Annotated in this window: 203 protein-coding genes, 4 tRNA genes, 1 other RNA gene, 6 pseudogenes and 1 riboswitch (1 of these 215 cut by a window edge); of the genes and pseudogenes, 102 read left to right on the forward strand and 112 right to left on the reverse strand. The window is 72.1% G+C overall.

The window, feature by feature from the left end; genetic code table 11:
* Positions 1-375: 375 nt before the first annotated feature.
* From CG719_RS03050 to hemW, 3 genes are all read left to right on the forward strand, one after another.
* On the forward strand, positions 376-1,572 hold the full coding sequence (locus tag CG719_RS03050; protein WP_100567176.1) for an RNA-guided endonuclease InsQ/TnpB family protein: 1,197 nt from the start codon (positions 376-378) through the stop codon (positions 1,570-1,572).
* Between the two features lie 129 nt (positions 1,573-1,701).
* Positions 1,702-3,624: a SpoIIE family protein phosphatase gene (locus tag CG719_RS03055; protein ID WP_100566895.1), complete on the forward strand. Its 1,923-nt coding sequence runs from the start codon at positions 1,702-1,704 to the stop codon at positions 3,622-3,624.
* Between the two features lie 48 nt (positions 3,625-3,672).
* Entirely contained in the window at positions 3,673-4,905 is a 1,233-nt protein-coding gene (hemW, locus tag CG719_RS03060) for a radical SAM family heme chaperone HemW (RefSeq protein WP_100566896.1), read from the forward strand.
* 45 nt (positions 4,906-4,950) lie between these two features.
* On the opposite strand, the gene CG719_RS03065 is transcribed toward hemW, so the two are convergent.
* The gene (locus CG719_RS03065) at positions 4,951-5,757 is read right to left on the reverse strand and encodes a DUF3097 domain-containing protein (protein ID WP_100566897.1); all 807 of its coding nucleotides are present in this window, start codon (positions 5,755-5,757) and stop codon (positions 4,951-4,953) included.
* A gap of 32 nt (positions 5,758-5,789) precedes the next feature.
* The gene (locus tag CG719_RS03070) at positions 5,790-6,545 is read right to left on the reverse strand and encodes an MBL fold metallo-hydrolase (protein ID WP_100566898.1); all 756 of its coding nucleotides are present in this window, start codon (positions 6,543-6,545) and stop codon (positions 5,790-5,792) included.
* A gap of 201 nt (positions 6,546-6,746) precedes the next feature.
* Between CG719_RS03070 and hrcA the strand changes: the two genes are divergently transcribed.
* The 13 genes from hrcA to CG719_RS03135 all read left to right on the forward strand — a co-directional run bounded on the left by hrcA (position 6,747) and on the right by CG719_RS03135 (position 23,522).
* The gene (gene hrcA, locus CG719_RS03075; RefSeq protein WP_100566899.1) at positions 6,747-7,763 is read left to right on the forward strand and encodes a heat-inducible transcriptional repressor HrcA; all 1,017 of its coding nucleotides are present in this window, start codon (positions 6,747-6,749) and stop codon (positions 7,761-7,763) included.
* Positions 7,764-8,903 (forward strand): molecular chaperone DnaJ, encoded by a 1,140-nt coding sequence (dnaJ, locus tag CG719_RS03080; RefSeq protein WP_100566900.1) that lies wholly within the window; start codon positions 7,764-7,766, stop codon positions 8,901-8,903.
* Between the two features lie 202 nt (positions 8,904-9,105).
* On the forward strand, positions 9,106-10,194 hold the full coding sequence (locus CG719_RS03085; protein ID WP_100566901.1) for a nitronate monooxygenase: 1,089 nt from the start codon (positions 9,106-9,108) through the stop codon (positions 10,192-10,194).
* The gene (locus CG719_RS03090) at positions 10,191-10,931 is read left to right on the forward strand and encodes a 16S rRNA (uracil(1498)-N(3))-methyltransferase (protein ID WP_100566902.1); all 741 of its coding nucleotides are present in this window, start codon (positions 10,191-10,193) and stop codon (positions 10,929-10,931) included. Before CG719_RS03085 ends, CG719_RS03090 begins: the two co-directional genes overlap by 4 nt.
* Before the next feature lie 125 nt (positions 10,932-11,056).
* Positions 11,057-11,632: a hypothetical protein gene (locus CG719_RS03095; protein WP_376492940.1), complete on the forward strand. Its 576-nt coding sequence runs from the start codon at positions 11,057-11,059 to the stop codon at positions 11,630-11,632.
* A gap of 188 nt (positions 11,633-11,820) precedes the next feature.
* Positions 11,821-15,003 carry a S41 family peptidase gene (locus tag CG719_RS03100; protein WP_199836511.1) on the forward strand — a complete coding sequence of 1,061 codons (3,183 nt, stop codon included), beginning with the start codon at positions 11,821-11,823 and terminating at the stop codon, positions 15,001-15,003.
* Positions 15,004-15,188: 185 nt separating this feature from the next.
* On the forward strand, positions 15,189-15,542 hold the full coding sequence (locus CG719_RS03105; protein ID WP_100566904.1) for a histidine triad nucleotide-binding protein: 354 nt from the start codon (positions 15,189-15,191) through the stop codon (positions 15,540-15,542).
* A gap of 6 nt (positions 15,543-15,548) precedes the next feature.
* Positions 15,549-16,454, forward strand: coding sequence for a ribonuclease Z (locus CG719_RS03110; RefSeq protein ID WP_100566905.1), 906 nt, complete (start codon positions 15,549-15,551; stop codon positions 16,452-16,454).
* Between the two features lie 21 nt (positions 16,455-16,475).
* Positions 16,476-17,504, forward strand: coding sequence for an adenosine deaminase (locus tag CG719_RS03115; protein WP_100566906.1), 1,029 nt, complete (start codon positions 16,476-16,478; stop codon positions 17,502-17,504).
* 98 nt (positions 17,505-17,602) lie between these two features.
* The gene (locus CG719_RS03120) at positions 17,603-18,568 is read left to right on the forward strand and encodes a 5-dehydro-4-deoxyglucarate dehydratase (protein WP_100566907.1); all 966 of its coding nucleotides are present in this window, start codon (positions 17,603-17,605) and stop codon (positions 18,566-18,568) included.
* Positions 18,565-19,854: a glucarate dehydratase family protein gene (locus CG719_RS03125; protein WP_100566908.1), complete on the forward strand. Its 1,290-nt coding sequence runs from the start codon at positions 18,565-18,567 to the stop codon at positions 19,852-19,854. Before CG719_RS03120 ends, CG719_RS03125 begins: the two co-directional genes overlap by 4 nt.
* A gap of 171 nt (positions 19,855-20,025) precedes the next feature.
* Complete coding sequence (locus CG719_RS03130) at positions 20,026-21,147, forward strand: carbohydrate kinase family protein (RefSeq protein ID WP_234375409.1); 1,122 nt, start codon at positions 20,026-20,028, stop codon at positions 21,145-21,147.
* 146 nt (positions 21,148-21,293) lie between these two features.
* The gene (locus CG719_RS03135) at positions 21,294-23,522 is read left to right on the forward strand and encodes a glycoside hydrolase family 31 protein (RefSeq protein ID WP_234375390.1); all 2,229 of its coding nucleotides are present in this window, start codon (positions 21,294-21,296) and stop codon (positions 23,520-23,522) included.
* On the opposite strand, the gene era is transcribed toward CG719_RS03135, so the two are convergent.
* From era to CG719_RS03155, 4 genes are all read right to left on the reverse strand, one after another.
* Positions 23,404-24,357 carry a GTPase Era gene (gene era / locus CG719_RS03140; protein ID WP_199836491.1) on the reverse strand — a complete coding sequence of 318 codons (954 nt, stop codon included), beginning with the start codon at positions 24,355-24,357 and terminating at the stop codon, positions 23,404-23,406. The two genes, CG719_RS03135 and era, sit on opposite strands and share 119 nt — an antisense overlap.
* Before the next feature lie 89 nt (positions 24,358-24,446).
* The gene (locus tag CG719_RS03145) at positions 24,447-25,808 is read right to left on the reverse strand and encodes an MFS transporter (RefSeq protein WP_100566910.1); all 1,362 of its coding nucleotides are present in this window, start codon (positions 25,806-25,808) and stop codon (positions 24,447-24,449) included.
* 266 nt (positions 25,809-26,074) lie between these two features.
* Complete coding sequence (locus CG719_RS03150; protein WP_100566911.1) at positions 26,075-27,280, reverse strand: cytochrome P450; 1,206 nt, start codon at positions 27,278-27,280, stop codon at positions 26,075-26,077.
* 28 nt (positions 27,281-27,308) lie between these two features.
* Positions 27,309-28,301: a PDR/VanB family oxidoreductase gene (locus CG719_RS03155; RefSeq protein ID WP_100566912.1), complete on the reverse strand. Its 993-nt coding sequence runs from the start codon at positions 28,299-28,301 to the stop codon at positions 27,309-27,311.
* Positions 28,302-28,529: 228 nt separating this feature from the next.
* Between CG719_RS03155 and CG719_RS03160 the strand changes: the two genes are divergently transcribed.
* Positions 28,530-29,330 carry an IclR family transcriptional regulator gene (locus tag CG719_RS03160; RefSeq protein ID WP_100566913.1) on the forward strand — a complete coding sequence of 267 codons (801 nt, stop codon included), beginning with the start codon at positions 28,530-28,532 and terminating at the stop codon, positions 29,328-29,330.
* Between the two features lie 614 nt (positions 29,331-29,944).
* On the opposite strand, the gene CG719_RS03165 is transcribed toward CG719_RS03160, so the two are convergent.
* The 4 genes from CG719_RS03165 to CG719_RS03180 form a co-directional block, all read right to left on the reverse strand.
* Positions 29,945-30,241 carry a DUF202 domain-containing protein gene (locus CG719_RS03165; protein WP_100566914.1) on the reverse strand — a complete coding sequence of 99 codons (297 nt, stop codon included), beginning with the start codon at positions 30,239-30,241 and terminating at the stop codon, positions 29,945-29,947.
* Positions 30,238-30,636: a YidH family protein gene (locus CG719_RS03170; protein WP_100566915.1), complete on the reverse strand. Its 399-nt coding sequence runs from the start codon at positions 30,634-30,636 to the stop codon at positions 30,238-30,240. The genes CG719_RS03165 and CG719_RS03170 overlap by 4 nt, the downstream gene beginning before the upstream one ends.
* Positions 30,637-30,706: 70 nt before the next feature.
* Positions 30,707-31,660, reverse strand: a complete 954-nt coding sequence (locus CG719_RS03175) for an MBL fold metallo-hydrolase (RefSeq protein WP_199836492.1) — start codon at positions 31,658-31,660, stop codon at positions 30,707-30,709.
* Positions 31,657-33,084, reverse strand: coding sequence for an aldehyde dehydrogenase family protein (locus CG719_RS03180; RefSeq protein ID WP_100566916.1), 1,428 nt, complete (start codon positions 33,082-33,084; stop codon positions 31,657-31,659). Before CG719_RS03180 ends, CG719_RS03175 begins: the two co-directional genes overlap by 4 nt.
* Positions 33,085-33,332: 248 nt before the next feature.
* Here CG719_RS03180 and CG719_RS03185 point away from each other — a divergent pair, with 248 nt between their 5' ends.
* Entirely contained in the window at positions 33,333-34,145 is an 813-nt protein-coding gene (locus CG719_RS03185) for an SDR family oxidoreductase (protein WP_100566917.1), read from the forward strand.
* Between the two features lie 76 nt (positions 34,146-34,221).
* Here CG719_RS03185 and CG719_RS03190 read toward each other — a convergent pair whose 3' ends face one another.
* The 9 genes and pseudogenes from CG719_RS03190 to CG719_RS03225 form a co-directional block, all read right to left on the reverse strand.
* Entirely contained in the window at positions 34,222-34,584 is a 363-nt protein-coding gene (locus tag CG719_RS03190; RefSeq protein WP_100566918.1) for a cytidine deaminase, read from the reverse strand.
* 67 nt (positions 34,585-34,651) lie between these two features.
* Positions 34,652-35,011 (reverse strand): MmcQ/YjbR family DNA-binding protein, encoded by a 360-nt coding sequence (locus CG719_RS03195; protein WP_100566919.1) that lies wholly within the window; start codon positions 35,009-35,011, stop codon positions 34,652-34,654.
* Entirely contained in the window at positions 35,008-36,318 is a 1,311-nt protein-coding gene (locus tag CG719_RS03200) for a hemolysin family protein (protein WP_100566920.1), read from the reverse strand. The genes CG719_RS03195 and CG719_RS03200 overlap by 4 nt, the downstream gene beginning before the upstream one ends.
* Positions 36,319-36,325: 7 nt before the next feature.
* On the reverse strand, positions 36,326-36,823 hold the full coding sequence (gene ybeY / locus CG719_RS03205; protein WP_100566921.1) for an rRNA maturation RNase YbeY: 498 nt from the start codon (positions 36,821-36,823) through the stop codon (positions 36,326-36,328).
* A 12-nt stretch (positions 36,824-36,835) separates the two neighbouring features.
* Positions 36,836-37,366: a PhoH family protein gene (locus CG719_RS37290; protein WP_324838186.1), complete on the reverse strand. Its 531-nt coding sequence runs from the start codon at positions 37,364-37,366 to the stop codon at positions 36,836-36,838.
* Between the two features lie 102 nt (positions 37,367-37,468).
* A pseudogene (locus tag CG719_RS03210) lies at positions 37,469-39,010 on the reverse strand (PhoH family protein); the annotation flags it as partial.
* Positions 39,011-39,182: 172 nt separating this feature from the next.
* Entirely contained in the window at positions 39,183-40,535 is a 1,353-nt protein-coding gene (locus CG719_RS03215; RefSeq protein WP_100566923.1) for a GH1 family beta-glucosidase, read from the reverse strand.
* 58 nt (positions 40,536-40,593) lie between these two features.
* Entirely contained in the window at positions 40,594-40,860 is a 267-nt protein-coding gene (locus CG719_RS03220) for a protealysin inhibitor emfourin (protein ID WP_100566924.1), read from the reverse strand.
* Between the two features lie 20 nt (positions 40,861-40,880).
* Positions 40,881-41,954, reverse strand: coding sequence for a M4 family metallopeptidase (locus CG719_RS03225; RefSeq protein ID WP_100567180.1), 1,074 nt, complete (start codon positions 41,952-41,954; stop codon positions 40,881-40,883).
* Between the two features lie 364 nt (positions 41,955-42,318).
* Between CG719_RS03225 and leuA the strand changes: the two genes are divergently transcribed.
* The 3 genes from leuA to CG719_RS03245 all read left to right on the forward strand — a co-directional run bounded on the left by leuA (position 42,319) and on the right by CG719_RS03245 (position 45,473).
* Positions 42,319-44,040, forward strand: a complete 1,722-nt coding sequence (leuA, locus tag CG719_RS03235) for a 2-isopropylmalate synthase (protein WP_100566925.1) — start codon at positions 42,319-42,321, stop codon at positions 44,038-44,040.
* 204 nt (positions 44,041-44,244) lie between these two features.
* Entirely contained in the window at positions 44,245-44,943 is a 699-nt protein-coding gene (locus CG719_RS03240; RefSeq protein WP_100566926.1) for a TerB family tellurite resistance protein, read from the forward strand.
* Positions 44,944-45,008: 65 nt separating this feature from the next.
* On the forward strand, positions 45,009-45,473 hold the full coding sequence (locus tag CG719_RS03245) for a protein-tyrosine phosphatase family protein (RefSeq protein ID WP_100566927.1): 465 nt from the start codon (positions 45,009-45,011) through the stop codon (positions 45,471-45,473).
* Positions 45,474-45,497: 24 nt separating this feature from the next.
* Here the strand turns inward: CG719_RS03245 and bla are convergent, their stop codons facing one another.
* Positions 45,498-46,451 carry a class A beta-lactamase gene (gene bla / locus CG719_RS03250; protein ID WP_442802703.1) on the reverse strand — a complete coding sequence of 318 codons (954 nt, stop codon included), beginning with the start codon at positions 46,449-46,451 and terminating at the stop codon, positions 45,498-45,500.
* A 230-nt stretch (positions 46,452-46,681) separates the two neighbouring features.
* On the opposite strand from bla, the gene recO reads away from it, so the two are divergent.
* Together recO and CG719_RS03265 are read left to right on the forward strand one after the other, a co-directional pair.
* Entirely contained in the window at positions 46,682-47,428 is a 747-nt protein-coding gene (recO, locus tag CG719_RS03260; protein ID WP_100566928.1) for a DNA repair protein RecO, read from the forward strand.
* A 59-nt stretch (positions 47,429-47,487) separates the two neighbouring features.
* A complete protein-coding gene (locus CG719_RS03265) occupies positions 47,488-48,321 on the forward strand; it encodes an isoprenyl transferase (protein WP_100566929.1) in 834 nt (277 codons plus the stop codon).
* 109 nt (positions 48,322-48,430) lie between these two features.
* Here CG719_RS03265 and CG719_RS03270 read toward each other — a convergent pair whose 3' ends face one another.
* From CG719_RS03270 to CG719_RS03285, 4 genes are read right to left on the reverse strand one after another with little or no spacing between them, the layout of a single operon-like run.
* Positions 48,431-48,841, reverse strand: a complete 411-nt coding sequence (locus CG719_RS03270; RefSeq protein ID WP_100566930.1) for a Fur family transcriptional regulator — start codon at positions 48,839-48,841, stop codon at positions 48,431-48,433.
* 58 nt (positions 48,842-48,899) lie between these two features.
* Complete coding sequence (locus tag CG719_RS03275; protein ID WP_100566931.1) at positions 48,900-49,802, reverse strand: metal ABC transporter permease; 903 nt, start codon at positions 49,800-49,802, stop codon at positions 48,900-48,902.
* Complete coding sequence (locus CG719_RS03280) at positions 49,802-50,587, reverse strand: metal ABC transporter ATP-binding protein (RefSeq protein ID WP_100566932.1); 786 nt, start codon at positions 50,585-50,587, stop codon at positions 49,802-49,804. The genes CG719_RS03275 and CG719_RS03280 overlap by 1 nt, the downstream gene beginning before the upstream one ends.
* Positions 50,588-50,604: 17 nt before the next feature.
* Positions 50,605-51,561 (reverse strand): metal ABC transporter substrate-binding protein, encoded by a 957-nt coding sequence (locus CG719_RS03285; RefSeq protein ID WP_100566933.1) that lies wholly within the window; start codon positions 51,559-51,561, stop codon positions 50,605-50,607.
* A 173-nt stretch (positions 51,562-51,734) separates the two neighbouring features.
* Between CG719_RS03285 and CG719_RS03290 the strand changes: the two genes are divergently transcribed.
* Positions 51,735-53,117, forward strand: a complete 1,383-nt coding sequence (locus tag CG719_RS03290; RefSeq protein WP_100566934.1) for a glycine--tRNA ligase — start codon at positions 51,735-51,737, stop codon at positions 53,115-53,117.
* Between the two features lie 81 nt (positions 53,118-53,198).
* On the opposite strand, the gene CG719_RS03295 is transcribed toward CG719_RS03290, so the two are convergent.
* Positions 53,199-54,260: a chitinase gene (locus CG719_RS03295; protein ID WP_100566935.1), complete on the reverse strand. Its 1,062-nt coding sequence runs from the start codon at positions 54,258-54,260 to the stop codon at positions 53,199-53,201.
* Between the two features lie 224 nt (positions 54,261-54,484).
* On the opposite strand from CG719_RS03295, the gene CG719_RS03300 reads away from it, so the two are divergent.
* Both CG719_RS03300 and CG719_RS03305 read left to right on the forward strand, forming a co-directional pair.
* Complete coding sequence (locus CG719_RS03300; protein WP_100566936.1) at positions 54,485-55,489, forward strand: aldo/keto reductase; 1,005 nt, start codon at positions 54,485-54,487, stop codon at positions 55,487-55,489.
* 26 nt (positions 55,490-55,515) lie between these two features.
* Complete coding sequence (locus CG719_RS03305) at positions 55,516-56,145, forward strand: TetR family transcriptional regulator (protein WP_100566937.1); 630 nt, start codon at positions 55,516-55,518, stop codon at positions 56,143-56,145.
* Here CG719_RS03305 and CG719_RS03310 read toward each other — a convergent pair.
* Positions 56,126-56,551, reverse strand: coding sequence for a hypothetical protein (locus tag CG719_RS03310; RefSeq protein WP_159024804.1), 426 nt, complete (start codon positions 56,549-56,551; stop codon positions 56,126-56,128). The two genes, CG719_RS03305 and CG719_RS03310, sit on opposite strands and share 20 nt — an antisense overlap.
* Before the next feature lie 422 nt (positions 56,552-56,973).
* Complete coding sequence (locus CG719_RS03315; RefSeq protein WP_100567182.1) at positions 56,974-58,419, reverse strand: MFS transporter; 1,446 nt, start codon at positions 58,417-58,419, stop codon at positions 56,974-56,976.
* Between the two features lie 93 nt (positions 58,420-58,512).
* Here CG719_RS03315 and dusB point away from each other — a divergent pair, with 93 nt between their 5' ends.
* Positions 58,513-59,655 (forward strand): tRNA dihydrouridine synthase DusB, encoded by a 1,143-nt coding sequence (dusB, locus tag CG719_RS03320; RefSeq protein ID WP_100566939.1) that lies wholly within the window; start codon positions 58,513-58,515, stop codon positions 59,653-59,655.
* 64 nt (positions 59,656-59,719) lie between these two features.
* Here the strand turns inward: dusB and CG719_RS03325 are convergent, their stop codons facing one another.
* Complete coding sequence (locus CG719_RS03325) at positions 59,720-61,915, reverse strand: CDP-alcohol phosphatidyltransferase (protein ID WP_324838182.1); 2,196 nt, start codon at positions 61,913-61,915, stop codon at positions 59,720-59,722.
* Between the two features lie 660 nt (positions 61,916-62,575).
* On the opposite strand from CG719_RS03325, the gene ppdK reads away from it, so the two are divergent.
* The 4 genes from ppdK (at position 62,576) to CG719_RS03345 (ending at position 67,054) form a co-directional block, all read left to right on the forward strand.
* Positions 62,576-65,323: a pyruvate, phosphate dikinase gene (gene ppdK / locus CG719_RS03330; RefSeq protein WP_100566940.1), complete on the forward strand. Its 2,748-nt coding sequence runs from the start codon at positions 62,576-62,578 to the stop codon at positions 65,321-65,323.
* A gap of 206 nt (positions 65,324-65,529) precedes the next feature.
* On the forward strand, positions 65,530-66,312 hold the full coding sequence (locus tag CG719_RS03335; RefSeq protein WP_100566941.1) for a sulfite exporter TauE/SafE family protein: 783 nt from the start codon (positions 65,530-65,532) through the stop codon (positions 66,310-66,312).
* A gap of 50 nt (positions 66,313-66,362) precedes the next feature.
* Positions 66,363-66,623, forward strand: a complete 261-nt coding sequence (locus CG719_RS03340) for a CopG family transcriptional regulator (protein WP_100567184.1) — start codon at positions 66,363-66,365, stop codon at positions 66,621-66,623.
* Positions 66,620-67,054 carry a PIN domain-containing protein gene (locus tag CG719_RS03345; protein WP_100566942.1) on the forward strand — a complete coding sequence of 145 codons (435 nt, stop codon included), beginning with the start codon at positions 66,620-66,622 and terminating at the stop codon, positions 67,052-67,054. Before CG719_RS03340 ends, CG719_RS03345 begins: the two co-directional genes overlap by 4 nt.
* A gap of 90 nt (positions 67,055-67,144) precedes the next feature.
* On the opposite strand, the gene CG719_RS03350 is transcribed toward CG719_RS03345, so the two are convergent.
* Both CG719_RS03350 and CG719_RS03355 read right to left on the reverse strand, forming a co-directional pair.
* On the reverse strand, positions 67,145-67,762 hold the full coding sequence (locus CG719_RS03350; RefSeq protein WP_100566943.1) for a class F sortase: 618 nt from the start codon (positions 67,760-67,762) through the stop codon (positions 67,145-67,147).
* A 172-nt stretch (positions 67,763-67,934) separates the two neighbouring features.
* On the reverse strand, positions 67,935-68,480 hold the full coding sequence (locus CG719_RS03355; RefSeq protein WP_100566944.1) for a hypothetical protein: 546 nt from the start codon (positions 68,478-68,480) through the stop codon (positions 67,935-67,937).
* Between the two features lie 381 nt (positions 68,481-68,861).
* On the opposite strand from CG719_RS03355, the gene CG719_RS03360 reads away from it, so the two are divergent.
* Entirely contained in the window at positions 68,862-69,131 is a 270-nt protein-coding gene (locus tag CG719_RS03360) for a prevent-host-death protein (RefSeq protein WP_100567185.1), read from the forward strand.
* A gap of 13 nt (positions 69,132-69,144) precedes the next feature.
* Positions 69,145-69,433, forward strand: a pseudogene (locus tag CG719_RS03365) (PIN domain-containing protein); the annotation flags it as partial.
* 231 nt (positions 69,434-69,664) lie between these two features.
* Here CG719_RS03365 and CG719_RS03370 read toward each other — a convergent pair.
* Together CG719_RS03370 and CG719_RS03375 are read right to left on the reverse strand one after the other, a co-directional pair.
* Positions 69,665-69,865: a DUF397 domain-containing protein gene (locus tag CG719_RS03370; RefSeq protein ID WP_100566945.1), complete on the reverse strand. Its 201-nt coding sequence runs from the start codon at positions 69,863-69,865 to the stop codon at positions 69,665-69,667.
* A gap of 3 nt (positions 69,866-69,868) precedes the next feature.
* Complete coding sequence (locus tag CG719_RS03375) at positions 69,869-70,756, reverse strand: helix-turn-helix domain-containing protein (RefSeq protein ID WP_234375391.1); 888 nt, start codon at positions 70,754-70,756, stop codon at positions 69,869-69,871.
* 177 nt (positions 70,757-70,933) lie between these two features.
* On the opposite strand from CG719_RS03375, the gene CG719_RS03380 reads away from it, so the two are divergent.
* The 4 genes from CG719_RS03380 to CG719_RS03395 all read left to right on the forward strand — a co-directional run bounded on the left by CG719_RS03380 (position 70,934) and on the right by CG719_RS03395 (position 73,907).
* Positions 70,934-71,386: an ATP-binding protein gene (locus CG719_RS03380; protein WP_324838183.1), complete on the forward strand. Its 453-nt coding sequence runs from the start codon at positions 70,934-70,936 to the stop codon at positions 71,384-71,386.
* Positions 71,383-71,580 (forward strand): hypothetical protein, encoded by a 198-nt coding sequence (locus CG719_RS36125; protein WP_100566946.1) that lies wholly within the window; start codon positions 71,383-71,385, stop codon positions 71,578-71,580. The genes CG719_RS03380 and CG719_RS36125 overlap by 4 nt, the downstream gene beginning before the upstream one ends.
* Before the next feature lie 91 nt (positions 71,581-71,671).
* On the forward strand, positions 71,672-72,616 hold the full coding sequence (sigJ, locus tag CG719_RS03390; protein WP_100566947.1) for an RNA polymerase sigma factor SigJ: 945 nt from the start codon (positions 71,672-71,674) through the stop codon (positions 72,614-72,616).
* 91 nt (positions 72,617-72,707) lie between these two features.
* Entirely contained in the window at positions 72,708-73,907 is a 1,200-nt protein-coding gene (locus tag CG719_RS03395; RefSeq protein WP_100566948.1) for an NAD(P)/FAD-dependent oxidoreductase, read from the forward strand.
* A gap of 64 nt (positions 73,908-73,971) precedes the next feature.
* Here CG719_RS03395 and CG719_RS03400 read toward each other — a convergent pair whose 3' ends face one another.
* Positions 73,972-75,615: a M4 family metallopeptidase gene (locus CG719_RS03400; RefSeq protein WP_100566949.1), complete on the reverse strand. Its 1,644-nt coding sequence runs from the start codon at positions 75,613-75,615 to the stop codon at positions 73,972-73,974.
* A gap of 127 nt (positions 75,616-75,742) precedes the next feature.
* Here CG719_RS03400 and CG719_RS03405 point away from each other — a divergent pair, with 127 nt between their 5' ends.
* Positions 75,743-76,195: a gamma-glutamylcyclotransferase family protein gene (locus CG719_RS03405; protein WP_100566950.1), complete on the forward strand. Its 453-nt coding sequence runs from the start codon at positions 75,743-75,745 to the stop codon at positions 76,193-76,195.
* Between the two features lie 110 nt (positions 76,196-76,305).
* On the opposite strand, the gene CG719_RS03410 is transcribed toward CG719_RS03405, so the two are convergent.
* Positions 76,306-77,043 (reverse strand): SanA/YdcF family protein, encoded by a 738-nt coding sequence (locus tag CG719_RS03410; RefSeq protein WP_100566951.1) that lies wholly within the window; start codon positions 77,041-77,043, stop codon positions 76,306-76,308.
* 626 nt (positions 77,044-77,669) lie between these two features.
* Between CG719_RS03410 and CG719_RS03415 the strand changes: the two genes are divergently transcribed.
* From CG719_RS03415 to CG719_RS03430, 4 genes are all read left to right on the forward strand, one after another.
* Positions 77,670-79,016: a deoxyguanosinetriphosphate triphosphohydrolase gene (locus CG719_RS03415; protein ID WP_100566952.1), complete on the forward strand. Its 1,347-nt coding sequence runs from the start codon at positions 77,670-77,672 to the stop codon at positions 79,014-79,016.
* A 225-nt stretch (positions 79,017-79,241) separates the two neighbouring features.
* The gene (locus tag CG719_RS03420) at positions 79,242-80,507 is read left to right on the forward strand and encodes an NAD(P)/FAD-dependent oxidoreductase (protein ID WP_100566953.1); all 1,266 of its coding nucleotides are present in this window, start codon (positions 79,242-79,244) and stop codon (positions 80,505-80,507) included.
* Between the two features lie 39 nt (positions 80,508-80,546).
* Positions 80,547-82,457 carry a DNA primase gene (dnaG, locus tag CG719_RS03425; protein WP_100566954.1) on the forward strand — a complete coding sequence of 637 codons (1,911 nt, stop codon included), beginning with the start codon at positions 80,547-80,549 and terminating at the stop codon, positions 82,455-82,457.
* Between the two features lie 279 nt (positions 82,458-82,736).
* Positions 82,737-83,777: an RNA polymerase sigma factor gene (locus CG719_RS03430; protein ID WP_234375392.1), complete on the forward strand. Its 1,041-nt coding sequence runs from the start codon at positions 82,737-82,739 to the stop codon at positions 83,775-83,777.
* Between the two features lie 237 nt (positions 83,778-84,014).
* On the opposite strand, the gene CG719_RS03435 is transcribed toward CG719_RS03430, so the two are convergent.
* From CG719_RS03435 to CG719_RS03450, 4 genes are all read right to left on the reverse strand, one after another.
* On the reverse strand, positions 84,015-85,943 hold the full coding sequence (locus CG719_RS03435) for an ABC transporter ATP-binding protein (RefSeq protein ID WP_100566955.1): 1,929 nt from the start codon (positions 85,941-85,943) through the stop codon (positions 84,015-84,017).
* Positions 85,943-87,676: an ABC transporter ATP-binding protein gene (locus tag CG719_RS03440; RefSeq protein WP_100566956.1), complete on the reverse strand. Its 1,734-nt coding sequence runs from the start codon at positions 87,674-87,676 to the stop codon at positions 85,943-85,945. The genes CG719_RS03435 and CG719_RS03440 overlap by 1 nt, the downstream gene beginning before the upstream one ends.
* Before the next feature lie 276 nt (positions 87,677-87,952).
* Positions 87,953-89,407 (reverse strand): FGGY family carbohydrate kinase, encoded by a 1,455-nt coding sequence (locus CG719_RS03445; RefSeq protein WP_100566957.1) that lies wholly within the window; start codon positions 89,405-89,407, stop codon positions 87,953-87,955.
* Between the two features lie 91 nt (positions 89,408-89,498).
* On the reverse strand, positions 89,499-89,801 hold the full coding sequence (locus CG719_RS03450; RefSeq protein WP_100566958.1) for a hypothetical protein: 303 nt from the start codon (positions 89,799-89,801) through the stop codon (positions 89,499-89,501).
* Between the two features lie 145 nt (positions 89,802-89,946).
* Between CG719_RS03450 and CG719_RS03455 the strand changes: the two genes are divergently transcribed.
* From CG719_RS03455 to CG719_RS03465, 3 genes are all read left to right on the forward strand, one after another.
* A tRNA-Asn gene (locus CG719_RS03455) sits at positions 89,947-90,019 on the forward strand.
* A 5-nt stretch (positions 90,020-90,024) separates the two neighbouring features.
* Positions 90,025-90,097, forward strand: a tRNA-Asn gene (locus tag CG719_RS03460).
* 189 nt (positions 90,098-90,286) lie between these two features.
* Positions 90,287-90,363, forward strand: a tRNA-Ile gene (locus CG719_RS03465).
* A 160-nt stretch (positions 90,364-90,523) separates the two neighbouring features.
* Here the strand turns inward: CG719_RS03465 and CG719_RS35720 are convergent.
* Positions 90,524-90,685 (reverse strand): hypothetical protein, encoded by a 162-nt coding sequence (locus CG719_RS35720; RefSeq protein WP_199836493.1) that lies wholly within the window; start codon positions 90,683-90,685, stop codon positions 90,524-90,526.
* Complete coding sequence (locus CG719_RS03470) at positions 90,682-91,554, reverse strand: ANTAR domain-containing response regulator (RefSeq protein WP_100566959.1); 873 nt, start codon at positions 91,552-91,554, stop codon at positions 90,682-90,684. Before CG719_RS03470 ends, CG719_RS35720 begins: the two co-directional genes overlap by 4 nt.
* Positions 91,555-91,969: 415 nt before the next feature.
* Here CG719_RS03470 and CG719_RS03475 point away from each other — a divergent pair, with 415 nt between their 5' ends.
* Positions 91,970-92,902 carry an anti-sigma factor RsbA family regulatory protein gene (locus CG719_RS03475; RefSeq protein WP_100566960.1) on the forward strand — a complete coding sequence of 311 codons (933 nt, stop codon included), beginning with the start codon at positions 91,970-91,972 and terminating at the stop codon, positions 92,900-92,902.
* 95 nt (positions 92,903-92,997) lie between these two features.
* Here CG719_RS03475 and CG719_RS03480 read toward each other — a convergent pair whose 3' ends face one another.
* Both CG719_RS03480 and CG719_RS03485 read right to left on the reverse strand, forming a co-directional pair.
* Positions 92,998-94,038, reverse strand: a complete 1,041-nt coding sequence (locus CG719_RS03480; RefSeq protein ID WP_100566961.1) for a rod shape-determining protein — start codon at positions 94,036-94,038, stop codon at positions 92,998-93,000.
* Between the two features lie 235 nt (positions 94,039-94,273).
* On the reverse strand, positions 94,274-95,752 hold the full coding sequence (locus CG719_RS03485) for an acyl-CoA synthetase (protein ID WP_100566962.1): 1,479 nt from the start codon (positions 95,750-95,752) through the stop codon (positions 94,274-94,276).
* Positions 95,753-95,923: 171 nt separating this feature from the next.
* Between CG719_RS03485 and CG719_RS03490 the strand changes: the two genes are divergently transcribed.
* Positions 95,924-96,796, forward strand: coding sequence for an ATP-grasp domain-containing protein (locus tag CG719_RS03490; RefSeq protein ID WP_100567188.1), 873 nt, complete (start codon positions 95,924-95,926; stop codon positions 96,794-96,796).
* 4 nt (positions 96,797-96,800) lie between these two features.
* Here the strand turns inward: CG719_RS03490 and CG719_RS03495 are convergent, their stop codons facing one another.
* Positions 96,801-97,391, reverse strand: a complete 591-nt coding sequence (locus CG719_RS03495; RefSeq protein ID WP_100567189.1) for a hypothetical protein — start codon at positions 97,389-97,391, stop codon at positions 96,801-96,803.
* Between the two features lie 165 nt (positions 97,392-97,556).
* Here CG719_RS03495 and CG719_RS03500 point away from each other — a divergent pair, with 165 nt between their 5' ends.
* Both CG719_RS03500 and CG719_RS03505 read left to right on the forward strand, forming a co-directional pair.
* On the forward strand, positions 97,557-98,330 hold the full coding sequence (locus CG719_RS03500) for an IclR family transcriptional regulator (RefSeq protein ID WP_100566963.1): 774 nt from the start codon (positions 97,557-97,559) through the stop codon (positions 98,328-98,330).
* A complete protein-coding gene (locus tag CG719_RS03505) occupies positions 98,327-99,172 on the forward strand; it encodes an SMP-30/gluconolactonase/LRE family protein (RefSeq protein WP_100566964.1) in 846 nt (281 codons plus the stop codon). The genes CG719_RS03500 and CG719_RS03505 overlap by 4 nt, the downstream gene beginning before the upstream one ends.
* Before the next feature lie 24 nt (positions 99,173-99,196).
* On the opposite strand, the gene CG719_RS03510 is transcribed toward CG719_RS03505, so the two are convergent.
* The 12 genes from CG719_RS03510 to CG719_RS03565 all read right to left on the reverse strand — a co-directional run bounded on the left by CG719_RS03510 (position 99,197) and on the right by CG719_RS03565 (position 117,143).
* Positions 99,197-100,594 carry a pyridine nucleotide-disulfide oxidoreductase gene (locus tag CG719_RS03510; protein ID WP_100566965.1) on the reverse strand — a complete coding sequence of 466 codons (1,398 nt, stop codon included), beginning with the start codon at positions 100,592-100,594 and terminating at the stop codon, positions 99,197-99,199.
* A gap of 26 nt (positions 100,595-100,620) precedes the next feature.
* Positions 100,621-101,796, reverse strand: coding sequence for an MAB_1171c family putative transporter (locus CG719_RS03515; protein ID WP_100566966.1), 1,176 nt, complete (start codon positions 101,794-101,796; stop codon positions 100,621-100,623).
* 151 nt (positions 101,797-101,947) lie between these two features.
* Positions 101,948-103,114, reverse strand: a complete 1,167-nt coding sequence (locus tag CG719_RS03520) for an MAB_1171c family putative transporter (protein WP_100566967.1) — start codon at positions 103,112-103,114, stop codon at positions 101,948-101,950.
* A complete protein-coding gene (locus CG719_RS03525; RefSeq protein ID WP_199836514.1) occupies positions 103,111-103,635 on the reverse strand; it encodes a toxin in 525 nt (174 codons plus the stop codon). The genes CG719_RS03520 and CG719_RS03525 overlap by 4 nt, the downstream gene beginning before the upstream one ends.
* 231 nt (positions 103,636-103,866) lie before the next feature.
* On the reverse strand, positions 103,867-106,833 hold the full coding sequence (locus CG719_RS03530; RefSeq protein ID WP_100566969.1) for a beta-galactosidase: 2,967 nt from the start codon (positions 106,831-106,833) through the stop codon (positions 103,867-103,869).
* Between the two features lie 1,205 nt (positions 106,834-108,038).
* Positions 108,039-109,667, reverse strand: a complete 1,629-nt coding sequence (locus CG719_RS03535) for a pyridoxal phosphate-dependent aminotransferase (RefSeq protein WP_100566970.1) — start codon at positions 109,665-109,667, stop codon at positions 108,039-108,041.
* 181 nt (positions 109,668-109,848) lie between these two features.
* A complete protein-coding gene (gene mmsB, locus CG719_RS03540) occupies positions 109,849-111,093 on the reverse strand; it encodes a multiple monosaccharide ABC transporter permease (RefSeq protein ID WP_100566971.1) in 1,245 nt (414 codons plus the stop codon).
* Positions 111,090-112,649 carry a multiple monosaccharide ABC transporter ATP-binding protein gene (gene mmsA, locus CG719_RS03545; protein WP_100566972.1) on the reverse strand — a complete coding sequence of 520 codons (1,560 nt, stop codon included), beginning with the start codon at positions 112,647-112,649 and terminating at the stop codon, positions 111,090-111,092. Before mmsA ends, mmsB begins: the two co-directional genes overlap by 4 nt.
* A gap of 53 nt (positions 112,650-112,702) precedes the next feature.
* Entirely contained in the window at positions 112,703-113,812 is a 1,110-nt protein-coding gene (gene chvE, locus CG719_RS03550; protein WP_100566973.1) for a multiple monosaccharide ABC transporter substrate-binding protein, read from the reverse strand.
* A gap of 60 nt (positions 113,813-113,872) precedes the next feature.
* Positions 113,873-114,841 carry a hypothetical protein gene (locus CG719_RS03555; protein WP_100566974.1) on the reverse strand — a complete coding sequence of 323 codons (969 nt, stop codon included), beginning with the start codon at positions 114,839-114,841 and terminating at the stop codon, positions 113,873-113,875.
* Positions 114,842-114,978: 137 nt separating this feature from the next.
* The gene (locus tag CG719_RS03560) at positions 114,979-115,983 is read right to left on the reverse strand and encodes a zinc-dependent alcohol dehydrogenase (RefSeq protein ID WP_100566975.1); all 1,005 of its coding nucleotides are present in this window, start codon (positions 115,981-115,983) and stop codon (positions 114,979-114,981) included.
* On the reverse strand, positions 115,980-117,143 hold the full coding sequence (locus CG719_RS03565) for a mandelate racemase/muconate lactonizing enzyme family protein (protein WP_100567190.1): 1,164 nt from the start codon (positions 117,141-117,143) through the stop codon (positions 115,980-115,982). Before CG719_RS03565 ends, CG719_RS03560 begins: the two co-directional genes overlap by 4 nt.
* 241 nt (positions 117,144-117,384) lie before the next feature.
* Between CG719_RS03565 and CG719_RS03570 the strand changes: the two genes are divergently transcribed.
* Positions 117,385-118,275 carry an SCO2400 family protein gene (locus CG719_RS03570; RefSeq protein ID WP_442802704.1) on the forward strand — a complete coding sequence of 297 codons (891 nt, stop codon included), beginning with the start codon at positions 117,385-117,387 and terminating at the stop codon, positions 118,273-118,275.
* Between the two features lie 940 nt (positions 118,276-119,215).
* Here the strand turns inward: CG719_RS03570 and CG719_RS03575 are convergent.
* Complete coding sequence (locus CG719_RS03575; protein ID WP_100566977.1) at positions 119,216-119,665, reverse strand: MarR family winged helix-turn-helix transcriptional regulator; 450 nt, start codon at positions 119,663-119,665, stop codon at positions 119,216-119,218.
* Positions 119,666-119,752: 87 nt separating this feature from the next.
* Here CG719_RS03575 and CG719_RS03580 point away from each other — a divergent pair, with 87 nt between their 5' ends.
* The 3 genes from CG719_RS03580 to CG719_RS03590 all read left to right on the forward strand — a co-directional run bounded on the left by CG719_RS03580 (position 119,753) and on the right by CG719_RS03590 (position 122,174).
* Positions 119,753-120,751: an NADP-dependent oxidoreductase gene (locus tag CG719_RS03580; protein WP_100566978.1), complete on the forward strand. Its 999-nt coding sequence runs from the start codon at positions 119,753-119,755 to the stop codon at positions 120,749-120,751.
* Between the two features lie 120 nt (positions 120,752-120,871).
* Positions 120,872-121,291 carry an organic hydroperoxide resistance protein gene (locus CG719_RS03585; RefSeq protein ID WP_100566979.1) on the forward strand — a complete coding sequence of 140 codons (420 nt, stop codon included), beginning with the start codon at positions 120,872-120,874 and terminating at the stop codon, positions 121,289-121,291.
* A 73-nt stretch (positions 121,292-121,364) separates the two neighbouring features.
* A complete protein-coding gene (locus CG719_RS03590) occupies positions 121,365-122,174 on the forward strand; it encodes an EI24 domain-containing protein (RefSeq protein ID WP_100566980.1) in 810 nt (269 codons plus the stop codon).
* 181 nt (positions 122,175-122,355) lie between these two features.
* On the opposite strand, the gene CG719_RS03595 is transcribed toward CG719_RS03590, so the two are convergent.
* Positions 122,356-123,327 carry an aldose epimerase family protein gene (locus CG719_RS03595; RefSeq protein WP_100566981.1) on the reverse strand — a complete coding sequence of 324 codons (972 nt, stop codon included), beginning with the start codon at positions 123,325-123,327 and terminating at the stop codon, positions 122,356-122,358.
* 79 nt (positions 123,328-123,406) lie between these two features.
* Positions 123,407-124,285: an SGNH/GDSL hydrolase family protein gene (locus CG719_RS03600; RefSeq protein WP_100566982.1), complete on the reverse strand. Its 879-nt coding sequence runs from the start codon at positions 124,283-124,285 to the stop codon at positions 123,407-123,409.
* A 253-nt stretch (positions 124,286-124,538) separates the two neighbouring features.
* On the opposite strand from CG719_RS03600, the gene CG719_RS03605 reads away from it, so the two are divergent.
* On the forward strand, positions 124,539-125,033 hold the full coding sequence (locus CG719_RS03605; RefSeq protein ID WP_100566983.1) for a DUF3145 domain-containing protein: 495 nt from the start codon (positions 124,539-124,541) through the stop codon (positions 125,031-125,033).
* A 69-nt stretch (positions 125,034-125,102) separates the two neighbouring features.
* On the opposite strand, the gene fabF is transcribed toward CG719_RS03605, so the two are convergent.
* The 5 genes from fabF to fasR all read right to left on the reverse strand — a co-directional run bounded on the left by fabF (position 125,103) and on the right by fasR (position 130,075).
* Positions 125,103-126,374, reverse strand: a complete 1,272-nt coding sequence (fabF, locus tag CG719_RS03610; RefSeq protein ID WP_100566984.1) for a beta-ketoacyl-ACP synthase II — start codon at positions 126,372-126,374, stop codon at positions 125,103-125,105.
* Between the two features lie 86 nt (positions 126,375-126,460).
* The gene (locus tag CG719_RS03615; protein ID WP_003989952.1) at positions 126,461-126,709 is read right to left on the reverse strand and encodes an acyl carrier protein; all 249 of its coding nucleotides are present in this window, start codon (positions 126,707-126,709) and stop codon (positions 126,461-126,463) included.
* A 100-nt stretch (positions 126,710-126,809) separates the two neighbouring features.
* Positions 126,810-127,841, reverse strand: a complete 1,032-nt coding sequence (locus CG719_RS03620) for a ketoacyl-ACP synthase III (protein WP_100566985.1) — start codon at positions 127,839-127,841, stop codon at positions 126,810-126,812.
* A 21-nt stretch (positions 127,842-127,862) separates the two neighbouring features.
* Entirely contained in the window at positions 127,863-128,780 is a 918-nt protein-coding gene (locus CG719_RS03625; protein ID WP_100566986.1) for an ACP S-malonyltransferase, read from the reverse strand.
* An 89-nt stretch (positions 128,781-128,869) separates the two neighbouring features.
* Entirely contained in the window at positions 128,870-130,075 is a 1,206-nt protein-coding gene (fasR, locus tag CG719_RS03630; RefSeq protein ID WP_100566987.1) for a fatty acid biosynthesis transcriptional regulator FasR, read from the reverse strand.
* A gap of 95 nt (positions 130,076-130,170) precedes the next feature.
* On the opposite strand from fasR, the gene CG719_RS03635 reads away from it, so the two are divergent.
* Positions 130,171-130,833: a pirin family protein gene (locus tag CG719_RS03635; RefSeq protein WP_100566988.1), complete on the forward strand. Its 663-nt coding sequence runs from the start codon at positions 130,171-130,173 to the stop codon at positions 130,831-130,833.
* Positions 130,834-130,858: 25 nt separating this feature from the next.
* On the opposite strand, the gene CG719_RS03640 is transcribed toward CG719_RS03635, so the two are convergent.
* Genes CG719_RS03640 through CG719_RS03650 form a run of 3 tightly spaced genes read right to left on the reverse strand, consistent with a single transcriptional unit; the run spans position 130,859 to position 132,747 of the window.
* Positions 130,859-131,416 carry a GNAT family N-acetyltransferase gene (locus tag CG719_RS03640; RefSeq protein WP_100566989.1) on the reverse strand — a complete coding sequence of 186 codons (558 nt, stop codon included), beginning with the start codon at positions 131,414-131,416 and terminating at the stop codon, positions 130,859-130,861.
* Between the two features lie 16 nt (positions 131,417-131,432).
* Positions 131,433-132,257 carry a serine hydrolase domain-containing protein gene (locus tag CG719_RS03645; RefSeq protein WP_100566990.1) on the reverse strand — a complete coding sequence of 275 codons (825 nt, stop codon included), beginning with the start codon at positions 132,255-132,257 and terminating at the stop codon, positions 131,433-131,435.
* Positions 132,258-132,276: 19 nt separating this feature from the next.
* Positions 132,277-132,747 (reverse strand): GNAT family N-acetyltransferase, encoded by a 471-nt coding sequence (locus CG719_RS03650; RefSeq protein WP_100566991.1) that lies wholly within the window; start codon positions 132,745-132,747, stop codon positions 132,277-132,279.
* Between the two features lie 106 nt (positions 132,748-132,853).
* Between CG719_RS03650 and CG719_RS03655 the strand changes: the two genes are divergently transcribed.
* Both CG719_RS03655 and CG719_RS03660 read left to right on the forward strand, forming a co-directional pair.
* Entirely contained in the window at positions 132,854-133,327 is a 474-nt protein-coding gene (locus CG719_RS03655) for a MerR family transcriptional regulator (RefSeq protein WP_199836494.1), read from the forward strand.
* A 72-nt stretch (positions 133,328-133,399) separates the two neighbouring features.
* Positions 133,400-134,422: an aldo/keto reductase gene (locus CG719_RS03660; protein ID WP_100566993.1), complete on the forward strand. Its 1,023-nt coding sequence runs from the start codon at positions 133,400-133,402 to the stop codon at positions 134,420-134,422.
* A gap of 27 nt (positions 134,423-134,449) precedes the next feature.
* On the opposite strand, the gene CG719_RS03665 is transcribed toward CG719_RS03660, so the two are convergent.
* The 3 genes from CG719_RS03665 to CG719_RS03675 form a co-directional block, all read right to left on the reverse strand.
* Positions 134,450-135,304, reverse strand: coding sequence for a DUF4429 domain-containing protein (locus CG719_RS03665; protein ID WP_100566994.1), 855 nt, complete (start codon positions 135,302-135,304; stop codon positions 134,450-134,452).
* A 66-nt stretch (positions 135,305-135,370) separates the two neighbouring features.
* Positions 135,371-136,588 (reverse strand): alpha/beta hydrolase, encoded by a 1,218-nt coding sequence (locus tag CG719_RS03670; RefSeq protein ID WP_100566995.1) that lies wholly within the window; start codon positions 136,586-136,588, stop codon positions 135,371-135,373.
* A gap of 149 nt (positions 136,589-136,737) precedes the next feature.
* Positions 136,738-137,430, reverse strand: coding sequence for a TetR family transcriptional regulator (locus tag CG719_RS03675; protein WP_100566996.1), 693 nt, complete (start codon positions 137,428-137,430; stop codon positions 136,738-136,740).
* Positions 137,431-137,641: 211 nt separating this feature from the next.
* Here CG719_RS03675 and CG719_RS03680 point away from each other — a divergent pair, with 211 nt between their 5' ends.
* Positions 137,642-139,192 carry an MFS transporter gene (locus CG719_RS03680; protein ID WP_376493073.1) on the forward strand — a complete coding sequence of 517 codons (1,551 nt, stop codon included), beginning with the start codon at positions 137,642-137,644 and terminating at the stop codon, positions 139,190-139,192.
* Positions 139,193-139,428: 236 nt separating this feature from the next.
* The gene (locus CG719_RS03685) at positions 139,429-139,776 is read left to right on the forward strand and encodes a small hydrophobic protein (protein WP_100566998.1); all 348 of its coding nucleotides are present in this window, start codon (positions 139,429-139,431) and stop codon (positions 139,774-139,776) included.
* A gap of 82 nt (positions 139,777-139,858) precedes the next feature.
* On the opposite strand, the gene aceE is transcribed toward CG719_RS03685, so the two are convergent.
* Positions 139,859-142,606 (reverse strand): pyruvate dehydrogenase (acetyl-transferring), homodimeric type, encoded by a 2,748-nt coding sequence (gene aceE / locus CG719_RS03690; protein WP_100566999.1) that lies wholly within the window; start codon positions 142,604-142,606, stop codon positions 139,859-139,861.
* Positions 142,607-143,019: 413 nt separating this feature from the next.
* Here aceE and CG719_RS03700 point away from each other — a divergent pair, with 413 nt between their 5' ends.
* The 6 genes from CG719_RS03700 to CG719_RS03725 all read left to right on the forward strand — a co-directional run bounded on the left by CG719_RS03700 (position 143,020) and on the right by CG719_RS03725 (position 147,503).
* The gene (locus tag CG719_RS03700; protein WP_199836495.1) at positions 143,020-143,457 is read left to right on the forward strand and encodes a DUF3052 domain-containing protein; all 438 of its coding nucleotides are present in this window, start codon (positions 143,020-143,022) and stop codon (positions 143,455-143,457) included.
* Between the two features lie 119 nt (positions 143,458-143,576).
* Positions 143,577-144,035 (forward strand): peroxiredoxin, encoded by a 459-nt coding sequence (locus tag CG719_RS03705; protein WP_100567000.1) that lies wholly within the window; start codon positions 143,577-143,579, stop codon positions 144,033-144,035.
* A gap of 136 nt (positions 144,036-144,171) precedes the next feature.
* The gene (locus CG719_RS03710) at positions 144,172-144,747 is read left to right on the forward strand and encodes a TerD family protein (protein WP_100567001.1); all 576 of its coding nucleotides are present in this window, start codon (positions 144,172-144,174) and stop codon (positions 144,745-144,747) included.
* Positions 144,748-144,861: 114 nt separating this feature from the next.
* Positions 144,862-145,440: a TerD family protein gene (locus tag CG719_RS03715; protein WP_100567002.1), complete on the forward strand. Its 579-nt coding sequence runs from the start codon at positions 144,862-144,864 to the stop codon at positions 145,438-145,440.
* 51 nt (positions 145,441-145,491) lie between these two features.
* Positions 145,492-146,643, forward strand: coding sequence for a DUF475 domain-containing protein (locus CG719_RS03720; RefSeq protein ID WP_100567003.1), 1,152 nt, complete (start codon positions 145,492-145,494; stop codon positions 146,641-146,643).
* A gap of 122 nt (positions 146,644-146,765) precedes the next feature.
* Positions 146,766-147,503, forward strand: a complete 738-nt coding sequence (locus CG719_RS03725; RefSeq protein ID WP_100567004.1) for a TerD family protein — start codon at positions 146,766-146,768, stop codon at positions 147,501-147,503.
* Between the two features lie 21 nt (positions 147,504-147,524).
* Here the strand turns inward: CG719_RS03725 and CG719_RS03730 are convergent, their stop codons facing one another.
* Positions 147,525-148,319 carry a TerD family protein gene (locus CG719_RS03730; RefSeq protein ID WP_100567005.1) on the reverse strand — a complete coding sequence of 265 codons (795 nt, stop codon included), beginning with the start codon at positions 148,317-148,319 and terminating at the stop codon, positions 147,525-147,527.
* Positions 148,320-148,490: 171 nt separating this feature from the next.
* Between CG719_RS03730 and CG719_RS03735 the strand changes: the two genes are divergently transcribed.
* Genes CG719_RS03735 through CG719_RS03745 form a run of 3 tightly spaced genes read left to right on the forward strand, consistent with a single transcriptional unit; the run spans position 148,491 to position 153,107 of the window.
* Positions 148,491-149,669, forward strand: a complete 1,179-nt coding sequence (locus CG719_RS03735; protein WP_100567006.1) for an HpcH/HpaI aldolase/citrate lyase family protein — start codon at positions 148,491-148,493, stop codon at positions 149,667-149,669.
* Positions 149,670-149,706: 37 nt separating this feature from the next.
* Complete coding sequence (locus tag CG719_RS03740) at positions 149,707-152,295, forward strand: phosphoribosyltransferase (RefSeq protein WP_100567007.1); 2,589 nt, start codon at positions 149,707-149,709, stop codon at positions 152,293-152,295.
* Positions 152,295-153,107, forward strand: a complete 813-nt coding sequence (locus tag CG719_RS03745; RefSeq protein WP_100567008.1) for an HAD family hydrolase — start codon at positions 152,295-152,297, stop codon at positions 153,105-153,107. The genes CG719_RS03740 and CG719_RS03745 overlap by 1 nt, the downstream gene beginning before the upstream one ends.
* Positions 153,108-153,175: 68 nt before the next feature.
* Here CG719_RS03745 and CG719_RS03750 read toward each other — a convergent pair whose 3' ends face one another.
* Positions 153,176-153,397 (reverse strand): FmdB family zinc ribbon protein, encoded by a 222-nt coding sequence (locus CG719_RS03750; RefSeq protein WP_100567009.1) that lies wholly within the window; start codon positions 153,395-153,397, stop codon positions 153,176-153,178.
* Between the two features lie 220 nt (positions 153,398-153,617).
* Here CG719_RS03750 and CG719_RS03755 point away from each other — a divergent pair, with 220 nt between their 5' ends.
* The 3 genes from CG719_RS03755 to CG719_RS03765 all read left to right on the forward strand — a co-directional run bounded on the left by CG719_RS03755 (position 153,618) and on the right by CG719_RS03765 (position 158,805).
* Positions 153,618-156,029, forward strand: coding sequence for a transglycosylase domain-containing protein (locus CG719_RS03755; RefSeq protein WP_442802705.1), 2,412 nt, complete (start codon positions 153,618-153,620; stop codon positions 156,027-156,029).
* Between the two features lie 58 nt (positions 156,030-156,087).
* Complete coding sequence (locus tag CG719_RS03760; RefSeq protein WP_100567010.1) at positions 156,088-157,392, forward strand: hypothetical protein; 1,305 nt, start codon at positions 156,088-156,090, stop codon at positions 157,390-157,392.
* A 174-nt stretch (positions 157,393-157,566) separates the two neighbouring features.
* Positions 157,567-158,805, forward strand: a complete 1,239-nt coding sequence (locus CG719_RS03765) for an amidase domain-containing protein (RefSeq protein WP_234375393.1) — start codon at positions 157,567-157,569, stop codon at positions 158,803-158,805.
* A 31-nt stretch (positions 158,806-158,836) separates the two neighbouring features.
* Here CG719_RS03765 and CG719_RS03770 read toward each other — a convergent pair whose 3' ends face one another.
* The 4 genes from CG719_RS03770 to CG719_RS03785 all read right to left on the reverse strand — a co-directional run bounded on the left by CG719_RS03770 (position 158,837) and on the right by CG719_RS03785 (position 161,794).
* Positions 158,837-160,246: a hypothetical protein gene (locus CG719_RS03770; protein WP_100567012.1), complete on the reverse strand. Its 1,410-nt coding sequence runs from the start codon at positions 160,244-160,246 to the stop codon at positions 158,837-158,839.
* A 74-nt stretch (positions 160,247-160,320) separates the two neighbouring features.
* Positions 160,321-161,091, reverse strand: coding sequence for a DUF4097 family beta strand repeat-containing protein (locus CG719_RS03775; RefSeq protein ID WP_100567013.1), 771 nt, complete (start codon positions 161,089-161,091; stop codon positions 160,321-160,323).
* Positions 161,092-161,308: 217 nt separating this feature from the next.
* A tRNA-Val gene (locus tag CG719_RS03780) sits at positions 161,309-161,380 on the reverse strand.
* Positions 161,381-161,431: 51 nt separating this feature from the next.
* On the reverse strand, positions 161,432-161,794 hold the full coding sequence (locus tag CG719_RS03785; protein ID WP_100567014.1) for a hypothetical protein: 363 nt from the start codon (positions 161,792-161,794) through the stop codon (positions 161,432-161,434).
* Positions 161,795-161,921: 127 nt separating this feature from the next.
* On the opposite strand from CG719_RS03785, the gene CG719_RS03790 reads away from it, so the two are divergent.
* Positions 161,922-162,152, forward strand: coding sequence for a DUF2277 domain-containing protein (locus CG719_RS03790; protein ID WP_100567015.1), 231 nt, complete (start codon positions 161,922-161,924; stop codon positions 162,150-162,152).
* 221 nt (positions 162,153-162,373) lie between these two features.
* On the opposite strand, the gene CG719_RS03795 is transcribed toward CG719_RS03790, so the two are convergent.
* Both CG719_RS03795 and CG719_RS03800 read right to left on the reverse strand, forming a co-directional pair.
* A complete protein-coding gene (locus tag CG719_RS03795) occupies positions 162,374-162,952 on the reverse strand; it encodes a DedA family protein (RefSeq protein ID WP_376493075.1) in 579 nt (192 codons plus the stop codon).
* Positions 162,953-163,219: 267 nt separating this feature from the next.
* Complete coding sequence (locus tag CG719_RS03800) at positions 163,220-163,873, reverse strand: HNH endonuclease family protein (RefSeq protein WP_100567017.1); 654 nt, start codon at positions 163,871-163,873, stop codon at positions 163,220-163,222.
* A 434-nt stretch (positions 163,874-164,307) separates the two neighbouring features.
* Here CG719_RS03800 and CG719_RS03805 point away from each other — a divergent pair, with 434 nt between their 5' ends.
* Together CG719_RS03805 and CG719_RS03810 are read left to right on the forward strand one after the other, a co-directional pair.
* Positions 164,308-164,886, forward strand: coding sequence for a TMEM165/GDT1 family protein (locus CG719_RS03805; RefSeq protein WP_100567018.1), 579 nt, complete (start codon positions 164,308-164,310; stop codon positions 164,884-164,886).
* A 242-nt stretch (positions 164,887-165,128) separates the two neighbouring features.
* On the forward strand, positions 165,129-165,788 hold the full coding sequence (locus CG719_RS03810; protein WP_100567019.1) for an HAD-IA family hydrolase: 660 nt from the start codon (positions 165,129-165,131) through the stop codon (positions 165,786-165,788).
* Between the two features lie 196 nt (positions 165,789-165,984).
* On the opposite strand, the gene CG719_RS03815 is transcribed toward CG719_RS03810, so the two are convergent.
* On the reverse strand, positions 165,985-167,085 hold the full coding sequence (locus CG719_RS03815) for a peptidoglycan-binding protein (protein ID WP_267895316.1): 1,101 nt from the start codon (positions 167,083-167,085) through the stop codon (positions 165,985-165,987).
* 1,014 nt (positions 167,086-168,099) lie between these two features.
* Here CG719_RS03815 and CG719_RS03825 point away from each other — a divergent pair.
* Positions 168,100-170,046: an MDR family MFS transporter gene (locus tag CG719_RS03825; RefSeq protein ID WP_234375413.1), complete on the forward strand. Its 1,947-nt coding sequence runs from the start codon at positions 168,100-168,102 to the stop codon at positions 170,044-170,046.
* A gap of 3 nt (positions 170,047-170,049) precedes the next feature.
* On the opposite strand, the gene CG719_RS03830 is transcribed toward CG719_RS03825, so the two are convergent.
* Together CG719_RS03830 and CG719_RS03835 are read right to left on the reverse strand one after the other, a co-directional pair.
* A complete protein-coding gene (locus CG719_RS03830; protein ID WP_100567020.1) occupies positions 170,050-170,550 on the reverse strand; it encodes a GNAT family N-acetyltransferase in 501 nt (166 codons plus the stop codon).
* Between the two features lie 125 nt (positions 170,551-170,675).
* On the reverse strand, positions 170,676-171,080 hold the full coding sequence (locus tag CG719_RS03835; protein ID WP_100567021.1) for a J-domain-containing protein: 405 nt from the start codon (positions 171,078-171,080) through the stop codon (positions 170,676-170,678).
* A gap of 100 nt (positions 171,081-171,180) precedes the next feature.
* Between CG719_RS03835 and CG719_RS03840 the strand changes: the two genes are divergently transcribed.
* Complete coding sequence (locus tag CG719_RS03840; protein ID WP_100567022.1) at positions 171,181-171,573, forward strand: hypothetical protein; 393 nt, start codon at positions 171,181-171,183, stop codon at positions 171,571-171,573.
* A gap of 51 nt (positions 171,574-171,624) precedes the next feature.
* Here CG719_RS03840 and CG719_RS03845 read toward each other — a convergent pair whose 3' ends face one another.
* Both CG719_RS03845 and CG719_RS03850 read right to left on the reverse strand, forming a co-directional pair.
* Positions 171,625-172,296: an O-methyltransferase gene (locus tag CG719_RS03845; protein ID WP_100567023.1), complete on the reverse strand. Its 672-nt coding sequence runs from the start codon at positions 172,294-172,296 to the stop codon at positions 171,625-171,627.
* A gap of 101 nt (positions 172,297-172,397) precedes the next feature.
* Positions 172,398-173,759, reverse strand: a complete 1,362-nt coding sequence (locus CG719_RS03850; RefSeq protein WP_100567024.1) for an MFS transporter — start codon at positions 173,757-173,759, stop codon at positions 172,398-172,400.
* Positions 173,760-174,175: 416 nt separating this feature from the next.
* Here CG719_RS03850 and CG719_RS03855 point away from each other — a divergent pair, with 416 nt between their 5' ends.
* Both CG719_RS03855 and CG719_RS03860 read left to right on the forward strand, forming a co-directional pair.
* Positions 174,176-176,209: a bifunctional glycosyltransferase 87/phosphatase PAP2 family protein gene (locus CG719_RS03855; protein ID WP_100567025.1), complete on the forward strand. Its 2,034-nt coding sequence runs from the start codon at positions 174,176-174,178 to the stop codon at positions 176,207-176,209.
* Between the two features lie 91 nt (positions 176,210-176,300).
* Positions 176,301-178,214 carry a glycoside hydrolase family 5 protein gene (locus CG719_RS03860; RefSeq protein ID WP_100567026.1) on the forward strand — a complete coding sequence of 638 codons (1,914 nt, stop codon included), beginning with the start codon at positions 176,301-176,303 and terminating at the stop codon, positions 178,212-178,214.
* Between the two features lie 10 nt (positions 178,215-178,224).
* Here the strand turns inward: CG719_RS03860 and CG719_RS03865 are convergent, their stop codons facing one another.
* Both CG719_RS03865 and CG719_RS03870 read right to left on the reverse strand, forming a co-directional pair.
* A complete protein-coding gene (locus CG719_RS03865; protein WP_100567027.1) occupies positions 178,225-178,869 on the reverse strand; it encodes a response regulator in 645 nt (214 codons plus the stop codon).
* Positions 178,857-180,131 (reverse strand): sensor histidine kinase, encoded by a 1,275-nt coding sequence (locus tag CG719_RS03870; protein WP_100567028.1) that lies wholly within the window; start codon positions 180,129-180,131, stop codon positions 178,857-178,859. Before CG719_RS03870 ends, CG719_RS03865 begins: the two co-directional genes overlap by 13 nt.
* A 184-nt stretch (positions 180,132-180,315) precedes the next feature.
* Here CG719_RS03870 and CG719_RS03875 point away from each other — a divergent pair, with 184 nt between their 5' ends.
* Positions 180,316-180,735 (forward strand): hypothetical protein, encoded by a 420-nt coding sequence (locus CG719_RS03875; protein ID WP_267895320.1) that lies wholly within the window; start codon positions 180,316-180,318, stop codon positions 180,733-180,735.
* 6 nt (positions 180,736-180,741) lie between these two features.
* Here CG719_RS03875 and CG719_RS03880 read toward each other — a convergent pair whose 3' ends face one another.
* Positions 180,742-181,080 (reverse strand): ATP-binding protein, encoded by a 339-nt coding sequence (locus tag CG719_RS03880; protein ID WP_442802706.1) that lies wholly within the window; start codon positions 181,078-181,080, stop codon positions 180,742-180,744.
* Between CG719_RS03880 and CG719_RS36130 the strand changes: the two are divergent.
* A pseudogene (locus CG719_RS36130) lies at positions 181,003-181,188 on the forward strand (XRE family transcriptional regulator); the annotation flags it as partial. The gene CG719_RS03880 and the pseudogene CG719_RS36130 overlap by 78 nt on opposite strands.
* Complete coding sequence (locus CG719_RS03890) at positions 181,148-181,426, forward strand: DUF397 domain-containing protein (protein WP_100567029.1); 279 nt, start codon at positions 181,148-181,150, stop codon at positions 181,424-181,426. The pseudogene CG719_RS36130 and the gene CG719_RS03890, both read left to right, overlap by 41 nt.
* Positions 181,427-181,429: 3 nt before the next feature.
* On the opposite strand, the gene CG719_RS03895 is transcribed toward CG719_RS03890, so the two are convergent.
* Positions 181,430-181,963, reverse strand: coding sequence for a PH domain-containing protein (locus CG719_RS03895; protein WP_234375394.1), 534 nt, complete (start codon positions 181,961-181,963; stop codon positions 181,430-181,432).
* Between the two features lie 131 nt (positions 181,964-182,094).
* Between CG719_RS03895 and CG719_RS03900 the strand changes: the two genes are divergently transcribed.
* Together CG719_RS03900 and CG719_RS03905 are read left to right on the forward strand one after the other, a co-directional pair.
* The gene (locus CG719_RS03900) at positions 182,095-182,655 is read left to right on the forward strand and encodes a DUF6932 family protein (protein WP_100567031.1); all 561 of its coding nucleotides are present in this window, start codon (positions 182,095-182,097) and stop codon (positions 182,653-182,655) included.
* The gene (locus CG719_RS03905) at positions 182,652-183,641 is read left to right on the forward strand and encodes a hypothetical protein (protein WP_100567032.1); all 990 of its coding nucleotides are present in this window, start codon (positions 182,652-182,654) and stop codon (positions 183,639-183,641) included. Before CG719_RS03900 ends, CG719_RS03905 begins: the two co-directional genes overlap by 4 nt.
* Before the next feature lie 53 nt (positions 183,642-183,694).
* Here the strand turns inward: CG719_RS03905 and CG719_RS03910 are convergent, their stop codons facing one another.
* A complete protein-coding gene (locus tag CG719_RS03910) occupies positions 183,695-184,411 on the reverse strand; it encodes a TetR/AcrR family transcriptional regulator (protein WP_100567033.1) in 717 nt (238 codons plus the stop codon).
* A 102-nt stretch (positions 184,412-184,513) separates the two neighbouring features.
* Here CG719_RS03910 and CG719_RS03915 point away from each other — a divergent pair, with 102 nt between their 5' ends.
* Complete coding sequence (locus tag CG719_RS03915) at positions 184,514-185,704, forward strand: FAD-dependent monooxygenase (protein WP_100567034.1); 1,191 nt, start codon at positions 184,514-184,516, stop codon at positions 185,702-185,704.
* Between the two features lie 28 nt (positions 185,705-185,732).
* On the opposite strand, the gene CG719_RS03920 is transcribed toward CG719_RS03915, so the two are convergent.
* From CG719_RS03920 to CG719_RS03955, 8 genes are all read right to left on the reverse strand, one after another.
* Complete coding sequence (locus CG719_RS03920) at positions 185,733-186,416, reverse strand: YoaK family protein (protein ID WP_100567035.1); 684 nt, start codon at positions 186,414-186,416, stop codon at positions 185,733-185,735.
* Positions 186,417-186,531: 115 nt separating this feature from the next.
* A complete protein-coding gene (locus CG719_RS03925; RefSeq protein WP_100567036.1) occupies positions 186,532-186,951 on the reverse strand; it encodes a transglycosylase SLT domain-containing protein in 420 nt (139 codons plus the stop codon).
* Positions 186,952-187,270: 319 nt separating this feature from the next.
* Positions 187,271-188,158, reverse strand: coding sequence for an ECF transporter S component (locus CG719_RS03930; protein ID WP_234375395.1), 888 nt, complete (start codon positions 188,156-188,158; stop codon positions 187,271-187,273).
* Positions 188,155-189,852 (reverse strand): ABC transporter ATP-binding protein, encoded by a 1,698-nt coding sequence (locus CG719_RS03935; protein WP_100567037.1) that lies wholly within the window; start codon positions 189,850-189,852, stop codon positions 188,155-188,157. The genes CG719_RS03930 and CG719_RS03935 overlap by 4 nt, the downstream gene beginning before the upstream one ends.
* Positions 189,849-190,985: a CbiQ family ECF transporter T component gene (locus tag CG719_RS03940; RefSeq protein ID WP_234375396.1), complete on the reverse strand. Its 1,137-nt coding sequence runs from the start codon at positions 190,983-190,985 to the stop codon at positions 189,849-189,851. The genes CG719_RS03935 and CG719_RS03940 overlap by 4 nt, the downstream gene beginning before the upstream one ends.
* Positions 190,978-191,619 (reverse strand): SCO2322 family protein, encoded by a 642-nt coding sequence (locus CG719_RS03945; protein WP_100567038.1) that lies wholly within the window; start codon positions 191,617-191,619, stop codon positions 190,978-190,980. The genes CG719_RS03940 and CG719_RS03945 overlap by 8 nt, the downstream gene beginning before the upstream one ends.
* Positions 191,616-192,839: a prenyltransferase/squalene oxidase repeat-containing protein gene (locus CG719_RS03950; RefSeq protein ID WP_100567039.1), complete on the reverse strand. Its 1,224-nt coding sequence runs from the start codon at positions 192,837-192,839 to the stop codon at positions 191,616-191,618. Before CG719_RS03950 ends, CG719_RS03945 begins: the two co-directional genes overlap by 4 nt.
* A 130-nt stretch (positions 192,840-192,969) precedes the next feature.
* Positions 192,970-193,042, reverse strand: a riboswitch (cobalamin riboswitch).
* Positions 193,043-193,377: 335 nt separating this feature from the next.
* Complete coding sequence (locus tag CG719_RS03955; RefSeq protein WP_100567040.1) at positions 193,378-194,001, reverse strand: TetR family transcriptional regulator; 624 nt, start codon at positions 193,999-194,001, stop codon at positions 193,378-193,380.
* Between the two features lie 208 nt (positions 194,002-194,209).
* On the opposite strand from CG719_RS03955, the gene CG719_RS03960 reads away from it, so the two are divergent.
* From CG719_RS03960 to CG719_RS03970, 3 genes are read left to right on the forward strand one after another with little or no spacing between them, the layout of a single operon-like run.
* A complete protein-coding gene (locus CG719_RS03960; RefSeq protein WP_100567041.1) occupies positions 194,210-195,628 on the forward strand; it encodes a glycosyltransferase family 4 protein in 1,419 nt (472 codons plus the stop codon).
* Positions 195,622-196,374 (forward strand): class I SAM-dependent methyltransferase, encoded by a 753-nt coding sequence (locus tag CG719_RS03965; protein WP_100567042.1) that lies wholly within the window; start codon positions 195,622-195,624, stop codon positions 196,372-196,374. The genes CG719_RS03960 and CG719_RS03965 overlap by 7 nt, the downstream gene beginning before the upstream one ends.
* On the forward strand, positions 196,371-197,444 hold the full coding sequence (locus tag CG719_RS03970) for a prenyltransferase/squalene oxidase repeat-containing protein (protein ID WP_100567043.1): 1,074 nt from the start codon (positions 196,371-196,373) through the stop codon (positions 197,442-197,444). Before CG719_RS03965 ends, CG719_RS03970 begins: the two co-directional genes overlap by 4 nt.
* Positions 197,445-197,486: 42 nt before the next feature.
* On the opposite strand, the gene CG719_RS03975 is transcribed toward CG719_RS03970, so the two are convergent.
* Positions 197,487-197,780, reverse strand: a complete 294-nt coding sequence (locus tag CG719_RS03975) for a hypothetical protein (protein WP_100567044.1) — start codon at positions 197,778-197,780, stop codon at positions 197,487-197,489.
* 149 nt (positions 197,781-197,929) lie between these two features.
* Between CG719_RS03975 and CG719_RS03980 the strand changes: the two genes are divergently transcribed.
* Positions 197,930-198,493 carry a hypothetical protein gene (locus CG719_RS03980; RefSeq protein WP_100567198.1) on the forward strand — a complete coding sequence of 188 codons (564 nt, stop codon included), beginning with the start codon at positions 197,930-197,932 and terminating at the stop codon, positions 198,491-198,493.
* Positions 198,494-198,608: 115 nt separating this feature from the next.
* Here the strand turns inward: CG719_RS03980 and CG719_RS03985 are convergent, their stop codons facing one another.
* The 4 genes from CG719_RS03985 to CG719_RS04000 form a co-directional block, all read right to left on the reverse strand.
* Entirely contained in the window at positions 198,609-199,364 is a 756-nt protein-coding gene (locus CG719_RS03985) for a DUF5336 domain-containing protein (protein ID WP_199836496.1), read from the reverse strand.
* A gap of 155 nt (positions 199,365-199,519) precedes the next feature.
* Positions 199,520-200,506 (reverse strand): N-acetylmuramoyl-L-alanine amidase, encoded by a 987-nt coding sequence (locus CG719_RS03990; protein ID WP_100567045.1) that lies wholly within the window; start codon positions 200,504-200,506, stop codon positions 199,520-199,522.
* A gap of 10 nt (positions 200,507-200,516) precedes the next feature.
* A complete protein-coding gene (locus CG719_RS03995; RefSeq protein WP_100567046.1) occupies positions 200,517-201,179 on the reverse strand; it encodes a class I SAM-dependent methyltransferase in 663 nt (220 codons plus the stop codon).
* Between the two features lie 181 nt (positions 201,180-201,360).
* Positions 201,361-203,100, reverse strand: a complete 1,740-nt coding sequence (locus CG719_RS04000; RefSeq protein WP_100567047.1) for an MFS transporter — start codon at positions 203,098-203,100, stop codon at positions 201,361-201,363.
* Between the two features lie 409 nt (positions 203,101-203,509).
* Here CG719_RS04000 and CG719_RS04005 point away from each other — a divergent pair, with 409 nt between their 5' ends.
* On the forward strand, positions 203,510-204,304 hold the full coding sequence (locus tag CG719_RS04005) for a class I SAM-dependent methyltransferase (protein WP_100567048.1): 795 nt from the start codon (positions 203,510-203,512) through the stop codon (positions 204,302-204,304).
* Between the two features lie 198 nt (positions 204,305-204,502).
* On the opposite strand, the gene CG719_RS04010 is transcribed toward CG719_RS04005, so the two are convergent.
* From CG719_RS04010 to CG719_RS04025, 4 genes are read right to left on the reverse strand one after another with little or no spacing between them, the layout of a single operon-like run.
* Positions 204,503-205,144 carry a response regulator transcription factor gene (locus CG719_RS04010; RefSeq protein ID WP_199836497.1) on the reverse strand — a complete coding sequence of 214 codons (642 nt, stop codon included), beginning with the start codon at positions 205,142-205,144 and terminating at the stop codon, positions 204,503-204,505.
* A 49-nt stretch (positions 205,145-205,193) separates the two neighbouring features.
* Positions 205,194-206,417, reverse strand: a complete 1,224-nt coding sequence (locus tag CG719_RS04015) for a sensor histidine kinase (protein WP_100567049.1) — start codon at positions 206,415-206,417, stop codon at positions 205,194-205,196.
* Between the two features lie 15 nt (positions 206,418-206,432).
* Positions 206,433-207,152, reverse strand: a complete 720-nt coding sequence (locus CG719_RS04020) for an ABC transporter permease (RefSeq protein WP_100567201.1) — start codon at positions 207,150-207,152, stop codon at positions 206,433-206,435.
* Positions 207,153-207,160: 8 nt separating this feature from the next.
* Positions 207,161-208,099, reverse strand: coding sequence for an ABC transporter ATP-binding protein (locus CG719_RS04025; RefSeq protein WP_234375397.1), 939 nt, complete (start codon positions 208,097-208,099; stop codon positions 207,161-207,163).
* 157 nt (positions 208,100-208,256) lie between these two features.
* On the opposite strand from CG719_RS04025, the gene CG719_RS04030 reads away from it, so the two are divergent.
* Complete coding sequence (locus tag CG719_RS04030) at positions 208,257-209,156, forward strand: MaoC/PaaZ C-terminal domain-containing protein (protein ID WP_100567051.1); 900 nt, start codon at positions 208,257-208,259, stop codon at positions 209,154-209,156.
* Between the two features lie 29 nt (positions 209,157-209,185).
* Here the strand turns inward: CG719_RS04030 and CG719_RS35725 are convergent, their stop codons facing one another.
* Together CG719_RS35725 and CG719_RS36135 are read right to left on the reverse strand one after the other, a co-directional pair.
* Entirely contained in the window at positions 209,186-209,341 is a 156-nt protein-coding gene (locus CG719_RS35725; RefSeq protein WP_199836498.1) for a hypothetical protein, read from the reverse strand.
* 908 nt (positions 209,342-210,249) lie between these two features.
* Positions 210,250-211,276, reverse strand: a pseudogene (locus CG719_RS36135) (hypothetical protein); the annotation flags it as partial.
* A 197-nt stretch (positions 211,277-211,473) separates the two neighbouring features.
* Between CG719_RS36135 and CG719_RS04040 the strand changes: the two are divergent.
* The 3 genes from CG719_RS04040 to CG719_RS04050 are packed head-to-tail and all read left to right on the forward strand — an operon-like array spanning position 211,474 to position 214,509.
* The gene (locus CG719_RS04040; RefSeq protein WP_100567052.1) at positions 211,474-212,343 is read left to right on the forward strand and encodes a Nif3-like dinuclear metal center hexameric protein; all 870 of its coding nucleotides are present in this window, start codon (positions 211,474-211,476) and stop codon (positions 212,341-212,343) included.
* Positions 212,340-213,083 (forward strand): zinc ribbon domain-containing protein, encoded by a 744-nt coding sequence (locus CG719_RS04045; protein WP_100567053.1) that lies wholly within the window; start codon positions 212,340-212,342, stop codon positions 213,081-213,083. The genes CG719_RS04040 and CG719_RS04045 overlap by 4 nt, the downstream gene beginning before the upstream one ends.
* Positions 213,084-213,126: 43 nt before the next feature.
* Positions 213,127-214,509, forward strand: coding sequence for a bifunctional RNase H/acid phosphatase (locus CG719_RS04050; RefSeq protein WP_100567054.1), 1,383 nt, complete (start codon positions 213,127-213,129; stop codon positions 214,507-214,509).
* Between the two features lie 97 nt (positions 214,510-214,606).
* On the opposite strand, the gene yaaA is transcribed toward CG719_RS04050, so the two are convergent.
* On the reverse strand, positions 214,607-215,407 hold the full coding sequence (gene yaaA / locus CG719_RS04055; RefSeq protein ID WP_100567055.1) for a peroxide stress protein YaaA: 801 nt from the start codon (positions 215,405-215,407) through the stop codon (positions 214,607-214,609).
* Positions 215,408-215,483: 76 nt separating this feature from the next.
* On the opposite strand from yaaA, the gene CG719_RS35270 reads away from it, so the two are divergent.
* The 9 genes and pseudogenes from CG719_RS35270 to CG719_RS04090 all read left to right on the forward strand — a co-directional run bounded on the left by CG719_RS35270 (position 215,484) and on the right by CG719_RS04090 (position 222,187).
* Positions 215,484-215,621 (forward strand): hypothetical protein, encoded by a 138-nt coding sequence (locus CG719_RS35270; protein ID WP_159024806.1) that lies wholly within the window; start codon positions 215,484-215,486, stop codon positions 215,619-215,621.
* Positions 215,576-215,710, forward strand: a pseudogene (locus CG719_RS35275) (hypothetical protein); the annotation flags it as partial. The gene CG719_RS35270 and the pseudogene CG719_RS35275, both read left to right, overlap by 46 nt.
* Before the next feature lie 106 nt (positions 215,711-215,816).
* Positions 215,817-216,394, forward strand: a pseudogene (locus tag CG719_RS04060) (Uma2 family endonuclease).
* Between the two features lie 60 nt (positions 216,395-216,454).
* Positions 216,455-216,858, forward strand: an RNA gene (gene rnpB / locus CG719_RS04065) — RNase P RNA component class A.
* 597 nt (positions 216,859-217,455) lie between these two features.
* On the forward strand, positions 217,456-219,243 hold the full coding sequence (locus tag CG719_RS04070) for a sensor histidine kinase (protein ID WP_100567056.1): 1,788 nt from the start codon (positions 217,456-217,458) through the stop codon (positions 219,241-219,243).
* Positions 219,244-219,560: 317 nt separating this feature from the next.
* A complete protein-coding gene (locus CG719_RS04075; protein WP_100567057.1) occupies positions 219,561-219,980 on the forward strand; it encodes a roadblock/LC7 domain-containing protein in 420 nt (139 codons plus the stop codon).
* Positions 219,977-220,333 (forward strand): DUF742 domain-containing protein, encoded by a 357-nt coding sequence (locus CG719_RS04080; protein WP_100567058.1) that lies wholly within the window; start codon positions 219,977-219,979, stop codon positions 220,331-220,333. Before CG719_RS04075 ends, CG719_RS04080 begins: the two co-directional genes overlap by 4 nt.
* Positions 220,314-220,931, forward strand: a complete 618-nt coding sequence (locus CG719_RS04085; RefSeq protein WP_100567059.1) for a GTP-binding protein — start codon at positions 220,314-220,316, stop codon at positions 220,929-220,931. Before CG719_RS04080 ends, CG719_RS04085 begins: the two co-directional genes overlap by 20 nt.
* Positions 220,928-222,187 (forward strand): cytochrome P450, encoded by a 1,260-nt coding sequence (locus tag CG719_RS04090; protein ID WP_100567060.1) that lies wholly within the window; start codon positions 220,928-220,930, stop codon positions 222,185-222,187. Before CG719_RS04085 ends, CG719_RS04090 begins: the two co-directional genes overlap by 4 nt.
* A 65-nt stretch (positions 222,188-222,252) precedes the next feature.
* Here CG719_RS04090 and CG719_RS04095 read toward each other — a convergent pair whose 3' ends face one another.
* The 4 genes from CG719_RS04095 to CG719_RS04110 all read right to left on the reverse strand — a co-directional run.
* Entirely contained in the window at positions 222,253-223,479 is a 1,227-nt protein-coding gene (locus CG719_RS04095) for a cytochrome P450 (protein ID WP_100567061.1), read from the reverse strand.
* Positions 223,480-223,636: 157 nt separating this feature from the next.
* Positions 223,637-224,440, reverse strand: a complete 804-nt coding sequence (locus CG719_RS04100) for an urease accessory protein UreD (RefSeq protein WP_100567062.1) — start codon at positions 224,438-224,440, stop codon at positions 223,637-223,639.
* Between the two features lie 7 nt (positions 224,441-224,447).
* Positions 224,448-225,140, reverse strand: coding sequence for an urease accessory protein UreG (ureG, locus tag CG719_RS04105; protein ID WP_376493024.1), 693 nt, complete (start codon positions 225,138-225,140; stop codon positions 224,448-224,450).
* Positions 225,130-225,812: the 3' portion of an urease accessory protein UreF gene (locus CG719_RS04110; RefSeq protein WP_100567063.1), read on the reverse strand. It continues 46 nt past the right edge of the window; the window shows 683 of its 729 coding nt (coding positions 47-729); the start codon falls outside the window, past its right edge — the gene reads right to left on this strand; its stop codon occupies positions 225,130-225,132. The genes ureG and CG719_RS04110 overlap by 11 nt, the downstream gene beginning before the upstream one ends.

The raw sequence follows: 225,812 nt of genomic DNA on the forward strand, positions 1-225,812 counted from the left end.
TCCAGAGAGCGGGGCTCGAGGCCTGCTCGGCGCCTCTATGTCACAGGCTTCTGTCTCAGGTTTCGACGGTGCTCGAAACCAGCCCACTTCTTGTTCGGTCTTGCACGCGTGCGTACCACGATCCACTCCCGGCGGCTCACTTGGTCTCTTGAGAGGAGGCCCCGGCTTCACGCCCGGGAAGAATCGCATCCTGTGACAGTGGCGCGGAGCGCTCTGGCCGTGCTCGGCGGAGCCTGGCGAACGCGAACGCGTGTACCGGCATTCGCTGATCGGGGTGACAGTGACTGAAGGGGCGTGCGGGCGTGCGAGGGCCGCACGTACGCTCAGTTGGCCGGAGTCGGCTGATCGGAACACGTGGGGGCGGTGAGTGTGGCGGTGGCGCGGAAGGTCGACGGGGGCGGACATGCTCGGTACACCTACCGGTTGCGGGTGTCGGCCACGGCCCGTACCAGGCTGGAGGCGGAGTGGGGCCGGTGCCGGTGGGTGTGGAACGAGTGCGTAGCCCGCTCCGGGAAGGCCCACTGGGACGGGGAGGAGTGCGGTCCGGCCCGGCTGGACCGGATGCTCACTCAGGCTCGTGCAGTGACGCCGTGGCTGGCCGCGGGTGCCTCGGTGCCGCAGCAGCAGACCGTCCGTGACTTCGCCGCATCCCGCACGAAAGCCCTGAAGGACATCAAGGACCGGCTGCCCGTGAGGCGGCGGGCCGGGATGCCCCGGCACAAGAGAAAACACGGTGCCGGCCCGACGCTGAACTACACCCGGCGCGGCTTCCGGCTCAAGGACGGGCGTCTGCATCTGGCGGGCGGAATCGTCCTGACCGTGGTGTGGTCCCGCCCCCTGCCGGCCGATCCGTCCTCGGTGCGGGTGTATCGCGACCATCTCGGCCACTGGTACGCCTCGTTCGTCGTCCCCGCCCCGATCCAGCCGCTGCCCGCCACCGGTGCGGTGATCGGCATCGACTGGGGCGTCAAGGAGACCGTCACCACCACCTCCGACGCCCACGACCTCCCCCACCCCCAGCATGGCCGGAAGGCCAAGGAGAGGCTGTCCCGCTACGACCGGATGATGGCCCGCCGCAGACCCGAGAAGGGACAGGCCGCCTCGAAGGGCTACCGGGAGGCGCAGAAGTGGCGGGCGAAGACCTATGCGAAGATCGCCCGGCAGCGGCAGGACACCGGGCGCAAGTGGGCGAAGAAGGTCGTGCGCGACCACGACGCCATCGCGGTGGAGGACTTCAAGCCGAAGTTCCTCGCCCGGACGTCGATGGCTCGCAAGGCGGCCGATGCCGCGATCGGCGCCACCAAGCAGGCCCTGATCGAGATGGGCCGCAAGCACGGCCGGGATGTGCACCTGGTGCACCCCGCGCACACCACCATGGACTGCGGATCGTGCGGAGCGAGAACCAAGCACGCATTGCCGCTGTCCGAACGCACCTACACCTGCACCGCGTGTGGAGCCGTCACCTCCCGGGACAAGAACTCCGCCCGCGTGATGCTCGTCCGGGCAGGTCTGGACCCGGCTGGTGTCGAGGGCGCAAGACCTCCCGGACCGCTGGTCCGGGAGGCAGCCTGAGCCAGGAATCCCCCGCCTTCAGGCGGGTGAGCAGTCAATTCGGTAACTCCTTGCTTATGAACGCCGCCGGTCTGTCACCCTGTCTTCATCGACCGACCTGATTCGTCCGCACCGCCCGGGGAGCCGCAGATGGGGGCCATTCCCACGCAGCGGGAGACCGTCTCCCGTGCCTCCGATGTGCCCGCGCACGGCACGACGGCGTGCCCTCAGGCGCGCGCGACGCTGCCCCAGGGCTCCCTGGCACCGGGCGCCGCCCGCGCGCTGCTGCGTGCGGCGCTGGCCGAGTGGACGGACCTCGGATTCGAGATCGGCGAGCGGCTGGCCGACGACACCCTGATCGTGGCCAGCGAACTGGTCACCAATGCCGTCGTGCACGCGGGCACCGACGTCGAGCTGACCTGCCGGCTGGAGCCGGAGACCGGCGCCTGCGTGGTCGAGGTGTGCGACCACCACCCTTCGCGCGCTCCCCGCGACCACGGTTCCGGGGCACCGCACGAGACCCCGGAGTACGGCCGCGGCCTGCGGCTGGTCGCGACGCTCTGCGAGGCCTGGGGCGTCACCTACCGGACCGGCGCCAAGACGGTGTGGGCGCGGCTGCCCGCCGAGCCCGGACCGGCGGAGGAGGACGAGGAGGCGTACGGGGCGGAACGTGGCCTCGGCATCGCCGAGGTCCTCGCGCCCGAGCCGCAGCGGTCCGGACGGGACCGCGACTGGCTGGGGCGCGGCGCCCTGTCCTTCCTCGCCGAGGCCTCCGACCTGCTCGCCGGACAGCTCGACGAGGACATGGTCGCCTCGCTCACCGGGCAGTTGCTCGTGCCTCGGCTGGCCGACTGGTGCGCGGTGTGGCTGGAGGACGAGTCCACCGGCCGGTGGGGGTCCTCCCGCTGGAGCGAGGGCGGCGCGGGCTGGAGCGACGTCACCGGCGCGGCCGGGCCGCGGCTCGCCCGGGTCTGGCACGGCAGCGAGAGCCACGTCGAGGAACTGCGCCGGGCCCTGGAGAAGGACCCGCCGCGCCCCACCGACGGCCTGCGGTCCGGGCCCGCCCCCTACCCCTGGCCCGGGGAGGCCCTCGGCCCGCACGCGGCCCACGGCGCGGCGCTGGCGTACCGCCTGATCGCGGGCGGCCGTCCGCTGGGCACGCTGGTCATCGGGCGGACCGGGCTGCTCCGCTTCCCCGACGAGGTCACCGGCCTTGTCGAGGACCTCAGCCGCCGGGTCGCCCTCGCCATCGGCGCGGCCCGTCAGTACGCGCGCCAGGCCACCATCAGCGCGGTGCTCCAGCGCGGCCTGCTGCCCGGCGCGGTCGCCGAGATCCCAGGACTGCGCAGCGCGCTGGTGTACGAGCCGTGCGACAAGGGCGGCCCGAGCGGCGACTTCTACGACCTCTTCCCGGCCGGTGACGGCCGCTGGTGCTTCGCCGTCGGGGACGTGCAGGGCAAGGGCCCCGAGGCCGCCGTCGTCATCGGGCTCGCCCGCCCCTGGCTGCGGCTGCTGGCCCGCGAGGGCTACGGCGTCGCCGACGTCCTGGACCGCCTGAACCAGCTCCTCCTCGACGACGCCACCGAGGCCGCCGACGCCGCCGCGCGCGTCCTCGTGGCGGCCGGCGGGCGCACCCCGCTCCCCGGCGACACCCAGACCCGCTTCCTGTCCCTGCTGTACGGCGAGCTGGTCCCCTTCGACGGCGGGGTGCACTGCACCCTCGCCTCCGCCGGGCACCCGCTGCCGCTGGTCCTCGGACGCGAGGGCGGCGTCCGCACGGTGGCCCGGCCGCAGGCGCTGCTCGGCGTGATCGAGGACGAGACGTACGACTGCGAGACCTTCGAGCTGGGGCCGGGCGACACGCTGCTGTGCGTCACCGACGGCGTCACCGAGCGACGCTCCGGCTCCCGCCAGTTCGACGACGGCGACGGCCTCGCCACGGCCCTCGCCGACTGCACCGGCCTCGACGCCGAACCGATCGCCGAGCGGATCCGCCACCTCGTCCACGACTTCGGCACCGGCCCCCCGGAGGACGACCTGGCCCTCCTGGTGCTCCAGGCCGAACGCGACTGACGAAACACCCGGCCGGGACCAGCCCGCGTGTGCTGGACAATGGAAGACATGCCTTCCGCACTTCCCGATGGTGAGTCCGTTCCCGATGACGGTGCGCTGCCCACGCAGGCCCTTGCCGGGGAGGCCGAGCGGGCCCTCGGGTTCTATCTGCACGTTCCCTACTGCGCGACCCGCTGCGGGTACTGCGACTTCAACACCTACACCGCCACCGAGCTGCGCGGCACCGGCGGGGTGCTCGCCTCGCGGGACAACTACGCCGGGACGCTGACCGACGAGGTGCGCCTCGCCCGCAAGGTGCTCGGCGACGACCCGCGCGAGGTCCGCACGGTCTTCGTCGGCGGCGGCACGCCCACGCTGCTGCCCGCCGAGGACCTGGTGCGGATGCTGGCGGCGATCCGCGACGAGTTCGGTCTCGCGGCCGACGCGGAGATCACGACGGAGGCCAACCCGGAGTCGGTCGACCCGGCCTACCTGGCCGCGCTCCGCGAGGGCGGCTTCAACCGGATCTCCTTCGGCATGCAGAGCGCCCGGCAGCACGTCCTGAAGATCCTCGACCGCACCCACACGCCCGGCCGCCCCGAGGCCTGTGTGGCCGAGGCCCGCGCCGCCGGCTTCGAGCACGTCAACCTCGACCTGATCTACGGCACCCCCGGCGAGTCCGACGACGACTGGCGCGCCTCGCTGGACGCGGCCCTCGGCGCCGGCCCCGACCACGTCTCGGCATACGCCCTGATCGTGGAGGAGGGCACGCAGCTCGCCCGCCGGATCCGGCGCGGGGAGATCCCGATGACGGACGACGACGTGCACGCCGACCGCTATCTGATCGCCGAGGAGACGCTGTCCGCGGCGGGCTTCGAGTGGTACGAGGTGTCCAACTGGGCCACCTCGGAAGCCGGCCGCTGCCTGCACAACGAGCTGTACTGGCGCGGCGCCGACTGGTGGGGCGCCGGACCCGGCGCGCACAGCCATGTCGGGGGCGTGCGCTGGTGGAACGTGAAGCATCCGGGCGCGTATGCGGCGGCCCTCGCGGCCGGCCGCTCACCGGGAGCCGGGCGAGAACTCCTCACGGAGGAGGACCGCCGGGTGGAGCGGATCCTGCTGGAGCTGCGGCTGCGCGAGGGCGTCCCGCTGGACCTGCTGCGCCCGGACGGCCTGGCCGCGTCCCGGCGGGCGCTGTCCGACGGGCTGCTCCAGGAGGGGCCGTACGAGGCGGGGCGGGCCGTGCTCACCCTGCGGGGCCGGCTGCTGGCGGACGCGGTGGTGCGGGACCTGGTGGACTGAGCCACCCGGAGCAGGCGGTCCCCTGGGGGCGCGGTCCCGGCTCGGCTACCCGGGCTGGACTGTGACGAAATCGATCAGTTGCTCGACCCGGCCCAGCAGCTCCGGTTGCAGGTCCTTGTAGGACCGCACGTGGGACAGGATCCGCTGCCAGGCCGCGCCCGTGTTCTCCGGCCAGCCCAGGGCGCGGCACACGCCCGTCTTCCAGTCCTGGCCGCGGGGGACGCGGGGCCAGGCCTCGATCCCGAGCGAGGAGGGCTTCACGGCCTCCCAGACGTCGATGTACGGGTGGCCGGCCACCAGCGCGTGCTCGCCGGTCACCGACTCGGCGATGCGCCACTCCTTGCTGCCGGGCACCAGATGGTCCACGAGGACGCCGAGACGGGCGTCCGGGCCGGGCGCGAACGCCTCGACGATCGACGGCAGGTCGTCGACGCCCTCCAGGTACTCCACGACCACACCCTCGACGCGCAGGTCGTCGCCCCACACCTTCTCGACCAGTTCGGCGTCGTGCCGGCCCTCGACGTAGATACGCCCGGCGCGGGCCACACGCGCGCGTGCCCCGGGCACGGCGACCGAACCGGATGCCGTACGGGTGGGCCGTAGCGGACCGGACGACGGCTTCACCAGGGTGACCGCCCGCCCCTCCAGCAGGAACCCGCCGGGCGTCAGCGGGAACACCCTGTGTTTGCCGAAGCGGTCCTCCAGCGTCACCGCGCCCGCCTCGCAGCGGATCACCGCCCCGCAGAAGCCGGTCCCGGGCTCCTCCACCACCAGACCCGGCTCGGCGGGAACCTCCGGCACGGTCCGCGGCTTCTTCCACGGGGGGTCGAGGTCGGGCGAATACTGGCGCATTCGAGTGACGATAGGGACGGGGCCGTGTCCCCTCAGCGCGACACGCCGAAGCGCGTGGCCAGGGCGTCCCGCTGGGCGCGGACGAAGGCGGCGTCCACCACCGCTCCGTGACCGGGGACGTACAGCGCGTCCTCGCCGCCGAGCGCCAGCAGCCGGTCGAGCGCGGCGGGCCACCGGGACGGCACGGCGTCCGGGCCCGCCTGGGGTTCGCCGGACTCCTCGACCAGGTCCCCGCAGAACACCACGGCCGGGTCGCCCGGCACCACCACCGCGAGATCGTGCGTGGAGTGCGCCGGGCCCATGTTCACCAGCAGCACCTCCCGCCCGCCTCCGAGCCGGAGGGTGAGCAGGTCGCGGACCTCGCGGCCGGGCCGTACCAGGGTGTCCGCCGCCTCCTCGGCCGCCTTGGCGTCCAGGCCCTGGCGCACCGCGTCCCCGCGCAGCTCCGCGCGCTCACCGCTGTCACCGAACACCGCGTCCGCGCCCTCGGCGGCGAAGATCTCCGCGCCGTCGAACACCGCCGCCCCGAAGATGTGGTCGAAGTGGGGGTGGGTGAGCGCGAGATGTGTCACATCACCACCGGCGCGCGCCCGCGCCCAGGCACGCAACCGCGCGCCCTCCGCGTGGCTCGAACCCGCGTCGACCATCAGCGCGGCGCCCTCCCCGACGACCAGCCCGGTCGTGCAGTCCCATCCGGGCAGGCGGCACCGCCCCACCCCGTCCGCCAGCCGTTCCCATTCCAGTTCTTCCCGGGCTTCGTCCCGAGGGGTTTCCCGCGCATCCGTCATGGGGCGACGCTAGCGGTGATGCCCGCCGGGTACGACATCCCGGCCGATCCCGGGTGATCCCGGTCCCGACCTCGCAGGCAGTCGTGGCCCGGCCTTGCCGGGGGCGTACCCGGCGGCCGTACACTGGGCCGGGTAGAGCTGGCACTCCTATGCGCAGAGTGCCAGGCGGGTGGCCGAGGAACGACCCTGGAGGTGTGCGCGATGCTCAGCGAGCGGCGGCTTCAGGTGCTGCGCGCCATCGTCCAGGACTACGTCGGCACCGAGGAGCCGGTCGGCTCCAAGGCACTCACCGAGCGGCACAGCCTGGGCGTCTCACCGGCCACGGTCCGCAACGACATGGCGGCCCTGGAGGACGAGGGCTTCATCGCCCAGCCGCACACCAGTGCCGGCCGCATCCCCACCGACAAGGGCTACCGCCTGTTCGTCGACAAGCTCGCCGAGGTCAAGCCGATGACCGCGCCCGAACGGCGCGCCATCCACCACTTCCTCGACGGCGCCGTCGACCTCGACGACGTGGTGGCCCGCACGGTGCGGCTGCTCGCCCAGCTGACCCGGCAGGTCGCCGTGGTGCAGTATCCGTCGCTGACCCGTTCGACCGTGCGGCACGTGGAGCTGCTGTCTCTCGCGCCCGCGCGCGTGATGCTCGTGCTGATCACGGACACCGGCCGGGTCGAGCAGCGGATGATCGACTGTCCGGTGCCCTTCGGGGAGACCTCCCTGGCCGATCTGAGGGCGCGGCTGAACAGCCGGGTCGCGGGCCGCCGCTTCACGGACGTCCCCCAGCTCGTGGAGGACCTGCCCGACGCCTTCGACGTCGAGGACCGGGGTACGGTCTCGACCGTGCTGTCCACTCTGCTGGAGACGCTCGTCGAGGAGAACGAGGAGCGGCTGGTCATCGGCGGCACCGCCAACCTCACCCGCTTCCCGCACGACTTCCCGCTCACCATCCGTCCCGTTCTGGAGGCGCTGGAGGAGCAGGTCGTACTGCTGAGGCTGCTCGGTGAGACGCAGAATGCGGGCATGACCGTGCGCATCGGTCACGAGAACGCCCACGAAGGACTCAACTCCACGTCCATCGTGTCGGTCGGCTACGGTTCGGGCGGCGAGGCAGTGGCCAAGCTCGGCGTGGTCGGACCGACCCGCATGGATTACCCGGGAACGATGGGAGCGGTACGCGCAGTGGCACGGTACGTCGGACAGATCCTGGCGGAGTCGTAGGTGGCCACGGACTACTACGCCGTTCTCGGCGTGCGCCGTGACGCGTCGCAGGAAGAGATCAAGAAGGCCTTCCGGCGGCTCGCACGCGAGCTGCACCCGGACGTCAACCCGGATCCGAAGACCCAGGAGCGGTTCAAGGAGATCAACGCCGCCTACGAGGTGCTCTCCGACCCGCAGAAGAAGCAGGTCTACGATCTCGGCGGCGATCCCCTCTCGCAGTCCGGCGGGGCCGGCGCGAGCGGCTTCGGGGCCGGCGGTTCCTTCGGGAACTTCTCCGACATCATGGACGCCTTCTTCGGCACGGCGTCGCAGCGCGGACCGCGCTCGCGCACGCGCCGGGGCCAGGACGCGATGATCCGGCTCGAGGTCGAGCTGGACGAGGCGGCCTTCGGCACCACGAAGGACATCCAGGTCGACACGGCCGTCGTCTGCAACACGTGCAGCGGCGAGGGAGCGGCCCCGGGCACCACGGCGCAGACGTGTGACATGTGCCGCGGCCGGGGTGAGGTCTCGCAGGTCACCCGGTCCTTCCTGGGCCAGGTCATGACCTCGCGTCCGTGCCCCCAGTGCCAGGGCTTCGGCACGGTGGTGCCCACCCCGTGCCCGGAGTGCGCCGGCGACGGCCGCATCCGCGCCCGCCGCACCCTGACCGTGAAGATCCCGGCCGGTGTCGACAACGGCACGCGCATCCAGCTCGCGGGCGAGGGCGAGGTCGGCCCCGGCGGCGGTCCGGCCGGCGACCTGTACGTCGAGATCCACGAGCTGCCGCACTCGACGTTCCAGCGGCGCGGCGACGACCTGCACTGCACGGTCACCATCCCGATGACCGCGGCGGCCCTCGGCACCAAGGTGCCGCTGGAGACCCTGGACGGCCTGGAGGAGGTCGACATCCGCCCGGGCACCCAGTCCGGCCAGTCGATCCCGCTGCACGGCCGGGGCGTCACGCATCTGCGCGGCGGCGGCCGGGGCGACCTCATCGTCCACGTCGAGGTCCAGACCCCGACCAAGCTCGACCCCGAGCAGGAGCGCCTGCTGCGCGAACTGTCCAAGCTGCGCGGCGAGGAACGCGCCCAGGGGCAGTTCCAGCCTGGGCAGCAAGGCTTGTTCTCGCGGTTGAAGGATGCCTTCAACGGTCGCTGAGGCGGGGCTGGGGCCGGCCGGGGGGCCGGGGGTTGTCCCCCGGGCAGGCGCGGTCAGCCTGGGCAGCAGGGCTTGTTCTCGCGGTTGAAGGATGCCTTCAACGGTCGCTGACGCGGGACTGGGGTTGTAAGGGGATTCCTCCGGCATATGCCGGAGGTCGCCCGGATTCGGACTCGTCCGGAGGACGTGACAACATGCCGTCATGTCCTCCGCACTGACCGATCTCTTCCCGCACCCGATCGTGCAGGCGCCGATGGCGGGCGGTCCCGCGGTGCCGCCGCTCGCCGCGGCGGTGTCCGACGCCGGCGGGCTGGGATTCCTCGCGGCCGGATACAAGACCGCCGACGGCATGTACCAGGAGATCAAGCAGCTTCGCGGACTGACCGGCCGCGCCTTCGGCGTCAACGTGTTCATGCCGCAGCCGGAGAGCGCCGAGACCGGCGCCGTCGACCTCTACGCCCACCAGCTCGCCGGCGAGCCCGGCTGGTACGAGACCGAACTCGGCGACCCGGAGTCCGGACGCGACGACGGCTACGACGCCAAGCTCGCCGTGCTCCTCGAGGACCCGGTGCCGGTGGTCTCCTTCCACTTCGGCGTGCCCGCCGGCGAGGTCGTGGACTCCCTGCACCGGGTCGGCACCTTCGTCCTCGCCACCGCCACCACCACCGAGGAGGCGCTCGCCGTGGACCGGTCGGGCGCGGACGCGGTGATCGCCCAGGGCGTGGAGGCCGGCGGCCACCAGGGCACCCACCGCGACCTGCAGGAACAGGACGGCGCCGGGATCGGCGTGCTCTCGCTCGTCGCGCAGATCCGTGAGACGGTCGCCCTGCCGATCATCGCCACGGGCGGCATCATGCGCGGCAGCCAGATCGCCGCCGTGCTCGCGGCGGGCGCCAGCGCCGCCCAGCTCGGCACGGCCTTCCTCGCCACCCCCGAGTCCGGCGCGCACAAGCTGCACAAGGAAGCTCTCACCGACCCGGTGTTCCCGCGTACGGAGCTGACCCGGGCGTTCTCCGGGCGGCCGGCCCGCGGACTGGTCAACCGCTTCATGCGGGAGCACGGCCCCTACGCGCCCGCCGCCTACCCGGAGGTCCACCACCTCACCGCGCCGCTGCGGAAGGCGGCCGCCAAGGCGAAGGACGCGCAGGGCATGGCGCTGTGGGCGGGCCAGGGCCACCGGATGGCCCGCGTACTGCCCGCCGGGCAGCTCGTGGAGGTACTGCTCGCCGAACTCGACGCGGCGCGCGCGGCGTTGGCGGCAGGCCCGGCGGCAGGAGGTGACGCGCGATGACCGCGCCGGTGTTCGTCGTCGACGAACTGAAGCTGATCGGCACGGAGTTCGTGCTGGACGGCCCCGAGGGGCGGCACGCGGTCTCGGTCAAGCGGCTGCGGCCGGGCGAGGACGTGGTGCTCACCGACGGCCGCGGGCGCTGGACCGAGGGCGTGGTCAAGGCAGCCGAGGGCAAGGACCGGCTGGTGATCGCGGACTTGGCGGCCCTCGTCGAGGAACCGCCGGAGTCCCCCCGCATCACCGTCGTCCAGGCGCTGCCCAAGGGCGACCGCGGTGAACTCGCCGTGGAGACCATGACCGAGGTCGGCGTGGACGCGATCGTGCCGTGGTCCGCCTCCCGCTGCATCACGCAGTGGAAGGGCGACCGGGGTCTGAAGGCGCTCGGCAAATGGCGCGCCACCGCCCGCGAGGCCGGCAAGCAGTCCCGCCGGGTGCGCTTCCCCGAGGTCGCGGACGCGGCGACGACCAAACAGGTTGCCGCACTTCTGGCCGGAGCCGACTTCGCCGCCGTGCTCCACGAGAGCGGCGAGGAACGCCTGGCCACCGCCGAACTCCCCGCCCGGGGCGAGATCGTGCTGGTCATCGGCCCCGAAGGCGGGGTGTCCCCCGAGGAGTTGGCGCAGTTCCGGGACGCGGGCGCGAAGCCGTACGTGCTCGGGCCCACCGTGCTGCGCACCTCGACCGCCGGTACCGCGGCGACCGCCCTGCTGCTGGGCCGTACCGGCCGCTGGTCCTGATCAGCCGCCTGTCCTGACCGGCCGGGCACGCCCCGAGGCCGGCCGGACGAGCGCGGGCGTGCGGGGCGCGCGCGTGGCCGTATGCGCTCTACCGTCCCGGGCGCGGCGGTGGCAGGCTGCCGTACATGGGGGCATTGAGACGGATTCGGCACCTGCCGCACGGGCGGCGGGTGAGGGCCGTGACGGTGCTCGCGGTGGTCGCCGCGGGCGGCGCCGTCGCATGCGATCCCGGCGGGCTCAACGCGGGTTCGGCGGCGTACACGACCGACAGGACGGCGACGGCGGAACTGAACCGGCGGCACGCTTCCGTGAGTTGGCTCAACTGCACGGGCAGGGACGGCGACGGAGGCCGGACACGCGCGGCGGGAAGTCCGGCGCCTTCGGCGTCCGAGATCACCGTGGTCTCCGTGGACTGCAAGGGCGAGACGAAGGACGGCCGGAGGATCACCGTCACCGGGGAGGTCACCCGGGCCGTCGACGGAGCCTGCGTGCGCGGGGACCTGACCGCCACGGTGGGCGGCAAGGAGTGGTTCCACGTGCGCGGCCTCGGCGACTGCGACGCCACGACCGGGCCGACTTACCGGCCGCCCGTCACCTACCGGCCCACCCAGGGGCAGCCGCAGCCGGGGGTCACGGTGACGGTCACGCGGACGATCTGGTGCCAGGGCGATCCCACCTGCTGGCCCGTGCGCGGCAAGTGAGACCGCACCGCCGCCGGTTCGCGCGCGGGGAGGCCGTTCGCCCCCTGTCCGTGGCCGCCGCCCCTGCGTAGGGTGATCACGTGACTCAGCCCACATCGTCGTCCGCGTCCGTGTCGTCCGCGTCGTCTGTGTTCTCCGCCTCGTCCGCCTCGTCCTCGTATCTTCGGTTCCCCCATCTGCGGGGCGAGTTGGTCGCCTTCACCGCCGAGGACGACGTGTGGCTCGCGCCGCTGGACGGCGGCAGGGCATGGCGGGTCAGCGCGGACAACGTGCCGGTGAACCACCCCCGTATCTCGCCCGACGGCGCCTTCGTCGCCTGGACCTCCACCCGCGACGGCGCACCCGAGGCGCACATCGCCCCGGTCGACGGCGGCCCCGCCAGACGCCTGACGTACTGGGGGAGTACGAGGACGCAGGTGCGCGGCTGGACCCCGGACGGCGAGGTCCTCGCGCTCAGCACCCAGGGCCAGGCCAGCCTCCGCCGCACCTGGGCACGCGCCGTCCCGCTCGACGGCGGACCGGCCACCACCCTGCCGTACGGGCCCGTGGGCGACGTCGCCCACGGCCCGCACACCGTGCTGCTGTCCGCGCCGATGGGCCGCGAGGCGGCCTGGTGGAAGAGGTACCGGGGCGGCGCGGCGGGCAAGCTGTGGATCGACCGTGAGGACACGGGGGAGTTCGTCCGGCTGCACGAGGCACTGGACGGCAACCTCGAATACCCGCTGTGGGTGGGGATGGGGGTACCCCCTGGTCGAGCGGATTCGAGAGCTTGGGGGAGGATCGCGTTCCTCTCCGACCACGAGGGCACCGGAGCGCTGTACTCCTCCCTCGCCGACGGCTCCGACCTGCGCAGGCACACCCCCCTGGAGGGGTTCTACGCGCGGCACGCGGCCACCGACGGCACCCGGGTCGTCTACTCCAGCGCCGGTGAACTGTGGCTCCTCGACGACCTGGACGGCGCCGAGCCGCGCCGGATCGACGTCCGGCTCGGCGGGCCGCGCGTCGACCTCCAGCCCTATCCGCTGAGCGCCTCCCACTGGTTCGGCTCGGCGTCCCCCGACCACACCGCGCGCGGCAGCGCGGTCGCCGTGCGCGGCGCCGTCCACTGGGTCACCCACCGCTCCGGTCCCACCCGCGCGCTCGCCGCCGAGCCCGGCGTACGCACCCGGCTGCCGCGCACCTTCCGCGCCGAGGGCGAGGAGTGGGTGGTGTGGGTGACGGACGCGGAGGGCGACGACGCCCTGGAGTTCGCGCCCGCCACCGGACTCGCGCCCGGCGCGACCCCGCGCCGGCTGGGCGCCGGGCACCTGGGCCGGGTCCTGGAACTCGTCACCGCTCCCGACGGCAGCCGCGTCGCCGTCGCCTCCCACGACGGCCGGCTGCTGCTCGTCGAACGCGAGAGCGGCGAGGTGCGCGAGGTCGACCGCAGCGAGCACGGGGACGTGTGCGACCTCGCCTTCTCCCCCGACTCCGCCTGGCTGGCCTGGTCGCACCCCGGCCCGCGCCCCCTCAGCCAGCTCCGCCTCGCCAACACCACCGACCTGTCGGTCACCGACGCGACCCCGCTGCGCTTCCGGGACCACGCGCCCGCGTTCACCCTCGACGGCAATCACCTCGCGTTCCTCTCCCACCGCTCCTTCGACCCGGTCTACGACGAGCACGTCTTCGACCTGGCGTTCGTCGAGAGCTCCCGCCCGCACCTGATCACGCTCGCCGCAGCGACCCCCTCGCCGTTCGGCCCGCAGCGGCACGGCCGGCCCTTCGAGACGCCCGACAAGGAGGAGACCCCGGACAGCGAGGGCGTCCCGGCGACCCGGATCGACCTGGAGGGCCTGGCCGACCGCATCGTGCCCTTCCCGGTCGAGGCCGCCCGCTACTCGAACCTGCGCGCCGCCAAGGACGGTGTGCTCTGGCTCAGGCACCCGGTGCGCGGAGTCCTCGGTGCCTCCCGCGCCACGCCGGACGACCCCGACCCGAAGACCGAGCTGGAGCGCTACGACCTCCTCCAGCAGCGCATCGAGCACCTCGCCGCCGACGCCGACCACTTCGCGGTCAGCGGCGACGGCAAGCGGGTCCTGCTGTGGACGGACGGCAAGCTGAAGGTCGTGCCCAGCGACCGGCGCGCCTCCGGCGACGAGGACAGCGACTCCAACATCACCGTCGACCTCGGCCGCGTCCGGCAGACCGTCGACCCGGCCGCCGAGTGGCGGCAGATGTACGAGGAGACCGGCCGCGTCATGCGGGACCACTTCTGGCGGCCGGACATGGGCGGCGTCGACTGGGACGGCGTCCTCGACCGCTACCGGCCCGTCCTGGACCGGATCGCCACCCACGACGACCTGGTCGACCTGCTGTGGGAGGTGCACGGCGAGCTGGGCACCTCGCACGCCTACGTCATACCGGCCGGCGGCTACGGGCACGGCACCCGGCAGGGACTGCTCGGCGCGGACATCTCCCGGCATGAGGACGGCAGTTGGCGCATCGACCGGATCCTGCCCTCGGAGACCTCCGACCCGCATGCGCGCAGCCCGCTCTCCGCGCCCGGCGTCGCGGTGCGCGCCGGGGACAGGATCGTCGCGGTCGGCGGCCGGCCGGTCGACCCGGTGGCCGGACCCGGCCCGCTGCTGGTCGGCACGGCGGACAAGCCGGTCGAACTGACCGTCCTGCCGGCCGGCGGGGGCGATCCGCGGCACGCGGTCGTGGTCCCCGTCGCCGACGAGGAGCCCCTGCGCTACCACGCGTGGGTGGCCGACCGCCGGGCCCATGTCCACGAGCGGTCCGGCGGCCGCCTCGGCTATCTGCACGTACCGGACATGCAGGCCCTCGGCTGGGCGCAGATCCACCGCGATCTGCGCGTGGAGGTGGCCCGCGAGGGACTCGTCGTCGACGTCCGCGAGAACCGCGGCGGCCACACCTCACAGCTGGTGGTGGAGAAGCTGGCCCGGCGGATCGTCGGCTGGGACCTGCCGCGCGGCATGCGGCCGGAGAGCTACCCGCAGGACGCGCCCCGCGGTCCGGTCGTCGCCGTCGCCAACGAGTTCTCCGGCTCCGACGGCGACATCGTCAACGCGGCGATCAAGGCGCTCGGCATCGGACCGGTCGTCGGCACCCGCACCTGGGGCGGCGTGATCGGCATCGACAGCCGTTACCGCCTGGTGGACGGCACGCTGATCACCCAGCCCAAGTACGCCTTCTGGCTGGAGGGTCAGGGGTGGGGCGTGGAGAATTACGGCGTGGACCCGGACATCGAGGTGGCCCAGCGCCCGCAGGACCACGCGGCGGCCCTCGACGCCCCCCTGGACGAGGCGATCCGCCTCGCCCTGGAGGCCCTGGAGACAACACCGGCGAAGACTCCGCCCGGTCTGCCATAAGCCGCGGGCATACGTGCCTCCCCCAAGCTCTTCGAGCAGGGGGGACCCCAGGGCGGCACGGGTGGGCGCGGGCGGCACTCCGCAAGCGCCGGGCTGCGCGCCCGCCCCCGCCGGGAAACACCGGGCAACCTGGAAATCAGCGCTCGGTAACATGCCCGTACTGGATCAAACCGAGGAGGCACCGCATGGCAGGGGAACCCCAGGACGACTGCCTGTTCTGCAAGATCGTCGCGGGACACGTCCCGGCCACGATCGTCCGCGAGACGGAGACGACCATCGCCTTCCGCGACATCAACCCCCAGGCGCCCACCCACGTCCTGGTGATCCCCAAGGCGCACTACAAGGACGCCGCGGCCCTCGCCGCCGGGGCCCCCGCCCTCGCCGCGGACGTCCTGCGCGAGACGCAGACGATCGCCGACGAGGACAAGCTGGACAGCTACCGCGTCGTGTTCAACACCGGCTCCGGCGCGGGCCAGACCGTCTGGCACGCCCACGCCCACGTCCTCGGAGGCCGCGGCCTTCAGTGGCCCCCCGGGTAGGCCGTCGTGTCCGTACGTGAACTGGTCGTCCTCGGCACCGCGAGCCAGGTGCCCACCCGGCACCGCAACCACAACGGCTACCTGCTGCGCTGGGACGGCGAGGGCATCCTGTTCGACCCCGGCGAGGGCACCCAGCGCCAGATGCTGCGCGCCGGGGTCGCGGCGCACGACCTGAACCGGATCTGCGTCACCCACTTCCACGGCGACCACAGCCTCGGCCTGGCCGGGGTGATCCAGCGGATCAACCTCGACCGGGTGCCGCACGAGATCACCGCGCACTACCCGCGTTCGGGCAAGCGCTTCTTCGACCGCCTGCGCTACGCCACCGCCTACCGCGAGACGGTCGCGCTCACCGAGGTCCCGGTCGACGCCGACGGCGTCCTCGCGACCACCCCTGCGTACACCTTCGAGGCCCGGCTGCTCTCCCACCCGGTGGAGTCCTTCGGCTACCGGCTGGTCGAGCCGGACGGGCGGCGCATGCTGCCCGAGCGGCTCGCCGCGCACGGGATCAAGGGCCCGGACGTGGGCCGCATCCAGCGCGACGGCTCCCTGGGCGGGGTCCCGCTGGAGGCCGTCAGCGAGGTGCGGCCGGGACAGCGCTTCGCGTTCGTCATGGACACCCGGCTGTGCGAGGGCGTGCACGCGCTCGCCGAGGGCTGCGACCTGCTGGTCATCGAGTCGACCTTCCTCGACGAGGACGAGCCGCTGGCCGTCGAGCACGGCCACCTGACGGCCGGACAGGCGGCGCGGGTGGCGCGGGACGCCGGTGTGCGGCATCTGGTCCTCACCCACTTCAGCCAGCGGTACACCGGGCCCGAGGAGTTCGAGCGGCAGGCACGGGCGGCCGGGTTCGACGGCGAGCTGACCGTGGCGTACGACCTGCTCAGAGTGCCGGTCCCGAAACGGCGCTGACCAGGGACGTACGATGTTCCGATGCCTCTGCCGAAAGCCGAACTGCACCTGCACATCGAAGGCACCCTGGAGCCGGAGCTCGCGTTCGAGCTGGCCGCGCGCAACGGCGTCGAACTGCCGTACGCGGACACCGAAGCGCTCCGCGAGGCCTACCGGTTCGAGGACCTCCAGTCCTTCCTGAACCTGTACTACGAGCTCATGGCCGTCCTGCGCACCGAGCGGGACTTCGATGACCTGGCCGACGCCTATCTCGCCCGGGCCGCCGCGCAGGGCGTCCGGCACGCGGAGATCTTCTTCGACCCGCAGGCCCACCTCTCCCGCGGTGTCGGCATGGACACGGTCGTCGACGGGCTGTGGCGGGCGCTGGGCCGGTGGGGGTCCCCCCGCTCGAGCGAAGCCGAGAGTGGGGGAGAGGAGCGGCACGGTGTCTCCACCCAGCTGATCATGTGCTTCCTGCGCGACGAGTCCGCCGAGTCGGCCATGGAGACCCTGGACGCCGCCAAGCCGTACCTCGACCGGATCACCGGGATCGGCCTCGACTCGGCCGAGGCGGGTCACCCGCCGGCGAAGTTCCGCGAGGTGTACGAGGCCGCCGCCGCCCTCGGGCTGCGCCGCGTGGCGCACGCCGGCGAGGAGGGCCCGCCGGAGTACATCGCGCAGGCCCTCGACGTGCTCGGCGTCGAGCGCGTCGACCACGGGCTGCGCTGCATGGAGGACCCGGAGCTGGTCGCCCGCCTGGTGCGCGACCGGATCCCGCTGACCGTGTGCCCCCTGTCGAACGTCCGTCTCCGCGCGGTCGACACGCTGGCCGACCACCCGCTGCCCGCCATGCTGGACGCCGGCCTGCTGTGCACGCTCAACTCCGACGACCCGGCCTACTTCGGCGGCTACGTCGGCGACAACTTCCACGCCGTGCGCGACACCCTGGCCCTGGGCAAGGACCGGCTGCGCGAACTGGCCCGCAACTCCTTCCTCGCCTCCTTCCTGGACCACGACGAGGAGCGGCGCCGCCGGTACCTCGCCGAGGTCGAGGCGTACGAGTTCCCGTAGGGCCTCTCGCCAACGACCGTTCCCCGCACGCCCGTTGACGGAGCGTGTTCGCGTTTCTAAACTCCGTTCCCATACGTGGATGGCGTCTATGTGGGGAGATGGCCAGGGTGAGTCCGGAGACGAACACCGCGGGTCCGTCCGATGTGGTGCGCAGACTGCGGGACGGGATGGCGCACGGCGTGCTGTCCTTCCCGCTGACGGCGTTCCACGACGACGGCTCGCTCGACCCCGACGGCTGCCGCGCCTACCTGGCCGCCCAGCTCGCCACCGCACCCGGCGCCCTCTTCCCGGCCTGCGGCACCGGCGAGTTCTTCTCCCTGGACGAGGACGAGTACCGCCGGGTCGTCTCGATCGCCGTCGAGGAGGCGGCCGGCCGGGTGCCCGTGGTGGCGGGCACCGGCTACGGCTGGGCGCAGGCCGCGCGGTTCGCGCGCATCGCCGAGGAGGCCGGCGCCGACGCGCTCCTCGTCCTGCCGCACTACCTCGTCGCCGCCCCGCAGGACGGACTGGCCGCCCAGCTCGGACAGCTCGCCGCCCGCACCCGGCTGCCGCTCATCGCCTACCAGCGCGGACAGGTGGCGTACGGCCTGGAGACCTTCCGGCGCATCGCGCGGATCCCCTCGGTCATCGGCCTCAAGGACGGCCGCTGCGACCTCGACGCCCTCCAGCGGCTCACCCTCGCCGCCCCCGAGGGCTTCCTGTTCTTCAACGGCGCCCCCACCGCCGAGATGCAGGCCCGCGCCTACGCCACCGTCGGCGTGGCCGCCTACTCCTCCGCCGTGCACGCCTTCGCCCCCGAGATCGCGAACGCCTTCTTCGCCGCGCTGCGATCCGGCGACGCCGGCTCCGCGGACAAACTGCTGCGCGACTTCTACGTCCCCTTCGTCGAACTGCGCGACCGGGTGCCCGGATACTCCGTGTCCCTGGTGAAGGCGGCCGCCCGGCTGCGCGGCCGCCCCGTCGGACCCGTGAGGGCCCCGCTCACCGAACCCTCGCCCGCCGACCTGGCCGACCTGCGGGAACTGCTCTCCGCGGGACTCGACATCGTGGGAGCCGCCCTGTGACCGGCGACCTGACCGTCAGCGAGGTACGGCTGACCCCGATCCTGATCGCCGACCCGCCGCTGCTGAACACCCAGGGCGTCCACCAGCCGTACACACCCCGCCTGATCGTGGAAGTGGTGACGGCGGACGGCATCACCGGATACGGCGAGACCTACGGCGACACCAAGTACCTGGAACTGGCCCGCCCGCTCGCCGACCGGCTGACGGGACGCCGGATCACCGACCTGAACGGCCTGTTCGGCCTCGATGTCGCCGTGGACGCCTCCCGGGTGGAGAACGCCGTCGACGTGGGCGGGCTGCGCGGCGTCCAGACCGCCGACAAACTGCGCCTGTCCGTCCTGTCCGGCTTCGAGGTCGCCTGCCTGGACGCCCTCGGCAAGGCGCTCGGCCTGCCCGTGCACGAGCTGCTCGGCGGCAAGGTGCGCGACTCCGTCGAGTACAGCGCCTACCTCTTCTACAAGTGGGCCGGGCATCCGGAGGGCGTCGCCTGCGAGAAGGACGACTGGGGCGCCGCGCTCGACCCGGCGGGGGTGGTCGAGCAGGCGCGCGCGTTCACCGAACGCCACGGCTTCACCTCCTTCAAGCTCAAGGGCGGCGTGTTCCCGCCCGAGGAGGAGATCGCCGCCGTACGGGCCCTGGCGGAGGCCTTCCCGGGACACCCGCTGCGGCTGGACCCCAACGGGGCCTGGTCGGTGGAGACCTCCGTGGAGGTGGCCCGGCAGCTCGGGGACGTCCTGGAGTACCTGGAGGACCCCGCCCTCGGCACGCCCGCCATGGCCGAGGTGGCCGCCCGGACCGGCGTGCCGCTGGCCACCAACATGTGCGTGACGACCTTCGCCGAGATCAAGGAGGCTTTCACCTCGAACGCGGTGCAGGTGCTGCTCTCCGACCACCACTACTGGGGCGGCCTGCGCAACACCCAGCAGCTCGCGGCCCTGTGCGCCGCCTTCGGCGTCGGCGTGTCGATGCACTCCAACACCCACCTGGGGATCAGCCTCGCCGCCATGACCCACGTGGCGTCCACCGTGCCCGGCCTCCACCACGCCTGCGACACCCACTACCCCTGGCAGTCGGAGGACGTCCTGACCGAGCGGCTCACCTTCGACGGCGGACGGGTCGCCGTCCCCGACGGCCCCGGCCTCGGAGTCGAACTCGACCGGGACAGGCTGGCCTTCCTGCACCGCCGCTGGGCCGAGGACGACGGCCGGCTGCGCGACCGCGACGACGCGGCGGCGATGCGCGTCGCCGAACCGGGCTGGACCGCCCCGGCGACCCCCCGCTGGTAGGCACGTCGGCGCTCCCCGGCGCGAGCGCCGACGTGTCGTCGGCGCTCTGGTGCACACTGGCCGGACCAGCACCACGCCAGGGAGCGCACCGTGACCGCGTCCAACACGTCCGCCGGAATCTCCGCCGGAGCGGGACCGGAGTACCCGGAGGACCGGGGCGGCCGGGAGTACATCGTCGGGGCGCCGCACACCCACGTCGATCACCCGGTCGACCCGCTGGCCGGACTGCGCTCGGAGGACGATCCGCCCTGGGACGTGTACCTCACGGGCACCGTCTTCCTCGACATCGTCTTCACCGGGCTCGAATCCGCCCCGGTGCGCGGGACCGAGTCCTGGGCGCGCGGGATGGGTTCGAGCCCCGGCGGGGTCGCCAACATGGCGACCGCGCTGGCCCGCCTGGGACTGCGCACGTCCCTGGCGGCGGCCTTCGGCGACGACCACTACGGCGACTACTGCTGGGACGCGCTGGAACAGGGCGAGGGCATCGACCTGTCCCCGTCCGGCACCGTGCCCGGCTGGCACTCGCCGGTCACCGTCTCCATGGCGTACGAGGGCGAGCGCACCATGGTCTCGCACGGCCACGAGCCGCCCCCGGAGGCCGTGTTCCTCCAGGAGGGCGCCCCGGCGTGCCGGCCCCGAGCGCGGGCCGCGGTCTCCTCCCTGACGCCGGGCCGGCGTTCCCCGTGGATCGCCCAGGCCGCGGCCGAGGGCACGCGCATCTTCGGCGACGTCGGCTGGGACGACACCGGCGCCTGGGACCTGGCCTCCCTGTCCGACCTGGAGCACTGCGAGGCGTTCCTGCCCAACGCCGAGGAGGCCATGCGCTACACGGGCACCGGCTGTCCGCGCGCCGCCGCGCACGCGCTCACCGCGTACGTACCGCTCGCGGTGGTCACCCTCGGTTCCGAGGGCGCCTACGCGGTCGACCGGCGCACGGGGGAGAGCGCCGAGGTGCCCGCCATCGCGGTGGAGGCCCTGGACCCGACCGGCGCGGGCGACGTCTTCGTGGCCGGCTTCGTCACCGGCACCCTGGCCGGCTGGCCGCTGGCCGACCGGCTCGCCTTCGCCGGTCTCACCGCCGCCCTGTCCGTGCAGGAGTTCGGCGGCTCCCTGTCGGCCCCCGGCTGGTCCGAGATCGCCGCCTGGTGGCGCCGGGTGCAGTCGGTCGAGGGCCAGGACCCGGCGGCACTGCGGCGGTACGCGTTCCTGGAGGCCCTGATTCCCGAGGCGAGCGTCGAGCCGTGGCCGCGGCGCCGGGCCGTGCCGACGATCGGGTTCCGCAGGCCGGCGTGACCGGCGCGGTCGCGTGCCGAGCCGCCCGCGACCTGGCCGGGAAGGTCGTTGACAGGCGACGTCCGCCGTCCGATCATCGGCGCGACCGAGCACGGTGAGGCAAGCAGCTCCGGCCTCCTGACTCCCACCGTCGAAGGACACGCGTCGTGCGCAGACCATCACGCAGCCCCGGAGTGCTCCTCGCCGTCCTCGGCCTTGTCCTCGCGCTGCCCGTTGCGTTGACCGCGCCGGAACCGGCCCGGGCGCGGACGCTGACCGGGACCGCCGCCGACCCGCACGCGCCCCGGCTCACCCACTCCCCGGACCAGCTCACCCTGACCGTACCGGCCGACCGCACCACCCCCGGTTACGCATTACGGGTGACGAGGAATCAACTCGCCCTGAAGACCACCCGTTCGGGCGGCACGGTTCTGGCCACCGCGGGCGGCGGCACCGGAGCACTGCGCTTCCGGACCGCCGGCACATGGCGGCACGCCACCCGCGTCACCGACTGGACCTGGAAGAACGGCACGCTCAGCCTCATCGCCGCCACGACGGCGCCCGGCGCCACCGTACGGGCCCGCGTCACCCCGTCCGCCGACCGCTACCGGCTCGACTGGCAGGTCGTCGGCGCCGCCCCCGAACGCCTCGGCCTCGCCTACGACTTGTCCTCCGCCGGCCACTGGTACGGCCACGGCGAGACCCGGACCCCGCACGGCGGCCCCGCCACCGACCAGCCCTGGCCGCTCGACAGCGGGCAGGTCGCCGACCCGGCCTTCGGGCCCGCCTCCTACTACATGGTCGACCCGTTCTGGTACACGTCCTCCGCGGCCGGACTGCACGTGGACACCGGGCACGTCATGAACGTGGCCATCAACCAGGACGAGGACGGCCTCGGCCGCTTCGACATCGAGTCCGCGGACCCCTACCGGGCCACGGTCTTCGTCGAGTCCACGCCGCTGGAGGTCTACCGCGACTACGTCGGCGTCGTCGGCAAGCCGGACAAGAGCGACGCCACCCCGCGGCAGTACGCCGAGCCGGTGTGGAACTCCTGGGCGCAGTTCTACACCCACGTCGACCAGGCGAGGCTCCTCGGCTACGCGCAGGACCTGCATGACCACGGGATCACCGGGCACACGCTCCAGCTCGACGACAAGTGGGAGTCCGACTACGGGAACATGACCTTCGACCCGAAGGCCTACCCGGACCCCGGGGCGATGTCCCGCCGGATCCACGGCCTCGGCTTCGACTTCGGCCTCTGGGTGACGCTGTGGATCAACCTGGACTCCGACCAGTACCGGTACGCGGCCGACCACGGCTATCTCCTGGGCACCGCCGCCGATCCCGCCGAGCCGTGCCGGGTCACCTGGTGGAACGGCACCGCCGGGATCGTCGACCTCGCCAACCCGGAGGCCAGGGCCTGGTACGAGGGCCGGCTCCGCGGCCTGATGAGCACCTACGGCGTCGACGGGCTGAAGTTCGACACGCGCTTCTTCGACGAGCGGTGCGTTCCCCACGCCGGTCACCAGCCCACCGACTACCAGCGCCTCGGCGCTCAGCTCGCCGACGAGTTCGACCTCCAGGGCGTCGGCATCCGCGTCCACTGGGACACCACCGCGCACCGGGCCGGGTTCGTCACCCGTCAGCTCGACAAGGGCACCGGGTGGAACTCCCTGCGGGCCGCCGTGACGCAGAACCTCGCCATCTCCACCATCGGCTACCCCTTCGTGACCACCGACATGATCGGCGGCTCCAGCGGTCAGCCCGCCCCCACCGGTCAGGTCCTGGTCCGCTGGGCCCAGGCCGCGTCGCTGATGCCGCTCATGTACTCCTCCACGTCACCCGTCGACACCGTCGATGTGACGACCGGCCGGAAGGTGGTGTACGACGCGCGGACCGCAAGCCTCTACCGCGAGGCCATCGCCCGCCACGGCCGCCTCGCCCCCTACATCCGCGACCAGGTCAGGAACACACTGCGCACCGGCGACCCGATCATGCGCCCGCTCTTCTTCGACTTCCCGCACGACGAGCGGGCGTACACGATCACCGACGAGTGGATGCTGGGCCCCGCGATCCTGGCGGCCCCCCAACTGACCGACGCCCCCAGCCGCCCGGTCCACCTGCCCCCGGGCACCTGGTACGACGTGACCCACGCCCGAACCCTGCAGGGCCCCCGCACCCTCCCGGCCTACACGACCCCCCTGAACACGACCCCGGTCTTCATCGACCTGAACGCGAAGGATGCGAAGAAGGCCCTGGGTGCCCTGACCGGGACTCTCAGAAGCCGAGGCGGCGCAGCTGCTTGGGGTCCCGCTGCCAGTCCTTCGCGACCTTCACGTGAAGGTCGAGGAACACCGGTGTCCCCAGCAACGCCTCGATGTGCTTGCGGGACTTGATCCCGACTTCCTTCAGCCGCTTCCCCTTGGGGCCGATGATGATGCCCTTCTGGCTCGGCCGCTCGATGAACACGTTGGCGTGGATGTCGAGCAGGGGCTTGTCCGCGGGCCGGTCCTCACGGGGCAGCATCTCCTCCACCACCACCGCGATGGAGTGCGGAAGTTCGTCCCGCACACCCTCCAGCGCCGCCTCCCGGATCAGCTCGGCCACCATGACCTGCTCGGGCTCGTCCGTGAGGTCGCCCTCGGGGTAGAGCGCGGGCCCCTCGGGCAGCAGCGGGACGAGCAGGTCGGCCAGCAGGTCCACCTGCTTGTTCGCCGTCGCCGACACGGGCACGATCTCCGCCCAGGTGATCCCCAGCTCCTTGCCCAGCTGGTCGATCGCGATCAGCTGCTCGGCGAGCGCCTTGGAGTCCACCAGGTCCGTCTTCGTGACGATCGCGACCTTGGGCGTCTTCTTGATGCCGGCCAGTTCCTTGGCGATGAACCGGTCACCGGGGCCGATCTTCTGGTCGGCCGGCAGGCAGAAGCCGATCACGTCGACCTCGGCCCAGGTGGTCCGTACGACGTCGTTCAGCCGCTCTCCCAGCAGGGTGCGCGGCTTGTGGAGGCCCGGTGTGTCCACCAGGATCAGCTGTGCCTCCGGGCGGTGGACGATGCCCCGCACGGTGTGCCGCGTCGTCTGCGGCCGGTTCGAGGTGATCGCCACCTTCTGCCCGACCAGAGCGTTCGTGAGGGTGGACTTGCCCGCGTTGGGGCGGCCCACGAAGCAGGCGAAGCCGGCCCGGTGGGAAGCCGCGACGGACTGCTCGGATGACTGGTTGCGAACGCTCATGGCGCCCATTGTCCCTGATCGACAAGCCCTGTCTGTACCACGGTGGTACGGGCCGCCCCGGCCGGAGCCCCGGCCGGGGCGGCCCGCACTCAGTCGGCGAGGCCCAGCCGGGCACGATCCCGCTGCTGGTTGATGAAGACCATCGACAGGGCGCCCACGGCCAGCAGCAGCACGGCGGTGAGCACGAAGGCGTGGGTGAAGCCCAGCGCGCTCGTCGCCGCCGAGCCGACCAGGAATCCGGTGATGGCGGGAGCGAACAGGCCGCCGGTGCTGAGCAGGGCGTTGGTCACCTGCAGGACGGCGCCGCGCTGGCCGACCGTGGTCATCTCGGCCGCGACCAGGTAGGTCACCGCGAACAGGGCCGGAGCGGTGCCGAATCCGAAGGTGAAGGCGACGATGCGCACGGTGTCGTCGGCGACGAGGGCGCCGAGGAGCAGGGTGAGACCACTGAAGACGGTGGCGGAGGAGAGGACGACCCCGCGCGAGACCCGGGTCGGGACACCGCGGCCGTCGAGGACCTGGGTGATCCAGCTGAGCCCGACCGTGGCGACGGTGCCCCAGAGCGCGGGGAACACGATCATCGATCCGGCCTGCTGGGTGCCGTACCCCATGACCTTCTCGTAGTACGTGGGCAGCCACGACGTGGCCAGGGCGAAGGTCCAGTAGCCGAGGAAGGAGCAGAGCACGGCGAGGAGCCACGACGGGGTGAGGAAGGAGCGCCGGTACTTCACGGGCTGCGCGACGAGAGCGGTGCGACCGGGTTCGACGGGCGCCGTCCCCTCCATCTCGTGCTCGGCCCGCTCCGAGGTGTAGGGCCCCTCCTTCCCCAGCACCAGCCACAGCGCCGCCCACACCACGCCGATGAACGCGAGGAAGACGAAGGTCGCCTGCCAGCCGAAGTCGGCCGCGATCCAGGAGAGCACGGGCGCGAAGCAGACGATGCCGAGCGTCACGCCGGAGGCGGCGAGAGCCGCGGGCGTGGCCCCCTTCTTCTTCGGGAACCACTGGTAGACGGAGTGCATCATCATCGGGGCCAGCGGGCCCTCGCCGGCGCCCAGCAGGACCCGGCTGAACCACAGTGCGGGCAGCGACGCGAAGACGAAGACCGGCACCTGGGCGAAGGCCCAGATGAGGCACAGGGCCAGCAGGATCCACTTCGACTTCACACGGTTGGCGATCGGCGCGGCGACCAGCTGGGCGACACCGAACAGGAAGAACACCGCGCTGCCGAGCAGACCGAACTGCTCGGGGGTGATGTGCAGATCCCGCATCACCGGTACGGCGACGATGCCGAGGATGGCCTTGTCCGCCCAGCTGATCATCATCAGGACCAGCAGCAGGACGGCCGTCAGCCAGCCGTAGGACGTGCGCTTCCTGGGGGTCCAGTGGCGGGGATCCGCGGGGTCCGGAACCGATGGGGCCGATGGCGGCGTGGCGAGGTGTTGCGTCATGGAAGCCTCCGGAGCGGAGACGGTCGCGAACGGACCGCTGGGAGCGAAGAGGGAGGGGCGGAGCCGTCGGCGGGCTGCCGACGGCTCCTGGAAGCCGTGACCCGTACCCGTCGTCGGGCGCGGGGCCGGTACGGGAGCGCGAGGCCTGAGCCTTGTCGCGGCCGGACGGGACGGAGAAGGCCGCGCGGCCGGGAGAGGGCCGGACGGGGCGAGAAGGCCGGCCGGGGCAGAGGGCCGGACGGGTGGAGAAGGGGGCGGCGCGGTGGTCAGGACCGCGGTGTGACCCGGACGGGCAGGGAGGCGAATCCGCGCAGGACGTTGTGGGTCAGCGGGACCGGCTCGCCGGTGAGTTCGATCGTGTCGACGCGGGCGGCGAGGGCTTTGAGTACGAGTTCGATCTCGAGCCGGGCGATGGGCTGCCCGACACACTGGTGGAGCCCCATGCCGAACGCGACGTGGCCGGACGCCTGCCGGTCCAGGTCGTACGTGTCGGCGTTCGCGCCCCACTTGCGCGGGTCGCGGTTGGCGGCGCCGATGAAGAGCAGCACCTTGGCGCCCGCCGGGATGTGGACGCCGCCCAGCACGCCGGGCGCCGTGGTCGTCCGGTGGAACTTCTGGAACGGGGACTCCAGGCGCAGCGCCTCGTCCACGGCGAACTTGGCGAGGGACGGGTCCTCACGCAGTGCCGCCCACGCCCGGGGCGAACGAGCCAGGCAGGCGAGGGTGTTGCCGATCCCGAAGACGGTGGTGTCGACCCCCGCGGACAGCAGGGCACGCACCAGGAGCGCGGCCTGTTCGGCGGTGATCAGACCGTCCTGCACGCGGTCCCAGATGCGCGCGCCGAAGCCGGTGTCGTCGAGGTTCTCCCGGGCGCAGTTGCGCAGGATCGCGGCGCTGTGCTCGTCGGCGTGGGCGAAGGCCAGGTCGAAGATCTCGTTCTGCGGGCCGAACGCGTTGAAGACCATGTTGCCGTAGGGCAGCAGATTCTCCCGGCCCTCCTGGGGGATGCCGACCGCGTCGGGGAAGACCCGCAGCGGGTACTTTTCCGCCAGGTCCTTGACCACGTCGAACTCGCGGCGGGCGACGAGCTCGTCGGCGATCTCCTCGGCAGGTCCGGTGAAACGTTCCCGCAGCGGCCGTACCGTCGCCGGGTTGATGACTCCGGTCAGCGCGCGCCGCATGACCGTGTGGATCGGCGGGTCGGACTCCAGGATGCTCGGCGGGCGCCATCCCGCGTCCTCGCGGATGTCGCGCGGGCCGAGACCGCCGGAGGAGCAGTACGTCTCGAAGTCGGTGAGGACCTCGTAGACCTCCTCGAAGCCGGCGACCGCGTACGCGCCGCACTTCTCCAGCCAGGTCACGGGGCCGGCCTCGCGCAGCCGGGTCAGCATCGGATAGGGGGCCGCGATGTTCGCCGGGGAGAAGGGGTCGTCCGGGAGCGTGACGACGCCCTCGGCAGGTGCGATGGTCATGAAGGGAACCTCTTTCGGTGCCGGTCTGTCACAGATCGAGGACGAGTCGGCCGCAGCCCGCCGCCGCACGGGAGACGCAGATCATCATGGTCGCGCCCCCGTCCTGGTCGTCCTGGGTGAGCACCGCGTCCCGGTGCTCCGGCTCGCCCGAGACGACGGTGGTCTCGCAGGTGCCGCACAGGCCCTGCCGGCACGAGGACAGCACGCGGACACCGACGTCCTCGACCGCCTCCAGGATCGTGCGGTCGGTGGGCACCGAGACGGTCTTCCCGCTGCGTGCGAGTTCGACCTCGAACGGTTCGGCCACGGACCCGGGGCCCAGCGCGGTCGCCGCGAACCGCTCGGTGTGCAGCGAGCCGGGCGGCCATCCCATGCACAGGTCCTCGACCGCGCGGAGCATCCCGCCCGGCCCGCAGGCGTACACCAGCATGTGGGCGCGGGGCAGGGCCAGCACGCCTGCCAGGTCCATGCGGCCGCGCTCGTCCTCGGCGACGATGTCGACCCGGTCGCCGTACGTGCCGACCAGACGCTCGGCGAAGGCCATGCTGCCGCGCGACCGTCCGCCGTAGACCAGGTGCCAGTCCTTGCCCGCCTCCGCCGCCCGCTCGATCATCGGGATGATCGGGGTGATGCCGATGCCACCGGCCAGGAAGAGGTACTTCCGGGAGTCCCTCACCGGGAAGTTGTTGCGCGGCTCGGAGATCTCCAGCGTGTCGCCGGGGCGTACGTTCCCGTGGATCCAGCGGGAGCCGCCCCGCGAGCCGGGGACGTCGAGGACGGCGACACGCAGGTGCGACAGGTTGTCGGGGGAGGAGCACAGGGAGTACTGCCGCACGTACTGGCCGCCGAGGTGGACGTCGATGTGGGCGCCGGGCTCCCACGGCTGGAAGGGCGACCCGTCCGGCGTCACGAGGACCAGGGAGACGACACCGTCGGCGATCCGGTCCACGCGTTCCGCGATCACCTCGCGGGTGCTGGGCCCGACGCCGCGGCGGTCCGCGCGCGCACTGAGTCCGCCCATCTGAAGCCTGCTTTCTCACGTGGTCCTCGGGGGCCGGGCGAACCGTGTCGCACCGGTGCGGGAATGTTAGGTAGCGCGGAGCGCCTTTCCCCGGGGCTTTCCACTCAGTAGAAACGAGTATGGGCGCCCTGGTCGACGTGTCCCTGCTCACCGCTACCCCGACCTGCGGCTTCCCGGAATTTCCCGAGGGCTTTCCTTCGCCGACCACGGGTCGTACTGTGCGGTTTCATGAGCTCTCAGGACAAGCGGCCCACCGAGCGGGAGGCGTCGCCGGCGGGATCCGCGGGGGCGGCGCCGAAATCCGTCGCCGCCCGTGCGCTGAGGATCCTGGACACCTTCGACTCGGACCACTACGAGCTGTCCCTGAGCGACATCTCCCGCCGCAGCGGGCTGCCGGTGGCCACCTGCCACCGGCTCGTCCGTGAGCTCGTCGAGTGGGGCGGCCTGCTGCGGACCGGTGGCCGGTACCGCATCGGCCACAAGCTGTGGTCCCTGGGGCTGCTGTCCGAGAGCCACCACGGCCTCGCCGAACTGGCCGCGCCCTACATGCACGACGTGCTGTTCCTGACCAAGCACGTGGTCAACCTCTTCGTCCTCGACGGCGCCCACGCCCTGTTGCTCGAACGGATCTCCGGGAGCCAGCCAGGTCCGGCCCTGCACCGGGTGGGCGACCGCCTCGCCCTGCACGCCAGTGCCGGAGGGAAGGCGTTCCTCGCCTACGGCCCGCCGGAACTCGCGCGGGCCGCCCTGGCCAACCCGCAGCGGCTCACCCCGCACACCGTGATCGACCCGACCCGGCTGCGCCGTGAACTCGAACAGGTCCGCCGCAAGGGGTACGCCATGACCCTGGAGGAGGCGGTCGAGGGGGCGCACGGCATCGCGGTGCCGGTCACCGCCGTCGGCGGCGGTGTCATCGCGGCTCTCGGCGTGGTCACCGTCGGAACGCGCCCCCGACCGGCCGGGATCGTCCCGGTCCTGCAGATCGCCGCCCGAAGCATCGCCCGGGAGGCTGGCCGCCTGGCCGCGTAGCGCCGGCGCGGCCGAGCAAGGCGGGGGCCGCGCCCTGCCCGGGCGCAGGCAGGCCCGCGTTCGCGGTGGGGCGTCGGCGGTGCGGCGGTTCGCCCAGGTCGGGCGCCGGCGTTCGCGTGGGATGGGCGCTTCACGGGGACGGGGGTGCGCGGCCGGGCGTCGGCGGTGGGGGCATACGCCTGGGACGCGGGCGTTGGCGGTACGGGAGTTCGCGCGGGGCAGGCATACGCCCGGGACGCGGGGCCTCGGTGGTGCGGGAGTTCTTGCGGTGCGGGCATACGCGCGGGACGCGGGCGTTGGCGGTGCGGGGGTTGGTGGTGCGGGCAACCGCCTAGGACGCGGGCGTTGGCGGTACGGGAGTTCGCGTGAGCGGGCATACGCGCGGGTCGAGCGTCGGCGGTGCGCAGTGTTCGCGGAAGGGCGCTCGCGCGGCGCCGGTGTTCGCGGGACGGGCGCTTGCGGTGCGGGTGTCCGCCGGACGGGCGTCATGGCGCAAGGGCGCGTGCGCCGCGGGTGCCGCGCGAGGTCGGCGATTCGCCGTAAGGACCCCGGTAGGAGCTCGCGGGCCCGCACATCGCGCGCGGCAGGCGTCGTAGGGCGGCGGAGCCTGCGGCTCACGCCCCGCCGGTCAGCAGCAAGGGCAGGCTGATCAGGGCCGTGGCGGCCGTCGTCGCCGCGGTCAGGGCCATCGCCGCGGGCGGCGGAGGCGCGGTCTCCCGGCGCATGCCGCCGACGAGGAAGGTCACGGCCGTGGCCGTGGCCGCGCAGACCGCGCACGCCCAGCCCAGCGGAGAGGAGCCGCTCGCCGCCGTGTGCACGAGCAGCAGCGCACCCACCGTCTGGGACATGGTCGTCCGCCGCCAGGCGAGGCGGGTGCGCTCGGGTTGCAGTCCCGGGTCCCGCCGCCTCACGCGGGCCCGCCGGCCCAGACCAGCACCGTGGTGAACGACGCGATGGCCGTGATCACGGTCGCCAGCACGGGCAGCAGCCAGGAGCCGGGCAGCGGCGCGTCACGCCGGATCGCTCGCTGGACGCGCCGCCAGTGCGGATAGGCCCCGCCCGTGATCACGACGGCCAGCAGCGCGCACACGACCGCGAGGAGTTCCCTCGCGTGCGGGATCGTGAAGGCCGGTACGAGCTGCCGCACCGCCACCGCCGCCGCGAGCAGGCTGACACCGGTGCGGATCCAGGCCAGGAACGTGCGCTCGTTGGCGAGCGTGAACCGGTAGTCGGGTTCCTTCTCCCCGCCGTCCCCGCCGTCCCCGCCGTCTCCGTATTCGCGTCCCCGGCCACTGTCCGAGCCCATGCCGTTCTCCCGCTTCCTTCCCGCGCCGTTCCACACCTGTCGGCACCCGCCGACACCCACGTATGCCCGTTCAAATCCCCGCGCGGACCGCGGGATCCGTGGCGACGGAGAACCGCGCGCCGCTCGTGGCGACGTCGATCGGGCCGTCGTACGTCGACGCGGCCTCGGCACGCCAGTACTCGGCGTCCGCCAACCCCGCGAAGTGGGACAGCACCAGGCGCCGCGCTCCGGCGGCCTTGGCGATCCGGCCCGCCCCGGCCGGCGGGGTGTGCGAGTTCTCCTGGTGGGCCAGGAAGGCCGCGGAGAAGCCACGGCTGCGGTAGAAGCCGAGGTTGACGGCCTCGTGGACGAGGATGTCTGTGCCCTCGGCCAGCCGGGCGAGGTTCGCCGACTCGGCCGTGTCTCCGGAGAACGTGATCGACCCGTACGCGGAGTCGATCCGGTAGGCGAGGGCCGGGTGCACCGGCGGGTGGTCCACCAGGACGGCGGTCATCGTGATCCGCTCGTCGGCGTACACCTCGAACGGCTCCCCGGCGGCAGCCGAGCCCCTGGCCGGGGCGGCCACCTCCGAGGCGCGCACCAGGTCCGCCAGCGGCGGCCGGTCCTCGTCGCCCGCCCGGATGGCGATGTCGTAGGAGAACGCGTCCAGAACGGAGGCCACGAGGCGGTCCGTACCGGCGAGGTGCCGGGTGCCGTCGTCCGGGTCGGGGCCGGGACCGATGATGTCGACCGGGGTGGAGAAGCCGTTCACCGGCCGCCCCCAGTTCCACAGCAGGAACCCGGGGAGCTCGATCACGTGGTCGGAGTGCAGGTGCGTGATGAATCCCGCCCGGAACCGCTGCCCCCGCAGACCGGCCTCGCCCGCGGCGCGGGTGCAGCCGATGCCGAAGTCGACCAGGTAGAAGACGTCGTCGACGACGACCGCGCTGGCGATGCCGTGCTCGGGGCCTCGGATGGCGGGCCCGGCGGCGACGCCGAGCGTGATGAGGTCCATGCCGCGCTGTGCGGACGTGGTGTCGGTCACCGACGCTGTCCTTCCGGTACGGGGGCCGCCTCGTGCGGTGCCGGGGTGTGGTGGGGACGGGCGTTGACGGTCCGGGGTTCGAGATACTCCTCCAGTCCCCAGCGGCCGCGCTCACGCCCGAGGCCGGAGGCCTTCCAGCCGCCGAACGGGGCGTCCGGCTCCACCTGGGTGTGCTGGTTGATCCAGACCGTGCCGGCCTCGATGTCAGCCGCCACCGCGTGGGCGCGGTCCAGGTCCGGCGACCACACCGAGGCGCCGAGCCCGAAGTCCTGTGCGTTCAGGCTGTCGACCGTCGTCCGGAGGTCGTCGTAGGCCACGACCGGGAGGGCGTTGCCGAACTGCTCGGCGTCGACGAGGTCCATGCCGACCTCGGCGTCCGTGACGATCGTCGGTTCGAGGAAGTGACCGGGCAGGTCGCAGCCACGTCCGCCGCCCGCTGCGACCCGCGCCCCGGCGGCGACGGCGCCGTCGACCAGGCCGCGGACGATGCCGTGCTGGGCGGCCGAGTGCATCGGGCCCATGGTGGACCCGGCCGCCACCCCGTGGCCGAGCCGATGCCGGGCGACGGCCTCGGCCATGGCCTCGACCAGTTCGTCCCGCAGGCCGCGCGGCACGAAGACCCGCTTGACGGCCATGCACACCTGCCCGGCGTTGCGGAAGGCCGAACCGACGATGCCGGACGCGGTCGTCTCGATGTCCGCGTCCGGCAGGACGATCGCGGGGTCGTTCCCGCCGAGTTCCAGGGTGACGCGCTTGACCGTGGCGGCCGCCTGCGCGGCCACCGCGGTGCCGACCTCCGTCGATCCGGTGAAGGAGATCTTCCGGACGCCGGGCAGGGCGCTCAGCGACACGTTGACCGCGCGGCCGGGGCTGGTGCGGTACTGCAGCACACCGGCGGGCAGGACCCGGTTCATGAGGTCGACCAGCGCCATGGTGGACAGCGGTGTCGTGGCGGAGGGCTTGGCGATGACGGTGCACCCGGCGGTCAGCGCGGGGGCGAGTTTCACGCACAGCAGGGAGATGGGGAAGTTCCACGGCGTGATGGTGCCGACCACGCCCACGGGCCGGTAGTGCACCTCGACCGTGCGGTCGGCCCGGTCGGGCAGCCTCTCCACCTCGTCCCAGGCGAGCGTGGCGTAGTGGTCCAGCAGCCCGGCGCCGACCCGGAACTCGCCGACGGCCTCGGCCAGGACCTTGCCCTGTTCCAGGGACAGCAGCCGTCCGAGTTCGTCCTCGTGGGCGCGGACGAGGTCCGCACAGGCGTGCAGCGCGGCCCGCCGGGCCGCGCGGTCCGCGGCCCACGCGGGTGCGGCGGCCCGCGCGGCGGCGATCGCCTGCCGTACCTCGTCCTCGCCGTGCACCGGGGCCCGGCCGACCGGCTCCAGCGTGGCCGGGTCGTGTACGGCGTACGTCTCTTGGGCCATCGGCGTGCTCCTGGTCGGGGGAGGGGGACGGGATGTCACCATCCCCGCAGGTCACACCTTGGGCAAGCAGGTCATCCACTCAGTGGAAAGCGGACCGTGCCACGGCCGCCGGCTCCCCCTGGGCGCCGCGGAGTTTTCCACAGGGTGGAAAGTGGGCTTGTCACGGACGCCGCTTCACCCGGAGGCTCGGCCCGCGGACCCCTGGTCATTCGTCATCCGTACATTCCGCCGACGAACAAGTGAGAGCCATGACGAACAACACGCAGTTGCCCGTGGTCGTGACCGGGGTCGCCTCCGGTATCGGAGCGGCGGCCGCCGACCTGCTCGCCGGCAGGGGCCTGCCCGTCGTCGGAATCGACCGGTCGGTGCCCGAGTCCTTCGCGGGGACCTTCGTCCGGGCCGACCTGTCCACGCCCGCCGGCGCGCACATGGCCGCGCGGAGCGTACTGGCCGCCGCGCCGGACGGGCTCGCGGGGCTCGCCAACATCGCCGGGGTGCCGGGAACGGCGCCCTGGCGGACGGTGCTCGGCGTCAACGTCTTCGGCCTGCGGGAACTGACCGCCGCTCTCGCACCGGCGATCCGGGAAGGAGGCTGCGTCGTCAACCTCTCCTCGGCCGTGGCCACCGCCTGGGAGCGGAACCTGCCTGTGGTACGGGCCTTCGCCCTCGCCGCCGACACCGAGGCGGCGCTCGACGCCGTGGCCCGTGACGAGAGCGTCACCGGTCACTCGTACCGGTTCTCCAAGGAGTGCGTGCGGTACCTCACCGAACACCTCGCGGCCGAGTACCTGCCCCGCAGGGTCCGGGTGACCTCCGTCAGCCCGGGACCCGTGGCCACGCCGATCCTCGACGACTTCAAGCGGGACCACGGCGTCGCCAAGGTCGAGGGAGCCGGCGCCCTGCTCGGACGGTTCGGGGAACCGGCGGACATCGCCGGTGTCGTGGCCTTCCTCCTGAGCGACTCCGCGGCCTGGATCAACGGCACCGACATCCGCGTGGACGGCGGTCTGACGGCCTACCGCACCGTCCAGGAGGCCTCCGGGGCCGCCTCCACCGACTGACCCGTGCCGCAGGACCACACGGGGACCGCCACCGGACCCCGCCCGGCGGGCCTCAGCCGTCCTGGCCCGGCGGGCCTCAGCCGTCCTCGCCCGCCGGCCGGGTGAGCCGTACGGTGCCGTCGGGTCCAGCCAGCAGAACCGGCGTCTTCGCACCGCCCAGGTCGCGTACGGCGGCCAGGTCCTCCGGGGCGATCTCCTCCGCCTCGCCGACCACCGCCGCCGCCTCCAGGGACGTCGCCCCGGACGCGACGGCCATCGCCACCGCCGTCCGCAGGGCGCTCAGCCGCAGTGAGGCGAGGCTCACCGACCCGGCGACATACGTACGCCCCGTCTCGTCCCGTACGGCCGCGCCCTCCGGCACACCGTTGCGGGCCCGTGCCGAACGGGCCAGAGTGACGATCTTGAGGTCCTCGGGGTCAAGCGCGTTGGTCTCGGTCATGCCCCGAGCATAGGAGCAGCCCCGGCAGCCGCGAAGATCACCCCGGCAGCCACGGCGTCCCCGGCGCTCACGCGCGGTCGAGCCGCAGCCGCTCCGCGCGCGGCAGCCCCGCCACCACCAGGTCGTAGGAGTCCTCGACGAGTTCGCGGACCAGCCGGTCCGGGAGCCCGGCGTCGACCGTGACCGTGTTCCAGTGGCGCTTGTGCATGTGCCAGCCGGGGACGATCAGGCCCTCGTGCTCCGCGCGCAGCCGGACCGCGTCCTCCGGGTCGCACTTGAGGTTGACCTTCAGCGGCCGGGAGTCCAGGGCCGACAGCGCGAACAGCTTGCCCCGGACCTTGAAGACCGAGGTCTGCGGGTCGAAGGGGAAGTCCTCCACCACCGCGTCGAACGACAGGCAGAGGGCGCGCAGCTCCTCGGGGCTCACTCCGGCTTCCCCTCCCCGTCCCCGGTGGGCGCCGCCGGGTCCACCGGCTCCGCGAGCACCGTCACGATCTTGTTCCGCCGTCCGGCCGCCGCCTCCGCGGTCAGCCGCAGCTCGCGGCCGTCGGGCAGCTCCACGACCGACGACGCGCCCGCGATGGGCACCCGGCCCAGGGCCTTGGCGAGCAGCCCGCCGACCGTCTCCACGTCCTCGTCGTCGTACTCGTCCAGGCCGTACAGCTCGCCCAGGTCCGTGATGTCCAGGCGCGCGGTGACGCGGTAGCGGTCGTCGCCGAGCGGTTCCACCGGCGGCAGCTCGCGGTCGTACTCGTCCGCGATCTCGCCGACGATCTCCTCGAGGATGTCCTCGATGGTGACGATGCCGGCCGTGCCGCCGTACTCGTCGATGACGACGGCGACGTGGTTGCGTTCCTTCTGCATCTCGCGCAGCAGGTCGTCGGCGTTCTTCGTGTCCGGCACGAAGACGGCCGGACGCATCGCCGTCGACACCAGCTCGCTCTCGGCGTACCGGTTGATGTGCGTCCTGCGGACCAGGTCCTTCAGATAGACGATCCCGACGATGTCGTCCTCGCTCTCGCCGGTGACCGGAATCCGCGAGAAGCCGGAGCGCAGCGCCAGCGTGAGGGCCTGGCGGATGGTCTTGTACCGCTCGATCACCACCAGGTCGGTGCGCGGCACCATGACCTCGCGCACGAGGGTGTCGCCCAGCTCGAAGACCGAGTGCACCATGCGTCGCTCGTCGTCCTCGATCAGCGACTCCTGCTCGGCCAGGTCGACCATGGCGCGCAGCTCCGCCTCGGAGGCGAACGGGCCGCGCCGGAACCCCTTGCCGGGGGTCAGCGCGTTGCCGATGAGGATCAGCAGCGACGGGATCGGGCCGAGCACCCGCGCGAGCGGCACCAGCAGGTACGCCGCCACGGTCGCCGTGTTCAGCGGGTGCTGGCGGCCGATGGTGCGCGGGGAGACCCCGACGGCCACGTACGAGACGAGCACCATGACCGCGATGGCGACGACCAGCGCCTGCGCCGTGCCGGAGAACGCCTCCAGGCACGCGTAGGTGACCAGCGCGGCGGCCGCCATCTCGCAGGTCACGCGCACCAGCAGCGCCAGGTTGAGATAGCGGGTCGGGTCGGCGGCGATCTGGGCCAGCTTGGCGCTGCCGCGGCGGCCCGCCTTCACGGCCTCCTCGGCACGGAAGCTGGACACCCGTGCCAGGCCCGCCTCCGCGCAGGCGGCGAGCCAGGCGACGACGACGAGCGCGATCGCGCCGACGACGATCTGAGGGCTCATGGGCGGGTTACGAGACGGTGGGCGCCGGGGACGGGCCGTGCAGGCCCTGCTCGGCGCGCCAGCCGTCCACGATCGCTGCCTGAAGACCGAACATCTCGGCCTTCTCGTCCGGCTCCTCGTGGTCGTAGCCGAGCAGGTGCAGCACGCCGTGGACGGTGAGCAGATGGAGCTCCTCGTTCATGGAGTGCTGGGTCGGGGCCTCGGCGCCCTGCTTCGCGGCGACCTCGGGACAGAGCACGATGTCGCCGAGGAGGCCCTGCGGGGGCTCGTCGTCGTCCTTCGCCGGCGGCCGCAGCTCGTCCATCGGGAAGGACATGACGTCCGTGGGGCCCGGCAGGTCCATCCACTGGACGTGCAGCTGCTCCATGGCGTCGGCGTCCACGACGATCACCGAGAGCTCGGAGAGCGGGTGGATGCGCATGCGGGTGAGTGCGTAGCGGGCGATGTCGAGGATCGCCCGCTCGTCGACCTCGGTTCCCGACTCGTTGTTGACGTCGATCGACATGGTGGTGCTGGTCTACTTCCCCTTGTGCCCGTGTCCGTGCGCGTGCCCGGCCCTGCCGTGGCCGCCGGACTTGTTGGGTGCGCCGTTCTCGGTGACGTGCTTGCTGTCGTACTTCTCGTACGCGTCGACGATACGGCCCACGAGCTTGTGCCGTACGACGTCGTGCGACGACAGCCGGGAGAAGTGGACGTCCTCGACTCCCTCCAGGATCTCCTGCACCTGCCGCAGCCCGGACTTCTGGTTGTTGGGCAGGTCCACCTGCGTGACGTCTCCCGTGATGACGATCTTCGAGTCGAAGCCGAGCCGGGTGAGGAACATCTTCATCTGCTCGGGGCTGGTGTTCTGGGCCTCGTCCAGGATGATGAAGGCGTCGTTGAGGGTGTTGTGCGTCAGCAGATGGTCCTGCGTGACGTACAGGGAGTCCTCGGCCGCCACCTGGATGCAGACGCACTCCTCCCGGCCCGCCGGCTCGATGCTGTCGACGAACCGCATCGGACGTCCGCCGCCACCGGCCGCCTGGTACCGGTCCCGCTTACGGGCCATGCGGAAGGGCTCGATGCCCTCGGGGAGACGGATGTCGATGACGTGGGCGTCGCGGCGGTGGGCGACGTCCCGCCCCTCCGCGCGGCCCGGACCGCGCCCCTCGGCGGCCCTGCGACGGCTGTGTGCGACGCCGCCCAGTGACTGCACCAGAGCGATCACATCGTCCCGGAGCGGGATGGATGTCGTCGTGTACTGGACGCGGCAGGTGCGGTTCTTCTGGACGACGGGGCCGCCGTCGGAGTCGAGCAGCCCCTGCAGGACCGCCAGCCGTACCTCGGCCGAGTTGAAGAGGTAGTCGTCGGGGACGAACTTGCTGTACGAGCGCGTCCGCAGCAGGTCCAGCCGGCGCAGAACGCCGGTGACCGGGTTCTCCAGGGTGACCACGTCGCCAGCGGCCTTGTCCCGGTTGAGGACGTAGTCGGGCCCGCCGCGATGCCGTACCGAGACTCCGGGAAGGGCCGATTGCAGGGCCGACGCCAGTTCCGGGTCCGTGGTGGCGAACGACGGGGTGGTGGAGCCGGTCAGACATCCGTCGCCCAGCAGGAGTCCCAGCGCGTAGGGGTCCATCGGTACTTCGCGCTCGGGGAAGCACACCGGTGCCGTGAGCATCGGCAGCTCGTATCGACGCGCGTGCGCGGCACGCAGGTTGCCGATCATCTCCTGGGTCTCCAGGACCCGCCACGGCTTGTCGCGGCGCTTGTCGTCGCGCGTCCTGACCGTCCACAGGTGCTCGCCGCAGCACAGCGTCCAGGAGCCGTCCTGGGCCGTGACGCGGTAGATGTCCTTCTCGCCCTGTGGATAGACGCCCAGGACAGGGGTCGGCTCGCCGTTGGAGCCGATGACGAGGTCACCGACCTGAAGATCGCCGATCGGGCGCCAGCCGTCCGGCGTCAGCACGTTCGTGAAGCGCGGTTGCGCGCGGCCGCGCATGTAGGCGAGCGGTGCGACCTCGATCGTGCCCGCCGCCATCAGACGCGGGATGGAGTCCGGGTCGAGCATGTCGTGCAGCGCGTCGTACAGCGGGCGCAGGTACGGGTCGATCTTCTCGTAGAGCGTGCCGGGCAGGAAGCCGAGGCGCTCGCCGGCCTCGACCGCGGGGCGGGTCAGAATGATGCGGTTGACCTGCTTGGACTGCAGGGCCTGCACCGCCTTGGCCATGGCCAGGTAGGTCTTGCCGGTACCGGCGGGGCCGATGCCGAAGACCACCGTGTGCTTGTCGATCGCGTCGACGTACCGCTTCTGGTTGAGCGTCTTGGGACGGATCGTGCGGCCGCGGGAGGACAGGATGTTCTGCGTCAAAACCTCGGCCGGGGTCTCCTGGCCGTCGCTCTCGCCGTTCTCGCTGGCCTTGAGCATGGCGATGGAGCGTTCCACTGCGTCCTCCGTCATCGGCTGCCCGGTGCGGAGCACCAGCATCATCTCGTCGAACACGCGCTGGACCAGGGCGACGTCCGCGGGATCGCCGACCGCGCTGATCTCATTGCCCCGGACATGGATGTCGGCCCCCGGGAAGGCCTTCTCGATCACGCGCAGGAGAGAGTCGCCTGACCCCAGGACGGTCACCATGGGGTGCTGGGCGGGGACGGTGAACTGTGCTCTGGCCTGCCCCTGCGCGGGGGTCTTGGCTGCGGGTGTCTGAGTCATGGGCCGGCGCTGAAGGCCTGCGGTTCCTCCTCGTCACGGCCGCACAAGTCAGGGCGGCCTCGCGCTTCCCAGGGTACGACGGGGGAGTGCCGACGCCGTAGGGCTTTTCGGCGACCTGCGCGACCCCGGTGACCCTGAGGGGACCGGCGACGCCGGCGGACCCGGAGCGGCATCAGTCCGGGACGGGCGACGCGGCGGCCGCCGTCCCCGTCTCCCGCTGGGCCCGCAGCAGGTCCCGGAACCAGCGGTAGGACGCCTTCGGGGTGCGCTCAAGGGTCTTGTAGTCGACGTGCACCAGGCCGAACCGGCGGGCGTAGCCCTCCGCCCACTCCCAGTTGTCCAGCAGCGACCACACGAAGTAGCCGCGCACGTCCACGCCCGCCTCCACGGCCCGGTGCAGGGCACGGAGGTGTCCGTCCAGGTAGGCGATGCGGTCCTGGTCGTCCAGGCCCTCGTAGGAGCACCCGTTCTCGGTGATGACGACGGGCGGGAGCCGGTCGCCGTACTGGTCGCTCAGGCCGGTCAGCAGCTCGGTCAGCCCCTCCGGGACCACGGGCCAGCCGAAGTCCGTGACCGGGTGGCCCTCGATCTCCCTTACCGAGAAGGGCAGTTCGGCGGGCAGGGTGAGACCGCCGAACTCGATCTCCTCGCCGCGAGGGGCGCCCACCCGGGTCGGGGCGTAGTAGTTGACGCCGTACCAGTCCAGGGGCTCGGCGATGATCTCCAGATCCGAGGCCAGTTCCGCCGGGGTGCCCGGCATCAGCTCGCCCAGTCCCTCGGGGTAGCGGCCGAGCAGCAGCGGTTCGGCGAACAGGCGGTGCAGCAGCAGGTCGTAGAGGCCGGCCGCCTCGACGTCCGCCTGTTCCCCGGAGGCCGGCCGGACGGGACTGTGCGAGTTGGCGATGCCGATGTCCGCTGCCCCGGCAGCGCGCAGCGCCCGGACGGCCAGGCCGTGGGCGAGCAGTTGGTGGTGGGCAGCCGGGAGCGCGTCGAACAGCAGCCGCTTCCCCGGCGCGTGCACACCCAGGGCATGGCCGAGCAGGGTGTGCTCGGCGGGCTCGTTGAGCGTGATCCACTTCGGCACGCGGTCGCCCAGGCGCTCGGCGACCACCGACACATGGCCGGCGAACCGCGCGGCCGTGTCCCGCTCCAGCCAGTCGAGGCGGGCCGGCAGGTCCCAGTGGAAGAGGGTGGGGACCGGGCGGACGCCGGCCGCGCACAGGTCGTCGACCAGGCGGTCGTAGAAGTCGAGGCCGCCGGGGGAGTCCACCCGGGGCCAGGAGACGGAGAAGCGGTACGCGTCGACGCCGAGGCCGGCCAGCAGTGCCACGTCCTCGCGGTGGCGGTGGTAGTGGTCGCAGGCCACCGCCGCCGTCGAGCCGTCCTTGATCCGTCCCCGCCCGGCCGAGAACGTGTCCCACACGGACGGCTCGCGCCGGTCGGCCGCCCCCTCGATCTGGTGGGCCGAGGTGGACACGCCCCACAGGAAGCCGGCCGGGAACCGGGGCATCGGTTTCGTCGCCATGGGCGGATCATCCTTACCGTCGGTAACGGAAGTCAACGCCCGGGAAGGGAAAAGGACCTCACGCGCCCTCCTTGAGCACGCGGGAGATGAGCTCGCGCTGCTCCCCGGTCAGCCGGGGGTCGGCCGCGTACACCGTCCGGCCGTCCACGGTGATCTCGTAGCTGAAGCCGTCGGGCACCCCGGCAGGCGGCGCGGCCTTGCCGCCCGCCAGCGCCCGCTCGGCCAGGTCCCGCCACTGCGGGGCGTCGGGCCGCCCCGAGACGTCCACCTCGGCGCGGCGCTCGATGCCCGCGAACCCTCCTGTGCGCCTCACTCGAATCAGCATGGTCCGTGTCTAGTACGGAACTACAGCGTCCGCACCCCCACCTGCTCCCAGGCCTTGCGCACGGCCTCGAGTTCGCCGCCGTCGGAGCCGTACCGTTCCCGCGCGGCCCGCACGGTGAGCGTGGCGAAGTCCGCGAACTGCGCGTCCTCGTGCAGCTCGCCGCCGGTCAGCACGTCGTACCAGAGCTGCCCTGCCTTCTCCCAGGCGTGGCCGCCGAGCGCCGTGGCGACCAGGTAGAAGGCGTGGTTGGGGATGCCGGAGTTGATGTGGACGCCGCCGTTGTCGCTGCCGGTGTGGACGTAGTGGTCCATGGTGGCCGGCTGCGGGTCCTTGCCGAGCACGTCGTCGTCGTACGCCGTGCCCGGTGCCTTCATGGAGCGCAGCGCGGTGCCGCTGACGCCCGGGGCCAGCAGCCCCGCGCCGATCAGCCAGTCGGCCTCGGTGGCGGTCTGGCCGAGCGTGTACTGCTTGATCAGCGAGCCGAAGACGTCGGAGAGCGACTCGTTGAGCGCGCCGGACTGCCCGAAGTAGGCCAGGTTGGCGGTGTGCTGGGTGACGCCGTGGGTCAGCTCGTGGCCGATGACGTCCACCGGGATGGTGAAGTCCAGGAAGATCTCGCCGTCACCGTCGCCGAACACCATCTGCTCGCCGTTCCAGAAGGCGTTGTTGTAGTGCTTGTCGTAGTGCACGGTCGCGTCCAGCGGCAGTCCGCTGCCGTCGATCGAGTCGCGCCGGTAGGCCGTGAGGTACAGCTCGAAGGTGGCGCCGAGGCCGGCGTAGGCGCGGTTGACCGTGGCGTCCCCGCCGGGGCCCTGGCCCTCGCCGCGCACCTTTCTGCCGGGCAGTCCGGTGCCGTGCCGGGCGTCGTAGACGGTGCGGTGCGGATGCCCGTCCTGTCTGCCGGCGGGCGCGGTGACGGCGGGTGCGCCGATGACGGTGGTCAGCCGCCGCCGGGTGCGCTCGAAGGCGTCGCGTTCCAGGGTCCGGCGGGCGGGTCCGGAGAGCGCGGGGTCCTCGTTGCGGGCCAGGCGGTCGAGGACGTGCGGCGGCACGATGGTGCAGAAGACGGGCTCGAAGCCCCCGGTGGTCGTCATGTCCGGAACCATTGCACTGCGTGGCGGCAATGTCACTACCCGCAACCGTGATTGGTGAAATATCGGGGCAAGGGGTCCGCCTGTCCGTCACGGAGTGATAGGTGGAGGAAGGTCGGCCGCGCGTGACATCGCGCACTTTTTGCCCTGTTTGTCCCTTCGGTTTCGCATACTGGGACAGGCCCGCGCATCCGGTGCGGCTCGGCTAGGCTGCGGACCATCATGCGTTTCGGGCTGCTTCTCCTTAGCTGCCGCGGCGAGGGCCTGTAGTCGAGGCCGACCCCCTCCCCGCGGAGTTCGGCGTTGCGCCGTCGGCCGTTCTCCGGCACCCGCGGACCCGCGGATCTCACGAGGAGCCCACGCCACCATGGTCAACCGTCAGCAGCCCAGTTCCATGCCGATCCACAAGTACGGCCGCTACGAGCAGGTCGACATCCCCGACCGCACCTGGCCCGGCCGCCGGATCACCGCCGCCCCCCGCTGGCTCTCCACCGACCTGCGCGACGGCAACCAGGCCCTGATCGACCCGATGTCGCCCGAGCGCAAGCGCCGGATGTTCGACCAGCTGGTCGCGCTGGGCTACAAGGAGATCGAGGTCGGCTTCCCGGCCTCCGGCCAGACCGACTTCGACTTCGTGCGCTCGATCATCGAGGAGGAGGGCGCGATCCCCGAGGACGTCACGATCTCCGTACTGACCCAGGCCCGCGAGGACCTGATCGAGCGGACCGTGGAGTCCCTGAAGGGCGCCCGGCGCGCCACCGTCCACCTCTACAACGCCACCGCCCCGGTCTTCCGCCGGGTCGTCTTCCGCGGCTCCAGGGACGACATCAAGCAGATCGCCGTCGACGGCACCCGCCTGGTGATGGAGTACGCCGAGAAACTGCTGGGCCCGGAGACGGAGTTCGGCTACCAGTACAGCCCCGAGATCTTCACCGACACCGAGCTGGACTTCGCCCTGGAGGTCTGCGAGGCGGTCATGGACGTGTACCAGCCGGGCCCGGGCCGCGAGATCATCCTCAACCTGCCCGCCACGGTGGAGCGTTCGACGCCCTCGACGCACGCGGACCGCTTCGAGTGGATGCACCGCAACCTGTCCCGCCGCGAGTACGTCTGCCTGTCCGTCCACCCGCACAACGACCGCGGCACGGCCGTCGCCGCCGCCGAGCTGGCGCTGATGGCCGGCGCCGACCGCGTCGAGGGCTGCCTGTTCGGCCAGGGCGAGCGCACCGGCAACGTCGACCTGGTCACCCTGGGCATGAACCTGTTCTCGCAGGGCGTCGACCCGCAGATCGACTTCTCCGACATCGACGAGATCCGCCGTACGTGGGAGTACTGCAACCAGATGGAGGTCCACCCGCGCCACCCGTACGTGGGCGACCTGGTCTACACGTCCTTCTCCGGCTCCCACCAGGACGCCATCAAGAAGGGCTTCGACGCCATGGAGACCGACGCGAAGGCCAAGGGCGTCACGGTCGACGACATCGAGTGGGCGGTGCCGTACCTGCCCATCGACCCCAAGGACGTCGGCCGCTCCTACGAGGCTGTCATCCGCGTCAACTCGCAGTCCGGCAAGGGCGGTGTCGCCTACGTCCTGAAGAACGACCACAAGCTGGACCTGCCGCGCCGGATGCAGATCGAGTTCTCGAAGATCATCCAGGCCAAGACGGACGCCGAGGGCGGCGAGGTCACGCCGAAGGACATCTGGGCGGCCTTCCAGGACGAGTACCTGCCGAACCCGGACAACGCCTGGGGCCGCATCCAGGTCAGGACCGGCCAGTCGACTACGGACACCGACGGGGTCGACACCCTCACCGTCGAGGCCACCGTCGACGGCGAGGACACCGTCCTCACCGGCTCCGGCAACGGTCCGATCTCTGCCTTCTTCGACGCCCTGCAGTCCATCGGCGTCGACGTGCGCCTGCTCGACTACCAGGAGCACACGATGAGCGAGGGCGCCTCCGCCCAGGCCGCCTCGTACATCGAATGCGCGATTGACGACAAGGTCCTCTGGGGGATCGGCATCGACGCGAACACGACACGTGCGTCGCTGAAGGCCGTCGTCTCGGCCGTCAACCGCGCGGCGCGCTGACCGCGCTGACCGCTCTGACCGGTGCTTTCGAGGCCCCGGCCGCCTGCTGAGGCGGCCGGGGCCCCGTCGTGTGCCCGGTCAGTATCGGCCAGTCGGCGACCCAGGTCACGGAAAGGTCTCGTCCAGGGTGCTGACGACACCTCGACAATGTGGCTAACATCACGCCAGCGCGGCGATGTTGCCGTGCCGTTACGGAGGTGGGACGTGCTGCCAGTACGGGGACGAAACGGCCGTGTCACCACGCTTGCCAGACTGCTGGGCACCCGCACCGCGTGGACGCCGGTCGGCGACGGCGAGTTCTTCTGCCCCGGCTGCGGCGGGGACCGCAACTACCAACGGCTGACCGGGCGTCGGCGCTTCACCGTCCTCGGTGTCCCGCTGCTGCCGCGCGGCACCGCGGGGCCCGTGGTCGAATGCGCCGCCTGCGGCGGGCACTTCGGCACGGACGTCCTGGACCATCCGACGACCAACCGCTTCTCCGCGATGCTCCGCGACGCCGTGCACACCGTCGCCCTGGCGGTGCTGTCCGCGGGCGGGACGGGCTCACGTACGGCCCTGGAAACCGCCGCGGCCACGGTCCGCGCGGCCGGCCTGGCCGACTGCACCGAGGAGCAGCTGGCCGCCCTGGTGGAGGCGCTGGCCGCGGACACCGGGCGCGCCTACGAGGACCGGCCGTGCGGCGCGGGCCTGGCCATAGAGCTGCACGAGGCGCTGGACCCGCTCGCCCCGCACCTGGCCCCCGCGGGCCGGGAGTCGATCCTCCTCCAGGCCGCTCGCATCGCCCTGGCCGACGGCCCCTACACCCCCGCCGAGCACGACACCCTCGGCACCGTCGGCGCGGCCCTGACGATCTGCACCAGCGACGTGACCCGCCTCCTGACGGAGGCCCGCACCCCGTCGTGAGACAGCCTCCGCCTGGTACGGTCGCCGCGCCGCCCGGGACGGGCCGGAAGGGGGGACGAGGCGCCGTGAACGAGGAACACGCCACCGGGCGCGAGCAGCCCTGGGACGAGGGGACCCCGGGCGTCCTGCGGCTGCCGTCCGGACGGCTGGTGCGGGGCAGGGGCCTGCGCCGCCCCCTCGACCCGTCGGCGCGGACCCCGACGTACGGCGTCTACCTCCTCGGCGCACCGCCGCCCCCGACCCCCTGGGCGTCCCACTGGCTGCGCTGGCCCGACTTCCGCCTCCCGGCGGACCGGGAGGCGGCACACGCGGCGCTCACCGGCGCCTGGGCGCGCGCCGCCACCGAACGCGTCGAACTCGCCTGCGCCGGCGGCCGAGGCCGCACCGGCACGGCCCTGGCCTGCCTGGCCGTACTGGACGGCGTCCCGGCCCACGAGGCCGTCGCCTACGTCAGAACCCACTACGACCGGCACGCGGTGGAGACACCGTGGCAGCGGCGGTACGTACGGAGATTCCCGCCGTCGCGGTGAGGCGGGGCGCCCCGGCCTCCGTGTCTATCCCAGCGCCTCCGCGACCACGGCGGCCGCCCGGGCCACGAGAGCGTCGTCGTACGGGGCGTCCTGGGCCGGTTTGGTCGACAGCACGGCCAGGACCACGGGCGAGGAGGACTCGGTCCACGCGACGCCCACGTCGTTGGCGGTGCCGTGGGCACCGGTGCCCGTCTTGTCCGCGACCGTCCAGGTCGGTGGCAGGCCCGCGCGGAAGCGGTGGGTGCTGGTGGTGTTGTTCAGCAGCCAGTGCCTCAGCGTCCGGCGGTCACGACGGTTCAGCGCGTCCCCGAGAACGAGACGGGCGTAGGTGCGGCCGATCGCACGCGGGCTCGTGGTGTCCGTGAGCCGCCAGGGCTCGGCGGTGTTCAGGTCCGGCTCCCAGCGGTCCAGGCGGGTCACCGGGTCGCCGAGCGTGCGCGCGAAACGGGTGATGGCCGTGGGGCCGCCGAGTTCCCGCAGGAGCAGGTTGCCCGCGGTGTTGTCGCTGAAGCGGATGGCGACGTCGGCGAGTTCGGCGACGGTCATGCCCGTGGCCAGGTGCGCGCGGGTCTGGTCGGAGCCTTCCGGCACCAGGTCGGCCTCGGTGTAGTGGACGCGGCGCGAGAGGACCTCGCCGTGGCGGTCAAGGTCCCGCAGGACCGCGGCCGCCGCCAGGGTCTTGAAGACCGAGCACATCGGGAAGCGTTCTTCGGCCCGGTACCGGACGGTCCTGCCGGTACCGGGGTTGTGGGCGAACACGCCCAGCCGGGCGCCGTGCTCCTGCTCCAGGGCGCGCAGACGCGCGGTGGTGCCGTCGTCCGGCAGGGCGTGCGCGGGCGCGGCCGTGGTGAGGGCCGCCGTCGCCGTGACGAGGGCGCAGCCGGCGGTGGTCAGTAAGGTACGTCGGGTCGGGTTGAACTCTCCCGGGGTTCGAATGGTGCTCTCCTCCGGTCGGCGCGGACAGAACGATCTCCACACTGACCGACGCCGCGGGGCGAATCGCGGTTGCGCCGCGCCGGGAGCCGGACCGGGTCGCGGGCGCGGCCACGCCCACGTTCGCCGTGAGCGAGAATGGACCCCATGAGTCTGTTCCGCGACGACGGCACAGTGCCGCGCGCCCAGAAGCCGGGTGAGGCGGACCGGATCATGCTGCGGCTTCCCGGGGGACGACCCACGGGCCTCCGGCCGGACGGCCGTGGAGGTGCGCGGTGAGTCTGTTCCGCGACGACGGTGTCGTGCTGCGCACCCAGAAGCTGGGTGAGGCGGACCGCATCATCACGCTGCTCACCCGCGGGCACGGGCGTGTTCGTGCCGTGGCGCGGGGGGTGCGGCGGACGAAGTCGAAGTTCGGGGCCAGGCTGGAGCCGTTCTCGCACGTGGACGTGCAGTTCTTCGCCCGGGGCAGCGAGCTGGTGGGCCGGGGGCTGCCGCTGTGCACGCAGAGCGAGACCATCGCCCCCTACGGCGGCGGGATCGTGGCCGACTACGCCCGCTACACCGCCGGGACGGCCATGCTGGAGACCGCCGAACGGTTCACCGACCACGAGGGCGAGCCGTCCGTCCAGCAGTACCTGCTGCTGGTGGGTGCCCTGCGCACCCTCGCCCGGGGCGAGCACGCCCCGCACCTCGTGCTGGACGCCTTCCTGCTGCGCTCGCTGGCCGTCAACGGCTACGCGCCCAGCTTCGGCGACTGCGCCCGGTGCGGGATGCCCGGTCCGAACCGGTTCTTCTCGGTGGCCTCCGGCGGCTCGGTCTGCGCCGACTGCCGGGTGCCCGGCAGCGTCGTACCCTCGCCGCAGACGCTCGCGCTGCTCGGCGCGCTGCTCACGGGGGACTGGGAGACCGCGGACGCGTGCGAGCCGCGGTACGTCAGGGAGGGCAGCGGGCTGGTCTCCGCCTACCTGCACTGGCATCTGGAGCGCGGGCTGCGCTCACTTCGGTACGTGGAAAAGTAGCCCGAGACAAGTCCAAGGCAAGTCCAAGACAAGTCCAAGACAAGGGAGACGAGAAGCACATGGCCGTACGCGGGATCCTGGGGCGCCGGCGCCCGGAGTACAGGGCGCCCGAGCCGCATCCGTCCGGCGCCCGCGCGCCGAAGCTCCCCGGCGAGCTGGTCCCCGAGCATGTCGCGATCGTCATGGACGGGAACGGACGCTGGGCCAAGGAGCGCGGGCTGCCCCGCACCGAGGGGCACAAGGTCGGCGCCGAGCGGGTGCTGGACGTGTTGCAGGGCGCGATCGAGATCGGCGTCGGCAACATCTCCCTCTACGCCTTCTCCACCGAGAACTGGAAGCGCTCGCCCGACGAGGTGCGCTTCCTGATGAACTTCAACCGCGACTTCATCCGCAAGACCCGCGACCAGCTCGATGAACTCGGCATCCGGGTGCGCTGGGTGGGCCGCATGCCCAAGCTGTGGAAGTCGGTCGCCCAGGAGCTCCAGATCGCCCAGGAGCAGACCAAGGACAACGACCGGCTCACGCTGTACTTCTGCATGAACTACGGCGGCCGGGCCGAACTCGCGGACGCGGCCAAGGCGCTCGCGGAGGACGTCAAGGCGGGCCGGCTCGACCCGGCCAAGGTCTCCGAGAAGACCATCCAGAAATACCTGTACTACCCGGACATGCCGGACGTCGACCTGTTCCTGCGCCCGAGCGGCGAGCAGCGCACGTCCAACTACCTGCTCTGGCAGAGCGCGTACGCGGAGATGGTCTTCCAGGACGTTCTGTGGCCCGACTTCGACCGCCGTGACCTGTGGCGGGCCTGCATCGAGTTCGCCTCCCGCGACCGCCGCTTCGGCGGCGCCATCCCGAACGAGGCCCTCCTCGCGATGCAGGGCGAGGGCGAGTAGAACCAGCCCGTCCGGCGATTGAGGACGAGGCCGTAAGGCCGAAAGCGGGGGTCTGGGGGCGGCAGCCCTCAGGGCCGGTCACCCCAGACCACCCGCACAAGACACAGGCTCACCCCGCGGAGCACTCCGCGCAGGTGCCGAAGATCTCCACCGTGTGGGCGACGTTGACGTAGCCGTGCTCCGCGGCGATCGCCTCCGCCCACTTCTCCACCATCGGCCCCTCCACCTCGACCGCCTTGCCGCAGACGCGGCAGACGAGATGGTGGTGGTGCTCGCCGGTGGAGCAGCGGCGGTAGACCGACTCTCCGTCGGAGGTGCGCAGGACGTCGACCTCGCCCGCGTCGGCGAGGGACTGAAGGGTGCGGTAGACCGTGGTCAGGCCCACCGAGTCGCCCCTGTGCTTGAGCATGTCGTGGAGCTCCTGCGCGCTGCGGAACTCGTCGACCTCGTCGAGGGCCGCCGCGACAGCGGCACGCTGCCGGGTGGCGCGGCCCTTCACGGGCGGTCCAGCGGTGGTCACCGGTCGGCCTCCTCACGTCTCGCCTGCGGGCCATTGTGCCAGCCCGGGCCGGGCGCGGTCAGGCGCCGGCCCCGTCGCCGGCGGCCCGGGTGGCCGGAATCGCGCACTCCGCCGGGTCCCCGGCGGGCAGTGACGCGGCGAGGGCCCGCGCGCGTCGCCGGGCCAGCGGCGTGGCCAGCGCGGTGAGCGCGATGAACATCGCGATGGTGAGCAGGACGATCGTCGCGCCGGGCGGCACGTCCTGGTAGTACGACGTGACCGTGCCGCCGATCGTCACGCTCACCCCGATGGCGACGGCGATCGCGAAGGTCGTGGCGAAGCTGCGGCTGAGCTGCTGGGCGGCGGCCACCGGGACCACCATCAGCGCGCTGACCAGCAGCAGCCCGACCACGCGCATCGCGACCGTCACCGTCACCGCCGCCGTGACCGCCGTCAGCAGGTTCAGGGCACGCACCGGCAGCCCGGTCACCCGGGCGAACTCCTCGTCCTGGCTGACCGCGAACAGCTGGCGGCGCAGGCCCAGGGTGACCAGCACGACGAAGGCGGCCAGCAGGCAGATCGCGGTGACGTCGGACTGCGAGACCGTGGAGAGCGAGCCGAACAGGTACGACGTCAGGTTCGCGTTGGAGCCGCCGGGGGCGAGGTTGATGAACATGACGCCGCCCGCCATGCCGCCGTAGAAGAGCATCGCGAGGGCGATGTCGCCGCGGGTGCGGCCGTACCAGCGGATCAGTTCCATGAGGACCGCGCCCAGGACGGAGACGGCCGTGGCCATCCACACCGGGGAGGTGGACAGCAGGAAGCCCAGGCCGACGCCGGTCATGGCCACGTGCCCGATGCCGTCGCCCATCAGGGCCTGGCGGCGCTGGACGAGGTAGATGCCGACGGCGGGCGCGGTGATGCCGACCAGGACGGCGGCGAGCAGGGCCCGCTGCATGAAGGCGTAGTTCAACAGGTCCATCAGCTCAGCAGTCCCGTGCGGATCGGATCGGCGCCCGAGGCGTCGTGGGGGTGGACGTGGTCGTGGCCGGGCAGGGCGTGCTGGCCGACGGCCTTCGGGGGCGGTCCGTCGTGCACGACGCAGCCGTCGCGCAGCACCACCGCCCGGTCGATCAGGGGCTCAAGGGGGCCCAGCTCGTGCAGTACGAGCAGCACCGTCACCCCGGCCGCCACCTGCTCCCCGAGCGTGCTCGCCAGCACCTCCTGGCTGGCCAGGTCGACGCCCGCCATCGGCTCGTCCATGATCAGCAGCTCGGGTGCGGCGGCGAGGGCGCGGGCGATCAGCACGCGCTGGTGCTGACCGCCGGAGAGGGCGTTCACCGAGTCCTTCGCGCGGTCCGCCATGCCGACCAGCTCCAGGGCCCGCCGTACGGCCGCGTGGTCGGCCTTGCGGAAGATCCCGAAGCGGGTGCGGGAGAGCCGGCCCGAGGAGACGATCTCGGTGACCGTCGCCGGGACGCCGCCCGCGGCGGTCGTGCGCTGCGGCACGTAGCCGACCCGCGCCCAGTCGCGGAAGCGGTGCCGCGGGGTGCCGAACAGCTCGATCTCACCGGCGCTCACCGGCACCTGGCCGATGACGCTGCGCACGGCCGTCGACTTGCCGGAGCCGTTGGCGCCGAGCAGCGCGACGACCTCGCCACGGCGCACGGTGAGGTCGATGCCCCGCAGGACGGGGCGCGAGCCCAGGTCGGCGCGGACTCCGCGCAGGGATATGACGGGTTCGGCGGTGTCGCTGCCGACGTCCATGACGCCCTCCGTAATGCTCACTTGGCGCCCAGTGCCTCTCGCAGCGCCTTGAGGTTGGCTTCCATGACCTGGAAGTAGTCGGTGCCGCGGGACCTGTCGGTGATGCCCTCCAGCGGGTCGAGGACGTCCGTCCTCAGATGCGCGTCCTTGGCGAGCGTCTTCGCGGTCTTGTCGCTGACCAGCGTCTCGTAGAAGACGGTCGTGACCCCGTCGGCCTTCGCCGTCTCCTGGAGGTCCTTCACCCGGGCCGCACTGGGCTCGGACTCCGGGTCGAGTCCGTTGATGGCCTCCTGGGTCAGGCCGTAGCGCTCGGCGAGGTAGCCGAAGGCGGCGTGGGTGGTGATGAAGACCTTGTTCCGGGTGTCCTTCAGGCCGGTCTCGTACTGGGTGTTGAGCTCGCCGAGCTCCTTCACCAGGGCCGCGGTGTTCTTGCGGTAGTCGGCCGCGTGGTCCGGGTCGCCCTTCTCGAAGGCCTTGCCGACGCCCTCGGCGATCTGCGCGTAGCGCACCGGGTCGAGCCAGACGTGCGGGTCCTTGCCGCCGTGCTCCTCGTCGTGGTGGGCGTCGTGCTCGTCGGCGTGGCCGTCGACGTCGGTGCCGTGCTCCTCCAGCGTGGTCAGGGACGCGGCGTCGACCTTCGTCCTGATCCCGGACTGCGCGACGGCCTTGTCGACGTTGGGCTGGAGGCCCTTGAGGTAGAGCACCGCGTCGGACTTCTCGAGCTGCACGGTCTGCTGGGCGCTGATCTCCAGGTCGTGCGGTTCCTGGCCCGGCCGGGTGAGACTGGTGACGTGGACGTGGCTCCCGCCGATCCGCTCGGCGAGGAAGGCCATCGGGTAGAAGGACGCGACGACGCCGTACTTGCCGCCGGTGCCGCTCGCGCCGGCGGAGGAACACGCGGAGAGTGCTCCGAGGCCGAGCGCGGTGATCGTCAGGACCGTGGAGCCGGATATGAGGCGTCGTCGTACGTTCATGACAGTCATTTTCAACTAAAATGGAAACGGTTGTCAACAAGCACTGTGGCGGGCCCGAAAAGGGCCGTTACCCGGCACCGATTTGGTCGAGGGGGAGCCACCGCCGGTACCCTGAAGCATTCGCTCGTGAAGCGTCTCGCTTCGTCGCCCGTCGTCGTAATGAAGAGAGCACCGTGGCCGCCGACAAGATCGACACCATCGTCAGCCTGAGCAAGCGCCGTGGCTTCGTATTCCCCTGCAGTGAGATCTACGGCGGCCAGCGTGCCGCCTGGGACTACGGGCCCCTGGGTGTCGAGCTCAAGGAGAACCTCAAGCGCCAGTGGTGGCGCTACATGGTGACGTCCCGCGAGGACGTGGTCGGCATCGACTCGTCCGTGATCCTGGCGCCCGAGGTCTGGGTCGCCTCCGGTCACGTCGCCACCTTCACGGACCCGCTGACGGAGTGCACCTCCTGCCACAAGCGGTTCCGCGCCGACCACCTGGAAGAGGCCTACGAGGAGAAGAAGGGCCGCGCCCCGGAGAACGGCCTCGCGGACGTCAACTGCCCCAACTGCGGTAACAAGGGCCAGTTCACCGAGCCCAAGCAGTTCTCGGGCCTGCTCTCCACCCACCTCGGCCCCACCCAGGACTCCGGCTCCGTCGCCTACCTGCGCCCCGAGACCGCGCAGGGCATCTTCACCAACTTCGCCCAGGTGCAGACCACCTCGCGCCGCAAGCCGCCGTTCGGCATCGCCCAGATGGGCAAGTCGTTCCGCAACGAGATCACGCCGGGCAACTTCATCTTCCGCACCCGCGAGTTCGAGCAGATGGAGATGGAGTTCTTCGTCAAGCCGGGTGAGGACGAGAAGTGGCAGGAGTACTGGATGGAGCAGCGCTGGAACTGGTACACGGGACTCGGCCTGCGTGAGGAGAACATGCGCTGGTACGACCACCCGCAGGAGAAGCTCTCCCACTACTCCAAGCGCACCGCGGACATCGAGTACCGTTTCCAGTTCGGCGGCAGCGAGTGGGGCGAGCTGGAAGGTGTCGCCAACCGCACCGACTACGACCTCTCCTCCCACGCCAAGGCCTCCGGCCAGGACCTGTCGTACTTCGACCAGGAGGCCGGCGAGCGCTGGACGCCGTACGTCATCGAGCCGGCGGCCGGTGTCGGCCGGGCGATGCTCGCCTTCCTGCTCGACGCCTACGTCGAGGACGAGGCGCCCAACGCCAAGGGCAAGATGGAGAAGCGCACGGTGCTGCGCCTGGACCACCGCCTGGCCCCGGTGAAGGTCGCGGTGCTGCCCCTGTCGCGCAACCCGGAGCTGTCGCCCAAGGCCAAGGGCCTGGCCCAGGCCCTGCGCCAGAACTGGAACATCGAGTTCGACGACGCCGGCGCCATCGGCCGCCGCTACCGCCGCCAGGACGAGATCGGCACGCCGTACTGCGTCACGGTCGACTTCGACACCCTCGAGGACAACGCGGTCACCGTCCGCGAGCGCGACACCATGAAGCAGGAGCGCGTCTCCCTCGACCAGATCGAGGGCTACCTGGCCGGCCGCCTCGTCGGCTGCTGACCCGGTAACCCCCGGCAGTACCTCAGAGCGCCGGACGGCCGCCGAGTCCTCACTCGGCGGCCGTCCGGCGTTCGCCGTTCCTCAACGGCCTTGCAGGGCCTTCACGTTGTCACCGAAGGTCCAGTTCTTCGACCCGTCCCAGTTGATCGACCAGGTCATCAGGCCCTTCAGGCTCGTGCCGTAGTGGCGCCAGGCCTCGGAGACCAGCGCGGGCGCCATGTGGCCGCCGCCGGCGCCGGGCTGGGCGGGCAGGCCCGGGACCTGCTTGTCGTAGGGGACCTTGATCGTCGTGCCCTGGATCACCAGGCCCTTGGCGAGGCAGTCGGTCTGGGCGGTGAAGCCGGCCACGGTGCCCGCCTGGTAGGAGTCGCCGGAGCAGCCGTACATGCTGCCGTTGTAGTACTGCATGTTCAGCCACCACAGGCGGCCGTTGTCGGCGTACTTCTTGATGATCGGCAGGTACGCGCCCCAGATCGAGCCGTAGGCGACGCTGCCGCCGGTGACGTAGGCGGTCTCCGGGGCCATGGTCAGGCCGAAGTTCGACGGCATCTGCGCGAGCACTCCGTCGATGATCCGGACCAGGTTGGCCTGGGACGGGGAGAGCTGGTTGATGTTTCCGCTGCCCGTCAGGCCCGTCTCGATGTCGATGTCGATGCCGTCGAAGTTGTACTTCTTCAGGATGGGCACGATCGTCGCGACGAACCGGTCCGCCACGGTGGACGAGTTGAGGTCGATACCGGCCGTCGCGCCGCCGATGGACAGCAGGATCGTCTGCCCGGACGCCTTGGCCGCGCACATCTCCGCCGGCGTCGCCACCTTCACGCCCGCGTCCATGCCGTCCTGCCACAGGGCCGTTCCGTCGGAGCGGATGACCGGGAAGGCCGCGTTGATCACGTTGTAGCCGTGCGCGGCGATGCGCGAGTCGGTGATCGGCGTCCAGCCGAAGGGCGGGTGGACGCCGTTGGCGGAGCCGTCCCAGTTCTCCCAGTAGCCCTGGAGCACCTTGCCGGCGGGCCTGGACTTCACGGCGCACGTGTCGGCGGTGGGGGCGGCCGAGGCGGTGGGGGCCAGGGCGACGGAGAGCTGGGTGAGGCAGGCGGCCGCGAGGGCGGCGGCGAGCAGACGCAGTCTGCGGCGGATCATGCGGAGCCTCCCGGTGGGGGTGCGGTGAGGTGTCGTAGGCATGACAGTGCTCGTGGTCCAGACCTTTCGTCAATAGGTCTGGACCAAATCGCACGGTCGGTGGCTGTGCGCCGACCTGGGGGTTTGGAGTGACAACTGACAGATATTGAAATCTGTCAGTTGTCATGCCAGGCTGGTCGTGGGTACCCGTTCAATCCGCCCTCCGAGCCTCCCAAGGAGCCCTCATGGACACCCGCCACCTCGGAACCACCGGCCCCCAGGTCTCCGCCCTCGGCCTCGGCTGCATGGGCATGTCCGCGCTGTACGGCGAGGCGGACCGGACCGAGTCGATCGCCACCGTGCACGCCGCCCTCGAAGCGGGCGTGACCCTGCTCGACACCGGCGACTTCTACGCCATGGGCCACAATGAGATGCTGGTCGGCGAGGCCCTGCGCACCGCTCCCGCGGCCCGCCGCGAACAGGCCCTGCTCAGCGTGAAGTTCGGCGCCCTGCGCGACCCGGACGGCAACTGGTCCGGCTACGACGGCCGGCCGGCCGCCGTGAAGAACTTCGCCGCCTACTCCCTCCAGCGTCTCGGCGTCGACCACATCGGCGTCTACCGGATCGCCCGGGTCGACCCGGACGTGCCGATCGAGGAGACGGTCGGCGCCATCGCAGAACTCGTCGAGAAGGGACACGTCCGGCACATCGGCCTCAGCGAGGTCGGCGCCGAGACGATCCGCCGGGCCGCCGCCACCGCGCCGATCTCGGACCTCCAGATCGAGTACTCGCTCGTCTCCCGCGGCATCGAGGACCGGATCCTGCCCACCACCCGCGAACTCGGCATCGCCGTCACGGCCTACGGGGTGCTCTCGCGCGGTCTGATCTCCGGGCACTTCGGCCGCGACCGCAAGCTCGCCGCGAACGACTTCCGGGCCCACTCGCCGCGCTTCCAGGGCGAGAACCTCCAGCACAACCTGGACCTCGTCGAGGCCCTGCGCAAGATCGCCGAGGGCAAGGGCGTCACGGTCGCGCAGACCGCCATCGCCTGGGTGCTGTCCCGCGGTGAGGACATCGTTCCGCTGATCGGCGCCCGCACCCGGGAGCGGCTGGCGGAGGCACTGGGCGCGACGGCCGTCACGCTGGACGAGGCCGACCTGGCGGCCATCGAGGAGGCCGTCCCGGCGGACGCCGTCGTGGGCGCGCGCTACCCCGAGGCGCAGATGGCCCACCTGGACAGCGAACGCTGACCCGGGCGCCGGGTACGGTCTAGGGCATGCCACCCAGCACCGAGACCCTGACCGCCGAGCGCATCCTCGAGGCCACCGAGGAGGTGCTGCGCCGCCACGGGCCGGCCAAGGCCACCGTGGTGGACGTGGCCCGCGCGCTCGGTGTCAGCCACGGCAGCGTCTACCGGCACTTCCGTACGAAGGCCGCGCTGCGCGAGGCGGTGACCAAGCGGTGGCTGGACCGCACGTCCGAGGCCCTCGCTGGCATCGCCGCCGATCAGCGGGACCCGGAGGACCGGCTGCGCGACTGGCTGCGGGAACTGTTCGAGGCCAAGCGCCGCAAGGCGGGCGACGACCCCGAGCTGTTCGCCACGTACTCGGTGCTCACCGACGAGAACGGCGCGGCGGTCGGCGAGCACATCGACGACCTGACCGCCCAGCTCACCCGGATCGTCCGGGACGGCGTCACGGCCGGTGTCTTCACGGCCGCCGACCCGGCCGTCGGGGCCCGGGCCCTGTTTCATGCCACCGGCCGCTTCCACGACCCGGGTCATGCCCAGGAGTGGAAGCGGCCGGCGATCGAGGAGGAGTTCGAGGCGGTGCTCGAACTGGTGCTGGGCGGGCTACGAGCCCGTCAGCACCCTGTCACCTCCCGGGTCAGGTCACGTCAACGGTGACCGTCGCGGAGCGCGTGTTGCCGTGCACCACCCGCAGTTCCTGCTTGCCCTTGACCGCGAGCTTCGTGGACACCGTGTAGGTGTCGCCCTTCTTGACCACGGTGGTCGCGCGCAGCGTGGTCCACCTGCCGTTGCTCAGGTGCTGGACGGTCAGCCTGGTGCCGGCCGCCAGGTGCGCGGTGCGGCCGGTGAGCGTGATGCTCTCCCCGGCCCTGACCGAGCGGTGGCTGGCCCTGACCGTGATCGACTCGGCCGCCCTGGTGGGCATGGCGGTGTGCGTCCGGGTGGGCATCGGGCTCGGACGGGGCGCTGCGAAGGCTCCGGCGGAGCCGGCCGACACCAGCGCGGCGGACAGAGCGCCCACGGCGACTCCACGGACACAGCGGCTGCGCAGTGTGAGATGCATGGTGGTCTCCCGTTGATGGTTCCCCCCTGCGTCGCGCATGATCCGAAGGGCTCATCGCGCTCATCCAGATTTGCCGCGGATCGCCCGCGCGGCGACTCGGGAGGAGTAACGCGGGCTGTGAGCGAGCGGCACTTTGATGAGAAGCCGCAGCTCAGCGGCCATGATCTCGCTTACCTCTTTCTTACCAAGTGCCCCGGCGGCATCCCGTCCGAAACCGGTGCTCACCGGACGGAATCACTCGTACGCGATCGGTGAGCAGCCCCGGATTCCTCTGCGTGGCTGCCCGACTCCGTTCCGCGAGGCCTCGGCCGGCCGCCAGGAGGGCTTCGTGTGCGGCCCGGGACACCGGTCGCCGGACTCCTTCCGCGCTGCCCGGGCCCGGTCGCCGGACTTCCCTCTGTGGGTCGGGGATCCCCGGGCGCTCAGGCGCCGATGCCCGCCGCCTGCCGTACCTCGTGCTCCTGGAGCCGCTCGGCCGTGCGCTCGGCGGTCCCCCTGGCCCACCGGCCGCTGGTGACCGCGCCCAGTGCCAGCACCGCGGCACCGCACACCACCAGCACCCACCATCCGTACCTGGCCGCCGGAACGAACGCGTCCCGGTAGGACGAGGAGCCGACCCCGGCTGCCAGCAGCGCGCCGACCACCGCGACCCCGAGGGTCTGCCCGAGCTGGCGGCTGGTGGAGGCGACCGCGGCGGCCACCCCGGCCTGGGCGCGCGGCATCCCGGAGACGGCCGTGTTGGTGATCGGCGCGTTGACGAAGCCGAAGCCGACGCCGAACAGGACGTACCCGATGACGAGGGTGAGGTCGGAGGTCTCCGCCTCGAACGCGGCGAACAGCACCGCGCTCACCGTCATGGCCGTTCCGGCGATCAGCAGGGGCAGCCGCGGCCCCCGGGTGCCGAGCAGCCGCCCGGACAGTGGCGCGCACAGGAAGGTCGGTGCCGCCATCGGCAGCATCCACAGGCCGGCGTGCAGGGCGTCGAGGCCCCGCACGTTCTGGAGGTAGAGCGTGGACAGGAACAGGAAGCCGCCGAGTGCCGCGAACGCGCTGATCGCGATGACGGTGGCCCCGCTGAACGGCGCCGAACGGAAGAAGCGCAGGTCGACGAGGGGTTCGGCGCGGCGCGGCTCGTACCACAGGAGGCCGAGCAGGGCCGCGAGCGCGACGACGGCGAAGGGCAGGATCGCGGCGAGTCCGGAGACCGGGGCCTCGATGATCGCGTACGTCAGTGCGCCGAACAGGGCGATGACCAGGATCTGGCCGACCGGATCGGGCCTTCGGGCCTTCGGTGCGCGGGACTCGGGGACGAAACGCGCGGTGAGCAGCAGGGCGGCCAGGGCCACCGGCAGGTTGATCCAGAAGATCGAGCGCCAGCCCACCGACTCCACCAGCAGACCGCCGACGAGCGGGCCGGCGGCCATGGATATGCCGACCACCGCGCCCCAGGCCCCGATCGCGCGGGCGCGCTCGCGCGGGTCGGTGAAGGTGTTGGTGATGATCGACATGGCGACCGGGTTGAGCATCGAGCCGCCGACCGCCTGCAGCATGCGGAACACGATCAGCAGTTCCAGGTCGGGCGCGAGGGAGCACAGCAGCGAGCCGATGCCGAAGACGACCAGCCCCGCCATGAAGACGCGTCTGCGGCCGATCCGGTCGGCCGTGGAACCGGCGAGCATCAGCAGTGAGGCGAGCACCAGCGTGTACGCGTCGATGGTCCACTGGAGGCCGGACGTGCTCGCGTGCAGCTCGCGCTGCATCGAGGGCAGGGCGACGTTCAGAACGGTGTTGTCCAGGCTCACGATCAGCAGGCTCATGCAGCAGATCGCGAGAACCAGGAGCCGTCGTCGATGGGTGAGCTCGGGCATGTGCTCCATGGTACGACTTCGATAGTGCGGTTAACTAATGACCGCTACATGATCTGTGCCGACGCGTGGCGGCCGATACGCGACAATGGGGGAATGCCCACGCCCGAGTCCCCCCTCCAGATCGGCCCGCACACCGTCCAGCCGCCCGTGGTGCTGGCCCCCATGGCCGGTATCACCAACGCGCCCTTCCGCACCCTGTGCCGGGAGTTCAGCCAGGGCAAGGGCCTGTACGTCAGCGAGATGATCACGACCCGGGCGCTGGTCGAGCGCAACGACAAGACCATGCAGCTCATCAGGTTCGACGCGAGCGAGCGCCCGCGCTCGATCCAGCTGTACGGCGTGGACCCGGCCACCGTCGGCAAGGCCGTCCGCATGATCGCGGAGGAGGACCTCGCCGACCACATCGACCTCAACTTCGGCTGCCCGGTGCCCAAGGTGACCCGCAAGGGCGGCGGCTCGGCCCTCCCCTACAAGCGCAACCTGCTCCGGGCGATCCTGCGCGAGGCGGTCAGCGGGGCCGGCGACCTGCCGGTCACGATGAAGATGCGCAAGGGCATCGACGACGACCACATCACCTACCTGGACGCCGGAAGGATCGCGGTCGAGGAGGGCGTGACGGCGATCGCGCTGCACGGCCGCACGGCCGCCCAGCACTACGGCGGCACGGCGGACTGGGACGCCATCGCGCGCCTGAAGGAGCACGTGCCCGAGATCCCGGTGCTCGGAAACGGCGACATCTGGTCGGCCGAGGACGCGCTGCGGATGGTGCGGGAGACCGGCTGCGACGGTGTGGTCGTGGGCCGCGGCTGCCTGGGCCGGCCGTGGCTGTTCGCCGACCTGGTGGCGGCGTTCGAGGGGCGGGTCCAGGACCTGGCCCGGCCGTCCCTGCGCGAGGTCGCCGACGTCATGGTCCGGCACGCCACGCTGCTCGGCGAGTGGATCGGCGACGAGTCGCGCGGTGTGATCGACTTCCGCAAGCACGTCGCCTGGTACCTGAAGGGCTTCGCGGTCGGCTCCGAGATGCGCAAGCGGCTGGCGGTCACCTCCTCGCTGGAGGCACTGCGCGCCGGCCTCGACGAGCTGGACCTCGACCAGCCCTGGCCGGCCGGCGCCGACGGGCCCCGCGGCCGTACCTCCGGCAACAACCGGGTGGTACTGCCGGACGGCTGGCTGAAGGACCCCTACGACTGCGCGGGCGTCGGCGAGGACGCCGAACTGGACACCTCGGGCGGCTGAGGCGTTCCGGCTCCCGCGCCGACGGCGGGCCGGGAACGGACCCCGCCCGCCGTCGGCCCGACGGTCAGCCCTTCGACGGGTGCGGTGTGGAGCCGTACGCCGTCAGGAAGCGGTCGCGGAAGTCGCTCATCTTCCACACCGGGGCGTCGTGGTCGGGGCGCAGGCCCTCCGTCCAGCCCCAGTCGGCGATCTTGTCCAGGACCTTCGGGTCCTTCGCGATGATCGAGCAGGGCACGTCACGGCTGGCGTGGTCGCCGCTGACCCGGGCGTTGGGCTGGTGGTCGCCGAGGACCACGAGCACGGTGTCGTCCTTGCCGTAGCGCTCCATCCACTGGGTGAGCGCGGTCAGCGAGTACTCGACCGACTTCCCGTATTCCTCGCTGGAGCGGGTGGAGCTGGTGAGGACGTCGGCCGGCCTGTTGCCGGCCGCCTCGATGCCCTTGTAGACCGAGCCGTCGCCGAGCTGGTCCCAGTCGACCATCTCCGGCACCGGCGCCCAGGGCTGGTGGCTGGAGGTCAGGATGACGAACGAGGTCAGCGGCTTGTCGCGCTTCTTGCCGTGCTCCAGACGCTGGAAGGCCTCCAGCGCGTACTGGTCGGGCATGGTCGACCAGCTGAACTTGGGCCCCTCGTAGCCCATCTGGAAGGCGTTGTAGACCTTGTCCAGGCCGTACCACTTCGATTCCGGCCAGCCCTTCTGCACGCCCGGCATGACGCCGACCGTGTCCCAGGCCCCGGTCTTCTTGAACGCCTCGGTCAGGGTCAGGTGGTCGCCGGAGGTCACCGTGCGGTAGCGGTTCTGGTTGTCGACCCACAGGCCCGACATGAACGTGGAGTGGCCGAGCCAGCTGCCACCGCCGTACGTCGCCGACGTCAGCCAGCCGGTCCTGGCATGGAAGCCCGCGTCGGCGAGGGCCCGCGTGCTGGTTTCGAGGGTCTTGTTGACGCCCGGCGCCGGGATCGGGTCCTCGATCGCGCTGCGGCCGTAGCTCTCGATGAACGTGAAGATCATGTCCTTGCCGCGCAGGTCCGGTACGAGCTCGCCGGCCGGGGTCCCGCCGAACTGGTCGGCCTCCGCCGTCCTCGCGAAGTCCCGCTCGTCCCGGATCGTGGTGCGCAGCGCCTGGTCGTGGTACTTGACCATGGCGACCGTGTGCTGGGAGGCCACCGGGACGCCGGAGATCTGGATGTCCAGGGCCATGCACGTCATCCACACCACGCTGGCGAACAGCAGTCCGCGCGTCGAGCGGGCCTTGTCGCGGGCCAGGAGGTCACCGAGGCGCACGACCGCGAGGGCCATCACGGCGAGCACCGCCAGGACGAGGAGGACGACCCCGGCGGCGGCGAGCAGCGCCGCGGTCCCGCCGAGGGTGTCCGCGAGGTACGACTGCGCGTCGTCCAGCAGCTCCCAGTCGAGGACCACGTTGAAGCTGCGGCCCAGGTACTGGTTGAACTCGATGTCCGTCAGGTTCAGCACGGTCAGCACGCCGAGCGCCAGCCCGCCGAGCACCGCCACGGCCACCCGCGGCCGACGCGGCAGCACGAGCAGCACGGCCCCCAGGAGCAGCGCCTCCACCGGCAGCCGCGTGAACGCCGCGACCTGGAACTGCGCCTCCTTGTTCGGCAGCAGAAGCGCGGCGGCGACGAGCAGGAGCGCGAGCAGGGTGACCCCGTGGGACACCCGGCGCGCGGCCACGGGATGCGCCCCCCGCCAACTGCGCCAGCCCTTGCGAAGCTGCCAGGGCCGTATCGCCGTGGCCTTGGCGGGCTCGTCGGCCTGGTCGCGCTCGGCGGGGGGCTCGGTGGGCTGGGCGCCCTGGGCGGTGGGCTCGTCGGGTTCGGCGGCGGCCTTGGCGGGCTCGTCGGCCTGGTCGTGCTCGGCGGGGGGCTCGGTGGGCTGGTCGCTCTTGGCGGCGCGCTCGCCGGTGTCGTCGGTCTTGGCGTCGGGTTCGGCGGCGGGTTTGGCGGCGGTCTCGGCAGGCTCGGCGGCGGCCTCGTTGGTCTTGGAGGCGGGCTCGGCGCCCTCGTCGCGTTCGGCGGCCTGGTCGCCCTTGGCGGCGCGCTCGTCGGTCTCGGCGGCGGCCTCGCTGGAGGCTTCGGCGTCGGCGGTGGCGGCCCCGTCGGCAGCGGGTTTCCCCTCCTCGGTCTCGGACGCCGCCGGGGGCTCGTCGTCCCCGGGAGTCCCCCTGCCGGCGGGCGCGCCTGAGCCCGGCTCGGCGCCCGCGTCCGGCTCGCCAGCGCCCTCGGACTCCGCGCCCACGCCGGGCTCCGCCGGGTGCGAAGCGGCGGCCTCGCTCCCGCCCCCCTGCGACGCCGGTTCTCCGGCCGGGTCCGATGGTGTGCCCGAGTCCGATGGTGCACCCGATGACTGGCGTGTATCCGTGTGCTGAGGCACCCGAAGGTCCTTCCGTGCGCGGCGTCGCTGAGGAGGCGGGCCACGCGGGGGCCCGCCGCACACCCGTACGGCCAGGCCCTCATCCGTGTTCACAGGCGCCGGCAAACACCCGGCAAACGGCTCCCCGGCCACGGGGCCGGAGGTCGTCCGCATGGTGATATTCGAGCGCTTGTGGCAGCGTGATTCTCGCCACCCTTGATAAGGGTTGTGCTCAGATGAGCGGATCTTGAGCGGCTGCACTTCTCCAATGGGTGGCACTCAGTGCCATCCATTGATCGTTCATCGATCGAAAACAGACGTGACGAGAGCCGCTCATGTGAGCGGCTGGACGGGTCTGCGCGCGTTGATTCGTTCAAGAAGTGAAAACATCTGCACCCGACGGCTTGCCAAGCCTTGACTTTCGATCCGCTGGCGGACGACTGGTTACGGGCGCATGACCCACAAGTGGACGTACCCATCGGCCTTTGATCTGGGTATGTTCCTGGCCGTCAGGGCAGCCACCGCGTCCTCGAGGAGTCGAGACCCGTGTCGGAAAACAAAGATCTCCAGGTAGCCGATCGCGGCACCAGTGTTGACGGCGTGAAGTTTGTCTACGACTTCACCGAGGGCAACAAGGACCTCAAGGACCTGCTCGGCGGCAAGGGCGCGAACCTGGCCGAGATGACGAACCTGGGCCTTCCGGTCCCTCCGGGCTTCACGATCACCACCGAGGCCTGCAAGGTCTACCTCGACAGCGGCGAGGAGCCCGCGGCACTCCGTGACGAGGTGAGCGCGCACCTCGACGCGCTCGAGCAGAAGATGGGCAAGAAGCTCGGCCAGCTCGACGACCCCCTGCTGGTCTCCGTCCGCTCCGGCGCGAAGTTCTCCATGCCCGGCATGATGGACACCGTCCTGAACATCGGCCTCTCCGACAAGTCCGTGCAGGGCCTGGCCAAGCAGGCCGGCGACGAGCGGTTCGCCTGGGACTCCTACCGCCGCCTCATCCAGATGTTCGGCAAGACCGTGCTCGGCGTGGAGGGCGACCTCTTCGAGGACGCCCTCGACAAGGCCAAGGAGACCAAGAAGGTCACCGTCGACACCGAGCTCGAGGCCGCCGACCTGAAGAAGCTGGTCACCACCTTCAAGAAGATCGTCAAGAAGGAGGCCGGCCGCGACTTCCCGCAGGACCCGCGCGAGCAGATGGACCTCGCCATCAAGGCGGTCTTCGACTCCTGGAACGGCGAGCGCGCCAAGCTCTACCGCCGTCAGGAGCGCATCCCGCACGACCTCGGCACGGCCGTCAACATCTGCTCCATGGTGTTCGGCAACCTCGGCCCCGACTCGGGCACCGGCGTCGCCTTCACCCGTGACCCCGCCTCCGGGCAGCAGGGCGTCTACGGCGACTACCTGCAGAACGCGCAGGGCGAGGACGTGGTCGCGGGCATCCGCAACACCGTCCCGCTGGCGGAGCTGGAACGGATCGACAAGAAGTCGTACGACCGGCTGATGCAGATCATGGAGACGCTGGAGAACCACTACAAGGATCTCTGCGACATCGAGTTCACCATCGAGCGCGGCCGGCTCTGGATGCTGCAGACCCGCGTCGGCAAGCGCACCGCCGGTGCCGCGTTCCGCATCGCCACCCAGCTCGTCGACCAGGGCCTGATCGACGAGGCCGAGGCCCTGAAGCGGGTCAACGGGGCCCAGCTCGCGCAGCTGATGTTCCCGCGGTTCGACGAGGAGGCCAAGGTCGAGCAGGTCGCCCGCGGCATCGCCGCCTCCCCGGGCGCGGCGGTCGGCAAGGCGGTCTTCGACTCGTACACCGCCGTCAAGTGGTCCCGCTCGGGCGAGAAGGTCATCCTGGTCCGCCGGGAGACCAACCCCGACGACCTGGACGGCATGATCGCGGCCGAGGGCATCCTGACCTCCCGCGGCGGCAAGACCTCCCACGCGGCCGTCGTCGCCCGGGGCATGGGCAAGACGTGCGTCTGCGGCGCGGAGGACCTGGAGGTCGACACCAAGCGCCGCCGGATGACGGTCCCCGGCGGGCACGTCGTCGAGGAGGGCGACGTGATCTCCATCGACGGCTCCACGGGCAAGGTGTACCTGGGCGAGGTCCCGGTCGTCCCGCCCCCGGTCGTCGAGTACTTCGAGGGCCGGATGCACCCGGGCGCCGACGACGCGGACGAACTCGTCGAGGCGGTCCACCGGATGATGGCCTTCGCCGACCGCAAGCGCCGCCTGCGGGTGCGCGCCAACGCCGACAACGCCGAGGACGCGCTGCGTGCCCGCCGCTTCGGCGCCCAGGGCATCGGTCTGTGCCGCACCGAGCACATGTTCCTCGGCGACCGCCGCGAGCTGGTGGAGCGGCTGATCCTGGCGGACACCCAGGCCGAGCGCGAGGAGTCCCTCAAGCAGCTCCTGCCGCTCCAGAAGCAGGACTTCGTGGAGCTGTTCGAGGCCATGGACGGCCTGCCGGTCACGGTCCGCCTGCTCGACCCGCCGCTGCACGAGTTCCTGCCCGACATCACCGAGCTGTCGGTGCGCGTGGCTCTCGCCGAGTCCCGGCAGGAGCCGCACGAGAACGAGCTGCGCCTGCTCCAGGCCGTGCACCGCCTGCACGAGCAGAACCCGATGCTCGGACTGCGCGGCGTACGCCTCGGACTGGTCATCCCCGGCCTGTTCACCATGCAGGTCCGCGCCATCGCCGAGGCCGCCGCCGAGCGCAGGGCCGCCAAGGGCGACCCGCGCGCCGAGATCATGATCCCGCTGGTGGGCACCGTCCAGGAGCTGGAGATCGTCCGCGAGGAGGCCGACCAGGTCATCGCCGAGGTCGAGGAGGCGACCGGCACACGGCTCAAGCTCGCGATCGGCACGATGATCGAGCTGCCGCGGGCCGCGCTGACCGCCGGCCAGATCGCCGAGGCCGCCCAGTTCTTCTCCTTCGGCACGAACGACCTGACCCAGACGGTGTGGGGCTTCAGCCGCGACGACGTCGAGGCGTCGTTCTTCACCGCCTACCTGGAGAAGGGCATCTTCGGGGTGTCGCCGTTCGAGACGATCGACCGGGACGGCGTCGGCTCCCTGGTGAAGTCCGCCGTCCAGGCCGGCCGGGCCACCCGCCCGGACCTCAAGCTCGGCGTCTGCGGCGAGCACGGCGGCGACCCCGAGTCCGTGCACTTCTTCCACGAGGTGGGCCTGGACTACGTCTCCTGCTCCCCCTTCCGCATCCCGGTGGCACGCCTGGAGGCCGGCCGGGCCTCGGTCGAGGCGGAGGGCAGCGACCACCGGTAACAGACCCCGGAGTCCTCGTCGTGGTCCCCGACCCTCACTACCGATTACGACGAGGACTCCGGTCCATAAAGAGGAGGGGCGGCGTCCCGTGCGGGGACGCCGCCCCTTTCCCACGTCACAGCACACGGCAGCGCGCACGGCCCGTGGACCTCAAAAGTCCCTCAGATACGTGGACTGCCCACGCATCCCTGCCTAGGGTCGCGATCATGCCCGACATATCGCTGACCGTGGTCGTCCTCCTGTGCCTCGCCGCCTTCGCGGCCGGGTGGATCGACGCCGTGGTCGGCGGGGGTGGTCTCCTGCTGCTGCCGGCGCTGCTGCTGGGACTGCCCGGCGGCACCCCGGCCGCCGCCGCGCTCGGCACCAACAAGGCGGTCGCCATCGTCGGCACGACCGGCGCGGCCGTCACCTACGTCCGCCGGGCACCCGTGGACGTCCGCACCGCCGTCCGCATCGGGCTGGCCGCGCTCGCCGGGTCCTCCGCCGGGGCGTTCTTCGCGGCCGGGATGAGCACCGAGGTGCTCAAGCCAGTGATCATGGTGGTGCTGCTCGGCGTGGGAACCTTCGTGATCCTGCGCCCCTCGTTCGGCACCGCCCCGTCGTCCGGTCCGGCCACTCGCCGCCGGATCCTCGCGGCGATCGGCCTCGCGGGCCTCGGTATCGGCTTCTACGACGGACTCATCGGCCCCGGCACCGGCACGTTCCTCGTCCTGGCCCTGACCGCCGTGCTCCACCTGGATCTGGTGACCGCCTCCGCCACCGCGAAGATCGTCAACTGCTGCACCAACGCGGGAGCCCTGGCCACCTTCGCCTGGCAGGGCGCCATCCTGTGGCAACTGGCGGCGGTGCTGGCCGTGTTCAACCTGGCGGGTGGCGCGCTGGGCGCCCACACCGCGTTGAAGAAGGGCAGCGGCTTCGTCCGGATCGTGCTGCTGACGGTGGTGTTCGCCCTGGTGGCGAACATGGCCTACCAGCAATGGGTGGCGTAGGCGGCGCCGCAGCGGCGGGCGCTGGAGTCGATGTGTACTACGCTCGGTACATGACTCTCAAGCGGACCAATGTGTATGCCGACGCCGAGGATCTGGCGATCATCAAGGAAGCCGCGGAGCGGAAAGGGATCTCCGAGGCGGAGATAATCCGTCGGGCGATCCATCTCGCCGCGCTGTCGGAGCGCACCTGGGACGAGCCGTTCGTGACGCGCAAGTTCCGAAGTGGCGGCGCGCCGATCGACAAGCAGGCGGTTCGGGACGCTGTCGCCGAGGGAGTTGTGCGCAGGCGGGAAAGGGACGCTGAAGCGTGATCGTCGTCGCTGACACCTGCGCTGTTCTCGCCGCCTACGACGAGGACAACCCGGACTCGGACGGCTGTGCGCACGCACTGGGCGCGGCGGGCCTCGTTGTGGTGTCACCACTCGTCGTGGCCGAACTCGACCACATGGGGACCCGCCTCTTCGGCAGAGCCGCCGCGCGCAGCATCCTCGCCGATCTGCGCAGCCGAGCCAGGATCCTGCGTGCCGTGGTCCCCGAGGTCGGGCCGGAAGTCCTCGACCGGGCGGAGGTAATCCGGGACCGCTACTGCGATCTCGACCTCGATCTCGCCGACGCGGTGAACGTCGTCCTCGCCGATGTCTACTCCACCGAGATGATCCTGACCACGGATCGGAGGGACTTCCGCGCAGTGCGGCCGCTCGGCAAGTTCAAGGCGTTCAAGCTGCTGCCCGACGATGCCTGAGCGGTCTTCGGCGGTCAGGGGCCGAGGCGTGGCCCAGTACGCGGCCACCCGTACCGGGTCGTGTCCGGAAACCGTCCTGAGGGCGACGGTTCAGTGGCTGCCGGTCAGGTGGGCGAAGACGACCACGTTGCCCTTGTACCCCGTGGTCCTCGAATAGCCGCCGCCGCAGGTGATGACGCGCAGTTCCGGGCGCTTGGCGACGCCGTAGACCTTCTCGTCGGGGAAGTCCCTGGCCTCGTAGACCTCGATGGCGTCCACGGTGAAGACGGCGATCCCGCCGTCGCGGCGGTCCACCTCGATGGTGCTGCCCTTCTTCAGGGCGCCGAGGTTGTAGAAGACGGCGGGTCCCTGGGCGTTGTCGACATGGCCGGCGACGATCGCGGTGCCCCGCTCGCCGGGGGTGGTGCCCGCCTCGTACCAGCCGGCCAGGTTCTTGTCGCCGGCGGGCGGGACGTCGAGGCTGCCGGACTTCGTCAGACCGAGGCCGGTCAGCGGGGCGTCGATCCGGATGGACGGGATGCGGATTCGCATGGGCGGGGACGGCGGCAGCGCGGGGGCGGCGCGCGCTTCCTCACCGGGGTCGAACACGCCCTGAGCCGCACCGGGCTGGGGCGGGGCGTGCGTCTCGGCGCCGCTGTACAGCAGCCACACGCCGGAGCAGAAGGCGACCACGGTGACGGTCGCTATCGCGGTGTTGCCTATGCGCATGGGGACGACCCTTCTCGGAACCCCGCGGGCTTCCTTCCGGCCCCCTTCAGGCCCCTTCCGGGGCCCCTCCCGGACTCGGTGCCCCGCACCCCCCTCCGGGGCGCGAGGGGCGTCGCACCCGGAGGGGGGAGGGGACGTGCGGTACTGGCGGACGGACAGCGGAGGGTGTCCGTCAGATCCCGTCGCCTCTCGCCCGGCGATGCAGGAGCCAGGTACCGCCCGCGGCGGCGACGGCGAGAGCCGCCACACCGGCCGCGGTCCGCACGGGGTCGCGGCCCAGCCCGCCGCCGACCCCCGTCTTCACACTTCCCCGGGGCTCCACCTGCCCCTGCGCGGCCATCAGCGTGACGATCAGGTCGCCCTTGACCTCCCGGTCGCCGTCGGCGCACTGCGCGACGATCTCGTACGTCCCCGGCTGTGCACTGTCCGGCACGCGGAACCGCCCGACCGCCTCGCCCTCGTGCGAGCCGGGCGCCAGAGTGAAGGGCCCCGCGCCGACCGCGCTGGCGTCGCCCGCCGCGGCCGCCTTCTTGCCGCACCCCTTGGTGTTCACGGTGACCTGACCGCCCGGCTCGACCGAGTACGGGGACACCTCCAGACTGCCGCTGGCCGCGCCGTACACGGGCGCGGCCAGACCGCCCACGGCGGCCACGGCGGCCACGGCGAGCACAGCCCCGGCCACGGCCCTGGCCGGCGGACGGGCGGCGGTACGTCGCATCGGTGCTCCTCCGGGCTCGCTCCACGGCGGCACGACCCGAGACCTGTATGTGCCGGCATCGGTCGTGCCCTTGCCCTTCCGAGATAAAGCGCACGCGGGCGCCGCCGCTCCCTGAGGGCACGTCAGAAATACGGTGAACGGGTGCCGGTCACCCGCCCCGGACCGCCCCCAGGAGCGGGCGTTTGGCCAGGTCAAGCCCAACCTGCTGACGACACGTCGGAGACCACCCGGAAGGGGGCGCGGCGCGGGGGTGAACGGGTTGCCCGTCACTGCGAAGCCCGGGGAGACTGCGTGTGACCGGGTGCGCGGGGTTCGGGGAAGGTCCCGTGTGCGTGTGCCATGACGTGGCACCCGCTGGCGCGCGGCGCCTACCGTGGACCCATGACGACCCAGCCCGAGATCACTGAGTGCGACCTGCGCACGAGATCCGAAGAGATCATGGATGCCGTCCAGGGTGGTCAGTCCTTCACCGTCACCCGGGACGGGCACCGCATCGGAGAGCTGATCCCGCTGCGGCGCCGCCGACGGTTCGTTCCGCGCGACGAGTTCGCCGCCATGTCCCGGAGCGCCCCCGACATCTCCGTGGACGCCTTCCGTGTCGACCAGGACGCCACCGTCGAGCAGGAGCCGCACGACCCCTATGGCTGGTGAGGGCCGCACCGCCGAGCACGCCGCGCGCGCCCGGCAGGACGGATGTCCTCCAGCGCGCCGAGAACGAGTTCGATCCCATTCCCTTCGACGTGGAGGCGGCCCGCGTCTACGGCCGGGTCTGCGCGGCCGTCGTCAGTTCGGGTCGCAGGCCCCGGCGCCGCATCGCGGACCTGATGATCGCCTCGATCGCCATCGCCGAGAACCTGCCCCTCTTCACCACCCACCCGGATGACTTCAAGGGCCTGGACGATCTGCTCACCATCGTCCCTGTCACCCGTCCCCTGGTGCTCCACGACCGGTAGGCGCCAGACTTCGACGGTGCGTGATCATCTGGATGTACCGACGGGTCTGTGGCTGCGCCGCTGGTCGAACGGGGACGTGCGGGCGGTGGCGAGCCGGTTCGGCCTTCGCGTTCGCCCCACAGACGCGGACCCCGGCCGTGGGGCCGCAGCACGCGAAGCGCCTCGCGGTGAAGCGTCGCGACATCCGCAGGGCTCAAGCCGCCGACGAGGACGAGCTCGCGGACGGGGTCGTCAGCCGCCTGGCTGGTCACAGGTGCCTTCTCGCACGGTCCGCTCGAAGGCCGTCCAGGCGGCCGGGGTGACGTGGAGCGAGGGGCCGGTGCGGTGCTTGGAGTCCCGTATGGCGATGGTGGTGGGGATGTTGGTGGCCACCTCGACGCACTCGGCTTCGGGATCGCTGTAGCTGGACTTGCGGTATCTGAAGGCGGGCATGCTTCAAAGTTCCTTCCGCAGCTTGTGGAGGAACGAGACGGATTCCCGCTCGTCGAGGGACTGTTCGGCAACCATGGTGAACAGTTCATCGTAGGCGGCGGCGCCCTCGCCACCCTCTACCCATCGCTGAGCGAAAGGGGCCTCTACATACACGATGTCCATGGCTCCAGGTTCTGCGAACGAAATGATGTTGAACGAGCCGTTCAAGCCGAAGTGGGTGCCCGCGCCGAAGGGGAAGACTCGAATGCTGACGTTCGGGAGGCCGGCCGCTGCTGTCAGGTGGTCGAGCTGGCCGCGAGCTGTTTCTGCGCCGCCGGGCATGTTCCTCAGTACCGCTTCGTAGATCACGGTGTGGAGGAGCAGCGGGGCGTCGCAGGAGAGGCGCTGTTGTCGTGTGATGCGAGCTGTGACGAAGTCCTCGTCGGACTGCTCCCTCATGGCCGGGGTGGTGATGGGGCTCTTCCTCAAGGCGAGTACGTACTGCGGAGTCTGAAGCAGACCCGGAATGAACGCGGGTTGCCAGACCTTGATTGCTGTCGAAGCGTTCTCCAGTGCGACGTATTCCTGCAAGACGCCGTGGATCGGGTAGTCGTCCCACCAGCCCTTGGCCTTGCGGCGCTCGCGGTCAACCCGCGCCAACTCCAGGAGCCCGCCTACGATGCCGGGATCGCGGACTCCGTACAGCTCGCACAGGGCGCGGATGTCGGGGTCACGTACGGGAACCCAGCCGCCCTCCAGCTTTGCGACCTTTGCTGTGGAAGCGGAGAGCACCTTCGCGGCCGCCGGTTGAGTGAGTCCGGCCATGTTGCGGAGTCTGATGAGTTCAGCTCCCAGTCTGCGTCCAAGGACGCTGGACGTGCTGTTCCCCTGCCGTGCCTGACTGACCGTCACTTGGTTTCTCCTTCGGGGCCGCGCGGAGCAAGTTTGCTCGGCGCGGGCGACTGTCGCAACACGATCGGTGGATATCTTCCGGGTAGAGATTGAATGAATCTCCCTCGACTCGTTACGTTCTGTCGCGAACTGCTCGCAGAGTGGCGCCCTTTTGGGCGCCTCCACCCCTGCCCGGAGGTGAGCGACTTGGTCGCCCCCTGCAACCCGCTCCAGTACGACCGGCTCGACTGCACGCCGCTGCCGAGGAGCGTCACCGTCGCCCGGCGACGGGTCCACCGGCTCGTAACGGAGTGGGGTCATCCCGGACTCGCGGACGACGTCGCCCTTCTGGTCTCCGAGCTCGGTGGCAACGCCGTCCTGCACGGATGCCTGCGGGACAGGCTCTTCCGCGTCGAACTCACCCTCACCGAAAGGGCCGTACGCGTCTCCGTCTCCGACCCGAAGGGCGAGGCGCTCCCGGCCCCGCGTGACGCCTCACCGGACGACATGTTCGGGCGCGGGCTGCTCATCGTCCGGGAGGTCGCCGACCGGTGGGGCGTGGAGCGGCTCACCGTCGGAAAGTCCGTGTGGTGCGAACTGGACGTCGCTCGCCGTGCCGTTCGCCCCAGCGGGCCGAGTTCTGCGCCGTGAACCACCAGGCGGCTGATCGGTCCGGTCGCGGCCTGGACGTTCGAGGGAGCGGTCCGTGCGCGGTCGCCGACGCGGTCTGCCGCGAGCAGCAGGAGCGTGCGGCGCGCATCAGCCGTCACTTCGAGCGTGCGCGTGAGTGGGGTGCCGTCGAGGACGCCGAGTGCCTGCACCGGGCGGAGAAGAACAGCCAGTGATCTGCTTGCTCGACACGTCCGGCCTGGTCCGGCTGCTCCGCGATCCAGAACTGCAGGGCCTCGCACCCCGTGAGGGCTAGGATCCGGGGCCATGGCCCTGACTGCGAGTGACGTGGACCGGTTCGAGGCATCCAGGCCGCGTCTGGAGGCCCTCGCCTATCGCCTCCTCGGCTCCGCGAGCGAGGCGGAGGACGCCGTGCAGGACACGTTCCTTCGCTGGCAGGCCGCCGACGTCGGCCGCATCGAGGTTCCCGCGGCGTGGCTGACGAAGGTTCTCACCAACCTGTGCCTCAACCAGCTCACCTCGGCCCGGGCGCGGCGCGAGACCTACGTGGGCCAGTGGCTCCCGGAGCCGCTGCTGGCCGGGGACCCCATGCTCGGCCCGGCCGAAACCGCCGAGCAGCGCGAATCGGTCTCGTACGCGGTCCTGACCCTCCTGGAGCGCCTCACCCCGAGCGAGCGGGCGGTGTACGTGCTGAGGGAGGCCTTCGGATACCCGCACCGGGAGATCGCCCAGATCCTCGACATCACCGAGGCCGCCGGCCAGCAGATCCTCCACCGCGCCAAGAAGCACATCGCGGACGGCAGGGCCCGCGCCGAGATCGACGAGGCCGCCGCCCGGAGGATCGTCGACGAGTTCCTCGCGGCCGCCACCAGCGGCCGGACCGAGCCGCTCGTGCGGCTGCTCACCCAGGACGCCGTCTCGATCGGCGACGGTGGCGGCAAGGTCCCGGCCCGCGCCAAGGCGTTCGAGGGCGCCCTGGCGGTCGCGAAGTTCATGCGGGGCCTGTTCAAGCCCGGCGAGGCCAAGCGCGCCCTGGTCGGCGGTTCACCCGAGGTGTACGCCACGACCGCCAACGGCGGTCCCGCCGTCGTGGCGGTCGTCGACGGCCGGATCGTCGGCGTGATGTGCCTGGAGGTCACCGCCGAGGGCATCGCCGCGTTCCGCAACCAGGTCAACCCCGACAAGCTCGCACGCGCGACCCGGCGGTGGGCGGCCACCGACCACGGCGAACCGCTGCTCAACGCCTTCTGAACCGTTGTGAGGTGCTTCACATCGTGTTGCTGTCAGGAAACGGCGGGCCGCCCGGTTCAAGTGGCGACCCCGATCGGACAGGAGCAACGACATGCAGCACCGCATCATCGTTCTCGGAGCCGGATACACCGGAGCCATCGCGGCCGGCCGTCTCGCCAGGCGGCTGCACCGCGACGACGTCTCCATCACCCTCGTCAACGCCGAGCCCGACTTCGTCGAGCGCGTGCGGATGCACCAGCTCGCGGTCGGCCGGAGCCTCCGGCCCCGGCCCTTCAGCGAGATGTTCGCGGGCACCGGCGTCGAGTTGAAGCTCGCAAGAGTCACCGGCGTCGACGTCGACCGCAGGACCGTCGCCGTCGTCGAAGCGAACGGTGCTGCCGGGGAACTGGAGTACGACACCCTCGTGTACGCCCTCGGCAGCGGCTGGAACGACCAGGGCGTCCCCGGCGCCGCCGAGCACGCCCACGAGATCGCCAGTCGCCCCGGAGCGCTCCGGCTGCGCGAGCGCCTGGCCCGCCTGGACGCCGGACAGTCCGTGGTCGTGGTCGGCGGCGGCCTCACCGGCGTGGAGGCCGTGACCGAGATCGCCGGGGCCCGCCCGGACCTCGACGTCGTCCTCGCCGCCCGCGGCGGCCTCGGCGACTGGCTCTCGCCCGCAGGCCGCCGGCACCTGCGAAAGGTCTTCGGCAAGCTCCGCATCACCGTGCACGAGGACACCGCTGTGACCGGCGTCGAGGCCGACCGCGTCGCCACGGCGGACGGCAGGTCCCTCCCGGCGGCGATCACCGTGTGGACCGCCGGCTTCGCCATTCACCCGGTCGCGAAGGCCACCACCCTGGAGGTCACCGGTACGGGCCGGATCGTGGTCGACGGGACGATGCGCTCGGTCTCGCATCCGGACGTGTACGCCGTCGGCGACGCGGCCATGGCGATGGGCCCCGGCGACAAGCCGCTGCGGATGTCGTGCGCCTCGGGCATCCCCACCGCGTGGCAGGCGGCCGACGCCATCGCGGCCCGCCTGACCGGCGGGAAGCTCCCGAACGTGCCGCTCCGGTACTTCAACCAGTGCGTCTCGCTGGGCCGCGGGGAAGGCCTGATCCAGTACGTCACCGCCGACGACCGTGCCGTCCGGGCGGTCCTGACGGGACGGCTCGCCGCCGTCTACAAGGAATTGGTCTGCAAAGGCGCGGCCTGGGCCGTCGCCAACCCGATGACGGGGCTGCCGTCCCGGCGCCGCCGCGCCGTGCAGGAGCCGGCCCGGGCGGGCTCGGCGGTCAGGGCGTCGGCCTGACCCGCACGGCGGAGCGGGCGCCCTCGTGTCGAGGACGCCCGCTCTGCCCAGGTGCCGGTCCGCCTCAGCTCACGTTTACCGCGGACCAGGCGGCCGCCACCGCGTTGTACTCCGCGCTGCCGGCGCCGTAGAGGTCCTTGGCGGCGTTCAGGGTCGCCGTCCTCGCGCCCGCGTACTTCGTGGAGGACGTCATGTAGACCGTCAGGGCCCGGTACCAGATCTGGCCGAGCTTGTCGCGGCCGATGCCCGTCACCGAGGAGTTGTTGCAGGTGGGGGAGTCGTAGGCGACGCCGTTCACGGTCCTGGCACCGCTGCCCTCGGCGAGCAGGTAGGCGAAGTGGTTGGCGACGCCCGAGGAGTAGTGGACGTCGAGGTTGCCCACCGAACTGCTCCAGCAGTCGGCCGAACTGCCGTCCTTGGAGGGCTTGTCCATGTAGCGCAGGGCCGACTTGCCGAAGCCGGAGCGGACGATCTTCTCGCCGATCAGGTAGTCACCGGGGTCGGCGGGATTGTTCGCGTACCACTCCACCAGCGTGCCCAGGATGTCGGAGGTGGCCTCGTTCAGGCCGCCGGACTCGCCCGAGTACGTCAGTGCCGCCGTCTTCGACGTCACGCCGTGGCTCATCTCGTGCCCGGCCACGTCGAGGGCGACCAGCGGGCCGAAAGTGGTGCCGTCACCGTCGCCGTACGTCATGCAGAAGCAACTGTCGTCCCAGAAGGCGTTGTTGTAGTTGCTTCCGTAGTGGACGCGGTTGTACGAGCCCTTGCCGTCGCCCGCGATGCCGTTGCGGCCGTGGACGTATCTGTAGTAGTCCCAGGTCTCGTTGGTGCCGTACTGCGCGTCGACCGCCGCCGACGCGCGGTCCGCGGTCGTGCCCGTGCCCCAGTGGTTGTCGGCGTCCGTGAACAACGTGGCGGGGGCGCGCTGGAAGCAGATGCCGAAGATGCACAGGTCGGTCTTGTTCTCCGCGTCGCCCGTGTACGTGTTGCCCCGTGTCGGGTCCTTGAGCTGGTACGTCGAGCCCGAGAGCGTGGTCTCCAGCGGCACCGTTCCGCTGTAGAGCGACTGCCCGTCGCCCGCCGCCGTCTCGATGCTGTCCCAGGCGTCGATCTGCGCGCCCGTGCGGGCGTCGGTGAGCACCGTACGGGCCACCGGGTTGCCGAGCGAGTCCAGCCCGACCGCGTTGGTGCGCCAGGCCAGGCGCGGGGCGCCGTGCAGGGCGTCGACGATCAACTCGGGCTTGGCCTTGACCTGTTGCAGCTTCGTGCCCAGGTTCTCCGCGCGCAGCGCGTTCACCGCGAGGTCGGCCGCCTTCGGGGCGGTGAGCTCGGGCGTGGTGCTCGGCAGGGACACCGTGCCCTTCGAGGCCCGGTCGGCGCCGCGGTAGGTGCCGTCCGGAGTGAGATGGACGATGAAGTCACCGCCCAGCACGGGCAGTTGGCGATACGAGCGGTCGTAGCGGACGTGCTGTGCGCCGTTCTTGTCGACGACCACGTCCCGTACGGTGGTCGCCTCGGCGGAAGTGAGGCCCAGGGCCGTGGAGTGGTGGGCGAGCGCCGACTCGGCGTTGTGGATGGCGGTGGCCCGGGTGGGTCTGCCCTCCGCGTGCGCGGCGGGGGAGAGGGCGGCGGCCAGCAGGGTGGCGGTGGTGGCGGCCACACCGGCCGTGGCAAGGCGGGAACCTCGGATGTGCCGTGTCCGACTCATCGGTCTCCTTGAGCGCGGGCGCCCTGGGGGCGCGCGGGGGTGCGCTGGCGTCCCTGAGATTTAAGTGCTCATGACATGTCATGTCCATAGCGCCTCCGGGTGGGCGTGAGGGGAGAGAATCGTTTCCGTGACGACTTCGACCACTCCGACGCCGCCGCCCGCACCGCTCCCGTTCTTCGTCTACGGCACCCTGCGCCCGGGCGAGGGCAACCACGGCCTGCTCCTGCGCGGCCGCACCCGCTCCGAGGAACCCGCCCGGCTGTCCGGCGCGGTGCTCTACGACGGACCCGGCTACCCGTACGCCGTGGAGGAGCCGGGCGGGCTGGTGCGGGGCGACCTGGTCGCCGCCCGGCCGGAGGAGTACGGCGAGGTGCTCACCGCGCTGGACCGGCTGGAGGAGTACGTCGCCGGCGACCCGCACAGCCTCTACGAGCGCATCGAGCGCGAAGTGGTCCGCGAGAGCGACGGAGCGGTCGTGCGCGCCTGGGTCTACGTCGCCGGGCCGTCCGTCACCCGACGGCTGCGCGCCGAGGGCACGCGCATCCAGGGCGGCGACTGGCGCACACGGAACCCGGTCTGACGGGCGGTGACGCGAGCGGGGGCGGCACGTCTGGCGGCAGGCCTGTTCGGGACGGGCTGACACCTGCCCGGCCCGGCTGGGAGCCCGCCGCGGGCGAGCGTCAGGAGATCTCAGCGGGCCTCAGGCGACGGGCGCAGCTGGGCGTCGGCCAGGGCCCGGGTCACGCCGTGCTCCGTGCGGCCCAGGAACTTCGGGTCCGGCTGGAACACCGCCTCCAGGGCCGCCTTGCCGGCCGCGAACACCTCGCGGGTGCCGCCGTAGTACCAGGTGGCGTCGTGCTTGGCATCGACGCCGACACCGTAGGAGTCGATGCCCGCCGCGTCGCACAGCGCGACCGCACGGCGGACGTGGAAACCCTGGGTGACCAGGACCGCCCGGTCCACGCCGAAGATCTTCTTCGCGCGGACGCAGGAGCTCCAGGTGTCGAAGCCGGCGTAGTCGCTCACGATCCGCGTGCCGGGCACGCCCCGCTCGGTCAGGTAGGCGCGCATCGCGTCCGGCTCGTCGTAGTCCTCGCGGCTGTTGTCGCCGGTCACCAGGAGCACCTTGACCCGGCCCTCGTGGTACAGCTTCGCCGCCGCGTCCAGCCGGTGCGCCAGGTACGGCGACGGCTTCCCCTGCCACAGGCCCGCGCCGAAGACGACGGCGACGTCGGTGCGCGGCGCGTCCGCCGTGGTGCGCAGCCGGTCGCCGGCCGTGACGTAGGTCCAGGTCGCCGGGAGCAGTGCCAGTACGCACCCGGCCATCACCACCTGCGTCAGCAGCCGCCGCCCGGCACGGGTGCGCGGCAGGCGCGGACGGATCCACGGCACTCGGCGCGGCGAGCGTGGCTCATGCGTCAGGCGCATCGTTCGATTCCCTCCCCAGGCGCCCCCACGGCCCCCCGAACAGCAAGGACGCACCCCACACCGTCCCGGTTCACTCCCGGCAGCCCATTCTCGCGCCGGCGGACGCGGAACCGGGACCGGGGGTGGGTGCATGTCCGTCCCAGCCCGGCGGCGGGACCGGAGTCCGGTCGGAGCCCGGATGGCGCCGGCTCCCGTCACGGACCGGCCGCCCGGCCCGCAGGCGCGCGGGCGTCTCACCACACGGGCCGCTTGCCACGGCCCGGCGGACAGTCAGGAGTCCAAGGAGACACCCCCGCCCGTCACGGCCCGGCGGGCGGGACCGGGGTCCGGGGCGAGGGCCGCGCTCATCGTGGCCTGGCGGGTGGGACCGGGTGCGGGGCGGGCCCCCGGTAGGTCACGGCCCGGCGGGGGCGTCGGGGCCTGGAGTGGGGCGCATGCCCGTCCCGGCCCGGCGGGCGGCACCGGGGTGCGGGGCGGGGGCTTGGTCCGGCCCGGTCCGGTGGGGAGCCACGGAGTCCGGGAGGGACCCGCGTCCGCCATCCCCCGACGCCAGACGCGCGTGCCGTGGCGAGGGGGACGTGGACGGCGACATCCCCAATGTCCGTGGGTGCGCTTACTGTCGAAGCATGGAAGGGATCGCATCCGAGGCAGCGCGGCCGCGCGGGCACGCCCACCGGTCGTCCGGGAACCATGTGCCGCCGGCCGGTTATGAGGCGTCGGCCGTCGAGCGGTGGGACGCCGAGCCGGACAAGCGGCCGGGGCGCACCGCCTTCCAGCGCGACCGCGCGCGTGTGCTGCACTCCGCCGCCCTCAGACGGCTGGCCGGCAAGACCCAGGTGGTCACGCCGGGCACATACAGCCAGGCCTGGGACGCCAGCCCCCGCACCCGGCTCACCCACTCGCTCGAATGCGCCCAGGTCGGCCGGGAACTGGGCGCCGCCCTCGGTTGCGACCCCGACCTGGTGGAGGCGGCCTGCCTCTCCCACGACCTGGGCCACCCGCCCTTCGGGCACAACGGCGAACAGGCGCTGAACGAGTTCGCGCGGGACTGCGGCGGCTTCGAGGGCAACGCCCAGTCCCTGCGCCTGCTCACCCGCATCGAACCCAAGCGGTTCGTCGTGGACGACGAGACGGGCGAACTCGTCAGCGTCGGCCTCAACCTCACCCGCGCCGCCCTCGACGCCGCCACCAAGTACCCCTGGCCACGCGACGCGCACCCCACCGACCCGGCCTCGCCCAAGTTCGGCGTCTACGAGGACGACCGGCCGGTCTTCGGCTGGGTGCGCAAGGACGCACCCGGCACCCGCACCTGCTTCGAGGCCCAGGTCATGGACTGGGCGGACGACGTGGCGTACTCGGTGCACGACGTGGAGGACGGACTGCACGCCGGCCACATCGACCCCGGCTGCCTGTACGCCGAACCCGAACGGCAGGCGGTCTTCGCGGTCGCCGTCGGCCGCTACGTGCCGGCGGACACCGACCCCGGGGAACTCGCCGAGGCCCTCGACCGGCTCCTGGACCAGGAGTGGTGGCCGCACGGCTACGACGGCTCGGCCGTCGCCCAGGCCCGCCTGAAGGACGCCACCAGCCAGCTCATCGGCCGCTTCTGCCTGGCCGCCGAGGGCGCCACCCGGGAGAGGTACGGAAGCGGGCGCCTCACGCGCTACGGCGCCGAGCTGGTCGTCCCCCGGACCACCCGAATGGAGTGCGCGGTCCTCAAGGCCGTCGCCGACCGTTACGTCATGCAGCGTGCCGAGCAGGAGCGGCTGCGCGCCGACCAGCGGATCGTGGTCGCCGAGCTGGCCGAGGCGCTGACGGCCCGCGCCCCGTACGGCCTGGACCCCCAGTTCCGCGCCCTGTTCGACCAGGCCGCCGACGACCGTGCCCGTAAGCGCGTGCTCGTCGACCAGATCGCATCCCTCACCGACGCCTCGGCCCGTTCGCTTCACGCGCGTCTGAGAGGACACGTATGACGGGAAGAGCGCACGCATGGCATTGACAGCGCGTTTACGGACAGCCGTGGTACCGCTGGGACCGGAGTGAACGCAGTGACCCCGACCGGGTCCCGAGGTGACCCTCCGTGGCCTGATCGGGCCACTCCCTCTTCCCGCACCACGCTCCGTGCGGGACGCTCCCATGTGGCGGCACCCACAGTGTTCTCTGGGGGACACCCCCAGACCCCCGGCAGGAGGCATCAAGTGGTCGACGCGGATCAGACATTCGTCATCGTCGGAGGAGGGCTGGCCGGCGCGAAGGCGGCCGAGACCCTGCGCGCGGAGGGCTTCAACGGCCGCGTGATCCTCGTGTGCGACGAGCGCGACCACCCCTACGAGCGGCCGCCGCTGTCCAAGGGCTACCTGCTCGGCAAGGAGGAGCGCGACAGCGTCTTCGTGCACGAGCCCGCCTGGTACGCGCAGAACGACATCGAGCTGCACCTCGGCCAGACGGTCGTCGCGATCGACCGCGCCGCGAAAACCGTCCACTACGGGGACGACGGCACCCACGTGCGCTACGACAAGCTGCTGCTGGCCACCGGCGCCGAGCCGCGCCGCCTGGACATCCCCGGCACCGACCTCGCCGGCGTCCACCACCTGCGCCGCCTTGCCCACGCCGAGCGCCTGAAGCACGTCCTGACCCACCTCGGCCGGGACAACGGCCACCTCGTGATCGCGGGAGGCGGCTGGATCGGTCTGGAGGTCGCGGCGGCGGCCCGCGAGTACGGCGCGGAGGTCACCGTCGTCCAGACGGCCGCCACCCCGCTGCACAGCGCGCTCGGCCCCGAGCTCGGCGCGCTCTTCGCCGAGCTGCACCGCGAGCGCGGCGTCCGCTTCCGCTTCGGCGCCCGGCTCACCGAGATCGTCGGGCAGGACGGCATGGTGCTCGCCGTGCGGACCGACGACGGCGAGGAGCACCCCTGCCACGACGTGCTCGCCGCGATCGGCGCCGCGCCGCGTGTCGCCCTGGCGGAGTCGGCGGGCCTGGAGCTGGCCGACCGCGCCCACGGCGGCGGCATCAAGGTGGACGAGCGGCTGCGCACGTCCGACCCGGACATCTACGCGGCCGGCGACGTGGCCGCCTTCCCGCACGGGCTGTTCGACACCCGGCTGCGGGTGGAGCACTGGGCCAACGCGCTGAACGGCGGCCCGGCCGCGGCCCGCGCGATGCTCGGCCAGGAGGTCCTCTACGACCGCGTGCCCTACTTCTTCACCGACCAGTACGACCTGGGCATGGAGTACAGCGGCTGGGCGCCCCCCGGCTCCTACGACGAGGTGGTGATCCGCGGGGACGCCGGAAAGCGCGAGTTCATCGCGTTCTGGGTGAAGGAGGGCCGCGTCCTGGCCGGGATGAACGTCAACGTGTGGGACGTCACGGACCCGATCCAGCACCTGATCCGTACCAGGGCGCAGGTGGACACGGAGGCGCTCGCGGACCCGCACGTGCCGCTGGAGAGCCTGACCCCGTAGCCGGGCGGGAGCCTCGCCGGACCACCGTAGACTTCTGGCGTGGCAGGACGGATCAACGACGAGGACGTGAAGGCGGTACGGGACGCGGTCCCGATCGACGCCGTGGTGTCCGAGTACCTCCAGCTGCGGAACGCGGGCGGGGGCAACCTCAAGGGCCTGTGCCCGTTCCACGACGAGAAGTCGCCGTCCTTCCAGGTCAGCCCGAGCAAGGGACTCTTCCACTGCTTCGGCTGCCAGGAGGGTGGCGACACCATCGCGTTCGTGATGAAGATCGACCACCTCTCCTTCTCGGAGACGGTCGAGCGGCTGGCCGCCCAGGCCGGCATCACCCTGCGCTACGAGGAGGGCGGGTACAACCCCGCCCACCAGCGCGGCGAGCGCATCCGCCTGGTGGAGGCGCACAAGCTGGCCGCCGACTGGTACGCCGAACAGCTCGCGAACTCCGCCGAGGCCGAGACCGGCCGGGTCTTCCTCGCCGAACGCGGCTTCGACCAGGGCGCCGCCCTCCACTTCGGCGTCGGCTACAGCCCCCAGGGCTGGGACCACCTCACCCGCTTTCTGCGCGGCAAGGGCTTCACCGACAAGGAGCTGATCCTCTCCGGTCTCGCCCAGGAGGGCCGCCGCGGTCCCATCGACCGCTTCCGGGGCCGGCTGATGTGGCCGATCCGCGACATCGGCGGCGACGTGGTCGGCTTCGGCGCGCGCAAGCTGTACGAGGCGGACAACGGACCGAAGTACCTCAACACCCCCGACACCGCGATCTACAGGAAGTCCCAGGTGCTCTACGGGATCGACCTGGCGAAGAAGGAGATCGCGAAGACCTCCCGTGCGGTGGTGGTCGAGGGCTACACCGACGTCATGGCCTGCCACCTGGCCGGCGTGCCGATCGCCATCGCCACCTGCGGCACGGCGTTCGGAGGCGACCACATCAAGATCCTGCGCCGGCTGCTGATGGACAACGGATCGGCGCGTGTGATCTTCACCTTCGACGGTGACGCGGCCGGGCAGAAGGCGGCCCTGCGGGCCTTCGAGGACGACCAGAAGTTCGCCGCCGAGACCTACATCGCCGTCGCCCCGGACGGCATGGACCCCTGCGACCTGCGCCTGGCCAAGGGCGACGAGGCGGTCGCCGACCTGGTCGAACCGCGCACCCCGCTGTTCGAGTTCGCGCTGCGCCAGATCGTGGCCCGCTACGACCTCGACACTCCGGCCGGCCGTGCCTCCGCCCTGGACGAGGCCGCGCCGGTCGTCGCCCGGATCAAGAACAGCGGCGCCCAGCACGAGGTCGCGGTGCAGCTCGCCGGACTGCTCGGCATCCTCGACACCCAGTTCGTGGTCAAGCGGGTGGCCCAGCTGGCCCGCTGGGCCCGCGAACGCGGTGGCCGCGGCCCCTCACCCGACCAGCGGCAGCGGGGCCCGCAGCAGGAGTACGCGCCGGCGCGTCCCGCGCCCCGGGGCCCGGCGCTCAACCTGCGCAACCCGGTCTTCGCCACCGAACGCGAACTGCTCAAACTCGCCCTGCAGCGCCCGGAGCTGGTCTCCCCGGCCTTCGACGCCTACGGCGTGGACGAGTTCACCGCCTCGCCGTACGCCGCCGTACGTCAGGCGGTCCTGGACGCGGGCGGCGCCGAGTACGGCGTCGGCGACCCGCACGAGTACCTGGCACGGGTCCGTGAGGCCGCCCCGGACGACACGGTCCGCGCGATGGTCACCGAGCTGGCGGTGGAGGCGATCCTGCTCCACCGGGACGTCGACGAGGCCTACGCGGGTGCCCAGCTGGTGACGGTCCGCCGCCGCGCGGTCGAACGCCGCATCCGCGACCTGCAGAGCACGGTCGCCCGCCTGGGCACCGGCGGCGACCCCGCTCAACTGGCCTCGGCGCAGAACGAGTTGTGGATCCTCCAGCAGTACGACCAGGCACTGCGCGAACGCGGTGTGGCAGCGCTGTGAGCGTGCGCCGGGCCGTCGGGCGGTCTGAGTAACCGGCCGGTCACGCACCGGACTCAAAAAGTCTTCGCACGCCCCTCGTGGCGGTGATGTGTCGTACCCCACACTGGGTCCGGTTGCCTGAGTCCTCGGAGCGCGGCCGCTCCGCCCCTCACGGGTGACGCATCCCCGCGGCTGTGCTTCTCGCGTACGGGACGGACGGTGGCGGGGCCGCCGCCGACTCCGCCCCCTCTCGTACCGCTGCCGCACGCCTCAGCAGCGATCATCCTGGAGGTCGCCCCCGTGCAGACCCAGACCCTCACCCAGACCGACATCCCCGCCGGACCGGGCAGCGCCGGGCCGGTCCCGGAGGCGGACGCGGAGGCCCCGCCCGAGCTTCCCGATCCGGTTCCCGCCCGTACCGAGAGCAGCGGCCCCTCCTCCGACCTGTTCCGCCAGTACCTCCGGGAGATCGGCCGGATCCCGCTGCTCACCGCCGCGGAGGAGGTCGAGCTGGCCCGGCGCGTGGAGGCCGGCCTGTTCGCGGAGGAGAAGCTGACCACCACTCCGGACCTGGACAGCCGGCTCGCCCTGGACCTGGACCGGATCGTCGTGCTGGGCCGGATGGCCAAGCGCCGGCTCATCGAGGCCAATCTGCGGCTCGTGGTGTCCGTGGCGAAGCGGTACGTCGGCCGGGGGCTCACCATGCTCGACCTCGTGCAGGAGGGCAACCTCGGGCTCATCCGGGCCGTGGAGAAGTTCGACTACGCCCGCGGCTTCAAGTTCTCCACCTACGCCACCTGGTGGATCCGCCAGGCCATGTCCCGCGCCCTGGCCGACCAGGCCCGCACCATCCGCGTACCCGTGCACGTCGTCGAACTCATCAACCGGGTCGTACGGGTGCAGCGGAGGATGCTCCAGGAGCGGGGCTACGAGCCGGCCACCGAGGAGGTCGCCGCCCTCCTCGACCTGCCGCCCGAGCGGGTGAGCGAGGTCCTGCGGCTCGCCCAGGAGCCGGTCTCCCTGCACGCCCCGGTCGGCGAGGAGGACGAGGTCGCCCTCGGTGACCTGATCGAGGACGGCGACGCCGCCTCGCCGGTGGAGTCGGCGGCGTTCCTGCTGCTGCGCGAGCACCTGGAGGCCGTGCTGTCCACGCTGGGGGAACGCGAGCGCAAGGTCGTGCAGTTGAGGTACGGGCTCGTCGACGGGCGCCCGCGCACGCTGGAGGAGATAGGGCGCATCTTCGGCGTGACGCGCGAGCGGATCCGCCAGATCGAGTCCAAGACCCTCAACAAGCTGCGCGACCACGCCTTCGCCGACCAACTCCGCGGCTACCTGGACTGACCTGGGGCCCGTCCGGCGGATCCTGTCGCAGACGCGGGGGCTGGCACGCCCGTCTGCGGCGTTGTCGTCGGTTGCCGACGCTCCGCGTCGACGCCCTCCTCCGCCTTGCAGTCGGACGCACCAGTCCCCGCTCACCCGAGTCGATCAGAGACCGTGGGTTTTCTGCGACCTGATCCGCCGGACAGGCCCCAGCGCCGCTCACCCCGGTGAGCGGCCCCCGTCACACAGCACCGGCGGTCAGTCCACCTCGGCGACCGCCTGCGCGAACTGCGCCTTGTACAGGCGGGCGTACGCCCCGTCGGCACCCAGCAGCTCGTCGTGGGCGCCCTGTTCGACGATGGAGCCGTTCTCCATGACGAGGATCGTGTCCGCGTCCCGGATCGTGGAGAGCCGGTGGGCGATGACGAACGACGTCCTGCCGTGCTGGAGTTTGGCCATCGCCTTCTGGATCAGCACCTCGGTACGGGTGTCGACCGAGCTGGTCGCCTCGTCCAGGACGAGGATCACCGGGTCGGACAGGAACGCCCGCGCGATGGTGATGAGCTGCTTCTCACCGGCGCTCACCCCGGAGCCCTCGTCGTCGATCACGGTGTCGTAGCCGTCGGGCAGCGTACGCACGAACCGGTCGGCGTGCGCGGCCCGCGCCGCCTCCTCGATCTCCCCGCGGGTGACCTCGCGGGAGGCGCCGTAGGCGATGTTCTCCGCGATGGTGCCCCCGAACAGCCAGGTGTCCTGGAGCACCATGCCGATCCCGGACCGCAGTTCGTCCCGCGACATCTTCCCGATGTCGATCCCGTCGAGCGTGATGCGCCCGCCGGTGACGTCGTAGAACCGCATGAGCAGGTTGACCAGTGTGGTCTTGCCCGCGCCGGTCGGGCCGACGATCGCGACCGTGTGGCCGGGCTCCACCGTCAGGGACAGGTCCTCGATGAGCGGCTTCTCGGGGTCGTAGCGGAACGACACGTGCTCCAGCGCGACCTTTCCGCGCAGCTCCTCCGGCCGCACGCCCGGCACCGGGTCCGCGGTCTGCTCCTCGGCGTCCAGCAGTTCGAAGACGCGCTCGGCCGAGGCGACGCCGGACTGCACCAGGTTGGCCATCGAGGCCACCTGGGTCAGCGGCATCGAGAACTGCCGCGAGTACTGGATGAAGGCCTGCACGTCACCGATGGACAGCGTGCCCGAGGCGACCCGGAGACCGCCGACGACGGCCACCAGCACGTAGTTGATGTTCGACACGAACATCATCAGCGGCTGCATGACGCCGCTGTTGAACTGCGCCTTGAACCCGGCCTCGTACAGCGCGTCGTTCTGCTCGGCGAACTGCTTCGCCGACTCCTCCTGCCGCCCGAACACCTTCACCAGGGTGTGCCCGGTGTACATCTCCTCGATGTGCGCGTTGAGCTGGCCCGTCGAGCGCCACTGCTGCACGAAGTGCGGCTGCGACCGCTTGCCCACGCGCGTGGCGACGACGAACGACAGCGGCACGGTCACCAGCGCGACCAGCGCCAGGATCCAGGAGACGTAGAACATCATGACGAGCACGCCGATGATGGTCAGCAGCGAGTTGATGAGCTGGCCCATCGACTGGTTGAGCGTCTGCCCGATGTTGTCGATGTCGTTGGTGGCGCGGGAGAGCACCTCGCCGCGCTGGCGCTTGTCGAAGTACGACAGCGGCAGCCGCGACAGCTTCGTCTGCACGTCCTCGCGCATCCGGAACACGGTCCGGTTCACCGCCCGGTTCACCAGCCGCGTCGCCACGCCCATCAGCAGGCCGGCCACCAGGAACGTGCTCAGCGCGAGCAGCAGCACATTGCCGACGGCACCGAAGTCGATGCCCTTGCCGGGGGTGAAGTCGGTGCTCCTCAGCATGTCGGCGATCGCGCCCTGGCCGCGCTCCCGCATGGAGGCGAGGACCTCGCCCTTGGTCGCCCCGGCCGGCATCTGCCGGCCGACGATCCCCGCGAAGACCAGGTCGGTGGCCTTGCCGAGGATCTTCGGCCCGATCACGCTGAGCATGACGCTCACCACCACGCACAGCACCAGGGCGGCGACGGTGACCCGTTCGGGCTTGAACTGGGCGATGAGCCGTTTGCCCGACTCCTTGAAGTTCAGCGAGCGGTTGTCGGGCCCGGACCCGCCCATCATGCGCCCCATCGGCCCGGCCATCAGGCTGCCTCCGCTTCCGTGAGCTGGGAGAGCACGATCTCCCGGTAGGTCTCGTTGTCGGCCATCAGCTCGTGGTGGCGGCCGGTGCCGACGACCCGTCCCTCGTCCAGGACGACGATCCGGTCGGCGTCGCGGATGGTGGCCACGCGCTGGGCGACGATGACGACGGTCGCCTCGGCGGTCTCGCGCCCCAGCGCCGCCCGCAGGGCCGCGTCGGTGGCGTAGTCGAGGGCCGAGAAGGAGTCGTCGAAGAGGTAGATCTCCGGGCGCTGCACCAGGGTGCGGGCGATGGCCAGGCGCTGGCGCTGGCCGCCGGAGACGTTCGTGCCGCCCTGCGAGATCGGCGCGTCCAGGCCTCCCTCGAGACCGGTGACGAAGTCCCTGGCCTGTGCCACCTTCAGCGCCTGCCAGAGCTCCTCGTCGGTGGCGTCCGGGTTGCCGTAGCGCAGGTTGGTCGCGACGGTGCCGGCGAACAGGTACGGCTTCTGCGGGACCAGGCCGACCGTTCTGGCGAGCAGCTCCGGACCCACGGTGCGCACGTCCACGCCGTCGACGAGGACCTCTCCGTCGGTCGCGTCGAACAGCCGGGGCACCAGACCGAGCAGGGTGGACTTGCCGCTGCCGGTCGAGCCGATGACGGCGGTCACCTCGCCGGGGCGGGCGACCAGGTCGATGGCCCTCAGGACGGGCTCCTCGGCCCCCGGATAGCGGAAGCCCGCGCCGCGGATCTCCAGATGGCCGTGGCGGCGCAGCTCGGTCACGGGCGCGACGGGCGGCACGACGCTGGACTCGGTGTCCAGGACCTCCTGGATGCGCTCGGCGCACACCTCCGCGCGCGGCACCATCATGAACATGAAGGTCGCCATCATCACGGACATCACGATCTGCATCAGATAGGCGAGGAACGCGGTCAGGTCGCCGATCTGCATCCCGCCGCTGTCGATGCGGTGGGCGCCGAACCACACCACGGCGATGGACGACACGTTCACCACCGTCATCACCATCGGGAACATCAGCGCGAGCAGCCGGCCGGTGGCCAGCGACATCTCCGTCAGGTCGGTGTTGGCCCTGCGGAAGCGGTCCTTCTCGTACTCGTCGCGGACGAAGGCGCGGATCACGCGGTTGCCGGTGATCTGCTCGCGCAGCACCCGGTTCACCACGTCCAGGCGCTTCTGCATGGACCGGAACAGCGGACGCAGCCGGCGCACGATCAGCGTCACGCAGATGCCGAGCACGGGGACGACGGCGACCAGCACCGCGGACAGCGGCACGTCCAGGCCGAGGGCCAGGACGACGCCGCCCACGCACATGATGGGCGCCGACACCATCAGGGTGAACGTCATCAGGACCAGCATCTGGACCTGCTGCACGTCGTTCGTCGTCCGCGTGATGAGGGAGGGCGCCCCGAAGTTGCCGACCTCCCGGGCCGAGAAGGACTGCACGCGGTCGAAGACGGCCGCCCGTACGTCCCGGCCGAGCGCCGAGGCGGTGCGGGCGCCGAAGTAGACGGCACCGATGTTGCACACGACCTGTGCAAGGGAGATGCCGATCATCACGGCGCCGAACGTCAGGATGTAACCGGTGTCACCCTTCACCACACCGTTGTCGATGATGTGGGCGTTCAGCGTGGGCAGGTAGAGCGTGGCGCAGGTCTGCAGGAACTGCAGCAGCACCAGCAGGGTTATGGGTTTCTTGTAGGGCCTCAGATAGGTCCGCAGGAGTCGTATGAGCACGCTGGGTCTCTCGCAGTCGGCGGTGGGGGCGGTCGATGTCCCCTGGCACCTATCGTCGAACACTCCACCCGCGTTACCTCAACCGATTAATCCGCCCGCGGGTCAAGGGCCGAGCCCTGGTCGGCCCTTGACCTCGCGTCCGCGATCCATCGCACGAGTGAACCGTTATGTCCTGAACGCCCCCGTGTGGGTGGTCGTTGCGGCCCTCGGAATGAACCCTTATGTCCGATAAGCCCGAAAGGGCCTGTGGAGTGAAAGGGATCGGGGGACGGGGTGTCACCCCGCGAAGGCCCCCGGGTGAACCTGCTCACGTACCGACACGTACTGCTGGCGCACCGCCTGGCCCACCGCCAGATCCTCGCCGGGCTCCAGGACCTGGGCCACCGCGCCCTGCCAGGCCGGCGGGGTGCGCGGATCGAGGGTGCCCTGAGAGGCGCCGAGCGCCCAGGCGGCCTGCCGGGCGGCGCCGATCGCGGCGTAGTCGGCCGGCTGCGGTACGACGACCTGCGCGCCGAACACCGCCGGTGCGACGGCCTGTACGGCGGGCAGCTCGGCGGCGGGGCCGAGCAGGAAGACCCGGCGCACCTCCACACCCCGGCCGCGCAGCACGTCGAGCGCGTCCGCGAGCCCGCACAGCATCCCCTCGAACGCGGCCCGCGCCACATGCTCCGGCTTCATCGACTCCCGCCGGAGCCCGGCGAGCATCCCGGCGGTGTGCGGCAGATTGGGTGTCCGCTCGCCCTCCAGATAGGGCAGCATCACGAGTCCGTGCGAGCCCGGCGTCGACTTCATCGCCAGGTCCGACAGACCCTCCAGGTCGGGCATGCCCAGCAGTTCGGCGGTGCCGCGCAGCGCCCGCACCGCGTTCAGCGTGGTCACGACCGGCAGGTGCATGCCGGTGGCGTCGGCGAGCGAGGTGATCATCCCCGTCGGGTCGACGAGCGCCTCACGGTGAACGGCCATCACCGAACCGGAGGCGCCGAGGGAGACGACCGCGTCGCCCAGACCCAGCCCCAGGCCGAAGGCGGCGGCCATGGTCTCCCCGGTCCCGGCCGAGATCAGCAGCCCCTCCGGGGTGGTGCCGGCCGCCTCGGCGGGACCGATCACCTCGGGCAGCGCGGCCTGCCGGCCGAGTGCCAGCTCGACCAGGTCGGGCCGGTAGGTGCCGGTGGCGGCGGACCAGTAGCCGGTGCCGGAGGCGCCGCCGCGGTCGGTGGTGCGGCGCATCGGCCGTCCCAGCAACTGCCACACCAGCCAGTCGTGCGCCTGGAGCAGGAGCGCGGTGCGCTGGGCGGCCTCGGGCTCGCTCTTGGCGAACCAGCGCAGCTTGGTCACCGGCAGCGGGGCCTGCGGCACGCAGCCGACCGACTGCGCCCAGACCTCGCGGCCGCCCAGCGCGTCGATCAGGTCGGCCGCCGCGACCTGCGCCCGCCGGTCGCCGCCGACCATCGCGGGCCGCACGGTGGCACCCTGGGCGTCGATCGGAACCAGCGCGTTCTGCTGCGCGGAGACGCCGATCGCCTGCACACCCTCCAGGAGCCCGCCGCCCGCGGCCTCCCCGAGGGACAGCAGCCAGGCCTGCGGATCGACGTCGGCGGAACGCCCGCCGCCCTCCGGCGTCTCCACCGGATGCGGCGCATATCCCTGCCTGAGTACGGACCCCGTGTCCGCGTCACAAACGACGATACGAGTGAAATCGGGCGAACTGTCCAACCCGGCGACTATCCCCATGGCCAAAATTCTGCCGTACCGCCGCCCTTGCTCGGGCCGCGGCCGCCCCGGCGCCGCAAGGGACACGCCCGGTGCCGCCGGGGCGGGCCGGTCACGTGTTGCTGGTGCCCCAGTCGTCCTCGCCGCTGCCGTTGGAGTGGGCGCGCAGGGAGCGCACCCGCTGGGCGACCGACTCGGGAATGCGGTCGCCGACCTTCTCGCTGACCGTGTGGTAGGCCCGGTCCGCGAACTGCCGGCCCTGCTGCGCCGCGGTCTCGGCGGTGTTGCGCACGGCGGGGTTCTGGGCGATCCGGCCCGCGGACTTCTTCAGCTGCTCGTAGCGTTCACGTCCGGCCCTCGTGCCCAGCACGTAACCCACGGCGATCCCTGCGATGAACGTGAGCCGGTAACGCATGGCGGCCACCCTTCCCTTGCCTAGAGGTCACAGCCGGGGGAACCGATTGGCGGAGCACCCCCCTGCTTGCGCTAATGTATGTGTCGCAGCGAGCGCGCGCCCCCTGGCGAATACCCGGGTAGGTGCGTTCGATGCAACGAGGCATTCCTCCGTAGCTCAATTGGCAGAGCAGCCGGCTGTTAACCGGCAGGTTACTGGTTCGAGTCCAGTCGGGGGAGCTCGGTCCTCCGTAGCTCAATTGGCAGAGCAGCCGGCTGTTAACCGGCAGGTTACTGGTTCGAGTCCAGTCGGGGGAGCATGTTGAACGAGGACCCTCCGGGGTCCTTTTTCATGTCCGGTTTCATGCCCTTGGGGAACCGCCGCGGCCGCGGTGAAGTCCTTGAGGTCGTGAACGGCCGCGGAAGACGACCATCCGAAGCAGGAGATCGTATGAGCGGCTATGCTGCGGCAGACGGCGCGCACACATGTACGCGACGCGCCGCAACGGGGCGGTAGCTCAGCCGGTTAGAGCAGCGGACTCATAATCCGTCGGCCGTGGGTTCGAGTCCCACCCGCCCCACCAGGCGCTACCCGCGCAGAATCGATGTGACCAGCGGTTACGCCGGTCATTCCCAGCCAGTCTGTGGCCCCCGGAAGTGGATCCGGGGGCCATCGGCGCGTGTTGGCCCGTTTTGCACTCGGCCGGAGCAACGGCTCGCGCGGACGGGCTACTGACGCGCCGCTCAGGAACGGTCGTCGGCGGGGTCGGCGGTCTCCGGCAGATCGTCGCGGTCGCCCTCGGCCTGGGAAGGGGTCGGGTACGGCGTATCCGGCGGTCCTGCGGCGCGCTGCGTGCCCTCGTCGTCGCGTTCGCCCTCGGCCTGGGAAGGGGTGTGCTCTCTCATGGTGGTGGCTCCTGCGGAGGGGTGACTCCTGTGGACGGGGCAGGTGACTCGTCCGCCTTTCGGGTACCCCGGTGGCCGGTCCGACACCGTGCCCGCGGGGTGTCCGGACCGTCTTCGTGCGGCGGAGTGTCCGGGCCGTCTTCGCGCCGCGGGGTGTCCGGGCCGGGGCCGGTGTGCCGGGCGAGCGCCGTGCGCAGGGCCGTGCGGATCTCCTGGGGCGGTGCGGGGCCGTCGTAGCGGGCACCGGCGATGATCGCGGCGGCCACCGTGTGCAGCTTGGTGTTGGACCGCTGGGAGGCCTCCCGGAGGATGTCCCAGGCCTGCTCCGCGGTGCACGCGTGGGTGGCCATCAGGACGCCGCGGGCCTGGTCGATCACCGGGCGGGACGACATGGCCCGGCGGAGCTGGTCGACCTCCGTCTGAAGCCGGCGCAGCCGCTCCGTCCGTTCCAGGGCCACCGCGGAGGTGCCCTGCGCCGCGGGCGCCTCCGGATCCACGCCGGCCGACGGCCGCGGCGCGTCCGCGGTGTCCAGGCCGGTCAGCTCCAGGACGCGGCGCGGCTGTCCCGTGCAGCCGGACGCGGTCACCCGGAGCGGCGGGCGCCGGCCGCGGTCGCCGAGGGTGTGCAGGAGTTCCAGCCCGGCGGTGTCCATGAACGTCACCCCGGACACGTCCAGGTCGACCCGGCCGATGTCCGGCGGCAGCTCGGCCGGCGCCTGGGCCAGGGCCTCCGCGCAGCCGTGGACCAGTTCACCGCGCGCGGTGAGCGACGCCCGGTCGGCCACCGGGTCCGTGCGGACGTCGACGGTGAGCGTGCCGGCCGGGGTGCTCCGCCGTCGTACATGGGCTCGTGGTGCCGCTGCGGCCATCTCCCGCCTCGTCCGTTCTCGTCCGTCCTCGGCAGTCCTCACGCGTCCTCGCGACGTCGCGTCTCCCCGTCCCCGCCGGTCCGCGCCCGGACGCGCGCCGCGGCGCCGCGGCGCCACGGAACCCCGGCGGTGCTGTCCTGCGCCTGCCCGCTCACCGCGGGACCACACACGGCCGGGAACGGGCCTTCCCGGGTGCACGGAGGGACGGGCCCGGGCGCCGGGAGGACGGGAGCGGCCCGCGCCGCCGGAGCCGGACCGCGTCACGAGCCGCGCCCACGGATCGACGGGCCTTGCCGGGAGAGCAGTGGGTACGCGTAAGGCGTAGGTGCCGGACGGACGGAGGACAACGGGCCTCGCGTCCGGCGGCAACGGAGATGTCCTGGCCCGCGCTGCCGGGGACGGAGGTGTCGACGTCATGACCGCGACCGCGGAACCCTTCGGCCACCCCGCCCTGTTCTACAGGGACGAGCGGGAGTACCTCAGGGGCACCGTGCCCTTCGTACGTGAGGGACTCGAGGCCGGTGAGCCGGTCGCGGTGGCCGTCCCCGGTGACAACCTCCGGCTGATCGAGGCCGGCCTCGGCGCCGACGCCGGGTCCGTACGGCTGCTCGACATGCGCGAGGTCGGGCGCAACCCCGGCCGGATCATCCCGGCGGTGCTGCGTGCCTTCGCCGACGCCCAGCCGCCCGGGCGCCGGGTGCGGATCGTCGGCGAGCCGGTCTGGGCCGGCCGTACGCCCGTCGAGTACCCGGCCTGCGCCCAGCACGAGGCGCTGATCAACCCGGCCTTCGAGGGGCGGGAGGTCACCATCCTGTGCCCGTACGACGCCGCCCGGCTCGACGGGCGGGCCCTCGCCGACGCGTACGCCACCCACCCCGAAGTCATTCCCTCCGGTGCCGCCGCGCAGCGGGAGAGCGCCGCCTACGCCCCCGAGCAGATCGTCGCCCGGTACAACGAGCCCCTGCCGCCGGTGCCGGACGCGTTGTCGTTCTTCTTCACGGCGGGCACGCTGTCGCAGGTCCGGCACGTCGCCGTCGCCGAGGGCGCACGGCTGGGGCCCGCCGCCACCCGGCTCGAGGACCTGGCCCTGGCCGTGGCCGAGCTGACCACCAACAGCGTGGTGCACGCGGGCGGTTCGGGCGAGCTGCGGGTGTGGGCGCAGGACGGGTGCGTGCTGTGCGAGGTGCGGGACAAGGGCCGCCTCGACGATCCGCTGGCCGGCCGCCGCCCCGCCCCCCGCGAGCAGCGCGGCGGCCGCGGACTGCTGCTGGTCAACCTCGTCGCCGACCTGGTCCGTGTGCACACGGGCGAGGAGGGCACCACCGTCCGCTGCTGGTTCGCCAACTGACCACGCGGTGTCTCAGCGCGCCCGCGAATGAGGCGGGTTGACGGCCGCGTGGGCTGACGGCGTCCGGGTGCCGGCGCGTCGGGCGGACAACGCGGTTACGCGCCCAGTGGGTTGAGGACCATCGGCTCGATCTCGCCCTCCAGCATCGCGCCCAGGCCCTGGATCGCGCACATGTCGGGGCGTTCGGCGATGTGGACCGGCATGCCGGTCGCCTCGCGCAGCATCAGGTCCAGGCCCGGCAGCAGCGCGGAACCGCCGACCATCATGATCCCGCGGTCGGCGAGGTCGGCCACCAGATCCGGCGGGCACACGCGCAGCACCCTGTAGATGCCGTCGAGGACGGCGGTCAGCGGCGTCCGGATTGCCTCCCGTACGGCGGCGGTGTCGATCCGCACGGACCGGGCCAGCCCGGTGGCCACGTCCCGTCCGTGGATCTCGGTGGACGCCGGGCCCGACGGGGTGATCCCGTTGCCGGACAGGGCGATCTGGAGCGGCCGCAGGGACTGGCTGGGCAGCGTCAACGCGTGAGTCAGGCGCAGGTGTTGCACGATCGCCTGGTCAACGGCCTCCCCGCCGACGGGAATGCGCTCGGCGGTGACGATCGAGCCGAGCGAGAGGACGGCCACCTGGGTGGCCGCGGCCCCGCACACCATGATCATGGTGGCCTCGGCCCGCTCCACGGGCAGCCCGCAGCCGACGGCGGCGGCGATGAGCGTGTCGACGAGTTCCACCCGGCGCGCGCCGAGCCCGACGAGCGTCTCGATCGTGGCCCGCTGGGCGAGCGGATCGGCGTCGTGCGGGGTGCAGGCGGCGGCCCGCAGCCGGGCCGCCTTGCGGCGCAGGGTACGGCGCATCCCGTCGCCGAGCAGGTGCCGCAGCATGCGCTGCGCCATCTCGATGTCGACGACCGTACCGCCGGAGACCGGGCGGACGACCCTGATGTACGCGGGGGTGCGGCCCGTCATCCTCTCCGCGAACTCCCCGACCGCGATCAGGGCCCCGTTACGGGTGTTCACGGCCGCGACGGAGGGCTGGTCGACGACGAGCCCCGGGCCCTTGACGTAGACACGGGTCCGGGCCGCTCCCAAATCGACGGCGAAGTGGCAGCGGCGCAACTGCTCCAGAGTGGCGGGCATGGCGGAGCCTCCTGAGAGCGCGGACCGTGGCGGCCACCGGAAGGAGGCCTCCCTGGCATCGTGCTCGGGCGGCACGGCGGGCGCCTGTTCAAGGGGGCCGGGCGGGTCGCCGCTGGACGGGTGCATTCCGGCGCGCCGCGCGTAAGGAGCGGCGCACCAGGACAGATGACCGGCCCCCGCCGCGGGTTGGGCCCGCGAGGGGTCGGCGGGGGACTGGGCCTTCGCGGGCCGCCGTTCAGCCCCGGGGCAGCGCCCGCTTCATGATCTTCCCCATGTCGTTGCGGGGCAGGGCGTCGAGGAACCGGACGATGCGGGGCCGCTTGTGCGGGGCGAGGCGCCGGGCCACGTGATCGGCCAACTCCTCGGAACCCGGCGGGAGGTGCGGATCGGCCGGGACGATCCAGGCGACGATCCGCTCACCGAGATCGTCGTCGGGCTCCCCGGTGACGGCGGCCTCGCGTACCTCCGGGTGCTCCAGGAGCGCGTTCTCGATCTCGCCCGCGCCGATCTTGTAACCGCCGCTCTTGATCAGGTCGGTGGCCTTGCGGCCGACGATGCGGACCTGCCCGTCGGGGTCGCGCACCGCCATGTCGCCGGTGCGGAAGAAGCCGTCGGCGGTGAACGCGGCGGCCGTCGCGTCGGGCCGGTTGAGGTACTCGGTGAACAGGTTCGGCCCGCGCACCTGGATCTCGCCGACCGTCTCCCCGTCGTACGCCGCGATCTCCGTACCGTCCTCCTCCACGAGCCGCAACTCGACGCCGGGCAGCGGCACCCCGACCGTCCCGGCGCGGGACTCGCCGTCGGCCCGCACGCTGGGCCGGGGGTCCGGGGGTGTCCACCGGGGCGAGCACAGCATCAGCGTCTCGGTCATCCCGTACCGCTCGATCACCCGCCGTCCGGTCGCGGCCGTGATCCGCTCGTGGTCGTGCACGGGCAGGGCGGCCGACCCGGAGACCAGCAGCCGGGCCCCGCCGAGGGCCTTCGCCAGCTCCGGGTCGCCGGGCAGCGCCTCGGCGATCCGGTGGTGCATCGTCGGCACGCCGAACAGCATGGTCGCCCCGCCGTTCAGCTCGCGTGCCACGCCGTCCGTCGTGAACCGCCCCAGGTGCCGTACCTCCCCGCCGCGCCGCAGCGGCCCGAGGACGCCCAGCACCAGTCCGTGCACATGGAACAGCGGCAGCCCGTGCACCAGCACGTCGTCACCCGTCCACTGCCACGCGTCGGCCAGCGCGTCCAGGGTGGCGGCGAGCGCCCGGCGGGGCAGGACGGCGCCCTTGGGCGGACCGGTCGTACCGGAGGTGTAGACGACGAGGGCCGGGTCGCCCTCGCCGGCCCCGTCCTCGGGAACGCGCCCCACGTCCCGCACATCCACATCGAGCCGCTCCAACCCCGCGAGCGCGGCGGGCAGTTCGTCCCCCGGCGCGGCGATCACCACGGGCGGCGCGCTGTCGGTGAGGATGTGCCCGAGCTCCTTCTCGCCCGACCTCGGGTTGAGCGGTACGGCGGCGACCCCGGCCAGCAGCGTGCCCACGACCCCGACGGCCGTCTCCAGCCCCGGAGTCGCCCACACCGCGACCCGCGACCTGCCACGCACCCGGGCGGCCACGGCCCCGGCCGCCGCCGCGAGTTCCGCGTACGTCAGCGACCGGTCACCGAACCGCAGCGCGGGCCGCTCACCGGGATCCTTCGTCAGGGCGGGGAAGAGGGAGGACACGTGGGGGACTCCTTGCGACTCTCGTACGGGCCGGCCGGGGGCCGGCGACTGAGGTTCCTGCACCAGGGGCGACCGTACGCGCCGGCGCGGGCGGTTGTTAGCCTGCGTGGCCCGTCACTGTTCGCAGCCCTGTACGGGGATCCACGAGGATCCACCAGGATGGAGGCAGCCGTGCCCCGCATCGCGCTCGTCACCTGCCGGCCCGCGCCCGGTATCAGCGCCGACCGGGACCTTCCGGTGCTGGTGGAGGCGCTGGAGCAGGCCGGGGCCGAGGCCCGGGCCGTGGCGTGGGACGACCCGGGGGCCGACTGGGGCGGGTTCGATCTCGCCGTGATCCGGTCGACCTGGGACTACAGCTGGCGGGTGGCGGAGTTCACGGAATGGGCCGAGCGGTGCGCGAAGGCCACACGGCTGGCCAATCCCGTCGAGGTCGTGCGGTGGAACGTCGACAAGCGGTACCTCGGGCAGCTCGGGGCGGCCGGGGTGCCCGTCGTGCCGACCCGGTACGTGGCTCCCGGAGACCCGGTCGACCTGCCCGTCGACCACGAATTCGTGATCAAGCCGGCGTCCGGGGCCGGCGCGCGGTTCGCCGCCCGGTACACGCCCGACGAGCGTGACACCGCCGTACGGCAGCTCGCGCGGATGCACGCCGAGGGGCTCACGGCCATGGTGCAGCCGTACATGCGGCGCATCGACGCGGGCGGGGAGCGTGCGCTCCAGTTCCTCGGCGGACGCCTGCTGCACGCGGGCCGCAAGGGTGCCGTCCTCGCCCCCGGCATCGCCTACGACGAGCGCAAGGTGGCCCACCCGGGCATCGCGCCCTGGATCCCGACCCCTGCCGAACTCGCCGTCGCCGAAAGCGCGTTGGCAGCCGTGCCCGGCGCTCCCGAGCTTCTCTTCGCCCGGGTCGACCTGGTGGACGGGGAGGACGGCGAACCCCGGCTCATGGAGCTGGAGCTGGTAGAGCCGAACCTGTTCCTCCGGCTGCACCCAAAGTCGGTGGCGGCGGTGACGGAGGCGATCCTGGCCGCCGCGGCGGGCTGAGCCGCTATTCGCTCACGCGCGTGCGCTGCAGCAGGCCCCAGGTGAACTCGGCCTCGACCTCCCGGGGGACGCCCTCCCCGTCCGGGGCCCGGAACGCCAGGCCCCAGCGGGTCGGGGCGGTGCCCTCCAGGGGCCGGGCCGGGGCGAAGGCGCGGGCGGCCTCGTCGACCGTGCAGGACCAGGGGGTCAGATCGGCCACGGTCCGCAGGCCGGGCCCCTCGGCGCCCGGGGCGCGCACCAGCCACTCGTTCCAGACCCGGCCGTCCGGGGCGACCAGTACCTCCAGGCGCAGGTCGGGCCAGAGCGGGACGGGCCACGTACGCGCCTCGCAGTCCAGATCGCCGATGCGGCGGGCGGTCGTCGACTCGGGCTCGCCGAGGACCGAGCGGTAGCGGGACGCGGCCGAGCGGGCCCGTGGCGAGCGGGCCATCGCCTGCCAGTGCTTGTTGGCCTCGCGCATCTGTTCGCGGGAGACGCCCAGCGTACGGCGGGCGTCCTCCACCAGCTCCGGGTTGTGGTCGGCCATGCGGCGCAGCAGCACGAGCTGGAAGTCCAGCGGGGTGAAGGCGGGGCGCTGTCCGGAGGGCGTGGTCATGCGGTCCATCGTCGCCCACCCGGCCTCGCCCGGCCCTTCCGCCCATTGCCTGCGCATTCCGCTCTGACTAGCCTGTGTTCGTCATGCCGACCGCCTGTTGAAATTTCGAACAGGCATGGATCGCACAGGCGCATATCAGGCGCATATCAAGGGAGGGGGCCGGTCGTGGGACGCCTCGTACCTGCCGTGACCCGGGCTCTGGACATACTCGAGCTCTTCCTCGACGGGGACGGGACGCTCTCCGCCCCCGACATCGTGCGCGGGCTGGGACTGCCACGCACCACGGTGCACGAGCTGGTCACCACGCTCGCAGCCCGCCAGTACATCGTCCCCGTGACCGGGCAGCCCGGACGCTACCGGCTGGGCGTACGCCCGTATCAGCTCGGCAGCCGCTACGCGGAGCAGCTGGATCTCGCCGCCGAGGGCCAGTCGGTCGCCCGCTCGGTCGCGGAGACCTGCGACGAGACCGTGCACGTGGCGATCCTGGAGGACACCGACGTCATCTACATCGCCAAGGTGGACTCCACGCACGCGGTGCGCATGGTCTCCGCGGCCGGCCGCCGCCTCCCGGCGCACTGCACCTCGGTCGGCAAGATGCTGCTCGCCTCCCTGCCCGAGGCGGAGCTCGGCGCGCGCATCCCGGACGACGCCGAACTGGTCGCGATGACGCCGCACAGCATCACCGACCCGGCCACGCTGCGCGAGACCCTGGGCGAGGTCCGGCGGCGGGGCGTGGCGGTGGAGAGCCGCGAGTCCAACCCGGACGTCAGTTGTGTGGCCGCGCCGGTGCGCGACCGTACCGGGCAGGTGGTCGCGGCCCTGTCCATCTCGGTGCCCATGATCCGCTGGAGCGAGGAGCGGCGGGCGGAGCTGGAGCGGCTCGTCGCGCAGGGCGCTGCCGGGCTGTCCGAGCGGCTCGGCCACCGGGGCGCGGCATGACGGGGTACGAGGTCGCCGTCCACGCGCGGGCGGAGCTGGGCGAGGGCCCGACCTGGGACCCGGCGGCCGGGCGGCTGCTCTGGGTCGACATCCTCTCCTCCCGTGTGCACGCCTACGACCCCTCCTCGGGCCGGTGCACGGTCCGTACGACCGAGCAGCACGTGGGCGCGGCGAAACCCCGCGCGGGCGGCGGGCTCGTGCTCAACCTCCGGGACGGTGTGGGTCTGCTGGACCCCGACGACGCCTTCCGCTGGCTGCACCACGACCCGGCTCCCGGCCGGCGCGCCAACGACGCCGCCGTGGCACCCGACGGCTCCCTGTGGGCCGGCACCATGCGCTACGACGAGGCGCCGGGAGGCGGCACCCTGTCCCGCCTCACCGGCGACGGCACGGCCGAGGTGGTGCTGCCCGCCGTGGCGGTGAGCAACGGCACCGCCTGGAGCCCCGACGGCCGCCTGATGTACTACGTCGACTCGCCGACCCGCCGTGTCGACGTCTTCGACTTCGACGGCCGACGGATCACGGGCAGGCGGCCGTTGGCCCAGGTGGAGCAGGGCGCCGGCTTCCCGGACGGCCTCGCGGTCGACGCCGACGGCTGTGTCTGGGTGGCCCTGTGGGACGGCGGCGCGATCCGCCGCTACACCCCCGACGGCACTCTGGACCGCGTGCTCGCCCTCCCCATCTCCCGCCCCACCGCCTGCGCCTTCGCCGGCCCCGGCCTGACCGACCTCTACGTCACCACGGCCCGTACGGGCCTGGCCGCCCCCCACCCCCTGGCGGGCTCACTCCTCGTCGTCCCCGACGCGGGGCGGGGCCTGCCCCAGCCCGCCTTCGCGGGCTGACTCCTGCGTGCCCCGGGGGCCGGGTCAGGCGTTCGTCCGGTCCAGCTCCTGAAGGATCTTGCGTTCGGCCGGGGTCAGCGGCGGGCCCGACAACGGCGGGAGCAGAGGGCCGTTCAGGACGTCGAGGAGGGTGTCGGGGCGGAGGAGGCGCTCCGGGCCGCTGCGGAGGCTGGTGACCTCCCAGAGGGCGGCCGCCGCGCGGTAGGAGCCGGTGGCCGCCCGCGTCAGACGGCGGCTGTAGGCGGTGACCAGGCGGTCGGCGGCTTTGGGCCGGGCGCCGCGGCTGTCCGGGTACCAGACGTCCTGGCCGACCGCGGCCGCCCAGGCCGCGTCGACCGGCCGGGCGGCGCCGCGCTGCACCCGGCGCGCGAGACCGGGCGCGTCCGGGCCGGAGCGGCGCAGTTCGTCGCGCAGCAACCGGGCGCCGAGCGCGGCCACCGACATGCCCTGCCCGTAGGCCGGGTTGTAGGTGGCCACCGCGTCGCCCAGCGCCACGAAGCCCTCCGGCCACCGCGGCAGCTTCTCCAGGTAGCGGCGCGCGTTGCTGGTGCTGCGGCTGATGTACACGTCGGTGAGGGGCTCGGCGCCGGAGACGAGCCGGCCGACGACGGGGGACGGCAGATCGAGGGCGTAGCGCAGGAACCCGTCGGGGTCCGCCGGCGGTTCGCCGCCCCGCGAGCCGGCGAGGCTGACCATCCAGCGGTCGCCCTCGATCGGCAGGACCATGCCGCTGCGGCCGGGGCGGCCCGCGTACGGGTCGGCCTGCACCATCGTCAGCGGGAACTGCTCGGCCCCGGCGGGCGTGCGGTACACGCGGGTGGCGTTGACCAGCCCGGCGTCCACGCCGCGTTCGCGCACCCCGGAGATCCCGAGCTCCCCGAGCCAGGTCACCACCCGGGTCCCGCGCCCGCTCGCGTCGACCACGAAGTCCGCGGGCAGCACCTCCTCCGCCGCGGGGGTGGCGACGCGCACACCGCGTACGCGCCGCGCGTCGCCCACCAGGCCGACCGCCTGCGCCTTGCGGATCACCGTCCCGGTGTGGGCGAGGACGGTGGAGCGGACCGTGAAGTCCAGCAGGGCGCGGGTGCAGCTCAGCATTCGCGGGCCGTCGTGCCGCCAGCGCCGCAGCCAGCCCTCGGGGGTCAGGGCCACCATGCCGTGGCCCAGCGGTATCTCCCGGGCGCCCGCGGCCAGCAGACGCCGCCGGATGCTCCCGCCCGGCATCAGCTCCTCCATGGCGGCCAGGCCGCCGGCCATGAGCAGATGGGCGTGGCGCCCCTGCGGCAGGCCTCTGCGGTGCTCCGGGCCCTCGGGCAGGTCGTCGCGGTCCACCACGACCACGTCGTCCACGATGTCGGACAGCACCGCCGCGGCCAGCATGCCGGCCAGTCCGGCACCGATGACGACAGCTCTACGGGGCATGGGGCTCCTCGGAGTCGGCCATGGCCTCAGCCATGGGTGGTCCTCACCGTTCCCGCGCGCAAGGCGGTTTCGGAGGGTGTACGGACCAGCGCCTGCGCCAGTTCCACCAGACCGCTGGTTCCGGACACCTCCGTGGCGTGGAGGCGGTAGCCGCTCGGCGCCGGAAGCGGCTCCTCGCGGGCGGCGGCGCGGCGCGCGGCGTCGGCGAGCATCGCCGCCTCCGCCGCGATCCGCGCCTGGTGCGCGTCGCGGCCCGCGCGCCGGGCGGCGGCCAGCGCCCGCTCGCGGACCGCGTCGTCGAAGTACGGGGCGAGGCCCAGCAGCGCGTCGTGGATGGACACCTCGCGCCACTGCAGGCGGGCCAGCGGCAACTGCCACCACGAACTCGGCGGCTTGGGCGCGGTGGACACGAACCGCACCCTCGACCACAGCGGGCCCAGCCGCCGGTGGTCGCGCAGGCCGCGCGCCTGCGCGAGGGCCGCCGGGAGCAGCCTGGGCAGCACGAAGCCCGCCGAGCACAGGAGTGCGGCGAGGGAGGCCATCGGCGGGGCGACCTTCGTGGACAGCACGTCCAGGTCGTGTCCTGTCCAACGGGCCGCGACCGCCGTGTACTTGGTCAGCTGGAAGCCCGCAACGTCCAGCGCCGAGCCGGCCAGGATCAGCCGCAGTCCCGCCCGCAGCAGCCCGGTGACCTCGCGGCTCCACTTGACGCACAGCGCGCACGCCGCCAGGGTCGCGGCGCTGTGCCCGAGCAGGTAGAGCAGGATCATCTCGCGCAGATACGGAGTGTTGGCGTAGTAGGTGTCCAGGTCGGTGAGCCGCTCGGTGCGGGCGTCGCCGAGCGCGAACAGCACGACGATGGCGACGATCAGCGGGGCGTAGACGGCGATGCTGCGCAGCACCGTCCGCCGCACCCGCTCGCGCGGGCCGCCCCGCCAGTTGATCAGCAGGATGAGCAGCGAGCAGCTGTACGCGGAGAGCATTCCGTAGGTCAGCGGGGCACCGAAGTTGGGGATGCCGGTGAGCTCGTTGACGGTGGCCAGTGTCAGCGGCGCCGAACAGACGAACACCAGCGAGCCGAGCACGATCGCCGCGCAGGTGGACATGGTCAGCGGATTCCGTACCGCGGTCCGCGGCCGGCGCAACAACACGGTGGCGGAGAGCCCGAAGATCCCGGCCGCCAGATAGACGACAAGACTCACACCGGCCACCTCCGCCCACGGCGCGTGGCGGCGGCCGTACGGGTGGCTGTGCGTGGTGCGGCGGAAGGGTGGGGCGTCGAGCGCCCTGCCGTGGACATGGGCGCGGTTGTGGGGGGTTCCTGTGGCGGCGGTTGTGCCGCCGGCGCGGCTGTCATGGGGTGCTCGTGGGGGTTGGGCCGGTGGGGATGCGGGGGGTTGTCGCGGGGGGAGGGGCGGACAGGGCGTCCGCGACGCGGACCAGGGCGGCCGGGCCCGGCACCCGGACGGTCAGGCGGTCCGCCTCGCCGGGCAGCGGCGCTCCGGGTTCGCGTACGGCGGCGGCGATGACCGCCGCCCACGCGGCGGCCTCGGCGCGCTCGGCGTCCCCGGTCGCTCCCAGCACCGCCTCCTGGGTCCGTTCGTACAGGGACCGGTCGAAGGACGCGTCCAGATAGCTCAGCGCGTTGTGGATGCTGGTCTGGCGCCATATCAGCCGCGTGGTGGGCGTGGCCCAGCGCGGCCGCGGCAGCCGCAGGCAGCGGCGGGTGAGCAGGTCGTCCAGCTCGCGCTCCAGCGGTTCCAGCCGCGCGAACGCCAGCCGGGACCGCCGCCACTCGGTGAGGCGGGGCCCCGCCAGCGGCACCAGGATGCCCGCCGACGTCAGCAGCGCGCCCAGCCCGGCGGCGGCCGGAGAGACGTTCGTGCTGAGCCCCGACCAGTCCCGCCCGCACCAGCGGGCGACCACGGCGACAAGCTTGGTGACGCTGTACCCGCCGCCGCACAGCGACCCCACCCCCAGGACCACAAGACCCGCCCGCAGCCAGCCGGTCACCTCGCGGGCCCAGCGCAGCGCGGACACCGCGGTGACGCTGACGGCGCAGAGGTGCCCCACCAGGTACAGCACGATCATCTCGGCGAGGAACGGCGTCGTCGCGTAGTAGGTGTCCAGGTCGGTACGCCGCTCCACCGGCGCCTCACCGAGCGCGAACATGGCGGCGATGCCGACGAGCACCAGCGTGTAGGCCACGATCCAGCACCGGGCCACCCGGTGCACGCGCTCGCCGCCCCGCCAGTGGACGACGAGGACCTGGGAGGCCGCGCTGTAGGCGGTGATCGACGCGTACGTCAGCGGTGCGGCGAGGTTGGGCACACCGCTGAGCCGGTTGATCGCGCCGACCGTCGGCGGGGCCCCGAGCAGGAAGCAGAAGCCGGCCAGACCCAGCACCGCGCAGATCGCGCGCAGATACGGATCGCTGCGGTGACGGGCCAGATCGGGCGCCTTCACCGCCAGGCCCAGCCACAGCACACCGCAGCTCACGTAGTTGATCAGGCCACTCATCCGCCCTGAATCCCCCGGTAGTTGAGGGCCGCCCCGATGCGTCCGGCGAGGTCCTGGCCGTGCTCGGGGCCCTCCGCGCCGACCGGGTCCGCCGGCGCCTCCAGCCAGGTCCGCAGCCGACGGCCCATCAACATGCCGAACCGGTCGGCCTCCTGCTCGTCGGCGAGGCTGAAGTCGGTGCGCGCCGCGACCGGCCGAGGCGGTCCCGCGGCCGGGGCGGCGTCCGCGTCGCTCTGGCGTCGGCTCATGTGCCACACCTCGTGGCAGAAGATCACGATCTGGTGCCACACGGCGGCCCGCTGGTCGACGACGACCACGTCCTGCGTCTCGCCCTCCAGCCACAGCCCGCTGGCGGTGTGCGGCGGGAACACCTCCCGCCGGACGACGACCCGGCGGCCCCGCCAGGCGCTGACGGAGTCGACGAGCGCGGCCAGCAGCACCTCCGGGTCGGCGGGCACGGGCACCTGGATCGGGTCGATGAGCGCGTCGGCGAGCCGGCGCATCTCCCTCTTCCTACGCACCATGTTCCCCCGCGCATCTCCCAGGCCTGCCCACATCATCGGGCGAGGCGGGCCGGGCCGCCCGCGGAGTCCATCGCCACACCCCTTCCGGCCCCCGTCACGGGGGCCGTCCGAGCCTACGCGGCCGGAGTTGCCCGCGTCATGCGATCCGACGACCGTCGTGCGACCGGAAACGACCGCCGCCGTCCGCGCGACGCGCACCCGCCGGGGACGGGGTGGGAACCCGTCCGGTCACCGCCCCGGCGAGGGCAGCGGCGTCACCGGCACCCCGCCGGCCGCCGCGCCCAGCAGCGTCAGCCGCACCTGCCCCGGACCCGACAGTGTGGTGAACTCCGACAGCACCGCCAGAGCAAGGGTGTTGGTGCCCCGCGTGCGCAGGATCCCGTTCGGCAGGATGAACGTGTGCTGCGGACCCACATCGTTGATGTACTGGCCCATGTTCCAGCCGTTGAGGAAGATCTGCGCGCGGTAGGAGCGGTACCGGTCGTCGTCCAGGGTGAGCCCGATCGAGGCGTCCACGCCCTGCTCCACGGCCAGCCGGAACGTGGTCCGGTACCAGGTCACCCCCTGCCGCCGCGCCGCGCGCGGGAACGCGACCGGCTCCCAGTCGCGGTCCGCGAAGCCCGGCAGATGCCAGCCCTCCCGCTCCCCGTACAGCCCGCCGTTGTTCAGCGGCCCGCGCACCGGGTCCGGCGCGGTCTCGCCCTGGATCCGCCACCGCACCTTCGGCGCGCCCCCCTTGAAGGCGACCGCCGTCAGACCTCGCGCCGCCTTGTGCGTGTCGCGCGCGGAGCCGTCCTGGTCGTGCTGCATCCGCCGCACCAGGACCGACAGCACGTGCCGGCCGGGCCCGCGCTGCGCCTCGCGCACCGGAAAGACCGCCGTGTCCGACCAACTGCCCTGCCGGATCGTGCTGTTGTCGGGCACCGGCAGCCGGTGGGTGCCCAGCGGCTCACCGTCCAGCCAGGCCATCAGCAGCCCCTGCGTGCCGGCGGCGTAGGAGAGGGAGACCGATTCGATGCCGGTGGCGTCCGTGAACGTGCCGCGGTACCAGACGTCCCCGTAGTGGAAGCCGTAGTCGTCGGCGAACAGCACCGGCTGCCCCTTCGGCACGGGAGTCGTGCTGTACGAGGACGTCCGGTCGGCGGCCTTCCACGCCGAGTCGTCGAAGCCCGGCCCGGACTCGGGGTTCTCGGCGCGCATCCGCCAGCCGCCGAGCGCGGGCAGCGCCACCTCGGGCACGCCCGGCAGCGGGGCGGCCGCCCGCACGCTCTCCGAGCCGGTGGCCGACACCGGCACCGCGCGGCCGTTCCACGTCACGCCGTCGATGCCGCGCGGCCCCCACATCTCCAGACCGGTCTCCCCGACGGTGTCACCGGTGAGGTGCACCGTGGAACCGCGCACGGTGGCGGTGCGCAGCAGCGCGGGGCCGTGGACCAGCAGGGAACCCGACGGGGTGTCGTACGGCCACAGGCGCGTCGAGGTCGCCTCGTCGGCGAACAGCAGCAGCAGCGGGCGGCCGTTCCCGTCGCCCTCCACCCGGACGCCGATCAGCCCGCCGGCGCCGAGCGGGACGGTCAGCCGCAGCAGACCCCGGTCGTAGGCGTACGCGGCCTGCTGGCTCATCCGGGTCACCAGCGGCTCCTCGGCGGCCTCCAGGACCACGCGCGCCATTTCGCCCTGCGGCCCGCAGAACACGGCGACGTCCTGCCGTCCCGCGTTGAGGAACAGCATCGGCTGCGCGGTGGAGTACCGCACCTTCCGCTGCCCCAGCGTCAGCCCGGTGACCATCAGCCGGGCGTCCCGGGCCGGCACGGTCACCGGCAGGTCGGCGCCGGCCGCGCGCAGCGTCGAGGAGACCTCCTGGCCGCCGTCGTTGCGCAGGACGTAGACGTGGGCGCCGGTGTCCGGGTTCTTCAGGTGGTACGTCGTCAGCCCGCGCACCTTCACGTCGGCCGCGCGGTCCAGCCGGGCGAAGTCGGGAACGCGCTGGAGCATGTGCCCGATCTGGTGCATCGGCACCAGCTTCTCGGTGGGCAGGCGGCCCTCGTCCAGGGCCGCCCCGTAGTCGTACGACGTGTAGACGACCGGCGCGGGCAGCCAGCCCCAGGAGGTGCCGCCGAAGGCCATGTACACGTTGTGGACGGTGATGCCGTTGGCGAGGTGGGTCAGGTAGAAGCGCCGCTCGTACGCCGCGTCCCGGGTGCGCCGCGACTCCGCGTACCCCTTGCCCTTGGACCAGGCACCGCCCCACGGATCGAACCAGCCGCCGCCGGACTCGGGCATGAACCCGGGCGTACGGGGACTGGCGCTCGCCCCGCCGGTCTTCCCGCCGCTCCCGAAGTACCCCCAGTCGGGCGGGGTCTGGGACGGCGAGGGGTACCCGTCGAACCCGTACAGCCATCCCCGCTTCTCACCGCCGGTGTCGAACGAGCCGGGGGTCCAGTGGCCGTTCCTGCCCTTGTCGTTGTGGAAGAGGGGCACGTCGATGCCGTCGGCGCGCACCTTCTTGTACAGGTGGGACATGTAGGCGCGCCCGGTCGGCTCGTCCACGTGGGCGTCGTACTCGTTCTCGATCTGGTAGAGCAGGACGGTGCCCCTGCCCCGGGTGAACAGGTGCCGGGCGGCGATGGCGTCGACGTGGCCCAGCCACTCGTCGACGTGCTTCAGGTACGTCGGGTCGGCGGTCCGCGCGGTGCCCTCGGTGGCGGTCAGCCAGCCGGGGAAGCCGCCGCCGTCGACCTCGGCGTTGATGTAGGGGCCGGGGCGCAGGATGACGTAGAGGCCGGTCTCGGCGGCCATGCGCAGGAACAGGTCCAGGTCCCGCACCCCGGTGAAGTCGTACCGTCCCGGGGCGGGGGAGTGGTAGTTCCAGGCCACGTAGACGCTGACGGCGTTGAAGCCGTACGCGCGCATCTTCTGGAGCACGTCCCGCCACAGGGCCGGGCTCGGCAGCCGGAAGGGGTGCATCTCGCCCGACCACAGCACCAGCCGCCGGCCGTCGACCAGCAGCGAGTAGGAGTCGAAACCGACGCTGTGCCGCCGTCCGTCGGCGCTCGGCGGGGGCGGTGGCGGGCCCGTGGGCACGGAGCGCGCGGCGAAGGCCGACGGCGCTCCCGGGCCGCCGCTGCCGCCCAGAGCCAGTCCGAGCGCGGCGGTGCTCGCGAGGGCGCTGAATGAACGTCTGCTGAGCGCCAAGGGTGTGCCTCCGGGGGCGATCTTACGGGCGCGGATCCCGTCATTCTCCACGGAACCCACCCGCCCCACGCACGCGCACACGACTTGGCGCGGCCGCGGGGGCACCCCGGAACCGACCGGCCAAGTCGAGCCGGAGCCGCCGCCCCCGGTTCAGCCGCGTCGCGCTCGGCCAGTTCTTGGGCCGGACCAGCCGAGCGACCGGGACCGCAGGGAGAGGGGACACCCGGCGGGCTACGGACCCGGAGCGGGGCCGGTCCGGGGCTGCGGGGCGCCGTCCCCGGCCCGGCCGGTGGCCGGGGCCGCCGCGAGGCGGGGCGGTGAGGCGGCCGCGTGCGGGGACTCCCGGCGGGTCCGGGTGCGGTGGCTGGGCCGGGGCCGCGGAGGCGCCGCCCCGGCTGCGCCGCTTGGCGGCATGGCTCATGTCTGCTGCGGTGGGCCGGCCGGTGGCCAGGGCTGGAGTGAGGCCGGACTGTCGGGAGGCGGGGCGGTGAGGCGGTCGCGTGCGGGGACTTCCGGTGGGCCCGGGTGCGGTGGGTGGGCCGGGGGCCGCGGAGGCGCCGCCCCTCCCCGGCTCTGCCGCTTGGCGGCCTGGTTCGTGCCTCCCGCGTTGGGCCGGTTCTGGGGGGTGGGTCGGCCGGTGGCCGGGGTCAGGGTCGCGGAGGCGACCGCGAGCCGGGATGCCCGGCGGGTGCGGGTGCGGGTGCGGGTCCGGGTGCGGTGGCCGGGTCGGTCGTCATCCGGCCTGGTTCGTGCCTCCCGCGTTGGGCCGGTTCTGGGGGGTGGGTCGGCCGGTGGCTGGGGTCAGGGTCGCGGAGGCGACCGCGAGCCGGGATGCCCGGCGGGTGCGGGTCCGGGTGCGGTGGCCGGGTCGGGGGACGTCGTTCCCGGCCCGGTCGTCATCCGGCCTGGTTCGTGCCTCCCGCGTTGGGCCGGTTCTGGGGGGTGGGTCGGCCGGTGGCCGGGGGCGGGGGCCGCCGAGGCCACCGCGCGCTGGGATGTCCGGCGGGTGCGGTGGCCGGGGGATGCCGTTCCCGGCCCCGGCTGTCATCCGGCCTGGTTCTTGCCCGCTGCGGTGGGCCAGTTCTGGGGAGTGGGCACCCCGGTGGCCGGGGTCAGGGGCCGCGGAGGCCCACCGCGGGCCGGGGTGTCCGGCAGGTCAGGGTGCGGTGGCCGGGGCCGGGGGATGCCGTTCCCGGCCCCGGCTGTCATCCGGCCTGGTTCATGCCTGCCGCGTTGGGCCAGTTCTGGGGGCTGGGCCAGCCGGCTGCCGGGGCCGGGGTGAGGCCGGGGCCCTCGGGGGGCGGGGCGGTCATGCCGCGCACCTGGGCGGCGGTGAGGCCACCGCGGGCCGGGACGCCCGGCGGGGTGGGCCCAGGGACGGGGGGCGGGGCCTGCTGCGCCGGCGGTGCCAGGGGCTGCATCGGGGCCGGTGCGGGGACCGGCGGCAGGGGCGCGGCGGGGACGGGCGGCTGCGGGGCCGGGGCCGCCGACGCCGTGGCGGGGAGCGGCATCGCCATGCCGGGGGCCGGGGCGGCCATTCCCGGGGCGACGGCCATTCCCGGGGCGGCCAGCGCCGGGGCGGGGCCCGCCATGGCGGCGGTCACGGCGGCCGGTATTCGCATGCCGCCTCCGTTGGTCTCGCTGACCAGCCGGTCCACCGCCGCCATACCCGAGCTGTAGTTGGTCCCTGTCCCCAACTCGGGTACGGCGGCTCCCTTCCTGCTGCCGTAGAGCACCTGTTCCAAGGCGGACACGAGACGACGCACGTCCACCTCGGGGCGCACCACGAGCCGCAGGAAGCGGCTGGAGGAGCCGATCTTGTTGCCGCACTCGCGGACCAGGATCCGGTGCTCGGTGAGCAGCCGGTCCCGTACCACGGTGCCCTCGGCGCCCACGGGAAGGCGCACGAAGAGGAAGTTGCCCTGGGACGGGTAGACCGTCAGACCGGGCAGCGCCGAGAGATGGGCGGCCATCTCCATCCGGTCGCGGCGCACCTGCTGAAGGCTCTGCCGGTACTCCGTGCCGTGCTCCTTGAGCATGAACACCACGTGCTCGGCGAAGGAGTTGAGGTTCCACTTCGGCAGCATCGAGCGGATCTTGCCCGCCAGCGCCGGGTTGGCGACCAGGTATCCGAAGCGGATCCCGTGCAGGCCGAAGTTCTTGCCCAGGCTGCGCAGCACGACCACGTTCGGGCGCAGCATGGCCTCCTGCACCACGCTCGGCTCGGCCTCGGCGTCGGCGAACTCCAGGAACGACTCGTCGATCACCACCAGGTCCAGGTCGGCCAGGGAGTCCATGAACTGCACCATGGCGTGCTTGGGCACGAAGCCGCCGTCGGGGTTGTTGGGGTTGCAGACGACGGCGACCCTGGTCCCCCGCGCCCGGATGAACTCGGTGTACTGCGCCAGGTCCAGGGCGAAGCCGCTGGACTCCTGGAGCGGGAACATGTCGACCCGCTTGCCGGTCTCCATGGGCTGATCGGTCCAGCGGCCGAAGGTGGGGACGGGGACGGCCAGGGACTCGCGCACCAGCAGGTGGTCGATCCAGGTGATCAGTTCGGTCGAGCCGTTGCCCATCGCCACGCACTGCGGCGGCAGTTGGAGCAGGTTGCACAGCTCGGCCGTGATCGTGTCGGCGCTGGACGGGTAGTACGTGACGATCTCGCGCAGCCGTGTCGCCATGTCCTGGAACATGTCGGGCGTGGGGAAGTAGGGGTTGCACGGAATGCAGAAGTCCACCGGCCCGGCCCCGTCGCCGCCCTCCCGCGTCAGCGCCGCCATCGACGGACTGTGCGCCGAGGTGCTGCGGAACAGCGAGGTGACGTTGTCGGCCATGGAACCTCCATATGGGGCGGGCCCGGTGGGGGCGGCCGGGTCCGTCGTTCTGGGGTGGCCCGCGCGGGGGAGCGCGGGCCGTTCATGGATACGGAGACGGAGGCGGCGTTGTTCAACTCATGTGTGAGAAGTGTGGTTTCCGGGTAGCCGTGGGCCCCGCTCGGGTACGGCGCGAGCCGGCCTACGAACCGGACCTGCGCTTGTTCCACACGTCGAACCCGACCGCGGCCAGCAGCGCCAGCCCCTTGATGACCTGCTGCCAGTCGGTGCCGACGCTGAGCAGGTTCATGCCGTTGTTCAGCACGCCGAGGACGAGCCCGCCGATGATCGCGCCGAGCACGGTTCCGACGCCGCCGCTCATGGACGCGCCACCGATGAACGACGAGGCGATGGCCTCCAGTTCGTAGTTCACGCCGGCCTTCGGAGAGGCCGCGTTCAGGCGGGCGGCCACCACCAGTCCCGCCAGGGCCGCGAGCACGCCCATGTTCAGGAACACCTGGAAGGTGACCCTCCTGTCCTTGACGCCGGACAGCTTCGCGGCGGGCAGGTTGCCACCGATGGCGTAGATGTGGCGGCCGAAGACGGCGTTGCGCATCACATAGCCGTAGCCGACCACCAGCACGCCTAGGACGATCAGCACGATCGGCGCGCCCTTGTAGCTGGCGAGCAGCAGCGTGACGACCAGGACGGCGGCGACGAGGGCGACGAGCTTGAGCGCGAACAGCCGCGCGGGCAGCACGTCGAGGGAGAACTCCTGCTGCCGGCGCCGGTCGCGCACCTCCTGCCACACCACGGAGGCGATCAGGACGAGGCCGAGGAGCAGGGTGAGGTTGTGGTAGTTGGTGCTCGGCCCGACCTCGGGCAGGAACCCGTTGCCCATCTTCTGCAGCCCGCCCGGGAACGGGCCGAGGGTCTGGCCCTTGAGCAGGATCTCCGTCAGCCCGCGGAAGAGCAGCATCCCGGCGAGGGTGACGATGAACGACGGTATGCCCAGATACGCGATCATGAACCCTTGCAGCGAGCCCGCGGCCGCCCCCACCAGCAGGCACAGGCCCACCGCGACGGGCCACGGCACCTGGTGGCTGACCGTCAGGGCCGCCGCCACCGCGCCGACGAACGCGGTCAGCGAGCCGACCGACAGGTCGATGTGTCCCGCGATGATCACCATCATCATGCCGATGGCCAGGATCAGGATGTAGCTGTTCTGGAGCACCAGGTTGGAGACGTTGCGCGGCAGCAGCAGGTCCCCTCCGGTCCAGATCTCGAACAGGACGACGATCAGCCCGAGCGCGATCAGCATGCCGTACTGCCGCATGTTGCGGCGCAGGCCGTTCAGCACCAGCCCCAGCAGACCGCGGCCGGTGGCCGCCGCGCCGCGGTCCGGTGGTGCGGGGGCCGGGGGTTGCGCGGTCACGTCCGTGCTCATCGCGTCACCTCTTCGTCCTTCGTGTTCTTCGTCATGTGGCGCATCAGCACTTCCTGGGTGGCCTCCGCCCGCGGCACCTCACCGGTCAGCCGCCCCGCGGCCATCGTGTAGATGCGGTCGCACATGCCGAGCAGTTCCGGCAGTTCGGAGGAGATGAAGACGACCGCCTTGCCCTGGGCGGCCAACTGGTTGATGACCGTGTAGATCTCGTACTTGGCGCCCACGTCGATGCCGCGCGTGGGCTCGTCCAGGATCAGCACCTCCGGACCGGCGAAGATCCACTTGCTGAGGACGACCTTCTGCTGGTTGCCGCCGGACAGTCTGCCCACCGGCTCGAAGACGGTCGGCGCCTTGATGTTCATGGACGTGCGGAACGCCTCGGCGACCCGCTGCTCCTCGTGCTCGTCCACCACACCCCGCCGGGCCACCTTGCGCAGCGCGGTCAGCGAGATGTTCCGGTGGACGGTGTCCATGAGGTTCAGGCCGTAGTGCTTGCGGTCCTCGGTGACGTAGGCGATGCCGTGCCCGACCGCCTCCGCGACGGTCCTGGTGCGGATCTCCCGGCCGTCCTTGAGGACCGTGCCGGCCGCGTACCGGCCGTAGGCGCGGCCGAAGACGCTCATCGCCAGTTCGGTACGGCCGGCGCCCATCAGGCCCGCGATGCCGACGATCTCGCCGCGCCGCACCCGGACCGACACGTCGTCGACGACCCGGCGCTGCCGGTCGATCGGATGGAACACGGTCCAGCCCCGGATCTCCAGGGCCGGGGCCGCGCCCTCCTGGGGCTGGTGCGGGGTGCGTTCGGGGAAGCGGTGGTCGAGGTCGCGGCCGACCATGCCCGCGATGATCCGCTCCTCGGTGGTGCCGGCCGCCTTCACATCCAGGGTCTCGATGGTGTGGCCGTCGCGCAGGATCGTCACCGAGTCGGCGACCTGGCGAATCTCGTTGAGCTTGTGGGAGATGATGATCGAGGTGATGCCCTGCTCCTTCAACTCAAGGATCAGTCGCAGGAGTTTGCCGCTGTCCTCGTCGTTCAGGGCCGCCGTCGGCTCGTCCAGGATGAGCAGCTTCACGGACTTCGACAGCGCCTTGGCGATCTCCACCAGCTGCTGCTTGCCGACGCCGATGTCGGCGACCCGGGTCTCGGGGTGCTCGTCGAGACCGACGCGGCGCAGCAGCGCGGTGGCGTGCCGGAGGGTGTCGTTCCAGTTGATGAACCCGCGCGTGGCGTGTTCGTTGCCGAGGAAGATGTTCTCCGCGATGGACAGGTACGGCACCAGCGTCAGCTCCTGGTGGATGATGACGATGCCGCGCCGTTCGCTGGCCCGGATGTCCTTGAAACGGCACACCTCCTGCTCGAAGAGGATCTCGCCCTCGTAACTCCCGTGCGGATGGACGCCGGAGAGCACCTTCATCAGGGTGGACTTGCCGGCGCCGTTCTCCCCGCAGATGGCGTGCACCTCGCCCTGGCGAACCGTCAGCGTGACGTCCGACAGCGCTTTGACACCGGGAAAGGTCTTGCCGATCGAGCGCATTTCCAGGACGGGTCCCGCCATGGTCGTGCCTTCCAGTCGGTTGGGGTCGGTGGATGCGGCGGTCGCTTCCCCGGCTACTTGTTCAGCTCGGCGTCGCTGTAGTAGCCGCCCTTGACCAGGACCTCCTCGTAGTTGCTCTTGTCGACGCTCACCGGTTGCAGCAGGTAGGCGGGCACCACCTTCGAGCCGTTGTCATACGTCTTGTCGTCATTGACCTGCGGCTTCTTGCCCTTCAGTGAGTCGTCGACCATCGCCGAGGCGATCTCGGCGAGCTTGCGGGTGTCCTTGTAGACGGTCTGCGTCTGCTCGCCCGCGATGATCGACTTGACCGAGGCCAGCTCGGCGTCCTGACCGGTGACGACGGGCAGCGGCTTGCTCCCCGAGCCGTAGCCGTCCGACTTCAGCGCCGACAGGATGCCGATCGAGATGCCGTCGTAGGGCGAGAGCACCGCGTCGACCCGGCCGCTCTTGTAGGAGGAGGTGAGGATGTCGTCCATGCGCCGCTGCGCGGTCGCGCCGTCCCAGCGCAGGGTGGTGACCTTGGTGAGCTGCGTCTGGCCGGACCTCACCTTCAGCTTGCCGCTGTCCAGGTAAGGCTTCAGGACGCTCATCGCGCCGTTGAAGAAGTACTTGGTGTTGTTGTCGTCGTTGGAGCCGGCGAACAGCTCGATGTTGAACGGGCCCTTGCCGTCCTTGAGGCCGAGCTTGTCGACGATGTAGCCGGCCTGGAGCCGGCCGACCTTCTCGTTGTCGAAGGAGGCGTAGTAGTCGACGTGCTCCGTGCCGAGGATCAGCCGGTCGTAGGCGATGACCGGGATGCCGGCGTCGGCCGCCTCCTGCAGGACGTTGTTCAGCGACTTGTTGTCGATGGCGGCGACGATCAGGCCCTTGACGCCCTGGGTGATCAGGTTCTCGATCTGCGAGACCTGGGTGTCGGGGTTGTCCTCGCCGAAGACCAGCTTGGTCCGGTAGCCCTTGGCCTGGAGATCCTTGACGACGTTGTCGCCGTCGGAGATCCACCGCTCGGAGGACTTCGTCGGCATCGCGATGCCGATGGTGGCGCCCTTGGTGCTGCCCGGCTTCTCCTTGCTGCCGCCCTCGCTGTTCTGCCCGCAGGCGGACAGGGTCAGGGCGAGGGACGCGGCTGCGGCCGTGGCGGCGAGGGCGGCTCTGCGGTTGCGCATGGTGATCAGTCCTTGTCCGTCTGGTCGGTGTGGGGCGTGGGGAGGTGCTCGCGGCGTTCGTCAGGCGCCGGTGGGGAAGCGGTGGAGCGGGCCCGGGAGCCGGGAGCCGAGTGGCGCCATGTCACCGGCGGCGCCGTGGCGGGCGAGCAGGTCCAGGGCGAGCCGGCCGCGCCGCACCCGTTCCCGGGCCGTGGCCAGGGTGAGCTCCCGCAGGTGGTGTCCGTACGGGTAGATGCCGGGCGCCTTGGACAGGCCGAACTTCAGGTAGAGCGGTGCGCCGCGCCGGATCAGCTCGGCGACCTCGTACATCCGGACATAGCCGCCGAGGTCGTCGGGCGCCTCGATGTACATGTCCATGGGGGCGCCCGACACCCGCCGGATCTCGGTGAGGTGATCGAGCGTCAGATCGCTGGGCACGTTCACGGAGTCGGCGCCCAGACGCTCGAAGACGGCGTACGACGCCGGGTTCACGGGGCCGATCAGCGCGGACACCTTCAGGGTGGTGTCGGCCGGGATCAGGCCCGTCGTACGCGCCCGGTGCAGCGTCCACAGCACCCCCTCGTCGGCGACCAGCAGACAGCGCACGCCCAGCTCCGTGGCCCGGACGGCGTCCTCGACGCACCCGGCGACCGCGTCGTGGCCGCGGGCCCGCAGCCCCGCCCCGCGCGAGTCGGAGCGCACCGAGCCCCCGGTGTCCCAGGTGCCGCGCGGGCCGGTGAACAGGCACAGTTCGACGCCGTGCGCGGTACTCGCGTCGACCATCTCGCCGATCTCGGCGTCGGTCAGCATCCACACGCCGCTGCCCTGGCTGATCCGGTGGATCGGCACATCGAGCCGTGCGGCCTCGTCGAGGACCACCGCCAGCGCCTCCGGGCCCTCGCACGAGGGGATCTCCGTGCGCCAGCGGCCGCCGCCGGGGAAGGCGTGCGGCGAGGTGTCGGCGGGGTCGAGGGCGGGGGCGCCGAGGCCCAGTGCGGTGAGCGTCTGCTCAGCGGGTCTGCGGGCGGCCGTGGCGGAAGCGTCGGTCACAGGCTGTCCTTCGTGTTCGGTGTCTCGGACAAGGTTCGTGGCTCCGGGTATGGCGGGCCGTGCACGGGGCCGGCGGTGACCCGGGCCCGGTGTGCCGCTCGCGGCGTCCTCGGATCGCGCCGTGAGCGGCACTCGGGTCACGGGCGGAGCAGCACCTTGCCCACCTTCGGATCGCCCGCCCCCACCAGGTCGATGGCGTGCGAGAACTCGGCGAGCGGGAGCTCGTGGGTGACGAGCGGGAGCGGATCGAGCAGCCCGGCCGCGAACATCCGCACTGTGTGCGCCCAGGCGTGCGGCGGCGCCCCGAAGACGGTGTGCACCTCCAGCTGCCGTACGACGAGGTCGGTCGGGTCCAGTCCCTCGGCGCCCGGTGCCGGGATGCCCGTCAGGACCAGCCGCCCACCGCGTCTGAGCAGCCCGGCGGCGGTACGCGCCGCGTCCGCCGACCCGGCCGTCTCGATCACCACGTCGAAGCCGCCGGGCAGCCGCCGGTCCTTGGTGGAGAAGCCGGTGGCGCCGAACCGCCGGGCCAGGGCCTCGCGGTCGTCGCGCGTGCCGACGACCAGCAGCTCGGCCGGGGAGAGCGCCTTGAGGAACTGCACGGCGAACATCCCGAGCGTGCCGGTGCCGACCACGGCGACCCGCTCGCCCGGCCGGGCGTCCGCCTTCAGCGCGGCCGCCGCGACACAGGCGGCCGGCTCCAGCAGCGCGGCGGCGGTGAGGTCGGCGTCCTCGGGCAGCACGTGCAGCAGCCGGGCCGGCAGCGTCAGCGTGGTGGCCATCGCGCCGGGCCGGGTGAAGCCGGTCTCCTCGTACCCCGCCGTGCACAGGGTCGTCTCGCCCGCGTGACAGTGGTCGCACACCTGGCAGTTGCGGAAACCCTCGCCGACCACCTTGCGGCCCACGAGAGGGCCGGGCACCCCGGCGCCCACCCGCCGGACCGTCCCGGACCACTCGTGGCCCGGCGTCAGCGGGTAACGCACGTACCCGTCGGGCCGGTTGCCCTGGTACACCTCGCGGTCGCTGCCGCAGATCCCCACGGCGTGCACGGCGACCAGCGCCTCGCCCGGTCCCGGGTCGCGCGGCGTGTGCCCGGCGATCCGGTGCGTGCCCGGGGCCTCGACGACGACCTCGGTGCTCACTTCGTCCCCTTCGGCCTGCGCTGCTCCCAGCCCTCGGCCCACAGGTCGAACCGGGCCTGCTGCTGGGGGAATTCGGCCGCGGCGTCGACATCCAGCTCGACGCCGAGACCGGGCGCGTCGGAGAGGTGGAAGCAGCCGTCCTCCGGGTCCACCCGGGGCGCGCCCCTGACCACCTTCTTGATCTCCGCGTCGGCGAAGTCGTTGAAGTGCTCCAGGACCTTGAAATTCGGTGTGGTGAAGCCCACTTGGAGCGAGGCGGCGGTGAGTACGGACCCGCCGACGTTGTGCGGGGCGACGAGCATGTAGTGCGTCTCGGCGGTCGCGGCCAGCTTCCGGGTCTCCCAGATGCCGCCGATGTGGCCGACGTCCGGCTGGATGATGTCGGCGGACTGGTCGTCGAAGAGCTCGCGGAACTCGATCCGGTCGTGGATGCGCTCGCCGGTGGCGACCGGGATGTCGACCTTGGCAGCGACCTTCCGCAGCGCCTTCAGGTTCTCCGGCGGCACCGGCTCCTCCAGCCAGGCCGGGGCGAAGGGCGCCATCTCCCTGGCCAGCCGGACGGCGGTGGCGGGGGAGAAGCGGCCGTGCATCTCCAGCATCAGCTCGGTGCCGGGGCCGATGGCGTCCCGTACGGCCTCGATGAGCGAGACGGCGTACAGGGTCCCCTCGTGGTCGAGTTCGAAGTGCCCGGTGCCGAAGGGGTCGATCTTGAGCGCCCGGTAACCGCGCTCCACGACCCCCTGCGCGGCCTTGTGGTACGCCTCCGGGGTGCGCTCGGTGGTGTACCAGCCGTTGGCGTACGCCTTCACCCGGTCGGTGACCTTGCCGCCGAGCAGCTGCCACACGGGGACGCCGAGCGCCTTGCCCTTGATGTCCCAGCAGGCCATCTCCACGACCGCGATGCCGGACATCACGATCTCACCCGCGCGGCCGAAGTCGCCGTACTTCATACGGCGGACGAGGTCCTCGGCGGCGAACGGGTCCGAGCCGAGGATGTGGTTGGCCTCGGCCTCCCTCAAGTAGCCGATCAGAGCGTCGGTGTGGCCCAGCATCCGGGTCTCGCCGACCCCGGTGATGCCCTCGTCGGTGTGCACCTGGACGTAGGTCAGGTTGCGCCATGGCGTCCCGACCACATGGGTGCTGATTCCGGTGATGCGCACGGTGCCCGCCCCTCGGCTGCTCGACATCGTTGTCGTCGTTGTCGTGGTTGTCGTCGGTGTTCGAGATTTCGTCAGACGTTCGAAATGCTGGCGCGACAGTAGGGATGGGGTGGTGAGGGTGTCAATGGGTCCGACAGATAACGGTTTTGGCGGGCCTGTCGGTCACTTTTTCGATCCCGCACAGAACCTTCACAGGGGTGGCTAGGAACCGCGCCCATCCGGAACTTAGTCTTCCCGCGTCATGAACTACTGCCACCCGTGCCGACGGCACCTGAACGGCGCCCTCGCCTGCCCGGGGTGCGGCACCCCAGTGGAGTCACCTCCCGCGAACGCGGAGGACCCCGGGGTGAGTGCGGAACCCACTGCCACCCAAGTCCCGCAGGAGAGCGGGGAGTTCCACCCCGACGAGGAGCGCGATCGGGCCGACGGGGGTGACGGTGACGACGGTGACGACGGCCATGCCGAGCCCGAGGGGCGGTCCGGTCGGCGCCGCTCGCGCGGCCGGGGCGGAGCGGCCGAGGGCGCCGAGGACGTCGAGGCTGACGAGGACGACACCGAGGACGCGGAGAGTGCGGGGGGCGGGAGCGCGAGCCGGCGGGACCGCAAGGCGGCGGTCCACCGCAGGCGCCGCCGCCGCATCCTGCTGACAGTCGTCGGCTTCGTCCTGGCGGGCGGCGGTCTGAGCCTGGCCGAACTCGGCGTCGACGCGCCGGGCCTGCCGGGCTTGTCCAGCCAGGAGCCGGCCGCGGTCGGCGACGACGTGTCCGAGGACGACGCGTCCCCCTCGGACGCCGGCGGGACGGCCGGGCCGGCTGGCGACGCGCCGGGGACCGCCACGGACACGGCCACGCCGGACGCCTCGAAGTCGGCCTCTCCCTCCGCCTCCGCGAAGGACGACAAACCGGAACCGGACGCGAGCGACACGAGCAGCCCCAGGCAGTCGGCCGAGGCGCCGGCGCAGAGCGACACGGGCCGGAGCGCGGACCGGCCGGGCGCACCGGACTCCGCGACCCCGGAGGCGCCCCAGCCCGCGGACCCCCCGGCAAGTGATCCCGCCCCGCCGCCCCCTCAGCCGGACCCCACACCCACCCCGACCCACACCTGCGACCGCTTCCTGTGGTGGTGCACGTAGGGCGCGATGCGCGGGCCTGAGGGCGCACGGCGGCTCGACGCTGAACAGGGCGGCGACCACGGGTGATTGGCGCACCCGTAGCCGCCGCACTACCGGCGCCGGGCCGCGCGCCCCCATGGCGGCGGCCGCGCTCAGCCGAGCCGCGCCGTTCAACCGGCCCTCAGTGGAACTCGTCGCCCCGAGCCCTTCGGCCCGAGCCCTTCGGCCCGCCGGCCAGGGCGGAGCCCTTCGGCCCGAGCCCTTCGGCCGAACCGCTCAGCCCGGGTCCCGGGGACCTGAGCCCCTCGACGCGATCCCCTCGATGCGAGCCCCTCAGCCGGACCGCTCAGTCCGAGCCCCTCGACCCGAGCCGTTCAGTCGAGCTGCTCAACCCGAGCCCCTCGGCGCGAGCTTTTCGGCCGAGCTGCTCAACCCGAGCCCCTCGGCGCGAGCTTTTCGGCCGAACCGCTCAGCCCGGGTCCCGGGGGCCTGAGCCCCTCGACGCGAGCCCCTCAGCCGGACCGCTCAGCCGAGTTCGTCGGCCGAGCCCGTCAGCCGAACCGCTCAGCCCGAGCCCCTCGGCGTGAGCTTTTCGGCCGAACCGGTCAGCCCGGGTCCCGGGGGCCTGAGCCCCTCGACGCGAGCCCCTCAGCCGGACCGCTCAGCCGAGTTCGTCGGCCGAGCCCGTCAGCCGAACCGCTCAGCCCGAGCCCCTCGGCGTGAGCTTCTCGGCCGAACCGGTCAGCCCGGGTCCCGGGGGCCTGAGCCCCTCGAGGCGAGCCCCTCAGCCGGACCGCTCAGCCGAGTTCGTCGGCCGAGCCCGTCAGCCGAACCGCTCAGCCCGGGTCCCGGGGGCCTGAGCCCCTCGACGCGAGCCCCCTCAGTCGGACCGCTCAGCCCGAGCCGCGGGGTCCGAGCCCCTCGGCCCGAGCCCCTCAGTCGAGTTCGTCGCCCGGGCTCGTCAGCCCGGCTCCCCCTCGTTCGTCATCCGCCGCAGCAGGTCACGCAGTGCCAGCCGTTCTTCCTCGGAGAGGCTCGCCAGTGGCTCCCGGGCGAAGCGCAGCCCTTCCCGCAGTTCGCGGGCCACGCGCCGCCCCTCCTCCGTCGCCGCCGCCAGCTTCACGCGCCGGTCGCCCGGATCCGGCCGCCGCTCCACCAGTCCCCGTGTCTCCAGCCGGTCCACGATCCCGGTGACGTTCGACGGCTCGCACTTCAGCTTCTGCGCCAGCCTCCGCATCGGCAGCGGCTCCAGCGACAGCAGACTCAGCAGCCGCGCCTGCGCCCCGGTCAGCGCGTGCTCACCGGCCGCCTCCTCGTAGTCCTCGTAGAAGCGGGCCACGACGTCCCCGATCAGCTCGACGACCTCCAGGGTCAGCGCGTCGGGGCGGCGGGTGTTCGGTGCGGCGGCCATGCGACCAGGGTACCGGCGTACTTGACTTGATGAAATATTCAGGTGCATGGTTGTTTCAGTAACTGAAGTAACTGAAAGGCGCCTGTCGTGATCAACCGAGAATGGCACCTGCTCAGCCGCCCGGTCGGCTGGCCGAAACCGGAAGACTTCGCCCTGGTCGAGGCCGAGGTCCCGCAGCCGGGCGAGGGCCAGGTCCTCGTGCGCAACGAGTACCTCTCCGTCGACCCCTATATGCGGGGAAGAATGAACGCGGCCAAGTCGTACGCCGAGCCGTACGAACTCGGCAGGCCCATGCAGGGCGGCGCCGTCGGCGAGGTCGTCGCCTCCGAGGCCGAGGGGATCGCGGTCGGCGACCACGTCCTGCACTTCGGCGGCTGGCGCGAGTACGCCGCCGTCAACGCCCGCGGCGCCGTCAAGGTCGACCCCGCAGCCGCACCCCTGCCGGCGTACCTCGGCGTGCTGGGCATGACGGGGCTGACCGCCTACGCCGGTCTGCTGCGCATCGCCTCCTTCAAGGAGGGCGACGCCGTCTTCGTCTCCGGCGCGGCCGGCGCGGTCGGCGGCCAGGCCGGGCAGATCGCCAGGCTCAAGGGCGCGTCGCGGGTGATCGGCTCCGCGGGCTCCGACGAGAAGGTCCGGCTGCTGACCGAGGAGTACGGCTTCGACGCCGCCTTCAACTACAGGAACGGCCCGGTGGCCGAGCAGTTGAAGGCCGCCGCCCCGGACGGTGTCGACGTCTACTTCGACAACGTCGGCGGCGAGCATCTGGAGGCCGCCATCGGCTCCCTCAACCTGGGCGGACGCATCGCCGTCTGCGGCATGATCTCGGGGTACAACAACACCGAGCCCGCCCCTGGCCCGAGGAACCTCGCCCGGCTGATCCAGACCCGCGGCCGTATCCAGGGCTTCCTCGTCGGCGACCACTACGACCTCCAGCCCGAGTTCGTGCGGGAGGTCGGCGCCTGGGTGCGCTCGGGCGAGCTGAAGTACCGCGAGACCGTCGTCGAGGGCGTCGAGCACACCCTGGAGGCCTTCCTCGGCGTGCTGCGCGGAGACAACACCGGGAAGATGATCGTCAAGCTGTGACCGCGCTCTGGCAGCCGTTCCCCGAAGTTCCGACATGCGGTAACTTCATTCCGGAACCTGAAACCGCCAGGTGCGACCGTGGGCGCGAGTCGCGGCGGACGTAGGAAGGAACGCAACCCCATGGCCATCCAGCACTCCGACGTTCTGTACACCGCCGTCGCCACCGCCGAGAACGGCCGCGACGGCCGTGTCGCCACCGACGACGGCAAGCTCGACGTCGTCGTCAACCCGCCCAAGGAGATGGGCGGCAGCGGCGCCGGCACCAACCCCGAGCAGCTGTTCGCCGCCGGCTACAGCGCCTGCTTCCAGGGCGCCCTCGGCGTCGTCGCCCGCCAGGAGGGCGCCGACATCTCCGGCTCCACCGTCACCGCGAAGGTCGGCATCGGCAAGAACGAGGACGGGTTCGGGATCATCGTGGAGATCTCCGCGGACATCCCGAACGTCGACGCCGCCACGGCGAAGAGCCTGTTGGAGAAGGCCCACCAGGTCTGCCCCTACTCGAAGGCGACCCGAGGCGACATCACCGTGACACTGGGCTGAGCCGTACGGCTCGGTCGCCCGCGCCCGCGCACCCGGAGGGTGAGCGGGCGCGGGCCCCGCCTACAGTCTTCCCATGCGTGACCTCGGGGCCGGTTTCGCCCATCTCCTCAAAGGCCAGCGCTGGATGGCCCGGCACGGGCAGTCGTACCGCTTCGGACTGCTCCCCGGTCTGATCACCCTCGTGCTGTACGCGGCGGCTCTCACCGCGCTCGCGCTGTGGGGCGACGACGCGGTCACGTGGGCCACCCCCTTCGCCGACGACTGGCCGGGCCCGTGGTCCGGTCTCTTCCGCGGCCTGCTCACCGCCGTGCTGTTCGCCCTGGGACTGCTCCTCGCCGTGGTCACCTTCACGGCGGTCACCCTCCTGATCGGCCAGCCCTTCTACGAGAGCCTGTCCGAGCAGGTGGACCGGGACGTGTCGCCCGACGGCACGGCACCCGGGTCCGGCCTGCCGTTCTGGCGCGAGCTGTGGCTCTCGGCCCGTGACAGCCTGCGGATCGTCGTACGGGCCGCGCTGTGGGGCGTGCTGCTCTTCGCGCTGGGCTTCCTGCCGTTCGTCGGGCAGACGGTCGTGCCGGTGCTCGGCGTCTTCGTCACCGGCTTCTTCCTGACCGAGGAGCTCACCGCCGTCGCCCTACAGCGCCGGGGTGTCGGACTCGGCGGCCGGCTGGCCCTGCTGCGCTCCCGCAAGCTGCTGGTCTGGGGCTTCGGCGCCCCGCTCGGCCTGGCCTTCCTGGTGCCGTTCGTGGCGGTGTTCCTCATGCCGGGCGCGGTCGCGGGCGCCACCCTGCTCGCCCGTGAGCTGCTGGACGAGGAGACCGGCGACGCGGTCGTTCCGGCACCGCGGACGCCCCCTCCGTCGGAGTCTCCGGCACCCGCCTGACCCGGGGGCAGTGGCACAGCGGCGAAGCCGCCGGTGATTGTGAAGGGTTCGTACGAGATCGCGGGCCCGTGCCCGATGACCTGCCCCCTTCTCCTCCCGGCGGCTAACGTCTGGTCCGGGCCGAGTCCGCCCACCGGCAGCCCCGGCCCGGGACCTGACCCCCGGGCCGGGGCCGGCGCGTTCAGCGCGCCGAGAAGCCGTACACCGTCCGGGAGCGGAAGACCTCGCCCGGCCGCAGCTCGGTGCTCGGGAAGCCGGGGCGGTTGGGGGAGTCCGGGAAGTGCTGGGTCTCCAGGGCGATCCCGTCGCCGGGGGCGAAGGGGGCGGAAAGGTGGTCGCCGGTGTAGAGCTGGAGGCCCGGCTCGGTCGTCGCCACCGTCAGGACCCGGCCGGACGCCGGATCGTGCAGCTCGGCGACCTCCACCGGCTCGCTGGTGACGCCCTTGTCGAGGACCAGGTTGTGGTCGTATCCGGAGCCCGCCTTGCGCGGCTGCCGGAAGTCGAAGCGGGTGCCCGCCACCTCGTCGAGGGCGCCGGTCGGGATCAGCTCCGCGTCCACCGGGGTGTACCGGGAGGCGGCGAGCCGCAGTTCATGGCCGCCCGTGTCGCCGCGGCCGCCGAGGTTCCAGTACGAGTGGCTGGTGAGGTTGACGACGGTCGGCGCGTCCGAGACCGCCTCGTAGGCGATGTGCAGGGCGCCCGCCATGTCCAGGGTGTACGTCACCGAGACCTCCAGGCGGCCCGGGAAGCCCTCCTCGCCGTGCGGGCTGACCCGGCTGAGCCGCACCCCGTGCTCGACCGGCTCCACCTCCCACATCCGCTTGTCGAAGCCGCCGTCCCCGCCGTGCAGCGAGTTGCCGCCCTCGTTCTGCTCCAGCGCGTACGTCCGCCCGTCCAGCGGGAAGCGGCCCCCGGCGATCCGGTTGGCGTACCGCCCGATCAGCGCGCCGAGGAACGGCTCGGGGTGGGCCAGGTAGCCGTCGAGGCCGGGAAAGCCCAGCACCACGTCCGCCGTGTGCCCGTCCCGGTCCGGCACCTCGACCGACTGCACGATCCCGCCGTACGACAGCACCCGTACCCGCACCCCGGCCCGCTCCAGCGTCCAGCGGTGCACCTCGGTGCCGTCGGCCAGCGTGCCGAAGAGTTCACTCATGGGGAAACCCTAAGTCCTGTCGTCCGGGGGCCTTCAGGGGCGCTTCAAGGGCCGTCCGGGGGGCTGTTCAGGGGCAGCGTCAGGGTGTCTTCGCGGTGACGGTCCGATAGGCGATCTCGGCGATCCGCGCCTGGCCGTCGCGGCTCGGGTGGAACCAGTCCCAGTGGCTGAGCTGGTCGGTGCCGAAGCGGTAGTCGAAGACGGCGTTGTTGTCGAAGCGGCAGCGGCTGTCCTTCGCGCAGACCTCCTTCAGCACCCCGTTGTACGCCCGCACCCGGGCCTGCACCGTGTCGCGCCGCTTGGTGGCCGCCGCGTCCAGCGCGTCGGCGTCGCCCAGCATGGACGGGCAGATGCCGAGCTTCCAGATCTGCTTGCCCAGCGCGTTCGTACGGCCCTCGGACCACAGCCGCTTCAGGTCCGGCACGCTGGAGACGTACACCTGTGTCTTGGGCAGGGCCTGACGCAGTGTGTCCATCGCGACCTCGAACTCGGTCCGGAAGACCGCCACCGGCGTCATCGAGTCCAGGGAGTCGCGGCAGGCGTCGTTGGCTCCGGCCATCACCGTCACCAGCTGCGGCTTCTTCTTCACGGCCTGCGCCATCTGGCTGTGCAGATCGGACATCCGGGACCCGGTCACCGCGAAGTTCCAGCTGCTCCGGGCCGCCCCGGTCGCCCCGAGCAGCCGCACCGCCAGGCTGTTGACCGACGCGTCGCTGCCCGTCGCCCAGGACGCCTCCGGGCAGTCCGTCAGCACCAGGCAGGTGTCGAAGCCGCGGGTGATGGAGTCGCCGACCGCGGCGATCGAGGCCGGGCTCGTGTTCCAGACGGGCGGTGCCGCGGACGGGCGGGAGGCCCCGGCCCCCGCGCCGAGACCGGCGGCGTTGCAGCCCGCGGTGGCCAGTACGGCCGCCGCCACGACGGCGCGGGCGGCCCGGGTACGGTGACGTCTTTTCCGCATGCCGTGATCCCCTCGGTCGTCGTGAAGTGCTCCCCCCCATGAGAACGCGCGAGGGTTCCCGCCCCCACTCGAGTGGGCTGCGCGCACCCGTACAAGCGTCCCCCTGGGTGAATGGAGGGCGTTTCCTGGCACCGGGACCGACGGTACGTCACACTCCTTGCCCCGTCGCACGGTAGCCTCGCCATCAACGTGGCCTCACACGCCACCGCTGTCCGCCCGCCCGCACCATGTCCCGCTCTGCCCGGAGGTCCCGGTGACGACACGTGGAGTTCTGTACGTGCACTCCGCGCCGCGCGCGCTGTGCCCGCACGTCGAGTGGGCCGTCGCCGGGGTGCTCGGTACGCGCGTCAGCCTGGACTGGATCCGGCAGCCCGCCGCTCCCGGCACCTGGCGCTCGGAGTTCTCCTGGCAGGGCCAGCCCGGCACCGCATCCAAGCTCGCCTCCGCGCTGCGCGGCTGGCAGCTGCTCCGCTTCGAGGTCACCGCCGAGCCCTGCCCCACCGCCGAGGGCGAGCGCTACAGCTGCACCCCCGGCCTCGGCATCTTCCACGCCGTCACCGGCATCCACGGCGACATCCTCATCCCCGAGGACCGGCTGCGCGCCGCCCTGCTGCGCTCCCAGCGCGGCGAGACCGACCTGGAGGCCGAACTCGCCAAGCTCCTGGGCAAGCCCTGGGACGACGAGCTGGAGCCGTTCCGCTACGCGGGTGAAGGCGCCCCCGTGCGCTGGCTGCACCAGGTGGTCTGACGACCGCTCGCACAACAGAAGGGCCCCCACCGGTCGGTGGGGGCCCTTCTGACATCCGCTGCCGGGGTCTCAGACCGACCGGAACGCCAGCACGACGTTGTGCCCGCCGAAGCCGAACGAGTCGTTCAGCGCGGCGATACGGCCCTCGGCGGGCAGCTTGCGCGCCTCCCCGCGGACCACGTCCGCGTTCGCCTCGGCCTCGGGGTCGAGGTTCTCGACGTTGATGGTCGGCGGAGCCACCCGGTGGTACAGCGCCAGCACCGTCGCCACCGACTCCACGCCGCCCGCGCCACCGAGCAGGTGACCGGTCATCGACTTGGTCGCGGAGACCGCCATGTGGTCGGCGTCGTCGCCGAAGACCTTGCGCAGCGCCTTCAGCTCCGCGACGTCACCCGCAGGCGTCGAGGTGGCGTGCGCGTTGACGTGCACGATCTCCGCCGGGTCCAGGTCGGTGTTCTCGAGCAGGTGCTGCAGGGCGTGCGAGATGCCCCGGCCCTCCGGCTCCGGCTGGACGATGTCGTGGGAGTCGGCGGAGATGCCCTGGCCGACCGCCTCCGCGTAGACGCGGGCACCGCGCTTGGCGGCGTGCTCGGCGGACTCCAGGACGAGCACACCCGCGCCCTCACCGAGGACGAAGCCGTCCCGGTCGACGTCGTAGGGGCGCGAGGCGCCCTCGGGGTCCTCGTTGTTCTTCGACATCGCCATCATGTTGCCGAACGCGGCGATGGGCAGCGGGTGGATCGCCGCCTCCGTACCGCCGGCGACGACGACGTCGGCCCGGCCGGTGCGGATCATCTCGATGGCGTAGCCGATGGCCTCGGCGCCGGACGCACACGCGGAGACCGGCGTGTGCACACCCGCGCGGGCGCCCACGAGCAGGCCCACGTTGGCCGACGGGCCGTTCGGCATCAGCATCGGGACGGTGTGCGGGGAGACGCGGCGGACGCCCTTCTCCTTCAGCACGTCGTACTGGTCCAGCAGGGTGGTGACACCGCCGATGCCGGAGGCGACGACCGTGCCGAGCCGGTCCGGGTCGACGGAACCGTCCTCACCGGCCTTGCCGGTGAAACCGGCGTCCTTCCAGGCCTCCTGGGCCGCGATCAGCGCGAACTGCGCGGAGCGGTCCAGCCGGCGCGCCTGCGGCCGCGGGATGACCTCGGTCGGCTCCACGGCCACCGGGGCCGCGATACGGACGGCCTGGTCGGCCGCCCACTCCTGGGTCAGGGGCTTCACACCGGACTTGCCGGCGACCAGGCCCTCCCAGGTGGAAGCTACGTCGCCACCCAGCGGTGTGGTTGCGCCGATACCGGTGACGACCACGGTGCGATTGGTCGAGCTCACGGGAATTCTTTCTCCAACGGAACGAGGATTCGTACGGCGCCACCGCCGGGTGGCGGGGCAGTCAGCCCAAGGCTGTGATCGGTCGATCAGCCCTGGTGCTTGAGGATGTAGTCGGTCGCGTCGCCGACCGTCTTGAGGTTCTTGACGTCCTCGTCGGGGATCTTGACGTCGAAACGCTCTTCGGCGGCGACGACGACCTCGACCATGGACAGCGAGTCGACGTCCAGGTCGTCGGTGAAGGACTTGTCCAGCTGGACGTCCTCGACCGGGATCCCGGCGATCTCGTTCACGATCTCCGCGAGACCGGCGACGATCTCTTCCTGAGTGGCGGCCATGTCGGCGCTCCTTCGTAGATTTCCAGAGGGTGTGGCGCCCACCGCGTCAGCGGCAGGGGTGTGCGGTCCCGCACCGGAAGCATGATCCGGCACGGAGTGCCTAGGGGAGGGTAACGACCGTCGCGGCGTACACGAGACCCGCCCCGAAGCCGATGACGAGCGCGGTGTCGCCGCTCTTCGCCTCGCCGGTCGCCAGGAGCCGCTCCATCGCGAGCGGGATCGAGGCGGCCGAGGTGTTGCCGGTGGTGCGGATGTCACGGGCGACCGTGACGTGCTCCGGCAGCTTGAGCGTCTTCACCATCGAGTCGATGATCCGCACGTTGGCCTGGTGCGGGATGAAGACGTCCAGTTCGTCCGGGGTGATCCCGGCCGCGTCCAGCGCCTGCTGGGCGACCTTCGCCATCTCGAACACGGCCCAGCGGAAGACCGCCTGGCCCTCCTGCGTGATCGCGGGGAACTTGACGTTGCCCTCGCTGTCGACAGGGAGTTCGGAGACGTCGCCGATCCGGAAGCGGTCCCACGGGACGGTCTGCTTGATGGTCTCGGCCTTGTCGCCCTCCGAGCCCCACACGGTCGGGCCGATCGCGGGCTCCTGCGAGGGGCCGACCACGACCGCGCCTGCGCCGTCACCGAACAGGAAGGCCGTGGCCCGGTCCTCCAGGTCGGTCAGGTCGGAGAGCCGCTCCACGCCGATGACCAGCACGTACTCCGCCGAGCCCTCGACGACCAGGCCCTTGGCCAGGGTGAGGCCGTAGCCGAAGCCGGCGCAGCCCGCCGAGATGTCGAAGGCGGCCGCCTTGTCCGTGCCCAGCTTGTCCGCGATCTCGGTGGCGATGGCCGGGGTCTGGCTGAAGTGCGAGACCGTCGAGACGACCACGGCGCCGATCTGCGAGGCGTCGATCCCGGCGTCCGCGATCGCCTTGCCGGAGGCCTCGATCGACATCACCGCGACCGTCTCCTCGGGCGACGCCCAGTGCCGGGTCTCGATGCCCGAGCGCGAGCGGATCCACTCGTCGGACGAGTCGATCGTCTCGAGGATCACCTCGTTGGGCACCACGCGTGTGGGCCGGTAGCCGCCCACACCGAGGATGCGCGCGTACGGGGCACCCTTGCTGGGCTTGATCTTCGACATGCTCGTCGGCTCCTTAAGGCGTCAGGCGCTCGCGTGCTCGGCGATGAGCTCGCGGGCCGCGTCGAGGTCGTCGGGGGTCTTCAGCGCCAGCGTCTTCACGCCGGGCAGCGCGCGCTTGGCCAGGCCGGTCAGGGTGCCGCCGGGGCACACCTCGACGAGGGCGGTGGCGCCCAGCTCCTTGAAGGTCTCCATGCACAGGTCCCAGCGGACCGGGTTGGCGACCTGGCCGACCAGCCGCTCGACGACCTCGGCGCCGCTGTGCACGGCCCGGCCGTCCTTGTTGGAGACGTAGGTGACCTTCGGGTCGGCGGGCGAGAGCGCCTTGGCGGCCTCCGCCAGCTTCTCGACCGCGGACGCCATGTGGTGCGTGTGGAAGGCGCCGGCCACCTTCAGCGGGACGACCTTGCGCACGCCCTCCGGCATGTCCTCGCTCAGGGCGGCGAGCTGCTCCATGGTGCCGGCGGCCACGATCTGGCCGGCCCCGTTGACGTTCGCCGGGGTCAGGCCCAGCTTGCCCAGGTGCGCCGTGGACACGTCCGGGTCGCCGCCGAGCAGCGCCGACATGCCCGTCTCGGTGATCGCGGCGGCCTCGGCCATGGCCAGGCCGCGGCGGCGGACCAGGGTCAGCGCCGCGGTGTCGTCCAGGACGCCCGCGAACGCGGCGGCGGTGATCTCGCCGACGCTGTGGCCCGCGACCACGTCCGCGCCGGTGTCACCCAGTGCCGCTGCCGACAGCAGCCCGGCGGCGACCAGCAGAGGCTGGGCCACCGCGGTGTCGCGGATCGCGTCCGCGTCGGCCTGCGTGCCGTAGTGGACGAGGTCCAGGCCGATGGCGTCGGACCAGGCGGCCACACGGTCGGCGGCGCCGGGCAGTTCGAGCCAGGGAGTCAGGAAGCCGGGCGTCTGGGCGCCTTGGCCGGGAGCGACGAGTACGAGCACTCTCACACTCTCTCTTGGGGACGGCCGCGACCGCCCGTGGGGACAGGGACGAAGAACAGGAAGGGGTTTTGTGGGCCCCCGACAAAAGCCTAGGCCTGGGGATCTCCGTCGGCCAGACGCCCAAGGATCAGTGCGATCCGCAGGGTGAACGCGGATCGTACATCGGAGGGTGACCAACCGGTGACGTCAGTCACACGTCGGAGCCGGTAGCGCACGGTGTTCGGGTGAACGAAGAGCATCCTGGCCGCGCCTTCCAGACTGCTCGCCTGCTCCAGATAGACGCTGAGCGTTTCGAGAAGAGCGGAGCCGGCTTCCTCCAGCGGTCTGTAGATCTCCTCTACCAACTGCTCCCGCGCGCCAGGGTCACCGGCGATGGCGCGCTCCGGCAGGAGATCGTCCGCCAGTACCGGCCGCGGCGCGTCCTGCCAGGCCGAGCAGGCCTTCAGTCCGGCCGCGGCGGCCTGCGCGGACCGGGTCGCGGCGAGCAGATCGGGCACGACGGGCCCGGCGACGACGGGGCCCGGGGCATACGGCCCGATCAACGACTTGGCCACCGCCAGCGGATTGTCGCTGCCGCCCGCGATCACGACCAGCCGGTTCCCGAGGACCCCGGTGAGCACCTGGAGCTTGGCGTGCCGGGCGGCCCGCCGGATGGCCTCCACGGTCAGCTCGGAGTCCCCGTCGGGCGCGGTCCCGAGCACCACGCACACGTGCTCGGGAGAGTTCCAGCCCAGGGCGGCGGCCCGCGACACGGCCCCCTCGTCGGCCTCCCCGCTCAGCACCGCGTTGACGACCAGGGACTCCAGCCGGGCGTCCCAGGCACCGCGTGCCTCGGCGGCCTGCGCGTAGACCTGGGCGGTGGCGAAGGCGATCTCACGGGCGTAGACGAGCAGCGCCTCCCGGAGCGCGGACTCGTCGCCCGGCGCCGCCACCTCGTCGATGGCCGACTCCATGACCTCGATCGTGGTGCGCACCATCTCCACGGTCTGCCGCAGCGTGATCGCCCGCGTCAGCTCGCGCGGCGCGGTCCCGAACACATCGGTGGAGATCGCCTGGGGCGCGTCCGGGTGCCGGAACCACTCGGTGAAGGCGGCGATGCCCGCCTGGGCGACCAGCCCGATCCAGGAACGGTTCTCCGGGGGCATCGCCCGGTACCACGGCAGCGTCTCGTCCATCCGCGCGATCGCCTGCGCGGCCAGCGACCCGGAGGACTTCTCCAGTCTTTTCAGGGTCGCGGCATGGGGATGGACGGAGTGGACTGCGGCATCGGCCTGGCGGGTTTCGGGTTCGGGCACGGGGACAAGACTGCCTCATCCGGACGTGCGTGCGTGTGGCCGGGTCTGGCCTGGGCTGCCGGGGCCCCTCACGGCCGGGCGTTACGGTGGTCCGCGTGACGACGGAAGTACGGCGCGCGGCAGAGCGCTACGAGGGCGGCGAGCCGGCCGCCGGAATCACCTCCCGGCACGCCTTCTCCTTCGGCCCGCACTACGACCCGGACAACCTCCGCTTCGGCGCGATGATCGCCTGCAACGAGGAACACCTGGCACCCGGCGCCGGTTTCGACGAGCACCGGCACAGCCACACCGAGATCGTCACCTGGGTCGTCGAGGGCGAACTGACCCACCGCGACTCCACGGGCCGCGAGACGGTGGTCCGCCCCGGCGACGTCCAGCGCCTGAGCTCGGCGGGCGGCGTCCACCACGTGGAACGCAACGCAGGCCCCACCCCCCTGACGTTCGTCCAGACCTGGCTGGCCCCCCTGGAGCCCGGCGGCACCCCCTGCTACGAACTCGTCCACGGCATCGCCGACTCCACCCCGTACGCCGTCCCGGAGGCCGGCGCCATGCTCCACGTCCGCCGCCTGGCGGCGGGGGAGCGGACGGCGGTCCCGGACGCGGCGTACGTGTACGTCCATGTGGCGCGGGGCGAAGTGCGCCTGGGCGAGGATGAGTTGGGCCCGGGGGACGCGGCCCGCCTCACGTCGGCCAGGGATGCCGAGGCGGTGGCCCTGACGGACGCGGAGCTGCTGATGTGGGAGATGGCGGCCGGCTGACCCCGTGAACGGGGGCGATGCCCCGTTACCTCCCCGGCCCCCGGCCGTCGGGCTCGTCGTCCCACCGCGGGAGCGTGACGCGCCCACTCAGCCAGTCACGGCGCAGGATCGCGTAGCCGACCGTGTCGTGGAGCGTGCCGTCCCGGTCCGGCCAGGCGTCCCGGTAGTGGGCTTCCTTGGCGTAGCCGCAGCGCAGGAAGACGCGGCGCATCGGGTGGTTGTCCTGGCGCGTGGTTCCCTCGATGCGACGGATGTGCGGGAACTCCTCGAACAGATACCGCGTCAGCCAGGTCACGGCCTCGCGGCCGATGCCGCGCCCCCGGTGCCCGGCCCGCAGGCGAAGGTCGAACAGGGGCGTGTCGTCGGCCAGGTCCATGAGCCGGACCAGGCCGACGGGCTCCTCGGGGGCGAGGATCCAGAAGCTCCTGTTCTCCTCGCTCTCGAAGCGTCCCTCGGCGATCCACTGGCGGGCCGTGTCGCCGTCCACCTCGCTGACGCTGTGCAGCGGCCAGCTCTCACCGGTCAGGAAGCGGACCAGGGGCTCGGTGTCGTAGGGGAGCAGGCGCCGGAAAGCGATGTCCATGGCAGCCGGCTGGGGTTCAGGCGGCGCGCAGTTCGGACAGGACCGCGTCCGTGAACGGCGGCCAGGCCTCGGTCGCCCACGGGCCGAAGGCGCGGTCCGTCAGGGCGACGCAGGCCGCGCCCGCGGCGGGGTCGGTCCACAGGAACGTGCCGGACTGGCCGAAGTGGCCGAAGGTGCGGGGGGAGGAGGAAGCGCCCGTCCAGTGGGGGGACTTGGAGTCGCGGATCTCGAAGCCGAGGCCCCAGTCGTTGGGGTTCTGGTGGCCGTAGCCCGGCAGGACGCCCTTGGTGCCGGGGTACTGGACCGTCATCGCCTCGGCGACCGTGCGCGGGTCCAGCAGGCGCGGGGCCTGTATCTCGGCGGCGAAGAGGAGCAGGTCGTCGACCGTCGAGACCGCGTCCTTCGCCGGGGAGCCGTCCAGGGTCGTCCGCGTCATGCCCAGCGGGGCCAGGACCGCCTGGCGCAGGTACTCCGCGAACGGGATGTCCGTGACCTTCGCCACATGGTCGCCGAGCTGCTCGAAGCCCGCGTTGGAGTACAGCCGCCGCTCGCCGGGCGGGGCCATCACCCGGTGTTCGTCGAAGGCCAGCCCCGAGGTGTGGGCGAGCAGATGCCGGACGGTCGCGCCGGGCGGGCCGGCCGGCTCGTCCAGCTCGATCGCGCCCTCCTCGTAGGCGACGAGCACCGCGTAGGCCGCCAGCGGCTTGGTGACCGAGGCCAGCGGGAAGGGCCGCGCGGTCGGGCCGTGGGTGCCCAGGACCGTGCCGTCCGCGCGGACCACGCCCGCCGCCGCGGTGGGGACCGGCCAGTTCTCGATCGACGCCAGGGAGTTCAACGACATGACGTCGAGCCTATGCCGCTCACAGGCGCAGCCGCATCGAGGGGTCGGGCTTGCGCACGAAGCCCAGATCGGCGTAGAGCGGCGCGGCCTCGGCGGACGCGTTGAGGTCGACGTGTGCCGCGCCCCGCTCCCGGAACCAGTCCAGCAGCGACTCCATGCACGCGCGCGCGTATCCGTGGCGTCGGGCGTCCGGATCGGTCGCGACGCTGAAGACGTATCCGACCCGCCCGCGCGGATTGTCCGCCCGCCCGATCCGGTACTCCAGCGTCCCGGCCGCGAGCGAGGCCAGCGCCCCCGGCTGCTCCGGGTGATCCACGACGAACGCCGCGAAGTCGCCGTCCTGCTCGGCGAGCCGGACCTTCAGTACCGGCAGGGACTCCGCGTGCCAGTCGGTGGAAGGATCGGTGCCGTGGACCGAGTCGATCATCACCTGGCGCAGTCGCAGCACTTCCGCGGCGTCCTCGGGCTCGGCACGTCGTACGAGACTCATGACCGGCACGCTAACGACCCCGCACGTCCCGCGTCGCGCGCATTTTCCGCCCCGGTGCCGGGCCCGGCTTGCCTGGAGCGCACTCGAAAGTCATAGCGTTGAGGTCATGACGGTGACGCAGACCACGGCCGTGACCATCGAGAAGACGGAGGAAGCCCCCACCGGCGCCGACCTCTGTTCCGCCCCGCCCCGGCGGCACCCACGCCCCGACGGGCAGGACGGATACACGATCAGCGAGGTCGTCGCCTTCACCGGGCTGACGGCCCACACCCTGCGCTGGTACGAGCGGATCGGCCTGATGCCCCACGTCGACCGCTCGCACACCGGCCAGCGCCGGTACACCAACAGCGACCTCGACTGGCTCGACCTGGTCGGCAAGCTCCGGCTGACCGGGATGCCGGTCGCCGACATGGTCCGGTACGCGGAGCTGGTGCGCGAGGGCGAGGGCACCTACGGCGAGCGGTGCGCGCTGCTGGAGGCGACCCGCCGGGACGTCCTGGCCCGGATCGGCGAACTCCGCGACACGCTGGCGGTACTGGACCGCAAGATCAGCTTCTACGCGGACGCCGGACGACACTGAGCGGCGGAAGCGCCCCCGAGACGCCGCGAATTCCTGAGAAGACGCACGCTCCTGAGAAACGGAGACAACGCGATGACCGAAAGCAGGATCCCGACCGTACGGCTGGGTGAGGAGGGACCGGAGGTCGGCGTACAGGGCCTCGGCTGCATGGGCATGAGCTTCGCCTACGGCCCCGCGGACGCGGAGGAGTCCCGCGCCGCCCTGGAACGCGCCCTGGAACTGGGCGTGACCCTCTACGACACGGCCGACGCCTACGGACGGGGCGAGAACGAGCGGTTCCTCGCGCCCTTCCTCAAGGCGCACCGGGACGAGGTCGTGATCGCCACCAAGTTCGCCCTGTCGATCCCGCCGGACGAGCCGAACAGGCGGATCATCCGCAACGACCCGCCGTACATCCGGCAGGCCGTCGAGGCGAGCCTGCGGCGCCTGGACGTCGACGTGATCGACCTCTACTACATGCACCGCCGCGACGTGAACGTCCCGATCGAGGAGAGCGTCGGGACCATGGCCGACCTGGTGCGCGAGGGCAAGGTGAGGCACCTGGGCCTGAGCGAGGTCACGGCCGGCGAGCTGCGGGCCGCGCGGGCCGTGCACCCGATCGCCGCGGTGCAGTCGGAGTGGTCGCTGTTCAGCCGCGACATCGAGGCACATGTGGTGCCCGCGGCGCGCGATCTCGGCGTGGCGCTGGTGCCGTACTCGCCGCTCGGCCGGGGCTTCCTGACCGGCCGGTTCGTCGACGCCGAGAAGGATCTGACCGGCGACGACCTCCGCCGCACCATGCCCCGCTTCCAGGGGGAGAACGCGGTGGCCAACGCCGCCCTGCTGGAGCCGGTCCGCACGGTCGCAGAGGCCCACGGAGCCTCGCTCGCGCAGATCGCGCTGGCCTGGGTGCAGCAGCAGTCGTCCGTGCACGGCCTCCCGGTCGTCCAGATCCCCGGCACCCGCAGGGCGAGCCGGGTGGAGGAGAACGCGGCGGCGACCCGGATCGCCCTGACGGACGAGGAACTGGCGCTGCTTGAGCCGATCGCCGCGAAGGTGTCGGGGCCGCGTTACGCCGACATGTCGTTCACGTCGCGAAGCCGGGAGGAGCGGTAGCCCCGCGGCTCGGCCGAGCGGTAACTCCTACAGCTCGGAGAGGAGTTCCGCCTTCTTCAGCGAGAACTCCTCGTCGGTGACCAGCCCCGCCCGATGAAGCTCCCCGAGGTGCCGGATCCGTTCCGCGATGCCGGCCGGGTTCCGGTGCGGGGCCGGCACCGGTACCGGCGTCGCCGGACCCCTCTCCCGCACCGCCGCCAGGACGGCTGCGGCGAACGGCAGTGACTCGTGCACCGGCCCGTATCCGAGCCCGAACACCACCGAGGCCGGATCCTGGTCCGGCTGCGACAGCGGCGCGGCGGCGGCCGGATCGCGCGGCAGCAGCCGCAGATGCCCCTCGAAGGCCTCGGGCGAGCGCCACTCCACCCCTCCCATGTCGGCGACGGGGAAGCTCTGGTCCCCGGCCTTCCACTTGGCCGAGGACGCTCCCGTCCGGGACCACCGGAACCGCACCGCCGTACCGTCGAAGGACGCCTTCCCGTCGTACGCCTTGAACTGGAGCGGGGCCTCCGGTGCCGCCACCAGGTGGCGGTCGGCCGGTCCGCTCGCGAAGAGCCGGGCGCGCAGTCGCTCGGCGTAGCGCTCGGCCGGTGTCTCCTGTTCGGCGGGCAGCACCAGGCGGTACGGGTCGCAGCTCTCCTTGAGCTGCCCGTCGGCCGCGTCCATCAGCGGGTCGGCGCCCGGTCTGGGCTCGGCACGCAGGACCATGGTGCCGCGGCGCCCCGCGCCGAGCGTCACGCCCGCGAGGGCCGCCAGCGGGATCCTGCGGGTTCCGAGGACCTGGAAGAGCTTGGGTGTTCGAATCCCCCGTTCGTAGCGGATGAGCACGGAATCGGACTCGAACTCCCAGGCAGCATGAAATCCGGCCAGTACATCACCCATGCGGCTCATCGTAGGGGGCCGGGGCTCCTTCGTCCCTCCCCGGGCGGACCGCAGTTCCTGCTGTCTCTACGCGCGTCCGGCCGGAGTCGCACCGGACAAATCCGCCCGGCATCCGTCGTCGTCATGTGCGCACCGCACCGAGCCGTACGCGCCGACCCCGATCTCGGCGAAGTTGGCCAGGCTGTCGGTGCCCGGCTCGAAGTAGCCGGCGTGGCCCTTGGCGCCCTGTGCCGAGAGAACCCGTGCCCCGAACGCCGGGGAGACCGGGTCGGCGCCGTGGCCGAGGCCGCCGAGTTCGAGGTAGGGCACGTCCTGGATCCAGTCGGTGGCGTCCCGCATCGCCCACACCCGGGCGGAGGTGTGCAGGTGGGAGGCGCTCTGCACGCGCATGCCCGGGCTGGCGGCCACCGCTATGTCGGAGACCCGCCGCGGCAGGGCACGCGCGGCCACGCCGCACACCACCGACCCGTAGCTGTGGCAGAACAGCGAGACGGAGGAGTCGCCGGGCAGCCCCCGCAGCAGCTTGTTCAGCCGCACCGCGCCCTCCGTGGCGCGCATCGCCGTGGCCGCGTCCACGCCGAGTCCGCTCGGCGAGGTGTAGTCGGCCCAGGCGATCACGGCCGTACGGGTCGACGGGTCCGCCTCGCGCTCCGCCGCGTACAGCGACTTCGCCATGCCGAACGGCGCCGAGTACGGGCGGTAGGTCTTCCGGAAGGTGATCAGGTCGGTGTCGACGCCGGGGACGACGACGGAGACCCGTTCGGCCCTGCGCAGGTCGCCGAAGACCTCGGCGACCCGGCCCGAGCCCTCGGGGTCGAAGGCCAGGATCTGCCGGTCCTTCGCCATCAGCGAGGTGTAGCGCTGCATGCGGCGGCCCGCGTCCTGCTGCCCGGCCGGCGAGAGCCGGCTGTCGTGCGTGCGGGCCTGCTCGGCTCTGCACGCCTGGCGCAGCGCGATGCGGTTGGCCTGGTAGCGCAGCCCGACCGGGGCGCCGTCCATGTTGCCGACCGCGAGCGGATAGCGACGGGCGAGCCGGGCGCGGTCCTGTGCGCCGAGCGAGCCGAAGAAGCGCCGCAGCAGATCGGGGGAGGCGTCCGCGTCCGGCAGCCGGTGCCCGTGCAGGTGGCCGTGGTCCCAGGCGGTCTGCGACGCCTGGAGGGCGGTGGTCCCGCGATGGCCGCGCACCGCGGTCCAGCCGGTGGTGGCCAGCATCACGAAGACCACGGCCAGCGCGAGCAGTGCGCGCCAGACGTTGAGTTGTGGGGAGGCGTCGAAGGAAGTCACTGGAAGGACACACTAGGAGAACGAGACGGTCTCGCGTTAACCGAGTGACAGGTATCACGTTTCGAGCGGTGTGACGGTGACCTCAGCCGGTGAGCGTGTCCAAGGTCCGGCGGGCGTACGGCAGTTCAAGATCGGCGGAATGTGCCGGTTCAACGCTGCGGGCTCGTGCGCCAGTTCCCGGTGAGCGCGGGTCCCACCTGATCGAGGTACGCGGCGGTGAGTTCGCGCATGGCCTCCGCGCCGGCGTTTTCACGCGTGCTCCACTGGCAGCTCGTCACGCGCATCACCGCGCCGAACACGGCCACCGCCAGCCGCGGCCGCGGGTCGGTGTCCACGTCGAGGCCCTCGCGCTCGGCGAGCAGCCGCGCGATCTGCTCCTCGGTCTCCGCCGAGCGCCGCAGATGCTCGGCGAGCAGGGCCGGCGTCGACTCGATCACCCGGAACATGCGCAGATACAGCTCCACGGGCACGACGCTCCCCACGGCGTCGCTGATCGTGTCCCAGCCCTCCAGCAGGCTCCGGCGCAGCGCCTCCAGCGGAGCCTCCCCGGGCGGCCGGGCGCGCAGCGAGTCGACGAAGTGCGCCTCCACCATCTCCTGCACGGCGAAGGCGGCCTCCTCCTTGCCCGGGAAGTAGCGGAAGAAGGTGCGCTGGGAGACGTCGACGGCCTCGGCGATCTCGTCGACCGTCGTCCGTTCGTACCCCTGGGCGGTGAACAGTTCCAGCGCCGCCCGCAGCAGTGCGTCGCGGGTGCGCCGCTTCTTGCGTTCGCGCAGTCCCGGCCGTGCCGCCGTCCGTGACAGCGTCCGTGGCGCCGTCCCGGCGGTCCCCGCCGTCTCCATGGACCTCTCCGGACCTCTTTCCCGCACCGCTTCCCCGAACGCGAACCGTTTCCCCTGATCAGACTATAGGGGAGTGACACGTCAGTTACCGACTTGTGAATTGGTTTGTCGTTTGTCAGTGACTGTCATTAGCCTCGAATGTATGACTAGTCAGACCACCATCGACACGACGGGGCCGGGGGACGGCGCCTCTGCGGGCCTGCCGGACCCCATGCCCGCCAAGGGGCTGCGAGGGCACCCGTGGGTCACCCTGATCACCGTCGCCGTAGGGGTCATGATGGTGGCCCTCGACGGCACCATCGTGGCCATCGCCAACCCCGTGATCGGCAGGGAGCTGCACGCGACCCTCGCCGATGTGCAGTGGATCACCAACGCCTACTTCCTCGCCCTCGCGGTCTCCCTGATCACCGCGGGCAAGCTGGGTGACCGCTTCGGGCACCGGCAGACCTTCCTCATCGGTGTGACCGGCTTCGCCGCCGCCTCGGGCGCCATCGGCCTGTCGGACACCATCGCCATGGTCATCATCTTCCGGGTCTTCCAGGGCCTGTTCGGCGCGCTGCTGATGCCGGCCGCGCTCGGCCTGCTGCGGGCCACCTTCCCGGCCGAGAAGCTCAACATGGCCATCGGCATCTGGGGCATGGTCATCGGTGCCTCCACCGCAGGCGGCCCGATCCTCGGCGGTGTGCTCGTCGAGCACGTCAACTGGCAGTCGGTGTTCTTCATCAACGTGCCCGTCGGCGCCCTCGCCCTGGTCCTGGGCCTGCTGATCCTGCTCGACCACCGCGCCGAGAACGCGCCGCGCTCCTTCGACATCCTCGGCATCGTCCTGCTCTCCGGAGCGATGTTCTGCCTGGTGTGGGCCCTGATCAAGGCTCCGGCCTGGGGCTGGGGCGACGGCACGACGTGGACGTTCATCGCCGCGTCCGTGCTCGGCTTCGCCGCCTTCGCCTTCTGGGAGACCAGGGTGAAGGAGCCGCTGATCCCGCTGGCGCTGTTCCGCTCGGTCCCGCTGTCCGCGGGCGTGGTGCTCATGGTCCTGATGGCCATCGCGTTCATGGGCGGCCTGTTCTTCGTGACCTTCTACCTCCAGAACGTCCATGGGATGAGCCCGATCGAGGCGGGCACGCACCTCCTCCCGCTCACCGGCATGATGATCGTCGGCTCCCCGCTCGCGGGATTCATGATCACCAAGGTGGGCCCGCGCATTCCGCTGGCGGGCGGCATGGCGGCCACCGCGCTCGCCATGTACGGCATGTCCACGCTTGAGACGGGCACGAGCGGCCTCACCATGTCACTCTGGTTCGCCCTGCTGGGCCTCGGCCTCGCCCCGGTCATGGTCGGCGCCACCGAGGTCATCGTCGGCAACGCGCCCCTGGAGCTGTCCGGTGTGGCCGGCGGTCTCCAGCAGTCCGCCATGCAGATCGGCGGCAGCCTCGGTACGGCCGTGCTGGGCGCGGTGATGGCCTCCAAGGTCAACAGCGACCTGGCCGGCAACTGGAAGGACGCGGGGCTCCCGCCGCTCACCCACACCCAGCTCGACCAGGCCTCCGAGGCGGTCCAGTTCGGCGCGGCGCCGGTGCCGGAGGGTACGCCCGAGGCGATCGCCACGAAGATCACCTCCGTCGCGCACGAGACGTTCATCTCCGGGATGAGCCTCGCCTCCCTCGTGGCCGCCGGGATCGCGGCCGTGGCCGTCCTGGTGGCTCTGTTCACCAAGCGCGGGGAGAACGCGGAAGCGGGCGCGGGCGTCGGCCACATCTGACGGCGCCCCAAATCGGCGGAGTTCGCCCGTCAGGGTGACTCCGCCGAAGATCCCTCGCCTCCGGTGCATACCGCGGGTGACAGTGGGTCAAGTCCTCCGCAGGGGACGGGGGAGAAGCGGCCGGCGCGCGCTGCCGGAGGGGGGCAGCGCGCGGGCGGCTTCGGCGGCCGGAACCGGGGTACCCGCACCTACGAAACCCAGAGGAACTCCAACTCGACAGATTTCCAAGGGAGTTGATGATGGCGGGCTTCGGAGGCGGAACGCGCGGGTACCCCCGTTCACGCGGCCGGACGGGGCAGCGATGGGGGTCCCCCCTGCTCAAGCGAAGCCGGGAGCTTGGGGGACGGCCGGACCGCGCGACACTCGGGATCATCGGGACCATCTGCGCGGTCGCCGGTTTCTTCGCGCTGGGGATCGTCCTCGGCCCGGCGGCGGTCGTCTGCGGCTGGCTCGCGATGGGCCGCACCTGGGCGGGCGACCGCTCGCTCCCGGCCCTGGTCGCCGTGGTCCTGGGCGCCATCGACACCCTCCTGGCCGTCGTCTGGCTGGCCGGAGCGGCAACGCCGGGCGGCGGCCTGTTCTGACACCGGACAAGAGTTCTGGCACCGGACAAGAGGGCGGCGGACCGATGGTCCGCCGCCCTCTCGCGGCTTCAGGAGCGTCTCCCTAGGCGTCGCCGCCCGCCGTGCCCGGGTCGGCCGCCGACACCTCCAGGATCCGGTAGCGGTCCAGAGCCTGCTTCAGCACCGACCGGTCGACCCTGCCCTCCCGGGCCAGCTCCGTCAGCACCGCCAGCACGATCGACTGGGCGTCGATGTGGAAGAACCGCCGCGCCGCCCCGCGGGTGTCGGCGAAGCCGAAGCCGTCGGCACCCAGCGACTGGTACGTACCCGGCACCCACCGCGCGATCTGGTCCGGCACCGAGCGCATCCAGTCGGAGACGGCCACGAACGGCCCCTCGGCCGCGCTCAGCCTCCGCGTCACCCACGGCACCCGCTGCTCCTCCTCCGGGTGCAGCAGGTTGTACTCCTCGCACGCCACGGCCTCGCGCCGCAGCTCGTTCCAGGAGGTCGCCGACCAGACACCGGCCCGGACGTTCCAGTCCTCGGCGAGGATCCGCTGCGCCTCCAGGGCCCACGGGACCGCCACACCCGACGCCATGATCTGCGCCGGGATGTCGCCCGCCGTGCCCTCGCCGAGCCGGTGCAGGCCCTTGAGGATGCCCTCGGTGTCCACGTCCGCCGGCTCGGCCGGCTGCTGGATCGGCTCGTTGTAGACGGTGAGGTAGTAGAAGACGTCCTCACCGTGCGGATGCCGTTCGTCGCCGCCGTACATGCGGCGCAGTCCGTCCTGCACGATGTGCGCGATCTCGTACCCGTACGCCGGGTCGTAGGCCACGCACGCCGGGTTGGTGGAGGCCAGCAGCTGGGAGTGCCCGTCGGCGTGCTGGAGCCCCTCACCGGTCAGGGTCGTGCGGCCGGCGGTCGCGCCCAGGACGAAACCGCGCGCCAACTGGTCGGCCATCTGCCAGAACTGGTCGCCGGTGCGCTGGAAACCGAACATCGAGTAGAAGACGTACACCGGGATCAGCGGCTCGCCGTGGGTGGCGTAGGCCGAGCCCGCCGCGATCAGCGAGGCCGTGCAGCCCGCCTCGGAGATGCCGTCGTGCAGCATCTGCCCGGTCGGCGACTCCTTGTAGGCGAGCAGCAGATCGCGGTCGACGGACTCGTACTGCTGGCCGAGCGGATTGTAGATCTTCGCACTCGGGAAGAAGGAGTCCATGCCGAACGTGCGGTACTCGTCCGGCGCGATCAGCACGAACCGCCCGCCGATCTCCTTGTCCCGCATGAGGTCCTTCAGCAGCCGGACGAAGGCCATGGTGGTCGCGATGGACTGTTGGCCCGAGCCCTTCTTCACGGACGCGTACGTCCGGTCGCCCGGAAGGCGGAGCGGCTTGGAGCGCACGATCCGGGTCGGCACGTAGCCGCCGCAGCCCTTGCGGCGGTCGTGCATGTACTGGATCTCCTCGGTCTCCCGGCCCGGGTGGTAGTACGGCGGCGGGCCGGACTCCAGCTCCCGGTCGGAGATCGGCAGGTGCAGACGGTCGCGGAAGTGCTTGAGGTCGTCGACCGTCAGCTTCTTCATCTGGTGGGTGGCGTTGCGGCCCTCGAAGTTCGGGCCGAGCGTCCAGCCCTTGACCGTCTTGGCCAGGATGACCGTCGGCTGCCCCTTGTGGTCCAGGGCCGCCTTGTACGCCGCGTAGATCTTGCGGTGGTCGTGGCCGCCGCGGCCCAGGTGCAGGATCTGCTGGTCGGTCATGTGCTCGACCATCTTGCGCAGCCGGTGGTCGTCGCCGAAGAAGTGCCGGCGGATGTAGGCGCCGGACTCGGTGGCGTAGGTCTGGAACTGGCCGTCCGGCGTGGTGTTCATCCTGTTGACCAGCACGCCGTCGCGGTCCTGGGCCAGCAGCGGGTCCCAGGTGCGGTCCCAGATGAGCTTGATCACGTTCCAGCCGGCGCCGCGGAAGACCGACTCCAGCTCCTGGATGATCTTGCCGTTGCCGCGCACCGGGCCGTCCAGGCGCTGGAGGTTGCAGTTGACCACGAAGGTCAGGTTGTCCAGGCCCTCACGGGCGGCGATCGACAACTGGCCGAGCGACTCCGGCTCGTCCATCTCGCCGTCGCCGAGGAACGCCCACACGTGCGAGTCGGAGGTGTCCGCGATCCCGCGCGCCTGCATGTACCGGTTCATCCGGGCCTGGAAGATCGCGCCGATCGGACCGAGGCCCATGGAGACCGTCGGGAACTCCCAGAAGTCCGGCATCGAGCGCGGGTGCGGATAGCTGGACAGTCCGTAGGGCGCCTTGGACTTCTCCTGGCGGAAGCCGTCCAGGTGCTCCTCGGAGAGACGGTCCAGCAGGTACGCGCGCGCGTAGATGCCCGGTGAGGCGTGCCCCTGGAAGAAGACCTGGTCGCCGCCCCTGCCGTCGTCCTTGCCGCGGAAGAAGTGGTTGAAGCCGACGTCGTAGAGGGAGGCGGAGGAGGCGAAGGTGGCGATGTGGCCGCCGACGCCGATGCCCGGCCGCTGGGCGCGGGAGACCATCACCGCGGCGTTCCAGCGCGTGGCGTTGAGGATCCTGCGCTCGATCTCCTCGTTGCCGGGGAAGAACGGCTCGCTCTTGGTGGGGATGGTGTTGACGTAGTCCGTGCTGCGCATCTCGGGCACGGCCACGCGCTTCTCGCGGGCGCGCTCGATCAGCCGGAGCATGAGGTAGCGGGCGCGCTCACGGCCCCGCTCGTCGACCGCGGCGTCGAGCGAGTCGAGCCACTCCTGGGTCTCCTCGGGATCGAAGTCAGGAACCTGACTCGGGAGGCCGCCAATGATGATCGGGTTTCGATCGGATCCGGAAGCCACGCTGTTCCTTACCTGTCAGAGGGCTGACATGTCTGCGGCGAATCTGGGTTCGTTCTGTTGGTTTCCTGTGTTCCTGTAGGTTTGTCTGACTGTGTCTGCGCCGTTCCCCATCGTGTACCTCGCACGAGCCGCACGTCATCTCTACCGCGGGGTAACCGACGGCTCTCTCCGGCAACCCCTGCCCGGAGGTGTGCTCCCGAACACGCGAACCGGACAGAACGGTGTGGTGTGTGTCACCGCTGATCGCGATACCGTGTCAGAAGTTGCGGCGACACAGCCGGGATCGTCACCGTTTCGGCGGTCTGAACCGCCGGGTACTTGCGCGATCCGGCCCGCCCGTGTGGACTACGGCCAATGCTTCGCGCATGCGCGTGGCTGAAGACCTAAATCGCAACATCATCAGGAGGCAACCCGTGAGCGCGACCGCGGACCACGCGGAGGAGCGGACCAGCCCAGCCGCCAGGTTGGGATTCCAGCCCGGGCAGGTGGTCCAGGAGATCGGCTACGACGACGACGTAGACCAGGACCTCCGCGAGGCCATCGAGGAAGCGATCGGCAGCGAACTCGTGGACGAGGACTACGACGACGTGGCCGACGCCGTGGTGCTGTGGTTCCGCGACGACGACGGCGACCTTACGGATGTGCTGGTGGACGCCACCACGTACATCGAGGAGGGTGGCGCGATCCTGCTCTTCACGCCGAAGACGGGCCGTGCCGGGTACGTGGAGCCGAGTGACATCTCGGAAGCCGCGACCACGGCGGGGCTGTCGGCGAGCAAGAGCGTCAGTGTCGGCAAGGACTGGAGCGGCAGCCGCCTCGCGACGCCCAAGGCAGCCAAGCCGAAGAAGTAGCTCCACTTCGTCCCCGGACCGACGGACGGGCCGACTTGTGTCGGCCCGTCCGTCGGCCTGCGGTGATCACTGCGTAGGGTGGCATCACCCGAACAGGCCCACCGAAGGGAAGCAGGACGATGGCGATCCAGGTCGGCGACAAGGCGCCCGACTTCGAACTCAAGGACAACCACGGCCGGACCGTGCGGCTGTCCGACTTCCGTGGCGAGAAGAACGTGGTGCTGCTCTTCTACCCGTTCGCCTTCACCGGTGTGTGCACCGGCGAGCTGTGCGCCCTGCGCGACAACCTGCCGAAGTTCGTCAACGACGACACCCAGCTGCTCGCCGTCTCCAACGACTCCATCCCCACCCTGCGCGTCTTCGGCGAGCAGGAGGGCCTGGAGTACCCGCTGCTGAGCGATTTCTGGCCGCACGGCAACACTTCGCGCGCCTACGGCGTCTTCGACGAGGGCAAGGGCTGCGCGGTGCGCGGCACCTTCATCATCGACAAGGAGGGCGTCGTGCGCTGGACGGTCGTCAACGGCCTGCCGGACGCGCGCGACCTGAACGACTACGTGAAGGCGCTCGACACCCTGTGACCCGGTGCCCCCGACACCGGTGATTCTTCGGCTCCAGGGCCTGCGTGGCGCGGGAACCCGTCACTAGGATCGAGTCGTTGATCCCATATCCGATGCACGACGGGGCTCCCCGCCCCAGGACACCAATGGAGGACTCGTGGGAGTCAGCCTCAGCAAGGGCGGCAACGTATCGCTGACGAAGGAGGCCCCGGGCCTGACCGCGGTCCTCGTCGGCCTGGGCTGGGACGCCCGCACCACGACCGGCAGCGACTTCGACCTCGACGCCAGCGCGCTGCTGCTGAACAACTCCGGCAAGGTGGTCAGCGACCAGCACTTCGTCTTCTTCAACAACCTCAAGAGCCCCGACGGCTCGGTGGAGCACACCGGTGACAACCTCACCGGCGAGGGCGAGGGCGACGACGAGACGATCAAGGTCAACCTGGCCGGCGTCCCGGCCGACGTCGACAAGATCGTCTTCCCGGTCTCGATCTACGACGCCGAGAACCGTCAGCAGTCCTTCGGTCAGGTGCGCAACGCGTACATCCGCGTGGTGAACCAGGCCGGCGGCCAGGAGATCGCGCGGTACGACCTCAGCGAGGACGCCTCGACCGAGACGGCCATGGTCTTCGGCGAGCTGTACCGGCACGGCGCCGAGTGGAAGTTCCGCGCCATCGGCCAGGGCTACGCCTCGGGCCTGCGCGGCATCGCGCAGGACTTCGGCGTGAACGTCTGAGCCAAGGTCCGCCCGGCTTCGACCAATCCCGACCCGTCCGGCGCCGCGCGTTTCAGCGCGGCGCCGGACGCGCAGGACAACCAGACAGGCACCACCTCGGGGAGGACCAGCATCATGGGCGTCACGCTCGCCAAGGGAGGCAACGTCTCCCTCTCGAAGGCCGCACCGAACCTGACCAACGTCATGGTCGGACTCGGCTGGGAGGAGCGCTCCACCACCGGAGCCCCCTTCGACCTCGACGCCAGCGCGCTGCTGTGCACCGGCGCCAACCGGGTGCTGGGCGACGAGTGGTTCGTGTTCTACAACCAGCTCACGAGCCCGGACGGCTCCGTGGAGCACACCGGCGACAACCTCACCGGCGAGGGCGAGGGCGACGACGAGACGATCCTGGTGGACCTCACCCGAGTGCCCTCGCAGTGCGAGAAGATCGTCTTCCCGGTCTCCATCCACATGGCCGACGAGCGCGGACAGACCTTCGGGCAGGTCTCGGACGCCTACATCCGCGTGCTCAACCAGGCCGACGGCACGGAACTCGCCCGTTACGACCTGAGCGAGGACGCCAGCACGGAAACCGCGATGATCTTCGGCGAGCTCTACCGCTACCGGGGCGAATGGAAGTTCCGCGCGGTGGGCCAGGGGTACGCGTCCGGGCTGCGCGGAATCGCCCTAGACTTCGGGGTCAACGTTTCGTAAAGCCAAGTGCGGCGCGGGGGAGACCCGTACCGGATACGGATTGGGTAGCCAGTGCTCCTGAAAACCTTCGGCTGGTCGTTCGCGGTGACCGCGGTCGGCCTTGCCGCGGCGGTCTTGTACGGGGGGTGGACCGCCTTCGGAATCGTGGCGATCCTGTCGATCCTCGAGATCTCGCTGTCCTTCGACAACGCGGTGGTCAACGCCGGAATCCTGAAGAAGATGAATGCCTTCTGGCAGAAGATCTTCCTCACGGTCGGCGTACTCGTCGCGGTCTTCGGCATGCGGCTGGTCTTCCCCGTCGTCATCGTCGCCATCAGCGCCAAGATGGGCCCTGTCGAGGCCGTCGACCTCGCGCTCAACAACAAGGACCACTACCAGCAGCTGGTCACGGACGCCCACCCCGCGATCGCCGCGTTCGGTGGCATGTTCCTGCTGATGATCTTCCTCGACTTCATCTTCGAGGACCGGGACATCAAGTGGCTGCCCTGGATCGAGCGGCCGCTCGCCAAGCTCGGCAGGATCGACATGCTGTCGGTCTGCATCGCCCTGGCCGTGCTGCTCATCACCGCCTTCACCTTCGCCACCCACGCCCACCAGCACGGCGGCGCGCACGTCGACAAGGCGCAGACGGTACTGATCTCCGGCATCGCCGGTCTGATCACCTACATGGTCGTCGGCGGACTCTCCGGCTACTTCGAGGACAAGCTCGAGGAGGACGAGGAACGCGAGCACGAGGAGGAGGAAGAGGCCGCGCGCACCGGCAGGAAGCGTTCGGCCGTCGCCCTGGCCGGCAAGGCCGCGTTCTTCATGTTCCTCTACCTCGAGGTGCTCGACGCGTCCTTCTCCTTCGACGGCGTGATCGGCGCCTTCGCCATCACCAACGACATCGTCCTGATGGCCCTCGGCCTCGGCATCGGCGCCATGTACGTCCGTTCACTCACGGTCTACCTGGTCCGCCAGGGCACCCTCGACGACTACGTCTACCTGGAGCACGGCGCGCACTACGCGATCGGCGCGCTGGCCGTGATCCTCATGGTCACCATCCAGTACCAGATCAACGAGGTGATCACCGGCCTGGTCGGCGTGGTCCTCATCGCCTGGTCCTTCTGGTCCTCGGTGCGCCGCAACCGCGCCCTGGCGGCGGCCGAGGGAAGCCCGGCGGGCACGGCGGACACCCAGAGCGAGGTCTCCTCAGGGGTGTGACACCCCTCCGGGGGAGGGAACGCTTCTGTGCGGGGCGGCCGCCGGGAACCGGGTCGAACCGGTCCTCCGGGGCCGCCCCGTCGCGTGGGTCCGGTGTGTGTGAACTGGGGGCGGAAAGGGACATGGGCTTCTTCGACGGTCTGCTGGGAGGGCGCGCGGCCGACTTCGACTCGGGCAGCGCCTCGACCAACGCGATCGAACTGACCAAACGGCACCACCATGTGTCGCTGACCAAGCAGGGCGCGGCCACCGGCCATCTGCGCGTCAACCTGGCCTGGCGGATGCGCACCTCCGACCTCGGCGGTCCGACCCGGGACAGCCTGCTGCGGCACCCGCTCAGGGCGCTCAAGCCGCCGCAGGTGATCGGGCACAGCCAGAGCATGGTCAACGTCGACCTCGACCTCGGCTGCATGTACGAGCTGTCCGACGGCACCAAGGGCGTCGTACAGCCCCTCGGCGGCTTCCTCGGCGACGTCAACGCACCGCCGTACGTCAAACTCAGCGGCGACGACCGGTTCGGGTCCGCGTCCGGCGAGACCATGTACATCAACCTCGACCACCGGGACCAGATCAAACGGCTGCTGGTCTTCGTGTACATCTACGACCAGACTCCGGCCTTCGACCGCACCCACGCGATCGTCACGATGTACCCGAGCAACGGCCCGCGCATCGAGATCGGCCTCGACGAACGCCACCCGCAGGCACGCTCGTGCGCGGTGGTCCTGATCGAGAACGTCAAGGACGAACTGATCGTCCGCCGCGAGGTCAAGTTCGTCTACGGCTTCCAGTCGGAACTGGACCGCCTGTACGGCTGGGGCCTTCAGTGGGGCCGTGGCTACAAGTCCAAGGCCGACCGGTAGCGCACCCCGCCCCGGGCCGCCCTACTGCCCGATGAACTGCGGCCCCTGCGGCGGCAGCCGGAACTCCGGGTCGGGTGCGGCCGCCACCGGCGGGGGATACCCGTACCCCGACGGGGCCGTGACCGCCGGCGGCTGCTGCGGGTAGCCGTACGCGGGCTGCGGATAGCCGTAGGCCGGCTGCGGATACCCGTACGCCGGCTGAGCCGGCACCGGCGCGGGCTGCTCCGGCGGCAGCGGCTGCGCGGCGGCGGGAGTCGCGCCCTGCGCCTCCTCCGACTCGTCCACCGAGATGCCGAAGTCCGTGGCGAGGCCCTTCAGACCGTTGGAGTAGCCTTCGCCGAGCGCGCGGAACTTCCAGCCCTCGCCCCGCCGGTACAGCTCACCGCAGATCAGCGCGGTCTCCTGGCCGGTCTCGGGTGTGATGTCGAAGTAGGCAAGCGCCTCCTGCCCGGTGGCCGCCGCGTCGTACAGCAGGATGCGCAGCCCCTGTACGGCGTCGAAGGCGACGCCGTCCGCCGAGGCGACCAGCAGGATCCGGCCCACCTCGGGATCGAGCCCGGCGAGATCCGCCTGGACCGTGTCCGTCAGACCGTCGGCGACCCGCTTCTTGCCCAGCCGCCAGACCGTCCCGGACGGATGCCGCGGCTGGTTGTAGAAGACGAAGTCCTCGTCGGAGCGCACACGGCCGCCGGGCCCCAGGAGCAGCGCCGAGGCGTCGACGTCCGGGATCCCCTGCCCGGGTGTCCAGCGCACCACGGCCCGTACTGTGGCGGCGTCCAGCGGGACGTTCGACCCCTTCAGCATCGCGTGCGTCATGCGGTCATCCTGCCTTCTCCGTCCTGATCACGACAACGCGGGGCGTCGACGCGGCGGGGTTACCTGAAATTCATGCCCCGCGGGAACCTCGGACATGGATTCGTACGTACTATTACCGGCCACCTTTTGCCAGTCTTCGCAGGCCGCTCGATGCGCCACGGGGGGAGTTTCATGCGTCATTTCGGGCATCTCGCCACCGAGTTGCGGCAGCGCCTGTTCCACCGGGAGCCGTGCGAGTTCACCGCCGACTCCCCGGCCCGGACGCTCTCCGCCGCCCTCGGCGCCACGCTGTACAGCCCGGCCACCCGGCCGAGCCTCGCCGCCGACATCGTCAAGCAGGCGGGCCGCGGCGTGGTCTCGATGGTGCTGTGCCTGGAGGACTCGATCGACGACGCCGAGGTGGAGGACGGCGAGGAGAACCTGGTCCGGCAGTTCACCGAACTGGCCTCGCTGACGCGGACGCCCGGCGCCGTGGAGCCCCCGCTGCTGTTCATCCGGGTGCGCGCCCCCCAGCAGATACCCGACCTGGTACGGCGCCTCGGGCCCGCGGTGCGGCTGCTGTCCGGGTTCGTGCTGCCGAAGTTCACCGGGGAGCGGGGCATCCCGTTCCTGGAGGCGGTGGAGGCCGCCGAGACGGAGAGCGGACGGCGCCTGTTCGCCATGCCGGTCCTCGAATCGCCCGAACTGCTCTACCGCGAGTCGCGGGTGGAGACCCTGGAGGGGATCTTCCGCGCGGTCGACAAGCACCGCGACCGAGTGCTCGCGCTGCGCCTCGGCGTGACGGACTTCTGCTCGTCGTACGGGCTGCGCAGGGCCCCCGACATGACGGCCTACGACCTCCAGGTCGTCGCCTCCGTGATCGCCGACGTGGTGAACATGCTGGGACGCGCCGACGGCACCGGGTTCACGGTGACCGGACCGGTGTGGGAGTACTTCCGGGTGCAGGAGCGCATGTTCAAGCCACAGTTGCGGCAGAGCCCCTTCATGGAGGTGCAGGCGGTCGAACTGCGCGCGAAGCTGATCGAGCACGCGATGGACGGACTGCTGCGGGAGATCTCCCTGGACCAGGCCAACGGACTGCTCGGCAAGACCTGCATCCACCCCTCCCACGTCCTGCCCGTGCACGCGCTGTCCGTGGTCAGCCACGAGGAGTTCAGCGACGCGGCGGACATCCTGCGGCCCGAGCGGGGCGGCGGGGGCGTGCTGAGGTCGGCGTACACGAACAAGATGAACGAGGTGAAGCCGCACCGCGCGTGGGCCGAGCGGACCCTGCTGCGCGCCGAGGTCTTCGGCGTGGCGCGGGAGGACGTCGGCTTCGTGGAGCTGCTGGCTGCCGCGGTCTCCGACTGACCGCACCGCATCACCGCCGAGGGCACACAAGGAAGGCATGAACAAGCCAGTGAACGACGGGCTCTGGTCCGGCACCTGGGTCGCCGAGCGGCTCGGTGTCGAACTCGTGGGCGACCACCGGCTGACGGGCCTCCTGGGTCTCGCGCTGCGCCGCAATCCCAAGCGGGCGCACCTGCTCGTGTCCAACGTGCTCGGGAAGCACGTGCCGCAGTCGCCCTCGGTCGTGTACGGCCACGGGTTCGCCCTGGGCCGCCGGGTCCGGAACCTGCTGGGCACCGACCAGTCCGACCGGGCGGTCGTCCTCGGCTACGCGGAGACCGCGACGGGCCTCGGGCACGCGGTCGCGGACGGCCTGGGCGCCGCGCCGTATCTGCACTCCACGCGCCGCCCGGTGCCCGGCATCGACCCCGCCGGCGGCTTCGAGGAGTCCCACTCGCACGCCACGTCCCACCTCCTGCTGCCCGAGGACCCCGCCCTGCTGGCCTCCGACGGCCCGCTGGTCCTGGTGGACGACGAGTTCTCCACCGGCAACACGGTCCTGAACACCATCCGCGCCCTCCACACCCGCCACCCGCGAAAGCGCTACGTCGTGGTCGCCCTGATCGACATGCGGGCCCCCGCCGACGTGGACCGCCTACGGCAGTTCGCCGACCGGATGGACACCCAGGTCTCCCTGATCACCACGGCCTCCGGCACACTGCGCCTCCCGGCGGACGTCCTGGAGAGAGGCCAGGCCCTCGTCGCCGAGCACGAACGGGCCCAGCAGACCGAGCAGCACACGCCGCACTCGGTCGCGTCCGACGCCTCGGAGGGGGCGGAGGGGTCTGCCGTGCCGGAGCGCGGGCCCGGTGAGGTGCCGGGCGGCCAGCGGCAGTGGCCGGCCGGGCGGGTGCGGCGGGTCGAGCTGCGGTGGCCGCGAAGGGTGCCGGACGGCGGGCGGCACGGGTTCACGCCGGCGCATCGGGAGCGGCTTGAGCGGGCACTGCCCGCCATGGCCGCACGGATCGCCGAGGCACTGCCGCGGAACGCGCGGCAGGTACTGGTGCTCGGCTGCGAAGAACTGATGTACGCGCCGCTGCGGCTGGCGCGGGAGCTGGAGCAGGTCGTGGAGGCCGAGGTGCGGTACTCCACCACCACCCGCTCGCCCGTACTGGCCGTCGACGACCCCGGTTACGCGATCCGCACCCGGCTGGTCTTCCCGGCCCACGACGACCCGGCCGACGGTCCCGGCGAGCGCTACGCCTACAACGTCGCCGGCGGCGGCTTCGACGCCGTGGTCGCCGTCGTCGACTCCGCTGCCGACACCCCCGAACTGCACGCGCCCGACGGCCTGCTGGCCCGGCTCGCGGAGCACACCCCGCACGTCCTGTTCGCGGTCGTGCCCTCGTACCTCCCCGTGCCCCCGCACGCCCCCGAAAGGTCCCCGATGCTGCCCGAGCCCCTCCGCGGCCCCGCCTTCTCCTCGTACGCGCCGGACGAGGTCGGCTGGCTGCTCCAGGACCTCTCGGACGTGACGCTGGAGGCACCGACGGAGGAGCGCGAGGAGGCCATCCAGAGCGGCGGCGCGCACTACGCCGAGTCGCTGCCGGTGGAGTACCAGCCCAGCGAGCAGTACCAGGAGCTGTTCCACACGGCCCTGACGGCCTCCGCCGCGCGCATCGCCCGGGCCGTCGGCGTGGTCACCGAGACGATCCTCGCCGAAGTCCCCCTGCGCCGGAAGAGCCCGGCCGGGACGGACGAGACCCCCGGCGCCGGCCCCGTGCTCGTCTCGCTCGCCCGCGCCGGTACCCCCGTCGGCGTACTGATGCGTCGCTGGGCCCGGTTCCGGCACGGCCGGGACCTGCCGCACTACGCCGTGTCGATCGTGCGCGGCCGCGGCATCGACACCAACGCGCTGCGCTGGCTCGCCGCCCGCCACGACCCCCGCGACGTCGTCTTCGTCGACGGCTGGACCGGGAAGGGCGCCATCACCCGCGAACTGGCCCAGGCGATCGAGGAGTTCGAGGAGCGCGAAGGGATCACCGGCTTCGACCCGGAGATCGCCGTGCTCGCCGACCCCGGCTCGTGCGTGCGGACGTACGGCACCCGGGAGGACTTCCTCATACCCTCCGCCTGCCTCAACTCCACCGTCTCCGGCCTGATCTCGCGGACCGTGCTGCGCGCCGACCTGGTCGGCCGGCACGACTTCCACGGCGCGAAGTTCTACCGTGAACTGGCCGGCGCCGACGTCTCGAACGGCTTCCTCGACGCCGTCTCCCAGTGCTTCCACGAGGTCGCGGACGGCGTCGACGTCGCCGCCAAGGAACTGCTGACCACCGACCGCGCACCCACCTGGGAGGGCTGGGCGGCGGTCGAGCGCATCAGTGAGGAGTACGGCATCCACGACGTGAACCTGGTCAAGCCCGGCGTCGGGGAGACCACCCGGGTACTGCTGCGCCGGGTGCCGTGGAGGATCCTGGCGCGGGCCGGAGCCGGCGCCGACCTGGACCACGTGCGGCTGCTCGCCGGGCAGCGCGGCGTCCCGGTCGAGGAGGTCGACGAACTTCCGTACAGCTGCGTGGGTTTGATCCACCCCCGGTACACGCGCGGGGCGACCGGCGCCGACGGCAGGACGGTGACCCGCTGATGCCGGTCCTCGTGGCGAGCGATCTCGACCGTACGCTCATCTACTCCGCCGCCGCCCTGGCGCTCACCATGCCGGACGCACGGGCCCCGCGGCTGCTGTGCGTGGAGGTGCACGAGAGCAAGCCGCTGTCGTACCTGACCGAGACGGCAGCCGGGCTGCTCACCGATCTCGCCGACTCGGCGGTGTTCGTGCCCGCCACGACCCGCACCCGCAAGCAGTACCTGCGCATCAACCTGCCCGGCCCGGCGCCGACGTACGCCGTCTGCGCCAACGGCGGCCACCTGCTGGTGGACGGCGTCTCGGACGGCGACTGGCACCGGCGGGTGACCACGCGGCTGGCCGACGAGTGCGCGTCGCTCGCGGAGGTCCAGGAGCATCTGCTGCGCACCGCCGACCCCGTCTGGGTGCGCAAGCAGCGCGTCGCCGAGGACCTGTTCGCCTACCTCGTGGTGGAGCGCGAACTCCTGCCCGACGACTGGGTGAGGGAACTGACCGTGTGGGCGGCCGGGCGCGGCTGGACGGTCTCCCTGCAGGGCCGCAAGCTCTACGCCGTCCCCAAGCCGCTGACCAAGAGCGCCGCCGTCCGCGAGGTCGCCCGCCGCACCGGCGCCGACCTCGTCCTCGGCGCCGGCGACTCGCTGCTGGACGCCGACCTGCTGCACGCCGTGGACCGCGGCTGGCGGCCCGGACACGGTGAACTGGCCGACTCCGGCTGGACGGCACCCGGCATCGCCGCACTGCCCGAGCGCGGAGTGCTCGCCGGGGAGCGGATCGTGCGGGAGTTCCTCAAGGCGGCCCGGGCACCCCGTTAGGGACGCGAGCCGCCGTCGATGTCAGCCGGCCGGCCGTCAGCCGGTCGGGATGCCAGCCGGTTGGTGCGTCAGCCGCAGCAGCCTCCGCCGCAGCACCCGCCGCCGCCCGAGCCGGACCGCGGCGCGGGTGCCGGGGCGGCCGCGGAGCCGCCCACCGCGACCGTGGACAGCAGCTTGACCGTGTCGTCGTGTCCGGCGGGGCAGCTGGCCGGGGCGGACGACTCCGCCATGGGACGACTCAGTTCGAAGGTGTCGCCGCAGCTCCGGCAGCGGTACTCGTAGCGAGGCATGCGCCCAGATTAACGGGCGTGACCGGACACACAGCCCTCCGTGTTTCTTATGTCTTGGTTTCTGTCCAGTTCTTGTGCGGAGAATTGGAAAAGACGGCTGATAATTTTGTAGCGCCGCGAGGGCCGCGTGGTGGCTGCGAACAAAGGGGAGAGCAGCCGCAGTTGCGGTGAAGGTGTCGACCCGCGCGAGCACCACGAAAGTGCGGAGGAGGACACAGTTGTGACGGAGGCAGGGCGGGGGGAAGGTCTTCCGGAGGAAGACCGCCGGTCCGACGGGCGCCGCGTCGAGGCCGGACAGCCGGAGCAGTCGAAGACCGACCGGCCGGTGCGTGCGGAGGAAACGATCCAGCTCAAGGTCGACGACCTGCGCCGGGCGGACGAGACCATGCAGCTGAAGGTCGACAGCCTCCGCGAGCGGCATACGAGCGCGCAACCGCACGAGACGATGCAGTTGCGCGCCTTCCAGCCCACGCCCCCGGACCCGTCCGACCCCTCCGACACGTCGGAGCAGTCCGACCAGCCCGATGGGTCCGGCCCGTCCGAACCGTCCGACGGCCCGCCCCGGCGGCGCGCCGACCGCCGCAAGCCGCGCACGCGCACCCGCCCCGCGATTCCCCCGGCCCTGACCCGGCGCCTCGCCCCCCTCGTCGCGGTGGCCGCGCCGTACGCCCGCAGACTCAAACCCGTCTACCCGCGCCCCGGCCGCACCGGCTGGCGCCGCTGGCTCCCCTCCTGGAGGCAATGGGCCGGCGCCACCGTCGCGGCCACGGGCCTGAGCGCCTTCCTGCTGGCCATCGCCTACGCCGCGACCGACATCCCGCAGAACCTGAACACCTACGCCACCCAGCAGGACAACGTCTACTTCTGGTCCGACGGCACCCCCATGGCCCGTACCGGCTGGGTGCAGCGCCAGGCGATGCCGCTGAAGGACATACCCGAGGACGTGCGCTGGGCCGTCCTCGCGGCCGAGAACGAGAGCTTCTACAGCGACCCCGGCATCTCCTTCACCGGCCTCGGCCGGGCCGCGTGGCGCACCGTCGGCAAGGGCGACACCCAGGGCGGCTCCACCATCACCCAGCAGTACGTCAAGAACGTCTACCTCTCCCAGGACCAGTCCGTCAGCCGCAAGTTCACCGAGGCGATGATCTCGCTCAAGCTCGACAACCAGATGAGCAAGGACAAGATCCTGGAGGGCTACCTCAACACGAGCTGGTTCGGCCGCGGCACCTACGGCATCCAGCGCGCCGCCCAGGCCTACTACGGCAAGGACGTCGGCGACCTCAACGCCAGCGAGGCCGCCTTCCTCGCCTCCCTGCTCAAGGGCGCCGGGCTCTACGACCCCACCCTGAACGAGGCCAACCACCGCCGTGCCGTGGAGCGCTGGACCTGGACCCTCGACCGCATGGTCAAGATCGGCAAGCTGTCGAAGGCCGAACGCGCCACGTTCCGCACGTTCCCCGAGCCGCTGAAGCGCAACCCGCTCTACGACACCGGCCAGCAGACCGACTACCTGGTCGAACTGGCCTCGCAGTACGCCAAGAAGGCCGCGCACATCACCGACCAGGATTTCGACCTGGGCGGCTATCAGATCTACACCACCTTCGACCGCAAGCGGGAAGGCGCCCTGACCGACGAGGTCACCAAGGCCCGCAAGAACGCGGGCAAGACCACCCCGGGTCCGGCGAAGACCGTGCATTACGGTGCCGCCTCCGTGGCCGCCGACGGCCGCATCCTCGCCGTCTACGGCGGCCCCGACCACCGCACCCAGGGCTACAACGAGTCCAACGCCACCACCGTCCCGGCCGGTTCGGCCTTCCTGCCGTTCGTCTACGCGGCCGGACTCGAACACGGCGTCATCAAGCAGCGCGACGAACCCAGGGAGCAGGTCACCCCGCAGACCCTTTACGACGGCGACGACGACGTGCCTGTCACCACCCCCGAGGGCCCCTACTGGGACCGCAGCGGTAAGAAGGTGTCCGCCCACAACGACGACCGGAAGTCCTGGGGGCGGATCAGCCTGCACCAGGCGCTCGCGAACTCCGTGAACACGCCCTTCATGCAACTCGGCATGGACACCGGCCTGGACAAGGTCAAGCAGACCGCCCAGGCGGCCGGACTGCTGCCCGCCAGCATGGGCCCGCAGGTGCCCGCGCTGTCCCTCGGCAGCTCCACCCCGAGCGCGATCCGGATGGCCGGCGGCTACGCCACCTTCGCCGCCAAGGGCACGCACACCGAGCCGTACTCGGTGCGGCGGATCACCCGCAACGGCTCCTCCGTCCGGCTGGACACCCCGGCCGCGAAGCGCGCGGTCGGCCGGGACGTGGCCGAGGCGGTCACCGAGGCGCTCGGCGAGTCCTTCCGCACCGCCCACCCGGCCGCGGGCACGGGGCCGGCGTCCGGCACGGCGGGGGAGGCGGCCACGGCCTCGGTGGCGGGCAAGGCCGGCGCCACCGAGGACGACACCGCCGCCTGGTACGTGGGCACCGTCAAGTCGGTGTCCACGGCGGTCGTCGTCTACCGCATGGATCTGGCCAAGAGTCTCGAACCGCTGCCACTGGAAGGAGTCGCCGGCACCCGGGCCGACAGCGTTCCCTACGGGATCTGGGCGGGTGCCGTGAACCCACCCGTCTGAGCCCGGCGGCCCGGCCGCACCCGCTCCCACCACCCCCCTCGCAGATTGAGCCCCCCGCATGAAGTCAAACGGCCGTCGGCGCAAGGCACGTGCACCTCGCCGCACCACCCGTCCCGAGTTCCTGACCCTGGCCGCCCTGCTGGTGGTCGCCTCCGTGGTGGCGGGCTTTCTGACGCTCACCCGTGCCGACTCGACCGCGCCGACCGCGTCCGCCGGGTCCAAGGGGGAAGAGGCCGGGCGCGGCCCCAAGAAAGCCGGTTCGCCGTCCGGCGCGGCCGCGGAGCCCGAGTGGGACGGCAAGGTGCGGGTGCTCGGTGACGGCTCCACCTCCTACACCGGCCCGCAGAAGGCCGAGTGGAAGCCGAAGCCGCTCGAACCCGGCGAGAAGCCGCCGCAGTTCGTGGTCTTCTCCTGGGACGGCGGCCTGGAGGGCGACGACCACCTGTTCTCGCACTACCGGGAGCTGGCCAAGGAGTACGACGCCCACATGACCTTCTTCCTCACGGGCATCTACCTGCTGCCCAAGGCCAAGAAGGACATCTACCACCCGCCGCAGCACTCGCCGGGGTCCGCCGCCATCGACTACGCCACCGTCGACCACATCCGCACCACCGTGGAGCAGCTCGGCAAGGCCTACGAGGAGGGCAACGAGATCGGCACCCACTTCAACGGCCACTTCTGCGGCGCGAAGGGCGGCGGCGACTGGAGCGTCGAGGAGTGGAAGAGCGAGATCGACCAGTTCTACGACTTCGCGGAGAAGTGGAAGACCAACTCCGGCCTCACCGACCTTCCGCCGCTGCCCTTCGACTTCCGCAAGGAGATCACCGGCGGACGCGCGCCCTGCCTGGAGGGACAGCCCAACCTGCTCAAGGCCATCAAGGACTACGGCTGGCGCTACGACGCCAGCTCGCCCGGCGACTTCCAGATCTGGCCGGCGAAGAAGGACGGCATCTGGGACTTCCCGCTCCAGATGCTCCCCTACGAGGACGGCAAGTACCAGGGCCTGTCGATGGACTTCAACTTCCTCTACAACCAGTCCGACGGCGAGACCCAGGGCAACCCGGCCAGCTTCCCGCAGTGGGAGCAGCAGACCGTCGACGCCTACATGGCGGGATTCAACCGCGTCTACTACGGCAGCCGGGCGCCCCTGTTCATCGGCAACCACTTCGAGGACTGGAACGGCGGCATCTACATGAAGGCCATCGACCAGGTCGTCAAGAACACCTGCGTCAAGAAGGACGTCAAGTGCGTGTCGTTCAGGGAGCTCGCCGACTGGCTGGACGTGCAGAAACCGGAAACGCTGCAGCGGCTGCGCTCCCTGGACCCTGCCCAGTCGCCCGACTGGTCGTCCGTGGTCAACTGAACCGCGTGACGGGAGAGTTCCGCTTGTGGCCCCCGCTACACAGCCTCTCCACACCGCATGCGAAGATGCCGTCGCCCGGTAGGTCTACCGGCATAGAGGGGAACACCATTGAAATCAAGGAAACTTAGCCGTAAGCGGCGTCGCGCCACCATAATCTCGGCGGCGGCCGCCTCCGTGGTCGCCGGCGTCGCGCTGGTGCCCAACTGGAGCGCGGGCGCGGCCGTCACCAACGACCCGACGGTGGACGCGGCCACCAAGGCCACCTTCCAGAAGCTGGCCGACGCGGTCTTCACCGACCGCACCCAGGCCCTGGTGGACGACGGCGCGGGCAGCAAGGGCCGCCACCACCGGAAGACCTCCGGCTTCTCCGGCAAGGTCCGCCTGTCCAGCACGCAGACGCGCCAGGAGAGCTCCGCCCTGGACCAACTGCGCGGCCGCAAGGCACGGCTCGCGAAGCTGGGCGAGAAGTACAGCGCCGGCAAGACCAGCGTGTCGCTGGACGCCACCCGGGTGCAGGGCCGCGACGCCAAGGTCGCCGTCACCGAGACCACGACCCTGACGTACCGGAAGGTCCGCGGCAACGAGCCGAAGACCACCGGCTTCCAGGCCCGCCACGAACTGACGTTCAAGGCGGACCAGAAGGGCAACTGGCAGCTCACCGGCATCCGCGACACGGACGACGGCGTCGCCGTCAACCAGATCGCCGAACCGTCCGTCGTCACGCCGCCCACCGCGAAGCCGTCGACCCCGGCTCCGACCGCGAAGGCGTCGACCAAGCCGCCCACCACGGCGCCGGCGACCCCGGCCCCGACCACCGCGGCCCCGGCGCCCTCCACCACGGCCCCGAGCGTCGCCGCCGACGGCAACCCGCCCGCGGCACCCCGCGCGGCCATCACCGCGAACCCGCCCGCCGCAGCGAAGAACCTCACCGGCGGGGCCTACGACTACAAGGCCATGGCGGCGTACGCGACGAAGTACTGGAACAACTACAACCCCGAGTATCCCGACTTCAACGGGGCGGGGGCCGGCGGCGACTGCACCAACTTCGTCAGCCAGTCCCTCAAGGCGGGCGGCTGGAAGCACGAACCCGGCTACACGTACGACTTCCACAAGTGGTTCGGCAACGCCGAGATCCAGTCCGACTCGTTCGTCGGCGTCAACGAGTTCTCCTGGTACGCCCTGTCCTCCAAGCGGGTCACCAGCCTCGCCAACGTCTACCAGATGGACGTCGGCGACGTGCTCCAGATGGACTTCAACCGGGACGGGTCCAAGGACCACACCATGATCGTCACGTCGCGCACCGCGCAGGGCGTGCCGTATCTGTCGTACCACTCCACCAACACCTACAACAGGTCGGTGGCGAGCATCATCGCCTCCTACCCGGACGCGTACTACTACGCCTACCGCACCTGATCGGTGAATCCCGGGAGCGGGGAGCGGGCCGTCAGCGGCCGGCTCCCCGCTCCTCGCGGATCCGGGCCACCACCGCGGCCACCGTCTGCCGCACCGCCTCGGTCTCCGTCAGGAAGTGCCAGTAGTCGGGATGGCGGCCCTCCAGCGTCGCCACCGCCCGCTCCAGCCGGCCCACCGAGTCGTCCAGCGGCCCGGCGTGCCGCGGATCCGGCGTCGTACGGCCCGACATGGCCAGCCGCTGCGCGTCCCGGATCGCGAACCGGGTCCGCTCGATCTCCGCCTGCGGATCCTTCTGCACCTCGTTCAGCCGCCGCAGCCGCTCCCCGGCGGCCGACACCGCCTCGTCCGTGGTGTTCAGCAACGCCCGTACCGTCGACAGCAGCGCCGTCGCGTCCGGCCAGCGCTGGGCGTCCCGCGCGGCCCGCGCCTCCCGGAGCTTCGCCTCCGCCTCCCGCACGCTCCCGGCGGCCTGCTCCGGCACCTGCTGAAGGTCCTGCCAGCAGGCGACGGTGAACCGCCGCCGCAGCTCGCTGAGCACCGGCTCCACCTGACCGGCGCGCGTGCCCAGTGCCTGCGCCCGGGTGCGCAGCGACACCAGCCGGTGATCGATCTCGGCGGCCTGCTCCGGCAGCCGCACCGCCTCCGCCCGGATCGCCTCCGCCTCCCGCGCCACCCGCTCGGCGCGCTCCAGCGTCGGCTGCACACCGTGCTGTCCCGCGCCCTGGTTGAGCCTCGTCAGCTCGGGGGAGAGCGCGGCGAGCCGGGCGGCCAGGTCGTCCGCCCCGAGCCCGGACCCACGGGCGTCGTCCAGCGCGCCGGCGGCGGCGCTCAGGGCCTGCCGGGCGCGCTCCACCGCGGGTGCGACCCGGGCCAGTTGGGTCTCGGCCTTGCCGAGCAGCGGCCCGAGGCCACTGCCGAAACGGTCCAGCTCCCTCTTGACGCCCAGCAGTTCGTCCTTGGCCGCGGTCAGATCGACACGCGCCCGGGAGGCGACGGAGGCCTCCAGATCGTCGCGGTCCAGGTCCTGGGCGTCGACGGCCTGGATGTAACGCTGACTGACCTCGTCGATGCGCCGGCCGAGCGCCTCGAACTCGCCGACCGCGCGCCGGGCGTCCGGGGAGTCGTCGACCGCCGTGATCGTCTCGATCGAGATCCGCAGATCGCGCTGGGCGGTGTCCAGCTCGTAGAAGGCGGCCGCAGCGGCGTCCTTGGCGGCCTGCGCCTCGGCACGCTGGGTCTCGGCCCGCCCGCCGAACCAGCGCCGGGTGCCGCCGCCCGCGAAGGCGGCCGGCAGCGCGAGCAGGGCGAGCACGGGCAGGCCCATCAGCACGAGGACGTCACGGGCGGCCGTGGGGCGCGCCGGGCTCGGGCACGCGCTCCTGGGCCGGGGCCGTGCATACGGCGAGTGCGGCTGTGCGGGTGTCGCCGGTGTCGCCGTCACATCCCTCTCCCGTGCTGTGGTCCGCCATACGTGTGGTCATTCTCCCATTCGCGGCGGACGAACACACGGGCCGGTCAGCCGGCCGTACGAACTGTGATGCTTCCGTCGCCGGTGGTCGCGGACACCACGTGGGAACTGGCGTCGTCCCGGGGCACGTCGACGTTCACCGAGCCGTCGCCGGTCTTCGTCGTCACCCGGTATGGGGCGCGCGGGACCGTGATGCTGACGGAGCCGTCACCGGACCTGGTGTCCACCAGGTCCGGTACGGTGCCCAGCTCCAGGTGGACCTCGCCGTCGCCGGTGGTGGCCCGTACCCGGAGCGAGGAGACCTCCGCCCGTACGGATCCGTCGCCGGAGCGCAGCTCCAGGGGCCCGGTGGAGTCGGTGACGTGCACGGAGCCGTCGCCGGTACGGATGCTCAGGGCGTCCTCGAACCCGCGCGCCCGCACACTGCCGTCACGGTCCTCGACCTTCACGGCGATCCCGCGCGGGACCTCGATCCGGTGCTTGGCCGAGCAGTCGGCGACGAACCCCGAGCATTTCAGCCGCAGCACCAGCCGGTCGTCCTTCATGGACCACGTCACCCTCGGATCGTCCCCGATCAGCACGGACCCGCTGAACCAGCGGGTCACCTCCACGGCCCCCGCCTTCGCCTGACCGCCGGAGACGATCTCCAGCGCCGAGTCGTCCGAGTCGACGGTCAGGGTGTCTCCGCGCAGGGCGAACGAGCGCCGCTCGGGACTGCTGTCGTCCTCGGCGGAGCCCCCGCAGGCCGTGGCCGTGGCGACGAGCACGACGACGGCACCGGCGGCTGCGGCGACACGGGCGGGTATGGAACGGGACATGACGGTCTCCCCCTGATGACGTACGGCGAACCCGAACGGCTCTGAGGAGATCGTAGAAAGAACCCCCGCCCCGGAGAATCCGGCGCGCTACCGGATGGGGGGTGGGGTAAACCCCCGCAGCCACCGGGTCCGTTGACACGACGAGGGCCCAGCCTCCCCGGGTGTCACCCGTGGACCTGGGCCCTGTCAGTGCATTACGGCCATGTGCCGCAAACGGTGGGCGCGGACGGTTTCGAACCGCCGACATCCTGCTTGTAAGGCAGGCGCTCTACCACTGAGCTACGCACCCGGACGAGTCGACAGCCTACCTTGCCGGGGGACCTGTCCCGCAAACCCGTTTTCAGGCGGTGGAGGGAGGGGCCTCGCCGTCGGGCTCCGGGGGCTCGTGGGTGTGTTTCAGGTGGCTTCGGGCGGTGACGCCGTCCGGGCCGGGCAGGTCCGACCAGTAGCGATGGGTGCTGACGAACACCGCGAGTTCGTGCTCGCGGCGGCGGAGCTTTTCGACCGCGGCCTGTTCGTCGGGCGTCCAGCCCGGTGAGGCCGGGCGCTCCACCTTGCGCCAGCCGCCGTCGTCGCTGAACCCGTCCAGCGGCTCGACCGACCAGGGCAGCCGCTTGAGCAGGGCGGCCAGCTCGGCCCGGACCTGGTGCAGTTCCTCCTGACCGGCGAGGAGGTCACTCGGAAAGTCGTAGCGCGTACCCACGGTTGCAATGGTACGCCTGTTCGAATTTGGGGCGCGAGTGCAATCGGGTGGGTTCATGCGTTCGAGGGCGCCTCGGGGGTGCCGGGGCGCTTGCGCGGCGTGCGCGGGGCGTGCTGACACTGGGGGCATGTGCCGGAGTATCAAGACATTGCGCCCGCCCGCGTTGCCCGAGGAGGCGACCGAGGAGGAGATCCGGGCGGCCGCGTTGCAGTTCGTGCGGAAGGTCTCGGGGTTCCGGGCCCCGGCCGCGCACAACCAGGAGGTCTTCGACCAGGCGGTCGACGCGATCGCGCAGGCCACGGAGGAGTTGCTGGCGGGCCTGGAAGTGCGGGGGCGGGTGGCGCGTGGGGCCGGGTGACGGGCCGGGGTGGCCGGGGGCGGCTGCGGATCCGTGGCGCCTGCGGGTGGCCGGGGACGCTGGGGCGGCGGTTGGACGGCGGCCGGTTGGCGGGGGGCTGGTAGGGCGGCCGCTGGGTGCGGTCGGGAGAGGTCGGCTGCTGCCGCGTGCCGCGTGCCGCGTGCCGCGCCCAGGTGGGGTTGGGCGGCGGGTGTCGGGGGTGGTGCCTGGTGGGGGACTTTTTACGGTGCCTCGGCCGGTTTCGGGGCGCGGCGCATCAGGTAGACCGCTCCCGCGCCCGCCGCGAAGAGTGCCGCCACCGATACGCAGGTCGCGAGCCAGGCTGCGCCGAGCCAGCGGGTGCCGAAGTAGCCGAGGGCCACGCTGTAGGTCGCCCAGGACAGGCCGGCCAGCGCCGACCAGGGCAGGAACTCCCGGACCCGGCGGTGTGCGGCGCCGGCGCTGAAGGAGACCACCGAGCGGCCGGCCGGGGCGAAGCGGGCGAGGATCACCAGTGCGCCGCCGCCGCGGGACAGGGCCGTGCCGAGTCGTTCCTGGGCCCTGCTCAGCCGCCGGGAGCGGGAGATCGCACGGTCCAGGCGCTCGCCGCCGTGCCGGGCCAGACGGTAGGCGACGAGGTCACCCAGTACGGACGCCGTAGCCGCGCAGAGGGTCAGGGCCAGGATGTCGGGCACGTTCTGCGGGACGTGACCGGTCGCTGCTCCCGTGCCCGCGGCCGCCGCCGTGGCGGCCGTCACTATCAGCACGCCGCTGGGCAGGACCGGCAAAAACACGTCCAGCAGTACGGACGCGGCCACCATGACGTAGATCCATGGAGTGCCGGTGAGCGCCCCCACCCTCGCCACACTCTCCAGCACCGAGAACTCCCCCCGTCACCCCCGTGAACCGCGGACCGTGCCGCGGTGTCGCGCGGGAGCGGCAAGGAGCGGCCTGTGAAACCTATACAGCGTACGCCGGAAGTGTGACAGAAGTTTCACTGGGGGTGTATGTGGTTGCGGGGTTGGTTTCACGGCCTCCGCCGCCGAGCGCAGTGCGCGGCGACGGAGGCGGGTGGGGAGAGCCGAGGGTCAGCAGGCGGCGAGGTAGTTCTGGAGCGCGGTCTTCTCGGCCGTGTCGACGGAGAGGTCGTAGTAGTACTTCACCTGCACCCAGGCGCGGACGTAGGTGCAGCGGTACGACGTCTGGGTCGGCATCCACTGCGCCGGGTCCTTGTCGCCCTTGGACCGGTTGGAGCTGGCCGACACCGCGATCAGCTGGGGGCGGGTCAGGTCGTTGGCGAACGCCTGGCGCTGGGCGGTGGTCCACTTGCTCGCGCCGGAGTCCCAGGCCTCGGAGAGCGGCACCAGGTGGTCGATGTCGAGGCTGGAGGAGACGGTGAAGGTGACGCCGTCGTACGCGGAGTACCAGGAGCCGCTGGTGGAGGCGCAGTTGGCGTCGGTGACGACGTTCGAGCCGTCCCGCACGAGGACCGTCTCGCGGGTGTCGCACTTTCCGCTGATGGTGATCCAGTGCGGGAAGAGGGCGCGGTCGTAGCCGGTGTGGTTCGGTGTCGCGACGGTGAGCGAGGCGAGGTAGGTGCGGGCGGTGGCCGCGCTGATCGGGGTGGGGAGGGCCGCGGAGGCGGTCGGGCCGTTCAACAGGCCTATGGAGGCGATGAGTCCGGTGATCGCCGCGACTATGCTGAGCCGTTGACGCGCGTAGAGCTTGAACCTGCGGGACATGCTGACTCCCTTGGGGGTGAGGGGCGTTGGGTTCGAGCAGGGGGGCGAGGGAATGCTCGCCGCGCAGTGTTGCGAGCAGGTGAGTGTGCGGTGAGAAGTTAGTGACGCGTGCATGACACAGCAAGGGGTGTGACGGGACTTGCTGTCCGCTGTGATGTGGATCTCGGTGCGGGCCGGGGCGCACGGGTGGTCGCGTACGATGGGTGACGCGGAAGGGGAGTAGCTCTTCGCCGGACCGTCGACATACTGCTCAGCTCTGCTGAGCCGGCGCCCGGAGGCGGGCCTCGTGAGCGAGGCCGGCCAGCGAGACCTTCGGTGAGCAGTGCACGCCCGTGCCGTACGGCAGGGGTGAACCCGTGTGCTGCCCTGCCGAGGCGTCTTGTCGCATCAGTCACAGCACTCTCGGCGGGGTGGCCCCGACCGATTGAGGAACAGTGATCACCTTCAGCGTCCTGGCGCTCGTCTTCGGCGTCGTCTTCCTCGCGGAGCTGCCGGACAAGACGGCACTCGCGGGGCTCGTCCTCGGTACGCGCTACCGGGCCTCGTACGTCTTCGCCGGTGTCGCCGCCGCGTTTCTGCTGCACGTGGTGCTGGCCGTGGCGGCCGGCAGCGTGCTGACGCTGCTGCCGCAGCGGATCGTGCACGCGCTGACGGGTGTGCTGTTCCTCGGCGGCGCGGCCATGCTGCTGCTGAAGAAGGGGGACGGCGAGGAGGAGGTCCGGCGGCCCGAGGACCAGTCCTTCTGGAAGGTCGCGGGGACGGGATTCATGCTGATCCTGGTCGCGGAGTTCGGTGACCTCACGCAGATCATGACGGCGAACCTCGCGGCTCGTTACGACGATCCGCTGTCGGTCGGAGTGGGGGCGGTGCTGGCGCTGTGGGGGGTGGCGGGCCTGGGGATCGTGGGGGGCAAGGCGTTGATGCGGAGGGTCCCGCTTGCCTTGATCACCAAGGTGGCGGCGTTGCTGATGGTGGGGTTGGGCGTGTGGGGCCTGTGGGAAGCGGTGGCGTGAGCGGTTGGGTTCGCGTCCCGGCCTCGCCCGCCCACCCGCCCGTCTCGGTGGGATGAGGGGTCCCGGCCCCGGGGCTTCGGCCCCGCTCCGCGTCGGAGGCGTGGTGGCGGGATGCCGGGATGTTTTGTACCGTGGGGAAACAAAGTGGCTCCCGTCCGCTTTCCCTGACCGGTGGACGGGGCCGCCTTGTTCTTCGGGGGCGTGCTCCCACGCCCCCCTTCGCTGTGTCTTGGAGTTTGCCGATGACGGCCACCGCCGTGTTCACCGCCCGCGCCCTCCTGCTGGACATGGACGGCACCCTCGTCAATTCCGATGCCGTCGTCGAGCGGATCTGGCGTCGCTGGGCCGACCGGCACGGGCTGGACGGCGACGAGGTGATGAAGGTCGTCCACGGTCGTCAGGGGCACGCCTCGATGGCGCTGCTGCTGCCGGACCGGCCCGTGGAGCGGAACCTCGCCGAGAACGCGCGCATGCTCGCCGAGGAGACCTCGGACATGGACGGCGTGATCCCGATCCCCGGGGCGGCGGAATTCCTCGCGGGGCTGCGGGGCGTGCCGCACGCCCTCGTCACCTCCGCCGACGTGGCCCTTTCCACGGCCCGGATGGCCGCCGCGGGCCTGTCCCTGCCCGACGTCCGTGTCACCGCCGAGTCCGTCGGGGCGAGCAAGCCGGACCCCGAGGGCTTCCTCAAGGGCGCCGCCGAACTGGGAGTCGCGCCCGCCGACTGCGTGGTCTTCGAGGACTCCGGAGCCGGGATCGCGGCCGGCCGCGCCGCGGGCATGCGGGTGATCGGTGTCGGTCCACGCGCCGGGTTCCACCGGCCGGACGCCGTCGTGCGGGACCTGACCCAGGTGCGGGTCGAGGCCCTCGGCGACGGGGGCGTCCGGCTGCACGTCGCCTAGTGCTGCGACCGGAAAGGTTCACCGGCTCGCGGCGTCCGGCACGGCACCTCGCGGCGTTGTCGCATCACCCGAGTACATCCAGTACGCGGGCGATGCTCCGCCTTGCGATGTACCGCACCGGACGCCGCGAGCTTTCCGGCAAACCTTTCCGGTCACAGCACTAGCCGCGCCGCCGCCGGGGCGCCCCTCCCTCGGCTCAGGGGGCCTTCGTCTCCGACTCCAGGCGCGCCCTCGTCGCCGGTCCGTACACCCCGGGTTCGTCGCCGCTGATGCCGCGGGTCCACTGGTACGTGCGTACGGACTTCTCCAGCCTGTGGCCGAAGAAACCGTCGGCCTTCCCCGGGAACAGGAACAACTGGCCCAGTCGTAGCTGGAGTTCGGTCACACCGGCGCCCTGGTCGCCGCGGCGCAGCACCGGGGCCGGGGCCGCCGGGGCGCTTTCGCGCAAGGCCGTCGCCGTCTCCGTCGGCCCGCCCGGCTCCGGATCCGGGGCGGGAGCGTTCTCCGCCTCCGATCCGGACGGCGACGGCTCCGCCGTCCCCGGCGCCGAGGCGGACGCGGACGGCGAGACGTCCGCGCCGGGCGTCGGCGACTCGCCCGTCGACGCGTCGACGGACGGCGTGTACGACGGCACGGCGGCCGTCGACGCGGACGCCGTGGGCGTCTCCACCCACGCGTCCGGGACGCTCTCCCGTACCTGACGGGAGGCGTGGTCCCGTTCCGGTGACTCGTAGGAGAACAGCCCGCTCGTGAACCCCGCCCCCGCCACGACGGTGACCACAGCCGCGCCTGCGGCGACCACGACGGCGGGGCGGGTGCGCCGGCCGCCACGGCGGGTGCCCGCCCGGCCCGGCCGGCCCGCTGGGTCTCCGGAGCCCTCAGCGCCGGCGGCCGAGTTCCATGTGGCAGCCCGGTCCTCCGCCGTGGCCGTGTCGAACATGCTCACGTCGGCCGCGCTCGGTTCACCCGGCGGCGGTGCGAACAGGCCGGTCGCGGGTGGGGTGGTGCGGGCCGGCGGCTGTGCGGGGATGGCCCGTATCGCCATCGTGGACTCCGCGAGGGTGCCCTGTTGTCCCGTCGAGGACTGAGCCGAAGTGCCCTGCCGGCCCGGAGCGGACCCGGTGGGGTCGCCCTTCTGCGCCGTCCGCGCATCAGCGGGAGCGGCCCCTCGTGCCGACGCCGCCTCGGCGGGGAGGGTGCGCAGCACCATCGTGGAGTCGGTGTTGGGGGAGGAGGGCTGCGGCTCCTGCCCGGCGGCCCCGGCGGCGTCGGCCGTACCGGCGGCTCCGGAGGTCATGGTGCCTTCGGTGGCCCCGGAAGTCCCGTCGGCTTCGGCGGGCCTGGTGGCTGCGAGCGCTTGGGCGGCCCTGCCGTCTCCGTTGTCTCCGGCGGCCCCGCCTGCTCCTGCGGTTGCGGCGGCGCCCGCGGCGCCAAGGGCTTCAGCGACCCCGGCGGCTCCGGCGACCCCGCCATGCCCGGCGCCCTCCGCCGAGCCGCCCTCGGCCGAAGCATCGCTCCCCGCGGAAGCGTCCGGTGAAGTACCGCCCCCCGCCGGAGTAACCCCTGTCAGGACATCCCCCGCCGTGCCCTTCGGCGCCGGTGGCTCCCCGATGTCCACGTACGGCCGTATCCGTAGTGGATTGAAGTCCTCCGCCGCCGCGGCCTCGGCCGTCCGGGTGTTGCGGAGAGCGTCGGCCGCCCGGCTTCCGCAGGCGCATGACGGGGTGTTGTCCAAGCCCCGAGGCACCCCGCACTCGGGGCAGGCATGCCCCTTCCGCTCTTCCACGCGTCGGTCCCCTCCCGTACGAACTCCAAGGATTATGCAGATCCTCCACACACCTTCTCCCCCAAGGGCCCCCGGAATGGCGGCGTCCGGGAGGACTCAACAGGCCATAACCGGACACACCGATGACGATGGAAGATGTCACGAGAGCGTCGGGAGGACTCCATGGCCGGCGATGGGCACGGCAGGACCGGCATGACGGGGACGACGGGCGACGTCCCGGGCGAGGTCCCGGGCGGCGACCGGCCGTCGTCGGCCGTCGCCGCGTCCCCGCGCGTCCCGCAGACCGAGCGCGTCCCGCAGACCGAGCAGGGTCGCCAAGCCGAGCAGGGTCGCCAAGCCGAGCAGGGCATCCAGGCCGAGCAGCGTCCCCGAGCCCAGCAGGGCCCCCAGGTCGAACAGGGCATCCAGGCCGAGCAGGGTCCGCCGGGTCCGCCGGGTGCGCAGGCGCCGCCCGGTGGTGCCGCGGCTCCGCCCGAGCAGGTGCCCGGCAACGTCCTCGTCTCGATCGGCGCGCTGCTCCTCGGCATGCTTCTGGCCGCGCTCGACCAGACCATCGTGTCGACCGCGCTGCCCACCATCGTCAGCGACCTCGGCGGCCTGGAGCACCTGTCCTGGGTCGTCACGGCGTATCTGCTGGCGTCGACCGCCGCGACTCCGCTGTGGGGCAAGCTCGGTGACCAGTACGGGCGCAAGAAGCTCTTCCAGACCGCGATCGTGATCTTCCTGATCGGTTCCGCGCTCTGCGGCATGGCGCGGAACATGCCCGAGCTGATCGGGTTCCGGGCCCTGCAGGGCCTGGGCGGCGGCGGGCTGATGGTGCTGTCGATGGCGATCGTCGGCGATGTCGTCTCGCCCCGCGAACGCGGCCGTTACCAGGGCCTGTTCGGCGCGGTGTTCGGCACGACCAGTGTGCTCGGCCCGCTGCTCGGCGGCCTGTTCACCCAGCATCTGAGCTGGCGGTGGGTGTTCTACGTCAACATCCCCGTCGGCATGGTCGCCCTCGCCGTGATCGCCGCCGCCCTGCGCATCTCCCCCCGATCGCAGCGGCACGTCATCGACTACCTCGGCACCCTCCTCATCGCCTCGGTCGCCACCTGCCTGGTACTGGTCGCCTCGCTCGGGGGCACCACCTGGGGCTGGGGCTCGCCGCAGATCATCGGCCTGATGGTGGTCGGCGTCGTGCTCGTCCTCGCGTTCCTGGCCGTGGAGCGGAGGGCGGCCGAGCCGGTGCTGCCGCTGAAGCTGTTCGGCATCCGCACGTTCTCCCTCTCCGCGGTCATCAGCTTCATCGTCGGCTTCGCCATGTTCGGCGCGATGACCTACCTGCCGACGTTCCTCCAGGTCGTGCGGGGCATCTCGCCGACGGTGTCCGGTGTGCACATGCTGCCCATGGTGGTGGGCATGCTGTCGGCCTCCACCGGCTCCGGGCAGATCGTCAGCCGCACAGGCCGATGGAAGGTGTTCCCCGTCGTGGGCACCGCCGTCACCGCGATCGGGCTGCTCCTGCTGCACCAGCTCGACGAGCACAGCGCGATGCTCGTGATGAGCGTCTGCTTCTTCGTCTTCGGCGTCGGCCTCGGCCTGGTCATGCAGGTGCTCGTCCTCATCGTGCAGAACTCCGTCGGCTACGAGGACCTGGGTGTCGCCACCTCGGGCGCCACCTTCTTCCGCTCCATCGGCGCCTCCTTCGGCGTGGCCATCTTCGGTACGGTCTTCGCGAGCCGCCTCGGCGACAAACTGACCGCCGCCTTCAACGGCGTGCCGCTGCCGCCCGGAGTGTCGGCGAACACGCTGAAGTCCGATCCGCGCGGTATCGCCGCCCTGCCGGCCGCGCTGCGCCCGGCGGCGCTGCAGGCGTACGCGTCCGCGATCACCGATGTCTTCCTCTACGCCGCCCCGGTCGCCCTCGTCGGCTTCGTACTGGCCTGGTTCCTGAAGGAGGACCGGCTGCGCGGCTCGGTCACGGCCCCCGACGTCACGGAGACGTACGCGACCAACCCGGTCGAGCGGTCCTCGTACGACGAGGTGTGCCGGGCGTTGTCCGAGCTGGGCACCCGCGAGGGGCGGCGCGAGATCTACCGGGAGATCACCGCGCGGGCGGGCTACGACCTCGACCCCGCGACGAGCTGGCTGGTGCTGCGGATCAAGAAGTACGGCTGGGTGGAGCCCGCGCTGCTGGCCGAGCGCAGCACCCTGCCGCTGAGCGCCATCATCGTGGCCGTCCGTGAGGTCGAGGAGCGGCACCTGGGCGAGCGCCGCGCTGTGGACCTCGTACTGACCGGCGCGGGCCTTGAGGCCGCCGAGCGTCTGGCGCACGCCCGGGAGGAGTCACTCGCCGAACTGCTCGGCGACTGGTGGGGCCCGGACCGGCCGACCGATCTGGTGCAACTGGTGAAGGAGCTCACGGGGGAGCTGTGCGGGTCCGACTCCGAACGGCCGCACGAGGGACGCCCGGCGACGCGTCCGGCCTGAGCCTCAGACGAGGGACTTGCCGAACCAGTGCTCCGCGTACGGGTCCTCGTTGTGCGGGGCGGTCTCCGTGTAGCCGAGCCGGGTGTACAGGGCGCGGGCCTCCACGAGGTCGCTGCGGGTGTCGAGGATCATCCGGCGGGCGCCCAGCGCGCGGGCGGCGTCCTCGGCGGCGGTGACCAGGAGGGCGGCGCCGCCCCTGCCGCGCATCTCCTGGCGCAGGAACACCCGGGTGAGTTCGGCCCGTTCCGCGTCCAGCAGCCGTACGCCCGCGGTGCCGGCCGGGCTGCCGTCGTACCGTGCGAGGATCAACTGACCGGTGGGCGGGGAGAGTTCCGCACCCGCGTGGGCGGCGATCTCCCGTTCCAGCTCGGCGGGGTCGGTGCGGTGTCCCTCGTGCAGCAGGTACCAGCGGTCGCTGACCTCCGTGTAGTACGCACGCCACAGTGCGGCGGCCGCGGGGGAGTCGACGGGTTCCGGGGCGATGGTCCAGGTCACGACCGACATTGTGGGGACGCGGCGGGGGACGGGCGCAACCGGTTAAGCACGCACCGGACAGAGAACTCGGCCGTTCGGGCCCACTCGGCCACCCGGGCCCACCCAGCCGTCCGGGCCCACTTCGCCGCCAGGGTCTACCCGGCCGCCGCGCGCCGCGTCCGCCACTCCTGGACGACCTCCTCGACGTCGTACCGCTTCAGGCCCAGCGGCGGGCCCGGCGGCGGCTTCAGCATCATGTCGAGGATCTTGGTGTTGATGTCCGCGATGACGGCGCGGACGATCCGCTCCGAGGGTGCCGCGAGCGCCGCCGCGAGCGCGTCCTCGGCCTGCTTGCGCAGCGCGAGCGTCGGTGGCAGGCAGGACAGGCCCTCGCGGGCCATCTTCCGCTTGACCCACCACAGCTCGTCGTACGTCATGTCGTCCGGCAGCGGCTCGCCCGCGCCCGGCAAGCGGTCGAACTCGCCGCGCCGCTGCGCGTCACGGATCTGCTTGTCGACCCAGGACTCGAACGGAACACCGGGTGGCTTTCGCTCGGTCATGAGCCCATTGTGCCGGACGTGGCCCCGCCTGGCGTTTTATCATTCGGCGGCGGTCAGGCAATCCGGCCACCGCGCGAAAGACGCCACAGGGAGAACCGACGTGCTCGAACTGACCATGGCCTCCGTCTCCGGGACGGACGCGGGTGCCACGGCCGGGATGCTCATGGCCGACGCTCCCAGCGAGCCGGGTGCCGCGCTGCGGGTGGGCCGGGACCCGGCCGTCTGCCGCCTCGTGACGCCCGACGACTGGCTGTTCGTATCCCGCGTCCATCTGGAGTTCCTGTGTGCGGCCGACGGGACCTGGCAGGTCACCTGGCTGCGCGGCTCCCAGCCGGACCCCTCCTCCGAGGTCCGGCTGACCCTCGGTGAGTCCACCCAGCCGCTCGCCTACGGCGGGACCGTCGCGCTGCCCCGGGGCGGCTCCGGCGAGATCGTCGTGCAGGACCGCACGAGTCCGCGCAGCGTCAACGTCGGGTTCTTCCACGAGGTATGAGCACCGCCCGGGTGACGGCGGCGGAGCGGCGGCCCCGGCCGTTCGCTCCCGCTACTCCAGCACTCGCGCCAGCGCGAAGCCGTCGTGGCCCTTGCTGCCGACCGTCTGGATCGCCGTGCCGTCCAGCCTGGGATGCTCGGCGATGAGTTCGAGGGCGGCCCGGGTGCCGAGCACGCTCGGGTCGGTGCTGGTGGGGTCGGTGACGTGGCCGCCGCGTACGACGTTGTCCAGGACGATCAGGCTGCCGGTGCGGGTCAGGCGCAGGGCCCACTCCACGTAGTGCCGGTTGTTGGCCTTGTCGGCGTCGACGAAGACCAGGTCGAAGGGCGGAGGGTTCTCGTCGGCGAGCTGGGGCAGCGACTCCAGGGCGGGACCCACCCGCACCTCGGCGACCCGGTCCAGGCCGGCGCGCGCGATGTTGCGGCGGGCCACGTCGGCGTGGCGGGGGTCGTACTCCAGGGAGATCAGCCGTCCGTCGGCGGGCAGCGCGCGGGCCAGCCAGATGGTGCTGTAGCCGCCGAGCGTGCCGATCTCCAGGATGGCGCGGGCGCCCTGGACCTGGGCGAGGAGGTGCAGCAGCTTGCCCTGGTTCGCGGTGACGTTGATGTGCGGCAGGCCCTCCGCGTCGCTGTCGCGCACCGTGGCCTGAAGGGTTTCGTCCTCCGGGGACAGCAGAGTGGTGAAGTAGTCGTCCACGTCGTCCCACAGCTGCGAGTGGCTCATGCACCGGGCCTTTCGTATGTCTAGTTAGATTCTCTAAGTAGCTGCGCTAACGAATATAGCCGGGTGCGGAGGCGCTGTCAGGCAATGACGAGCAGGGGTGTTCACGCCTCCACCGACGGCGCCGAGCCCGGCAGCGGACGGCCTGCCGACTCCGCCATGAACCAGACCGCCGCGCCGCCGATCAGCGAGGCCGCCATCATGTAGTAGGCGGGCATCATCAGGTTGCCGGTCGCGCCGATCAGGGCGGTGACCACCAGCGGGGTCGTCCCGCCGAACAGTGAGACGGAGATGTTGAAGCCGATCGACAGCGAGCCGTAGCGGACCCGGGTCGGGAACAGCGCCGGCAGGGCGGACGGCATCGCGGCCGTGAAGCAGACCAGGAGCAGGCCCAGGGCGGCCATGCCGAGGCCCACCGTCGCCAGGCTGCCCTGGCGGATCAGCAGCAGCGCCGGGACCGACAGGAACAGGAAGCCCGCGCAGCCGGCGGCGATCACCGGGCGGCGTCCGACGCGGTCGGTCAGCGCTCCGGCGAACGGCTGGACGATCATCATCAGGGCCATCACGCAGAGGACGACGAGCAGTCCGTGCGTCTCGTCGTACTTGAGCACGCTGGTCAGATAGCTCGGCATGTACGACAGCAGCATGTAGTCGGTGACGTTGAAGACCAGCACCAGGCCCACGCACAGCAGCAGCGCCTTCCACTGGCCGGCGATCATCTCGCGCAGCGGCACCTTCGGGCGTGACTCGCACTTCTCGGCCTCCGCCGCGAACGCCGGGGTCTCCTCCAGGCGCATCCGCAGATAGAGGCCGATGATGCCCATGGGGCCCGCGATCAGGAACGGGATCCGCCAGCCCCAGGAGGTCATCTGGTCCGAGGACAGCAGGGCCGTCATCAGGGTGACCAGGCCCGCGCCGCCGATGTAACCGGCCAGGGTGCCGAACTCCAGCCAGCTGCCGAGGAAGCCGCGCCGCTTGTCCGGGGCGAACTCGGCGATGAAGGTGGACGCCCCCGCGTACTCGCCGCCGGTGGAGAAACCCTGCACCAGCCGGGCCGCGAGCAGCAGCAGCGGCGCCCCGACGCCGATCGTCGCGTAGGACGGGATCAGCCCGATGGCGAAGGTGCCCACGGCCATCATGATCATGGTGAAGGCCAGCACCTTCTGGCGGCCGATCCGGTCGCCCAGCGGGCCGAAGACCATGCCGCCGAGCGGGCGTACCAGGAAGGCCGCGGCGAAGGCGCCGAACGTGGAGAGCAACTGCGTCGTCGGGTTGCCCGAGGGGAAGAAGACCTTGCCCAGCGTCACCGCGATGTAGCTGTAGACACCGAAGTCGAACCACTCCATGGCGTTGCCCAGCGCGGCGGCCCTCACAGCGCGCCGGACGAGTACCGGGTCGGTGACGGTGGTGTGGCGGCTCTTGGTGAGAGAGACGGACCGGGGTGCGGTGACGGTGACAGCTGACAAGGCTTCGCTCGCCTGCCTTTCGACGGGGACAGGGACCCGGCCCGTGCGGCGGCGCTGACGCGAGGGCCGGATGCGGCCCACCTGGGCAGGCCGAAAATCGACCATACGGCTGTTGATGTCCGTTACACACCGTACGCACGTCGGTGCATAGTGCACCTAAATGTGGGCTGTCCAGGCACTTGGTCCCCGCACGGACCGTGATCGGCCGCTCCGCACTGTGATCCTTGTCGCGCCCGGCCGGGGGAACCGAACCCCCCGCGGACTATCGTCATCCTGACAAAAGGCGAGCGGACGACAGGTGAATCGGGGGTAGCCGCGTCCCTCTCCGGGGGAGGTGCGAGCCTCTCGGAGACGGCGAGAAGGAGTTCCCGGCGCGGGAAGAGCGCGGGACGTACGGGGCGGGAGGCCGAGGGGGCGTGGCGAATGCGGAGCACGGTGGGGGACCGGCGGCGGCGTTCGGAGCGGCGGCGGACCCGGCCGCGGCGCGCCTGCACGCGACCCGCCTGGGTCTGTGGCTGATCGCCGCGATCCTCGCGATACGTCAGGTGGCCGCCGTCCTCACCACCCCGCGCGGCAGCCGGCTCACCGACCTGGAGACCTGGGCCGGACCGAACGGCGTCCTGCACGTCAAGGGGTCGCTGTACGAGTCGACGCAGTTCACCGGCACCCCCTTCGGCGGCCTGGTGCTCAAGCCGCTGACCAGGGCCGCCGAGCAGGCCCTCGGCTGGGGGTGGACCTTCGGCACGCTGCTGCTCGTGGCCGCCCTCGGGCTGGTCGCCGCCCGCGCCCTGCCCGAGCCGGTCGGCCGCCGCACCTCCCTGCTGGCCGCCCCCGTCGCGATCAGCCTGCTCATGCTGTCGCTGCCGGTGCGCAACACGCTCTGGCTCGGCCAGACCAGCATCATCCCCGTCCTGCTCGTCCTGCTCGGCTGCTTCGTCGTACGCGGACAGCGGGCCGGCGGCGCGCTGATCGGCCTCGCGGCCGCGCTCCAGCCCGCCGTGCTCCTCTTCGCGCCCCTGCTGTGGTTCACCCGGCGCCGGCAGGCCGCCGTCTCCACCGCCGTCACGTTCGCCGCGTGCACCGCGCTCGCCTGGGCCGCGATGGCGCACGACTCCTACACCTACTGGGTGCACCACATGGCGGGCGTGGGTCTCGGCGGCCGCGCCGACGCCCCCGCCAACCAGTCCCTGCACGGCGCCCTGCTCCGGCTCGGCCTGACCGGCCCGCTGGAGGTGGGCCTGTTCCTGCTGCTGGGCGCGTCGGTCGCCGTGCTCGGCCTGCGCCGGGCCGTGCGCTACGCCCGCGACGGCCAGCTCCTGCTCGCCGTCGCGATCACCGGCTGCGCGGCGATAGCGGTGTCGCCCACCACCTGGCAGCACCAGCTGCTGTGGGTGCTGCTCGCGATCGTCGGCCGGGTCGGCCGCCGCGCCTCGGACCGGTACGTCTGGCCGGTCGCGGTCATCCTCGTCATGACCCTGCCGGCGACGATGATGCTGCCGCACATGGCGGTCCTGTACCCACTGCGGGACAACATCGTCCTGCTGGCCGCCCTCGCCACCGCGACGGCCGTGCCGTTCCTCTCCCGCGCCTCGGAGCACTACGCCTCACCCGTCCCCACGCAGTACGCGCCGCCGGTTGCGGCCCGCTTCCGGCGGGTCCCCCTGCTGCCCTTCCTGCGCCGGGTCCTCAGCCGCCCGAACCTGCTCCTCGAACTGCTCCTCATACGCGTCACCTACGCCGCCTACCAGCAGGTCCGCCTCGCGGCGACCGGCGGCACCATCTCCGGCGGCCGGGCCCGCGCCGAGCGGCACGGCGACGAGATCCTCTCCATCGAGCGCTTCCTGCACATCGACATCGAGCACGCGGTCAACCACGCCGTGGTGAAGATCGACTGGCTGCGGAACTTCTTCGACTTCTACTACGAGTCCTTCCACTTCGTCGTCCCGCTGACGGTCCTCGGCGTCCTGTACTGGCGCCGCCCGGTCGACTACCGCTGGGCCCGCGCGGCCCTCGGATTCGCCACGCTCCTCGCCCTCGTCGGCTTCTGGCTCTACCCCCTGGCCCCGCCCCGCCTGATGCCGGACCTCGGCATCATCGACACGGTCCACGGCGTCCAGGACTTCTCCCAGCCGGACTACGGCACCCTGACGGCCCTGACCAACCAGTACGCGGCGATGCCGTCCCTGCACTTCGGCTGGTCGCTGTGGTGCGGCGTGGTCATCGCGGTCGTCGCCCCGAAGTGGTGGATGAAGGCCCTGGGCCTCCTCCACCCCTTCTTCACGGTCTCGGCCATCGTCGCCACCGGCAACCACTGGGTGCTGGACGCGGTGGGCGGCGCCATCGTCGTCGGCGCGGGCTTCGGACTGACGTACCTGCTGTCCGGCCCGCGCGCGGCCGCCGAGCCCGCCGCACCGGAGACACGACCGGCACCCGAACTCGCCACCCGCTGACCCGGGTTCGGCGGGCAGGTCTGGACTGATGCCGGAACGTCCACCATGCTGACGCATACATGACAGCCGCGGTCACTCGGGACGGTCAACCATGCGTCGATTCCTGGGCCGGGCCGGCCTGACCGCCGTGCTCCTGCTGGCGCCCCTGGCGCCCGTCGCTTCCGCGGCCGCCGTGGGGAAGGAGGCCGCGGCGGCCTCCGCAACCGCCGCGGACTGGACGCCGCCGCTCAGCACGCGAGGCCGCTGGATCGTCGACGCGAACGGGAACCGCTTCAAGCTGCGGTCGGGCAACTGGCACGGAGCCAGCGGCACATGGAACGGCTCCGGGAGCACCGAGGACGACGCCAACCACCACGCGGGCGAGAACTCCGGCCGCGTCCCGCTGGGACTGGACCGGGCCCCCATGGCCGAGATCGTCTCCGGCTTCCGGGAGATCGGGATCAACAGCATCCGGCTGCCCTTCTCCAACGAGATGATCCACGACGACCGACCCGTCACGGACCGCGCCGTCGCGGCCAACCCCTCGCTGCGCGGAAGGACACCGCTCCAGGTGTACGACGCGGTGGTGCGCGGACTCACCGACGCCGGACTCGCCGTGATCCTCAACAACCACACCAACACGACGCGTTGGTGCTGTGGAGTCGACGGAAACGAACGCTGGAACGCGAGCCGGTCCACCGAGGCCTGGGAGAACGACTGGCTGTTCATGGCCCGCCGCTACCAGGACAACAAACGCGTCGTCGGCGCCGACCTCTACAACGAGGTGCGCCGCAGCGTCTGGGACGACCCCAACTGGGGCCTCGGCGACGACCACGACTGGTTCGCCGCCTCGCAGCACGTCGCCGACCGCATCCTCACGGAGGCCGACCCCGACCTCCTGATCATCGTCGAGGGCATCAACTGGACCGGCATCCCCGTCGACGGCTTCGCGCACGGGCGCCCCACCCTGGAACCCGTACGCCGCCTCTCCCACACGCTCGTCGACTCCGGCAAGCTCGTCTACTCGGCCCACTTCTACGACTACACGGGCCCGAACCACAGCGGCGCCACCGGGCTCGGCGAGACCAGTGACCCCCGCTACCGCGACCTCGGCCCCGCCGAACTGACCGACGTGGTGAGCCGCCAGGCGCTCTACGTGGCCGCCGAGCAGGACCAGCACTTCACCGCCCCGGTCTGGATCAGCGAGTTCGGCGTCGGCGGCCGCGAGGAGACCGGCGCCGCACCGCGCGCCTGGTTCGAGAACTTCGTCGACGACCTCATCCGCGCCGACGCCGACTTCGCGTACTGGCCGCTCGTCGGCTGGCACGAGAACCGCAAGGGCAACGGCTGGGCCCTGCTGCACTGGGACTCGGCCGGCCACCGCATGGGCGTCTACGACGGCGACGACTGGCGGGCCGGCGCCTGGACCCGGCTCGTCCGGGCCCAGGGACGCACCGGCCCCGTCGCCCCCGTGGCCGACTGGTCGATGCTCAGCCCCGACCACGGCGACTTCGTCGCCTCCCGGCGGATGCGGGCCCTGCCCGACTGGAACCCCGGCGCCCGCAAGGCGGCCTGCCCCGACGGGCAGCGCCTCCTCGGCCTCAGCCACACCGGCAACCGCGGCCTGTGCGCGGACGTGTCCACCGGCCCCCTGGCGAACCCGGCCGGCGCCCACGAGGTCGTCGCCGACGAGCGCCATGTCGCCCCGGGCCAGGACTGGGCCAGTGGCTACACCAAACTCCAGTGCGCCGACGGCCAGTTCCTCACCGGCTACAGCGTCCGCGGCGCCGCCGTCTCCGCCGCCCTGTGCACCGCGGCCCCGGCCGGAGCACTCGGCACGGGCGGCCGGACCGTCTGGTTCGACCGGAGCGACAACAGGGGCGCGTCCCCCCAGGGCGGCGACTTCGCCTACGGCCACTACAAGGGACAGTGCGCGAACGACGAGTACCTGGCCGGAATCGCCTGCACGGGCCGGCTGGGCTCCAGCCGGACCCCGGACGCCCTCTACTGCCGGAAGCTGGGCTGAGGGCGATCGCTCACGCCGAGGCCAGGAAGCGCAGTACCGCCAGCACCCGGCGGTGGTCGCCGTCGGCCGGGGACAGGTCGAGCTTGGTGAAGATGCTGTTGATGTGCTTGGCCACCGCGCTGTCCCCGACCACCAGGGCCTCGGCGATACCCGCGTTGGATCGGCCCTCCGCCATCAGACCGAGGACCTCGCGCTCCCTGGGCGTGAGCCGGTCGAGCGGGTCGCTGCGGCGGCGCAGCAGAAGCTGGGAGACCACCTCCGGGTCGAGCGCGGTGCCCCCGGCAGCCACCCGACGCAGCGCCGCGACGAACTCCTCGACGTCGGAGACCCGCTCCTTGAGCAGGTAGCCGATCCCGCGGTTGTGGTCGGCGATCAGGTCCGCCGCGTAGCGCTCCTCCACGTACTGGGAGAGCAGCAGCACCGCCACGTCGGGCCACTGCCGGCGGATCACCAGCGCCGCCCGTACACCCTCGTCGGTGAAGCCGGGCGGCATCCGGACATCGACGACCACCATGCCGGGCCGGTGCTCCTCCACCGCCGCCAGCAGCGCCTCGGCATCGCCCACCGCCGCCGTCACTTCGAAGCCGGCTGCCTCCACCACCTTGACCAGGCCGATCCGGAGCAGGACCGAGTCCTCGGCGATCACGGCGCGCACGGCAACTCCACGGTGACGGTGGTGGGCCCCCCGACAGGGCTGTCGACCGAGAAGGTACCGTCCACCGACCCGGCCCGCTTGGCCAGTCCGCTCAGACCCGTGCCCCGCCCGCTGTCGGCGCCGCCGGGACCGTCGTCCACGACGACCACCCGCAGCACGTCGTCCCGCCGGTGGACGCGGACCTCGGCCCCGGTGGCGCCCTCCGCGTGCCTGGCGACATTGGCCAGCGCCTCCGAGACGACGAAGTAGGCCACGGCCTCCACGGTCGGCGAGGGGCGTTCCGGCAGGTCGACCGTGAGCCGCACCGACACCGGGGAGCGGGCCGCGATGCCCGAGAGCGCGGCGTCAAGACCGCGGTCCTCGAGGACGGCGGGGTGCAGACCGCGGACCAGGGTGCGCAGCTCGGAGATGGCCTCCTTGGCCTCCCGGTGGGCCTCGTCGATGACCTGGCGGGCCTCCTCGGGCAGGTCGGGGAGAGTGGCCCGGGCCAGGCCCAGGTTGAGGGCGAGGGAGACCAGCCGCTGCTGGGCGCCGTCGTGCAGGTCGCGCTCGATGCGGCGGCGCTCGGCGTCGGCGGCGTCCACCACCCCGGCCCGCTTCTCGGTGAGGTCGTCGACCCGCAGTTGCAGCCGTTCGGCACGGCTGGGGCCGAGCAACCACAGCGCGGCCCGCGTGTCCGTGCGTACGGCGGCCCCGGTGAGCCAGCAGGCGAGGAGCAGCAGCAGAGCGCCCACCAGGGAGAAGAGGGCGATCTCGAACAGGGTGCCCCCCTTGATGCGTGCCTCCGGCGGCACCAGCCATATCCACAGCATGACCGTGCCGAGCCCGGTGCCCACAATCCAGCAGAGCAGGGCCAGCACGGTGCCCACGGAGGCCCAAGGGCCCGCCAGCAGGTGGTAACCGACCATCCGCCACGTCGCCGCGGACCGCAGCCAGGCCATGACCGCCTGCGGACTGCGGCGCCGCACGGCGGGCGGCGCGGAGATCCGTATCCCCAGCCGCGTCCGGAATCTCTTCCGCTGCGCCCTGGACAGTGCGCCGCTCATCAGCGCCACCACGAGCACCGGGACGAAGAGGGCGGCCTGGATCTCGACGAGGCTGACCGGCACGAACAGCAGCCACGGCTCCGCCAGCACCAGCAGACCGACGAGGTGCAGCGGTATCCCGGCCACAGCGAACGCGGTGTTCGCCCGCAGCTCGGCGGCCCGCCGGGCGACGGCGGCCCGGCCGGGCGAAGGCCGCGGTGCGGCGGTGAGAGGCATGGCCACACGGTATGCGGCCGGTGGTTCCAGGGGCCATGGAGCCTGTGGGAGGGCCGGAGGTGAACCTGGCTTCACCCCCGGTTCGGAAAGAGACGCTACCGACGGCGGTGCCCGGAGCGGACAGGGTTGGTGGCGGGATCCGGCGCCGGGCCGGAGCGGAGAGGGGAACAGGACGGTGGCCTCCATGGAGCTGCGCGGCGGGGTGGACCACGGGCCGGGGGAGCCCGGCCGGCGCCAGCGGTGGGCGAGCGCGGCCCTGGTGGTGGCCGGCCTGGCGCTGCTCCCGTGGCTGCTGGTGCTGGCGGGGTGCCTGCCCGGCGGTTCCGGGCCGGTGCGGTGGACCACGGCGTGGGTGGGGCTGGACGCGCTGGAGTCACTGGGGCTGGTGGTGACGGGGCTGCTCCTGGCCCGGAGGGACGCCCGCCGCTGCGTCACCGCCGCGGCGACCGCGACGCTGCTGGTGGCGGACGCCTGGTTCGACACGACCACGGCCTCGGCGGGCGAGGCGGCAGCCGCCCTGGCGATGGCCTTCTGCGCGGAGCTGCCGCTGGCGGCGGTGTGCGCCCTGGTCGCCTGCCGAGCCCTGCCCGGGCGGACCCGGTGAAGCTCCTCACGGCGGGAGTGTCCCAGCGCCCACGCACTCGAACCACACGGTCTTTCCGGCCCCTCCGCGCGGCTCCACGCCCCACTTGTCGGTCACCGCGTCGACCAGCAGCAGTCCCCGTCCGCCCTCCGCCTCCGGCGACAAGTCCAAGGGCACGGCGGGCAGTTGCGGCGACCCGTCCGTCACCTCCACACGGACTCCGCCCGTCTGCCGCAGCACCAGCAGCGTGCAGCGCCGGTCCGGGACATGCCGTACGACGTTGGCGACTATACGGAGGGCTACGGCAGCGGGCATCCGAGCGCCAATCCGGAAACCGTCACGGACTGTTCGCTCCGTTACGATCACCTCCAGGCCGCCGCGCTTTCGCTCAGGGATTCGGCGGAGCTGATCCGGCACGTGATGCAGGAGCGTTATGGGGAGCAACGTGGTGCCGACGAAGATCCAGTGGCGTAAGTCCAGCTACAGCGGCGACCAGGGCGGATCCTGCGTCGAATGTGCGCCGCTCGGCGCCCTGGCCTGGCGCAAGTCGTCGTACAGCGGAGATCAGGGCGGAGATTGCCTCGAGATCGCCGAAACGCCGGAGGCAACCGTGGCCGTACGGGACTCCAAGACTCCCGCCGGCCCGGTGCTCACCCTCGCGTCCGCCGCCTTCACCGACTTCGTGTCGTGGGCGGCTGCGGATGCCGGCTGATCGTCAGCCGGCGACCGGCGGGACCTGCCCGTTCCACTGGTGGCTGCGCTGCTCGTTCTCCACGGCCTCGTAGATCAGGCCCTGGAGGCCCTCCGGGTCCGAGACGTGCTTCAGTTCGAGCATTCCGTGCTCCGAGGCGGACTGGACGGTCAGCGTCCCCTCGTGCAGGATGCGCTCCCACAGCGTGGCGCGGAACTCGACGTCGTTGACGCGGGCCAGCGGGATGCTGTGCCCGGTCTTCGTCAGGAAGCCGGTGCGCACGGAGACCCGCTTCGTCGTGACGATGTAGACGGTGCTGCGCCAGATCAGCAGCGGCCGCAGCCAGAACCAGACGGAGATGACCACCGCCACGCCCAGCACCACGTAACGGACGACGGTGCCCCAGTCCTTGTCGGACGGAATCACCCACGCCAGCGCGCCCGCCACGGCCCAGACGAGGACGAGCACGACGAACTCGCCCACCATCTGCGTCCAGTGCTGGCGGGTCGCATGTATCAGTTCCTCGTCATCGGCCAGATGACGGTGCACGTTCACCATGGGCGGCATCCTGGCACATTCGCTGGTTGGCGAGTACAGCCCCCGAGTTCGCACTTTCGCATCCGACCCACCGGTCACAGAGAGATCCAGTAACGTAACACTGCGTACCCTGCTCTAGTCGAGGAAGTTTTATGCCCCCGCTACCTGCCTTCGACCCCTTCACGGATTGCCCTCCCCCGGGCAGGTTTCCGCTGACGTGGGACGAGGTGGAAACGGAGCTGGTGAAGGCGGAGCGTTTCTCGGACTCCGTGACCCGTCACGGCCTCATCCAGGAGCTGCGACATCACTTCGCCCTGGTCGAGATCGCCGCCGCGACGGTGGGTCGGCTCTGGCTTGCCGGAAGCTTCGCCAGCGGCAAACTGGACCCCGAGGACATCGATGTCACGTACCTCATACCGTCAGAGGCGTACGTTCGGGCGACCGAGGATCCTGAGGTCGTTGACGACCTGGACAATCTGGGTACGAAGGACTGGTGTGTGCGGCATGGTATGCGTGTGGACGCGTATGTGCTGCGCCTCCCTGAGACGACCGACTTCCACGCCCTCGGGCTGACCGGCGCCATGGCGCCGGGCGACCATAAGGTGTTCGAGGGGCTCGGGGTCTGGGACGAGATCTGGCAGCGCTGCCGGAGCGGACAGAGCGGCATTCCTTATGGAGTCCGGCGACGAGGCTATGTGGAGGTACTGCTGTGAACGCGCCGCAGAACCTGCCCGACCCTTCGGACAAGGATGCTCTGAGGGCCTGGCTGCGAGCCAACCGGGGCAAGGCCCCCGGCCATGACCCGGTGCGGTCTCCCGACGAGCTGGCATCGGCCCAGCGGCTCAAGCTGCTGAAGGCTGTGGGTCTCGGGACAGGTGACACCGAGGCAGGTCACGAGCGGCGTTCACTTCGGCTGGCGCTGACCGGGACACCAGTCAAGGAGCACAGCGTCGAGTCGTCCGTGCTTGGCCAGTGGCTGGTCTCCTTTCAGGACACTGTGTCGACTGTCGCCCACGCCCTGGACGAGAGCCGCCCGACGCACGAGTACGGCCCGATCCCTAACGCGGTCCGCAAGGCTACGCGCCTCTATGCGACGGCGACTTTCCCCTCCTCGTACGGCTTGGTCCTGGAGGAAGCGCCGGCCGACGAGAGTGAGTTGCCCCTGCCTGACGTGGCCTCGGCGGAGTCCTTGCTGGACCGCGCGATGTGGACTGTTCTTGATCTCACCGACAGGGCGGGAGCGGGTCCGGGCGCCGTCGACGCGGTGATTGCCGCCGCTCTTCCGTTGGGCAGCCGCGTCTTCAGCCGGCTTGCCGACCTGACGGAGGTACTGGCGGACTCCGGTGTGGACATCAGCCTGACCTGGAGTTCGCCCTACAGTGGCGTGCGCGCGTCGCGACTCGGGGCGAGGAGTGCCCAGCAGTGCAGGGACGCGCTGCGGGCAGTCCAGCCCGAGGAGAGTGAGGAACAGTTGACGGGCAGGCTCGTCGGTGGCAGCAAGCTGCGCGGGACCGTCGAGATCGAAACGGTGGACCGGGGTGTGATCACGGCTCGCGTGGACCATGAGGTCACCAGCTTGCTGAGCGCCTATGCGAACCGTCAGATCACCGCCGAGGTCCTCGTGTCGACGGTTCGCTCACCGCATGGGCGGGAGCATCACAGCTATGCGGTGCGGCGCCTCGGACTGAGTGAGCACTGACTGGCAGCTTCTCTCGGGGGCGCTGTGTGCGCTCTCTGCGATCCGATCCGCGGTCAGCGTGCGCGCTCGTCGATCAGGGCGGCCAGGCCGTCCAGGATGCGCTGCAGGCCGAATTCCCACGCCTGATCCTGCTCGTCGGACTGGGCCGCTGACGCGAGTGCCCCGGTGAGCGCGGGAAATCGCTCGCCGTGGGACTGCATCAAATAGCCGAGAAACGTGCCCAGTTGGGCCTCGGGGCCGCCTGCGGGGCCTGCCGCACGGGCCTGCTGGGAGATGCCGCGTACGTGACCCACCAGCAGGACGGCCGCGTCCATCCGCTCGGCGCCGCTCAGCCCCGTGTCCTCCAGGGCCGAAACGGCGTGCTCCAGCCAGGACAGCTCCGCGGGTCCCGGGATCCGCGGCCCGACGGTGGTGTCCAGTACCCAGGGGTGCCGGCTGAAGGCGGTGAGCAGCTGGCGGGCCCATTCCTCCAGCTGCTCTCGCCAGCCGTCGGGTCGCGCCTTCGCCGGCGGGCAAGGACCGATCGCGGTCTCGACCATCAGGGCGACCAGCTCCGCCTTGCCGGGCACGTAGCGGTACAACGCCATCTTGGTCACGCCCAGTTGTGCGGCGACCCGCTGCATGGACACCTCGGCCAGCCCCTCCGAGCCGGCGATCTCGGTCCCGGCCCGCGCGATGCGGTCAAGGTCGAGTTTCGGTCGGGGGCCCCGCGCGGGCTTGGGGTGCGGACCCCACAGCAGCCGCACCATCTCGGCCTGTTCGCCACCCATGTCCGCCGCCCCTTCTGCTCCAGCCTTGCCGATCCAACTGTGTCCAAGGTACACAGTAATTATTAGTGTCCATTGGACACAGTTTTGGGGGTGGAGGAATCCATGAACAGGAACGTCCTTGTCTCCGGCGCGAGCATCGCCGGCCCGGCGCTGGCCTACTGGCTGGGGCACCACGGCTTCAGGCCCACCGTCGTCGAACTGGCCCCGGCCCTGCGCCAGGGCGGCCATGCCGTCGACTTCCGTGGTGAAACGCACCTGACCGTGCTGGAGCGCATGGGCCTGATCACCGAACTACGGGGTGTCCAGACCGGCGGCAGCCCGATGCGATTCGTCGACGAACTCGGCCGGACACTGCTGCGTCTGCCGGCCGAGTTCGCGGGCGGCGAGATCGAGGTACTCCGCGGGGACCTGGCCCGAGTGCTGTACGAACGCAGCCTCCCCTGCGCCGAGTACATCTTCGGCGACTCGATCACCGGTCTCACCGAGACGTCCTCCGGTGTGCGAGTCGACTTCCAGCACGGCGCCTCGCGTGACTTCGACCTGGTCATCGGCGCGGACGGACTGCACTCCAACGTCCGGCGCCTCGCCTTCGGCCCGGAGGAGAACCATGTGAGTCACCTCGGCTACTACGCCGCCACCTGGCCGCTGCCCAACGTGCTGGGGCTGGGGAAGGGATCGATCGGCTACAACGTCCCGGGCCGGTTCGCCTCGGTCGGCGCCGACCCCCGGGACCCGGCCCGGGCAGGAGCGTTCTTCGTGTTCGCCGCACCCGAGTTGTCGTACCACCGCCGCGACCCCGAACAGCAGAAGCGTCTGATCGCCGACGCGTTCTCCGGCCTGGGCTGGGAGGTGCCCCGTCTTCTCGGCACCCTGGACCAGGCTCCCGACCTGTATTTCGACTCGATCAGCCGGGCGGACGTGGGCACTTGGTCCACAGGGCGAGTGTGCCTCGTCGGGGACGCCGCCTGCGGGGCCACCATCGGCGGCATGGGCACGGGAACCGCGGTGGTCGCCGCCTACGTGCTGGCCGGCGAACTCGCGCGAGCCCAGGGCGACCACCGGGTGGCCTTCGCCCGGTACGAGAGCAGGCTCCACAAGTACGCCAGGGGTTGCCAGTCAGGCGGTGAGCGCACCGGGAAGTTCCTCGCGCCCGGCACCGCCGCCGGCATACGGCTGCGCAACGCCGTGTTGTCCCGCCCCTTGTTCCTGAACGTAATGCTCAGGCTTGGGCAGAAGGTCAGCAGCGTGGCCCTGCCCGACTATCCGACGGGCTCCAGCCACGTCAGCCGGTGACCCGGCCGCCGGTAGGGCACTGGGGGCGTCATTCGCGTCCCGACGTCACCGCGGCCAGGATGCCTGCCATGGCCGCCGCGATCAGCAGGGGGATGCCCAGGTCGTGGTGGACGACCAGCCAGGCGCCGAGGACGGCGCCGGCCAGCATCGCGATCACGGAGGCCGTGCGGCGCGGGGAGCGGCGGCCGGTGCCGCCGCCGGCCCTGGAGTCGGCGGCGAGACCCGTCAGGGTCCTGGTCAGGACGGTGGTCGTCAGGTCGGGCACGTTCAGCTTGATGACCGTCGCGTTGCGCAGGCCCATCGCGAAGGCGGTCAGGGCGATGACGGAGTACACCATGGCCTCCGTGCCCGGCGAGGCGAAGGCCACCACGGCCGACGCCGCGACCAGGACGGCCTCTGCGGCGAGGGTCACCCTGGCCCAGGTGCGGCGCGAGCCGCTGCCGTAGCGCACTGCGACCCGGCCGCCGACCGCGGCGCCCACCAGGAAGCACACCAGGGAGGTGGCGGTGTGCGGCACCGAGAAGCCCGGTGCCCCGGCGGCGGCGAAGCCGAGCACGACCACGTTGCCGGTCATGTTGGCGGTGAAGACGTGCCCGAGCCCGAGGTAGCTGACCGCGTCGATCAGTCCGCTGACCACGGTCAGTCCCAGCAGCACCGCCACCAGGCGCAGCCCGCGTGCCTCGGGGTCGTCCGGGGGCGGGTCCGTCGTCATGGGGTCAGGAAAGCAGAACGGAGGGGGAGGTTGCGGCCGGACACGGCGGAGGCGGCGGCCCGGGGGATCGGGGGCCGCCCCCTCCATGGGTGCCGTGAGACGGCTCGGGGCCGGCTCAGTACCAGCCGTGGGCCCGCCAGAATTTCCAGGCGCCGGCCGGGCTGCCGTAGCGGGACTTCATGTACTTCAGGCCCCACTTGATCTGCGTCTTGGGGTTGGTCCGCCAGTCGGCGCCCGCCGAGGACATCTTGGACGCGGGCAGCGCCTGGACCAGGCCGTAGGCACCGGAGGAGGCGTTGGTGGCGTGCGGGTTCCAGCCGCTCTCCCGCTCGACGATCTTGCTGAACGCGTGGAACTGCGCGGCGTCCGGGATCATCTGGCGCGCGGCCGCCTTGGCGTAGGCGGCGGAGTGCCGCGGGGCCGCGTGGGCGGGGGCCGAGGTGAGGGCCAGGGCGGCGGCGGTGGCGGCGGCCACGGCGGTGGTGGTGAGGGCCTTCGTCGGGGTGGCGGTGGCGCGGAGGGCGGAGACGGTCATGGATCACCTCTCACGTCGGGGACAGGGAATCGCGGGCTGCCGCGCACCACGGAGTGTGGGGCGGGGCGTGCCCTCGGCTCAGCCCGCCCGGTGCGGGCCGGGCGGAGCCTGGCGACGCCGTACAGAAAAGCAGGCGGGAACTCCGCCCGCAAACACCCCCTTTTGCTGGTTTCCGCCGCTTTTATGGTGCTCCGTATGGGTGTGAGCGGGCCCTCAACGCGCAGGTCAGGGCCGTGAACGCGCATATGTGCCAGACCGGGCGGGCAACGGCCCGGACTCGTGGGCGACCCAGCTCATGCGGGCGGTCCCGCCGGGCGTGTCACGGCGAGGGTGCGTCGAAGGTGACCGGGGCCTCGAAGGCGGCCCGGCGGGTGGCCCGGCGCAGCGCCCGCAGGACGGCGTGGCCGAGGACGAGGGTCAGGACCACGGTGACCGAGGCCCGGCCCAGGTCCCAGCCGAGCGAGGTGGCCAGGCAGTACGCCACGAACCGGGCCAGGTTGGCGGCGATGTCCGCGTGCGGGTCGAATGCGATGGAGGAGGCGAGGGTGCCCATGAAGGGCCAGCCCGCGAGGTTCATGACGGTGCCGTAGGCGAAGGCGGCCAGAAAGCCGTAGAGCGCGAGCAGCAGCAGTTCCGCGCGTCCGCGCAGCCGGTCGGGGCCCGGCAGCAGACCCGCGCCCATGGTGAACCAGCCCATGGCGAGCATCTGGAACGGCATCCACGGGCCCACCCCGCCGGTGAGCAGCGCGGAGGCGAACATCGTCACCGAGCCGAGGACGAACCCGAAGCCCGGCCCGAGCACCCGCCCGCTCAGCACCATGAGGAAGAACATGGGCTCGATTCCGGCCGTCCCGGCCCCGATCGGGCGCAGCGCGGCCCCGGTCGCGGCCAGCACGCCGAGCATGGCGACGGCCTTCGGGCCGAGGCCGGACTCGGAGATGGTCGCGGTGACGACGGCGACGAGCAGCACGAGCAGGCCCGCGAACAGCCAGGGCGCGTCCTGCGCGTGCGCGCTGAGCTGTGAGGCGGGCGGGGCGAGGAACGGCCAGCCGAACGCGGCCACACCGACCGCGCTGACCAGGGCGAGCGCGGCGAGGGACCGGGGGCCGAGCCGGACGGCCCGCACCCGGGGACGGGACGTCGCGCCGGCCGGGCGTACCTTCTCCTCGGCGGGACGGGTCTTCGCGTCGGCAGGGCGGGCCGTCATGCCAGCGCCTCGCGGACCTGGGTGGCGGTGAGCCACCGCTGCGGGGCGAGGATCTTGGTGACCTGCGGGGCGAAGGAGGGTGAGGACACCACCACTTCGGCCGTCGGACCGTCGGCGATCACCTCGCCCTCGGCGAGCAGCACGACCCGGTGGGCGAGTTCGGCGGCCAGTTCGACGTCGTGCGTGGCGAGCACGATGGCGTGTCCCTCGGCGGCGAGCGCGCGCAGCAGGGCGACCAGTCGGGTCTTGGCACCGTAGTCGAGGCCGCGGGTCGGCTCGTCGAGCAGCAGCAGGGGCGGGCGGGCGGCGAGCACGACGGCGAGCGCGAGCGCGAGGCGCTGGCCCTCCGACAGGTCGCGGGGGTGGGTGTCGTCGCCGACGCCCGGCAGCAGTTCGCGGACCAGGTCCCGGCAGGTGCCGGGCGCGGCCTGCGCGTCCTGGTCGGCGGCCGCGCACTCGGCGGCGACCGTGTCGGCGTACAGCAGGTCGCGCGGCTCCTGCGGGACGAGCCCGACCCGGCGCACCAGTTCGCGGGGCGTGGTGCGGTGCGGGACGGCGCCGCCGACCCGTACCCGCCCGGCGGACGGCTGGACCAGGCCGACGAGCGAGCCGAGCAGCGTGGACTTCCCGGCGCCGTTGCGGCCCATGAGGGCGACGGTCTCGCCGGGTGCGAAGGACAGGTCGACGTTCCGCAGGGCCTGGACACCCGCGCGCCGGACGCCGAGGGAGTGGACCTCGGCCACGGGCGCGCCCGCCGGGACGGGCTCGGCGGCGGGGGCGCGGCGCAGCCGCCACCGGGGCGCCGGACGGGGGTCCGGACGGGGTGCGCGGAACGGGAGCGCTGCCGCCGGTGCCGTCCCGGAGCGTGCGGGCTCCCGGCCGTCAAGGCGTTGCCGCAGGTCCGTGGCCCGGCGGCGGGCGTCGCGGACGGTGAGCGGCAGCGGGGACCAGCCCGCGAGGCGGCCCAGGTCCACCACCGGCGGATACACCGGGGAGACGGCCATGACGTCCGCGGGGGGCCCGAGCAGCGGGGCGGCGCCCGGGGCGGGCAGCAGGACGACCTGGTCGGCGTACTGGACGACCCGCTCCAGGCGGTGCTCGGCCATGAGGACCGTCGTGCCGAGGTCGTGCACGAGCCGCTGGAGGACGGCGAGGACCTCCTCGGCGGCGGCCGGGTCGAGCGCCGAGGTCGGCTCGTCCAGGACGAGGACCTTCGGGTGCGGGGTGAGGACCGAGCCGATCGCGACCCGCTGCTGCTGGCCGCCGGACAGGGTGGCGATGGCGCGGTCGCGCAGGCCGGCCAGGCCCAGCAGGTCCAGGGTCTCCTCCACGCGCCGCCGCATCACGTCCGGGGCCAGGCCCAGCGACTCCATGCCGTAGGCGAGTTCGTCCTCCACGGTGTCCGTGACGAAGTGCGACAGCGGGTCCTGCCCGACGGTGCCGACGACGTCGGCGAGTTCGCGCGGCTTGTGGGTGCGGGTGTCCCGGCCGGCCACGGTGACCCGGCCGCGCAGGGTGCCGCCGGTGAAGTGCGGCACCAGTCCGCTGACCGCGCCCAGCACGGTGGACTTGCCGACGCCCGACGGGCCGACGAGGAGGACGAGTTCACCCTCGGGCACCTCGAAGTCGACGCCGCGGACCGTGGGTTCCGCCGCTCCGTCGTAGGTGACGGAGACATCCTCGAAGCGGATCACGACGGCTCCTTGGGGGCGGGACTCGCGGGTGCGGCGAACGCGGGGGCCAGACCGAGGAGTACGGCGGCGGCGGGCCACAGGGGAAGAGTGGGCGCGACGAGCGGGACCACGCCCGGGTGCAGGGCCTGGGGATCGCGGGCGGCGGCGAGCGCCAGCAGGGCCGCGACCAGCGCGCCCGACCCCGCGACCAGGCAGGAGCGCGGGTTCCAGGAGTCCGGGCGGTAGCGGGTGCGCGGGGAGCGGCGCCCGCCGAGCCACAGTCCGGCCAGGGCGGCGGCGACCCCGGTGAGCAGCACCGGCAGTCCGTAGGTGCCGCCCTCGGCGGTGAGCAGCCCGTACGTCCCGGCGCAGACGCCGAGCAGGCCGCCGAGCGTGAGCACGGCGGTGGTACGGCGGACCGCGGGCGCGACCTCGGCCGTACGGCCGTAGCCGCGGGCGTCCATCGCGGCGGCGAGCGCGACGGAACGCTCCAACGCACCCTCAAGGACCGGCAGTCCGACCTGCACCAGGCCGCGGACGCCCCGGTCGGGACGGCCCCGCAGCCGGCGCGCGGCCCGCAGACGCCGGCCGTCGGCGACCAGGTGCGGGGCGAAGGTGAGCGCGACGACGACGGCGACCCCGGTCTCGTACAGGGCGCCGGGCAGGGACTTGAGCAGCCGGGCGGGCGCGGCGAGGGCGTTCGCGGCGCCCACGCAGACCAGCAGCGTGGCCAGCTTCAGCCCGTCGTACAGGGCGAAGACGACCGCCTCGGCCGTGACCCGGCCGCCCAGGCGGATGCCCTGCGCCCAGTGCGGCAGCGGGACTTCGGGCAGGGAGACGAGCACGTGCGAGCCGGGGATGGGCGAGCCGAGCACGACGGCGAAGACCAGGCGGATGACGAGGACGGCGAGGGCGAGCCTGACGAATGCGGTGTAGGACCGCGCGGAGGGCGTGTTGGGGCGGCAGCTCACGACGACGTAGCCGGAGACAGCCAGCAGCAGGCCGAGCAGCAGGGGGTTGGTGGTGCGGGTGGCCGCGGTGCCCAGGGCCAGGGCCCACAGCCACCAGGCGCCCGCGTGGACACCGGCGGAGCCGCGGGCGGGTGCGCCGCCGGCGCGGCCCGCCCGTCCGCGGCTCCGCACGGCGTCACGCATCCCTGCGCCGCCGCGCCTGCCAGATGCCTGCCGCGGCCAGTACGACCACCGCGGCACCGCCCGCGAGGAGGCCCACCGAGGGGCCCTCGTGCGGCTCGTCCTTGGCCGGCTGCTCCGTCTTGCCGGCCGCCACCTGCTCGCCGCAGCCCTTCTGCGGGTAGCCGGCGATGGCACACAGCAGGGCGTTGGTGTCGTACCGCAGCGGTTTCGCGACGGCCGCGAGGGCCTCGGCGGTGGTCGCGTCGGACGGCACCCGGGCGCACTCCGTGCGCGGCGCCGGCGGGGTCTCGCCCGCCGGGGCGTCCGCCTGGACGCCGAAGTCGAGGACGAGCGCCACCCGCTTGCTGCCCTTCTCGGCGGGCGTCTTCGCGCAGATGGCCGCGAAGTCGGCCGTCGCGCGCGGCTTGCTCGCGTCCTGGGAGTCCTCGCTCACCGCGAAGCGCAGGCCCTGCACGTCGCCGTCGGAGGGACGCGCCGTCGACGGGCCCTCGGTGGCGTACACCCACTTCCCGCCGTCGCGGTCCCAGAAGGACCAGTACCGGTAGCCGGTGGCCTGGGCCTGGCCGGCGCCGGCCACCAGCAGGAGCGCGGCGGCGAGCAGCGGTGCGCACAGCGCCCGGAGCCGGCGGGTCACGACTGTCCCTGCTTCTTCCGGCCGCTCAGCAGGAACCCGATGCCGACGCCCGCGACGGCGAAGACGCCGATGGTCCACCAGAGGCCGAAGGGGGAGTCGCTCTTCGCGGAGTCCGTGGCGTCCTTGCCCTCGGCGGCCTGGGGAGCCGGTCCGGTTGCGTTGAGCCGCTGGATCAGGTCGACACCGCCGAAGTCACGCGGGTCGGTGCCGGCCGCGCGGGCCGCGAAGACCAGCTGGGCGTAGGCGGCGGGACCGCTCTGCTTCGCCCACGCCTCGGAGTTCTTCTCCAGCCACTTCAACGGCTTCTGCGCCTGCGCGGATCCGCCCTGCACGGCGAGGGCGACGACCGTGTCGGCGGTGTTGCCGAAGTCGGGCTGGTCGGTGGCGCCGGGGAAGGAGGAGGTGAGGTGACCGTCCTTGGCGACGGCCTGCGCGAGGTACGAGGCGCCGTTGGCCGCGGCCCGGTCGGGGCTGGGCTTGCCGGAGTCCTCGCAACGGGCCGCGCCGCCCGCGTCCTTGCCCTTGCCGCCGGCCTCGGGGGCCAGGCCCTGCCCGAGCGCGGCGACGACGGCGGCCGCCGTGGCGTCGGCGTTGGCGTCGAGCTTGCCCTTCTTGTCAGGCTGGAAGGCGAAGGCGCCGGCTCCGTCACCCGAGCACGGCAGGGCCAAGGCGAGCAGAGCGTCGTAGGGGGACTTGCCGTCCTTGACGACGCTCTCCGGCTTCTGTCCGGCCGCGGCGAGCGCGCCGATCACGACCGAGGTCGAGTTGGCGTCGCTGGACCCGCCGGGCATGTATCCCCAGCCGCCGTCCTTGTTCTGCACGGACTTCAGCCAGGACACCGCCTTGCCGGCCGCCGTGTCGTGGCCGCCGAGCGCGGCGAGGGCCTGCACGGCGGCGGCGGTGCTGTTGGTGTCGGCCATCACCTTGGCGTCGCAGGCCTTGCCCGGCTCGGCGCGGTAGGCCGCGAAGGAGCCGTCGGCGCACTGCTGTCCGGCCAGCCAGTCCACGCCCTTGGCGGCGGGCCGCACGCCGACGGTGTGCTGTGCGAGCAGCGCGAGGGACTGCCGCCACACGCCGTCGTACTGGGGGTCGGTCGTGCCGTAGAGCCCTGCCGGAAGGGCCGGCGAGGACGGGGCGGCGGACGTGTCAGCGACGGCGGGGGCCGCGCTGCCGATCACGACGGCGGCGGCCAGGGCCGCGGCGCTGCGGCGGAAGTTCATGATCGGCGGGTGCCTCTCCCTGTGGGGAGCCGGACAGCACGGGACACCCCGGCGGCTCGGCTCCGTATACCTCGACGGTGCGATGCGCCGGCGGATCCGCCGAGCACATGAGCCGGTCACATTCCGCCCGGGGCATTCCGGCTCGCCGCCCTCGCGGGCGGTTCACGGCTGCGGGTCAGCGCCGGATTTCCACCGGCTTCCCCCCGAACGGGTGTGATGACGACCCGGTCACTCTACCGGCCGACCGAAAAGGCCCCGAGGGGTGGCCGAAACCGGTCTTCGCCCGGCCCGCGAGGAACCTAAAAAATCTTCGAATTGGGGGGTTCCATCCGGTGCATACGGATTTATCCTGGAGGTGGCCTACGAGGCGAGTGAGGGAGTTCGACCGGAGTAGCCGACTTTGGCGAGACGCTACGGCATCCGCTGGGGCCGACGTCGACGGTCGGGCTGAGAGGCCGGAGGGTAGCAGTCGGACCCGAAGGCGACCCCCATTACCTGATCCGGGCAATACCGGCGAAGGGAACCCGTCTCGTAGGTTCTATTCATGCCCCGCGTCAGGCGTGGTCAGGTCGATCAGCCGGCACGCCGTCTCTATGTCGGTCTTCGCCTGGGCGAGGGAGGCGCGGCCCGAGAGCCAGGTGATCAGGGCCGACAGCCAGGTGTGCTCGATCACGCGGATCGCCGAGAGCTGCTCGGCGGTGGGCTCCCGAAGTCCCATGGCGTCCAGGATGATCGCCGTGGTCTGCCGGGAGACCTGGTCGACCTCCGGGCTCACGCTGCGGTCCGCGAAGGTCAGCGCGCGGACCATCGCGTCCGCGAGGTGGGGATCGCGCTGGAGGGCGCCGAAGGCGCGCATCAGGGTCTCCGCCACCCGCTCACCGGCGCTCTCCCCGGCCGGCGGCTTCTTGCGCAGCGTGCCGTGCAGCCGCTCCAACTGGTCCTGCATCGTGGCGACCAGCAGGTGCACCTTGGACGGGAAGTACCGGTACAGCGTGCCCAGCGCCACCTGCGAGGACTCCGCGACCTCCCGCATCTGCACGGCGTCGAAGCCGCCCCGGGCGGCCAGTTGGGCGCTCGCGCGCAGGATGCGGCGGCGGCGGGCCTCCTGCCGCTCGGTGAGGGGCGGTGAGGCCGGCCGGGAGGTACTGGCTCGCGCAGGCATGGGTCCCGTTCCGTGACGGTCGGTGGGGGCAAGGGGGCGGACCGCGGGCAGTGGCGCGGGCCGTGGCACGAATCACCCGATCCGCTGCTCACCGCGTGGCTACCTGCCGGTAGATTCGGAACCTCCTGAACGATCAAGTCTGAAACTTGTTCTAGATTAGCGTCCCGGCGTAATGTCGCGGGACAGTGCAGCCAGAAGGGGGCCCGGAGTGACCGCTGAGCCCAGTCAGGCGGGGTCCCCGGCGGACCTGGCCGCGGACGGCGAGCGACCGCTCGGTATAGCGCTCCTCACCTACAAGGGAAACCCGTTCTGCGGCGGCCAGGGCGTCTACGTACGCCACCTCTCGCGCGAACTGGCCCGACTCGGCCACCGGGTCGAGGTGATCGCCGCCCAGCCGTACCCCGTCCTCGACACGCTCGCCGACATCGCGGGCGACGGCCACGACGACCGGCTGCGCCTGACCGAACTGCCGAGCCTGGACCTCTACCGCCAGCCGGACCCCTTCCGCACCCCCGCGCGCGACGAGTACCGCGACTGGATCGACGCGCTGGAGGTCGCCACCATGTGGACCGGCGGCTTCCCCGAGCCGCTGACCTTCTCGCTGCGCGCCCGCCGCCATCTGCGCGCCCGGCGCGGCGAGTTCGACATCGTCCACGACAACCAGACCCTGGGATACGGGCTGTTGGGGGACATCGGCGCGCCTCTGGTCACCACCATCCACCACCCCATCACCGTGGACCGGCGGTTGGAGCTGGACGCCGCCGAGGGATGGCAGCGGCGCTGGTCCCTGCGGCGCTGGTACGCCTTCACCCGCATGCAGAAGCGCGTCGCGCGCAGGCTGCCCTCCGTGCTCACCGTCTCCGGCACCTCCCGCCAGGAGATCGTCGACCACCTCGGGGTGCGCCAGGACCGCGTCCACGTCGTGCACATCGGCGCCGACACCGACCTGTTCTCACCCGATCCGGCCGTGCGGCAGGTGCCCGGCCGGATCGTGACCACCTCCAGCGCGGACGTGCCCCTCAAGGGGCTGGTGTTCCTCATCGAGGCGCTGGCGAAGGCGCGCACCGAACACCCCGCCGCGCACCTCGTCGTCGTCGGCAAACGGCCCGAGCGGGGCCCGGTCGCGCAGGCCGTCGCACGCCACGGCCTCGAAGACGCCGTCGAGTTCGTCAAGGGCATCTCGGACGCCGAACTGGTCGACCTGGTCCGCTCCGCCGAGGTCGCGTGCGTGCCGTCGCTGTACGAGGGCTTCTCCCTGCCGGCCGCCGAGGCCATGGCCACGGGCACCCCGCTGGTCGCCACGACCGGGGGCGCCGTCCCCGAGGTCGCGGGACGCGACGGCGAGACGTGTCTCGCGGTGCCGCCGGGCGACGCCGGGGCGCTGGCCGTGGCGCTCGGCCGGCTGCTGGGAGACCCGGAGCTGCGTCTCCGGCTGGGCCGGGCCGGGCGCGAGCGGGTCCTGCGGCACTTCACCTGGGCCCGCGCCGCCGAGGGGACCGTGGCCCGGTACCGCGAGGCCCTCGCCCGCTCCCGCGCGGACAGCCCCGCAGCGGCCGCCGCCCCCGCGGGAACCGGCCCCACCACGACCGACGCCGACCTCAACCGCGAAAGCAGGGCCACGTGCTGACCGTCGACTTCTCCCGGTTCCCGCTCGCCCCGGGCGACCGCGTGCTGGACCTCGGCTGCGGCGCCGGCCGGCACGCGTTCGAGTGCTACCGGCGCGGGGCCCGGGTCGTGGCGCTGGACCGCAACGGCGAGGAGATCCGCGAGGTCGCCAAGTGGTTCGCGGCGATGAAGGAGGCCGGGGAGGCGCCGGAAGGGGCGACCGCGACCGCCATGGAGGGCGACGCGCTGGCGCTGCCCTTCCCCGACGATTCCTTCGACGTCGTCATCATCTCCGAGGTGATGGAGCACATCCCCGACGACAAGGGCGTCCTCGCCGAGATGGTCCGGGTGCTCCGGCCCGGCGGGCGGATCGCGGTCACCGTGCCGCGCTACGGCCCCGAGAAGGTCTGCTGGGCCCTGTCCGACGCCTACCACGAGGTGGAGGGCGGCCACATCCGCATCTACCGGGCCCACGAACTCCTCGCCAGAATGCGCGAGGCGGGCCTCAAGCCCTACGGCACCCACCACGCGCACGCGCTGCACTCGCCGTACTGGTGGCTGAAGTGCGCCTTCGGCGTCGACAACGACCAGGTCCTGCCGGTGCGCGCCTACCACAAGCTGCTGGTCTGGGACATCATGAAGAAGCCGCTGGCCACCCGGATGGCAGAGCAGGCGCTGAACCCGCTCATCGGCAAGAGCTTCGTGGCGTACGCGACCAAGCCGCACCTGCCCGCCACGGCCGGGCGCGCCGAGGCGGACGCCACGTGACGACTCCCCGGACAGAACACCTCGTCCTGCCCGGGGTCCTCACCGCCGGGCAGGCCGCCGCGACCGTACGCGGCATACTCGCCGCCCAGCGGCCGGACGGCGCGATCCCCTGGTTCCGCGGGCACCACCTCGACCCGTGGGACCACGTCGAAGCGGCGATGGCCCTGGACGCGGCCGGCGAGCACGAGGCCGCCGAGCGCGCCTACGCCTGGCTCGCCCGCCACCAGCTCGACGACGGCTCCTGGTACGCGGCCTACGCGGACGGGGCGCACGACGACGTCACCGACCGCCGCCGGGAGACCAACTTCGTCGCCTACACGGCCGTAGGGGTCTGGCACCACTACCTCTCGACCGGCGACGACACCTTCCTGGACCGCATGTGGCCCGTCGTGTACGCCGCGATCGAGTTCGTGCTGCGCCTCCAGCAGCCCGGGGGGCAGATCGGCTGGAAGCGGGAGGACGACGGCACGGACACCGCGGACGCGCTGCTGACCGGGTGCTCCTCGGTCCACCACGCGCTGTGCTGCGCGCTGGCCATCGCCGAGCAGCGTGAAGAACCCCAACCCGACTGGGAGTTGGCGGTCGGCGCGCTCCGCCACGCGATCCGCGCGCACCCGGAGCGGTTTCTCGACAAGGACCGCTACTCCATGGACTGGTACTACCCGGTACTGGGCGGCGCGTTGACCGGCACGGAGGCCAAGGCGCGCATCGCGGCGGGCTGGGACCGCTTCGTGGTGCCCGGACTCGGGGTGCGCTGCGTCGTCCCCAACCCGTGGGTGACCGGCGGGGAATCGGCCGAACTCGCCCTGACGCTCTGGGCGGTGGGCGAGTCCGACCACGCCCTGTCCTTGCTCCAGTCCATCCAGCACCTGCGCGACGCGGACACCGGCCTGTACTGGACGGGCTACGTCTTCGAGGACGAGGCCGTCTGGCCCCGCGAACTGACCACGTGGACCGCCGGCTCCCTCCTCCTCGCCGTGGCCGCGCTCGGCGGCCACGAGGCCACCTGCACGGTCTTCGCGGCGGGCGACCGCCTGCCGCGCGGCCTGGAGACGGACTGCTGCGGCTGACGCGGTCCTGCCCGCGTGCCGGCTCGGCCCGGTCCGCCGTCGTCAGTGCCGGTGCATCCGGTTGGCGACGGCGTGGCCGACGAAGAGGTAGACCACGGCGGCCAGTCCGTAGCCGGCGATCACGCGGGCCCAGGGCCTGTCGAAGGTGAAGAGGTCCCGGGACCAGCCGGCCAGCCAGTCGGCCGCGCCGTGCACGAACCGGACCAGTTCGTTGGCCCGGTTGGCGTCCAGCAGGTACATCAGTATCCACAGTCCGAGGATGACGGCCATGACGTCGGCGACCACCGCGATGACCGTACCAGCGGAGTTGGGACCCGTGCGATATCGAGGGGACATGCTCTGCGTCTGCCCCCGAATCACGCCGGAAACCCGGTCCGCACACGGGGAGTGACCCGGAGGGTACCTCCGGTGCACTGTTTCGGCGCGGCCACCCGGGATCACACGGACCCCCTAAGCACCGCGGCAACATGTTCCGGGAGGACACCGTGCCCGTACCGATACGGCGCCTCGCTCTGGCGCTGACGCTCTGCTGCGCCCTGCTCGCCGGTTCCACCGGGTGGGCGGGCGCCCAGAGCACTCCGCAACACAGTCCGACGGTCGCCGTGGCGGCGGCCACGCCCCGCCCCACCACACCCGCGCAGAGGCAGCACTTCGCCAAGACGCGGTTCGTGGCGAACGCGGCGCTCGCGGCCGGGGCCACCTACGAGTGGATCGTGAAACCGTACAAGCAGGGCAAGTTCAAGAAGGGCGCCCCCCACCGCAAGGGCACCTTCGTCAAGGCGGCCCTCGCGGGCGCCTTCACCTACAACCGGCTGAAGGCCGCCGTGCGCAACGCCAAGGGCGACCCCCTGCTGTCCAAGGCACTCGCCCCGATCAACTCGGCCATCAACGACCTGAAGGGCCTGCCCGCCAAGCTGCGCCACGGCGACACCTCGGCGGTCGGTGACTACAGCAACGTCATCAACAAGGTGAAGGGCGCCGGGAGCAGCGCGGGCGCGCCGGTCCACAACCAGATCCCGTCCCACAAGCAGCTCCTCCAGGGCTCCTAGGAGCCGTCCCGCGCTTGTTCACCGACGGCCTGCCGGGGCAGGCCTCGCGCGCGGCACGGCAACGGCCCCCCGCCCGTGAGGGCGAGGGGCCGTCGGGCTGGTCCGGCGGGCCGGGTCAGCCGCGCTGGATGTTGGAGGTGTCCTGGAGGACACCGCGGCGGCCGTCCTGCATCTCGGCCAGCAGGCCCGGACCGCGCTGCTCCACGGCCAGGTACCAAACGCCCGGCGCCAGTTCGGCGATCGGCGCGGGGGAGCCGTCCTCCGCGAACAGCGGACGCGGCGCCGGCACGGCGAACCAGAACGGCGAGAAGCCGGCCGCGGGCTGCGGGCTCTGCTGCGGCTGACCGCCGAACGGCCCGCCCTGCTGGGGCTGACCCTGCTGCGGCTGACCGCCGAACGGCTGCTGCGCGCCCGGGTAGCCGTACCCGTTCGGCGGCTGCGCGCCGTAGGGCTGCGGCGCGGCCGGTCCGGGGGCGGCCACCAGGGCGGCCTGGAGAGCCGGGACCAGCGGGGTGGCGACGGCGCCGACGGCCAGGACGAGGGCCGCGATGAAGCCGAGGATCAGGCCGGCGCCCGCGCTGTAGGCGTTCACCAGGCTCCAGAACATGATCCAGGCCACCAGGACCGTGAACGCCACTCCCACCGCGCCCAGGTCCAGGCCCGCCACCTTGCGGGGCTGCGGCAGACTCCGGTTGACGACGATCAGCGCGGCGCCGATCACCCCGCCCATGTAGACGCCGAAGCCCAGACCGAGGTTGTCCCAGGCATTGAGGGTGTAGCCCGAGCCGGTGTGGAGGAACGACGCGATGAACAGCAACACCGCTGCTCCGATCACCACGCCGTCGCCCCGAGTGAGGGAGCGGATATTCACGTCAGGTCCTTCTGGTTCGTCGTCTCGTCGGTGGAGGCGTCGCTGTCGCCGTCCCGCCGTCGGGCGGGGGTGCGAAAGCGCGGGGGTGGCACCTCATCGTACGGGTGACACTATCGCCCGTACGGCCGCGATGTCCGCCGGGATGAGGGCCCTGATCACGACCCGCGCAGGAAACTCACGATTCCCTCAGAGATCCCCTGGGCCGCCTTCTGCCGCCAGGCGCCGCTGGTGAGCGAGGCGGCGTCCTTGCTGTCGCGCATGTTGCCGCATTCGATGAACACCTTGGGAACCGTCGACAGATTGAGGCCGCCCAGGTCCTTCCGCGTGACGAGTCCGGTGCCGCCGCCGAGGTAGTTGGACGGCGCCTCGCCCGTGACCCGCACGAAGTTGCCCGCGATGCGCTCGCCCAGGTCGCGGGAGGCGGAGACGATCGGGCGGGTGTCGGCGGAGCCGGAGTGCACGGCCCCCGGCAGGATGACGTGGAAGCCGCGGTCGCCGGACGCCGCGCCGTCGGCGTGGATCGAGACGGCGGCATCCGCGTGCGCGTCGTTGCCGATCCGGGCGCGCTCGTCGACACACGGGCCCCAGGCCGGTGAATCGCCGTCGTGGGTCAGCTTCACGGTGGCGCCCTGCGCCTCGAGCAGCGCGCGCAGCCGGTGGGCCACGTCCAGCGTGAACCGGGCCTCGGAGTAACCGGCGTTCGTGGACGTGCCGGTGGTGTCGCACTCCTTGCGGTTGGTGCCGATGTCCACCTGGCGGTTGATCTCCGCCGTGTGCCGGAAGTTGCCCGGGTTGTGGCCCGGGTCGACGACCACGACCTTGCCCTTGAGCGGGCCGGAGGCGGCGGGCGCCGAGGGCTTCCGCGTGGGGGAGGAGCCGCCCCCCTTGTCGTCCTGTCCGGGGTACGAGGGCAGGAGCGGCCCCTCGGACCCCGAGGGGGAGCCGGACGCGGAGGCGGAGCCGGACGCCGACGGCGGGGCCGCCGTGTCCGAGCCTCCGGGGTCGCCCACCGCCTCGTACACCAGCCAGCCCAGCAGGGCGCCGGGCACCAGTGCCGCGAGGGAGACGGTCAGCAGCCCCCGGCGCAGGCGGCCGGGGCGCTCGGGCTGCGGGACATCGAAGTCGGGGCCTTGGTACGACACGTCTGCGACTCTAACGGCGGTCGCGGGCGGCTGCTTCCGAACGCCGCAGTACGCGCAGCGATCCGGTCGCCGACACCTCGGTGAACCCGCCCGACTCCAGGGCGCGGAGGTACACGCGGTACGGGGCCTGCCCGGTGAACTCGTCCGCCGGGTCCGGGAACACGTCGTGGATCACCAGCAGCCCGCCCTCGGCCAGGTGCGGCGCCCACCCCTCGTAGTCGGCGCCGGCGTGCTCGTCGGTGTGGCCGCCGTCGACGAAGACCAGGCCGAGCGGGGTGTTCCACAGTGCGGCGATCTGCGGCGAGCGGCCGACGAGCGCCACCACGTGGTCCTCCAGGCCCGCCCGGTGCAGGGTCCTGCGGAACGTGGGGAGCGTGTCCATCAGCCCGATCTCGGGGTCGACCGTCCCCGGGTCGTGGTACTCCCAGCCGGGCTGCTGCTCCTCGCTGCCGCGGTGGTGGTCCACGGTGAGCGCGGTGACCCCGGCCCGCCGGGCCGCGTCGGCGAGCAGGATCGTCGAGCGCCCGCAGTACGTGCCGACCTCGAGGAGCGGCAGCCCGAGCCGCCCGGCCGTCACGGCCGCCGCGTACAGCGCCAGCCCCTCGTCGGTGGGCATGAACCCCTTCGCCGCCTCGAACGCGGCGAGGATCGGGGGTTCGGGTGCCACGGGCATGGGGGTCCTTCCGGTCGGTCGTCAGGGTCGTCTCGGTCGCTCGTCCTGGTCGGTCATCCTGGTCGGTTGTCCTGGTGGTCGTCCTGGTCGTGCGTCCTTGCAGGCCGCCATGCTGCCGCACTTCCGGCCGCGCGGGCGACCGGGGGGCGCGGGGATGCGTCTCACGGGCGTGCGTCTCGTCTCAGGCGGTGACCGACTCGCTCGGCAGGGACAGGTCCAGGTCGACCGGGTGGTCCTCGCCGGTGTGGTTCGCCGCGCTGGCGAGCGGGCCGTGCCCGGCGGCGCGGGCGGCCAGGACGTACGGGCCCCGGGCCGGGACCGCGAGGGTGTAACCGCCGTCCTCGGCGGAGAGCGTGGCGCCCGCCTGGCGGCCGCGGCGGTCGATCAGCGTGACCTTGGCGCGGGCGACCGGGGCGCCGCCCGCGTCCAGGACCCGGCCGCGGAAACCGCGCAGGACCGCCTCGGCCCGCGCAAGGTTGGCGTCCTCCTCGCTGCTCGCCCGCAGTCGCGGGCCCGTCGAGAGGTTCGGCCGGGGCAGGCACAGGGCCAGCGTCAGGCCCACGACGACGGCGGCCGTGGCGATCAGGAAGGAGACGCGGAAGCCGTGCATGGACGGGACCGCGAGACCGCCTGTGTGATGCGCGGTGTTGGCCAGCACCATGCCGATCACGGCGCTGGACACCGAGGTGCCGATGGACCGCATCAGGGTGTTGAGGCCGTTGGCCGCGCCCGTCTCGGACGCCGGGACCGCGCCGACGATCAGCGCGGGCAGCGAGGAGTACGCCAGTCCGATGCCGGCGCCCAGGACCACCGAGACGACGACGGTCTGCCAGGCCGCGTTCATCAGGCCGAGGCCGGCGGCGTAGCCGACCGCGATGATCAGCAGGCCGATGATCAGGGTGACCTTCGGGCCGTAGCGGGCGGAGAGGCGGGCGTAGACCGGCGCGGTGAACATCATGGTCAGGCCCAGCGGCGCCACGCACAGACCGGCGACCACCATCGACTGCCCGAGCCCGTAGCCGGTGGCGGTGGGGAGCTGGAGCAGCTGGGGCAGGACGAGGGAGACGACGTAGAAACTGACGCCGACCATGATCGAGGCGAGGTTGGTCAGCAGTACCTCGCGGCGGGCGGTGGTGCGCAGGTCGACCAGCGGGGCCGCGACGCGCAGCTCCATCAGGCCCCACAGCAGCAGGACGGCGACGGCCGCGGCGAACAGGCCGAGCGTGGTGGGCGACGACCAGCCCCAGTCGCTGCCCTTGGTGACGGGCAGCAGGAGCAGGACCAGGCCGCCGGCCAGGCCCAGCGCGCCCGGCAGGTCGAAGGAGCCCTCGGCGCGCGCCGGGGACTCCGGTACGACGAGGAGGGTGAGGCCGATGGAGAGGACGCCGAGGCCGGCGGCGCCGTAGAAGAGGGTGTGCCAGTCGGCGTGCTGGGCGACCATGGCCGCGGCGGGCAGGGCGAGTCCGCCGCCGACGCCGATCGAGGAGCTCATCAGCGCCATGGCGGAGCCGAGCCGCTCGCGCGGCAGCATGTCCCGCATCAGGCCGATGCCGAGCGGGATCGCCCCCATCGCGAAGCCCTGGAGCGTACGGCCCGCGATCATGGGCAGCAGGGCGGAGGTGAACGCGCTGACCAGCGCGCCGACCACCATCACGGAGAGGCTGGCGATCAGCATGCGGCGCTTGCCGTACAGGTCGCCGAGGCGGCCCATGATCGGCGTGGCCACCGCGCCGGACAGGAGTGTGGAGGTCAGGACCCAGGTGGCGTCGCTGGGCGAGGTGTCGAGGAGTTGCGGCAGGTCCTTGATGACCGGGACGAGCAGGGTCTGCATCACCGCGACGACGATCCCCGCGAAGGCGAGCACCGGGACGACGGCCCCGCTCCCGCTCCGCTCGGTCCGTCCGGTCGTCGTGAGCGTCATCGAGTGGGGCCTCCGGGCCGTGAGAGGTGAAGCGTGCGGTCATCCGTGCGGATCGAGCGCAGGGTCAACCCCGTCGACCGAGGCAACTATTCCGATGCTTTGGCGTACTAACGAATTCTTGACCGTTCCGTGAGGTTCTGAACGCCGGTCAGACGGGCGGTGGGCCGGGGGAGTGGAGGCGGAAAAAGCGGGGCCGGCCCGGCGTTGGAAGCCCTTCTCACGGTTCTGGGCGGGGGCGTGGGCGGAGTTTCGTGCCGGGCCGGGGGCGTGTCCTTCCAGTGCGCGCCGTGGTCCCGCACCCGCCCGCACAGCGGTCCCGAAGGACCCCTCTCACCCCTGCTGACCTGGGCTTTCGTGGTGATCAACCCTAGACTTGACCCACTTCGACACGGATACGGAAGGGGGCCGTATGGAGCGGGACGTTCGCACGGTCGAGGACGTACTGGAGCTGCTGGACGGGCTGTTCGCGCCGGACGCCGACCGGTGGACCGGGGACGCGGCCGGCTGGTGGGACGGGTTCTACGCGGACCGGAACCGGCCGGTGCCGTTCTTCGCGGACAAACCGGACGAGAACCTCGTCGAGTGGCTGGAGCGGGGGCTGATCGGCGGGCGCCGGGCACTGGACCTCGGATGCGGCCCGGGACGCAACGCGCTGTACCTCGCGGAGCGGGGCTTCGCGGTGGACGCGGTCGACCTGTCGCCGCAGGCGATTGCCTGGGCCAGGGAGCGGGCCCGGGAGATGGGACTCGGCGAGACGGGGTCCGAGGGGGCGGGGTCCGAGGAGGCGGGGGTCGAGGGGACAGGGGCCGGGGTGCGGTTCCTGTGCCAGGACGCCTTCGGGTCCGCCGGGTCGCCGCTCACCGGCCCGTACGACCTGGTGTACGACTCCGGTTGCTTCCACCATCTGCCGCCGCACCGTCGGATCAGCCACCTGGCCCTGCTCGACCGGGTCCTGGCCCCCGGCGGCCATCTGGCCCTGACCTGTTTCGCGGCCGGAGCCATGGGCTGCGAGCTGTCGGACGCGGAGCTGTACCGCACCTCACGCCTGCACGGCGGCCTCGCCTACACGCCCGACTCGCTGCGGCGCATCTTCGCGGACCTGACGGAGGTCGAACTACGCCGGATGCGCGACGAGCCGGAGGACTCACCACACTTCGGGGAGACGTTCCTGTGGGCGGGGCTGTTCCGGCGGGAGGCGGCGTAGCGAACGGTCAACGCGCTTGCGGACGGCGGGAGTGAGGGTGCGCGGGGGCCGCGCGGGCGGCCTGTGGTCGCGCCGTCCGGCGGTCCCGCCGTCCGGCGGCCAGGGGCGTGACCGTCGCAGCGGTCACACCGTCCGGCGGTGGCGGTCGTTCCTGGCGGCGGGATCCGTGACCGTCCCGGCGGTCGCGGCCCTCGGCGGTCACAGCCAGCCCTGGCGGCGGGCCTCCCGTACGGCCTCCGTGCGGTTGCGGGTGCCGGTTTTGCCGATCGCGGCGGACAGGTAGTTGCGGACGGTGGACTCCGACAGGTGCAGCTTCGCGGCGACGTCGGCGACCGTCGCCCCGTCGGCGGAGGCCCTCAGCACGTCGCACTCGCGGGCGGTGAGCGGGCTGGGGCCGGCGCTGAGGGCGGCCGCGGCGAGTACCGGGTCGACCACCGTCTCCCCGGCGAGCACCCGGCGGACCGCCGCCGCCAGTTCCTCCACCGGCCCGTCCTTGACCAGGAAGCCCCCGGCCCCGGCCTCCATGGCCCGGCGCAGATAACCGGGCCGGCCGAAGGTGGTCAGGATCAGCACCCGGCAGTGGGGAACGCGCTCGCGCAGCTCGGCGGCGGCGTCCAGACCGCTCATCCCCGGCAGTTCGATGTCCAGCAGCGCCACGTCGGGACGGTGGGCCAGCGCGGCGTCCACGACGGCGTCGCCCGCCGAGACCTGGGCGACGACCTCCATGTCGTCCTCCATGCCGAGCAGCAGGGCGAGCGCGCCGCGCATCATCTGCTGGTCCTCCGCGAGGAGGAGGCGGATGCACTTGGCGGGTCGGCCGTCCCCGGTCATGTCGTCCATGGACCAAGGGTATTGACTCGCGCCCCGCGGGCGTGGGCGCGTGGGCCGGTCACCTCACCGAGGAGCCGAGCCGGGCACCGCTGCTCTCCACCGTCTCTCCCGCCTCCAGAGGGACTTCGGCGGTCACCGTGAAGCCGCCGCGGGGCGAGGAACCGGCCCGCAGCGAACCGCCCGCCGCCGCGAGGCGTTCGGTCAGGCCCCGCAGGCCGGTGCCGCCCACCCGGTCCACCGGGTCCGGATCCCCCGACCGCCCGGCCGACGTGCCGTCCCCGTCGTCGGTGACCGTCAGACGGGCGCGCTCGGCCGTGCCGGTGACGGTGATCTCGCAGCGCCGCGCGCCGCTGTGCCGTACGGCGTTGGTGACCGCCTCGCGCACCACCCAGCCCAGCAGCGCCTCGGCGCCCGGCGTCAGCGGCGGGCCCGACCGGCGCACCACGGGCTCGATGCCGGCGGCGGTCAGCGCCGAACGGGCCCGGTCCAGCTCCGCGCCGAGGCCGCCCTCGCGGTAGCCGGTGACCGCCTCGCGGATCTCGGTGAGCGCCTGCCGTCCGACGGACTCGATGTCGGTGATCTGCGTCAGCGCCGCCCCCATGTCGCGGGGCGCCAGCCGCCGGGCCGCCTCCGACTTCACCACGATCACCGACAGCGTGTGGCCGAGCAGGTCGTGCAGGTCCCGGGAGAAGCGCAGCCGCTCCTCCTCCACCGCGCGGCGGGCCAGCTCCTCACGGGCGGTGCGCAGTTCCCGTACGGCGTCGGACAGGCTGAGGATCACCGCCGTCACGACCGTCGACAGGAACGTGCCGTAGCCGACGTTGATGCCGTTCCAGCCCTCGCGCAGCCCGCCGACGGCCCCCGCGAACAGGCCGAGGCCCACACTGATCCGGCCGAGCAGCGGCCCGCGCAGGGACGCGCCCGCCGCCAGGCCGAACAGCGGCAGGAACAGCAGCCACGTACCGCCGTACCCGATGGCCAGTCCGCACGTCACCAGGAACAGCAGCAGCAGCGCGAGGCGGGTGGAGCGGGCCGTCCGCGCCCGCTGGTCGAAGGCGCGGAACACCACATAGATGTAGAGCGAGTTGAAGGCCAGCAGGCCCAGGCCGCCGATCCACGGGTTGGGGGTCTTGCCCTGGAAGAGGTTGGAGTAGGCGCCCATCCCCATCAGCAGCCAGGGCAGCAGGGAGAAGCCGGTGGGCGGCGGCCCCGGATGCTCCTGCCCGCCCTCGCACCTCGTGCCCTGCTCCGTGCGGCAGGAGCTCCTGCGTGACCAGCGCATGTTCCGTTCCCCCGATCAGACCTTGCCGGCATGGCGGCGGTAGGACAGGACAGCGTACGAACCGAACAGCGTCAGCCAGCCCGCCAGTACGAGGATGGCACCCGCCGCCGGGACGTGGCCCTCCGCGACCGAGACCCCGAGGTCGGCGATCCCGTGTGTGGGCGTGTACGTGGACAGGGTGGCCATCCAGTGCGGGAACAGCTCGACCGGGAACCACAGGCCGCCGAGCACGGCGAGCCCCAGGTTGCACACCATGTTGACCACGCCGGTGGTCTGCGCGGTGAGCCCGTAGCCGTTGCCCAGTCCGAGCAGTGTGAACGGGACCGAGCCGAGCCACAGCAGCAGCGCCGTCGCCGCCCACTGCCACGCCGCCAGCCGTACGCCGTTGATCAGACCGCCCGCAAGGAGCACCGCGCAGATCGCGGGCAGCACGGTCACCGAGGCGGTCAGCGCCCGCCCGGCGACCACCTGGCGCGGGGTCATCGGGGTCACCCTGAGCTGCCGCAGCCAGCCGACCGTACGGTCCTCGGCGACCCCGCCGCCGGTGTTGAGGGCCGAGCCGACCGCGCCGTAGGCGGCCATGCCGACCATGGACGCGGTCCGCCAGCCCCGGTCGGCGCCGTCGCCGAGGTTGGTGAACAGCAGGTACATCATCACCGGCATCGCGATCCCGCCGATCACGAAGCCCGTGTCGCGCAGGGTGCGCCGCACCTCGAGACGCAGGTAGTCGAGTATGTCGCGCATCACGCCGCCTCCCGTTCGCGCTCCATGGCCGCCCGCGCGCCCGTCAGGGCCAGGAAGGCGTCGTCCAGCGAGGCCGGGGTGACCTCAATGCCGCGTACGGCACCCAGCTCGGCCAGCGCGATCACGGTCGCGTCCGGGTCGTCGGTGCGCAGCCGCGCCCGGTCCCCGCGCACCTCGAGCGATCGCACGCCGGGCAGGAGTTCCAGGCCCTCGGTGCCCCGCCCGGCCAGGTCGAAGGCGACCAGGCCGCCGCCCGCCGCGCGCCGCAGTTCCTCACCGGTGCCGTCGGCGACGAGCCGGCCGTGGTCCAGGACGAGGATGCGGTCGGCGTGGGTGTCGGCCTCCTCCAGGTAGTGCGTGGAGAACAGCACCGTGCGACCGCCGCGCGCGTAGGTACCCATCGCGTCCCAGAAGGCGTGGCGCGCCTCCACGTCCAGGGCCGCCGTCGGCTCGTCCAGCACCAGCAGCGCGGGGTTGCCGGACACCGCGACCGCGAACCGCACCCGCTGGGTCTGGCCGCCGGAGAGCCGGTCCACCCGCCGTCCGGCCAGGTGGGGGATCCCGGCCAGCTCCAGGGCGCGCGCGGCGGACAGCGGCGCCGGGTACCGTCCGGCCACGAAGGTGACCAGCTCGCGGACGGTGACCCGGGGCACCGCCCGCGCGTCCTGGAGCATGGCCCCGACCAGACCGGCGCGCACCGCCCGCTCGGGCGGCCCGCCGAACAGTTCGACGCCGCCCTCGTCGGGCGCGTGCAGTCCGAGCAGCAGCGAGATCGCCGTCGACTTCCCGGCTCCGTTGAGGCCGAGCAGGGCGACCGTCTCGCCCCGCTCGATGGTGAGGTCGACGCCGTCCACCGCGCGTACGGCGCCGAAGGTCCTGACCGCCCGTGTGAGGGACACGGCACGTTCCGTCTGCGTCATGTCTACGACCTGTGTCATGTCTACGACGCTACGAACTCCCGTGCCGCGCACGGCAGATGCGCTTGTACGGACTCCGGCAGGACAAATGTCACGGCCGGCGGTTCCGGTGTGCGCGTCCGGCGGGGCGACAGGATCCTTCCCAGCCGTGCAGCGCTGGGCTAGATTCTGGAAGCCCATGCCCATCGACGCAGCCGAGGCCCTCGCGGCCGGACCCCGTAGCGGTGAGATCTCCTGGAGTCCCCGGGACGTCCTGCTCTACCACCTGGGCATCGGCGCGGGCCTGCCCGCCACCGACCCCGGCGAGCTGCGTTACACCCTGGAGACGCGGCTGCACGTCCTGCCGAGCTTCGCCACCGTCGCCGGCGGCGGCCCGCCCGGTGTGATCGGCGGACTGTCCATGCCCGGCGTCGACGTAGACCTCGCCCGTGTCCTGCACGGCGGCCAGTCGCTGACCGTGCACCGTCCCCTGCCCGTGGCGGGCACCGCGACCGCCACCAGCCGCATCGCCGCCGTGTACGACAAGGGCACGGCGGCCGTCCTGGTCATGCGCACGGAGGTCGCCGACGGGCACGGCCCTCTGTGGACCGGTGACGCGGAGATCTTCGTCCGGGGCGAGGGCGGTTGGGGCGGCGACCGCGGGCCCTCCGCCCGCACCGCGGCGACGGCCGGCGAGCGGGGCGGTGAGCCGGACCGCACGGTCGAGCGGGCGGTCCGCGAGGACCAGGCCCTTCTCTACCGCCTCAGCGGCGACTACAACCCGCTGCACGCCGACCCGGAGTTCGCCGAACGCGCCGGCTTCGACCGGCCCATCCTGCATGGGTTGTGCACCTACGGCATGACCCTCAAGGCGGTCGTCGACACACTGTTCGGCGGGGACGTGACCCGCGTACGGTCCTGGTCCACGCGTTTCGCCGGGGTGGTGTACCCGGGCGAGACCCTGCGCGTCCGCATGTGGCGGCGGGACGCCGAGGTGCGGGTGGCGGTGAGCGCCGTCGAGCGGGAGGACGCGCCGGTGCTGACCGGCACGGTCGTCTGCGACGCCCCGGAGCGCGAAACGGCCCCGCCTGTCTGCTGACGGGCGGGGCCGCGGCGTTCGACGTGCGGTCAGGCCGCCGATTCGTTCTGCTCGGCAGGCCTGCGGTGGCGGCCGCTGGGTGCGGCCTCTCCGTCGCCCACCGAAACCGGACCCCGGTGCTTGCCGTGAGCCGCGGACTCTTCGACGTCGGCGGCGGACGGCTGGGTCGTGCTGGCGTCGCTCATCGGAAGAAATTCACCCCGTCAACAATGATCTTTCGTACAGCCCAGCGAGTCTAACCGGCGCACCTCAGGTCGTACCCAGGCGACCACGCCAACCGGCACCAGTTGGCACTAGTTCGTTACAAGCCGTCCCAGCGGCGCCTGTTGAAGGGGAACGGGACGGGAGGCGGGGCGGGGCACGAAGGAGACCGGAGGGCTGGATTCCGGGGCGGGGGAGAAGCCGAGGGTGGGGCCGAAGGTGGGGTGGGGGCCGGATACGGATCCGTCTTCAAGGCCGGGGGCGGGGCGAGGGCCGGGGTGCAGGCCGTGGTCCGGGCCGGGGCGCAGGCGGAGGTGACCAGGGTCGTGCGGGCCGGCTTCGGGGGCGGGGAGGGGGCAGGATTCGGTACGGATGAGGAGCCCGGTTCCAAGGGTGGCGTGGGTTCTGGCTCTGGGGATGAGGCACTGGTGCGGGGTGGCTTCGCCTGGGGCGTCGGGCCCGCTCTCGGGCCCGAAGGGGGGCTTGGCGCCGGGCCCGGCCTCGGTTGTGAGGTGGAGTCCGGTATCGGGTCCGGCTCCGGGACTGGCCCCGGGGGTGAGGTCCGGTTCCGCCTGGGGTGCGGCTCCGGGGCCGGTGTGGTGCCCGGCTCCGAGTCCGGCGTGGCGTTCCGCTTCGGGGCCGGCGTGCGGTCCGGTTCCGGGTGGGACCTGGAGCCCCGGTACGGCGGGTGGGCCGAACTCGGCCCGCGGACCGGGGCCGGCGGCTGGTTCGGGGGTGGCGGGCGGTCCGGGTTCGGTTCCGGGGCGCGGTCCCCGTGACGTGCCCCGGTCCGGCGCTTCAGGTGGCGCGGGGAGAGGGATGCGCGCCGCCGTCGGCCCCGCTGTCGGTGCCGGTTCCGGTCGCGGTGCCGGTGCCGACTGGCTCGTCGGAGAGGTCCACCGGGCCACACCGCACGGCACGGTGCTCGTGGCGTAGGGGAGACGGAGCACGCCGTCGTCGGTCCACAGGCCGGACCCGGCCAGCCACCCCTCGGGTGCCGGAAGATGACGTACCTGGCGCTCGGCGGGCCGCCACACGGCCACCCAACTGCCGGACGCGCCGTCGCACCGCAGCGCCACCCCGCACTGCTCGGGGGTGAGCACCTGCCCCGGCTGGATCGCGAACGGCGTCACCACGCAGTCCGGCAGCCGCAGGCACTCCGGGAAGCGGACCGGCTGCGTGCTGCCCAGCACGCCCCAGCCCAGCCGCTGCCGCCCGGGCGAGGGGGCGTCCGAGCGGATCAGCAGCAGTCCGCTGTCGAGGTCGGCGAGCAGCAGCCGGTCGTCGCTTCCCGCGGCGATCTGGAGCAGAGGCGACGTCTCGCCGCCGCGCTCCAGGTCCACCACGACCGCCTTCGTGCGCCCGCCGGTCTCCCGGTCCAGGGCCAGCATCCGCCCGGCGCGGTCCAGCCAGACCCCGCCCGAGCAGCGGCCCGGCACCTCGGCCAGGTGCTCGGGCCCGAAGGCGCCGCCCACCACCAGCCACACCGCCGAGGACCGCTGGCCCACGGCGAGCGCGTAGGCCCGCTCGCCGCCAGGGGCTGGGGGCAGCAGCCGCAGCCCGGTGCCTTCGGGGCACTCGATGGCGCCGAGCGGCAGCTCACCGGTGCCCGGGCCGGTCGGGTACAGCAGTGAGAAGGTGTGCCGGCCGTCCACCAACCGCCGGATCAGCACCCGGCCGTCGCCCATCGGCAGCACCTCCGTGCCGGGCTCCTCGGGCTGGTTGGCCGGCAGCGGCACCGCGTACGGCTCGGGGCCGTCCAGTGTCCAGCGCTCCGGGTACAGGGAGTCGCCGCTGCCCGCGAGCCGGGCGGCGTAGGCACCGTCCACCGTGATCGTGCAGCCCGCCCACGGGGTACCGTCCTTCTCCTCACCGGCCTTCTCACCGGCCGCCGAAGTCTCGACAATGCAGGCTGTCATCGTTCGGTCACCTCCTGCCAGGACGGTAGTTTTCCTACGCACACCGGACGGACCGGCGGGCGGCTGCTTCACACATACGGGTGGCCGAAAAACGATTCGCCTGAGGAAACCGCGACCGATGTGCTGGACGGCCCCGGTCCGGCCGGGGGCGACGGCACCGGTTCAGCCGCGGCGAACACCCAGGTAGCCTTGCACCCGTGCCCCGTCTGTCTGAAGTCATCGCCGCGCTGGAGAACCTGTGGCCCGCCGAGCGGGCCGAGTCCTGGGACGCGGTCGGCACCGTCGTGGGCGACCCCGAGCAGGAGGTCGGCCGGGTCCTGTTCGCCGTCGACCCGGTCCAGGAGACCGTCGACGAGGCGGTGAAGCTGGGCGCCGACCTGCTGGTCACCCACCACCCGCTCTACCTGCGCGGTACGACGACCGTGGCGGCCTCGACCTTCAAGGGCCGCGTGGTGCACACCCTGATCAAGAACGACATCGCCCTGCACGTGGCCCACACCAACGCGGACACCGCCGACCCGGGCGTCTCCGACGCGCTGGCCGGCGCCCTCGACCTCAGGGTCGTACGCCCCCTGGTTTCGGACGCCACCGACCCGGAGGGCCGCCGGGGCCTCGGCCGGGTCTGCGAGCTGGACCACCCGCTGACCGTGCGTGAACTCGCGGCCCGCGCCGCCGAGCGGCTGCCCGCCACCGCGCAGGGCATCCGCGTGGCCGGCGACCCGGAGGCGGTCGTCCGCACGGTCGCCGTCAGCGGCGGCTCGGGCGACAGCCTCTTCGACGACGTACGGGCCGCGGGCGTCGACGCCTTCCTCACCGCGGACCTGCGCCATCACCCGGCCTCCGAGTTCATCGCGGACCGCGCCCACAGTCCCCTCGCGCTGCTCGACGCGGCGCACTGGGCCACCGAGTGGCCCTGGTGCGAGCTGGCCGCCGCCCAGCTCGACGAGATCTCCGACCGGCACGGATGGGGCCTGCGCGTCCACGTCTCCACGACGGTCACCGACCCCTGGACCGCCCACGCGGCGTCCACCACCGCCACTTCTAGCGACCTGGGAGCCCCCAACTGAACGCCGCGCCCGCCGACCAGATCCGACTCCTCGACGTCCAGGCCCTGGACGTCCGCCTCCAGCAGCTCGCCCACAAGCGGAAGTCGCTGCCCGAGCACGCCGAGATCGAGTCGCTGAACCGGGACCTCGCGCAGCTGCGCGACCTCCTGGTGGCCGCGCAGACCGAGGAGAGCGACTGCGCCCGCGAGCAGACCAAGGCCGAGCAGGACGTGGACCAGGTGCGCAAGCGTGCCGCCCGCGACCAGCAGCGCCTGGACTCCGGTGCGATCACCTCGCCCAAGGATCTGTCGAACCTCCAGCACGAGATCGTGTCCCTCGCCAAGCGGCAGGGCGACCTCGAGGACGTCGTCCTTGAGGTCATGGAGCGCCGCGAGTCCGCGCAGGAGCGGGTCACCGAGCTGACCGGGCGCGTCGCCTCAGTCCAGGCCAAGGTCGACGACGCGACCGTGCGCCGGGACGCGGCCTTCGAGGAGATCGACGGCGAGGTGGCCTCCGTGACGAAGGATCGCGAGGTCATCGCCGCCGCCGTGCCCGCGGACCTGATGAAGCTCTACGACAAGCTGCGCGGGCAGCAGGGCGGCATCGGCGCGGCCAAGCTGTACCAGCGCACCTGCCAGGGCTGCCGGCAGGAGCTCGCCATCACCGAGCTGAGCGAGATCCGCGCGGCCGCCCCCGACACGGTCGTCCGCTGCGAGAACTGCGGCCGCATCCTGGTGCGCACCGCCGAGTCCGGTCTGTAGCCGGGTTCGTAGTCCGTAGTCCGGTTTGTAAGGAGCAGGCGGCGTGCGGGAGTTCATCGTCGAGGCCGACGGCGGGTCACGGGGCAATCCGGGGCCCGCGGGCTACGGGGCGGCGGTGCTCGACGCGGCGACGGGCGAGACCCTGGCGGAGCACGCGGAGTACCTCGGCGTGGCCACGAACAACGTGGCCGAGTACCGGGGCCTGCTGGCCGGACTGCGCGCCGCGCACGCGCTGGACCCCGCGGCGGCCGTGCACGTGCGCATGGACTCCAAGCTCGTCATCGAGCAGATGTCGGGCCGCTGGAAGATCAAGCACCCCGATCTGAAGCCGCTCGCGGCGGCGGCGGGCCGGGTGTTCCCGGCCGACCGGGTCACCTACGAGTGGATCCCGCGCGAGCGCAACAAGCACGCCGACCGCCTGGCCAACGAGGCGATGGACGCGGGCGCCCGCGGCGAACAGTGGTCCGCCGCGTCGGCTCCGGACACCAGGGCCAGGCCGAACGCCGCCCCGGCCCCCGAACCCGGCCCGGCCACCCACGAGGCGGGTGCTCCGCCTGCCCCTGGCGGTGCTGCCGGCGCGGGCGTCCGCGCGGAGGGTGCCCCGCCCGTCTCCGGCGGGGCTGCCGATGCCGGTGCGGGTGACCGTACGGCCTGTGCCTCGTCCGCCTCGGGCGGGCCCGCCGACACCGGTGCGGGCGCCGACGTCCGGGCGGCGCGTGCCACCGCCACGGCCGGCCGGACGGCTTCCGGCGCGGGGCCCGAGGGGGCCGTGGCCACCCCCGGCTGGGCGCCCGCCGATCTCGGCGCGCCCGCCACCTTCGTGCTGCTGCGGCACGGGGAGACGCCGCTGACGCCGCAGAAGCGTTTCTCGGGCAGCGGCGGCACCGATCCGTCGCTGTCCGGCGTGGGCCGCGAGCAGGCCGAGAAGGTCGCGGCGGCGCTCGCCCGGCGCGGCACCGTCCAGGCCGTCGTGTCCTCGCCGCTCGCCCGCACCCGCGAGACCGCCGGCATCGTCGCCGCCCGCCTCGGCCTCGGCGTGACCGTGGAGGAAGGGCTGCGCGAGACCGACTTCGGCGCCTGGGAGGGCCTCACGTTCGGCGAGGTGAGCGAGCGCTACCCGGACGACCTGAACGCCTGGCTGGCCTCCCCGGAGGCCGCGCCCACCGGCGGCGGCGAGAGCTTCGCGACCACCGCGGTACGGATCGCCGCCACCAGGGACAAGCTGGTCGCCGCGCACGCGGGCCGCACGGTGCTGCTCGTCACGCACGTCACCCCGATCAAGACGTTCGTCCAACTGGCGCTCGGCGCCCCGCCGGAGTCCCTGTTCCGCATGGAGCTGTCGGCGGCGTCCCTGTCGGCGGTGGCGTACTACGCGGACGGCAACGCGAGCGTCCGCCTGTTCAACGACACGTCCCACCTGCGCTGACCGTCCCGCCGCGCGGGCAGGCGGATGCACCCGCGAGGGGACCTCCGCGTCAGTGGGTCCCGGCGTCAGTCGATCCCGGCATCAGTGGATCCCGGCGTCAGTGGATCTCCGTCACCACCACGTCCAGCGACCACGGCCGCCCCGCCTTCGCCGGCGGCTCCGCCTCCACCACGTACCCGAGGTCCCGCAGCGCCTCGACCAGCCCCGCCGGGTCCTTCGGAGCGGCCGCCCCGGTCAGCAGGGCGCGTACGATCCGGCCCTTGGTCGCCTTGTTGAAGTGGCTGACCACGGACCGCTTCTCCACCCCGTCCACGACCTGGGAGTGCAGCACCCGCACGGTCGCCGTCCGGTCCGCGACCTCCCCCTTCGGCTTCCACGCCGCCGCGTACGCCGAGGACCGCAGGTCAAGGACCAGTCCGTCACCGGCCGCCTCGGGCAGCACCGAGGCCATCGGCGTACGCCAGTACGCGGCCAGCGCGCCGAGGCCGGGCAGCTTCACCCCCATCGAGCAGCGGTAGGACGGGATCCGGTCGCTCACCCGTACCGCGCCCCACAGCCCCGAGAAGACCAGCAGCGACCGCGCGGCGCGCTGCTTGGCCGACGGGTCGAGGGAGGCCAGGTCCAGGGCGTCGTAGAGCACCCCCGTGTAGATCTCCCCGGCGGGCCGCGTCCCCGCCGTGCGCAGCCCGGCGTTCTTGGCGACCTCGCCGCGCAGGCCCTCGCTCAGCCCGAGCACCTCGCTGGCCTTGTCCTCATCCCCGGCGCACAGCTCGACCAGCTCCGTCAGCACCGACTCGCGGGCGGCGGCCAGCCCCGGCAGCGACAGCGACTCGGGCCTCAGCGGGGCGCCACGGCCGGCGGCGGCCTTGCCTTCGGACGGGGGCAGCAGCACAAGCACGGGGGTTACTCCTTCGGATAGCGCTCCGCGCCAGCGTACGGCGTGCCGCCCGCGGCCCCCGCCCCACGCTCGCTGTATGCCCCGCCGCCCGCTCCGCGTGACCGGCGCCTCCGAGGCACCCCTGAGGGCCGCCCTCGCCGCGGTGCGCACCGCACTCGACGTGCCCGGCGGCTTGAGGGCGGCACCGCCCCGCTGCCGCTGGGCGAGCGGCTGAGAGTCCGGCTCACGCGGGCCGATCCATCCCCCGATCCAGCCACGCCGAAGGTGCGCTTCGCGCCCGCGTACGAGCGCGTACGTCCCTGACGGGGGCCGTGCTTGTGTGCCACGATCGAGAGAACGGTTCCCGATCTTACGGACAGGTGGTCCTGGGATGTCCGAGTCCGGCGAGCGACCGAAGGAGGGGCGTGACATGCCTGCCGTGGCTCATGAGCCCATCACGCCGGCTGAGGGCCTGCTGGAGATCTTCCTGTCCCTCGACACCCCGGAGGGCTTCCGGGCCGAACTGATCGAGGGGGAGATCGTCGTGACACCGCCGCCGGACGGGGACCATGAGGACTGCATCAGCCTGATCATGAAGCAGGTGATCCGCCGGTCCCGGACCGACATGGACTCTCCGGGAACAAGGGCCTGAAGCTGAGGCGCGGGGGCGCCTGCCCGAAGGACCACGCGATTCCGGACGGCACGTTCGCGCCGACGAAGCTGCGCCTCTACCGGGGCGCCGACTCCTGGATGCCCTGTGACGGTGTGGCCATGGTGCTCGAGGTGACGTCGACCAAGCCCCAGGCCGACCGCGAGGCCAAACGCCGCTGCTACGCACGCGGCGGCATCCCTCTGTATCTGCTCGTCGACCGGGAAGCCTCATCGGTCACCCTCTTCAGCGAGCCGGAGAACGACGACTACCGGGAGCTCTGCACCCGCCCCTTCGGCAAGCCCCTCACGGTTCCCGAGCCCTTCGCCTTCGAACTGGACACCGCGGACTTCCTCTGACGGTGACGGTGCTCGGGCAGCGCCGTCCGACGCGCCGGGTACGATGGTCCACACGGCAGACGAGCCGGGCGGGCGGCCGCGTGGAGTCCCCTCAAGGGGGCTTCCCGAGGAACGTCCGGGCTCCACAGGGCAGGGTGGTGGCTAACGGCCACCCGGGGTGACCCGCGGGACAGTGCCACAGAAAGCAGACCGCCGGGGATCTCGGTCCTCGGTAAGGGTGAAACGGTGGTGTAAGAGACCACCAGTGCCCAGGGTGACCTGGGCAGCTAGGTAAACCCCACCTGGAGCAAGGTCAAAAGGAAACACCCCGGTGTTTCTGCGCGGACGTTCGAGGGCTGCCCGCCCGAGTCCGCGGGTGGACCGCACGAGGCCGGCGGCAACGCCGGCCCTAGATGGATGGCCGTCGCCCCGGGCTCCGCGAGGAACCCGGGGAACAGAACCCGGCGTACAGCCCGACTCGTCTGCCTTTGGCATGTGTACGGGCCGTGGGGCGGGGCGAATCTCGGAGTCCTCTCTGCCGCACTGTCCGACCAACTTCGCGGAGCGCGGTGGCGTGCGCGTCGAGTAAGGCGCGGAGGGCTGCGTGGAAGGGTGTGGCCGAACCCGGTTCTGAGTGACAGGATCACGCCAACGTCGGCGCTTCGGATCGTGATCCGTCGCTCTGCTCAAAAGCCTTCCAATCTACGTGAGTTCGGCTTCCGGCGGCGTATGGTTGGCTGGAAAGTGGCTGCTGGCGTTCGGAGTTGACGTGCTGGTGGCGATTTTCTTTGCGATTTTGACACTCCGTCAGCACATTTGGCAGCCTGTCCTCGTTGTCAGCGCGGGTGAGGGAGCGTCATCTCCCCTATCACGGGCGGGCGTTCAGGCGGTCGGTTCGCGACGAACTTGCGTCACCGGCTGACTGGGCGGTCAGCCAGATCTTCTCGCGCGGCGGTGTGGCTAGCATGAGCGGGTACCCGGTCGGAAGATCGTCGTCCTCTTGGCGACCCCCTTTCCGGCCCGCGGCCGCCGTGAGCCGGCTGCCCCGTTTCTTCTGATCTCATGGACCGAGGGACCGCGGAATGTCAGTGCCTGCACCGCCCAGTCAGCACCGGCCGGCGAAGGCGCCGCACACCTCGCCGACCGCGCCCCTCGCCGTACTGGTGGTGGCCGCCGCGGCCGGCGGTGCGGCCGTCGCCCTGGCGCCGTCCGGCGCCCGAACCTGGGCGCTGACCTTCGCGGCGGTCGCCTGGGTGTGCCTGGCCGTGACCGTCCTCGTCAGTCGCCGGCTCATCCACCGGGCCCGGCGTACGGCCGCGGCGCAGGCCTCCGAGACCGGCCGTCTCAAGGCGCAGGCCGCGCAGCTTTCGGCGGAGACCGCGCACCTGGTCAACGTGACCCTGCCCGCCGTGGCCAAGCAGCTCCGGGACGACACCAGCGCGGAGGACGCGGTGGGCAGCGTGCCGCCGCCGTCCGACCCGCAACTCGGCCGGATCGTGCACACCTTCGCCGCCGCCGTCGAGGAGGACGTGCGGCGCGCGGCCGCCCTGGACGACGAGCGCAGGCAGGCCCGCCAGGAGCTGGCGGAGGCCACCGCCGCGCTGGAGCGGCTGGAGCAGGAGACGCTGCCCGCCGCGATCGCCCGGCTGCGCGACGGCCAGTCCGCCGACACGGTGCTCGCCGAACTCGACCTGCCGCGGCCGGCCGTGGTGCGCACCCCGACCGAGTCGTTCGTCCGCGAACTCGCCCACAGCGAGCGGCGCGCCGCCGCCGCCCAGGCCGCCTCCGCCAAGGCGCTCAGCCGCGTCCAGGCCAAGTCCGTCAGCATGCTCGCCGACCTGCGGGAGATGCAGGAACGCCACGGCGAGGAGGTCTTCGGCGACCTGCTCAAGCTGGACCACAGCACCTCCCAGCTCGGCCTGATGACCGACCGGCTGGCACTCCTCATGGGCGGCCGGTCCAGCCGCGCGTGGAACAAGCCGATCGTGATGGAGAGCATCCTGCGCGGCGCCGTCGGCCGTATCGCCGCCTACCAGCGGGTGCGCCTGCACTGCTCCACCACCGCCGCGGTCTCCGGCTTCGCCGCCGAGGGCGTCATGCATCTGCTCGCCGAACTGATGGACAACGCCGCGAACTTCTCCCCGCCCATCGACGAGGTGCACGTCTACGTCGAGGACCGCGCCGCCGGCATGGTCGTCACCATCGAGGACAGCGGCCTGAAGATGGCCGACGCGGCGATGCGCCGCGCCGAGGAGGCGGTGTCCGGCCGCGTGAACGACCTCGCCTCGCTCCAGGGCACCCGGCTCGGACTCGCCGTGGTCGGACGGCTCGCGGGCAAGTACGGCATCAGCGTCAACTACCGCCCCTCCTCGCGCGGCGGCACCGGCGTCGTCGTCCTGCTGCCCCCGCAACTGCTCGCCCAGCAGCGCGAGTCGATCCCGCGGGAGGCGACCGGCCGCCCCGCCGCGGGAACCGCGCCCACGCCCGGTCCCGCCGCCACGTCGCCGGCCCCCGCCGCGTCGCCCGCCCCGGCCCCGGCGCCCGAGGCCCCCGCGCGTCCACGAGCCCCGGAGCGGCCCGCCACCCGGCCGGAGCCGCCCGAACAGGGACAGCGTGCCACCGGCGCCACGCTGAACGGCCTGCCCGTCCGCGCCCCCGGCCGCACCATGGCCGAGGCGGAACGGGAGCGCGAGCAGCGCCGGTCGGCGGCCGAGGCGGCGTCCGGCACGAAGTCCGAGGCGCCCGACGGAGACCGCCCGGCACGCGACGCCGGTTCACGCTTCGGCGCCTTCCACCGCGGGCGCCGGGCCGCGGGCGGCACCGAGGGACCGGACCCCCGGCCCGAGTCCGAGCCGCCGGCCGCCCCCTAGCGCTGTGACCGGAAAGGTTCACCGGCTCGCGACGCCCGGCACGGCACCTCGCCGCGTTGTCGCATCACCCGAGTACATCCAGTACACGGGCGATGCTCCGCCTTGCGATGCTCCCCCACTGCCCGAAGGGCGTGGGAGGTGCCCCCAGCACCGGACGCCGCGAGCTTCCCGGCAAACCTTTCCGGCCACAGCACTGGCCGCCGCCCCCTTCCCGTACGGCGCAGGGGCGTCGGCGCCCACGTCCCGCTCGATTTCCTGAGATTGGAGGAACGGGCCGGTGACCGGTCGAACCGGGCACCACCGTCCCATCACCCATCATGCAGACCACAGACAACAGCCTCACCTGGCTTCTCCAGAGCCTCCTGGAGCGCACCCGCGGCACCCGCCACGCCCTGGCCCTGTCCCGGGACGGCCTCAAGCTGTGCTGGACCGAAAACCTGGCCCTGGACCAGGCCGACCAACTGGCCGCGATCTGCTCCGGCATCCAGGCCCTCGCCCAGGGCGCGTCCATGGAGTTCGGCGACGGCAGCGGCGGCGTGCGGCAGTCCATGACCGAGTTCCACGGCGGCCTGCTGTTCATCATGGAGGCCGGCGAGGGAGCGCACCTGGCCGTCCTCGCCGACGAGGACGCCGACCCCGGCGTCGTCGGCCATCAGATGACGGAACTGGTCGAGCAGATCGGCGAGCACCTGCGCGCCCTGCCCCGAGAGCCCGTTCCGGGGAGTGCCGCGTCGTGATGCGCAAACCCGTGGACACCGGTGACCCCGACCGGCTCTACACGGTCACGGCCGGCCGGAGCCGCGCCGACGAATCCTTCGACCTGGTCACCCTCATCGTCAGTGAGTCCCGGCCCACCGCGGGAATGCAGTCGGAGCACACCCGGATCCTGGAGCTGTGCGAACACCCCACGGCCGTCGTGGAGATCGCGGCGGAGCTGAAACTGCCCATCACGGTGGTGCGGATCCTGCTCGGCGACCTGCTCGACATGGGCCGTATCACCGCCCGCCACCCGCGCGCGGCGCAGTCCGTCGCCTCGCTCCCCGATTCCGCCCTTCTCAAGGAGGTGCTCCATGGGCTCCGCAACCTCTGAGCTGCCCTCCCACCGCACGCCCCTGGACGACGCCGCGGAGACCGGCCTGAAGATCGTCATCGTGGGCGGTTTCGGTGTCGGCAAGACCACCCTGGTGCGCTCGGTGAGCGAGATCCGGCCGCTGAACACCGAGGAGGTGATGACGCAGGCCGGCGTCGGCGTCGACGAGACCAGCGCGGTCGCGACGAAGACGACCACCACGGTGGCGTTCGACTTCGGGCGGATCAGCCTCAACGAGCGCATGGTGCTGTACCTGTTCGGCGCGCCGGGCCAGGAGCGCTTCTGGTTCCTGTGGGACAGGCTGTTCTCCGGAACCCTGGGCGCCGTGGTGCTCGTGGACACCCGCCGGATGGACGACTCCTGGTACGCGATCGACCGGCTCGAGCACCACAAGACGCCGTTCGTGGTGGCCGTCAACCGGTTCGACGACGACACCAACCGGTACTCCCTCGATGAGATCCGCCAGGCGCTCGCACTGCCCGAGCACGTGCCGATGCTCGACTGCGACGCGCGGGTCCGGCAGTCCGGCAAGGACGTGCTGATCACCCTCGTGGACCACCTGTACGAACTGGCCATGGCCCAGGAGGCGACAACGTGACCGACCCCTCTTCCGCGCGACCGGCCCCGCCGGGCTACCCCGCCCACCAGCCCGACGCGGTGCGCCTGGCGGGGCTGGAGTACCAGCAGACGCCGTCGCAGCTCTACCGCGCGCTGCGCTGGGAGCACGGCCCGGTCGCGCCGGTGCTGCTCGACGGGGACATACCGGCCTGGCTGGTGCTCGGCTACTCCGAGGTCACCTACGTGACCAGCCACGACGAGCTGTTCGCGCGGGACTCGCGGCGCTGGAACCAGTGGGAGAACATCCCGGCGGACTGGCCGCTGATGCCGTACGTCGGTTACCAGCCATCGGTGCTGTTCACCGAGGGCGACGAGCACCGACGGCGGGCCGGGGTGATCACCCAGGCGCTGGAGGGCGTCGACCAGTTCGAGCTGGCCCGCAACTGCCAGTCGATCGCCGACCGGCTCATCGCCGACTTCGCGGGCAGCGGCCACGCGGAGCTGATGTCCGGTTACGTGCACGCCCTGCCGATGCGGGCGGTGGTGCAGATGTGCGGCATGCCGACCTCGGGCGAGGACACCCAGCAGCTCGTCGAGGACCTGCGGATCTCGCTGGACGCCGCCGAGGGCGACGACCCGGTGGCCGCGTACGGGCGTGTGGGCGAGCGGCTGCAGCAGCTCGTGAAGGACAAGCGGGTCAGCCCGGGCCCCGACGTCACCTCGCGCATGCTGCAGCATCCGGCGGGGCTGACGGACGAGGAGATCGTCCAGGACCTGATCTCGGTGATCGCCGCGGCGCAGCAGCCGACGGCGAACTGGATCTGCAACACGCTGCGACTGCTGCTGACGGACGAGCGGTTCGCCGTGAACGTGTCGGGCGGCCGGCTCAGCGTGGGTGAGGCGCTCAACGAGGCGCTGTGGCTGGACACGCCGACGCAGAACTTCATCGGCCGCTGGGCCGTCCGGGACATCCAGCTGGGCGGGCGGCAGATCCGGGCCGGCGACTGCCTGGTGCTGGGGCTCGCCGCGGCCAACACCGATCCGCAGATCTGGCCCGAGTCGAACGTGGGCGCGGAGAACGCCGCGCACCTGTCGTTCAGCAACGGCGAGCACCGCTGCCCCTATCCGGCACCGCTGCTGGCGGACGTGATGGCGCGGACGGCGGTCGAGACGCTGCTGGAGCGGCTGCCCGACCTGGTCCTCTCGGTGGAGCCGGAGACGCTGACCTGGCGTCCGTCGATCTGGATGCGGGGGCTGACGTCGCTCCCGGTGCGGTTCACGCCGGTGGTGCAGTAAGCGGGCGGATGGGCCCCTGTTCCTGGAAGGGGCCCATTGCCTCGGCGGCGGTGCGGGTCGGATGATCAGGCGGTCACGGGTGTGAACTGCACCGGCAGACGCTCCGGTCCGCGGGTGAAGACACCCTGCTCGACCGGGTCGAAGCCGTCGGCGAGGCGCAAGTCAGGCATGGCGTGCAGCAGTTGGCTGACCCCGATCTCGACCTCCGCCTTGGCGAGCAGCGCGCCCACGCAGAAGTGCCGGCCGAGCGCGAAGGCCAGGTGGTCGGCGGCGGCCGAGAAGGCCGTCGTGGCGGTGAGGTCGTCGCGGAAGATGTCGAAACGGTCGGGGTCGCGGTAGCGGCTCTCGTCGCGGTTGGCGGCGCCGATCAGACAGGTGACGGTGACGCCCGCGGGTATGGTGCCGCCGCTGAGCTCCACCTCGGTCGCGGACTGCCGCATGATCATGTGGACGGGCGGGGTGTACCGCAGGGTCTCGGCGAAGGCGCGCGGGATCAGGTCCCGGTCCGCGCGGACGGCGGCGAGCTGGTCGGGGTGGAGCAGCAGGTTCGCGAAGATGCTGGCGATCGCCTTGTCGGTGGTCTCGCCGCCGGCGGCGAGCAGCAGGCTGCAGAACGCCTTGATGTCCTCGTCGCTCATCCGGACGCCGTCGACCTCCGCGGCGCACAGCGTCGACAGCAGGTCGTCGCCCAGGTTGTCGCGGCGCTCGCGGATGATCGGCAGGATGTACTCGGCGAACTCGACGCGGGTCCGCTCGCCCGCCGCGGCCACCTCGGGGTCGCCCGACAGGTTGCCGAGGAAGGCGATCACGGACGTGTACCAACGGTGGAAGCGTGCGTGGTCGGCCTTGTCGAGGCCCAGCATGTCGGCGATCACGTTGACCGGGAAGCGGGTGGCGTAGTCGCCCACCAGGTCGGCGGAGCCGGACTTCCGGAAGCCGTCGATCAGTTCGCGCGAATTGCGCTCGATGACGGGCAGGAACTTCTCCTGGAGGTCGGCGCCGCGGAAGGCGGGGGCCACCAGGGCGCGGCGCACGGCGTGCTCACGGCCGCTGAGCTGGAGGATCGTCTTGCCGTGCACCGGCTCGATCTGCCAGTCGTAGTTGTCGGTGGTGAACTCGCCCTTCTTGTCCTTGAAGACGCGCTCGACGTCCTCGTAGCGCGAGACGATGTAACTCTGAGTGGCCTCGTGCCAGATGAGGGGCGCGGTGTCGCGCATCAGACGGTACGCCGGGTACGGGTCCGCGGCGAACTCGGGCGAGAGGATGTCGGGCACCTGCTGCGCGGTGGACATGGGGCTCCCTCAAAGTGAGTGACTGGCTTACGACACAAGGTAATTGATCAACAGTCAACCAAGACAGCCCCAGCCCCTCCCCAGCCGCCCCACCAGCATCCCTTGGCCGAAAACCGCCTCTTGCGCCTGGCCGGGGCAGCCAGGTCGGTCCGCCGTGTCAGCCCGTGACCGTCCGCGACCCCGGCGTCGGCAGGCCGGTCAGGCCACGGTCGAGGTACCGGCGCAGGGTGAGGGCGTCGTCGGCCAGGGCGGTGAGCAGGGTGACGCCGGGGGACAGGGGCATGACGGCCGCGTCGGCGGTGGGGGGCGCGGGTGGGAGCGCGGGACTGCCGGGGGCGACGACGAGCAGGGTGCCCAGGGCCCGCCGGCCGCCGGTCACGGCCGGGCCGCGCCAGCCCGGGACGTCCGGGCCGACGGCGAACTCCTGGTCGTGCAGGGGGCGGCCGGCGAGGGTCACCCGCAGGCGCTGTCGGACCGTACCCGGCGTCTCGCCGTGGCGTCCCAGGAGCAGTTCCTCGCGGACGAGCAGGCGGGCGCCCGGCTCCAACTCGATGCGCGTCGTGGCGTGGTGGTCGCAGCGGCCGGCGGCGATCACGGGTTCGGGCAGCCAGACCAGGGTGCCGGCCGGCGCGACCCGCAGGCGGGTCTCGGTGTGCGAGGGGCGGCTGTGCGGCCCCGGCAGCACCAGGGTCGCCGCCACACCGCGTACGACGAGCGCCGCACCCGCCGCGACCTCGACGTCCAGCCGCAGGTGGTCGCCGCCGACCGGGCCCGCGGCCGCGGCGGCCAGCGCCACGTGGGCGGCGCCGGGCGGGTTCCACCGGCCCGTCGGCTCGACGGCGGAGGGGATGGTGGGCCGCCAGATCAGCGGCGCCTCGGAGCGGAGGCGGCTGATCCGGGTCCTGGTCCCGCCGGACCCGTCCCGGTCGGCCGTCACCGCCAGGCGGGCGTGGGCACGCATCACCGGGTCACCCGGCGGGGACGGCGAGGCACTGCCGTACCCACGCGGCGACGTCGGCCGCGGACGGGTCCCGGACCAGCGAGGTGAACAGCACCGGCAGGTCGCCGCGCTTGGCGCGGGCGTCACGGTCCATGACGGCGAGGTCCGCGCCGACCTGCGGCGCCAGATCGGTCTTGTTGACGACCAGCAGGTCGGCCGAGGTGACCCCTGGCCCGCCCTTGCGGGGCACCTTGTCCCCGCCGGCCACGTCGATGACGAAGATCTGGTGGTGGACCAGTCCGCGGCTGAACGTGGCGGTGAGGTTGTCCCCGCCGCTCTCCAGAAGGACGAGGTCGAGCGGCGGCAGCGTCGCCTCCAGCTCCTCCACCGCTTCGAGGTTGGCGGAGATGTCGTCGCGGATCGCGGTGTGCGGGCAGGCTCCGGTCTCGACCGCCCGGACCCGTTCGGCGGCCAGTACGCCGTTGCGCAGCAGGAAGTCGGCGTCCTCGGTGGTGTAGATGTCGTTGGTGACCACGGCCAGGGAGAGTTCCGGGGCCAGCGTGCGGCACAGCGCCGCGACCAGCGCGGTCTTGCCGGATCCGACCGGGCCGCCGATGCCGATGCGCAGGGCCCGGCCGGGGCGGCGGGGCAGAGTCCCTCGCGCCTCGGCGTGCGCGTGGACATGGGCTCGGTCGGGACGCGGGGTGGGGTCAGGACGCAAAGAGACGCACCTCCCAGACGGAGTGGTGTTCGGCACGGATGTCGAGCAGGGGGCCCGCACGGGACGGGAGATCCGCGGGCGCGGTGTCCGCGTGGCGCGCGGCCCCGGCGGCGACGGCGGCGATCCGCAGGCCCAGCCGGGCGAGGACGGCGTGGACCGCGAACGGGTCGAGTCCGAGCAGCCGCACGGCGGCCGTCGCCGGGGTGAGCACCGCTTCATGGGCGGCGGCCAGCGCCGCGGCGTCCGTACCCAGGCCGGCCGCCGCGGCCACCGCGCCGAGGGCGACCGGCTGATGGGGGCCGTGCCGGGGCGCCGCGCCCAGCTCGTCCAGGCGGGGGTGGGGCCAGACCGTACGGCCCGCCCGCAGCAGTTGCCGTCCCAGACGGCGGGAGGCGGTGCGCAACGCCGGTGACGGGGTCCTGGCGGCGAACTCGCGGTCCAGCAGCTCAAGTTGCTCGGTGCTGGACTCCCCTCGGCGGCCCGTACCGCCGAAGGCGGCGCACGCCGCGGCCGTGAACGCGGCGCTCACCGCGCCGGTCGTCGCCAGCCGTCCTTGCAGGAACTCCTCCAGCGCGGCCAGGTCGTCCACGCCGTCCAGGGCCGCCGCCGCTTCCAGACCGCCGGAATGCGCGTGCCCGCCGGAGGGGAAGCGCCCGTCGGCGAGCAGCAGCA

This window comes from Streptomyces sp. CB01373 (assembly GCF_002803075.1).
In the GTDB taxonomy this organism is placed as follows: Bacteria; Actinomycetota; Actinomycetes; order Streptomycetales; family Streptomycetaceae; genus Streptomyces.

Bases quoted from the DNA above. Each gene is read 5' to 3' on its own strand.
- CG719_RS03795 (WP_376493075.1), bottom strand. From the start codon at position 162,952: ATGGTGGCCGCGTCCGTACTGCTGGACGTGTTTTTGCCGGTCCTGCCC.
- CG719_RS03095 (WP_376492940.1), top strand. From the start codon at position 11,057: ATGGGGGCATTGAGACGGATTCGGCACCTGCCGCACGGGCGGCGGGTG.
- CG719_RS03180 (WP_100566916.1), bottom strand. From the start codon at position 33,084: ATGGCCCAAGAGACGTACGCCGTACACGACCCGGCCACGCTGGAGCCG.
- CG719_RS03835 (WP_100567021.1), bottom strand. From the start codon at position 171,080: ATGACCGAGCGAAAGCCACCCGGTGTTCCGTTCGAGTCCTGGGTCGAC.
- CG719_RS03860 (WP_100567026.1), top strand. From the start codon at position 176,301: ATGCGTCGATTCCTGGGCCGGGCCGGCCTGACCGCCGTGCTCCTGCTG.
- CG719_RS03120 (WP_100566907.1), top strand. From the start codon at position 17,603: ATGGCCAGGGTGAGTCCGGAGACGAACACCGCGGGTCCGTCCGATGTG.
- CG719_RS03185 (WP_100566917.1), top strand. From the start codon at position 33,333: ATGACGAACAACACGCAGTTGCCCGTGGTCGTGACCGGGGTCGCCTCC.
- CG719_RS03315 (WP_100567182.1), bottom strand. From the start codon at position 58,419: ATGCCCGAGCTCACCCATCGACGACGGCTCCTGGTTCTCGCGATCTGC.
- CG719_RS03410 (WP_100566951.1), bottom strand. From the start codon at position 77,043: ATGCGCCTGACGCATGAGCCACGCTCGCCGCGCCGAGTGCCGTGGATC.
- CG719_RS03590 (WP_100566980.1), top strand. From the start codon at position 121,365: ATGCGTGACCTCGGGGCCGGTTTCGCCCATCTCCTCAAAGGCCAGCGC.
- CG719_RS04030 (WP_100567051.1), top strand. From the start codon at position 208,257: ATGCCCATCGACGCAGCCGAGGCCCTCGCGGCCGGACCCCGTAGCGGT.
- CG719_RS04010 (WP_199836497.1), bottom strand. From the start codon at position 205,144: ATGGACGACATGACCGGGGACGGCCGACCCGCCAAGTGCATCCGCCTC.
- CG719_RS03925 (WP_100567036.1), bottom strand. From the start codon at position 186,951: ATGACCGTCTCCGCCCTCCGCGCCACCGCCACCCCGACGAAGGCCCTC.
- CG719_RS03190 (WP_100566918.1), bottom strand. From the start codon at position 34,584: ATGACCGAGACCAACGCGCTTGACCCCGAGGACCTCAAGATCGTCACT.
- CG719_RS03705 (WP_100567000.1), top strand. From the start codon at position 143,577: ATGGCGATCCAGGTCGGCGACAAGGCGCCCGACTTCGAACTCAAGGAC.
- CG719_RS03445 (WP_100566957.1), bottom strand. From the start codon at position 89,407: ATGGGGATAGTCGCCGGGTTGGACAGTTCGCCCGATTTCACTCGTATC.
- leuA (WP_100566925.1), top strand. From the start codon at position 42,319: ATGGTCAACCGTCAGCAGCCCAGTTCCATGCCGATCCACAAGTACGGC.
- CG719_RS03665 (WP_100566994.1), bottom strand. From the start codon at position 135,304: ATGGGTGATGTACTGGCCGGATTTCATGCTGCCTGGGAGTTCGAGTCC.
- CG719_RS03875 (WP_267895320.1), top strand. From the start codon at position 180,316: ATGGAGCTGCGCGGCGGGGTGGACCACGGGCCGGGGGAGCCCGGCCGG.
- CG719_RS03350 (WP_100566943.1), bottom strand. From the start codon at position 67,762: ATGCGCATAGGCAACACCGCGATAGCGACCGTCACCGTGGTCGCCTTC.
- CG719_RS03675 (WP_100566996.1), bottom strand. From the start codon at position 137,430: ATGGAGACGGCGGGGACCGCCGGGACGGCGCCACGGACGCTGTCACGG.
- CG719_RS03305 (WP_100566937.1), top strand. From the start codon at position 55,516: ATGCCACCCAGCACCGAGACCCTGACCGCCGAGCGCATCCTCGAGGCC.
- CG719_RS03975 (WP_100567044.1), bottom strand. From the start codon at position 197,780: ATGTCCCCTCGATATCGCACGGGTCCCAACTCCGCTGGTACGGTCATC.
- CG719_RS04095 (WP_100567061.1), bottom strand. From the start codon at position 223,479: ATGTCCACCGCGCAGCAGGTGCCCGACATCCTCTCGCCCGAGTTCGCC.
- CG719_RS03450 (WP_100566958.1), bottom strand. From the start codon at position 89,801: ATGCGTTACCGGCTCACGTTCATCGCAGGGATCGCCGTGGGTTACGTG.
- CG719_RS03470 (WP_100566959.1), bottom strand. From the start codon at position 91,554: ATGGCCGCAGCGGCACCACGAGCCCATGTACGACGGCGGAGCACCCCG.
- CG719_RS03495 (WP_100567189.1), bottom strand. From the start codon at position 97,391: ATGACCACGCCCTCCGGACAGCGCCCCGCCTTCACCCCGCTGGACTTC.
- CG719_RS03730 (WP_100567005.1), bottom strand. From the start codon at position 148,319: ATGACGCACGCGATGCTGAAGGGGTCGAACGTCCCGCTGGACGCCGCC.
- CG719_RS03600 (WP_100566982.1), bottom strand. From the start codon at position 124,285: ATGCGGAAAAGACGTCACCGTACCCGGGCCGCCCGCGCCGTCGTGGCG.
- CG719_RS03145 (WP_100566910.1), bottom strand. From the start codon at position 25,808: ATGACGCAACACCTCGCCACGCCGCCATCGGCCCCATCGGTTCCGGAC.
- CG719_RS03170 (WP_100566915.1), bottom strand. From the start codon at position 30,636: ATGGGCTCGGACAGTGGCCGGGGACGCGAATACGGAGACGGCGGGGAC.
- CG719_RS03900 (WP_100567031.1), top strand. From the start codon at position 182,095: ATGCCCCCGCTACCTGCCTTCGACCCCTTCACGGATTGCCCTCCCCCG.
- CG719_RS03105 (WP_100566904.1), top strand. From the start codon at position 15,189: ATGGCAGGGGAACCCCAGGACGACTGCCTGTTCTGCAAGATCGTCGCG.
- CG719_RS03895 (WP_234375394.1), bottom strand. From the start codon at position 181,963: ATGGTGAACGTGCACCGTCATCTGGCCGATGACGAGGAACTGATACAT.
- CG719_RS03300 (WP_100566936.1), top strand. From the start codon at position 54,485: ATGGACACCCGCCACCTCGGAACCACCGGCCCCCAGGTCTCCGCCCTC.
- CG719_RS03845 (WP_100567023.1), bottom strand. From the start codon at position 172,296: ATGAGCCACTCGCAGCTGTGGGACGACGTGGACGACTACTTCACCACT.
- CG719_RS03930 (WP_234375395.1), bottom strand. From the start codon at position 188,158: ATGACGGCCCGCCCTGCCGACGCGAAGACCCGTCCCGCCGAGGAGAAG.
- CG719_RS03505 (WP_100566964.1), top strand. From the start codon at position 98,327: ATGACGGGGTACGAGGTCGCCGTCCACGCGCGGGCGGAGCTGGGCGAG.
- CG719_RS03815 (WP_267895316.1), bottom strand. From the start codon at position 167,085: ATGACCTCCGGAGCCGCCGGTACGGCCGACGCCGCCGGGGCCGCCGGG.
- CG719_RS03395 (WP_100566948.1), top strand. From the start codon at position 72,708: ATGCAGCACCGCATCATCGTTCTCGGAGCCGGATACACCGGAGCCATC.
- CG719_RS03295 (WP_100566935.1), bottom strand. From the start codon at position 54,260: ATGATCCGCCGCAGACTGCGTCTGCTCGCCGCCGCCCTCGCGGCCGCC.
- CG719_RS03685 (WP_100566998.1), top strand. From the start codon at position 139,429: ATGATGGCGGGCTTCGGAGGCGGAACGCGCGGGTACCCCCGTTCACGC.
- CG719_RS03370 (WP_100566945.1), bottom strand. From the start codon at position 69,865: ATGCCCGCCTTCAGATACCGCAAGTCCAGCTACAGCGATCCCGAAGCC.
- CG719_RS03475 (WP_100566960.1), top strand. From the start codon at position 91,970: ATGACCGCGACCGCGGAACCCTTCGGCCACCCCGCCCTGTTCTACAGG.
- CG719_RS03680 (WP_376493073.1), top strand. From the start codon at position 137,642: ATGCCCGCCAAGGGGCTGCGAGGGCACCCGTGGGTCACCCTGATCACC.
- CG719_RS03830 (WP_100567020.1), bottom strand. From the start codon at position 170,550: ATGTCGGTCGTGACCTGGACCATCGCCCCGGAACCCGTCGACTCCCCC.
- CG719_RS03285 (WP_100566933.1), bottom strand. From the start codon at position 51,561: ATGAACGTACGACGACGCCTCATATCCGGCTCCACGGTCCTGACGATC.
- CG719_RS35720 (WP_199836493.1), bottom strand. From the start codon at position 90,685: ATGAGAGAGCACACCCCTTCCCAGGCCGAGGGCGAACGCGACGACGAG.
- CG719_RS03265 (WP_100566929.1), top strand. From the start codon at position 47,488: ATGGCCGTACGCGGGATCCTGGGGCGCCGGCGCCCGGAGTACAGGGCG.
- CG719_RS03220 (WP_100566924.1), bottom strand. From the start codon at position 40,860: ATGCTGATTCGAGTGAGGCGCACAGGAGGGTTCGCGGGCATCGAGCGC.
- hemW (WP_100566896.1), top strand. From the start codon at position 3,673: ATGCCTTCCGCACTTCCCGATGGTGAGTCCGTTCCCGATGACGGTGCG.
- era (WP_199836491.1), bottom strand. From the start codon at position 24,357: ATGAGCGTTCGCAACCAGTCATCCGAGCAGTCCGTCGCGGCTTCCCAC.
- CG719_RS03225 (WP_100567180.1), bottom strand. From the start codon at position 41,954: ATGACGACCACCGGGGGCTTCGAGCCCGTCTTCTGCACCATCGTGCCG.
- CG719_RS03400 (WP_100566949.1), bottom strand. From the start codon at position 75,615: ATGAGTCGGACACGGCACATCCGAGGTTCCCGCCTTGCCACGGCCGGT.
- CG719_RS35270 (WP_159024806.1), top strand. From the start codon at position 215,484: ATGCCCCGCCGCCCGCTCCGCGTGACCGGCGCCTCCGAGGCACCCCTG.
- CG719_RS03745 (WP_100567008.1), top strand. From the start codon at position 152,295: ATGCCGGTCCTCGTGGCGAGCGATCTCGACCGTACGCTCATCTACTCC.
- CG719_RS03055 (WP_100566895.1), top strand. From the start codon at position 1,702: ATGGGGGCCATTCCCACGCAGCGGGAGACCGTCTCCCGTGCCTCCGAT.
- CG719_RS04100 (WP_100567062.1), bottom strand. From the start codon at position 224,440: ATGCGTGCCCACGCCCGCCTGGCGGTGACGGCCGACCGGGACGGGTCC.
- CG719_RS03915 (WP_100567034.1), top strand. From the start codon at position 184,514: ATGAACAGGAACGTCCTTGTCTCCGGCGCGAGCATCGCCGGCCCGGCG.
- CG719_RS03775 (WP_100567013.1), bottom strand. From the start codon at position 161,091: ATGTCCCGTTCCATACCCGCCCGTGTCGCCGCAGCCGCCGGTGCCGTC.
- CG719_RS03955 (WP_100567040.1), bottom strand. From the start codon at position 194,001: ATGCCTGCGCGAGCCAGTACCTCCCGGCCGGCCTCACCGCCCCTCACC.
- CG719_RS03510 (WP_100566965.1), bottom strand. From the start codon at position 100,594: ATGCCCCGTAGAGCTGTCGTCATCGGTGCCGGACTGGCCGGCATGCTG.
- CG719_RS03760 (WP_100567010.1), top strand. From the start codon at position 156,088: ATGAAGTCAAACGGCCGTCGGCGCAAGGCACGTGCACCTCGCCGCACC.
- CG719_RS03575 (WP_100566977.1), bottom strand. From the start codon at position 119,665: ATGGCCGCCGCACCGAACACCCGCCGCCCCGACGCGCTGACCCTGGAG.
- CG719_RS03535 (WP_100566970.1), bottom strand. From the start codon at position 109,667: ATGGCCGACAACGTCACCTCGCTGTTCCGCAGCACCTCGGCGCACAGT.
- CG719_RS03585 (WP_100566979.1), top strand. From the start codon at position 120,872: ATGGCCATCCAGCACTCCGACGTTCTGTACACCGCCGTCGCCACCGCC.
- CG719_RS03810 (WP_100567019.1), top strand. From the start codon at position 165,129: ATGACGGCCACCGCCGTGTTCACCGCCCGCGCCCTCCTGCTGGACATG.
- CG719_RS03415 (WP_100566952.1), top strand. From the start codon at position 77,670: ATGGAAGGGATCGCATCCGAGGCAGCGCGGCCGCGCGGGCACGCCCAC.
- CG719_RS04005 (WP_100567048.1), top strand. From the start codon at position 203,510: ATGGAGCGGGACGTTCGCACGGTCGAGGACGTACTGGAGCTGCTGGAC.
- CG719_RS03940 (WP_234375396.1), bottom strand. From the start codon at position 190,985: ATGCGTGACGCCGTGCGGAGCCGCGGACGGGCGGGCCGCGCCGGCGGC.
- CG719_RS04085 (WP_100567059.1), top strand. From the start codon at position 220,314: ATGGGCTCCGCAACCTCTGAGCTGCCCTCCCACCGCACGCCCCTGGAC.
- CG719_RS03615 (WP_003989952.1), bottom strand. From the start codon at position 126,709: ATGGCCGCCACTCAGGAAGAGATCGTCGCCGGTCTCGCGGAGATCGTG.
- CG719_RS03340 (WP_100567184.1), top strand. From the start codon at position 66,363: ATGACTCTCAAGCGGACCAATGTGTATGCCGACGCCGAGGATCTGGCG.
- sigJ (WP_100566947.1), top strand. From the start codon at position 71,672: ATGGCCCTGACTGCGAGTGACGTGGACCGGTTCGAGGCATCCAGGCCG.
- CG719_RS03740 (WP_100567007.1), top strand. From the start codon at position 149,707: ATGAACAAGCCAGTGAACGACGGGCTCTGGTCCGGCACCTGGGTCGCC.
- CG719_RS03750 (WP_100567009.1), bottom strand. From the start codon at position 153,397: ATGCCTCGCTACGAGTACCGCTGCCGGAGCTGCGGCGACACCTTCGAA.
- CG719_RS03735 (WP_100567006.1), top strand. From the start codon at position 148,491: ATGCGTCATTTCGGGCATCTCGCCACCGAGTTGCGGCAGCGCCTGTTC.
- CG719_RS03715 (WP_100567002.1), top strand. From the start codon at position 144,862: ATGGGCGTCACGCTCGCCAAGGGAGGCAACGTCTCCCTCTCGAAGGCC.
- CG719_RS03280 (WP_100566932.1), bottom strand. From the start codon at position 50,587: ATGGACGTCGGCAGCGACACCGCCGAACCCGTCATATCCCTGCGCGGA.
- CG719_RS03355 (WP_100566944.1), bottom strand. From the start codon at position 68,480: ATGCGACGTACCGCCGCCCGTCCGCCGGCCAGGGCCGTGGCCGGGGCT.
- CG719_RS03570 (WP_442802704.1), top strand. From the start codon at position 117,385: ATGAACTACTGCCACCCGTGCCGACGGCACCTGAACGGCGCCCTCGCC.
- chvE (WP_100566973.1), bottom strand. From the start codon at position 113,812: ATGCGCAACCGCAGAGCCGCCCTCGCCGCCACGGCCGCAGCCGCGTCC.
- CG719_RS35725 (WP_199836498.1), bottom strand. From the start codon at position 209,341: ATGAGCGACGCCAGCACGACCCAGCCGTCCGCCGCCGACGTCGAAGAG.
- CG719_RS03620 (WP_100566985.1), bottom strand. From the start codon at position 127,841: ATGTCGAAGATCAAGCCCAGCAAGGGTGCCCCGTACGCGCGCATCCTC.
- hrcA (WP_100566899.1), top strand. From the start codon at position 6,747: ATGCTCAGCGAGCGGCGGCTTCAGGTGCTGCGCGCCATCGTCCAGGAC.
- CG719_RS03725 (WP_100567004.1), top strand. From the start codon at position 146,766: ATGGGCTTCTTCGACGGTCTGCTGGGAGGGCGCGCGGCCGACTTCGAC.
- CG719_RS03155 (WP_100566912.1), bottom strand. From the start codon at position 28,301: ATGGGCGGACTCAGTGCGCGCGCGGACCGCCGCGGCGTCGGGCCCAGC.
- CG719_RS03275 (WP_100566931.1), bottom strand. From the start codon at position 49,802: ATGGACCTGTTGAACTACGCCTTCATGCAGCGGGCCCTGCTCGCCGCC.
- CG719_RS03640 (WP_100566989.1), bottom strand. From the start codon at position 131,416: ATGGACATCGCTTTCCGGCGCCTGCTCCCCTACGACACCGAGCCCCTG.
- CG719_RS04075 (WP_100567057.1), top strand. From the start codon at position 219,561: ATGCAGACCACAGACAACAGCCTCACCTGGCTTCTCCAGAGCCTCCTG.
- CG719_RS03995 (WP_100567046.1), bottom strand. From the start codon at position 201,179: ATGCCCGTGGCACCCGAACCCCCGATCCTCGCCGCGTTCGAGGCGGCG.
- CG719_RS03360 (WP_100567185.1), top strand. From the start codon at position 68,862: ATGACGACCCAGCCCGAGATCACTGAGTGCGACCTGCGCACGAGATCC.
- ybeY (WP_100566921.1), bottom strand. From the start codon at position 36,823: ATGTCGATCGACGTCAACAACGAGTCGGGAACCGAGGTCGACGAGCGG.
- CG719_RS03870 (WP_100567028.1), bottom strand. From the start codon at position 180,131: ATGCCTCTCACCGCCGCACCGCGGCCTTCGCCCGGCCGGGCCGCCGTC.
- CG719_RS03645 (WP_100566990.1), bottom strand. From the start codon at position 132,257: ATGTCGTTGAACTCCCTGGCGTCGATCGAGAACTGGCCGGTCCCCACC.
- CG719_RS03655 (WP_199836494.1), top strand. From the start codon at position 132,854: ATGACGGTGACGCAGACCACGGCCGTGACCATCGAGAAGACGGAGGAA.
- CG719_RS04015 (WP_100567049.1), bottom strand. From the start codon at position 206,417: ATGCGCTGGTCACGCAGGAGCTCCTGCCGCACGGAGCAGGGCACGAGG.
- CG719_RS03595 (WP_100566981.1), bottom strand. From the start codon at position 123,327: ATGAGTGAACTCTTCGGCACGCTGGCCGACGGCACCGAGGTGCACCGC.
- CG719_RS03920 (WP_100567035.1), bottom strand. From the start codon at position 186,416: ATGACGACGGACCCGCCCCCGGACGACCCCGAGGCACGCGGGCTGCGC.
- CG719_RS03215 (WP_100566923.1), bottom strand. From the start codon at position 40,535: ATGGCGACGAAACCGATGCCCCGGTTCCCGGCCGGCTTCCTGTGGGGC.
- mmsB (WP_100566971.1), bottom strand. From the start codon at position 111,093: ATGAGCACGGACGTGACCGCGCAACCCCCGGCCCCCGCACCACCGGAC.
- CG719_RS03660 (WP_100566993.1), top strand. From the start codon at position 133,400: ATGACCGAAAGCAGGATCCCGACCGTACGGCTGGGTGAGGAGGGACCG.
- CG719_RS04070 (WP_100567056.1), top strand. From the start codon at position 217,456: ATGTCAGTGCCTGCACCGCCCAGTCAGCACCGGCCGGCGAAGGCGCCG.
- CG719_RS03650 (WP_100566991.1), bottom strand. From the start codon at position 132,747: ATGAGTCTCGTACGACGTGCCGAGCCCGAGGACGCCGCGGAAGTGCTG.
- CG719_RS03890 (WP_100567029.1), top strand. From the start codon at position 181,148: ATGGGGAGCAACGTGGTGCCGACGAAGATCCAGTGGCGTAAGTCCAGC.
- CG719_RS04000 (WP_100567047.1), bottom strand. From the start codon at position 203,100: ATGACGCTCACGACGACCGGACGGACCGAGCGGAGCGGGAGCGGGGCC.
- CG719_RS03335 (WP_100566941.1), top strand. From the start codon at position 65,530: ATGCCCGACATATCGCTGACCGTGGTCGTCCTCCTGTGCCTCGCCGCC.
- CG719_RS03950 (WP_100567039.1), bottom strand. From the start codon at position 192,839: ATGAACTTCCGCCGCAGCGCCGCGGCCCTGGCCGCCGCCGTCGTGATC.
- dusB (WP_100566939.1), top strand. From the start codon at position 58,513: ATGCCCACGCCCGAGTCCCCCCTCCAGATCGGCCCGCACACCGTCCAG.
- CG719_RS03520 (WP_100566967.1), bottom strand. From the start codon at position 103,114: ATGAGTGGCCTGATCAACTACGTGAGCTGCGGTGTGCTGTGGCTGGGC.
- CG719_RS03200 (WP_100566920.1), bottom strand. From the start codon at position 36,318: ATGAGCCCTCAGATCGTCGTCGGCGCGATCGCGCTCGTCGTCGTCGCC.
- CG719_RS03065 (WP_100566897.1), bottom strand. From the start codon at position 5,757: ATGCGCCAGTATTCGCCCGACCTCGACCCCCCGTGGAAGAAGCCGCGG.
- CG719_RS03085 (WP_100566901.1), top strand. From the start codon at position 9,106: ATGTCCTCCGCACTGACCGATCTCTTCCCGCACCCGATCGTGCAGGCG.
- CG719_RS03790 (WP_100567015.1), top strand. From the start codon at position 161,922: ATGTGCCGGAGTATCAAGACATTGCGCCCGCCCGCGTTGCCCGAGGAG.
- CG719_RS03480 (WP_100566961.1), bottom strand. From the start codon at position 94,038: ATGCCCGCCACTCTGGAGCAGTTGCGCCGCTGCCACTTCGCCGTCGAT.
- CG719_RS03090 (WP_100566902.1), top strand. From the start codon at position 10,191: ATGACCGCGCCGGTGTTCGTCGTCGACGAACTGAAGCTGATCGGCACG.
- CG719_RS03070 (WP_100566898.1), bottom strand. From the start codon at position 6,545: ATGACGGATGCGCGGGAAACCCCTCGGGACGAAGCCCGGGAAGAACTG.
- CG719_RS37290 (WP_324838186.1), bottom strand. From the start codon at position 37,366: ATGGCCCGTAAGCGGGACCGGTACCAGGCGGCCGGTGGCGGCGGACGT.
- CG719_RS03800 (WP_100567017.1), bottom strand. From the start codon at position 163,873: ATGTCCCGCAGGTTCAAGCTCTACGCGCGTCAACGGCTCAGCATAGTC.
- CG719_RS03435 (WP_100566955.1), bottom strand. From the start codon at position 85,943: ATGGCCGGGCCGATGGGGCGCATGATGGGCGGGTCCGGGCCCGACAAC.
- CG719_RS03115 (WP_100566906.1), top strand. From the start codon at position 16,476: ATGCCTCTGCCGAAAGCCGAACTGCACCTGCACATCGAAGGCACCCTG.
- CG719_RS03160 (WP_100566913.1), top strand. From the start codon at position 28,530: ATGAGCTCTCAGGACAAGCGGCCCACCGAGCGGGAGGCGTCGCCGGCG.
- mmsA (WP_100566972.1), bottom strand. From the start codon at position 112,649: ATGGCGGGACCCGTCCTGGAAATGCGCTCGATCGGCAAGACCTTTCCC.
- CG719_RS03825 (WP_234375413.1), top strand. From the start codon at position 168,100: ATGCTTCTGGCCGCGCTCGACCAGACCATCGTGTCGACCGCGCTGCCC.
- CG719_RS04025 (WP_234375397.1), bottom strand. From the start codon at position 208,099: ATGACACAGGTCGTAGACATGACGCAGACGGAACGTGCCGTGTCCCTC.
- CG719_RS03310 (WP_159024804.1), bottom strand. From the start codon at position 56,551: ATGCATCTCACACTGCGCAGCCGCTGTGTCCGTGGAGTCGCCGTGGGC.
- CG719_RS03910 (WP_100567033.1), bottom strand. From the start codon at position 184,411: ATGGGTGGCGAACAGGCCGAGATGGTGCGGCTGCTGTGGGGTCCGCAC.
- CG719_RS03150 (WP_100566911.1), bottom strand. From the start codon at position 27,280: ATGACCATCGCACCTGCCGAGGGCGTCGTCACGCTCCCGGACGACCCC.